Origin of the sequence: Ruegeria marina (assembly GCF_900101475.1) — a bacterium.
GTDB lineage: Bacteria > Pseudomonadota > Alphaproteobacteria > Rhodobacterales > Rhodobacteraceae > Ruegeria_B > Ruegeria_B marina.
In genome coordinates this window covers 1-220,754 of record NZ_FMZV01000003.1, presented here as the reverse complement: position 1 = coordinate 220,754, position 220,754 = coordinate 1, and the positions used below count along the sequence as shown (strand labels likewise).

Here is a 220,754-nt window from a genome sequence, read left to right as displayed (position 1 = left end):
CACAAGGAACAGCGCGCCGAGCGCCGCGAGGCCGCGCGTGTTGCCGCACGGGAGGCCGCCTGGCGTGCCCAACAGGCCATCACCGAAGAAGAATTGATCGAGGATCTGCCGCTGCAACATCCTGCCGCTCTGCAGAAGCCTTCGCTGCTGGCACGGATGCCGGCACTGATCCGTCGGCCTGAACCGATGCCGCAACCCGAGTTGGTGGAACCCGTCCCGGTCAAGGGATACGACACCATGCCCGGCGCCGACCGCATCCAGTCCAAGATCGCCGCCGCCGTCCGCAGCCGCAAGGAGGCGACAGGCGTTGTCGCCCCCGCCCCCGATCCGGCCCGCCCGCTGACCAAGGGACGTGGCCGCGGCCCGGACCCGCTGGTGCTCGATACCCGCCGCCATGGCGACCTGCCCGCCGAGCCGCCGGTGACCGCCCGCGCGGCGCAGCCGGCTGCGTCTCTGGCCGTCCGGCAAGCAGCCGCGCCGCAGGCGCGCGCCGAAACCGCCGCTGCTGCCGTACCGCAGCCAGAGTATGTCGAACCGGCGCTGATGCACGAATGGGTCGAGGACGATGTGACCGAACCCTTCGACACCCTGGACACCGCAGACAGTGTTCCGGTCGAACCGCTGCCGCAAGTGGCCCCTCCGGTGCGGGCCGCAGCGCCGCAGCCGATGGCCAACATTCCGGCGGCGCAGCCGCGCAAGGCGGTGGTCGAACAGCCGTTGCGCCGCAGCTTCGCGCCCTCGCGCCGCGCCCAGGCCGAAGCGCAGCCGGCGCTGGCCTTCGACGACCACGCCGCCGCCTTCGAACTGCCGCCGCTAAACCTGCTGATGAATCCCACCGCCATCCAGCGCCACCACCTCAGCGACGAGGCGCTCGAGGAAAACGCGCGCATGCTGGAAAACGTTCTGGATGACTACGGTGTGAAGGGCGAGATCGTCTCGGTCCGCCCCGGCCCCGTTGTCACCATGTACGAGCTGGAACCGGCGCCGGGCCTCAAGGCGTCGCGCGTGATCGGCCTCGCCGACGATATCGCGCGCTCGATGTCGGCGCTGTCGGCGCGGGTCTCGACCGTGCCGGGCCGCTCGGTCATCGGCATCGAACTGCCCAATGAACACCGTGAAAAGGTGGTGCTGCGCGAAATCCTCGCCTCGCGTGATTTCGGCGACAGCAACATGAGCCTGCCGCTGGCGCTGGGCAAGGATATCGGCGGCGACTCGGTCGTGGCCAACCTTGCCAAGATGCCCCACCTGCTGATCGCGGGCACCACCGGTTCGGGGAAATCGGTGGCGATCAACACCATGATTCTCAGCCTGCTCTACAAGCTGACACCCGCCGAATGCCGGCTGATCATGATCGACCCCAAGATGCTGGAGCTTTCCGTCTATGACGGCATCCCGCACCTTCTCAGCCCCGTGGTGACCGACCCGAAAAAGGCCGTGGTCGCGCTCAAATGGGTGGTGGGCGAGATGGAGGACCGCTATCGCAAGATGTCCAAGATGGGCGTGCGCAACATCGAGGGCTTCAACGGCCGCGTCCGCGAGGCGCTGGCCAAGGGCGAGATGTTCAGCCGCACGGTGCAGACCGGCTTTGACGATGAAACCGGCGAACCGGTGTTCGAGACCGAGGAATTCCAGCCCATTCCGCTGCCCTATATCGTTGTCATCGTCGACGAGATGGCCGACCTGATGATGGTCGCGGGCAAGGAGATCGAGGCCTGCATCCAGCGCCTTGCCCAGATGGCGCGCGCCTCTGGCATCCACCTGATCATGGCGACGCAACGTCCCTCGGTCGATGTCATCACCGGCACGATCAAGGCCAACTTCCCGACCCGGATTTCCTTCCAGGTCACGTCCAAGATCGACAGCCGCACCATTCTCGGTGAAATGGGCGCCGAACAGCTGCTGGGGCAGGGCGACATGCTCTACATGGCGGGCGGCGCCAAGATCACCCGCTGCCACGGCCCCTTTGTCAGCGATGAAGAGGTCGAGGAGATCGTCAACCACCTCAAGCAGTTCGGCCCGCCCGATTATGTTGGCGGCGTGGTCGAAGGCCCGGACGACGACAAGGCCGACAATATCGATGCGGTGCTGGGGTTGAACACCGGCGGCAATACCGATGGTGAGGACGCGCTTTATGACGCGGCCGTGGCCATCGTGATCAAGGACCGCAAATGTTCGACCTCCTACATCCAGCGGAAACTTGCCATCGGCTACAACAAGGCCGCCCGCCTGGTCGAGCAGATGGAGGACGAAGGCGTTGTTTCACAGGCCAATCATGTCGGTAAACGCGAAATCCTGGTGCCGGAACAGAGCTGATCTTCCGCAGGGCCGCGCGAATGCCTATCTGGTGTGACATGAAACGGATCGCATTCATCCTGGCGCTGCTTGTCGGCGCTCCCGCCGCCTGGGCCGCTGAAAAGCTGCCGCTGGCCGAGATATCGGATTACCTGAACGGCCTGAACACCGTTCAGACCACCTTTACCCAGATCAACGACGACGGTTCGCTCAGCACCGGCAAGCTCTGGCTGCAACGGCCCGGCCGGATGCGGTTCGAATACGATCCGCCCGACAGTTCGGTGGTTCTGGCCAAGGGTGGCACCGTGATCATCCACGATCCCAAGTCGAATCAGCCGCCGGAACAATACCCGCTGAACCGCACGCCGCTCTCGATCGTGCTGGCCCGCACCGTCGATCTGGGCCGCGCCAACATGGTCGTGGGCCATGCCTTTGACGGCACCGCCACCGTTGTCACCGCGCAGGATCCGGAGAACCCCGATTACGGCCGGATCGAACTGATGTTCACCGAGGCGCCGGTCGAGCTTCGCAAATGGGTAATCCATGACAGCGCCGGATCGCGCACCACGGTGATCCTCGGCCCGCTGACCAAGGGCAACAGCCTGAACGAGAACCTGTTCATCGACGGTCAGCCCGGCGTCTCTGCCAGCCGCTGACCGCCAGCCGGTTCGCTATCGGAACTTGCGGCAGCTGGCCAGCTGGCCGCCATACATGTGGGCCCGCGCAGCCACCTGGTCCGAGACACGCAGCAGCCACGACTTGGCATTGTGCGACCCGCGCGCATAACCGGCGTGGCCCTCGTGATAGGCCAGGTACTGGTTGCGCGCATCGGTCAGCGCGATGCCGTTCTTCTCGCGCGTCTTGTTCATGTACCAGCCGATGAAATCCGAGGCGTCCTTGATCCGGTCGCGTTTCGCGCCGCGCCGCCCGGTTTCCTTGCGGTACTGGTCCCATGTCCCGTCCAGGGCCTGGCTGTAGCCGAACGCGCTGCTCTGCCGTCCGATCGGAATCACCCCCAGAACGAACTGATGCGGTGTTCGGGCATCACCGCGATACCGGCTTTCATAGTAGATGGTGGCCATCTGGACATTCACCGGAACGCCCCATTTGCGTTCGGTCTGCTTGAATGCCTTGATGTATTCCGGGCGCTGCGCCGCAATGCTGCACGCATCGTCCAGGTTGCTGGGCGGCGCCTTGGACCCGCCGCCACACGAGCCAAGCACCAGCACCGCCGCCAGTGTAAACAGAGATCTGCTCATCTGCCTCTTGCCTTTTTTGGGGCAGTTTAACGCATCCGGCCGCGCTATGGAATCACATTCGCTAGAGCACCAGCGCCAGCACCGCCGGCAGGGAGGCAACGGAAATCAGGGTCGAGACCATGACCATGCCGGCCACCGTGTCGGCATCTGCCTCGAAACGTTCGGCGAGCACATAGGAGGCAACCGCCACCGGCGTACACATCTGTACCACCAGCACGCCGAAGGCTGTACCCGTCAGCCCAAAACCCGTAGCCACCGTCCAACCCAGGGCGAAACAGACAGCCAGTTTGACCAGCGAAAGGACCACCGCCCGGGAAACATCGTGCGTTGTCATACGCGCGATCGCCACGCCCAGCGTGATCAGCATCAGCGGTACCGCCATCTGACCGATCAGTTCCAGCGCGTTGGTCAGGAACCGGGGTGTCTGCCAGCCCTGCCACAGGAACAAAGAGCCAAGCAGCGTCGACCAGACCATCGGTTCGCGCGCCACCTTGGCCAGCGATCCGCGACCGGCGACGGCGTGGATGCCATAGGAAAACGACCACAGCGCCGAAATCGAGAAGAACACGATGGCATAGCTCAGCCCGGTTTCGCCAAAGGCGAAGATGCACAGCGGCAGGCCCAGGTTGCCGGTGTTGCCGAACACCAGCGGCGGCAGGAAGGTGCGCCGGTCAAGGCTCAGGGCACGAATGCCCAGTTCGACGGTCATCGACAACACCAGAACTGCTCCGATCACAGCCGCTGTAAAGCGAACAAGATCGCTGCCGGGGATCTCGGTCTGCATCAGGGCGGTAAAGATCAGGCAGGGCACCGCAAGCGTCGTCGCCAGCCGGGTCACGAACTGGGTCCGGTATTCGAGCCCCATTCGGACCCAGCCGAAACCGAAGGCCGCCAGAAGAAAGACCGGCGCGACGATCTCGAGCACTGTCAAGGCAAGGTTCACAGACTGTTTCCCTTAATTTTCGATCAATTGTTGGACATGGACGGGTGATTAGCGGTACAAGCAATGTTCAGGGGCTGAAAGACAATGTTGAAAACGCACGCCAAATATCATTTGGGGCAAGTGGTACGCCACCGGAAACACCCGTTTCGCGGGGTAATTTTCGATGTCGACCCGGAATTTGCCAACACCGAGGAGTGGTACCAGGCTATCCCGGAGGATAGCCGGCCGCTGAAGAATCAACCCTTCTACCATCTGCTCGCGGAAAACGATCAGAGCTACTATGTGGCCTATGTTTCCGAACAGAACCTCGTCGTGGACTACTCCGGTGAGCCGGTGGACCATCCCGACATTCCCGAGATGTTCGGGCCGTTCCAGGATGGGTCCTATCCGCTGCATTTCCAACTGAACTGATCCTGCCCGCCAGGCGGGCAGGATCGTTTCAATATCCCAGCGCGCAGCCGTCCTTGCGCGGGTCGCTGCCGGCCGTCAGTACGCCATCCAGGCCGATCCTGATCGCCTGAGCACCGCCCAGCGGCTTTTCCGGAATGACGACCTTGTGCCCCATTTCGGACAGCGCCTGCCGTACCGCGTCCGAATAGCCGCGTTCGATCTTCAACTCGCCCGCGTCTGCAAAGGCGCGCGGCATGTTGATGGCGGCCTGCGGGTCCATCCCGAAATCCACCAGGTTCGAGGTGAACCGAGCATGTCCGGTCGGCTGATAGGCCCCGCCCATCACACCAAAGGGCATCTCGACCCGGCCGTCGCGGCACAGCACGCCCGGTATGATCGTGTGCATCGGCCGTTTACCGCCAGCCATCTCGTTCGGATGCCCGTCCCTCAGCGTGAATCCCGCGCCGCGGTTCTGCAGCAGGATGCCGAATTTCTCGGAGGCGATGCCCGAGCCGAACCCGTGATAGATCGAATAGATCAGAGATACCGCCATCCGGTCGCGGTCGACCACGGTGATATAGATCGTGTCCTTGTGCACCGCCTCGGTCAACGGCGCGGCCGCCGCCATGGCGCGTCCGGGATCGATCAGCGCCGCCAGCCGCGCCGCCGTTTCCGGGGCCAGCATATGATCCAGCCGCATGGTGTGGTCCGGGTCGGCGATGAACCGGTTGCGGGCGTCATAGGCGAGCTTGGCGGCCTCGGCTTCGATGTGAATGCGCTCGGCCCCAAGCGGATCCATCGCGGCGATGTCGAAATGCGACAGGATGTTGAGTATCAGGATCGCCGTCGCGCCCTGGCCATTCGGCGGATGCTCGACCAGGTCCACTCCGGCATAGCGTCCAGCCACCGGCTCGGTCGGCGTACAGGCAGTGGCGGCGAAATCCTCGACCGTATGCACGCCGCCCAGTTTTTTCAGGGCGGCGACCATGTCCTCGGCCACTTCGCCGGTGTAGAACGCTTCGCGCCCGTCGCGGGCGATGCGGCGCAATACCTCGGCCTGTCCCGGCGCTGCAAACATCTGGCCGGGTTTCGGGACGGTACCACCGGGCAGGAACCAGCGCCGCGCCGCGCCCTGCAACACTTCGGCATCGCTGACCCAGTCCGCCGCCACCCGCGGGGCGACCGGAACACCGGTCTCGGCATAGCGGATCGCGGGTTCCAGCACCGAATCAAGCCCGATGCGCCCCTCGGTCGCACACAGGTGGCAAAACGCGTCGATCGCGCCCGGCACGGTAACCGCTTCGGGTCCGTTCAGCGGCACCGTGTCCAGGCCCCGCGCCCGCAGGTCGGCGGCACTGGCCGCCGCCGGCGCCCGCCCCGACCCGTTCAGCGCCCGTATCCGGTTTTCCCCGGCCCGGTTGTAGAGCACGAAACAGTCGCCGCCGATTCCGGTCATCTGCGGTTCGCAGATGCCCAGCAGCACCGCGCCCGCAATCGCCGCATCCATTGCGTTGCCGCCGCGTCGCAAGATTTCTATGGCGGTCTGCGCCGCCAGCGGATGCGAGGTGGCGCACATCCCGTTGGATGCAAAAACCGGCGATCGGCCCGGCAGGTGAAAGTCGCGCATGGGATTGGTCTCCTTCAAGTCCCGCCGACTTTAGTCTGGGCGCAGCGGAGTGCAATCCGCTCTCAAGGAAAGATCCCTGCGGCGGATCAGGCTAGAATGATACGGGGAAACCGGCGCACCGACGGATGCTATCATTGCATATAGTCCTCGACGTTGCGCACTGGGTGGGGGCTGTAACGCGCAACGTCGAGGGAAGCCATATGCAGCTACATCTTCGTTTTGACGGTCCATTGCGGCGTGAATTCGGGCCAATTGTGTCAAGATAAAGGCATTTCGCAAGGTGTTCAGGCCTTCGGCCTGCTCGGCAGATCGAAGCGAAGTGACAGCAGATTGCCTTGCCCGAGGCGCTGGTACTCTATTTCGTTGACCAGTTGCCGGATCAGGAACCATCCAAAACCGCCCTCCGGCAGATCTGCCGGAACAATCGGATCGCCGGACGGCAGGTTTCCGTCAGGCATCGGCTTGCCACGATCGTGAATGCGAATCTCCAGATTGTCAGCAAGCAACCGGCAACAGACCTGAATCTGGCCCGGCTCTATCCCGCTGTAGGCGTGTTCGACGACGTTGTTGATGGCTTCGGCCAGGGCGATTTCCACATCGCCGGTTCGCTCCGCCGCCAGCCCCTGCCTGATCAGCCGTTCGGCCACCGAACAGATGCCTTCGCGCGCTTCGAGTTCAGTCGCGCGAAATCTCACAACGAAATCCTGCCGATTCGCGTCGCCGTTCACATTGGCACTCCTCTGGAATACTTATTCACTGGATGCCGAAAGGGCTTCGTCGAGCGTCGCAAACAGGTTGAACACGGTATCCATTCGGGTCAGCCGAAACACCTTGTCGACCATTGGCGTCAGCCCGGCGAGGTCCAGACGTCGGCCACCCCCCATCTGCTTCATCGAGGCAACGATCGCCCCCAAGCCGCTGGAATCGATGAATTCGACGCGGGAAAGATCCAGCACGACCCGTTCCGGACCGCCTTCGGTCCTGCTGCGCATGTCCTCCTTGAACTGGATTGCCATCGCCGCATCTATCCGTTCTACATTCACGGCAATGACCCGGGTGTTCCCGGCCACGCTACTGGTGAGACTCATTCACCGGCTCCTCGGGTGGCTACTTTTCGCCGCACAAGGGTAGACGGCAATTCTTACCATTCGGTATTCAGACACTGGGCTTTGTGCAGGAGGACAGAATGAAGGACGTAGTCATCGCCGGTGCGGCACGTACGCCGATGGGCGGGTTCCAGGGCATGTATGACGGTGTCACCGCCGCCGAACTGGGCGGCGCGGCCATCCGCGCGGCGCTCCAAGGGGCCGGCGCGGCCACCGTGGACGAGGTTCTGATGGGCTGCGTCCTCCCGGCGGGCCAGGGCCAGGCACCCGCGCGCCAGGCGGGGTTCGCCGCCGGCCTTGGCGAGGAGGTGCCCGCCACGACGCTCAACAAGATGTGCGGTTCCGGCATGAAGGCGGCGATGATCGCCTTTGACCAGATCGCGCTGGGTCACGCTGACACCATGATCGCCGGCGGGATGGAGAGCATGACGAATGCCCCCTACCTCTTGCCCAAGATGCGCGGCGGCGCCCGCATCGGCCATGGCCAGGTGATCGACCACATGTTCCTCGACGGGCTCGAGGACGCCTATGACAAGGGCCGCCTGATGGGTACTTTTGCCGAGGATTGCGCCGAGCATTACCAGTTCACCCGTGAGGCGCAGGACGAATATGCACTGCGCTCGCTGCAAAACGCGCTCGATGCCCAAGCGTCGGGCGCCTTCGATGGAGAGATAGCGCCCGTCACCGTCAGAAGCCGCAAGGGCGAGGTGGTGACCGATGCGGATGAACAGCCCAAAAGCGCCCGGCCCGACAAGATCCCGACGCTGAAGCCCGCCTTCCGCAAGGACGGCACCGTGACCGCGGCCAATGCCTCGTCCATTTCGGATGGTGCCGCGGCACTGGTGCTGGCCTCGGCCGAGGCTGCCGCCGCTCAGGGCCTGACCGTGCGCGCCCGCATCCTCGGCCATGCCAGCCATGCCCAGGCACCGGGCTGGTTCACCACCGCCCCTGTTCCGGCTGCCAAGAAGCTGCTCGCCAATATCGGATGGAGCGTCGATGACGTGGACCTGTGGGAAGTGAACGAGGCTTTTGCCGTGGTGCCGATGGCCTTCATGCATGAAATGGGCATCCCTCGTGACAAGGTGAACGTCAACGGCGGCGCCTGCGCGCTGGGCCACCCGATCGGCGCCTCGGGCGCGCGGATCATGGTGACTCTGCTCAACGCGCTGGAAAAGCGCGGGCTGAAACGCGGCGTCGCGGCGATCTGCATCGGCGGCGGCGAAGGCACCGCAATCGCCATCGAACGGGTTTGACCTTTCGTCTTTTCGGAAATACTCCGGGGGGAATTGGCCGCAGGCCAAGAGGGGGCAGCGCCCCCTTGTGCCCCGACCCGGAGACCGGCAGTGCCCGCAGATTACGCAACTCTTGCCAAGACCATCGCCGCCCTGACCGAGGGCGAAACCGATCCCGTGGCGCTGATGGCGACGGTCACCTGCGAGGTGCACCACGCCGACGACCGGTTCGATTGGACCGGCTTCTACCGGGTGACCGAACCGGGCGTGCTCAAGATCGGTCCCTATCAGGGCGGGCACGGCTGCCTGCGCATCCCTTTCGACAAGGGCGTCTGCGGCGCGGCGGCCCGTACCGGCCAGGTGCAGCTGGTCCCGGATGTGGACGCCTTCCCCGGCCATATCGCCTGCGCCTCCTCGACCCGATCGGAACTGGTGTTGCCGGTGTTTGACGGGACCGGTGCGCTGATCGCGGTGTTCGACATCGACAGCGACCTGCCGGATGCTTTTACGACCGGAGATGCCGAGGCGCTGGGCGCCATCTTAGAACAGGTCTTTGCCCGCGACGACGAGCCCGGCGGTCAGCTGTAACAGCGCGACCGACCAGAGCCAGCGGCCAAAGGGCCGGTTCCCCGTCTTGTGCCGGAACAGCCAGCGCGACAGGAAGGCCGCCGGACTGGCGCCCAGCGCGGCCAGCCATAAAAGCAGGTGCTCGGGGACGCGCACGCGGTTCCACCGCGTGGCCAGCCTGTCCCAGGCGAACAGCGCCACCATCAACCCGTTGATTGCCCAGAGATAGATCACCGCGTTCCACATCTTCCGGGTCTTAGCGGTTGGTGGATCAGGGGCGCAAGAAGCGGCGACCGAAAAAGGGTCTTTGCCTCTCTTGGCCTGCGGGCAATTCACTCCAGAATATTTGGAAAAGATGAAGCGCCCGTAAATGGGGGTGAAATTTAACTTGAAATTTTCATGAGAGTCGCTGCATGAATGAAATTCGAGAGAGATTTTTCACAAGCGAGGGGCGCGTTGAACAGCCAGTCTCCAGCCAGCGCGACACTCGGCGCGGATCTGCGCGCCCTGCGCAAGGCGCGCGGGCTGACGCTGAGCGATATTGCGGCAAGGCTGGGGCGGTCGGTCGGCTGGCTCAGCCAGGTCGAGCGTGATCTCTCCGAGCCCTCGATCTCGGATCTGCGCCAGATCGCGGGGGTTCTGGGCGTCCCGATGTCGATGCTGTTTGCCCATGCTGCCGCCCCGGCCGAGGAACAGGGATACGTGGTGCGGGCCGGCGCACGGCGACCCATGGGGTCAGGCGAGGAAGGGTTGATCGAGGAATTGCTGTCGCCGGATCTGACCGACGATTTCGAGATGGTGCATTCCACCTTTGCCCCGCATTCGCGGATGCAGACCCCGGCCAACCGCCCCACGCAAGAGGTGGGATACATGTTGTCCGGGCGGCTGGAACTGACCATCGGCGGGCGCGTCTTCTCGGTTGGGCCGGGTGACAGTTTCCGCATCCGCCACGAACCCTATCAATGGGCCAATCCCCATGACGAACCCGCCGTGGCCGTCTGGGTGATCGCCCCGCCGGTCTATTGAGGAGAACATCATGATCACCGGATCCTGCCTGTGCGGCGATATCAGCTTTGCAACGGCGGCCGAACCCCAGGGCGCCTCGATGTGCCATTGCGGTCAGTGCCGGCGCCAGTCAGGCGGCATCTGGTCCTCGGCCCATGTGCCCGAGGCAGAACTGACCATCACCGGCCTGGTCAGCTGGTTTGCCGCCAGCGACATTGCCAAACGCGGCTTCTGCGCGCGCTGCGGTTCTTTCCTGTTCTGGAAGGCCAATGACGAAGACACGATCAGCTTTTCGCTGGGGTCGGTCAATGGCCCCACCGGCCTGCGCCTGACCAAGCACATATTTGTCGCCGACAAGGGCGACTACTACGACATCGCGGACGATGCGCCGCAAAAGGACTAGGGAGTGAACATGTCCGATTTTCCCAACAAGGCCCGAGTGGTCATCATCGGCGGCGGTGTGGTGGGGGTTTCCTCGCTCTATCACCTGGCCAAGAAGGGCTGGACCGATTGCGTTCTGCTGGAAAAGAACGAGCTGACCGCGGGCTCCACCTGGCATGCCGCCGGCAACGTGCCGACCTTTTCGACCTCGTGGTCGATCATGAACATGCAGCGCTATTCGACCGAGCTTTACAGCCGTCTGGGCGCCGAGGTCGATTATCCGATGAACTACCACCAGACCGGCTCGATCCGGCTGGCGCATACACGCGAGCGGATGCAGGAGTTTGAACGCGCCGCCGCCATGGGCCGCTATCAGGGCATGGATATCCGCATCCTTACCCCGGACGAGATCAAGGACCACTATCCGTTCATCGAGACTCACGACATCGTCGGCGCGCTGTTCGATCCGCATGACGGCGATATCGACCCGGCGCAGGTGACACAGGCGCTGGCCAAGGGCGCCCGCGACATGGGGCAAAAGATCATCCGCTTCTGCCCCGCGACCGGCGTCACCCAGCAGCCCGACAACAGCTGGATCGTGCATACCGAAAAGGGCGACATTGCCTGTGACTACGTGGTGAACGCCGCCGGTTACTATGCCCAGCGCGTCGGCGAATGGTTCAAGCCCTATGGCGGGCGCACCGTGCCGATGATGGTGATGAGCCACCAATACCTGCTGACCGAGCAGATCCCCGAGCTGGAGGCCTGGTCGAAACAGAACGGCCGCAAACTGCCGCTTTTGCGCGACGTCGATGTGTCGTACTACCTGCGGCAGGAAAAGAACGGCATCAACATCGGCCCGTATGAGCCCAACTGCCGTGCGCATTGGGACAGCGACACGGATCCGATGCCGGACGATTTCAGCTTCCAGCTCTGGTCGGACGATCTGGACCGGATCGAGGACATCGTCGCCGACGCGATGGAGCGTGTCCCGGTGACCGCCACCGCAGGTGTCAGCCGGATCATCAACGGCCCGATCCCCTATGCCCCCGACGGGCTGCCGCTGATCGGCCCGATGCCCGGCGTTAAAAATGCGTTCGAGGCTTGCGTCTTTACCTTTGGCATCGCCCAGGGTGGCGGCGCGGGCAAGGTGCTGGCGGAATGGATCGTCGATGACCAGACCGAATGGGACATGTGGTCCTGCGACCCGCGCCGCTATACCGATTATACCGATCACGACTACTGCGTGAAAAAGGGGATGGAGGTCTATGGCAACGAATATGCCATGCACTTTCCCTGGCACCGCTGGCCCGCAGCCTCCGACAAGAAACTCTCGCCGGTCCATGCCAAGGTCAAGGAACTGGGCGGCGTCATGGGTGTGTATAACGGCTGGGAACGCGCCAACTGGTTCGCGCAACCTGGCGATGACACCTCCGAGGAAAGCACCCATACCTGGGGCCGCTCGGGCCCATGGGAGCAGCGGATCAAGGAGGAATGCGAGGCCGTGCGCGACCATTGCGGCGTGCTCGACCTGCCCGGTTTCTCGCGCTTCCTGGTCAAGGGCGCAGGCGCGGCCGAGGCGCTGCGCGGCCTGATCACCGGCGGCCTGCCCAAGGTGGGGCGGATGAACCTTGTCTACATCTCCGAAAGCCGTGGCCGGATCCTGACCGAGATGTCCTGCATCCGCCTGGGCGAGGACGAGTTTGTGATGATCACCGCCGCCACCGCGCAATGGCACGACCGCGACATCCTGCTGGGGGCCATGCCCGCCGGTGTCACGGTCGAGGATGTGACCACCACCCGCGACACGCTGATCGTCACCGGGCCGAAATCGCGCGAGATCCTGGCCGCGCTGTCCGATGCCGACCTCTCGCAGGGCTGGCTGACGCATCAGGCGGCCACCGTGGCCGGGCAACCCGCCTTCCTGATCCGGGTCTCCTTTGCCGGGGAACTGGGTTGGGAGGTACACGCGCTCAACGAGCACATGCCCGCGATCTACGACGCGATCCTTGCCGCCGGGGCCAAACCCTTCGGCATGTGGGCGCTGAACTCCCTGCGGATGGAAAAGGGCTACCGCGCGTGGAAGGGCGATCTGTCGACCGACTATTCGATGCTCGAAGGCGGGCTTGAACGCTTCGTCAAGCTCGACAAGCCGCAGGATTTCCCGGGCAAGGCCGCGATTTTGGCCGAAAAGCAGCGCGGCGTGAAGAAAAGCTTCGTCACCCTGCTGGTCGAGGCAGGCGACGCCGACGCGCCCTACATGTCCTGCCTCTGGCATGACGGGCAGATCGTGGGCGAAACTACCTCGGGCGCCTGGGGTTACCGCATCAACGCCAGCGTGGCGCTGGGCATGGTGCGCGCCGATCTGGCGGTGCCGGGCACCGAACTGGAGGTCGAGATCTACGGCGAGAAATGCCGCGCCGTGGTGCAGCCCGACGCCCCGCTCTGGGATCCGGAAAACGAACGGCTGCGCGCATGATCCTCCCTGCCACCATGTCCGGCGTTTATCTGACCCGCCACGGCGGGCCAGAGGCGCTGGAGTGGTGCGATGACATTCCCGTCCCGGCCCCCGGGCCGGGGCAGGTGCTGGTCCGAGTGCTTGCTGCCGGGGTCAACAACACCGACATCAACACGCGGATCGGCTGGTATTCGTCCGATGTCACCGGCGCCACCGATAGCGGCGAGACGGGTGAGGCAGGCGGCTGGGCAGGGGCACTGCACTTCCCCCGCATCCAGGGCGGCGACCTTTGCGGTCGCATCGTGGCACTGGGCGCGGGCGTGACCGGCTGGACCACCGGCCAGCGCGTGACCTGCCAGATCAACCTGCCGCGCCCGACGCCGGAAAACCCGTTCGGCTTCATCGCGCTCGGTTCGGAACTGGACGGCGCCTTTGCCGAATACTGCCTCCTTGAGGCGAATGACCTCTTCGACGTCACCGCCTCGCCCCTCTCGGACGTGGAAATCGCCGCCACGCCCTGCGCCTATGGCACCGCCTGGAACCTTCTGGCGCGCTGCGGCGTGGCGCAGGGCGACGCGGTGCTGATCACCGGGGCCTCGGGCGGGGTGGGGCTGGCCGCTGTGCAACTGGCCACGCATCTGGGCGCCCGCGTCACCGCGATGACCGCGCCTGCCAAGGCCGATGCCGTCACCGCCGCCGGGGCGACAGCCATCCTGGGCCGCGACGTAACCCCTCCGCCCGCCCGCTTCGACCGGGTGATCGACGTGGTCGGCGGCCCGCTCTGGCCCGATCTGATCCGCGCCCTGAAACCCGGCGGCCACTATGCCGTCTCGGGCGCCATCGCAGGGCCGATGGTCAGTGCCGACCTGCGCCAGATCTACCTGCCCGACATCACCCTCCACGGCGCCACCTACCAGCCGCGCGAGATATTTGCCCGCCTGATCGCCCTGATCAACGAGGGTTCCATCCGCCCGCTGGTTTCCGCCACCTATCCGCTCAACCAGATCGCCGAGGCACAGGCCGAATTCATGACCAAACGCCTGCCCGGCAAGATCGTCCTCATCCCCTCACAGGAGCAACCATGACCGACATCACCCTGCTTGATGGCTCCATCGGCCAGGAACTGGTCAAACGCGCGGGCAAGCGCCCGACGCCGCTCTGGTCCACCTCGGTCATGCTCGAAACGCCCGACCATGTCGGCGCCGTGCATCGCGATTATTTCGACGCGGGCGCCACCATCGCCACCACCAACACCTATGCGGTACTGCGCGACCGGCTGGAACCGGCCGGGATCGGCGACCGGTTCGAGGCGCTGATCGACACCGCGCTGACTCAGGCCGAAACCGCGCGCACCGCGCATGGATCGGGCCGCATCGCCGGCGCGCTGGGGCCGCTGGGCGCTTCCTACCGCCCCGATATCTGCCCGCCACCCTCCGAGGCCCAGGCGCTTTATGCCGACAGCGTGCGGGCGATGAACGACCGGGTCGATCTGTTCCTGATCGAAACCGCCGCCTCGGTCGCGCAGGCCGAAGGCGCGCTCAGGGGCGCGGCGTTGGGCACCAAGCCGGTCTGGCTTTCGGTCACCGTGATGGATGACGACGGCACCCGCCTGCGCTCGGGCGAAGGGGTGGGCGAATTGGCTGCCGTCGTTGCGCAATACCAGCCCCAGGCGGTGCTGGTGAACTGCTCCCGCCCCGAGGCCATGGCCGCCGCGCTCGACATCATCGCGGGCTTCGGCCTGCCCTTCGGCGCCTATGCCAACGGCTTCACCCGCATCACCGAAGCGTTCCTTGGAACCCGCCCCACGGTCGAGGCGCTCACCGCCCGCGTCGACCTCACGCCTTGGGCCTATGCCGATTTCGCCATGGGCTGGGTCGGGCAGGGGGCCACCATCGTCGGCGGCTGCTGCGAGGTCGGCCCCGACCACATCGCGCATCTGGCCCAGCGGCTTCGTGCCGCCGGGCACACCATCGTCTGAGGGTCCCCGCCATGACGGCCAAACGCAAACTGCGTCTGGTGAACCCGGACAAGAAGACCTGGCAATTTGACGTGATCGTCGCCCCCGGCTTCGTGCTGACCGAACTGGCGGGCCTTGTCGATGTGCTGCGCATTGCCAACCGGGTCTGTCCCAATCCGCCTTTTGCCTTTACCTATCGCTCGCTGCGCGGCGGCCTGATCGAAAGCAGTAGCGGCGCAGTGGTCGCGACCGAGCGGGTGCGGAGCCAGCCGCAGGCCGATTATCTCTTTGTCATCGGCAATACCGACCCCGACCAGCCCGACCTGTCACTGGGCCGGGTGGTGCAGGACTATACCTTTCGCGGCGCACAGGTGTTCCTGCTGGCCGAGGCCGCCAGCCGCTATATCAACGAACGCGGCAGCGCCGATCTGGCCACCCACTGGGAAAACGCCGCCTTTCTGCGCGAACGCGGCGCGCGCTTCGACGCGCGCTTTTCGATCGCCACCCAGCAGGGTCCGGTGATCACCTGCGCCGGAATGGGGGCCACCGTCGACGTGGCGCTCTCGGTGATCGGGCGGCATATCTCGGGACCGGCCAAGATGACCGTGGCCGACATCATGCTGCACGAACACATCCGCGATTTCGGCTCGATGCAGCCCGTCTCGGGCCTCAAGACCAGCGCCACCGGCGACGATGCGCTCGACCAGTGCATCAAGACCATGCAGGCCAATATCGAAGACCCCCTGCCGATCAACGAGATCGTCGCCGCCCTGGGCCTCTCGAACCGCTCGCTGGAGCGCAAGTTCAAGACATACCTCGGCACCACGCCCAACAACTTCTACCGCGAGATGCGGCTGGCCAAGGCCAACACCCTGCTTCTCCACACTACGCTCAGCGTCCGCGAGATCGGGCTGGCCTGCGGTTTCCCCAACGGCTTCTCGGCGGTCTACAAGAGTTTCTACGGCATCACACCCTTTGCCCTCAGACGGCAGAAGCGAACCGCCGCGCAGCGGTGATTTTTGCCGATGCCGTGACGTTTTTGATGGATTTCCTGTCGCCCGCCCGTGCCATTCTCGGGCAAATTCCAAGATCTGGAGACATACATGGCTGATCTTCCCATCCAGGCCCGCGTGGTCATCATCGGCGGCGGCGTCGTCGGCTGCTCGGTCGCCTATCACTTAACCAAGCTCGGCTGGAAAGACGTCGTTCTGCTCGAACGCAAGCAACTGACCTCGGGCACCACCTGGCATGCCGCGGGCCTCATCGGCCAGCTGCGCGCCAGTTCCAACATGACCAAGCTCGCCCGCTACTCGGCCGAGCTTTACATGGGGCTCGAGGCCGAGACCGGCGTTGCCACCGGCATGCGTCAGGTGGGTTCGGTCTCGGTTGCGCTCACCGCCGAGCGGCTGGAGGAACTCTACCGCAACGCCGCCATGGCCCGCGCCTTCGGCGTCCCGGTCGAGGAATTGTCGCCGGCGGAAGTCAAGGAGCGCTATCAGCATATCAACCTCGATGGTGTCACCGGCGGTGTCTGGCTGCCAACCGATGGCCAGGCTGACCCGGCCAATATCGCACTGGCGCTGGCCAAGGGCGCGCGCCAGCGCGGCGCCGTGGTCAAGGAACGGATCAAGGTCACCGGCATCGCCAGACAGGGCCGCCGGGTCACCGGCGTCGACTGGATCAGCGACGACGGGTCCGAACAGGGCCATATCGCCTGCGACATGATCGTGAACTGCGCGGGCATGTGGGGCCACCAGGTCGGCCGCATGGCGGGCATCAACGTGCCGCTGCAAGCCTGTGAACATTTCTACATCGTGTCCGAGCCAATCCCCGGCCTGACCCAGATGCCGGTTCTGCGCGTCCCCGACGAATGCGCCTATTACAAGGAAGACGCGGGCAAGATGATGTTGGGCGCGTTCGAGCCGAAATCGAAACCCTGGGGCATGGACGGCATCCCCGACAGTTTCGAATTCGACCAGCTACCCGAGGATTTCGACCATTTCGAACCCATCCTCGAGGCCGCCGTGAACCGCATGCCGATGCTGGGCAGCGCCGGCATCCACACTTTCTTCAACGGGCCCGAAAGCTTTACCCCCGACGACGCCTATCACCTTGGCCTCGCGCCCGAGATGGACAACGTCTGGGTCGCCGCCGGGTTCAACTCGATCGGGATCCAGTCGGCGGGCGGCGCGGGCCATGCGCTCAGCCAGTGGATGGACAGCGGCGAGAAACCCTTTGACCTGGGCGATGTCGACATTGCCCGCATGCAGCCGTTTCAGGGCAACAAGCGATATCTGGTCGAACGCTCGACCGAGACGCTGGGCCTGCTCTATGCCGACCATTTCCCCTTCCGTCAGAAAGCCACCTCGCGCGGGGTGCGCCGCACCCCGTTCCACGAACACCTCAAGGCGCAAGGCGCCGTGTTCGGCGAACTGGCAGGCTGGGAACGCGCCAACTGGTACGCGCGCCCGGATCAGGAACGCGAATACCGCTACAGCTGGCGGCGGCAGAACTTCTTCGACAACGTGGCCGAGGAACACAAGGCGATCCGCACCGGCCTGGGCATGTATGACATGTCCTCCTTCGGCAAGATCCGCGTCGAAGGGCCGGACGCCACCGCCTATCTCAACCATATCGCGGGCGGCCAGTTCGACGTGCCGGTGGGCCGCATCGTCTATACCCAGTTCCTGAACGCGCGCGGCGGGATCGAGGCCGACGTCACCGTCACCCGCCTGAGCGAGACCGCCTATCTGGTCGTCACCCCCGCCGCCACCCGCCATGCCGACCAGACCCGGATGATGCGCCTTGTGGGCGACTTCCGCGTGGTGATCACCGACGTGACCGCGGGCGAGGGCGTACTTGCGGTAATGGGCCCCAGGGCGCGCGAGCTGATGGCGCGGGTCAGCCCGAACGACTTCTCGAACGATGTGAACCCCTTTGGCACCGCGCAAGAGATCGAACTGGGCATGGGTCTCGCCCGTGTCCACCGCGTGACCTATGTGGGTGAGTTGGGGTGGGAAATCTACGTGTCCTCCGACATGGCGGGCCACGCCTTCGAGACCCTGTTCGAGGCGGGCCAGGATCTGGGCCTGAAACTCTGCGGCATGCATGTGATGGATTGCTGCCGGATCGAAAAGGCGTTCCGCCATTTCGGCCATGACATTACACCCGAGGATCATGTGCTGGAAGCGGGCCTGGGCTTTGCGGTCAAGATCGACAAACCCGATTTCATCGGCCGCGACGCAGTGCTGCGGAAGAAAGACGAGGGGCTGAAAACCCGCATGGTCCAGTTCCGCCTGACAGACCCCGAGCCGCTGCTCTATCACAACGAGCCGCTGCTGCGCGACGGCCAGATCGTCGGCTACCTCAGCTCGGGCGCCTATGGCCATCACCTGGGCGGCGCCATCGGCATGGGCTATGTTCCCTGCGAAGGCGAAAGCGCGGCCGAGGTTCTGGCCTCGACCTACGAGATCGACGTGATGGGCACCCGCGTCCGCGCCGCGGCCGCGCTCGCCCCAATGTACGACCCCAAGTCCGAGCGGGTGAAGGTCTGACCCGACGACCATACGGACAGGGAGGCAGGGGGCTCTGCCCCCGTCGCCTGACGGCGACTGCGCGGAGGTATTTTTGAAAAGATGAAGAGGCGGGCCGGCGCTGGCCCGCCTCCTGCACAAAACGGCACATCCGGAGTCCGAGCGACGTACGAAACGGTCAATTCACAGTACAAATCCGCCTTTAGGGCGACCGCCGCCCACTGCTGGGATCGGCGACTCATCACGGGTATTGATGACCGCCACACAGTTTTGTCGCTTTCCTTTTCCCGCCTTCACCTGCAATACACCTGCACAAGTGAAGGAGATCTCGGATGACCCAGACCCAGAACGTGGACACCCCGCGCGGCTTGGCGCTGGCCATCACGGCTTATCTTCTCTGGGGCTTTTTACCCTTGTATATGAAGATGTTATCCCACATCTCCCCGGTCGAGGTCGTGGCCCATCGCATTGTCTGGTCGGTGCCGGTAGCGGGTATCCTGCTGATCGCGCTGGGCCGGACACGAGACTTGCGCGCCGCGCTGCGCAACCCGCGCATGCTGGGCATGGCCTGTGTGACGGCGGCGCTGATCTCGGTCAATTGGGCGATCTACGTCTGGGCCATCACCAGCGGCCATGCGCTAGATGCTGCGTTGGGCTACTATATCAACCCGCTGTTCAGCATCGCGCTTGCCGCCCTCGTCCTGGGGGAGAGGCTCAATCTCACAAAAATTGTTGCGATTGTCCTGGCTGCCGGGGGCGTCGGCGTGTTGATTTTCGAGGCCGGGAAACTGCCCTGGGCGGCACTGGGTCTGACCGTCAGCTGGGGGCTCTATGCGCTGTTCAAGCGGTCACTGCCCATCGGCCCGAACCAGGGTTTCCTGCTCGAAGTGCTGATCCTGACACCTTTTGCGCTGGCATATCTCCTGTGGGCGTCAGGCCAGGGTTTGGGGTCGTTCGGCGCCACGACGCCAGATACCGTGTTGCTGGCCGGGGCGGGCGTGGTGACGGCGGTGCCGCTGCTGGTCTATGCCAATGCGGCTAAGCTGGTGCGCCTGTCGACCATGGGCATCCTGCAATACATCGTGCCGACGATGATCTTCGTCACAGCCATCACTTTCTTTGGAGAAGAGATCGATCGCGGCCGCATGTTCGCCTTCCCGATGATCTGGGCCGCGCTGGTGATCTATTCGGTGCCGATGCTGCGTCAGATGCGCCGCGCCTGAGCCTGAATCACCCGCGCCAGCCCCTCGGCCCAATGCGCATAGGCCAAGGCGCTGGGATGGTACCCGTCCCGCGCCGCCATCGCCGGGTCGGGCGGGATGTGCGGGCGGTGGTGGACCGCTTGCGGATAGCGCTTCAGCATGTTGGCGAGAGATCGGTCAAGTCTTTGGGATTGCTGCCCCAATACCCAGGACAATGGGTGCGGCAAGGCGGGGAAAAGTGCCATGTCCGGCACCGAGGTGACAACCACCAGCCGTGCCGCCAGAGGGCCGGTCAGCAGGTCCATCAGCGCCGCCTGCCGCGCGGCGAACCGCCGGGCCGGGATCGCGCGGGTGGTGTCGTTCACACCCAGCGAGGTCACTACAACGTCGAACCGGTCGGGCAGGGCCCGGAGCCGTGCAAGCGTATCGCTTGTGGTGTGGCCCGTGGTCGCCTCGACCCGCCAGTCGACGGTGAAGGTTTGCGCCAGCCGCGACACCAACTGACCGCAGAGCGCCAAATCCTGACTGTCCACGCCGACCCCAGCGGCGGCGCTGTCACCGGCAATCAGCAAGCGTAACGCCGGGCCGGATCCCGCTCGCCCCGCACGCGGCCCCGCCGGTTCGGCCAGCAACTGCGCCTTGCGGCGCACGGCCAGCCCCTGCGCGGCAAGCACTGGCAGCAGGGGAATACGCAGAACCTGGTCGATACCGATCAGCTCAGCGCCTCGCGAAACCTGAGGAACCGCGCATCGGTCTTCACGCGCGTATTCATCGCGTCGCGCAGCGCGCCCACGGTCTTGTACGGGCGCATGACCACTTCGAATTCCTGGATCAGCCCGGCGTCGTTCAGGGTGATCAGGTCCACACCCACCGCATCCAGATCGCCGACCTTGCACTGGAACTCCAGCGCCCAGTCGTTGCCCTCGCCCATGATCCGGCGATAGCGAAACTCGGAAAACACCAGCCCCACATGGCCCAGAACGGCGGCCACGGGATCGCGTCCGGTCCATGTCTTGTAATAAGTCGGCGGCAGGAAGCGCACGTCTTCGGCCAGCAGCGCATGGATCAGGCTTTCGTCGCCGTTGGCCACGACCTCCTGCATCCGGGTGATGGTGGGGTGCATCTGGGCTCTCCTCTCGGTTTCTGACCGTCAGCCTTGCCGAGCCCGCGCCGCGCTGCAAGGACGACGTTGCGGGAAGCGGTCACCTGCGCTAGGGCTGCGGGCATGTCCGATACCTATGACCCTCCCCAGGACCCTCTCGAGATCCTGCATGAGGATGCCGAACTGATCGTGGTGAACAAGCCGGCCGGCCTGCTGTCGGTGCCGGGCCGGGGGGAACACCTGGCCGATTGCCTGCTCAGCCGCGTGCAGGCGGCGTTTCCCGGTGCGCTGCTGGTGCACCGGCTTGACCGTGATACATCGGGCGTCATGGTCTTTGCCCAGACCTCGCATGCACAGCGCAACCTGAGCCGCCAGTTCGAAGACCGCAAGACCAAGAAGGCCTATGTTGCGAGGCTTTGGGGAAAGCTTGAACCCAGGACGGGCACCGTCGATCTGCCACTGATCGTGGATTGGCCCAATCGTCCGCGCCAGATGGTCTGTCATGACACCGGGCGCCCGGCCGTTACCGACTGGCGCGTGCTGCGCTACGAGGGCGACACAACGCGCGTGCGCCTGACGCCGCACACCGGCCGCTCGCATCAGTTGCGGGTGCATTGCCAGGCACTGGGGCACCCGATCCTGGGCGATCCGTTCTATGCGACGGGGGCTGCGCAAGACTTTCCCCGCCTGATGCTGCATTCCGAAGAACTGCGCCTCAAGCATCCCGATAGCGGCAAATCTCTGAGCTTCCGCGCCGCCGCACCTTTCTGAACGCTGTGCGACCGCAGTCGCGGGTTCAGTCGAAAACCGACAGGTCCAGTTCCAGCATCTCTCCCATCCAGATCGCCCGGTCGCGGTGATCGAGCAATTCCTCGCCAGTATTGGGGTGGACAAAGACGGTCAGCCCCTGCCGGTGCAGCATCAGCCAGGGAAGTACCTTGTCGAATGCTTCGGGGTGAAAGGCCAGTTGGCAGCTCCATCGCGGATGAGGGCCGACATTGCGGCGATGTACCCGGCCCATCTCGACAGGGAAACGCCGGGCGGCTTCTTCACAGACTTGCCGGGCCGTCTTTTCGGTTTCGGCGTCGAAATAGACATGGGCATGATAGCCCGTAATCGTCTGGGTCATCGGCGTCTCCTGTTCCTTTGCAGGCAGTCTGCCCGGCAGGGGGCACAGAAGCAATTACGCATCGGCGAACCGGGCTTGTGCAGATGCTCAACGCTTGCGGTGATGCAGTACCCGCCCGAGCGTGTTCATCAGCAATTGCGCGGCCAGGATCGAGGTGCAGCCGGTCTGGTCGTAATCCGGGGCGACTTCGACCAGGTCGATGCCGACGATATCGCCGCGTTTCGCCAGACCGTCGATCAGTTCCAGCACCTCGTAATAGAGGAACCCGCCATGGCTGGGGGTGCCGGTGCCGGGTGCGATCGACGGGTCGAAGGCGTCGATGTCGATGGTCAGGTAATACCGCACGCCTGCGGGGATACGGGCCAGCATCGCCTCGGTTCCCATGCGGCGGACATGGCGCACCGACTGGATGTCGGAGCCCATCGCACGGGCGTCGTCATAGCCGTCCTTGGCGGTGGACGAGACATTGCGGATGCCGATCTGGCTAAGCCCGGTGACATAGGGTTTCTCGGCGGCGCGGCGCATAGGGTTTCCATGGCCGTAGCGTACCCCGTGCCGTTCGTCGACAAAATCGAGATGCGCGTCGATCTGCACGACATGGATCGGGCCCTGGTCATCGAAGGCGTTGATGCAGGGGATATTGATCGAGTGATCGCCCCCCAGCACCACCGGCAAAGCGCCCGATTGCAGGATCTTGCGGACTCCGAACTCGATATTGGCATGGCTTTTCATCGTGTCGGTATGCACGATGTCGGCATCGCCGATATCGACGATGCGCACCTTGGCCGGATCGAGATAGGTGATGTCGTCCTCGAAGTCATAGGCGCCGGCATGTCCGAAGGAGAACAGTGTCGAGGCCTCGCGGATGGCGCGCGGCCCCATCCGGGCGCCCGAGCGCCATTGCGCGCCGAAATCGAAGGGAGCGCCAAGGATTGCCGCATCGGCGTCGATATTGTCCCAGTCCTCGACATAGGAATATTTGCCGAAGGTGCAGATGCCGACGAAAGGCAGGTTCAGCCGCCCGCCTTCATAGCCGTGTCTGGCCATGTCTTGTGCTCCTTGTACTTTGTTTCCCGCCAGTAAGCGGATCGGAGCGTCTCTTGTCCAGCATCAACCGCGACCGTTGACGGGTCGGGGGCGGCGCGGGTTTACTGGCGGTGACGATCAAGGGAGGGACCAGATGGCTGCGACACCACCTGTTTGCGACTTTGGCTGGAAAGCGCCGGATTTCACCTTGCCGGGCACCGACGGGCGCAGCCACAGCCTGTCCGGTCTGGCGGGCGAGGCGGGAACGCTTGTGATGTTCATCTGTAACCACTGCCCTTACGTCCTGGCTGTTCTGGACCGGATCCTGCGCGATGCGCGCGATCTACAGGAGTTGGGCGTTGGGGTTGTCGCCATCTGTTCGAATGATGCGGTTGCCTACCCGTCCGACAGTTTCGAGAACATGAAGATAATGGTGGCGGACAGGGCGTTTCCGTTTCCCTATCTGCATGACGAGGACCAGTCGGTCGCCCGCGCCTATGGGGCGGCCTGCACACCGGATTTCTTCGGCTTCAACGCCGCGCTGGAATTGCAGTATCGCGGGCGACTCGATGCGTCGCGCAATACGGCCGGGCCGGCCGACCTGCGCCGCGATCTGTTCGAGGCGATGAAGCAGGTGGCCGAGACGGGGCGCGGCCCGGCCGACCAGACTCCGTCAATGGGCTGTTCGATCAAGTGGAAGGCGGCCTGAGGCCGCCCCGCGTCAGCCTGCGGGCGCGTGCCGGTCGGGATGTGCCGCGGCAAAAGCCGGATTTGCGTTGCAGGCGGTTTCGACCGACAGGAGGCGCGGCATGTCGCTGATGTCTACCTCCCACCGGCGGGCGTTGTAGATCTGCGGCATCAGGCAGATGTCAGCCAGCCCCGGAGTGTCGCCGCAGCAATAGGGCGATTGTTCGAACCCGCCCAGCATGACTTCGAAGGCTTGCAGGCCGGGACGGATGAAATGGCGCATCCAGTCGCCGGGCATGCCCTCGGCGCCGCCGCTGAGTTCGGTGGCGTGGCGCGCAACCTTGAGGTTGCAGACCGGGTGAATGTCGATCGCGATAGCCTGCGCCAGCGCCTGCACCCTGGCGCGCTCTGCGGGGTCGGCGGGCACAAGACCAAGATTGCGGGTCTGGTCGAGATAATCGAGGATCGCGAGCGACTGGGTCAGTTGCAGCCCGTCGATGTCAAGCACCGGCACCAGCCCCTGCGGGTTGCGCGCCAGATGCTCGGGCGCGCGGTGTTCGCCCTTGACCAGATCGACCGGGACCGCGCGATAGGGGATCGCCGCGAGATTGAGCGCGATGCGCAGCCGGTAGCTGGCGGACGAGCGCCAGTAGTCGTAGAGGATCGTATCAGCCATCCGGTCGGTCCCTGCCAGATCGTTCGCACCCGTTCTAAGACCTTACGGATGTGATGTTAACCGGTTTTCCGCCACATGCGCCCGGCGGGGACCGCCGGGCGCGACAGTTTAGGGTCACTGTGCCTTGTTCAGTTCCTTGGCGTGCAGCCATGCGGCGTGCTGCGGCGCCTTCTTGGTGCGTGACCATTCTTCCAGCATGTCCCATTTGACCGCGTCCATCCGTTTCAGGAGCGCCTCTTCCTCCGGGTCCGGGCAGGCCAGTTCGATGCGGTGGCCGCTGGGGTCGAAGAAGTAGATCGAGTGGAAGATGGAATGGTCGGTGACGCCCAGGACCTCGACGCCATTGGCTTCCAGATGGTCCTTGAACTTCAGCAATTCTTCGCGGTCCTTTACCTTGAAGGCGATGTGCTGGACCCAGACCGGCGTATTCGGATCGCGGCCCATTTCAGGCTTGGTCGGCAGTTCGAAGAAGGCCAGCACGTTGCCATTGCCCGCATCCAGGAACAGGTGCATGTAGGGATCGGGCTCGTGCGTGGAGGGGACGTGATCCTCGGCGATGGCCAGGATGAAGTCCATGTTCAGCATCTTGCCATACCACTCGACGGTTTCCTTGGCGTCCTTGCAGCGATAGGCAACGTGGTGGATTTTCTCGATTTTCATGTCGGTTATTCCTTCAATGTGGCGGCATTGATCGCCTGGGTCAGGATGGCGCGGTCGCCGATATGGTTGGCCAGCACCAGAATGAGGCGCGCGTTCAGCGCGTCGCTCTCGGGCTTTTCAAGCCCTTCATGCGCCGCCAGAAGCTCGGCATAGAAGTCGTCGGCGCCATTGATGTTCGGGGTCAGGATCAGATCGGTCATGGGTGTAACTCCTTGCCGGTGGCCCGGCGGATCGCGTGCCGGAACTGGTTGTCGTCATAGCTGGGGCGGCGGGCAGCGACATGCTGGTCCGGCCGGATCAGATAGACGGCGCTGTCGTGCTCGCCCAAATAGCGGCGCTTGAGCTCCCATGTCGGGTCGTCCTTGACCGAAAGCGCAAGCCTTGTCACCTCGACCCCTTCTTCCTCGATCATGTCGGGGGCATCGGCGTCGATCGTCAGCAGGATGAACTTGTTCCCCAGCTTTGGAAGCAGGAACTCATCCCCCAGCGGGGCGTCGGGGCAGGGGCTGCCGGGCCGGGTACGGGCAGGGCCGTCCAGCAGGGCATCGGCCGAGTTCAGCGGTGAGCCGTCATAGGTGCAGGGCACCGACAAGCGCCCCGAGTTCACCAGCGGGCGGGCAAAGGCATATTGTTCGCTGAGATCCAGAACTGCATCGCGCAGGATGCGCGAGATCTCCGATTTTGGCGTGATGAAATCGGTCGACCGGGTCGAGTTCAGGATGTTTTCGTCGGCGCCCTGGATGCGTTCGTAATCGTAGCTGTCGAGCAGTGCTTCGGGCGCCTTGCCTTCCATCACCAGCTTCAGCTTCCAGATCAGGTTGTCGGTATCCTGCAGGCCCGAATTGGCGCCACGCGCGCCGAAGGGCGAGACCTGATGTGCGGCGTCGCCGGCAAAGATTACTCTGCCATGGCGGAACTTTTCCATCCGGCGGCACTGGAACGTGTAGATCGACACCCACTCTAGTTCGAACTTCACATCCTCGCCCAGCATCTCCTTGAGCCGCGGGATCACGTTCTCGGGGCGTTTCTCGCTCTCCTTGTCGATGTCCCAGCCCAGTTGCAGGTCGATCCGCCAGACCCCGTCGGGCTGTTTGTGAAGGAGCGCCGACTGACCCCGGTTGAAGGGCGGATCAAACCAGAACCAGCGTTCGGTCGGGAACTCGGCCTCCATGATCACGTCTGCAATCAGGAAATTGTCCTCGAACACCCGGCCCAGGAAGTCGAGCCCCAGCATCCGGCGGATCGGCGAGCCGGCCCCGTCGCAGGCGATGAGCCAGTCGGCTTCGAGCGTGTAGGAGCCTTCGGGCGTTTCCACCTCGACCTTGGCATGGTCGTCGTGTCGACCGATAGCCTCGACCTTGTTGCGGCCGCGGATCTCGATCGGGGCCCCTTCGGCCTGCAATTCGCGGACCCGGTTCACCAGGTATTCTTCGAAGTAATACTGCTGAAGGTTGATGAAGGCCGGGCGCTGGTGGCCGCCTTCGGGCAACAGGTTGAAGTCATAGACCTGACGGTCGTCGAAGAAGACCTTGCCGATGTTCCATTCCACGCCCTTGTCGACCATCGGCTGGCCGCAGCCGAGACGGTCAAGGATTTCCAGAGGGCGCTTGGCATAGCAGACCGCGCGGGAGCCGAAACTCACCTTGTCGTTGTCATCGAGTACCAGTACCTCGACCCCCTGCTGGGCGAGGTCGATGGCGGCGGCCAGTCCGATGGGGCCGGCCCCCACCACGATCACCTTGTGCCGGACCGGCGCGGGCGCGTCCTGATCCGGGCTACGCTCATAGGCGTAAAGCGGGACTTCGAAGATCTTGTTCACGGGTTCTCCTCCCATTTCCTTTCCGGGCGTCTGGCAATATCGCCCAGGCACACTCTCTCCGGTCTCCGGCGATGGTCTGCCGGAGGTCTGGTTTCATCGTCTCACTGTTTCGGGCAGGGCGACACGATCTGGATCAATGTCGCCCCGTGATCAGCCTTGCAGGGCTTCCCACATGTCCAGATCGCGCTGCGCGGTCCAGATTCGCGGCGTGTCGATGCCGCGCGCCTCGTCATAGGCGCGGGCAACGTTGAACGGCAGGCAATGCTCGTAGATCGCGTAGTCGGCGAACTTGGGGTCGCACTCGGCACGCACCGCGTCCCAGGCCTCTTTCAGCGAGCCGCCGCGGGCCGCGACGCGGGCCGCCGGACGATAGGTGCTCTGCACGAAATCGCGGGTGTTCTCGATGGCGGCGTTCACCATCTCCTTGCCGACCAGCGCGTCGCCCCGGCCCGGTGCGATGGCGTCAACGTCGAACCACGCGATGTTGTCCAGCGTGTTGCCCCAGTCGTTGAAATGCCCGTCGCCGCAATAGCAGGCCGAGTGGTATTCGACGATATCGCCGGTGAACATCACGTTCTGGTCGGGCACGTGGATCACCGCGTCACCCGCCGTATGGGCGCGACCCAGGTGCATGATGTCGACCCGACGCTTGCCCAGGTAGACGGTCATGCTGTCCGAGAAGGTGGTGGTTGGCCAGGTCAGGCCGGGAATGCTCTCGTGCCCTTCGAAAAGGCGGGGGAAACGCTGGAACTCGCTGTCCCAGTCCTCCTGGCCGCGCTCGACGACCATCGAGCGGGCGGTGTCGGACATGATGACCTGACCGGCGCCAAAGGCGCTGGCGCCCAGCACGCGCACGGCATGGTAATGGGTCAGCACCACATGCGAGATCGGTTTGTCGGTGACTTCACGGATACAGTCGATCACCTTTTGCGCCAGGCGCGGCGTGGCCTGCGCCTCGACCACCATGACGCTGTCGTCGCCGATGATGACGCCGGAATTGGGGTCCCCCTCGGCGGTAAAGGCATAAAGTCCTTCGCCGACCTCGGTAAAGCTGATCTTCTTCTCGCTCATATCGCCTTGCGACGCGAATGCCTTGGCCATTGGTCTATCCTCTTGCCGGTGTGCCGGAGGCGGGTATCGGATGCCTCCGGCGGGAGTATTTGGGAAAAGATGAAATCCGCGCTCTCATCTCTGGTAGGGGTTTTCGAGTGCGGGCAGCACCTTGCCCACGCAGTCGCCGAAGCCGATGGTATAGCCTTCGCCGCGGGCTGCCCCGGTCAAGGTCAGCGTGTCGCCATCCTCGATGAAGGTCCGTGTCTCGCCGGTGTCGAGCGTCAGCGGCTCCTTGCCGCCCCAGCTGAGTTCCAGGAGCGAGCCGCGCTCGGGCTTGGTGGCGCCCGAGATGGTGCCGGAGCCCAGCAGGTCGCCCACGTTCATCGGGCAGCCGCTGGTGGTGTGATGGGCCAACTGCTGCGCGGCGGAATAGTACATTTCCTTGTAGTTCGTCCGCGCGATGGTGGTGGCGGGCTTGCCCTCGGGGGCCATCGTGACTTCCAGCTCGATGTCATAGAGCATCGGGCCGCAGTCCTTGAGATGGTCGAGCAGTTCGAACTCGCGCGCGGGCGTGTCGGTGCGGAACGGCTCCAGCGCGGCCTTGGTCACGATCCAGGGGCTGATCGAGGTGGCGGTCGCCTTGGCCTGGAACGGCCCCAGCGGCTGGTATTCCCAGGCCTGGATGTCGCGCGCCGACCAGTCGTTGAGCAGCACGTAGCCGAAGATGTGATCGTCGGCTTCCTGCACCGTGATCGGCCCGTCCGAGGGGGTGCCGACGATGGCGCCCATCTCGAGCTCGATATCGAAGCGGCGGCAGGGCAGGAAGGCGGGCAGCGCATGGTCGGGCGATTTCAGCTGGCCCCAGGGGCGGCGGACGGGCGTGCCCGAGACCACAACCGAGGAGGCGCGGCCATTGTAGCCGATGGGGATGTGCAGCCAGTTCGGCGGCAGCGCGTTCTCGGGGCCCCGGAACATGGTGCCGACGTTGAAGGCGTGGTTCCGGCCGGCATAGAAATCGGTGTATTCGCTGACCACAAGCGGCATGTGCAGCGTGGCCTCGGCCATCGGCACCAGCAACGGTTCGACAGCGTCCCGCTGTTTCGCGCCTGCCGCCAGCAGCGCGGTCAGCCGGTCGCGCAGGGCCGCCCAGACGGCGGGGCCTTCCTCCATCAGATCGTTCCAGTAGGGGACGTCGAAGAGAGGGTAGTCGGCAAGCGCCACGAGCCCTTCGGCTTCGGCGGCCGCCAGGTCGAGGATCATGTCGCCGATGGCTACCCCGCAGCGCGGTTCGTCATCACCGGTCGAGAACACGCCATAGGGCAGGTTGTTCAGCGGAAAGGGGTGCTTCGGATCGTTGGCCGAGGCTACCCAGGATTTCTTCAGGGTCATGTCTTCTCCAAACAGATGTCGCGGGCGGGACCGAGATTTTTCGACGAAAAATCTAGGCCCCCTCGCCCGCAGCTTATTTCTTGCCGGGGGTGCCGTCGAACTTCTTCTCCAGCGATGTCCAGCAATCGATGTAATCGTCCTGCAGCGGCGCCTCGCGGGCGGCGAACTCCGTCAGGTGCTGGGGAAAACGGGTCTCGAACATGAAGGACATGGTATGGTCCAGCTTGTCGGGGCCGAGATTGGCGTTTGATGCCTTCTCGAACGCTTCCTTGTCCGGTCCATGCGGTAGCATCATGTTGTGCAGGCTCATGCCTCCGGGGACAAAGCCCTGCGGCTTGGCGTCATACTGGCCATAGATGTTGCCCATCAGTTCGGACATGATGTTCTTGTGATACCACGGAGGACGGAAGGTATCTTCCATCACCATCCAGCGCTCGCGGAACAGCACGAAGTCGATGTTCGCGGTGCCCGGCACGTCCGAAGGCGCGGTCAGTACGGTAAAGATCGACGGGTCGGGATGGTCGAACAGGATCGCGCCGACAGGGCAATAGTTGCGCAGGTCGTATTTGACCGGGGCGTAATTGCCATGCCAGGCCACCACGTCGAGCGGGCTGTGGCCGATCTTGGTGGTGTGGAACTGACCGCACCATTTCACCGTCACCGTCGAGGGCGCCTCGCGATCCTCGAAGGCTGCCACCGGCGATTTGAAATCGCGCGGATTGGCCATGCAGTTGGCGCCGATCGGGCCACGGCCCGGCAGTTCGAATTTCTGGCCGTAGTTCTCGCAAACAAATCCGCGGCAGGGGCCTTCGAGCACCTCGACCCGGTAGACGAGGCCGCGCGGGATGATCGCGATTTCCTTCGGTTCGATGTCGATGATGCCAAGCTCGGTGGCAAAGCGCAGCCGGCCCTCCTGCGGGACGACCAGAAGCTCGCTGTCGGCGGAGAAGAAATATTCATCCACCATCGACTCGGTCACCAGATAGACATGGCTGGCCATGCCGACCTGAGTGTTCACGTCGCCAGCCGTGGTCATGGTGCGCATGCCCGTCAGCCAGGTCAGCCCCTCGCCCGAATGCGCCACCGGGTCCCAGCGGTACTGGCCCAGGCTGATCACGTCATCGACCACATGCGGGGCCGATTTCCAGTAGGGCAGGTCGATCTTCTCGTAGCGGTGCGAGTGCTTGACCGAGGGCCGGATGCGATAGCACCAGGTGCGCTCGGGGCGGGTGGCGGTAAAGGCGGTGCCACTCAGCTGCTCGCCATAGAGGCCATAGTTGCATTTCTGCGGGCTGTTCATGCCCTGGGGCAGGGCGCCGGGCAGGGCTTCGGTTTCGAAATCGTTGGCCCAGCCGGGCATGTAGCCTTCGGTGGTGCCGGCGGCGGTGGCCGCCTGTGTCATGTGATGCGGGTCAATCGGACGGTTCATTCGCGCGTTCCTCCGTTTACTGCTTGTCGGATAATAGTTGATTTTGTAACTAACAAGCATGACTGAGTCCAATTTACCGGAAAATGATGACTTTGATCTGCGAAATTTCCTGCCGTTCCTGCTGAATCAGGCGGCCGAGCAAAGCTCGCTGGAATTTCAGCAGGTCTACAAGAATCGGTATGGCATGCTCAGAACCGAGTGGCGGGTGTTGTTCCATCTGGGCATCCACGGTGAAATGACCGCCAAGGAGATCGGCGAACGGGCATTGATCCACAAGACCAAGGTCAGCCGGGCCGTGGCCAAGCTGGCGCATCGCCGTTATCTGACAAGGACACGAGACGAGAACGACCGCCGGTCCGAGAAACTGGCATTGACGACCGCCGGCCAGGCGGTCTACCGCGAGCTTCGCGGTATCGCGGAGGAATACGACGACCGGATGGCAGCGCAATTCACCAGGGGTGAATCTGCCCTGTTGCGGATGATGTTGCGGCGTCTTGCGGGCATGGACTGATTTGCCCCGACTTTCGATCCGGGTGCGGCATGCCCATATCGGCCCGGATCGAAAGCGGGAGCGGTTTGATGAGTTCAGGGGATGTAAAGCAGATGACGACCGGCGTTATGTTAGAGCGTTTGCAGGACTGGTTGCTGCATCAGGGTCTGGAAGGTACACAACAGGACGCGCTGCTGCTTGGGTATTGCGAACGGCTGGTGGAGCTTGGCGTGCCTCTCTATCGGCTGCATGTCGCGCAAAGCGCGTTTCACCCGAAATATGGCGGGCTGGGTTTCAACTGGTTTCGCGACAAGGGGGTCTCCAGCGAGGAATACGGTTATACCGAGACCCCGCGGGAGGCCTGGTTGCGCAGTCCGCTTTACCATCTGCTCGACAGCGGCGAGACAGAATTTCGTGAGCGCTTGATCGACAGCAACGCGGAAAGCCGATTTCCTCTGTTGAACGAGTTGCGCGCGAACGGGGCCACCGACTATTTCGCCGCCGGGGTGATCCTTGAGAAACGGGCGCCCTCTGAACGGATCGACCCGTTGCACACGCCCGAAGGTGTCCTGATCTCGTGGGCCAGCGACGGGGCGACCGGTTTTGACGAGGCTGACCTTCGGTTGGTGCGCGCTTCGCTGCCGCAACTGGCCCTGGCGTTGAAATCGGCGTCCAACAGGCGGATGGCGGGTGATCTGTTGCAAGTCTATCTGGGTCGGGACGCGGGCCGCCGGGTTCTGTCGGGCGAGATCCAGCGCGGATCGGTTCAGCAGATCAAGGCGGTGCTGTGCTATTTCGACCTCAAGGATTTCACCGCGCTTTCGGAACGCACACCGGGGCCGGAGCTGATTGCAATGCTCAACGAATATTTCGGCATGGCGGTCGGTGTCATCCACGGGCAGGGCGGAAACATCCTCAAGTATCTTGGAGACGGGATCCTGGCCATGTTCAACCTGGACACGCCGGAGAAATCTGCGGCCGCGGCCCTGGATGCGGCGGTGCAGATGCGACGCGGCATGGACAGGGTGAATACGCAGCGCCGCGCACAGGGAAAAACCGTAACCGACGTCACCCTGGCCCTGCATGCCGGAGAGATCTTCTATGGCAACATCGGCGCCGAAAACCGGCTCGATTTCACGGTGATCGGCCCGGCGGTCAACCTGACGGTGCGGCTGTCGGGGCTGCACCGGTCGGTCGGCCGCAACATCATCCTATCGGAAACGGTTGCCCGAACGGCGGACGAAGCGGGGCACGATCTTGTCAGTCTCGGACGGTACATGTTGCGCGGTGTTTCGGAACCGCAGGAACTGTTCACGATCTACGAAGGCGCGGGGGCGCAATAACGGCCCGACGCCTCAGAAGTCGATTTCGACACCCGGCAGTTTGAGGGCCTTCATCATGTCGCGCAACTCCTGCCGGGCGGCGATATTCGAGATGTTGAGCTGCTTGACGCCGATATCCTTGAGGTCGAGCAGGGTCAGCCCGCGCGGAAACAGTTCGCGAAAGATCACCCGCTCGGAAAAACCGGGGGCGATGCGGAAACCGATGCGGCTGGCCAGCATCTCGATGGCGCGTTCCATCTTTTCCTTGTTGACCATGCGCTGTGTGCCGACGCGATTGCGGATCACCACCCAGTCGATCGGCTTCAGGCCTGCCTGCGCCCGCAATTGGCGGGCGTTCCAGACCATTTCGGAATAGACCGAGGGGCCGAGGATCTTTTCGCCGCTGGAATCGATGCGCGCGAGCAGGTCGAAATCGACGAAACTGTCGTTGAGCGGGGTGACCAGCGTGTCGGCCAGCGAGTGTGCCACCTGACTGAGCCGGGTATGGGACCCCGGGCAGTCGATCAGGATGAAGTCGCTGTCGGCCTCCAGACGCGAAACCGCCGCCGACAGGCGATGGTCGAAGACATTTTCACCGGGTTTCAGCGAAGCCGGGTCGATCTCGGGCAGGTCATGGTTTGTCGGCGACGGCAATTCCATCTCGGCGCTCTTCATGAAAGCGGCCCTGTTCTCGAAATACCTGCCCAGGCTGCGCTGGCGCAGGTCGAGGTCGAGTGTATTCACCTTGTAGCCGAGACGCGCCAGGGCGCTTGCCACATGCATCGAAACCGTGGACTTGCCCGCACCGCCCTTTTCGTTCCCGACGACGATGATATGCGCCATTGCCTGTATCCCCTCAATCCGCGCCTTTGGTCGGCTCAGTATTGAGCGACACTATATGTTGTGTTCTGGATGAAGGGAAGCGCAGATAGGCCCGGACCCGGCCACTATACAGAAACGAAAAGGGGCCGCCCGAACGGACGGCCCCGTAATCTGCGAAGGCACAGGATCAGAAACCCAGGCCTTCGTATTTCTTCTTGAACTTCGACACGCGGCCGCCGGTGTCCATCAGGCGGGACGAGCCGCCGGTCCAAGCCGGGTGCGAGGAGGGGTCGATTTCCAGCGACATGGTATCGCCTTCCTTGCCCCAGGTGGATTTCATCTGGATGACGGTGCCGTCGGTCAGCTTGACGTCGATCAGATGGTAGTCGGGATGGATGTCTTTTTTCATCTTTCCGGTCCTTACGCTTCGGCGTCAGCCTTGGGCTTGTAGTTCGAAACTTCGGCGATACGAGCCGACTTGCCGCGGCGCGAACGCAGGTAGTACAGCTTGGCGCGGCGCACGCGGCCACGGCGCACGACGGTGATGCTGTCGATGTTGGTCGAATAGAGCGGGAACACACGTTCCACGCCTTCGCCGAACGAAATCTTGCGGACGGTGAACGAACCGGCGATGCCGCTGCCGTTCTTGCGGCTGATGCAGACGCCTTCGTAGTTCTGCACGCGGGTACGCGAGCCTTCGGTAACCTTGTAGCCGACGCGGATGGTGTCACCGGCCTTGAAGTCGGGGATGTCCTTCCCCAGGGCGGCAATCTGTTCCGCCTCGAGCTGTGCGATCAGGTCCATCGCAGTTTCTCCTGTTTGCTCGTGGTTTTACCCACGAAGATGTGTGCGTCCCAAGAGCTCGTGGTCTTCTACCGGGTCCGCCGTGGCGCCCGCCCGAGATCAGGTCGTCCGAATTTTGAACCAGGGTTCCCTTGCACCCGCGTGTCCGGCGAAGAAGCCGGTCAGGGCATATGCCAACGAACCTAGGGTCCGGTGTCGCAAAAGCGATTCCAGACCGGCACCGTTTAGGCAAGTTCGGCGCGAGGATCAAGGGAAAGCATCGCGGGCACGGACAGTATTCTCGCGCATGTCGGCATTTTCCGCCGATGTGCGCGCCGCCAGTTGCCTTTGTCGACGTGCCGCTCACATTATTGTCCGGAAAGCCCGTTCCGTTCGTTTGCCAAACGCGAGATTTCATGCACCGCATTTTCCGAATTCTGATGTTGTTCTGCCTTGCCGGCCTGGTTGTCGCCTGCGGACGCCGCGCCCCTGAACCCGAAGAGCCTGCGGCGCCCGATCCGTTCGCCCAGGAACTGGCGCGGATGGTCGTCTATCCGAAATTCGACGACGCGGATCCGCACTCTTGGGAGGGACGCGGGCCGGGTTCCTATCCGGTGCATGGCATCGATGTGTCGCGCTGGCAGGGAAAGATTGACTGGCCCGTCGCGCGGGCGGCAGGGGTCAATTTCGTCTTCATCAAGGCGACAGAAGGCGGCGACGTGGTTGACCCGAAGTTCGCTGACCACAGGCGCGGGGCGCAGGCAGCCGGGGTGCCCTGGGGGGCCTATCACTATTTCTACTTCTGCCGCCCAGCGGAACAGCAGGCGCGGTGGTTCATCCGGCATGTGCCGCGCGGCGCGGATCTGCCGCACGTTCTTGACATGGAATGGAACCATCTCTCGCGCACCTGCCCGCTGCGCCCCGACGGGGCCAAGGTGCGCGCCGAGGCGCGCAAGTTCCTAGACATGCTGGAGGCGCATTACGGGCGGCGGCCGCTCATCTACACGACGGTCGATTTTTACCGCGACACCGGCATCGGGCAGCTGCACGACACGGATTTCTGGCTGCGCTCGGTGGCGGGGCACCCCAGGCAGGTCTATCCCGGCGCCTACTGGACCTTCTGGCAGTATACCGGCACCGGGCTGGTGCCGGGGATCGAGGGCAAGGTGGACATCAACGTGTTCCGCAGCGCGCCCGACATCTGGCTGCGCTGGAAGGCAGGTCTGATCGGCTGAGGCGCTTCCCTCGGCCCGCGGCATGCCCTATGACAGCGGCCATGAGCAACGCACCCACCCGTTCCCATGGCCGCAAGGCCATCCGCCCCACGCTGCAACCCCGCGAGCTGATGACGCCGACGCCGGAATTGCACGGCGTCTGGCAGGCGCGGATCATCACGCTGTTCCCGCAGGCCTTTCCCGGAGTGCTGGGCGAAAGCCTGACCGGCAAGGCGTTGCAGGACGGGTTGTGGCAGTTGCACACCACGGACCTGCGCCAGTTCGGCGTGGGTCGGCACCGCAATGTCGACGACACGCCTGCCGGCGGTGGCGCGGGCATGGTGTTGCGGCCCGATGTGCTGGGCGCGGCCATCGAGGCGACGATGCAGGGCACCGGCGAAAACTGGCCGCTGATCTACCTGTCGCCGCGCGGGCGCCCGATGGACCAGTCGCTGATGCAGTCGCTGGCGCGCTGCGACGGGGTGACCCTGCTGTGCGGCCGGTTCGAGGGCGTGGACGAGCGGGTGCTGGAGCATTACGGCATCCTTGAGGTCTCGCTGGGCGATTTCGTGATGACCGGCGGCGAGATCGCGGCGCAGGCGCTGATCGACGCAACCGTGCGCTTGCTGCCCGGCGTTCTGGGCAATCACGCCTCGACGGAGGACGAGAGCTTTTCCTCGGGCCTGCTGGAACATCCGCAATACACCCGGCCAGCCGAATGGAAGGGCAGACAGATCCCGGAGGTGCTGATGTCGGGGCACCACGGCAAGGTTGCCGAGTGGCGGCGTCAGAAGAGTGAAGAGATCACCAGGGCGCGGCGCCCCGATCTGTGGGAAAAGCATGTCGCGCGCCGCGACGATTGACATTGCACGGCGCTTTGGGCGCTATTGAGCGGGTACATTGCATCAAAGGATTATCGGCGCGTGTTTTACGGCAAGCTAAAGGGTGAGAACGCAGAGCGTTTTCGATCCGCGTTGAAGACCTTGCAGGAGATTTTCGGCCCGATCTACGCGTCCGACAACCTGATCGGCCTGCAACGGGCAGGGGGGTTCCGCGAGGACAGGCAATTCGTCGAAACCCTGCGGCGCAACGCGCAGACCCAACAGGAACTTTCGATCGCCTGGCGTTTGCACACGCTTCTGTGGGCGGCGCAGAACGTGCTGCATCTGCCGGGAGATTTCGTCGAATGCGGTGTGTGGAAGGGGTTCAGTTTCGCGTTCCTGACCGACTACCTCGAGTTTTCCAGGATCGACAAGACGCTCTACCTATACGACACCTATCAGGGCATTCCCGAGGCGATGAACTCGGAAAAACGGTCGAACCAGGTTTATGAACAGGATATTGCGCAAGATCCCGACGCCATCCTGAAAGTGGTGCAGCAACGCTTTGCCAATGTGCCGAACACGAGGATCGTGCAAGGCATGGTGCCCGACAGTTTCGCGCAGGCCTGTCCCGAGCAGATCGCGCTGTTGCATATCGACATGAACTCGGCCGCCTCCGAGATCGCCGCGCTCGAGGCCCTGTTCGACAAGGTGGTGCCGGGCGGGATGATCGTGTTCGACGATTACGGCTGGACGGGATACGCGGCGCAGCGGCATGCGGAAAACGCCTTCATGGCCGCGCGCGGGCACACGGTGCTGGAGATCCCCACCGGGCAGGGGCTGGTGATCAAGCACTAGGCCGAAGTCTTGCATGCATCCGGCGGGCAGCGGCTTGCCGGTCGGGACGGAAAGACCCGTTGTCCCGGACCATCCGCAGAAGGCCGAACGTGCTCACTCAGTCGAGTACAACGATGCCTGAATGTTTCTTCTTGTGTTCCGGTTCCACGTGGATTGTGATCTTGGCGCCCTCGACAACATCCTTTAGGGCGGCTTCTACCCGGTCACAAATCTCGTGCGCATCGAATACCGTCGTTTCGCCGGGCACGACGAGGTGAAAGTCGATGAAGGTTGCCTGGCCCGCGTGCCTCGTCCTGAGGTCGTGGGCCTCTACCGCGCCACCCGCCTCCTTGGAAATGACCTCGCGCACCTTGTCCAGCGTCTCTTGCGAAACGGCTTCGTCCATCAGGCCGCTCAGCGAAACGCGCACCACATTGAAGCCGGACCAGAGGATGTTTACCGCGACCAGACCCGCCATCAGGGGATCAAGCACCCACCAGCCGGTAAAGATTGCCAGAAGTATTCCGAGTGCAACTCCGGCAGAGGTGATCACATCCGTGAAAAGATGTTTGCCGTCCGCCACAAGGGCCGGGGAACGGGCCGCGCGGCCACGACTGATCAGGATCCACGCCCAGACCGCATTGATCACTGTTGCGGCCCCGTTGATGAGCAACCCTTCAATCGGGAGATCCATCACTCTGGGGGTCAGAAATCCGGCGTATGCTTCACGCAGGATCAGCAGCGCGGCCACAATGATCATCACGCCTTCGAGGACGGCGCTGAAGAACTCGGCCTTGTGGTGACCGTAAGGGTGAGAGGCATCCGCCGGTTTTGCAGCGACGCGGATCGCAATAAATGCCGCAATGGCGGTCGCGACGTTGACGGTGCTTTCCAGGGCATCCGCGAAGAGAGCGACTGACCCGGTCAGCCACCATGCCAGCATCTTGATACCCAGCACGAGGGTGCCGATGACTATGCTGGCAATGGCGATCCTGATGGTCGCGGACATGTGTTCACTCCAGAGCGGCAGATGGCCTGACTATCGTCGTCGGCGGGTTCGGGCAAGCCCAAGCGCGGGGCTGGCTCTTTTGCCGATGTCGGGTTTCGGTCCCGCACCGGTTCAGAACAGCCCCTCGGGCGGGTCGGCGATGATACGACCCTGGTCGAGGTCGACGGTGGGCACCACGGCCAGGGTAAAGGGCATCAGGACCGGGGTCTTCAGGCCCGGACCGCTGATTTCCAGCAGGTCGGACGCACCGTGGTTCTGGACCGAGATCACCTTGCCCAGGAGCGCGCCGCCGGTGTCATAGACCGCAAGCCCGATCAGGTCGGCGTGGTAGAACTCGTCATCTGGCAGGGACGGCAGCTGGTCGCGGCGCGCGTAGAGGCGCAGGCCCTTGAGCGCGTCGGCCTCTTCCTTGGTCTCGACGCCCCCCAGCCGGGCGGCGAACCCGCTCTTGATGGTGCCGGTCAGGACCAAGGGATAGAATGTCTTGCCGGTTTCGTCGCTGAGCGGTGAATAAAGCTCGATATCCTCGGGGATGGCGCAATAGCTTTTCAGGCGCACTTCGCCGCGGACGCCGAAAGAGCCGCCCAGTACGCCGACACAGATCAGGTTGCTTTCGCTGCTTTTGGTCATCGTGTTTCTATCGCCATTGCGGGCCGGCGGGTTTCCCAGCCGAGGCGCTCCAGTTCGGGAGTTTCCGAGGTTTCGTCAGGCCAGCCAAGACAAAAATAGCCGATGAGCCGCCAGTTTGCGGGCACGTCAAGGTCACGGGTCAGCCGGTCGGGGTCGAGGATGGAGACCCAGCCCAGCCCCAGCCCCTCGGCCCGGAGCGCCAGCCAGAAGAGGGTGATCGCGGTCACCACGGAATAGCGCCGCATCTCGGGCATGGTCGCGGCGCCAAGGCCGTGTCCCTGATCAGTGGCGTCGTCGCAGAACACCGCCAGGTGGACCGGTGCGTCCTGCATGCCGGAGAGTTTCAACCGGCCATACTGCCGGGCCCGGTCGCCCGAGTATCCGGCAAGCGCGTCCGCATTGGCGGTCTGGAAATTTTCAAGCGCGGCGGTTCGGGCCTGCGCCGAGGTGACGCGAATGATGCGCCAGGGCTCGCTCAGCCCGACTGAAGGGGCCAGGCGAAAGGCGTCGAGGCAGCGCGCCAGCACCGCCTCGTCCACCGGATCGGTGCGGAACCGGCGCACGTCGCGCCGGAGCCGCATCAGCAGATCGAACTGCGCGCGGAAGTCATCCGAGAAGGTATGTTCCCGCACGCGCGCGTCCTGCTTATTCTTCGCCTGCGTCAGCAGCGGCTGCGGCCTTGTCGGCCTTTTCCTTGGCGCGATCCTGCGCTTTCTTGCCCGGAACGGCTTTCTTGGGGTTCGAGCGCTCGGACTTGGCGACGACGCCTGCGGCTTCGAGCATGCGGGCGACGCGGTCGGTCGCCTGGGCGCCCTGACCCAGCCAGTACTGGATGCGCTCGACATCCATCTTCACGCGATCTTCGCTGTCCTTGGGCAGCAGCGGGTTGTAGGTGCCCAGCTTCTCGAGGAAGCGGCCATCACGCGGCATGCGGCTGTCGGCGGCCACGATCCGGTAGAAGGGACGCTTTTTCGAGCCACCACGGGCCAGACGGATTTTCATTGCCATTTCGTTTCTCCTTTGATTGGCATCACGCTTGCGGCGTGTTTCGTGTTGACCGGACGTATCCGGTTATTTCTGGTGTTTGTTGATCCGAAGGATCATTCTTGGTGTTTCTTGTGGTGCCGGATGACTTCCTGGATGATGAAATTCAGGAAAGCCTTGGCGAAATCGGGGTCCAGATCGGCCTCTTTCGCCAGGTCTTCGAGCCGCGCGATCTGCTGTGCCTCGCGCACGGGATCGGACGGGGGAAGGTCGTGTTCGGCCTTGAGCTTGCCCACGGCCTGTGTGTGCTTGAACCGCTCGCCCAGAGTATAGACGAGGATTGCATCCAGCCGGTCAATGCTGGCGCGGTGGCCTTTGAGCACCTCGGCGGCGCGGGCCACGGGATCTGGCGTGAGGTCAGTCAATGGCCCATCCTTTCGGTTTGAACAGCGGGTCGGCGTAATGCGCGATTTCCATGTCGATCCCGTGCGCCAACTGGGTGCCGTCCAGCTGCGCGGGTGTGGGATGGCGATAAACCGCGTCGTTGCCGTCGATGGTCGGCGCCTCGGCGTCCTTCTTGGCCCCCAGCCGCTCGGCCAGGAGGATCGAGTCGAGGTTCTTGGGGTCGATATAGCTGACGGCGGTTTCCCAGCCGAGATGGCGGTAGAAATGCCGCCGGGCCGCGTGCGTGGCCTCCAGCGCATAGCCCTTGCCCGCAGCGTCGGGCCAGATCACCCAGGCGATCTCGGCCTCGGGCCAGCCCGCGGGTTTCCAGCCGCCAGCCATGCCCAGCGTCTTGTCGGTGGCTTTGTCGTGGATCATCCACATGCCATAGCCGCGGATCTGCCAATGGCCGATCTCGGCGGCATAGAGCATCCAGGCCTCGTAGGGGTTCAGCGGGCCACCCATGAAGCGGGCGCGGTAGCTGGTGAAGGTGGCCTTGAAGTTCGGGTAATCCTCGGGCTCGGGGCCGCGCAGGACCAGACGCCGGGTCTCGATGACGGGGATGGTGTGGGTCATGCGGCCGCCCCCTGTTGCGGATGGCGCCAGACCTGGCAGGGGTGGCCTGCGACCTCTCCGTCGCGCTCGTACTGCGCGCCCAGCCGCTCGGCCAGCCGGAGCGAACGGGTGTTGGCCGGATCGATATAGGAGATCACCCCGTCGAGGCCAAAGTGCTGCGCCCCATGCGTCCGGGCTGCATGGGCGGCCTGATAGGCGTAACCCTTGCCTTCGAACCCGTCGAAGATGTGCCAGCCCAGTTCGGGTTCGTCCCAGCCGTCGTTGTAGATAAAGCCGATGCGCCCGGCGGTGGCTCCGGTGGCGCGGTCCTCGACCATCCACATGCCATAGCCGCGCAATGCCCAGTGACCGTAGGTGGCCAGGAACCCGCCCCAGCTGCGGAAGCGGGGGAAGGGGCCGCCGACGAACCGCGACCGTTCCGAGGCGCCAAAGGTGGCGAAAGCTTCGAAATCGCTCTCGCGAGGGCCGCGCAGGATCAGGCGTTCGGTTTCGATCACGGGGATGTCCAGCGTCATGCCAGCCCCCGCAGATCGTGAATGATCACAACGTCGCCGGGGTCTTCGCCAACGGCGTCTGGGTCGATCTTTCCACCCAGACGTAGGCCCAGCGCGATGGAGCGGGCATTTTTCGGGTCGATGATGTTGATCAGGCTGTCCCAGCCGAAATTGCGCCGGGCCCAGATCATCACCGCGCCCGCCGCCTCAGCGGCGTATCCCTTGCCCTCTGCTTTGGGGATCACGAACCAGCCCAGTTCCGGGCCAGGATAGCCGTCGGGTTCGTAAATGCCCACCTCACCCACATAAGCGCCGCTGTCGCGCAACTCGACGCCAAAGGGACCATAGCCGCGCAGGGTCCAGATGCCGACGTCCGAGGCCCAGACGCGCCAGGCGGCGGCGCGCTCCATCATGCCGCGTTCATGCACCGCGCGGGGCGAGGCAAAGAAGGCGGCCCAATGCTCGAAATCTTCGAGCTTTGGTGCACGCAGGATCAGGCGGTCAGTGGTCAGTGTCGGGATCCGGAGGCTGGTCATGCGTAGGCCTCCACCGAACCGTCGTTGTCCAGCTCATCCGGGCCAGGATGGCGAAAAAGCATGTCCTCGCCCATATGGACGTTATGGTAGGTGCGCTCGTACCGCGCGCCCAGGCGTTCAGCCAGCGCGACCGAACGAGTGTTGCCGGGAACGATGTTCGACGTCAGCGTAGTGAAACCCAGGTCTTCATAAGCCCATTGGCGGGCGCGCAGCGCCGCCTCGAGGGCGATGCCCTTGCGTTCGAACCCGTCAAAGACGACCCAGCCCAGTTCCGGCTCCGGCCAGCCTTCGGGATTCCAGATGCCACAAATTCCGGCCGCGCGACCGGTGGCACGCTCTTCGATCACGAAATAGCCATAGCCGTGGATATGCCAGTGCCCAACCATAAGGGCGAACCAGCGCCAAGCGTCGCCCCGGTTGTCGTAATGGCCGAACAGTTCGGCCCGCTCCTTGTCGAGAAGGAAGGCGATCAGGGGGTCGGCGTCACGATGCTCGGGCCCGCGCAGCAAAAGCCGCGGAGTTTCCAGAACCGGTGCATTGGTGAGCCGAGTGGTCATGCGACTATTTCTTCTTGCCGAACCCGCTGAGGCCCGGCGGCAGGCCCATGCCGCCCAGACCGGGCAGGCCGCCCTTGCCGCCCATTGCCTTGGCCGCGGCTTCCAGCGCCTTGGGGTCCATGCCCTTAGCCATCTCGGCCATGTCGGCAGGCGTGCCGCCCTTGCCGAACATGCCTTTCATGGCCTGTTTCAGCATGCCGCCCTTACCCATCTTGCCCATCTTCTTCATCATGTCCGCCATCTGGCGGTGCATCTTCAGAAGCTTGTTGAGCTCGCTGACCTCCATCCCGGCACCGGCGGCGATGCGCTTTTTCCGACTCGCCTGCAACAGGGCGGGATTGGCGCGTTCCTTCTTGGTCATCGACTGGATCAGCGCGATCTGCTGTTTCAGGATCTTGTCGTCGAGGCCCGCGGCATCCATCTGCTTGGCCATCTTGCCCATGCCCGGCAGCATGCCCATCATGCCCTGCATGCCGCCCATCTGGATCATCTGTTCCAGCTGCATCTTGAGGTCGTTCATGTTGAACTGACCCTTGGCCATGCGCTTCATCATGCGCTCGGCCTGTTCCATCTCGATGGTTTCCTGGGCCTTCTCGACCAGCGCCACGATGTCGCCCATGCCCAGGATGCGGCCGGCGATGCGTTCGGGCTCGAAGGTTTCGAGCGCGTCCATCTTTTCGCCCAGGCCCACAAAGCGGATCGGCTTGCCGGTCACCGCGCGCATGGAAAGCGCCGCGCCACCGCGCCCGTCGCCGTCCATCCGGGTCAGCACCACGCCCGAGATGCCGATCTTGGCGTCGAATTCCTCGGCCACCTCGACGGCGACCTGACCGGTCAGCCCGTCGACCACCAGCAGGGTTTCGCGCGGGGTGACGACGTTGCGAACATCCTCGACCTCCTGCATCAGCACCTGGTCGATATGCAGGCGGCCGGCGGTGTCGAGCATGTAGACATCATAGCCGCCCATCATCGCCTGTTGCTTGGCGCGCTTGGCGATATCCACGGGTTTCTGGCCCGGCACGATCGGCAGGGTATCGACGCCGATCTGCACGCCCAGAACCGCCAGCTGGTCCATCGCCGCCGGTCGATACACGTCCAGCGAGGCCATCAGTACCTTCTTGCCCTCGCGCTCTTTCAGGCGCTTGGCAAGCTTGGCGGTGGTGGTGGTCTTGCCGCCGCCCTGAAGGCCGACCATCAGGATCGGCGCGGGCGGATTGTCGATCTTGAGCTTTCCCGGGTCTTCGGCGCCGCGCAGTACGTCGACCAGCGCGTCATGCACGATCTTGACGACCTGCTGGCCCGGCGTGACCGATTTGGTCACTGCCTGGCCGGTGGCCTTGTCCTGCACCGCCTTGACGAAATCGCGCGCCACCGGCAGCGAGACGTCGGCCTCGAGCAGCGCGACGCGCACCTCGCGCAGGGCGGTCTTGACGTCTTCCTCGCTCAGCGCGCCCTGCTTGGTCAGGCGGTCGAAGACGCCAGAGAGGCGTTCGGACAGATTTTCAAACATGGCTCTCCGGCTCCTTTGCCTGTTGCGGTCGCGCCCCCAAGGTAGGAAGCGATGGTTCAATACACAATCGCCTCCACGGGCGTAACACGCTGGTGGAGGGCGATCCCTGAACATATCAAGGGACCGGAAGGTCTGACGCTTCCGGATGTTTGGGGGCTGGTAACCGCGTATGGCGGGCGAGTCAAGTCCGGCGCTATCCTCGCAATCGGTTTCGGGTTACCCTGAACCGCATGGCCGATGTGCAGGGAGGCGCGCGATGAACCGGATGCTGCCGCAGAGAGTGACCAATTATGTCGGGCCGGTCACAAACACCGATGTCTGGGCCGATTTCACCATTCGGGCCGATGACATATTCGTCTGCACACCGCCAAAATGCGGGACAACATGGACCCAGACCCTGGTCCGCATGTTGCTTACGGGTCAAGCCGACCCTGCGGTCTACAACAACGGCGTTTCGCCCTGGCTGGACTGCGGTTTCCGGGACAGGGCGGCGCAGGTCGAGGTCCTGGAAAGACAGGATCACCGGCGCTGCATCAAGACGCATACGCCGCTGGACGGGATCGCCTATGACCCGCGCGCCGTCTACCTGATCGTGCACCGGCATCCGGTCGACGTGCATTTCTCGTTCCGCGACCATATAATGAACATGAAGGAGGATTGGCTGTCCTACCTGTTCGAAGGAACGGTAAGCGAGGCGTTCCGGCGGTTCGTCGATTTTCCCGTCACCCCGACCGGCACTGACGACTTGACGCTGGCGGCCATAGTTCATCACTTCCACTCGTTCCGGGCCTATCGCGACCTGCCCAATCTTCACTTCTTCCATTACGCCGAACTCAGCCGCGACTTGCCCGGACAGATCCGGCGCCTGGCGCGGATCCTGGACATCGAGGTGGGCCCCGCGGCGTTGGCCGATTTTGTGGCGGCCGGCAGTTTTTCCGCGATGAAGGAAAATGCCCGGCGTCAATCCGAAAAACCGGGCTTTCAGAGCGTGTTCCACGATTTCTCCAAGTTCTTCTCCACGGGAACCGGCAACAAGTGGGAGGGCCGGTTGAGCGCCGCCGAGATGGAGCATTACAGCGACAGGGCCGCGGCCCTTCTGGCGCCAGAGGAAAGGACGTGGCTGGAAACGGGCAGGCTGCCCGGCGCCTAGGTCCGGGCCACGCCGGCGGAGCGGTTGAACTTGCCGCCGGTCCTGATAGGGAGGGCGGCATTAGCCCGGAGAGCCGGTCCGGCGCAAGCAGAAAGGAACCCGCCCGCATGGATGCCTCGTCGATCTATCAGGACACGCTGCCGGTTTCGTCGGATGCGCTTCTGGCGCAACTCGATGATTGGGGTCTGCGCTATCGCCTTCATGAACATCCGCCCCTGCGCACGGTCGAGGACTCCAAGGCGATCGAGGACCGGTTGATGCAGCCGGGAGAAAATGCGCTCAGGATCAAGAACCTCTATCTGCGCGACAAGAAGAAGCGCAGCTACCTGGTGACGCTGGAGCAGGACCGCGACATCGACCTCAAGGCGCTGGGCGCGCGTCTGGGCGTCGGCAATCTGTCCTTCGGCTCGGCGGACCGGCTGATGGAGAACCTCGGCATCCGGCCCGGCGCGGTCAGTCCGCTGGCGATGATCACCGGCGTCCGGCAGGATGTGCGATTCTTCATTGACACGGCGGCACAGCGGGCCGAGGCGATCTACATGCACCCGCTGGTCAATGACCGCACCATCGCCATGGCGCGGGCCGATTTCCTGTCCTTCCTCGACCACATCGGCTGCGCGGTCACCTGGCTCGACTGAGGCTGCTGCTTCTTTCTGGTCGGAAATACTCCGGGGGTCTGGGGGCTGGCCCCCAGCCTGCGTCTCAGCTGTCGCGCGGTGCGGCGGCGCGGCGTAGCCGGTCGTTTATCGCCACGCCCAGCCCGTGGTCCGGCACCGGCGCCACGGCGATCGGCCGGCCGGTCGCGTCCAGCCGGTGCAGCGCGGCGAACAGGGTTGCCGCCGCCTCGGCCAGATCGCCCGCGGGCGACAGGTTCTCGTCGCACTCCATCGGGCCGAACCCCAGCAGAACCTCGTTGCCGCGCGCTTCGGAGGCTTCGAGGCGTACCGCTCCGCGCGGGGCGTAATGCGACAGCAACTGGCCCGGTGCGCTGATCGCGCCCCCTTCGGCCTGTCGCAGCAGGGGGTGGCCCAGAACGACTTCGACCTCCTCGGCGGCCAGCCCGCCGGGGCGCAGCAGGGTCGGTTCCCCGCTCAGTCCCACGATCGTGGATTCCAGGCCGACGCCGCAGGGTCCGCCGTCGAGCACCGCGGCGATCCGGCCCGCGAGGCCCGCGAGCACATGCGCGGCGGTGGTCGGGCTGATCCGGCCCGAGGGGTTGGCCGAGGGGGCGGCCACCGGTCCGTCGAAATCCGTCAGCAAGGCGCGCGCCACGGGATGCGCGGGCACCCGAACCGCCAGCGTGTCCAGTCCGGCAGTGACCAGTTCCGAGATGCCGTGCCCGTCGCGCAAGGGCAGGACCAGCGTCAGCGGCCCCGGCCAGAAGGCCGCCGCGAGCCGATCGGCCTGCTCAGTCCAGATCACGTGGCGGCGGGCCATCGCGGCATCGGCGACATGGGCAATCAGCGGGTTGAAGCTCGGGCGTCCCTTGGCGGCGTAGATCGCGGCAACGGCCCGCCCGTTGCGCGCGTCGCCGCCCAGCCCGTAGACGGTCTCGGTCGGGAAGGCGACCAGTTCTCCCACGCGCAACAGTTCCGCCGCGCGGGCGATTCCTGCGGCGTCGGCGGTCAGTTGGGTGGTTTCGATGCGGTACATGGGTGGTGACGCGGCGTTTTGGTTGCTTGCCGGGCGGCTCTGGATAGGTAATCGGACAAGCCTTGTTACATACAGTTGCCTCTGCGGCTTGCCAAGCCGACACGAAACACCGAGGGGATCCCATGCCGTACCGTTCGCCCGTCACCGATTACACGTTCCTGCTCAATCACGTTGTCGGCTATGACAGCGTTTGCGCAACCGAGACATTTGCCGAGGCAGGCGCGGACATGGTCGAGGCGATCCTGACCGAGGCCGGCCGGATGTGCGACGAGGTGATGGCGCCTCTGCAGCGCGTCGGCGACCTGCATCCGGCGCGGCTGGAAAACGGCGTGCTGCGCTCCTCGCCCGGGTTTGCCGACGGCTGGAAGGCGATTTCCGAAGGCGGCTGGGTCGGCATGAGCGGCGACCCGGCGTATGGCGGCATGGGCCTGCCGATGGCCGTGACAACTGCGGTGAACGAGATGATGAGCGGCGCCTGCCTGTCGCTGCAACTGGCCCCGCTGATGAGCCAGGGCCAGATCGAGGCGCTGGCACACCACGCCAGCGATGCAATCAAGGACCTCTACCTGCCGAAACTGATCTCGGGCGAATGGTCGGGCACGATGAACCTGACCGAGCCGCAGGCCGGGTCCGATGTGGGCGCGCTGAGATCCAAGGCCGAACCGAACGGCGACGGCAGCTATGCCATCACCGGGCAGAAGATCTACATCTCCTGGGGCGACAACGACTTCACCACCAATGTCTGCCACCTGGTTCTCGCACGCCTGCCCGATGGTGTGCCGGGCACCAAGGGCATCTCGCTGTTCCTCGTACCGAAATACATCCCCGACGAGAACGGCGAGCCGGGCCGCGCCAACGATCTCAAGGTGGTCAGCCTGGAACACAAGATGGGCCTGCACGGTTCACCCACCTGCGTGATGCAGTATGAAGGCGCGACCGGCTGGCTGGTGGGGCCGGAACATGGCGGCATGGCCGCGATGTTCACCATGATGAACAACGCCCGCCTCGGCGTGGGCGGACAGGGAATCGGCGTGGCCGAGGGCGCGCTGCAACATGCGCTGGCCTATGCGCTGGAACGCCGCCAGGGCACCTCGCTGCATGGCTACTCGATCGCCGCCCATGCCGATGTGCGCCGGATGCTGATGACCATGAAGGCCGAGGTCTTTGCCGCCCGCGCCATCGCGCTGGCCTGCGCGGTGGCCATCGACATGGAGAAGGCCACCGGCGAGGAATACTGGGCGAAACGCGCCGCCTTCCTTACCCCAATCGCCAAGGCCTTCGGCACCGATACCGGGGTCGAGGTGTCGAACATGGGCATCCAGGTTCATGGCGGCATGGGCTTCATCGAGGAGACCGGTGCCGCCCAATATGCCCGCGACGTCCGCGTGACCACGATCTACGAGGGCACCAACGGCATTCAGGCGATGGACCTTGTCGCGCGCAAGATGATGGACGGGGGCGAGATCGCCTTTCGCCTGCTGGACGAGATCGAGGCCAATGCCGAACAGGCACGCGGCACTCACAAGGAACTTGCCGAGGCGGTCTGGCAGGCGACCGAGACGCTGCGCGAGGGTACCGAGTGGCTGGTGGCGCAGACCGACATGGACGACCGCTTTGCCGGGGCCGTGCCCTTCCTGCGCGCCTTCGCCCGCGTGCTGGGCGCGCATTTCCACCTCAAGGCCGCGATGGCCGAACCGGGCAGCCCGCGCGAGACGCTGGCGCGTTTCTACATCGACAGGATGTTGCCCGAACATGCCGCCCTGCTGACCCATGCGCAATCGGGTTCGGCGGGGCTTTATGCGATGAACCTCGACGACCTGGCCGCGTGATGGACGGAGGACAGGGCCGGATCATGCGCTACCCGTGGGACGAACCGCCCGGTCAGGGCGCGGCAATCGAGGTGGCCGAGGGCGTGTTGTGGATGCGCCTGCCGCTGCCGATGAAGCTGGATCATGTCAACGTCTATGCGCTGGACGATGGCGATGGCTGGACGGTGATCGACACCGGATTTTCGTCAAAGAAGACTCGCGCGATCTGGCAGGCGCTGATCGACGGGCCGCTGGCGGGTAAACCGGTGCGCCGCGTGGTGGCGACACATCACCACCCCGACCACATGGGCAACGTCGGTTGGTTCCAGTCCGAGCTGGGGGCCGAACTGGTGACGACCCGCACCGCCTGGCTGTTCGCGCGGATGCTGTCGCTGGACGTGCAGGAGACCTGGCCCTCTGAGACGCTGGATTATTACCGCAGCGCCGGCATGGCGCCCGAGGTGCTGGCCAGGCGGATGGCGGAACGTCCCTTCAACTTTGCCGACATGGTCTATCCGATGCCTCTGGGGTTCACCCGGATCAAGCAGGGCGACGTGTTCCGGATGGGCGGGCGCGACTGGGACGTGCACATGGGCAACGGCCATGCGCCGGAACACGCGACCTTCTGGAGCCGCGACGACAACCTGGTGATAACCGGCGACCAGATCCTGAGTTCGATCAGCCCCAATATTGGCGTCTATGCCACCGAGCCGCTGGCCGACCCGCTGGCCGACTGGCTGGAAACCTGCGAGCGGCTGGCGCCCTTGGCGCGGCCCGATCATCTGGCGCTGGGCGGGCACAAGCTGCCCTTCACCGGCCTGCCGACACGCATGCGGCAGCTGATCGACAACCACCATGGCGCATTGGCGCGGTTGCGCGACCATCTCGATACGCCCAAGGCGGCGTCCGAGTGCTTTGCCCCCCTGTTCAAGCGCAGCATCGGCGAGGGCGAATACGGGCTGGCGCTGGTTGAAGCAGTGGCACATGTCAACCATCTCTATCATACCGGGGACGTGGTCCGGACCCGCCGCGAGGACGGGGCCTGGCTCTATCAGCGCAGGGGATGAGCGATGGACGACAAGATCGAAACTTCGGCCGAATATGCCGAGGCTGCGGCGCTGCCCCGCTGTCACGAGGTGCATGCGGATCCGAAGAACGAAGCCGGCCGGCCCGAGGTGCCCGAGCCGCTGAAACGCCCCACAACCGGCAAGAGCCCGGCGCGATGGGCCTATGAGCGGTTGATCATCTATATCCAGAACTTCGAAAAACAGCTCGACGCCACGCAAGAGGTCGCCATGGGCTTGGTCGGCGGCGGCGCGGGCCTGCTCAGGATCGAGGGCATGGGATATTTCGATCCCGATATCGTGACCTTCTACGGGGTCGACCAGACCGGCGCGCGCACCCAGCTGGTGCAGCACGTGAGCCAGTTGAACGTGACTCTGCGCGCCATGCCGACGGTGGCGCGGGACAAGCCTGCGCCGCGTATCGGGTTCCGGCTGGCCGCCGATCTGGAAGAACAGACCGGTCCGGCTAAAAAAAAGGAATAGACTTGCCAGACCGGCGGGCAGGGCCTTCAATACCCGTATTACCTTCGGGAGATTGAACCGTGTCGCATTTATCGAATGTCGTTTTGGCCTGGCGACGATCATGGTCGCAGCGCAGCCTGTTCGTGCCTTTATATGCTGCCCTGCGCCTGTTGGCGCTGGCATTGATCGCGCCGGCACTTGCCGGGCTGATCAACCTGGCCGTCGCCCTCTCGGATCAATCGGCGCTGACCGACCAGGATATTGCCCGCTTCATACTGTCCCCACTGGGATTCCTTGCCTCACTGGCGGTCCTGAGCGTGCTGCTTGTCGCGGAGGTGCTGAGCTTCTCTGTCATGGCGGCCAGCCTGCGCAGTCCCGAGGCCGATGTCTGGAAGACCGGCAGCGCCGCCTTTACGCTTGTCTTCGGCCGCCTGAGAGCCTTGCTGACCTTTGCGATGCTCTTCATTCTGCGGGTGCTGTTGCTCATCGCGCCTTTTGCCGCCGTTGCCGGGCTGATCGCGTGGTGGACCCTGACCGATTACGACATCAACTATTACCTGACCTTCCATCCGCCGGCGTTCTGGGTGGCGGTCGTGCTGATCGGCCTCGTCATGCTGATCCTGGCCGGGGCGTTGATCCTTCGCCTGTCGGGTTGGGCGCTGGCGCTGCATCTGGTGTTGTTCGAGGGGGCGCGGCCACGCGATGTCTTTGCCGAAAGCGCCCGCAGGATGGGTGCGCGCCGGACCGCGCTGAAGATTGAACTGGTCATCTGGGTGGCGATTCGAATCGCCATTGCCGCCGGCATCGCCGCGATCGCCAACCTGGCCATGGCCCTGATCCCGATCCCGGCCGAAGGCGGTTTGCGCCGGGCGCTGATCCTGATCGCCCTGGTGCTGGGGTTCTGGGCACTGGCGGGCCTTGTGCTGTCGGCCATCGGACTGGGGGCGCTGGCCAAGGTTCTGGACGGGTTTTACGGCGGAACGGCGAGTGTGGCGCAGCCTTCCGGCCGTGTCGGGGTGCGCGGACGTCTGCTTGGCGCGGCGGGCGTCGCTGGCATTGCCCTTCTGGTCGGGGCATGGGTGAGTGACGGGTTGCTGACGCAGCTGACCGCCGAGGATGACGTGACCGTCATCGGCCACCGGGGCGCGGCGGGGGCGCGGCCAGAGAACACCATGGCCTCGGTCGTCAAGGCGATCGAGGACGGAGCCGACTGGGTGGAAATCGACGTGCAGGAAACCGCAGACGGCGAGATTGTCGTGATGCATGACAGCGATTTCATGAAACTGGCCGGCGTGCCGACCAAGATCTGGGACGCAACGATGCAGGATGTGGAGGCGATAGACATCGGTAGCTGGTTCGCGCCCGAATACTCGGACGAAAGGGCGCCGACCCTGCGGGCGGTTCTGGAGGCGGCCAGGGGCAAGGCCAGCGTTCTGATCGAGCTGAAATACTACGGCCATGACGTCGACCTGGAGAACCGTGTCATCGCGCTGGTCGAGGAACTGGGCATGCAGGACCAGGTCGCCACCATGTCGCTGAAATATCCCGCGGTGCAGAAGATGCGGGCGCTGCGGCCCGATTGGCGCACTGGGGTTCTGGCCGCCACCGCGGTGGGGGATCTTGCCAGGCTGGAGGGCGATTTCATCGCGGTCAGCACCGCCAGCCTGCGTCCGGCGCTGGTGCGCGCGGTCCACGCGGCGGGCAAGGATATCTATGTCTGGACCGTCAACGAGCCGCTTGAGATGTCCAGGATGATCTCGCTCGGGATCGATGGGCTGATCACCGACGAACCGGCCATGGCGCGCGAGGTTCTGGAAGTGCGGGCGACGCTGAACCCGGCGGAACGGGTGCTTTTGTGGCTGACCCAGGAAATGGGCTGGAAGGCGGATGCGAAGGAGTATCGCGATGAGAGCCCGTAGCCTGCTGGTCGCGGCTTTGCTGGCCGCCGCACCTGCCACAGCGCAGGATATCGGGCGCGCGATCGAATTGCCTGCCCATCGGTCCTTGATGCAAACCCGGACAGAAAGCGCCCTTGCCCCGTTCACCACCGACGGCTGTTCCGGCGGGTTGAGCGCGGGTTGGACGCTGGTGGCCGGGACCTTTCCCGATTTCGCGGCGGCGCAGGGCGATGTGCCTCCGTGGGAGGCGTGCTGCATCATCCATGACCGCGCGTATCACGACGCGGGTGCCGCCGAAAACGCCGAGGACAGCTATGAGGCCCGGCTTCAGGCCGACGACGACCTGCGCGCCTGCGTGCGCGAGACCGGCGAGAGCCATCTGGACGAGCTTTCCACCCGCTACGACACCACACCCGAAACAGTGCGCCGCGCCTATGGCACCATAGCCGACGCCATGCACATGGCGGTGCGGTTCGGTGGCGGCCCCTGCTCGGGTCTGCCCTGGCGATGGGGTTATGGTTACCCGCAGTGCACACCTTTCGATCTTGCTCTGCCTGCGCGCGAATGACGTGGTGACAGAGCGGCGAGAATCCGCTATCCAGCCGAAAAACACGCGAATAGGAAGACTGCTATGGCTGATTTCAAACCCGGTTCGATGGACATCACCACCCAGACCCAGACCTTTGAAGGGTTCATCAAGTTTACCATCCGCGCGGTGGTCGTGATCTTCTTCATTCTGCTGTTCATGGCCATCTTCTGGTCCTGATCCTGCCTGGAAGCAGTCGTGAAGAACCTGCTGATCGTTTCCGCGCTGGTCGCAGTGCTGGCGGGATGCGCGAACCAGAGCGCGCCCTATGCCGATGACGCGACGGTGGCTGCCGTGCGCTACCGCGATCCGGGGCCCGCGAAGCTGACGCTATATACCATGGTCAACAACCGCTCGGGCGCGGGGGCGCACACGTCGCTGATGATCAACGCCAGCGAACGGGTGATTTTCGACCCTGCCGGTTCCTTCTGGGCGGATATCGTTCCCGAGCAGAACGACGTGTTGTTCGGCATCACCCCGGCGGTCGAACGGGCTTATCGCGGTTCGCACGCGCGCGAGACGCATCATGTGGTCGTGCAGGAGCTGGAAGTGACGCCGGAACAGGCCGAGGTCGCCTATCGGCTGGCCCGTTCGATGGGACCGGTTCCCGGTACCTATTGCGCCAATTCCACGGCGCGTCTGCTGCAACAGGTTCCGGGGTTCGAGTCGATTGCGGTGACGTTCCAGCCGACCAAGCTGGCCGAGCAGTTTGGTGCGATCCCGGGCGCGGTGACCAACAGATATTACGAGCAGGACGATGCCGACCTGCAAAAGGGGCTTGCGGCCAATAACGCCAAGCTGAACAGTTCGGGCTGAGCGCCGTCTCAGCCCAGCAGGTAGAGCAACCCGTACAGGGTTGCCGCCCCTGAAAAGATCGCAACAAGCACGTTTTTCGACCAGTAGCCGGCGGCGAGCGCCACCGCTGCCGCGCTCATCCGTGGCACGTCGGGCTGTCCGCCGGTGGCTTGCGGCCAGGCCACCAGCGGCGCGATCAGCGCGGGCAGGATCGCCACGGCGGTGTAGCGGAGATGCCGGAGCAGCCAGCCCGGCAGGGGGCGGTCGCCCACCAGTCCGATGAAGACGAAGCGCAGCCCGAAACTGCCGATGGCCAGCCCGGCGATGACTGTCCACATCGTGATGGGGTCGATCTGGCTCATCCTGCGGCCTTTCTGCGGTTCAGCACGACCTCGGCCTGTGCGCCGGCCATCATGCCGGCGGTCCCCGCGATCAGGAGGCCGAGGTTGAACGGGACACCCGCCGTCAGCAGCGCCATGACGATGGCCACCAGCGCCGCGATGACATGCGGCAGGGTACGCAGCATCGGCCCGATCATCGCCAGAAATGTGATCGGCAGGGCGAAATCCAGCGCCCAGCTTTCCGGGATGCGGGTGCCCAGAACCGCGCCCAGATAGGTCGCCAGATACCAGGCCGGGGCCAACGGCGTCACGGCGCCGAAGAAATAGGCCATGCGCTGCGGCACGGTCAGGTCCGGCTCGGTCTCGAACCGGACCACCGACAGGGCATAGGATTGATCGACCGTGAAATAGGCCGCAACTGTCCTTTGCCACAAAGGCGCGGCGCCCAGATAGGGGGTCAGGGCGGCGGAATACATCGCCACCCGCAGGTTCACCGCCAGCGCCGACAAGAGCACGATCAGTGTCGGCGTGTCATCCAGCAGCAGTTGCAGCGCGGTGAACTGCGCCGCGCCCGCAAAGACGGTGGCGGTGAATGTCATCACCTGCACGAGGTTCAGCCCGGCCTCGGTCGCGAAGACGCCGAACAGCGTACCAAAGGGCGCTGCCACCATGATGAACGGCGCGCCGTCACGAAAACCCTTCCAGAACATTGAATTGGATGTGGTGAAGGCCATGCCTAGATCCTAAGGTAAGCCCGACCGCTCTACCGGGCCAAGGAAAGGGTTGCAATTGCCTATCTCGGACGACTTGTCGGATTACATCATCGCCCCCGATCCGGAGGCCGCACGGCTGACCCGCGCGGTCGAGGGTTTGGACCAGACCGGCGCGCCCGCGCACCTCTCGGTGGTCGAGGAACGCCCGCTGACGATTTTCCTCAACAGTCAGGAGATCGTCACGGCCATGACCATCGGGGATTATCCCGAATACCTGGCGCTGGGGTTCCTGCGCAATCAGGGGATGCTGAAGCCGGGCGAGGAGATCACCGGCGTCGATTACGACGAGGATCTTGAGACCGTGGTGGTGCGCACGGCGGTGCAGACGAGCCACGAGGAGAAGCTGAAGAAGAAGACCCGCACCAGCGGCTGCGCTGTGGGCACCGTGTTCGGCGACATGATGGAAGGGCTGGAGGACGTGCGTTTGCCGCAGGCGGAGGTGCGCACCTCGTGGCTCTACGATCTGGCGGCGCGGATCAACCGGACGCCCTCGCTCTACCTGGAGGCCGGGGCCATCCACGGCACGGTGCTGTGCCACCAGAACCGCCCGCTGGTCTATATGGAGGACGTGGGCCGCCACAACGCGGTGGACAAGATCGCGGGCTGGATGCTGTCGACGGGCGAGGGGGCGGACGACAAGATCCTCTACACCACCGGGCGGCTGACATCCGAGATGGTGATCAAGACCGCGATGATGGGTATCCCGGTGCTGGCCTCGCGCTCGGGCTTTACCGCCTGGGGGGTCGAGATCGCGCGGCAGGTGGGGCTGACGCTGATCGGCCGGATGCGCGGGCAACGCTTTGTCTGCCTGTCGGGGGCCGAGCGGCTGGTGTGGGATGCCGATCCGCAGAGCGTACCGGTCGAGGACCGGAAACATCGCAGGAAGAGTGCGGAGGCCGGCGAATGACGGCCCCGCTTGGCGTGATCCTTGCCGGCGGGCTGGCTACCCGGATGGGCGGCGGCGACAAGGGGTTGCTGACCCTCGGCGGGCAGTCGCTGCTGGGCCATGTCATCGACCGGCTGGCGCCGCAGGTGGCGGGGCTGGCGCTGAATGCCAATGGCGATCCGGCGCGGTTCGCGGAATTCGGCCTGCCGGTGGTGGCCGACACGGTCGAGGGGTTCGCGGGGCCGCTGGCGGGAGTGCTCGCCGGGCTGGACTGGGCGGCCGGGCAGGGGGCGGAGAGTATCGTCACCGCTGCCGCCGATACACCGTTTTTCCCGCGCGATCTGGTGACGCGGCTGATGCAGGCCGCCGAAGGGCAGGCGTATCCGCTGGTGCTGGCGACAACGCCACGCACGGGCGAGGAACTGAAATCCGGGGGCCGCGTCAACCGGCACCCGACCTTCGGCCTGTGGCCCGTGGCGCTGCGCGACGACCTGCGCGCGGCACTGAACGACGGGCTGCGCAAGGTGGTGCTGTGGACCGACCGGCATGGCGGGCGCGAGGTGCTGTTTCCGGCCGAACCGTTCGATCCGTTCTTCAACGTTAACACGCCCGAGGATCTGGCCCTGGCCGAAACCCTGCTGGAGCGCACATGAGGGTTTACGGCGTCACAGGATGGAAGAACGCGGGCAAGACCGGGTTGATGGAGCGGCTGGTGGCCGAGATCACCGGGCGCGGCCTGACCGTTTCGACCGTCAAGCATGCACATCATTCGTTCGATGTCGATCACCCCGGCCGGGATAGCTGGCGGCATCGGCAGGCGGGCGCGTCCGAGGTGATCCTTGCCTCGGGCTATCGCGTGGCGCAGATGACCGAACTGCGCGGTGCGCCCGAGCCGTCCCTGGCGGAGCTGCTGGCCCGCCTGTCGCCGGTCGATCTGGTGCTGATCGAGGGCTACAAGCGCGAGGGCCATCGCAAGGTCGAAGCGTTCCGGGCCGAGGCGGGCACCGCGCTGATCGCGCCGGGTGACCCGACCATCCGCGCGGTGGCGAGCGACACGGCCCTGACGCTCGATCGGCCGGTGTTCGACCTGGACGACACAACCGCGATTGCCGATTTCATCCTGTCCGAGGTGGGGTTGTGAGGCCCTTTGACACTTTTGCCATGGTCGATTGGTCGGGCGGGAACCAGAAACCGTTGGCACCCTGTGCTGATGCGATCTGGTCCTGCATCGCAGGTGCGGAGCCGGTCTATCACCGCAACAGGCCGCTGGCCGAGACTTGGCTGTGCGACCTGATCGAGAGCGAACTGGCCGCTGGCCGGCGCCTGATGCTGGGGTTCGATTTCCCGTTCGGATATCCGGCGGGGTTTGCGCGCGTGCTGACCGGATCGGACGATCCCCTGCGCCTGTGGGACTGGTTCGAGGCGCATGTCGAGGATGCGCCGAAAGCCAACAACCGGTTCGATCTGGCGGGGTGGATCAATCTGAGGTTCGGCGGCAAGGGTCCGTTCTGGGCGAATGGGCTCAAGCGTGATATCGACGGGTTGCCGCGCAACAAGCACGCCTATCGCAACCCTTTTCCCGAGCGTCGCGTAGTGGAAAGGCTGGCTCGCGGGGCGTTCACCTGCTGGCAGATGGCCGGGGCGGGTGCGGTCGGCGGGCAGGTGATGATGGGGCTTCCGGTGCTGGCGCGGCTGCGCCGCCGGTTTGCCGGGTTCGTTTCGGCCTGGCCCTTCGAACGGTTGGACAGGCCGGTTGCCCTGTTGGAAATCTGGCCTTCGTTGACCTTGGGCAAGGCGCCCCTGGGCCGAATCAAGGACGCATGGCAGGTGGAACGGGTGGCGAGCGATCTGGCGGGCATGGACCCGGCGGCGCTGATGTGCCTGCTGAACGTGACGGCACCCGAGGAAGGCTGGATATTGGGAGTGAACCAAGGATGACCGGGCTGAAGCCGCCGCCGCTGCGCAACGATTGTTTCGCCCTGCCCGCAGGTGTCGACTGGACGCCGGTCGATACCGCGCTGGCCATGCTGCGGGACCGGTTGGCGCCAGTGACAGGGGTCGGAACCTGCCCTGTGCCGCAGGCGCTGGGCCGGGTGCTGGCGGCGGATGCGGTGGCGCTGCGCTCCAGCCCGCCGCAGGCCAACAGCGCGGTGGACGGTTACGGCTTTGCCGGAGCCGTGCCGGAGGGTGCGCATGTGCTGCCGCTGCACGCAGGGCGCGCGGCGGCGGGAGTACCCTTTGACGGTGTGCTGCCTGCGGGCCGGGCCCTGCGGGTTCTGACCGGGGCGGCGCTGCCCGACGGTGTCGAGACCGTGATCCTCGAAGAAGACGTGACATCGGGCGAAGGCGAAATCGCCTTTCGCGGACCGCTGAAGCGCGGCGCGAATACCCGCAAGGCGGGCGAGGATGTGTCGGAGGGCGCGGTCGTGCTGCCAGCGGGCCGCCGGCTGACACCGGCGGACCTGGCGCTTTTGTCCTCGGTCGGCATTGCCGAAGTGGTTGTGCGAAAAACGCTTCGGGTGGCGATCCTGTCGACGGGGGATGAACTTGTCGAGCCGGGCGCAAGTGCGGGGCCGGGACAGATTCATGACGCGAACCGCCCGATGCTCTGCGCTCTGACCACGCGTCTGGGCTACGGCGTGCAGGACATGGGGCGGGTGCCGGATGATCGGACAGCGCTGCGCGCCACCCTTGACCGGGCCGTGCAAGAGGCGGATGTGATCCTGACCAGCGGCGGTGCCTCGGCCGGGGACGAGGACCATGTCTCGGCGCTGCTGCGGGAAGCGGGGACAATACAGCACTGGCGCATCGCGCTGAAACCGGGCCGTCCGCTGGCGTTGGGGATGTGGCAGGGCAAGCCGGTGTTCGGCCTGCCGGGCAATCCGGTTGCGGCGCTGGTCTGTGCCCTGGTCTTTGCGCGCCCGGCGCTGGCTGTACTGGCGGGCGAGGGATGGACCGAGCCGCAGGGATACGACCTGCCGGCGGCGTTTGAAAAACGCAAGAAACCGGGGCGGCGCGAATACCTGCGCGCCCGGGTGCGCGACGGCCGGGTCGAGGTTTTCCCTTCCGAAGGATCGGGCCGGATCAGCGGGCTCAGCTGGGCCGAGGGGCTGGTCGAAATCGGCGATGCGGCCTGCGACATTCGCCCCGGCGACCCGGTGCGGTTCATCCCTTATGGCAGTTTCGGCCTCTAGAACGCTTAATCGAACGTACCGGTCACGCGCCCGAGCAGCATGAAGGCGCGTGCTGTGCGCGTGTCACCCAGGGCCGAAAGCTCCTGATCGCTGGCCTCGGGTTCAAAACTTGTCAGCATCCTGTCGAAGAGCCGCAGGAAATGATGCGCGGCGTCGCGGAAGATGGGGTCCTGTTTCATGCGCCCGGCGGTCAGGGCAAGCGACGAGCGGTCACGGACGCCACCGAGCGCGGCCACGGTGCGCCCGCGCGCGCCCTGGGCGAACTGCCGCCAGACCTCGGGCCGCGCCATGTCTGGACGCAGATCGTCCATGTAGATGCCTTCATGGCTCAGCAGGGTCAGCACGTCTTGCGCCGCCTGGATCAGCTGCGCTGCCTTGCGGTCCTTGAGGGCCCGTCGCAAGGCGGCAAATCCTTCGGTATCCTCTGCGGTTTCCGGGAAATGCAGGGCCCGGATCAGGTCCTCGTTCGAAAGGGGAGGTGACAGCGCCTCGGCCGGGGTGCCGAGTTCCAGCAGACCCTGGTCACCGGCAGGCTCTACCGGCACCGCCAGCGGAACGGCGGGTCTGTCACGCCGCGAGGTCGAGAAGGTGGCCAAGGCCGTTTCGGTCTTTTTCGCGGCGGCGGCGATTTCGTCCAGTTTCTTTGTGACCGAAGGCTCATGCCCCGCCGCGTGCCTTTGCTGCTGCGTGATATAGGCTTGCCGGATCGCGTCGATCGCCGCTTGCAGGCGCTGGCTTTCCTCGCGCATCACGCGGCTGGCGCGGGTCGCCGTAGCCGCGACCCAGATCATCGCCACAGGCAGGAAAACGGCCATCATCGACACGATGATGCCAACGCCCTGGCCTGTGCCCGCCTCGGCGATGAAGAAGATGTATACCGAAACCGCCAGCCAAAGAACGCTCAGCGCCAAAGCAACGATTTCTATGCCCGTGACACCGGGACGCCTGGGCCGGTCGTAAAGCCCGATCGGAGACGGGCGGGCGGGATCGCGGTCTGGCGATTTGCCGGACATGGGCAAGCTCCGTCAGGAGTACTCGATACTCAGGATTTCATACGATTTCAGGCCGCCGGGCGTATTGACTTCGACGCTGTCGCCCTCGTCCTTGCCGATCAGGGCGCGGGCGATCGGGGACTTGATGTTCAATAGACCGTTTTCAATATTGGCCTCGTGTTCGCCCACGATGCGCCAGGTCTTTTCCTCGTCGGTGTCTTCGTCCACCACCGTCACGCGGGCGCCGAACTTGATCGAACCGGAGAGTTTCGCAGGGTCGATCACATCGGCCAGCGACAGCACGCTTTCGAGTTCCTTGATGCGGCCTTCGATGAAGGACTGCTTTTCGCGGGCGGAATGGTATTCGGCATTCTCCGACAGGTCGCCATGCTCGCGCGCCTCGGCGATCGCCTGGATGATGGCAGGACGCTCGACGCTTTTGAGTTGCTTCAGCTCGGCCTCGAGCGCGGCATGGCCCGAAGGCGTCATTGGGATCTTTTCCATCTCTTCTCGTCCACGCAGAAATTGCATCGCCCCGCCGCACGATGCGTCGGGGCGACTGTTTGGGTCAGTTTTTACCTGACCCAATCGGGCGGTGGAATGCAAGAGGGCAGAGCCCGGCGATTGCGCGGAAGACCGCTTCAGGCGTAGCTGACCACTTCGAATTCGATGCCGTTGTCGTCGTCAAAGTAGAACCGGCGCCCAGGCTCGTAATCGGCATGGCTGTGCGGGGTGAACCCCGCTTCCCGTACCAGGGTCTCGGTGGCATCGAGATCGTCGACCACAACGCCCACATGGTTCAATCCGCCGACCGTGTCATAGCTGCTTTCGGTCGTGCGCGCGGGCCGGGCCGGAGCATATAGCGCAAGATAGGTGCTTTCGTCGCCGACGTGCACGGTGTAGCCGCCGGCAATGGCCGGGCCCTGCCAGCGGATGTCCCAGCCAAAGACCTTGTGCAGCCATTCGGCTGTAACCTTCGGGTCGGAAACCGTGAAATTGGCGTGTTCCAGCGTGGCCATGATGATCTTCCTCTTCAGTTTCATGAGTTGCCACGACTCACCCTAATTTCTAAACCTAACTTTAGGTCAAGAGAATTCGGAGGAACCGTGCATGTCCGTATCAGAGGGTCTCTCCATCGGGGCGCTGGCAAAACGTACCGGGTTGGCGGTTTCGGCGATTCGCTACTACGAAACGCAGGGGCTCATCGCACCGTGGCGGAACGCCGGTGGCCAGCGCCGCTATCAGCGCGCGGATCTGAGGCGATTGAGTTTCGTGATGATTGCCCAGCAACTGGGGCTCAGCCTGCCCGAGATTCGCGATGTCCTGGCCGGGCTTCCGGGAAATCGTACGCCCACGCGCGAGGATTGGACACGTATCAGCACCGGACTGCGCGACCGACTGAACCGGCGCATCGAGACCCTGCAGCGATTGCGCGACAATCTCGATGGTTGCATCGGCTGTGGCTGTCTCAGCCTGCCGAACTGCGCGCTTTACAACCCGGCAGACCAAGCAGCCAGCAAGGGGCCGGGCCCCAGGCTGGTTCTGGATGGGGCGGATGAGGCCAGCGGCCCCTTGGTTTAGCCGACGACTTCGCCGATCAGCATCTGCGGCGCCGCATTGTAAAAGTTCGGGATATCCGCAACCACCGGCCCCGAGGCGGCCATGGCTGCTTTCATGGCGCCCTGGTCCGGAAAGACGATGGTCGCGATAGCGTGAAACGGCGGCGGTGTGCCGGGCCCGCCCGCCACTCCCTTTGTCACCACGGTGTTTTGGATGTGAGCGCCCATATGCTCGGCGACCAATCGCATGTGGGTGCCGAGATAGTAGTCGTAATCGAATTTGGTCTCGTCGCCAACGGGATAGGCCACTTGCAAGGATACCGGCATTGAATTTCTCCAGACAAAAGGGGTGGAGACAGATTAGGGCGATTCCCGAGGTGCCGCAAACGGTCTGAACGGAGCCGGAAAAGGTCATCCAGCCATGACATTTTGCTGCAAGTGCAAATAACCTCGCGTTTCAATTGACGCTGGACCTCCATACCCTGTAATCAAACGCGAAACTTTTTGCGTCCGGCCCGTGGCCGGAGGGCGAAACCAAAGCCAAGGAGCGTCACGATGGCCGAGATTGAACGCGAAGCGATGGAATATGACGTGGTGATCGTCGGCGCGGGTCCGGCGGGCCTGTCGGCGGCCATTCGCCTCAAGCAGCTCGATGCCGACCTGAACGTGGTCGTGCTGGAAAAAGGCTCCGAGGTCGGTGCGCATATCTTGTCGGGCGCGGTACTGGACCCATGCGGCCTTGATGCGCTGATCCCCGACTGGAAGGAAAAGGGCGCACCGCTGAACGTGCCGGTGACCGAGGACAATTTCTATGTCCTGGGCGAGGCCGGACATCTGCGCGTGCCGAACTGGCCGATGCCGCCGCTGATGAACAACCACGGCAACTACATCGTTTCGATGGGCAACGTCTGTCGCTGGATGGCGGAACAGGCCGAGGCGCTGGGCGTCGAGATTTTCCCGGGCATGTCCTGCTCGGAACTGGTCTATGGCGACAACGGCGAGGTCAAGGGCGTGGTCGCCGGTGTCTTTGGTCTGGAGCCGGATGGGTCCTATGGTCCCAACACCGAGCCGGGGATGGAACTGCACGGCAAGTATGTCTTCCTGTCCGAAGGCGTCCGCGGGTCGCTGGCCAAGGAAGTGATCGCCAGATACGACCTGCAAAAGGGCAAGGAGCCGCAGAAGTTCGGCATCGGCATGAAGGAGATCTGGGAGATCGACCCGGCCAAGCACCGCGAGGGCACCGTGACCCATACCATGGGCTGGCCGCTGGGCAGCAACGCGGGCGGTGGCTCCTTCATCTATCACCTGGACAACAACCAAGTCTACGTGGGCTTTGTGGTGCACCTCAACTACAAGAACCCGTACCTGTACCCCTACATGGAATTCCAGCGGTTCAAGCATCACCCGATGGTGGCCGAACTCCTGAAGGGCGGCAAGCGCGTGGCCTATGGCGCCCGTGCCATCACCGAGGGCGGATACCAGTCGATGCCCAAGATGGTCGCGCCGGGCGTGGCGCTGCTGGGCTGTTCGGTCGGCATGGTCAACGTGCCGCGCATCAAGGGCAACCACAATGCCATGCTGTCGGGCAAGGCTGCTGCCGAAGCCGCCTATGACGCGATCAAGGCCGGCCGACAGTCGGACGAGCTGACCGCCTACGAGACCGAGGTCCGCACCGGCCCGATCGGCAAGGATTTGAAGAAGGTCCGCAACGTCAAGCCGATGTGGTCCAAGTGGGGGCTGCTGCCCTCGCTGGCCCTGGGTGGGCTGGATATGTGGACAAACACGCTGGGCTTCTCGCTGTTCGGCACCCTCGGCCACGGCAAGACCGACGCCGCCGCCACAGAAGAGGCCAGCAAGCACAAGCCGATCGACTATCCCAAGCCCGATGGCACGCTCAGTTTCGACCGGCTGACCAACGTGTCCTTTGCCGCCACCAATCACGAAGAAAGCCAGCCCTGCCATCTGCGGCTGACCGACCCGGACGTGCCGGTCAAGGTGAACCTGCCGAAATATGCCGAACCGGCGCAGCGCTATTGCCCGGCGGGCGTCTACGAGGTGGTCGAGGACGACAGCGGCCCGCGCTTCGTGATCAACTTCCAGAACTGCGTGCATTGCAAGACCTGCGACATCAAGGACCCCAGCCAGAACATTACCTGGGTAACGCCGCAGGGGGGCGATGGGCCGAACTATCCCAACATGTGAACATGCAGAAACGCCGGGCTTCGTCCCGGCGTTTCCTTTTGACCCGGTTTCAGGCAGAGATGCGCTCTTGCAACTGATGTGACCGCAAGCGACGCACTTGGACCATTGCACCGCGCCCGGCAACGCCCTAGCTTTGCCACAGGCAGCAGGAAAGGCGGATCCTTGGCGATTTCTCTGGTCAAAAAAGCGGTATTGGCGGTTTTCTTGTCAGCGGCAGGGCTTCCTGTCGGAGCGGAGGTCGGGGCAGGATCCTATCTTGCGGCCCGCCAGGCCCTCTATGGCAACGATTTCGAGACAGCCGCGGACTATTTCGTTCGGGCGCTCTCTCATGATCCGGCGAATCCGGAACTGCTCGAAAACGTGGTGCTGTCGCAACTTGCCCTTGGGCGGCTGGAGCTTGCCGTGCCCGTGGCCGAGCAGATGGAGGCCATGGGCCTGAACAATCAGGTCGCCGGCATCGCAGTGGTGGCCAAACTGCTGGCCGAGGGCAAGTACCAGGAGGTTCTGGACCGCGACCCGGAAACCAAGGCTGTCGGCAAGCTGGTCGATGGGCTCGTCTCGGGGTGGGCGTATATGGGCGTCGGATCGGTGGCCAAGGCGCTGGCGCAGTTCGACGAAGTGGCCGGCGAGGCGGGCTTGCGCGGCTTTGCGTATTACCACAAGGCGATGGCGCTGGCCTCGGTGGGTGACTTCGAAGGGGCGGAAGCGTTGTTCTCGGCCGACGATGGCGCTCTGACAACGATTTCCCGCCGTGCCGCCCTCGCACGTGCCGAGATCCTGTCGCAACTCGACCGCAACGATCAGGCCCTTGAGATGCTGTCGGAAGTCTTCTCTGGTGGCTTCGATCCGGCCCTGAGCAACATGGCGGATCGGTTGTCTGCAGGCGAAACCCTGCCGTTCTCGCTGGTGCGCTCGGCTCAGGACGGTTTGGCCGAGGTTTTTTTTACCATAGGCGCGGCGCTGAATGGCGAGGCCGCGGATGATTACACTCTGGTTTATGTGCGAACCGCGACATATCTGCGCCCTGATCACATCGACGCGCTCTTGATGACGGCCGGTCTGCTCGAACAGATGGGTCAATTCGACCTGGCTGTTGCAACCTACAAGCAGGTCCCGTCCGACAGCCCGGATTACCATGCGGCGGAACTGGGCCGGGCCGAGGCGCTTCGCCGCGCGGCCAAGCCGGATGCTGCCATCGAGGTTCTGGAGAAACTGGCCAAGGACTACCCCAACCAGCCGCAAGCCCATATTTCCCTCGGCGACTTGCATCGGCAGCAAGAGGCATATGACAAGGCCGCCGCCGCCTATGACATGGCGCTGGCCCTGACCGAAGGTGACGCGTCCAACCTGTGGTTCCTGCACTACGCCCGAGGCATATGCCACGAACGGCTTGGAAACTGGAGCAAGGCCGAAGCCGATTTTCGCGCCGCTCTGGAGCTTAACCCGAACCAGCCGCAGGTACTGAACTATCTCGGGTATTCGCTGGTCGAAAAACAGCAGAAACTGGACGAGGCGCTTGATCTGATCCAGCGCGCTGTCGCCGCACGACCCGACAGCGGTTACATTGTCGACAGTCTGGGCTGGGTGCTGTTCAGGCTGGGGCGCTACGAAGAAGCCGTCGTGCACATGGAACGCGCGGTCGAGCTGATGCCCGTCGATCCGGTGGTCAACGATCATCTCGGCGATGTCCTGTGGGCCGTGGGGCGGGTGCGCGAGGCCGAGTTCCAGTGGAAGCGCGCGCTCTCCTTCATCGATCCGGAGGACACCGACGGCGAGGCTGATCCCGAGCGTATCCGCCGCAAGCTGGAAGTCGGGCTCGAGGCCGTGCTGGCCGAGGAAGGATCGCCGCCATTGAAGGTCGCCAATGGCGATTGAGGTCTTCGCGCCTGCCAAGATCAACCTGACACTGCATGTGACCGGCCAGCGCCCGGACGGTTACCACCTGCTGGATTCCCTGGTGGTCTTTGCCGATATCGGCGACACGATCCGTGTCGTCCCCGCTGCTGCGCTGTCGCTGGAAATAGACGGGCCGGAGGCTGTCGGGCTGGCCGCTGAACCGGACAACCTTGTCCTGCGCGCGGCGCGGTTGCTGGCACCGGAGCAAGGGGCCGCGATCACCTTGACGAAACGGCTGCCCGTCGCTTCGGGTATCGGTGGGGGGTCGGCGGATGCCGCCGCCACCCTGCGCGCGCTGGCGCAGCTCCGGGGCGTTGCCCTGCCCGCACCAGAGCAGGTTCTCGCGCTCGGCGCCGATGTCCCGGGCTGCCTTGGTTCGGCCCCCGTGCGGATGCGCGGCATCGGAGAGCGACTGGACCCGGTGCCACCCCTGCCTGCGATGGATATCGTGCTGGTCAACCCGCGCGTCGCCGTCTCCACGCCGACTGTTTTCAAGTCGTTGGCAACCAGGGACAATCCACCCATGCAACCCGTTCTGCCACATTGGCAAGACCTGTCGGATTTCACCGGCTGGCTCGATCGGCAGCGCAATGACCTTACCGCGCCCGCCATTGTGCAACAGCCGGTGATCGCCGATGTGCTGACCGCTCTGCGCGACGTCGGTGCCTTGTTCGCGGCAATGTCGGGGTCGGGTGCCACCTGTTTCGGCCTGTTCCCGCCGGGAGCCATGCCGGACCGGACGTACCCCACCTTGTCTCTCAGGCATCCCGATTGGTGGATCGCACAGGGAAAGATTCTCTGACAGGTTTCTTTCTGGTCCGAAATACTCCGGGGGTGAGGCCCGCAGGGCCGAGGGGGCAGCGCCCCCTGGCTTCAGTTCAGCCGCGACACCACGTAATCGGCCAGGTCGCTCAGCATGGTGCGGATCTCGTGGTTGGGCAGCGCTTCCAGCGCGTTGCGCGCCTTCTCTGCCCAGGCGTGGGCATCGGCCCGCGTGGCGGCTAGCGTCCCGTACTTTTCCATCAGAGCCAGCGCCTGCTCCAGGTCACCCTCGGTCTGCCTGCCCTTCTCGATGGTGCGCACCCAGAACGCGCGTTCCTCCTCGGTTGCCTGCGCCACCGCCTTGATCACCGGCAGGGTCAGCTTGCGCTCTCGGAAATCGTCGCCCACGTTCTTGCCCGTGGTCTTGGCGTTACCCTGATAATCGAGCAGGTCGTCGGCGATCTGAAAGGCAATACCCAAGGCATCGCCATAGTCGAACAGGGCCTTCACCTGCGCCTCGGGCGCGCCGGCGATCACGCCGCCCACTTCCGTTGCTGCCGAAAACAGTGCGGCTGTCTTGCCGCGCACGACTTTCAGATAAATGCTCTCGTCGGTGCGCAGGTCGGTCGCCGCCGTCATTTGCAGCACTTCGCCCTCGGCGATGGTCGCGGCGGCATTGGCGAGGATGTCCAGCACCCGCAGCGAATTGGTCTCGACCATCAGCTGGAAACTGCGCGCAAACAGGTAGTCGCCCACCAGGACCGAAGACTTGTTGTCCCAAAGCAGGTTCGCCGTCGGGCGCCCGCGCCGCTGGGCGCTTTCGTCCACCACGTCATCATGCAGCAGGGTGGCGGTATGGATGAACTCGACCGTCGCGGCCAGCTTGACATGGTCCTCGCCCCGGTAGCCGCAGAGCCGTGCCGCCGCCAGCGTCAGCATCGGGCGCAGGCGCTTTCCGCCCGCCTCGACCAGATGCGCCGTCACTTCGGGGATGCGCGGCGCGTGTTCCGAGGCCATCCGGGTGCGGATCAGCGCATTCACCGCCTGCATCTCGGCAGAAAGGGTGGCGGCAAGCCGGTCATGCGGTTTCGTGTTCACCTTGGCGTCCATCATTCTTCTTTGTTCACAAGGCTCGACAATGGTGCGGCCTTGCCCTTACATCCATCCCCATGAAAGAGCTTTTGCGCAGCACCGATCCGACCATCATGGCCTTTGCCTCCGCTCTTCTTGAAGGCGAGGATATAGACTGCTTTCAGATCGACGTAAATATGAGCATCCTCGAAGGCGGGATCGGGATTTTCCCGCGCCGCATGATGGTTCGGGACGAGGATTTCGAGCGGGCGGTAACGGTTATGCGGGACAACGAGATTCCGCTTGGAAAATGACGGCATTCACCGACGCTGAACTGACTCGCGACGATTTCCTGGGCGGCCGGTTGCGGCTCTTCCAGCCTGTGTCGGGGTATCGTGCGGGGGTGGACCCGGTGTTTCTGGCGGCCTCGGTGCCGGCTCGGGCCGGTCAACGGGTGCTGGAACTGGGCTGTGGCGCGGGCGCGGCAATCCTGTGCCTGGGGCGGCGGGTCCCCGGACTGGAACTGACCGGGGTCGAGCTGCAACCTGCCTATGCCGATCTGGCGCGGCGCAATTCGGACTCGAACGATATCCCGATCGAGGTGGTCGAAGGCGATATCGCGTCCATGCCGGCCTCGTTGCGGCAGCGACAGTTCGACCACGTGATTGCCAACCCGCCCTATTACCGGGCCGGAGCGCACAGTTCCGCCACGGATGCAGGGCGTGCGCTGGCTCTGGGCGAAGGCACGCCGCTTGCGCTTTGGGTCGATGCCGCCGCCCGGCGGCTGGTTCATCGCGGGTATCTGCACATGATCGCCAAGGCCGACAGGCTGCCCGACATTCTTGCCGCTTGTGACAGCCGTCTCGGGTCTGTGGAGGTTCTGCCGCTGGTGCCCCGCGACGGCCGCGCCGCCGAACTGGTTATCCTGCGCGCCCGAAAAGGGGGAAAAGCCGGGTTCCGCCTGCACCACGGACTGATTCTCCATAAGGGCGCCAAGCATCCGGGGGACCGCGATCACTATGTCCCGGAGGTCTCCAGGGTCCAGCGCAAGGCCGAAGCCTTGGCCTGGCCCAATCCGGGCTGAGCGGATCATTCGGTTTTGTGACAGAATTCTGACAAGGCCGCGTGACAGGTCGCTTCGGATATGCTCAACTTGTTCCATCCACAACTGAGAGGAGGATCGCCATGAGTGTGAGCGCGCATTTGACTGAACTGAAGAAGAAGCACGCAACCCTCAGTCTCGAAGTTGAAGAAGCCCAGCGTTCGCCCGGTATCGACGACCTTCGCATTACCCAACTGAAGAAGCAGAAACTTAAGATCAAGGAAGAGATCGAGCGTCTGTCGAACTAACCTGCAAAGCTGGCGCGCGCTGCCAGCAGCGCGCCGCCGGTGATCAGGATGGCGGCAATCGCCAGTGACCAACTGGGTGTTGCGATTCCTGCCAGCACCAAGACGAGCGTAGACAAAAGCGGGGCAGCATAGGAACTGGTGCCCAGCAGTTGTATGTCACCGCGTTTTACCCCGATATCCCAGACATAGAAGGCCAATCCGACAGGGCCTAGGCCCAGCCCGACGGTTGCCGCCCATCGCAGCGCATCCTGTGGCCAGGTCGTTGTTTCAAAGGCGAAATGCAGCGGCCAGGAGGCGGCGGCCGTGGCAAGGCAAAAGACAGCAACTGAACTGGTTGGCGCATTGCCGACCCTGCGCGACAGTACCGAATAGCTTGACCATGTCAGGGCGCAGAGCAGCGCGAGGCCGTAGCCCGGCAGATACTCGGCACTGAACCCCGCACCGCCGCCGCCGGTGATGATCAGCGCGGCACCGGCAAATGCCACCACCGCGCCCATGAAGTGCCCGCGCCGCAGGCGCTCGCCCGGCAACAGGCCCGAGAAGAGCACGATCAACAGGGGCCAGAGATAGGCGATCAGGCCCGCTTCGGCGGCCGGCGCCAGGCGCAGGGCCGAGAAATACAAGGCGTGGTATCCGAAAAGCCCAAGTGTCCCAAAGGCATAGACACGCCAACTGATCATGCGCAATTGCCCAAGGCCGCCGCTCGCCGCGGTCCAGACAAGCCCGAGCGTGCCGCCGATCGTGAAACAGATCGCGTTCAGCAGCAGCGGTGGTGTCGGCGCCGATCCAACCGTGAGCAACGCCAGCAAAGCCCACAAGAGGACGGCAACAAAGCCGATGGCGGTGGCGCGGGTGCGGGTCATGGGCTTGTGATCTCTTCGACAGGTATGATGGTGAAGGCGTCGGAGATATGCGCGGTCTTGTCAATCTCGGCCATGAACCAGTCGTGGAAGGCGGCGATCTGCGGGCGTGTTTCCGCACCTTTCAGGCAGAGAAAGCGGAAACGCCCTTGCGATTCGATGGCAATTTTGAACGGTGCCACAAGGCGGCCCTCTTCCAGGTCCTTGATAATCATCGCTCTTCTGGCCAGTGCGACACCGGCGCCCGCCGCCGCCGCGTCGACCGCGTGGTCGGCGTTCGAGAAATGGGTGCCATGGGTGGGGGCAAAGGAAATGCCGACGGCGCGGAACCAGACGGGCCAGTCCACGGGCGGGCGGAGAAAGGCGATGGAATCGTCGAAGATGAGCGGCGCTTCGGTCAGGCTTTCGGGGGTGGTGTACCGTTCGGCAAGCTCCGGGGACATCACGGGAGTGAGCCATTCCTTGCGCACCGGAAAGGAATAAAGTCCTTCATCATCAAGGCCGTAGCCGAACCTGATGGCAACATCCACATCCTCGCGCGCGAGGTCCATCACCCGCAGCGTTGCGGAAAAACGCAGGTCGATCGTGGGGTGTTTGCGGGCGAAGTCATAGAGCCGCGGCGCCAGCCATTTCGCCGTCAGTGCGGGGCCTGCGGTAACGGTCAGGGTTGTGTTGTCCTGCATCCGCCGGACGCTGCGCCATGTTTCGGCAAGTGTATGAAATCCCTCTGTTATTCCGGGGGATAATGCACGGCCGATCTCGGTGAGTTCGACCGCGCGGTTGAGGCGGCGGAACAGGGGTTGGCCGACGTGCTCCTCTAGCGATTTGATCTGGAAGGACAGCGCGGCGGGGGTGACATTCAGCTCTTCGGCGGCCTTGGCAAAGGACATGTGCCGGGCGGCGGCCTCGAAGGCGCGCAGAGCGGTGAGGGGAGGAAGGCGGTCGGTCATAGGGCAAGAAATTCTTGACTGAAGAAAGAGAAACTCTCGTTTGTGACTTTGATTTTCTGAGGACATATTTGGATCAAGTCAAGAGAAACTGAATCAATGAAAAGGAGCCCGAGATGATTGAAATGACGACAAACCCCGCTGCTCGCCGGGCTATGGAGCGTGCGCATCAGGAACGTGCCCGCGCCATCAGGAGTGCCTGGAGCTGGCTGTTCGGTTCCCGCTGACCGCTGCGCGCGCGGACTTACGGGATGATCGGGGTCAGCCCTGCCGGGTTGGCCCCGATCCTGTCTTGTACTGCGAATTTGCCGTTTCGCAGGTGTTTCAAGGCGCCATTTTGGCCGTTTTGTACAGGGTGGCGAGGCCGCTCAGACGGCGACAAGGCGAAAGATTTCGACCGGTTCGCGGATCCCCTTCAGGGTGACCTCGCCCTTCGACTCGACCGAGTGGTCGTCCTCGACCGCGATCGAGGCGCGGGGGCTGAGCAGGATCTCTCCGTCCTCGGCCTCGTCGCACAGCCGGGCGGCGAGGTTCACGGCGGTGCCGGAGGCGGTGTAGTCGAACCGGCCCTCGTAGCCCACCATGCCGACGGTGGCGTATCCCATCGCGACGCCGACCCCGAACCCCAGCCGGTGCCCCAGCCGTTTCCAGCCGCGGCAGAGGTCGGACATGCGGTCGCGCATCGCCAGCGCCAGCCGCACCGCCTCGCCGGCCGGATCGTCGCAGGGCACGGGATCGTTGAACAGCACCATGATCCCGTCGCCCATGCGGTGATCGACCCCGGCGCCATGGGCGTTGATCAGTTTGCCCATCTCCTGATGATAGGTTTGCAGCACCTCGATGGTCTCTTCGGGTTCGGCCGTTTCGCAGAATGCGGTGAAGCCGCGGATGTCGCAGAACAGCACCCCCAACAGGGCGCGGTGGCTGGACAGCATCTTCTCTGATCCCGAAGAGATCACCGTGTCGGCCACGGCGGCGGGCAGGAAGCGTTTCAGGCGACCCATGCGCTCGATCTCGCCGACCTGATCCTGTACCCGGGTCTCCAGCGAGGCGTTCAGCGTTTCCAGCGCCTTGAATTGGCGGACATTCTCGATGGCGATCACCGCCTGTGCGGCGAAGGTTTCGACCAGCGAGATTTCCGATTGCGCAAAAGGCTTTACTTCTCGCCGGAACAGGGTCAGGTTGCCGATCCCCTGACCGTCCTTGATCAGGGGAACGAACAGCACGCTGCGAATCCCCGAATCGTCGACCATCGAGCGGACGATCGGGCTGCCGGCCTGATAGAGGTCGCTTTTCCCCATGTCCTCGAAGGCGATCAGATGGCCCTCGATGATGGATCTGGCCGCGTAGGAGAGGCCCGCGTCCATCCGCATCCGGCCACTCTCGAAGAGGTCGATTGCGGCTGAGAACATGCCCTTGTGCGCGGCCAGTGTCTGGATGGCATCCTGCGGGGTCCCCAGGATCAGGCCGGCGAGCGGCGCGTTGCAAAGCGTGCAGGCGTTCTCGAGGATCGCGTCGAAGACCGGCTTCTCGTCGTCCCGGCTCTGGCTGATGACCCTCAGCACTTCGGCCGAGGCGCGCTCGCGCCGCAAACGCTGCTGCACCTCGCGGAACTGGCGCACGTTCTCGATGGCGATGACGGCCTGGGCGGCGAAGGCCTGAACCAGGGCAATCTGATCATCGGAAAACGGCGCCACTTCGCGGCGGTAGAGCGAGATGGTGCCGAGGCACGTCGCGCCGCTGGTGAGCGGGACCACAAGCAGGGTTCGCATCCCCTCGGTCTCGACGGCATGCACGCGCAGGGGCTGACCTGTGGCGTAGAGCGGGCCGGCGGCCAGATCCTCGATATGTATGACGGTCCTTTCCGTAACCGCGCGCGCCGTGTCCGACTGTGTCGGGTCGAGCGGTAGGGGACTGGCCTTCATCACCGCGACGAATTCCACGGAGGTGCCGTGGAAAGCGACCAGTTCCAGACCGGTTGCATCCGGCGTGATCAGGCGGATGTAGGCCAGCGGCGCATCACAGAGCCGCGCTGCACCGTCGAGTATGGCGTCGAAGACCGGCATTTCGTCGTCGCGGGATTGGGAGATGACGCTGAGGATGTTCTTGGTGGTGGTTTCCCGTTCCAGACGGGTCTGGACCTCGCGGAACTGGCGGACGTTCTCGATGGCGATCACGGCCTGGGCGGCGAAGGTGCGTACCAGCGAGACATCGTTGTCGTTATAGGCGGCGACCGCGCGGTCGGTCAGCACGATGCAGCCGATTGCCTCACCGTCCCTGATCAGCGGCACCGCGAGGACTGAGCGGGCCTGCGTGGTGTCGATGTTGCTGACGATCTGGGGGATGCCCTTCTTGTAGCCTTCGGTTTCACGCCCGTCGGCGACGTTGATGATCGTCTTTTCCAGGATGCAGCGTACCGGCAGCATTTCCGGGATCATGTCGATGACCATGCCGTCCGGCATCGCAGGATTCGGCTCTCCCCACGAGCCGACGACGTGCAACTTGGTCTTTTCATGGTTGGTCAGCAGCAGGCGGGCACGGACTGCGCCGCACAGGCGCGCGGCGTTTTCCAGAATGGTGTCGAATACCGGCAGGTCGTTGTCGCGGCTGCTGCTGATGACCTGGAGGACCTGTCCGGTCGCGGTTTCGCGTTCAAGCCGTTCCTGAAGTTCGCGGAACTGGCGCACGTTCTCGATGGCGATGACGGCCTGGGCGGCGAAAGTTTCGATCAGCGCGATTTCGTCGCTGGTAAACGGTAAGGGTTCGGTCCTGCTCAGCACGATCGCACCGAGGGCGATACCGTCGCGCAACAGCGGGACGACCAACCGGGCGCGCAGGCCGTCCTGCTCGACCAGCCGGACATAGAGCGGGTCGCGGTTGCGGTAGGCGGGGCTCTGTTTCAGGTCGGGAATGTGGACGCTGTGCGCCTCGCGGAGCGCCTCGGCGACGGGCAACGGAGCGTTCAGGCTCCACGTGTTGTCCGGGCTGACCGGTTCGATCTCGGGTCCACGGTAGGACGCCAGGTGGAATTTGGTGCGCGCGACGTTCAGGATCAACAGTGCCGCCGACGACACCCGGCACAACCGGGCGGCAAGTTCGAGAATGGTGTCGAAGATTGGCTGTTCGTCGTCGCGGTTGCTGCTGATGACCTGGAGGATCTGGCGGGTGGCGGCCTCGCGTTCGAGCCGGGTGCTCAATTCGCGGAACTGGCGGACGTTCTCGATGGCGATGACGGCCTGGGCGGCGAAGGTTTCGACCAGTTCGATCTGTTCGGGTGTGAATGCGCGAATCTCGCGCCGGTAGAGATTGATCGTCCCGATTGCCCGCGAGTCGTGGATCAGCGGGATCACCAGATAGGTGCGGACCTGTTCCAGCTCGACCAGTTGCGCGCGGCGACCGTCGACCGTGTCGGGCGTGTCCACGGCCGACAGGTCTTCGACCTGAATGACGCTCCGCTCCCTGATCGCCCGCGATGTGGTCAGAGCGGAGTCTTCGAGCGGTTCAAGCTGGGTGTCCCAGACCCTGGCCATCTCGGGGCTGGCACCGCGATGCGCGGGCACCCGGAAATGGGTGCCCAGATCGTTCACCAGGCTCAGGAAGGCGAGCGGGGCTTCGCAGAGCCGGCAGGCACTTGCGAGGATGGTGTCAAAGACCGGCAATTCATCGTCGCGGGACCTGCTGATCACCTGCAGGATTTCCCGAGAAGCCCTCTCGCGTTCCAGTCTCTCCTGCACCTCGCGGAACTGGCGCACGTTGTCGATGGCGATGACCGCCTGGGCGGCGAAAGTTTCGACCAGGGCGATCTCGTCTTCGGTGAAGGGGCGCTTTTCCATCCGGTAGAGCGTGATGACGCCGATACCGACGCCCTTGCTGATCAGGGGTACGCTGATGAAACTGCGAAAGCCTTCGTCGTCGACCATCTTGCGCCGGTACTTTTCGCCGGCGCGATACATTTTGGAATTTTGCGCGTCCGGGATGTGCTGAACGACCCCCTCGGTAATGGCGCGGGCTATGGCGAGCCGTTCCGGGTCCATCGGAAACGGGTTTTCGTGCAGCCAGTCTGCCACCTCGGAATGCATTCCGCTCCAGGCCTTGATTTCCAGATGCGTGCGATCCCGGTTCGGCAGAACCAGGAATCCGAAGGGCGCGTCGCACAGCCTGAGCGCGTTTTCCAGTATCACGTCGAAGACCGGCTGTTCGTCGTCGCGCGACTGGCTGATGACTTCGAGAATGTCGCGGGTCGCGGCCTCGCGCTCCAGCCGGGTCTGCAAGTCGTGGAACTGGCGCACGTTCTCGATGGCGATGACGGCCTGGGCGGCGAAGGTTTCGACCAGCGCGATCTGATCGGATGAAAAGGGGTCCACTTCGCGCCGGTAGAGCCCGATCGCGCCTAACGCGCGGTTGCCCTGCATCAGCGGCACGGCCAGAAAGGTTCGGATGCCTTCGATGTCCACCGCCTCGACGCGGCGCTGGTCGCCTGCGCGGTAGAGATCGGTGTCGGCAAGATCGGCGATCTGCACCACCGCACCGGAATTGATCGCGCTCGGGATGGAGGCCGGATTGTCCAGTGGCCAGCCGGTCAGGGCATGTTCGAGATATTCGGGCCGCGCGCCGAGGCTGGCGACCAGATGGGCGCGGCTGCCTGAAGCATCCACAAGGTATAGGCCGGCAAAGGGCGCCTCGCAGAGCAGGCAGGCGTTTTCGAGAATCGCTGCAAAGACAGGCCCGGTGTCGGCGCGCGAGGTGCTGATGATGTCGAGGATGCTGCGCAGCGCCTGTTCGTGCCCCGGGGCAGCTGCGCGCCCTGACGCCCGGGTACGCGGTTTGTCGGGGGGCGGGGAAGACTTCAAATCCTGGGCTCCGGTATCGCGTTGTGCCTCAGGATAAGGCGGTTACGGCCCGTGCGCCAAATTTTTTCGTGCGATGCGCCTGTGTTGAACGAAAAAGACCGCCCCGGACGGGGCGGTCTTGCATGGGATGACGGGCCGGTCTTCAGCCGAAGAACTGGGCTCCGTTGGCCGAGATGGTCGAGCCGTTGATGAACTGGGCGTCGTCGGAGGCCAGGAACACCACGCAGCGGGCGATTTCCTCGGGCTCGCCCAGGCGGCCTGCGGGGATCTGGGCGATGATGGATTCGCGCACCTTCTCCGGCACGGCCATGACCATTTCGGTGGCGATATAACCGGGGCAGACCGCGTTGGCGGTGATGCCGGCGCGGGCGCCTTCCTGGGCCAGGGAGCGGACGATGCCGATGTCGCCGGCCTTGGTCGCGGCATAGTTGACCTGGGCGAACTGGCCCTTCTGGCCGTTGATCGAGGAGATCACGATGACGCGGCCGAACTTGCGCTCGCGCATGCCGGGCCAGACGGGATGGACGGTGTTGAACACGCCGGTCAGGTTGGTGTCGATCACCTGCTGCCACTGTTCCGGGGTCATCTTGTGGAAGGGTGCGTCCTTGGTGATGCCGGCATTGGCGACCACCACGTCGATCGGGCCCAGCTCGGCCTCGACCTTGGCGATGCCTGCTGCGCTGTCCTCGTAGCTGGCGACGTTCCACTTGTAGGTCTTGATGCCGGTCTCGGCGGTGAAGGCTGCCGCGGCTTCGTCATTGCCGGCATAGGTGGCGGCGACATTGTAGCCTTCGGCCTTGAGCGCCTTGGAAATCGCGGCGCCGATGCCGCGCGAACCGCCGGTGACGAGTGCTGTACGTGCCATTGAGGAATCCTCCAGATCTGAATTGGCTTGATAATGCTGTTACGATGTGGGGCTGAAATGCGCAATATTGTTTCGCGGTGAATTCCCGCATTGCAGAGCAACAATATTGTCGCACTTGCAGCATGTTCTTGGAATGCCACGAAAAAGGGCGCCTGACGGCGCCCTGTTCCTATGACCGGTTCGGGCGATCAGTCGCGCTCCACGCAGAGGGCAACGCCCATGCCGCCACCGATGCAGAGGGTCGCGAGACCCTTCTTGGCGTTGCGGCGCTTCATTTCGAAGAGTAGGGTGTTCAGGACGCGGCAGCCCGAGGCGCCGATCGGGTGGCCGATGGCGATGGCGCCGCCGTTGACGTTGACGATGGCCGGATCCCAGCCCATGTCCTTGTTCACCGCACAGGCCTGGGCGGCAAAGGCTTCGTTGGCCTCGACCAGGTCCAGGTCCTCGACCTTCCAGCCGGCCTTGGCCAGCGCCTTGCGCGAGGCATGGATGGGGCCGACACCCATGATCGACGGGTCGAGCCCGGCGGTGGCGTAGGAAGCGATGCGGGCCAGCGGCTCGATACCGCGCTTCTCGGCGTTCTCGGCGGTCATCAGCAGGGTGGCGGCGGCACCGTCGTTCAGGCCGCTGGCGTTGGCGGCGGTGACGCTGCCGTCCTTGGTGAAGGCGGGGCGCAGTTTCTGCATCGCCTCGATGGTGGCGCCGTGGCGGATGTATTCGTCGCTGTCCATCACGATGTCGCCCTTGCGGGTCTTGATGGTGAAGGGCACGATCTCGTCGGCGAACTTGCCGGCCTTCTGTGCGGCTTCGGCCTTGTTCTGCGAGGCGACGGCGAACTCGTCCTGCATCTCGCGGCTGATCTGCCACTGTTCGGCGACGTTTTCGGCGGTCTGGCCCATGTGGTAGCCGTTGAACGCATCCCACAGACCGTCGCGGATCATCGTGTCGATATATTTCATGTCGCCCATCTTGTGGCCGGCGCGCAGATTCGCGGCATGGGGCGAGAGGGTCATGTTTTCCTGGCCGCCGGCGATGACGATATCGGCGTCGCCCAGCAGGATGTGCTGAGCGCCCAGCGCCACGGCGCGCAAGCCCGAACCGCAGACCTGGTTGATGCCCCAGGCGGCGCTTTCCTTGGGCAGTCCGGCGTTGATATGGGCCTGGCGGGCGGGGTTCTGGCCTTGGGCCGCGGTCAGGACCTGGCCGAGGATGGTTTCGCTGACTTCGGCCTTGTCGATGCCCGCGCGGGCGACGACCGCTTCGAGCACTGCGGCGCCCAGGTCATGTGCGGGGGTATTGGCGAACGATCCGCCAAAGCTGCCGACGCCGGTGCGGGCGGCCGATGCAATTACGATGTTGGTCATGTGATCCGATCCTATGCCGTCATGGACTATTGGGAAATCTGACGGCAAACGAGCCGGAAGTCGACTCTGGAGCGCCCCTAAATCCCCCGCTCAAGCGCCCTTGACATAGCGTAACGCTGCATGCGCAGCAACGGACAGCTTGTCTCACGTTCATGCAAGCGGGTTTCGGCCGTCAGGCGTTCGCCTTGCGGGCGGGGTTCACCGGTTTTCTGTCCCACTTGGGAGAGACGCTCGGCGCGCCGCAAAGAAAGCCCTGGAGGCAATCGACACCGGTTGCCACGAGAAAGCCGGCGTCGGCTTCGGTCTCGACCGATTCCGCAACAACGAGCATCTCGAACTCCCTGGCGAGCGCGACCAGGGTGCGCACGATGGCCTGATTGCCACGATGGCCGCTCACCCCGCGCACGAAACGGCCGTCGATCTTGACCGCGTCGAAGAAGAAGTCGCGGAAGGCGTTGAAGTCGATCGGGCCGTCGCCGAAATCATCCAGCGCAAAGGCGATGCCGCGCGGTTGCAGCCGGTCCATGAAGTCGATCACCAGTTCCGGCATCGCCATCGCCGAGGTCTGGTTGATTTCAAGGATCAGGCGTTCGCCCAGTGCAGGATCGCGCGACAGGTGCTGGTCGAGCGTCTGCATCCAGGAATGGAATCCGATGGAGCGCGCCGACATGTTGATCGACAGCCGAATGTCCGGTTTTTTACGCAAGGCCCTGAGCCCGGTGTCGAGTGCGATCCGGTCAAGCTCGCGCCCGATCTCGGTGTTTTCGACCTGGGGCATGAAATCGCGCGCCGGGATCTGGCGGCCGGTTTCGTCGAGCACGCGAAGGAACCCTTCCCAGAAGGCGACAGCATGGGGCGGATGCGCCTGAAGCACAGGTTGATAGGCCAGCATGCAGTCACCATGGCGTACCGCCTCGGTCGCCATCGCGACCGCCGACCGGTCGCGGCCTGAAACCGCTGCGCTGAGCGGGCTTTCGGAGCCGGGCGGCAGGTCGGCCATTTTTTCGCGGCGTTTCGAAAATGAGGTCATGGTTCGGCATCCAGAGTTCCGTCCGGCATGAGGCTCGGGCAAACTTCCTACCGTTCCGTTAAAGTTGGAATTGTCGGAAAACTGGAAGAATATGGTAGTGAAGGAACAGGGCGTCCTGCCTTGGGGGAATAACGTTGGCGGTCCCGGGGGCCGGGGGAGAGTGGATATGCGAAAGCTGATATCGTTTCTCGGCGCGACGCTGATCCTTGTGCTGGCGGCGGGCGAGGCGCGGGCCTGCGGTTTTCACGGCTACCTGCCGGAAAGGACCGTGATCGACCGGATGCTGGAGAGCGATCACATCGTGCTGGCGCGGGCCGATCCTGAAAATCCGTTCCGCTTTGTTGCCGTCGAGGCGATCCGGGGCAGCCTTGACGGGGTCGAGATACCGCAGCTGGTCGATTCGCTGACCCGGCGGCGGCTGAATCTCGGCCCGCAGGACAGGGTGATGTTCGCGCGCGACGGTGGGGACGGAACCTGGGTGCAGCTCGCCTATGTCGATGCTGCATTCCGGTCGGTGCTGGACCGGATCGTGCCGCGGCTGGAGAGCTGGGCTGCGGGCGATCAGGCGGGCCGGTTCCAGTTCTTCGCCGATCTTCTGCATCACCCGGACCGGAGGGTGGACGACCTGGTCCTGGCCGAGCTGGACCAGGCGCCTTACGCGGTGTTCGACCGCCTGTCGCTGGCCCCGGACACCGCGTTGCTGACGGCGGATTTCTATGCGCCGCACCGGTTCAGGATGATACCGATCCGGGTGCTGTTGCTGGGCAAGAGCCCGGATCCGGCGGCGGCCGCGTTCCTGCGCGCCAAGTTTGCGGGCGGGAGATCGCCGACCGGCAGCATGGCCGGGGCCTATGCGGTGGCGCTGATCGAGAGCCAGGGGCGGCCGGGGGCAGACCGGATCGCGGCGCTGCTGCGGGCGGGGCCCGCCTTCACGCCCGAGACGCGCGAGGTGCTGGTCGAGGCGCTGGCGCTTCACAGCCTGACGGGCGAGCCGGATTTGCAATCCCATGTGCGCGGTCTGGTCGCGGCGCTGCTGCGGGACGACCCGGCGCTGGCCGGTGCGGTGGCGCGGCGGTTCGGCGCGCTGGGCGACCGGTCACAGGTCGAGCCCCTGCGGGCGCTGGCGCAGGCCGGGATGGTGGCTGCCGATGGCGACCGGCTGGCGGTGGAGCAGTATCTGAAGCCCGCAATCTAGACGGATGCGGGCTCAGGAGCGCAGACCCTGCGCCGGACCGGGCGGCCTATCCGTGAACCCCGGCGTGCCACGGTCCTGCGGGTGGCGGGCGAGGTGCCTGGCCTTGATCTGTGCCGAGGTCTCGCGGCTGCCGTCATGGCTGTATCCCGGCGGGGCAAAGGCATAGGCGAGCCGCTGGCGCAGGGTCAGCCCGGGTTGCGTGATGTCGCGCCAGATCCCCAGCCATTCGTGAAAGGCCACCCGCAGCGGGTTGAACGTGCCGAGGTTGTGGACGAGGCCGTAGTCGACCTTTTCATCCTCTTGCTCGGGCACGAAAGTGCCGAACATCCTGTCCCAGACGATGAACACCCCGGCATAGTTGCAATCCAGATAGCGGGGGTTGCGGCCATGGTGCACGCGGTGGTGGCTGGGCGTGTTCATCACCGCCTCGAACCAGCCGGGCAGCTTGCCGATCGCCTCGGTATGGATCCAGAACTGGTAGATCAGGTTGAGCCCGCCGGCGAAGAGGACCAGCGCGGGGTGAAAGCCCAACAGCACCAGCGGCGCCTTGACCACCATCATGAAGGTGAAGGTACCGGTCCAGGTCTGCCTGAGCGCGGTGGTCAGGTTGTAGTGCTGGCTGGAATGGTGGTTGACGTGGCTGGCCCAGACCCAGCGGATGCGGTGGCCGAAGCGGTGCACCCAGTAATAGCGCAGGTCATCCAGCACGAAACAGGCGACCAGCGCCCACACCGAGGTGCCGAGATCGAGCGGCGTCAGATCCCAGAGAACCATCAGGAAGCCCCAGGCGATGAAGCCCAGCAGGATGCCCTCGGCCACCGACCCCGCGCCCATGACCAGCGAGGTGACGGCATCGCGGGTCTCGTACCGGCCGCCGCGCTTCTTCATCGCGATCCACAGGAACTCGATCAGGATGGCGGCGATGAAGAAGGGCACCGCCAGTTGCGTGGGGTCGGGGAAGCTGAGCGTTTCGGTCATCGGGGGGTCATCCTGGCCTGCCAGTCGCGGCGTTCGTCTGGGGAAAGGTGCAGCGTCACCTGCGGCGCGGTGAAGTCGTGGAACAGGACGCGCAGGCCCTGCGGGTGGTCGAGAAGGTCGAAATCGCGCAGGTGGCGGCCCACGGTATCGGCCCCGAAGGACCACAGGAGACCGGGGCCCTGTTCGGTCTCGACCAGAGCGGCGTGGCCGTCATGGGCGACGGTGACGTCGACGATCATGTCGTCGGGAAAATGCCGGTGCCAGGCGGCGCGCGCATCCTCGGGCAGCAGGACCGCGCGGTGCGAGCGCCCGGTCAGGTGCAGGATGACGGCGATGGCCGATATGCCGCCGATCACCAGGATCAGCAGGAATTCAAGTGGCATGGGCTCCTCCCTGTTGGCAGAGTGGAGCCGGGATGCGGCGCTTGTCAAAGGGTCGCGTGGCGTCAGCGCGGGGAGAGGCGGGCGAGACTGTCGCGCGTGTCGCGGGCCAGTTGCGCCATAAGTTCGGCGGCGCCGATGTCGCGGCCGAGCGTCAGGGCCTGGCCGCAGAGGTGGAACGAGACCTCCTCGTCCGGGGCGGCGTCGAGCAGCGGGCCGGAGAGCGCATACATCTGGATGAAACCGGGCCGGGGATCGTGATGCTGCGCCATCTCTTCGGCGAAGCGCGAGCTGAGCGCACGGGCGCAGCGCCCGGAGAAAGCATCGGTTGCCATCGTGTCGGCCTCGGTCGCGGCGCGCAGCCGGTCGCGCCAGGCGGTTGCGGTTGCCGCCTCGGGGCAGCGGAGAAAGGCGGTGCCCATCTGCACGCCTGCGGCCCCCAGCGCCAACGCGGCGGCGATGCCGCGCCCGTCGCCAATGCCGCCCGCCGCGATCACCGGCACCGAGACCGCATCGGCGATCTGCGGCACCAGCGCCATGGTGCCGACGCCCTCGTGCGGTTGGGTCACGCGGTGCGAGCCGCGGTGGCCGCCCGCCTCCCAGCCTTGGGCAATGATGGCGTCAAAGCCCGCGCGGTCCAGCGCCCGGGCCTCGGCGGCGGTGGTGGCAGTGCCGATCAGGAGGATACCGGCACCTTTGAGCACGGTCAGCACGGATGCGTCGGGGATGCCAAAATGGAAGCTGACCACGCGCGGGCGCAGTTCCAGCATCAGGTCGAGTTTTTCGGCGTCGAACCCGGGCTTGAGGTCGGGCAACCGGTCGGGCGGGGCGCCCAGGCCGAACCTGTCATACCAGGGTTTCAGGCGGTCGCGGGTGCGGGCGAGGGTCTGTGGGTCGGTCCGGGGTGCATCGACGGTGAAGAAATTCAGGTTGAAGGGGCGGTCCGTCAGGCTGCGCAGCTCGGCCACTTCGCGCCGGATCCGGTCCAGCGGTTTTTCGGCGCAGCCCAAAGAGCCGAACCCGCCGGCATTGCACACCGCAGCGGCCAGCGCGGGTGTGCAGGTGCCTGTCATCGGGGCCTGGATGATCGGGTGTTCGATCCCCAGGAGATCGCACAGTCGTGTATCGGGCCACATCGAGGTACCCTCCGGCGTGTAGGCCCCGTCAGGGTAGCACGAAACAGGCCGGAGGTCTTGGCCTAGCTGTCGGTGCCGATGACCGCCGTTATGATGGCGCGGGCGCTGTCCGAGTTCCAATCGGCATCGCCGATGAGGCGGGCGACCTCCATGCCGTCAGCGTCGATCAGCACCGTGACCGGCAGGCCGATCACCGCCATCTCGCGCGCCAGCGCCTGTTTCGGGTCCTGGTGCCGGGGCAGGTTGTCGACGCCGATCTCGCCCAGGAATTTCTGGATGCCGGCTGGCGAATTGCGCCCGGTGGCGATGGTCAGCACCTCGAAACTCTCACCCCCCAAATCTGTTTGCAGGGCCGAAAGCTGCGGCATCTCCTTGCGGCAGGGGGCGCACCATGTGGCCCAGAAGTTCAGGAGCACCACCTTGCCCCTGTAATCCCCCAGGGTGGCCTCACCGGCACCGTCTGCCAGCTGGAACGGCACCTGCGACACCGCGCGGCGTTCCGGCAGCACGATCAGTTTCTTCATGTCGCCGTCGCGCAGCGCCTCGATCTCGGTGCGGTCTGCGGCGGCACCGGCCGATGGGTTTGCGCCCAGCGCGGCGGCGGTATAGACGAGGGCGAGCAACAGTTTCTTCATATCCCCTCCGAAGGGTTTAGCACGATGACCGACAAGACCTCGAACCAGATGTGGGGCGGCCGCTTTGCCGCCGGACCGGACGCGATCATGGAAGCAATTAATGCGTCCATCGGGTTCGACCAGCGGATGGCGGCCCAGGACATCGCGGGCTCGCGGGCCCATGCGGCCATGTTGGCCGCCACGGGCGTTATTACGGATAGTGATGCCGAGGCCATTCGGGAAGGGCTGCTCACCGTTTTGTCAGAGATCGAGGGCGGTTCGTTTACATTTTCCACCGCGCTGGAGGACATTCACATGAATGTCGAGGCGCGGCTGAAGGAGATCATCGGCGAGCCGGCGGGGCGGCTGCACACCGCCCGGTCGCGCAACGACCAGGTGGCGACCGATTTCAAGCTCTGGGTGCGCGACCAGTTCGACGCCGCCGAACAGGGGCTCTTGGCGCTGATCCGGGCGCTGCTTGGTCAGGCCGAGGCGGGGGCCGATTGGGTGATGCCGGGGTTCACCCATCTTCAGACAGCGCAGCCAGTGACCTGGGGCCATCACATGATGGCCTATGTCGAGATGTTCGGCCGCGACCTGAGCCGGGTGCGCGACGCCCGCGTCCGGATGAACGAATCGCCCCTGGGCTCGGCGGCGCTGGCGGGCACGTCTTTCCCGATCGACCGGCACATGACGGCGGCGGCGCTGGGGTTCGATCGGCCCACGGCCAATTCGCTGGATGCTGTCAGCGACCGCGATTTCGCGCTGGAGTTCCTGTCGGTCGCCTCGATCTGCGCCATGCACCTGTCGCGCTTTGCCGAGGAGCTGGTGATCTGGTCCAGCGCCCAGTTCCGGTTCGTGATCCTGTCTGACCGGTTCTCGACCGGCTCGTCGATCATGCCGCAAAAGAAGAACCCCGATGCGGCCGAGCTGATCCGGGCCAAGGTGGGTCGTATCTTTGGCGCCAATACCGCGCTGATGATGGTGATGAAAGGTCTGCCGCTGGCCTATTCCAAGGACATGCAGGAGGACAAGGAGCAGGTCTTCGACGCGGCCGACAACTGGATGCTGGCGCTGGCGGCGATGGAGGGGATGGTGCGCGACATGACCGCCAACCGCCCGTCTCTGGCCGCTGCCGCCGGGTCGGGCTTCTCGACCGCGACGGACCTGGCCGACTGGCTGGTGCGGGTGCTGGGCCTGCCGTTCCGCGATGCCCACCATGTGACCGGCAGCCTGGTGGCGCTGGCCGAAAAGAAGGGCTGCGACCTGCCGGATCTGAGCCTCGAAGAGATGCAGTCGGCCCATGCGGACATCACGGCGGATGTCTATGGTGTGCTTGGCGTCGAAAACTCGGTAAACTCGCGCCAGAGCTATGGCGGCACCGCGCCCGCGCAGGTCCGCGCGCAGGTCGCCCGCTGGAAGGAGACGTTGGCATGACACCGATCCGCCTGAGCCTGGTTGTCGCCGTTGGTGCGCTGCTGTCGGGCTGTGGTGCCGATGGCGAACCGGTGCAGCCGACGGTGGCGGCGAATGTGGGCGTCTCGGGCAGCGGCACCCATGTCAGCGGCGGTGTCGGGCTCGGCAAGGGGCCGTTCAACCTGTGGCTGGGCTTCTGACCGGACAATCAGGCCGATCTCTCGGGCAACGGGCTTGCGTCGCGGCGCGGGCGCGCTAGCTGTCGCGCTGCACCATGGGAGAGTGACATGCAGCGGATGCGCCCGATATTCCTGATCCTTGCCATCTGGGGGGCGATCCACCCGATGTGGTATTTCCTGCGCTGGTTCGGGGAAAACGGGTTCGACCTGGCGGCCATGGTGGAGGCCTGGCACGCCAATGCCGCCAGTTCCGGGCTGGTCTGGGATCTCACGATTGCGGCTGTGGCGTTGACCGTCTGGGTGCTGGATGACACCTTGCGGACGCGGTACTGGCCGGGCCTTCTGGCGATCCCGGCGACATTCTGCATCGGGGTGAGTTGCGGCTTGCCGCTCTACCTGTTCCTGCGGCTGCGGCCAAAAGGGGGCGCTGCCCCCGTCGCCTGACGGCGACTCCCCCGGAGTATTTCCGACCAGAAAGAAGGCAATCCGGTCCCTGCTTCTTTCTGGTCAAAAATACTCCGGAGCGCGAGGCGGAGCCTCGCAAGAATCGCTTGTGCGACGCGCGGGACCGATTGATCCGGCGGGCCGTTTCGGGCTAAGCGCGCAACATGGATCATTTTCTCTATCGCGACGGCGCGCTCTACGCCGAGGATGTGCCCGTGGCCGACATCGCCGCCGCGGTGGGCACCCCGTTCTATGTCTATTCCACCGCCACGCTGCTGCGGCATTACCAGCTGTTCGACGAGGCGTTGGAGGGCACCGACCACCTGGTCTGCTACGCGATGAAGGCGGCGAGCAATCAGGCGATTCTGCGCACGCTGGCGCAGGCGGGCGCGGGGATGGACGTGGTTTCGGTGGGCGAGTACCTGCGGGCCAGGGCGGCGGGCGTGCCGGGCGAGAAGATCGTGTTCTCGGGCGTCGGCAAGACGGCCGAGGAAATCCGTGTCGCGCTGGAAGGCGGCATCCGTCAGTTCAACGTCGAATCCGAGCCCGAGATGGAGGCGATCAGCGCGGTGGCGCAGGCGCTGGGCAAGGTGGCGCCGATCACCATCCGCGTGAACCCCGACGTGGATGCAAAGACGCATGCCAAGATCGCCACCGGCAAGTCCGAGAACAAGTTCGGCATCCCGATCGCGCGGGCGAGCGCCGTCTATGCCCATGCTGCGGCGCTGCCGGGGCTGGAAGTGGTGGGCATCGACGTGCATATCGGATCGCAACTGACCGATCTGGCGCCGTTCGAGGCCGCCTATCTGAAGGTGGCCGACCTGACGGAGAAACTGCGCGCCGAAGGCCATGACATCCGCCGTCTGGATCTGGGCGGGGGTCTGGGCATTCCCTATACCCGCTCGAACGAGGCGCCGCCGCTGCCGCTGGACTATGGCGCGCTGATCAAGCGCACGCTGGGGCATCTGGGCTGCGAGATCGAGATCGAGCCGGGCCGGCTGATCGCCGGCAATGCCGGGCTGATGGTGTCGAAGGTGATCTATGTGAAATCCGGCGAGGGGCGCGATTTCCTGATCCTCGACGGGGCGATGAACGACCTGATCCGGCCCGCCATGTACGACGCGCATCACGACATCGTGCCGGTGGTCGAGCCCGAACCAGGGGCCGAACCGCAGCCCTATGACATCGTCGGCCCGGTCTGCGAAACCGGCGACACTTTCGCCAAGGGGCGCATGATGCCACCGCTCGCCGCCGGCGATCTGGTGGCGTTCCGCAGCGCCGGGGCCTATGGTGCGGTGATGTCGAGCGAGTACAACACCCGCCCGCTGATCCCCGAGATTCTGGTCAATGGGGATCAATTTGCGGTTATTCGCGCAAGGCCGAGCTTTGACGAAATCATAAACCGCGATACCATTCCCTCATGGCTTTGACGCGTTGAACCGCGCGGGCCGTCAGGAGGCCCGGATTGACACGTCGTCGAAACCAGACATTACCGCTTCGCCGCCTCGTGCTGGGTGTGACCCTTGCAGGAATGGTGGCGGAACGGGCATTGCGCGCATTCTGGCCGCTGATTTCGGCGTTGATGCTTGGGCTGGCCCTGCCCATGTTGCGGTTTCACGAGATGCTACCGGTCGGTTGGGCCTGGGGCGGGGCCGCTCTGCTGGCGGTGACCATTCTCTGGGTTCTCGTCCGGGGGCTGCGACGGTTCCGGTTCCCGACCCGTGCCGATGCGCTGGCGCGGCTGGACGCGACCTTGCCCGGGCGACCGGTACAGGCGCTGCTGGACGATCAGGTGATCGGGGTGCAGGATCCGGCTTCGGCGGCGTTGTGGCGGGCGCATCAGGCGCGTATGGCGGCGCGCGTGGCCGCTGCGCCGGCGGTGCCGCCCGACCTGATGCTGCGGAACCGCGATCCCCTGGGGTTGCGCTACATGGCGGTTCTGTGCCTGGCCGTCGCGATCCTCTTCGGCTCGATCCGTCATGTGTCGACGGTCTCGGGTCTTGCACCCGGTGCCGCCGTTGCCGCGCAGGGACCGAGCTGGGAAGGCTGGATCGAGCCGCCGCGTTATACAGGGCTGCCGACACTCTACCTGAATGAACAGGCAGAAGAGACGCTGGATGTGCCGCAGGGTACCCGCATCACCCTGCGGTTCTATGGTGAAGTCGGCCAGTTGAGCCTGGCTGAAAGCGTGTCCGACACGCCGATCGCGCAGCCTGATACCCCTGAACAGTCGCTGACTGTCACCCGCAGTGGCGATCTGGCCATCAAAGGGCCGGGTGGGCGCAGCTGGCGGGTGGCCATGCGGGCCGACCATCCGCCGCTTGTCGACATCGCCGGTCCTGCCGAAAGCGGTGCGGGCGGGCAGATGGTGATGCCCTTTACCGCTGCCGACGACTATGGCGTGACGGGCGGTTCGGCCCGGATCGAACTTGACCTGGCCGCCGTCGACCGTCGCCACGGGCTGAGCGTGATGCCCGAGCCGCGCGAGGCGGTCACGGTCGATCTGCCCTTGCCGATTTCGGGTGACAGGCGCGATTTCACCGAGAATCTGATCGAGGATTTCTCGCAGCACCCCTGGGCGCATCTGCCGGTGACGATTACGCTGGTGGCGCAGGATGCCGCCGGGCAGGAGGCCGAGACCATGCCTTATGGCGTGGCGCTGCCGGCGCGGCGGTTCTTTGACCCGCTGGCAGCTGCGGTGATCGAGATGCGGCGCGACCTGTTGTGGTCGCGGGAGAATGCGGCGCGGGTGGCATTGATCCTGCGGGCGGTGTCGCATCGGCCCGAGGAGGTGTTCAAATCCGAAACCGCCTATCTGCGGCTGCGGGTGATCCTGCGGCGGCTCGAGGCGCTGAACCGGCACGGAGGGTTGCAGGTTGCGCAACAGGAGGAGATTGCACAGGCGCTGTGGGACCTGGCAATCCTGCTGGAAGAGGGTACGCTAAGTGATGCGCTGGAGCGGATGCGCCAGGCGCAGGAACGGTTGAGCGAGGCGATGAAGAACGGCGCCAGCGACCAGGAGATCGCCGAACTGATGCAGGAGTTGCGCGAGGCGACCGACGATTACCTGCGGCAGCTGATGCAGCAGGCGCAGCGCGATGGCGACAGCCAGAACCCGGACGGCCAGGCGCAGGACCAGCAGAGCCTGCAGATGACGCAGGACGACCTGCAACGGATGATGGACCGGATCCAGGAGCTGATGGAACAGGGCCGGATGGCCGAGGCGCAGCAGGCGTTGCAGGAATTCCAGCAGATGATGGAGAACATGCGCGTGACCCAGGGGCAGGGCCAGAACGGCCAGTCCGAGGGCCAGCGTGCGATGGAGGGGCTGGCCGAAACGCTGCGCAACCAGCAGGGCCTGTCCGATCAGGCCTTCCGCGACCTTCAGGAACAGTTCAACCCCGGTGCGCAGGCGGGCGAGAACCAGCAGAACGAAGGTCGCAGCGGCGGCCAGGGCCGTGGCCAGAGCCACGAGGGCGAGGGGCAGGCCGGCCGTGAGCCGGGCTCTGGGCAGGATGGCGAGGGCGGGCAGCCCGACCAGCGCAGCCTGGCCGACCGCCAGCAGGCGCTGCGCAACGAACTGGGCCGGCAGCAGCAGAACCTGCCGGGCCAGGGCACGCCCGAGGGCGATGCCGCGCGCGAGGCGCTTGGCCGCGCCGGCCGCGCCATGGAAGGCGCCGAGGACGCGCTCCGGCAGGACGATCTTCCCGAGGCGATCGACCGCCAGGCCGAGGCGATGGAGGCGCTGCGTGAAGGCATGCGGTCGCTGGGCGAGGCGCTGGCACAGGAACAGCAACCCGGACAAGGCAACCAGGAGGGCGACATGCGCGCCCAGAACCGTGATCCGTTGGGCCGCACCCCCGGTTCGCAGGGGGGCATCCACACGGATGAAAACCTGCTGGGCGGCGAGGATGTCTATCGCCGGGCACGGGAACTGCTGGACGAGATCCGCCGCCGTTCGGGCGAACGTGAACGGCCTCAGATCGAACTGGATTATCTCGAGCGGCTGCTCGACAGGTTCTGAGACTGCCCGCCCGATTCATTCTTTCACGAATACTCCCGCAGGCGGCGGAGATTTTTCGTCGAAAAATCTCGGGGGTGCGCCGCCGCCAAGGCGGTCGGGTACTATGGTCGAGGCACCAGAGCCGCGACCTGCGCGTCGAGCCAGAGCCGGGCCTGGTCGACGAGGGCGACATAGGCGCTGAGCATCGGGTCGGCCTGCGGCACGCTGCGGGCGATGTGCGGCGCATTGGCATAGAGCAGGAACAGCACCGCGCCGAACACCAGCATTACCACCAGCCCGCGCGTGAATCCGCCGGACCGCTGCTTGCGCGCGCGCTCGTGTGTGACAGGCGCAGGGGTGCCAGCCTTGGTTTCCGATCCGCGCAGGGTCGAGTTGATCTCCTCGATATCGGGCAGCAGGCCGCGACGCGACCCGGCGACTTGCTCTTCGATTTCCGGCTCTTCGCCGCGGATACGGGCCATTCGATTGTGCGCCTCGCGGGCACGGCGCTCGGGTTCGTCGCCGGGATATGCGTCGAGGCCAAGATCGGGTTGGCTTTCCAGCGCTTCCGCCTCACGCGCGCGCAGCCGGGCTTCGCGTTCGGCCTCTTCACGCAGGATACCCGAAATGTCGGAGTCGATGCCGCGGCCTTCGGGCATCGTGGATTGCGTCCCGACAGCGGAAAAGTCCCTGTCGTCGTCGTCCTCCTCCTCCTCGAACTCGTCGTCGCGGGCGCGCGCTTGCCGCGGGGCGTCCATGGCGGCCAGATCATCGGGCAGGGGCGGCGCAAAGTCTTCCTCGTCCCCGGCCCCTTTCACGGCATCTCCGGCGGCGGGCTGGAACCATGTATGTCCGCAATCCGAACACTGGACGTCGCGCCCTTCGGCGGGGATCACCTCGTCCGGCACTTCATATTGCGCATCGCAATTCGGGCATGTCAGACGCATACTGCCTCCCGGCTCTTCATTCTGCCTGATCTTCTTTTTTCCGGGATCATAGGCGGTTGAGCCGATTGCGGAAAGAGTGATTTGGTCCGGAGCCGGTGATGTGTCGCCTATTGGACTCAGGCGGGCATTGAAACTGCATCCCCCATCGGGCAAGAAAGGCGATGAACCGGCTGGGGGCAGGATTTTGATCGAGTTGGAGAATGTGGGCTACAGCTATGGCGGCGGCGAGCTTCTCGGCGATATCTCGGTGGACCTGTCGCCAGGGTCGTTCCACTTTCTGACCGGGCCGTCCGGGTCGGGCAAGACCACGCTGCTGAAACTGTGCTATGGCGCCTTGCAGGCCAGTGCCGGGCAGGTGCGCGGGTTCGGCCAGGATCTGCGCCGGCTGGACCGTGACCAGATGGCGCTGTTCCGGCGGCGTATCGGGGTGGTGCACCAGGATTGCCGTTTTCTGGATCACCTGCCGCTGGCCGAGAATATCGCGCTGCCACTGACCGTGTCGGGTCATGACCTGTCCGGTCAGCAGGAGAATCTGGGTGAACTGATGGCCTGGGTCGGGCTGACGAAACGTGCCGACGCCCTGCCGCCGGAACTCTCGGGCGGCGAGCGCCAGCGCGCGGCGCTGGCGCGCGCGGTGATCATGTCGCCGGACGTGGTGCTGGCGGACGAGCCGACCGGCAACGTCGACTGGGAGATGTCGCAGCGGCTGTTGCAACTGCTGATCGAGTTGAACCGGATGGGCAAGACCATCCTGATCGCAACCCACGACCTGGGCCTGATCCGCGCTGCCAAGAGCCAAGTGCAGGCGCGGGTGCTGCGGATCTCGAACCGGCGGTTGCAACTGGCGGGGGCGGACCTGTGAGCAAGGGAACGATCCGCACGCTGATCATGGCCGACAGCCAGGCCGACCGGGTGGTGCCGCCCTCTGGCTTTACCGCGCAGCTGACGTTGTTCGTGTCCGGGGCGATGGCGTTCCTGGCGGTGTTTGCGCTGGCGCTGTCGCTGGCCTCGGGGCGGCTGGCGGACCGCTGGGCCTCGGAACTGGCGCGGGCGGCGACGCTGCGCATCAATGCGCCCGCAGACCAGGTCGCGGCGCAGACCAGGGCGGCGTTGACCATCCTGCGCCAGACCCCGGGGGTGGCCGAGGCCCGGGCGCTGACGCGCGAGGAACAGGCGGCGCTGCTGGCGCCCTGGTTCGGCGCCGACCTGCCGGTCGACGCCCTGCCGGTGCCGCAGCTGATCGAGATCCGCGGCGGCGAGCCGGGCTATGACGCGCAGGGTCTGCGGCTGAGACTGGTGGCCGAAGTGCCGGGCGCGGTGCTCGACGATCATACCCGCTGGCGGGCGCCGCTGGTGGATGCGGCCCATTCGCTGCGCCGGCTGGCGCTGGTGTCGATCCTGCTGATCGGAGGGGCGACGGCTGCCATGATCACGCTGGCGGCCAATGCGGCGCTGGCGGCCAATGCGCAGGTGATCGAGGTCTTGCGGCTGGTGGGCGCGCGCGACCGCTACATCGCCGGGGCCTTCGTGCGTCGGTTCACCCTTCGGGCGCTGATCGGCGCGGCGGTCGGCATGGTGCTGGGCATGGCGGGGGTGATGCTGTTGCCCGAAGCTTCGGACGAGGGCGGATTTCTGACGGGACTGGGGTTCCAGGGGCTGGGCTGGCTCTTGCCGCTGGTGATTCCGGTGCTGGGCGCGGTGGTGGCCTTTGCCGCCACCTGGGCCGCGGCCCGCCGCACGTTGAAGGAACTGACCTGATGGTCCAATGGCTGCGTTCGCTGATCTTCGTCGTCGTCATCTATCTGTGGATGGCGGTTCTGGGGCTGGTCTTTACCCCCTATGCGCTGGTGTCCAAGCGCGGCGCCCTGAAGGCCTGCAAGCTTTATGCCCGCTCGACCCTGTGGCTGGCGCGCTGGATGGTGGGCATCCGGGGAGAGGTGCGCGGCGAGGTGCCCACGGGCGAGGTGGTGGTTGCCGCCAAGCACCAGTCGTTCCTGGATATCCTGCTGATCTTCGACGCGGTGCCGCATGCCAAGTTCATCATGAAACGGGAACTCCTGTGGACGCCGATCATCGGCGTCTATGCGAAGCGGCTGGGCTGTATCCCGGTGGACCGGGGCAAGAGGGGCATGGCCGTCGCCAAGATGGTCAAGGACGTGGCCAGGGAGTTTTCCGAACCCGGGCAGCTGGTGATCTATCCGCAGGGCACCCGCGTGGCGCCGGGTGACTACAAGCCCTACAAGGTGGGCAGCGCCGTGCTGTACGATGGGCTGCAATACCCCTGCGTCCCGGCGGCGACCAACGTGGGGCTGTTCTGGCCGCGCAAGGGCATCCGGCGCAAGCCCGGGCTGGCGGTGGTGGAATTCCTGGAGCCGATCCCGCCGGGAATCGCGCGCGACATCTTCATGGCGCGGCTGGAAGAGGCGGTTGAGCGGCATTCGAAGGCGCTGATGGCCGAGGCGGGCTTTCGGGCGGAGTGAGCCAGAAGTGAGGGGAGGGGGCGCTGCCCCGTCTTGGCCTGCGGCCAATTCACCCCCGGAGTATTTCCGACCAGAAAGAAGCGCAGGCTTTTGCCTGTTTCAGGCGTGGCTCAGGCGGCTCCAGACCGCGCCCAGCGCCGCGGGTTCGAGCCGCAATCCAAGCTCGTGCGTCAGCAGGTTGGCGAGATCCCGGGCATCCGCAATGTCCCCTGTCCGGATCGTGCCGCCTGTTTCCCGGGTGATGCGCCGGTTGAAGACGCCGATGCGGGTGGCGCCGTTGAATCCGGCCAGCATCAGGTTGTTCGGAAACGGCATCCGGTCCCATCTGGCGCAGAGGTGGTTGGCGGCGTCGATGTCGGCATCGCTGACATGCGATTCATCGAAACCGTAGAGGGTGAAGGCGCCGCCCGGCGTGTCCTTTTCGATCAGGCGTTCGCCGGTCTCGCGATCGGTGCGCAACCGGTATGTTCCGTTGGCCAAGGTTTGCGGGCTGTCGGTGTCGATCAGCAGCGGGGCAAGCGGCGCCGGCCCTCCGAAACCGGCGTCGGCGAGATAGCGGCGGCCGTCCAGAGTGACCATCAGGGCCAAATGGCCGCGCGGACCTGCGACGGGACGGCCGTTGCGGACCCGGGCCAACAGGCGGCGCGTTTCGAAGCCGCAGGCATCCAGGGCTGCGCGGAACAGCGTGTTCAGTTCGAAACAATAGCCGCCGCGCCCGGCGTGCAGCAGCTTGGCCGACAGCGCCTCGACCTCCAGATCGGGGGTGCGGCCGAGAAACGGATCGATGTTTTCGAAAGCTATGCGGCGCAACTGCGCCTGTTGCAGTTGTTGCAGCCCGCCCGGCGTGACCGGCACGGCGGCGAGGCCGATGCGGGCGAGATAGGCGGGCAGGTCGAAAGCGGGCATGCGGGCACCTCTGCCGCGACGATGCGGCGTGGGGTGGCTGCCGTCAATCCGGGACGCGGCGTTCGAGCGGGCCTTCGGGCATGGAGAACCCGCGGGCGAGGGCGAGCGGGCGCCCCGTCCTTCCGGGCCGCTTGCGTCAGACGCTGATCCGCATCCAGTCGGGGGGCAGGATGTCGGGATTTTCCAGGCCCGGATCGCCGAACCATCGGGCAGGTCCGGCTACGCGCTTTTGCGGATTGGAATTCAGCCAGGCCGCCCACCAGGAGAAAGAGGAATTGCCGATGATGTTGTGCCGGCACAGGCTCATCAGGCGCATGTCCTCGAAATCGGTTTCGGGTCCGTTGAAATCGATCACGACCTTGTCCACCGGCAGTGGCAGGTTCGCCCTGGCCCAGTCGGGATCGTCGGAAAACACGTATACCACAGGTTCCTTCTCGGTGCCGCGCATCACGGCTTCGAGCGCTGCCTGGTAATAGCGCTGGTCGCACAGGGCATGCGCGGCCAAGGCGACGTAATCGCCGCGCCGGACATGCAGCGAGATTGCCTCGGACCCGGCGATGCGCTCGGCCATCTCCTCGTTCCGGCTGTCGGTGAAGGGGGGAAAGGTGAAATCCGCCCGGATACGATCGCCCACATGTTCGAAGTAGCGTTCGGATTGCCAATACCCGTGCAGGTAGGTTCCGTCACCCCAGGTCTCGATCTGGGAATTGTAGCCCAGGCCATTCTCGCGCCGGAACCGTGGGCGCGAGCCCAATGTCCGCCACAGGCCATATCGCAGCAGACCGTCGCGTTTCAGGGGCGGCAGGTGTTCGGGTTCGGCAAGATCGAGGTCGAATACGCGGGTCAACACCCCTTCGCCGCGCGCTTGCGCCTCGCGGCTGTCGATGGCCACGCGCGTGCAAAGGCGCGCCGCCAGCCCCGCGGCGGCGGCATACTGGAACATCTGGTTGCCAAGACGGCCGTGCAGGCGTGCGATGATCATGGGGGCCCCCGGATTGCCAGGCCCTGTGTAGGATCAAAAGCCGCCGCAGGCCAGCCTCGTTGACAGGAAGGGCGGGCCTGAATATGCAGGACGAAGGTTCGGGTTCCCTGCCGCTCGCGGCCCCAGGGCTATGGTGAAACCCGGTTAGCGATGATCCTTGCCGCTTTTCCGGCGCGTGGATGGCAATGCGAGCCCCGTCCGACCAGATGCGCCCGTTTGGAAACGAGGCAATGATGACACATGAACAAGAGATTGCTCCGGTCGAGGAGCTGAAGGCGCAGGCCCGCCGCCTGCGGGAAGGACTGCGCGCGACCGGCACGGAGCTGGGGCATGCGCAGGCGCTGGAACTGGTGGCGCATCAACATGGCGTGCGGGACTGGAACACGCTTGTGGCGCGTGCGGGCAATCGGTTGCGCCTGCGGGTCGGCGACCGGGTGCGCGGCGAATACCTGGGGCAGGCGTTCACCGGCGAGATCCGTGGCCTGACCGTGATGGGGGACGGGGCGCACCGGCGCATCACCCTGCATTTCGACGAACCGGTCGATGTGGTGACTTTTGACAGTTTCTCATCCTTTCGCCAGCGTGTGAGCGGCGAGATCGGATGGGATGGCAGGTCGGCGCGCTGCACATCGGACGGGAAACCGCAATTGGTTGTGCGCCCGTTCTGACCTGGTTGCGACTCCGGTGCGCGCCGCAGGCTGCGACGTGCGCCGGTTTCTCTTTCATTCCTGTTGAATCTCTTGTATGGGCGCACAATCTGAGACGTGGTGCCCAGACTCCGGCACCGTGAAGGAAATGATAATGGGGTCGGCGGCAATGGGGCCGCCATGCAAACGGGAGACCCGGAGGGCCGGGAGCGCTCCCTTCTAGGATACGCACATGTTTGATGTAACGACGAAATCGATGCAGTGGGGCGAAGAGACGCTCACACTGGAAACGGGCAAGATTGCCCGCCAGGCCGACGGTTCGGTGATCGCCACCCTCGGCGAAACCAGCGTCATGGCCAACGTGACCTTCGCCCGCGAGCAGAAGCCGGGCCAGGACTTCTTTCCGCTGACCGTCCATTACCAGGAAAAATACTATGCCGCCGGCAAGGTGCCGGGCGGCTTCTTCAAGCGCGAGGCGCGGCCGACCGAAAAGGAAACGCTGACCGCGCGCCTGATCGATCGCCCGATCCGCCCGCTGTTCGTGCCCGGCTTCAAGAACGAAGTGCTGGTGATGTGCACCGTGCTGAGCCACGACCTGGTCAACGACCCGGACATCGTCGCGATGATCGCCGCCTCGGCCGCGCTGACCATTTCGGGTGTGCCCTTCATGGGGCCGATCGCGGGTTGCCGCGTCGGGTTCACCGATGGCGAATACGTGCTGAACCCCACCGTGGACGACATGCACGACCTGCGTCTGAACCCCGAACAGCGCCTGGACTTGGTTGTCGCCGGCACCAAGGACGCCGTGATGATGGTGGAATCGGAAGCCTATGAGTTGTCCGAGGCCGAGATGCTGGGCGCCGTGGTCTTTGCCCATGAGCAGATCCAGCCGGTCATCGACCTGATCATCGGCTTTGCAGAGTCCTGCGCGAAAGAGCCGTTCGATTTCTCGCCGCCGGATTACTCGGATCTGTATGCCGCCGTGAAGGCCGCAGGCGAAGCGCAGATGCGCGCCGCCTTTGCAATCACCGACAAACAGGAGCGCACCGCTGCCGTGGCAGCCGCCCGCGAGGCGATCAAGGCCGCGCTGACCGAAGAGCAACTGGAAGACGCCAACCTCGGCTCTGCCCTGAAGAAACTCGAAGCCGGCATCCTGCGCGGCGACGTGGTCAAGGGCGGCAAGCGGATCGACGGGCGTGACACCACCACCGTGCGCCCGATCGTGGCCGAAACCGGCCTGCTGCCGCGCACCCATGGTTCGGCGCTCTTTACCCGTGGCGAGACCCAGGCGCTGGCCGTGACCACGCTGGGCACCGGCGATGACGAACAGTTCATCGATGCGCTGCACGCCAATTTCAAGTCGAACTTCCTGCTGCACTACAACTTCCCCCCGTACTCGGTGGGCGAAGTCGGACGTGTCGGGTCGCCCGGCCGTCGTGAGATCGGCCATGGCAAGCTGGCCTGGCGCGCGCTGCAGGCGGTTCTGCCGGCCCCGACCGATTTCCCCTACACCATCCGCGTGGTCAGCGAGATCACCGAGTCGAACGGCTCGTCCTCGATGGCGTCGGTCTGCGGCGGTTCGCTGTCGATGATGGATGCAGGCGTGCCGCTCAAGGCGCCGGTCGCCGGTGTGGCCATGGGTCTGATCCTGGAAGACGACGGGTCCTATGCCGTTCTGACCGACATCCTGGGCGACGAAGACCATCTGGGCGACATGGACTTCAAGGTGGCGGGTACCGAAAACGGGATCACCTCGCTGCAGATGGACATCAAGGTCGCAGGCATCACGCCCGAGATCATGGAACGGGCGCTGGCGCAGGCCAAGGACGGCCGGCTGCACATCCTGGGCGAAATGGCCAAGGCGCTGAGCGAAACCAACGCCTTCTCGGTGCATGCCCCGCGCATCGAGACCATGCAGATTCCGACCGACAAGATCCGCGAAGTGATCGGCTCGGGCGGCAAGGTGATCCGCGAGATCGTGGAAACCTCGGGCGCCAAGGTCGATATCAGCGATGACGGCACCATCAAGATCGCGTCGCCCAACGGTGACTCGATCCAGAAGGCCTATGACATGATCTGGTCGATCGTGGCCGAACCGGAAGAAGGCAAGATCTATACCGGCAAGGTCGTGAAGATCGTCGATTTCGGCGCCTTCGTGAACTTCTTCGGCAAGCGCGACGGGCTGGTGCATGTGTCCCAGATCGAGAACCGCCGCCTGAACCATCCTTCGGACGTTCTGAAGGAAGGCCAGGAAGTGAAGGTCAAGCTGCTGGGCTTTGACGATCGCGGCAAGGTGCGACTGTCGATGAAATGCGTCGACCAGGAAACCGGCGAGGAAGTCGTGCCGGAGAAGAAAGAGGCCACCGAGGCGGAATAAGCCTCTGGCCTTGCTCAGACGGAAAGGCCCGGACAGGATGTCCGGGCCTTTTGGCATTCGGGCCGGTTCGCAACAACCGGCGGCATGCGGTTGAACGGAGCCCCTGCATGGACCTGATAGGTCTCGTCATTCACCTGGAACGGGCCACCGACCGGCGCGCGCGTGCCGAGGCGCTGGTTGCAGAACTGCCCGACGCCAATCTGCTTCCGGCGGTCGATGGCGCGGCCCTGAGCCCGGATGCCCGTGGGCGCGCCTTTCGGCCCGGATTGCTGAAGCCGGCTTATCCTTTTGATCTGCGGCCAGGCGAGATCGGGTGTTTCCTCAGCCATCGAACGGCCTGGGCCATGCTGGTCGAGAGCCGCGCCAATGCAGCGCTGATCGTCGAGGACGACATGGCTCTGGATGACAACTTCTCAGATGCGCTGGAACTGGCGAAACGTCATGTGGACCGGATCGGATATGTCCAGTTCCAGACCCGCTCTGTTGCGGCGCCCGAGATCGACCGCCATGGCAACTGCATCCTGACGCGGCCTGTAGTGACGCCCCTGCGGACCTCGGGACAGCTGGTTTCGCGCCGGGCCGCCGAAAGGCTGCTGGACCTGACGGAACCGTTCGACCGCCCTGTCGACACTTTCCTGCAGATGCACTGGTACACGGGGATTCAACTGGGGGCCATCAGCCCATCGGGGCTGGTCGATCAGACGCAGGCCATCGGCGGCAGCACGATCAGCGGTAGAAAAAGCCTGGGCAACCGGCTGATCCGCGAATGGAAGCGTGCCCGTTACCGGGCGGCAGTGCGTCGGCTGTCCCGTGACAATACGGCTTAGCGCAGACGCCATTCCTCCCAGATGAACGGGTAGGACCAGGCGCAGTCATGGGTTTCCGCCAGCCGTGCGCAGATCGCCGCGCGGGTTTCGATCAGCGCGGGTTCGAACAGGTGGAACTGTACCTGAAGCCGCCCGATGCGTGGCATCAGCCCGCTGTCCAGCAGGGCCGGCAACAGATCGTATTCGCCGCCCTCGATGTTGACCTTCATCAGGTCGACCCGGTCCAGCCCCAGTTCGGTAAAGACCGCGTCGGCGGGCCGTATTGGCGCCTCAAGAACACCCCCCTTGCCGCCAAAGGCCGAAGAGGCATCTCCATCGTCGCTGAGCCTCAGGACCCCTTCGGCCCCGCCAATGGCGAATTCATGCACCATGACATTGGGCTGGCAAGCAAACTTTGATCGCAGCGCTTCCGCAAACCTGGGATGCGGTTCGAATACATGGACCCGCGCCTTGGGCTGAAAGGACAGGATCAGATCGGCCCAGCCGCCCTCGAATCCGCCGACGTCCAGAACTACGGCCTCGGGAGCAAGACCGTCATAGGTGTGAAACCGCGTTTTCAGCGCATTGTCCGCGCGCCAGGACTTGAGCGCGGCATAATGCTCGGCCTTCCAGGGATTTCGGCGCAGGTCGAGCCAGCGTTTCAAAGAGGCCATGGCGGATGTCTTTCTCTGATGGGCGGGCGCAGGTTGCCCTGCGCCCGTGACGGGCTCAGCCCGGATTCTTTGCAAAGCGCAGATAGGGCAGCTTGATGTCAAGCGCACCGTATTTTTCTTCGGCGGCGGCATTGTCCAGCGCCATCGCGACGATCACGTCCTGGCCGGTCGTCCAGTTGGCGGGCGTCGCCAGCGGTTGCTGGTAGGTGCGCTGCAATCCGTCGAGCGCGCGCAGAACCTCGGCAAAGTTGCGCCCGACCGACATCGGATAGGTCATGGTCAGCTGCAGTTTCTTGTCGGGGCTGATTATGAAGACCGAACGCACCGTGGCACTGTCGGCCGGAGTGCGCCCATCGGGCAGATAGGCATCGGCGGGCAGCATGTCGAACATCTTGGACACGGTCAGGCCTTCGTCGGCGATGATCGGGAAACCGGCGCTGGTGCCGGCAAAGCTCTCGATGTCGCCCTTCCATTTCTTGTGATCGTCGACCCCGTCGACAGAGACGCCGATCACCTTGGTGTTGCGTTTGGCCCATTCATCGGCCAGCTGCGCCACGGCGCCGAATTCGGTGGTGCAGACCGGGGTAAAATCCTTTGGGTGGGAAAACAGGATCGCCCAGCTGTCGCCGATCCAGTCGTGAAAGCTGATCGTGCCCTTGTCCGTCTCGGCGGTGAAGTCGGGAACGATGTCGTTGATGCGCAAACCCATGGGTATCTCCTGTGATGCGAAAGCAAGTAGACTGCCGTCATTCTATTCAGTGGATGACCAGGGGTACATACCCGTGACACGGTGCCGCCGCCAGTCCCGTATCCGAGGCCATGGAGCCATGATTTGATCAAATTTCCAGGGACCTCTTGCCGCCACCCAAGCAGGGTGACAAAGTGTGCCCGATTCCCGACCGCCCGGTCGAAAACCATCTGATCAGGAGAGGCAGACATGCTTGAGAAACGCGAGTTCTACATCAACGGCAAATGGGTCGCGCCTGCCGTCGCCAATGATTTCCACGTCATCAACCCGTCGACCGAAGAGCCTTGCGCTGTCATTTCACTGGGGACCGAGGCCGACACAAACGCCGCTGTCGCCGCTGCAAAGGCCGCCTTTCCCGCCTGGATGGCGACCCCGGTCGCCGAGCGCATCGCGCTGGTCGAGAAACTGCTGGAAATCTACAATCGCCGTGGCGAAGACCTGGCGCAGGCGATGTCGCTGGAAATGGGCGCGCCCATCGACATGTCCCGCACCCAGCAGGTCGGCGCCGGCAGCTGGCATCTGAAGAACTTCCTGACGGCCGCTAAGAACTTCGAATTCGACCGTCCGCTGGGCGATCACGCCCCCAACGACCGGATCATCTACGAGGCAGTGGGCGTTGCCGCGCTGATCACGCCGTGGAACTGGCCGATGAACCAGATCACGCTCAAGGTGGGCGCCGCCGCGATCGCCGGATGCACGATGGTGCTGAAACCGTCCGAGCAAAGCCCGCTCAACGCCATGGTCTTTGCCGAACTGATGGACGAGGCCGGTTTCCCGGCGGGTGTCTTCAATCTCGTGAACGGCGATGGTGCGGGCGTGGGCTCGCAGCTTTCGGGGCATCCGGATGTCGATATGGTCAGCTTCACCGGCTCGACCCGCGCGGGCATCGCGATTTCGAAAAATGCTGCCGATACCCTGAAGAAGGTGCACCTCGAACTGGGCGGCAAGGGTGCCAACGTGATCTTTGCCGATGCCGATGACAAGGCGGTCAAGCGCGGCGTCCTGCACATGATGAACAACACCGGCCAGAGCTGCAACGCGCCAAGCCGGATGCTGGTCCAGCGCCCGATCTATGACCAGGCGGTCGAGACGGCCGCTGAAGTGGCCAACAGCGTGACCGTCGGCAATGCGCTCGACGAAGGCCGCCACATCGGTCCGGTCGTCAACGAGCTTCAGTGGAACAAGATCCAGGGTCTGATCCAGAAGGGCATCGACGAGGGCGCGCGCCTTGTCGCGGGCGGGCTCGGCCGCCCCGAGGGTTTCAACAAGGGCTATTTCGTGCGCCCGACCGTGTTTGCGGATGCCAACAACCAGATGACCATCGCGCGCGAGGAAATCTTTGGTCCGGTGCTGACCATGATCCCCTTCGACACCGAGGAAGAAGCCATCGAAATCGCCAACGACACCCCCTATGGCCTGACCAACTATGTTCAGACCCAGGATGGCGCGCGGGCCAACCGCATGGCCCGTGTCCTGCGCTCGGGCATGGTCGAGATGAACGGCAAGTCGCGTTCGGCCGGGTCTCCCTTCGGCGGCATGAAACAGTCCGGCAAGGGCCGCGAGGGCGGTGTCTGGGGATTGGAAGACTTCCTTGAGGTCAAGGCCGTGGGCGGCTGGGCCACCGAGTAACGCCGCCTCCGCCGGGAAATCGCCTTCGCCACAGGAGTCTCTGGCGGCGAGGGCGGACGCCTCCGGCGGGAGTATTTGGAACCAGAAAGAAGCCGAAGTCTTCATGTTTCTTTCTGGTCTGAAATACTCCGGGGGTCTGGGGGCTGGCCCCCAGCCTCCGATCATTCAGCTGCGTCTTCCTTTCGAACTCGAGTACCTTGGCGGCGCGCATTGGGCCGCCACGAGATACTTCACGCAATCAGTGACCACCGCGGGAAAGAAAGGGGCCGGCACCCTTTCGCCCGCGTTCTCGTGGTGTCGGTCCTCGGTATCGTCGGGCTGGTAGGTCCCGCATTCCGAGGTGAAATGTCCGATGTCATGCAGGAACGCACCGAAGATGATTTCCTCGGGCATGCCGTTCTGCTCGGCGATGGTGGCCTCTGCAACTTGTGCTGGGGCATGGTCACCGGCTCGCCCAGGTATTCCTCGCCGCCGCGGCAGGCGTGGATAGCGGCGATGAAAGCATCGATGTCGATCTGGTCGAGCTTTGTGAAATCGGTGTCATTCCGCGCCCCCCGTTTCCGGATCGGCGATGCATTCACCCAACTGGCGGCAGGTGCCGTGGTAGGCCCCCGTCCTGTCGAACGGGATGTCGAGTTAGGGCGCCGAGGACCGGTTGTCGAAACGGATTGTGGCCAATTGCCCGCCGGTCAGGTCGCCCCGCGCGACGCCGCGCCAATGCCTGGGTCAGCAGGGATATCTCCGATGGTTACAAGATGCTGGCCGTTGCCTGGCCGCGTGTTTCCGGGTCGAGCGCAATGTCGCGCAGCCAGATGGCGTGGAACCGGGCCTTTGCGCCGTCGGCAAACCGCAGCGAGACGATTCGTATGTGTGGCCCTGCGCAGCGTGCGGTTTCTTTTGGAGCGCAATACCGAAGATCTGTTCGGCACCGCTCCGCGCGAGTTGCGGGTCGCCGGTCTGTCCTCGCATGTTCAGGCCCCGATCTGGGGACAGGTCTGCCGGCTGGATGAGCCGGAAATGCCTACCCGCGACGGGTACTGGCTGACATGGCCCGCCGATCCCCCTGGCGGCAGGCGGCTGCGCGCCCTGGTCGAAAGTTTTCACGAGGCGCCGTCCGAGTGATCCACCTGACGACCTGATCCGTAAACAAAGGGCAAACCAGACGAGGATCTTTCGATGTTGTCCCGAAGTGTTCTATGCGCTGCACTTGCCACCGGACCCGCTGCCGCCGAATATGCCCGGGTCGAAGACGCACAGAGTTTTCGGACGCTTGTCGAAGGGAAGACCCTGACACGACCGCTTGTCAGGCTTCGGGTCTCGACTGACGGCGAGATATCGGGTACCGGCGCCGCCTGGCCGGTCGAAGGCCGTTGGGTGTGGCAGGACGGATATTTCTGCCGTGATCTGGTCTGGGGCGGAAGCGACCTTGGCTACAATTGTCAGGAGGTTCGGGCAAGCGATGGCAAGATCCGCTTTACCTCGGACCGCGGCACCGGAGATTTCGCCGATTTCCGGTTGCGCGCGGACTGACGTTATTGCGGGTCAGGCCCGGCGGCGCAGGCGAAAGGAAATGGCCTGCATCACTCCGCCGATGACCAGCCCCCAGACCGCGGCGCTCAGTCCCAGGATCGTGACGCCGGAGGCGGTGATCAGGAAGGTGAATGTCGCCGCTTGGCGGCAATCGGGATCTTCCAGCGCCGAACAGGCCGAACCTGCAAACACTCCCAGCAGCGCAATGCCGGCGACCGTGCCCAACACCAGGGCGGGTGCAAGAGCGGCAAAGCCGGTGATCACGCCGGCGAACAACCCCAGCAGGCAATAGAAGACACCGGCCATGACGGCCGACCAGTAGCGTTGAGTCGGGTCCGGATGGCTGTCCTCGTTCGAGCACATGGCGGCCGTGATCGCCGCCAGGCAGGTCGCGGGAGATCCGAACGGAGCCGACAGGATGCTGGCTGCGCCAACCGAAGCGACCAGCGGCGATGGTTCGGGCCTATAGCCATAGCTGCGCAGCACCGCGAGACCGGGGATGTTCTGGGTAGCCATGGTGACGATGAAAAGCGGCAGGGCGATGTTGGTGAAGGCTTCGATGGAAAAGACGGGCATCACCCAGACCGGAGCGGCAATCAGGCGCTCGGGCGCGGGGATGTCGAAATCGGCCTGGATCAGCACCACCAGCGCCCCGGCCACCACGGCGGCAGGCACGGCAAAGGGGCGGCTGAACTGGCCGACCGCAAACCATGTCAGCAGGATCGGCAAGGCCAACCCGGGGATTTCGGCCAGCGCCTCGAAGGGTCGAAGGCAGAGCGAGAACAGCACCCCTGCCAGCATTGCCTGGGCGATCGGGCCGGGAATGGCGGCGGTCAGGCGTCTGAGCGGCCGCCACCGCGCCGCAATCACGGTCAGCGCACCAGCCATCATGAACCCGGCCACCGCCCCGGCAAAGCCGTCTTGGGGCATCGAAGTCACCGCAAGCAATGCAGCGCCGGGGGTGGACCATGCGACCGAGGCGGGCGATCTCGTCCACAGGCTGAGAACGATACCTGTCAGTCCCATCGAAAGGGCGGCGAACATCAGGCCTGACGCGGCCTGGGCCGCGTCCGCGCCGACGCCGGCCAGACCCTGCAGGACGATGGGAAAGGAACTGAAGAAGCCGACGATGGCCACGACAAGGCCGGTCGAGACGGTTTGCGCGGGGGGTCTGGGCGGCATCCTGATCCTGCGTTGCTCTCAGTCAGGCTCTTGAGGAAGATTTGGGCCGGGCTGCCTGAGGCCTTCCGGGCGCAAGCGGTTCAGAAGTCGATGGCGAGGCCCTTTTTCTCCCAATCGCCGTAGCGGGCCGGATCGGGGCCGTCGCGCCCGCCCAGTTCCCTGGGTTGGGGTTTGGCCTCGGCCTCGGCCTTGCGGCGGCGTTCCTCGGCCTCGGCCAGGGCGCGTTGGGCGGCGGGGGGCAGGTCTTTGCGCGGCTCGCTCATGGCTTTGCTGTTCCTTTCGGTCTGTTATCCTGATACACGCCTGCGTCCGCCTTTGGCAATGCGGGCGGATGGTCACAATCGGACGAGGCGGCCCATGGCGGACAACGCGACGCAGGCGCGGCAGAGTGCAATCTATTTGCTGGATCAGGTTCTGGGCGAGGGACGGTTGCTCTCGGAATGCCTGTCGGCGGGGGCGTTGGACCGGCTGCCGCCGGATGACCGGGCAAGGGCACAGCGGCTGGCGCTGGAGACGCTGCGCGGGCTGGAACGGGCCGACCGGTTGCTGAAACCGCATCTGCAAAAGGCGCCGCCGCTGACTGTGCGCAACGCATTGCGGCTGGGAACGGTGGAACTGTCGCATGGCGAAGCCGCCCATGGCGTGGTGCATTCGATGGTCGAGATCGTCGGCCGCTCGCGTCGGCATGGACGGCTCAAGGGGCTGGTGAACGCCGTGCTGCGCAAGGTCTCGGCCGATGCGCCTGCGGCCTGGGCCAGGCTGCGTGTTCCGCGCCTGCCGCGCTGGTTACGTGATCCGCTGGTCGAGGCCTGGGGGGGCAAGGCAATTGCCGCCATCGAGGCCGCGCATTTCGCCGGGGCGCCGCTCGACCTCACGCTGAAACCGGGAGCAGCGGCGCCGGCAGGCGAGGTTCTGCCGACCGGGTCCGTGCGTCTGCGCGATGCCGGGCAGGTTTCAGCCCTGCCGGGCTATGCGGCCGGCGACTGGTGGGTGCAGGATGTGGCAGCCGCCCTGCCGGTGCGCCTGTTGAACCCGCAGCCGGGCGAGAAGGTGCTTGATCTGTGCGCTGCGCCGGGGGGCAAGACATTGCAACTTGCCGCCGCCGGAGCGCATGTGACCGCGCTGGATATCTCCGAGGCACGAATGGCGCGGGTGCGTGAGAACCTTGCGCGCACGGGGCTGAGCGCGGATATCGTCGTGGGCGACGCGCTCGAACATCAGGGCCTATATGATGCGGTCCTGCTGGACGCGCCCTGTTCCGCCACCGGAACGATCCGCCGTCATCCGGACCTGCCGCTGGCCAAGGACGGGTCGGAGTTCGGGGCCCTGATCGAAATGCAGGCACGGATGATCGCCCATGCCTGGACCCTGGTGAAACCGGGCGGACGCATGGTGTTCTGCACATGCTCGCTGTTGCCGGACGAGGGCGAAGTGCAGGTCGATGAGGCGCTGGAAATCTATCCCGACATGGAAGTCGACCGCGCCGCGCTGGATGTGCCCGGCATCGAACCAGGCTGGATCACCGAGGAAGGGGGGCTGCGCCTGCGCCCCGACTTTTGGCCCGATCAGGGCGGGATGGACGGGTTCTACATGGCCTGCCTGCGCAAGACCGGGTGAGATGGCACATAGCCGGTGACTTGCCAGATTTCTGCCGCTATCCTCTGGCGCAAACGCCCGAAGAGCGTGAGAGGCAGAGCGCATGTCCGGTTCGCACAGCATGGCCAGCAGATGGACACGGTTCCAGAACCGTCTTCAGGCGCGCCTGAGCCAGCGGCAGAAATCGGTCCGGGGCTTCGTTTCCCAGCCCGAACCGCGCACGGTGGGTTCTTTTGCCCGAGGGCGTCAGCTGGTCGCCGGCAACCTGCTGTTTGCCGGATATCTCGTCGAGTCGCAGACCAGCGGTTTGTGGGAGGTCCCCGCGCCGAATTCCGCATTTGAGGACGAGCGTCAGGGCTTTGCCTGGCTCGACGATCTGGCCGCCGTCGGCGACGCACGGGCCCGCGAGAAAGCGCAGAAATGGGTGTGGGGCTGGATCGAGACGCATGGCAAGGGGCGTGGTCCCGGTTGGGCTCCCGAACTGGCCGGGCGTCGCGTGATCCGCTGGATCAACCATGCGCTGTTCCTGTTGCGCGGGGTCGAACCCGAACAGAGCAGGGCCTTTTTCCGGTCACTGGCGCAACAGACCTGGTTCCTGTCGAAACGCTGGCCAGCGGCGCAACCTGGCCTGGGCCGCTTCGAGGCGCTGACAGGGCTGATCTATGCGGGTCTTGCCCTGGAAGGGCTGGAGGAGCTTGCCGATCCAGCGGTGCGGGCCCTTGCGCGCGATTGCGAGGCCCAGATCGACAAGGAAGGCGGCCTGCCCACCCGCAATCCGGAGGAACTTCTTGAGGTTTTCACATTGTTGACCTGGGCGTCGGCGGCATTGCACGAGGCGGGGCGGGGGGCGCCACCGGCACATACGGCCGCGATCGAGCGGATAGCACCCACCCTGCGGGCGCTGCGTCATGCCGACGGACAGTTGGCGCGGTTCCACGGTGGCGGGCGCGGACTCGAAGGGCGGCTCGATCACGCCCTCGCGGCCAGCGGGGTCAAGCCTGTGCATGTCGAGGGGTTGTCCATGGGCTATGCCCGGCTTTCGGGCGGGCGCACCAGTGTCATCGTCGATGCAAGCCCGCCACCGCGCGGCGCGGCATCGTACAATGCGCATGCTTCGACCCTGGCCTTCGAGTTGACCTCGGGGCGGCGTCCGCTGATCGTGAACTGCGGCTCAGGGGCCAGTTTCGGGGTGGAATGGCGACGTGCGGGACGGGCCACGCCTTCGCATTCGACATTGTGTCTCGACGGTTTTTCCAGCGCCAGACTGGCGGAACCCGAACGGAATTCGGGGCGCGAGGCACTTGTCGACGGTCCCACGCAGGTTCCGGTGGAACGGTCTGAAACCCTTGATGCGTCCCGTTTCCAGGGCGGACATGACGGGTTTTCCCGCGTGTTCGGCCTGACTCATGCGCGCACGCTCGATCTCAGCCATGACGGGCGCAGCCTCACCGGCGAGGACATGCTGCTGGCGATGGACGATGCCGCCAAGCGCCGCTTTGACAGGGCGATGGACGCCTCCGTCCTGTCGGGCGTGGGATTCGATATCCGCCTGCACCTGCACCCCGAGGTCGACGCTGCGCTCGATCTGGGCGGCACCGCTGTTTCGATGGCCTTGAGAAGCGGGGAAATCTGGGTTTTCCGGCGTGATGGAAGATATAAATTGTCATTGGAGCCAAGCGTTTATCTGGAAAAAAACCGGCTGAAGCCGCGCGCGACAAAACAGATCGTTCTATCTGGCCGCGCAATGGAGTATGCGACGCGCATCCGGTGGACGCTGAGCAAGGCGCAGGACACCGCGATTGCCATTCGCGACCTGAACCGGGACGAGCCCGAATTCGACTGATCCGTATAAGGACCCCGATCCAATGACCGACCTTTCCCCCGTGCGCCGCGCGCTTCTTTCCGTTTCCGACAAGACCGGACTGATCGAGCTGGGCAAGGCCCTAGCTGCGCGCGGGGTCGAGTTGCTGTCGACCGGCGGCACGGCCAAGGCCCTGCGCGACGCCGGGCTTGCCGTGCGCGACGTGGCCGAGGTGACGGGCTTTCCCGAGATGATGGATGGCCGGGTCAAGACCCTGCACCCGATGGTGCATGGCGGCCTGTTGGCGCTGCGCGACAATGCCGATCACGTGGCGGCGATGGAGCAGCACGGCATCGTCGGCATCGACCTGCTGGTCGTCAACCTCTATCCGTTCGAGGCGACGGTGGCCAAAGGCGCCGCCTATGACGACTGTATCGAGAATATCGACATCGGTGGCCCCGCCATGATCCGCGCGGCGTCCAAGAATCATGCGTTCGTCAACGTGGTGGTGGATGTCGAGGACTACGCCGCCCTGCTGACCGAGCTGGAGGCCAATGAGGGTCAGACCAGCTATGCCTTCCGTCAGCGCCTGGCGCAGACGGCCTATGCCCGCACGGCGGCCTATGATGCAGCGGTCAGTAACTGGATGGCCGGTCAACTGGCGCTGGAGGCGCCGCGCCGCCGCGCCTTTGCCGGTGAGTTGAAACAGACCCTGCGTTATGGTGAGAACAGCCACCAGCAGGCGGCGTTCTACACCGATGGCTCGAACCGTCCGGGCGTGGCCACGGCCCGGCAGTTGCAGGGCAAGGAGTTGAGCTACAACAACATCAACGATACCGACGCCGCCTTCGAACTGGTGGCAGAGTTCGACCCCGCGAATGGCCCGGCCTGTGCGATCATCAAACACGCCAACCCCTGCGGCGTGGCTGTGGGCGCCACCCTGTCCGAAGCCTATCAGAAGGCGTTCGATTGCGACCGCACCAGCGCCTTTGGCGGGATCGTGGCGCTGAACCAGCCGCTGGATGCGGAAACGGCGGCCAGGATCGTCGAGATATTCACCGAGGTCGTGATCGCCCCCGGTGCGTCCGACGAGGCGATCGCGATCTTCGCCGCCAAGAAGAACCTGCGCCTCTTGCTGACCGATGGCCTGCCCGATCCGCGCCAGCCCATCGTGGCGATGAAACAGGTGGCCGGCGGCATGCTGGTGCAGGACAAGGACGTGGGCCATGTGGACCTGTCAGAACTCAGGGTGGTGACCAGGCTGGCCCCGACGGACGCCCAGATGGCCGACCTGCTGTTCGCCTGGAAGGTCGCCAAGCACGTCAAGTCGAACGCCATCGTTTATGTCAAGGACGGGGCGACTGTCGGCGTGGGCGCAGGCCAGATGAGCCGGCTCGACAGCGCCAACGTGGCTGCCGCCAAGGCCCAGCGCATGGCCGCCGAACTGGGCATGGCCGACAGTCCGGCCAAGGGTTGCGCAGTGGCATCGGACGCCTTCTTCCCCTTCCCCGACGGGCTCCTGGAGGCCGCAGCGGCAGGTGGAACCTGTGTGATCCAACCCGGCGGCTCGATGCGGGACGACGAGGTGATCAAGGCCGCCGACGAAGCAGGCCTGGCCATGGTGTTCACCGGCATGCGGCATTTCCGGCACTGATGCGGATGCGCGCGCTGTTCTGGGCCGGTTTCTGGGCCTTCCTGCTCGATCAGGCCAGCAAGTACCTGGTCGTCTACGTGATGGACGTGGCCCATCGCGGCAACATCGACGTGCTGCCACCCTTGCTCCGGTTCCGCTACGGTGAAAACCGGGGCATCAATTTCGGCCTGTTCCAGGGGGACAGCGACGCGTCGCGCTGGATTCTTGTCGGCCTGTCTCTGGTCATCTGTGCAGTGGTCCTGGGCTGGCTGGCGCGCGGCAGGCATTCGCGCCTGATGATGATCAGCGGCGGGCTGCTGATCGGCGGCGCGCTCGGCAACGTGATCGACCGGTTGCTCTACGGATATGTCCTCGACTTTCTCAACATGTCCTGCTGCGGGATCGAGAATCCCTTCGTTTTCAACGTGGCGGATATCTTCATCTTTGCGGGCGCGGCGGGTTTGATCCTGCTGGATGGCAAAAAGCCCTCGTGACGGGGGCGGGGATATGCGATAAAACCCCTCGAAACAGGCAGGAGTTGACCATGCGCGCGCCGCTGGCTTTGATCGTGATCGCTACCGCAGTTGCGGTTTCGGGCTGCTCGAGCAAGGGCCTGCGCGATATTCGTCCGCAAGGTACCGGCCCGGACGAATTCAGCGTGCTGCCGGTCAAACCGCTTACCCAGCCAAAGGATTATGCGGTTCTGCCCGCCCCGACACCGGGCGGTGCCAATCTGACGGATCCTAATCCGATGGGCGATGCGGTCGTTGCGCTGGGGGGCAGGGAATCGGCCCTGGACCCGGGCCAAGGTGTGCCGTCTTCCGATCAGGCGCTGGTTTCTGCATCCAGCCGCTATGGCGTACCCGCCAACACGCGTGTGGCCCTGGCCCAGGAAGATGCGGATTTCCGCAAGCGCCAGGCAAGGTGGACGCGTGTGCGGCTGTTCCCCGTCGACCGCTATGAACAGGCCTATCGCAAGGATGCGATTGACCCGTTCCGCCAAAGCCAGGTGTTCCGCCGCGCAGGCGCGGCCACGCCTTCGGCGCCGCCCGAAGATGAATAATCCTTAATTTTGCGTCAGCGCGTCTTGAACCCGGTCGGCGCTGTCGTAGGTTGTCGGCTATCGACACGGAGGATGCACATGGCCCGAGTTCTCGCTCTTGCCGCCGCCCTGATAGCCGCGCCGCTCTTTGTAGCGGCCGAAGGGCAGGAGACGGTGACGACCTTTACATTGGACAACGGCATGGATGTCGTGGTGATCGAGGATCATCGCGCCCCCGTGGTGCAGCACATGGTCTGGTACCGCGCCGGATCGGCGGACGAGCCGGTTGGTTCCTCCGGGGTTGCGCATTTTCTCGAACACCTGCTGTTCAAGGCGACAGAGACGCTTGAGGCGGGCGAACTTTCGGCGACGGTTGCCGCCAACGGAGGCAATGACAACGCTTTTACCTCCTATGACTACACCGCCTATTTTCAACGCGTCGCTGCCGACCGGCTGGAATTGATGATGCGGATGGAGGCGGACCGGATGCGCAACATCCGACTGACCGAACGCGACATCGAGACCGAGCGCAACGTGATCCTCGAAGAGCGTAACCAGCGCACCGAGAACAACCCGCGTTCGCTGTTCGGAGAGCAGATGGATGCGGCCCAGTTCCTGAATCACCGCTATGGCGTGCCAGTGATCGGCTGGAAGCACGAGATGGAAACGCTCGACATGGAGGACGCGCTGTCATTCTATCACACCTATTACACACCAAACAACGCCATTCTTGTTGTGACCGGCGATGTGGAGCCGGAGGCGGTGCGCGCGCTGGCCGAGACCTATTACGGAGTGATCCCGGCCAACCCTGACTTGCCGGAACGGTTTCGTGCGCAGGAACCGCCGCAGACGGCGGCCCGCCGGCTGACGTTCAAGGATGCACGGGTGGCGCAACCCTATGTGCAACGCTCCTATCTTGCGCCCGAGCGCGACAGCGGCGCGCAGGAAACCGCCGCCGCGCTTTATCTGCTCGCCGAGTTGCTGGGCGGGGGTACCACATCCTATCTGAACGAGAAGCTGCAGTTCGATACCCAGACCGCGATCTACACCGCCGCATCCTATCGCGGCATGTCGCTGGACGACACGACCTTTGACCTGATCGTGGTGCCGGCGCAGGGTGTCTCGCTGCAAGAGGCGGAAGATGCGATGGACAAGACGCTGGCCGATTTCATTGCCGAAGGCGTGGATCAGGCCGATCTGGACCGGATCAAGATGCAATTGCGCGCCGCGCTGATCTATGAGCGGGACAATGTTGACGGGATTGGCAATCGGTATGGCGCGGCACTTGCCAGCGGCCTCACGGTCGAGGACGTGCAAGCCTGGCCCGACATCCTGCAAGCAGTCACCGGCGACGAGATCATCGCGGCGGCTCGTGCAGTGCTGCGCCCCGAGGCATCGGTGACCGGCTGGCTGATGAAGGACGCGGAGGTCACGCAATGAGACGCCTGTTTGCCTGTGTTTTTGCCCTGATCGTGGCCTTGCCCGCCTGGGCCGAGGTCAAGATCAAGGAAGTCACCTCGCCCGGCGGCCTGAGCGCATGGCTGGTCGAAGATCATTCGATCCCGTTTACCGCGCTTGAAATCTGGTTTCAGGGCGGCACTTCGCTCGATGCACCCGGAAAGCGTGGTGCAACCTATCTGATGACCGCTCTGATCGAGGAAGGAGCGGGCGATCTGGATGCGCGGGCCTATGCCCGGCGGCTGGAGGAACTGGCGGCCTCCTTCGATTTCGACGTGACCGATGACACGCTGTCGATTTCCACCCGGTTCCTGACCGAGAACCGGGATCAGGTCATCGACCTGCTGCGGATCACGCTACATGAGCCGCGGTTCGATCAGGATGCGATCGAGCGGGTCAGGGCGCAGGTGATTTCCGGCCTGAGATCAGATGAGAGAAATCCCAACAGCATTGCCGGGGCCGCGCTGTCCGCCGCCGTCTACGGAGAGCATCCCTATGCGACCGAAGGCAAGGGAAGTATCGACAGCGTGTCGGCGCTGACCCGCGAGGATATCGTTGCAGCCTTTGACGGCGCGGTGGCCCGCGACCGTGTCTTTGTCGGGGCGGTGGGCGATATCACGGCCGAGGAATTGGGCGCCGTGCTCGACACGCTTCTGGCCGACCTGCCCGAAACCGGGGCGCCGATCCCGGAAAAGGCCAGGATCAGCATTCCCGGCGGGGTCGAAGTGGTCGAGTTCGACACGCCGCAATCGGTGGCGCTGTTCGTCCAGCAGGGCATCGACCGGGACGACCCGAAATTCTTTGCGGCTTACATCCTGAACCACATCATCGGCGGCGGCGGATTCGAAAGCCGTCTGATGCAGGAAGTGCGCGAGGAACGGGGGCTGACCTATGGGGTCTATTCCTATCTTCTGCCCAAGGATCTGGCGTCGGTCTATATGGGTTCTGTCGCCTCGGCCAATGACAAGATCGCCGAGGCGGTCGCGGTGATCCGCGAAGTCTGGGCGGACGTGGCCGCAAATGGCGTGACCGCCAAGGAACTCGAGGATGCCAAGACCTATCTGACCGGGGCCTATCCGCTGCGGTTCGACGGCAACGGGCGTATCGCCAACATCCTGGTGGGAATGCAGGTGCAGGGCCTGCCGATCGACTACATCGCCACCCGCAACGATCAGGTGAACGCAGTGACCCTGGACGAGATCAATGCCTTTGCCGCCGATTTCCTTGATCCCGAGGGGTTGAGCTTTACCGTGGTCGGCAAGCCGGTGGGACTGGACGGCACCAACTGACGGATGGGCCACCGATGTGGTGGCCCTCTCCTGTCATCCCCGTTTCGGCGTCGCACGCAGCATCTGGCCGATCATCTGCCCGGCCCGGCCCGAGCCGCGCTGATAGAGCGCGCCATCGACCGACAGCACTGTGCCGCTGATATAGGCGGCCATATCCGAGCCAAAGAACAGGCAGGCGTTTGCAACGTCCTGCGGCTGACCCCAACGCCCGAGCGGAACATCCGCCTTGAAGGTCTTTTCGGCCTCGGGGCTGGGGGCAAGGCGTCTAGCGCCTTCTGTGCCTTCGATGAAGCCGGGCACGACGGAGTTCACCCGGATCCCTTCGGGGCCCCATTCCAGGCTCAGCGTGCGGGTGATCTGGTCGACCCCTGCCTTGGCGGCGCAGACATGCGCCTGCCCCTCGTAGGGCAGCCAGGATTGCGGCGCAGAGATGTTGATGATGCTGGCGCCGGGGCGTTTGAGATGCGGATAGGCGCCCTTCATCACATGCACGGTCCCCATCAGGTCGATGTCGATCACCGTCTTGAAGGCGTTGATTGACATGTCTGCGGTGAGCGCCGGGAAGTTGCCCGCCGCGCCTGAGACCAGAACGTCAAACTCGCCCAATTGATCGCGGAATCCTTGCAGCCCGGAGGCCACCGCCTCGGCATCGCGTACATCGAAGGTCGCGCCGATGGCCTCTTGCGCCCCTGCGGCGCGCAACTCCGCCACGGTGTCGTCTACCTTGTCCTGGCTGCGGCTGGCCACCGCCAGCTTTGCGCCTGCCCTGGCAAAGGCCAGCGCGATGCCACGATTGATGCCGCTGGTGCCGCCGATCACCACGACGGTCTTGCCGGTGAAATCCATGTAGAGCCTCCCTTGGGCAGGGATGCCCTATTCTCCGTAGGGCACCCAGATGTTCTTGATCTCGGTCGCAGCCTGAAGGAACCGCTTGCTGTGGTCCACGCTCCAATCAAGGGACGTTGCGTTATTGACCCAGGTGCGCTTCAGGTTCCCTGCCGCCGCCTTTTCAATCTCGCCCGACAGATCGGTCGAGGAAAAGGACCAGACCGCGTCCACGTTCAGATGCGCGGCCAGCGGTTTGGCCAGTTCCGCGTGGCTGCCGGTCAGGATGTTGACCACACCCGCCGGCACGTCCGAAGTGTCGAGGATCTGGTAGAAATCGGTGGCCGCCAGCGGATAAGGCTCGCTGGCCGCCAGCACCAAGCGGTTGCCCATCGCAATCGCGGGCGCCATGACCGAGACGAGGCCCAACAGTGGCGCCTCGTCCGCGCAAAGCGCGCCGATCACGCCAACCGGCTCCTTCATCGCCAGCGCCACGCCCCGGATCGGTACGCCATGCACCTGCCCGTCATATTTGTCGGCCCAGGCGGCGGCGGTGAACAGGCGCTGGATGCTGGCCTCGACCTCTTGCGCGCCACCGCGCTTGCCGGTCATGGCGTCGATCCGATGGGCAAATTCTGCCGCGCGGGCCGACAGGTTCTCGCCGATGTAATAGAGGATCTGCGCGCGCAGGTGGCCGGTGGTCTTTGCCCATCCGGTCGCACCCGCGGCGGCCTCGACCGCGTTGCGCACATCCTTGCGGTTGGCCAATCCCACGTGACCCAAGAGGCCGGATTTGCTCCAGACCGGACGCGAGTAACCGCCATCGGGCCGGGCCTGCTTGCCCCCGACATAAAGTTTCGCCGTGCGGTCGATCGGGTCAACCGGGGCGCCGTGGCTCGTAACGGGTTCGATCCGGGCCAAAGCCTTGTGCTTGCCCCTGGGCCGGGTATAGGCGGCCAGACCCTCCCACCCGCCTTCGCGGCCAAAGCCGCTTTCGCGGACACCGCCAAAGCCTGCGGCGGCGTCAAACAGATTGGTGGCGTTCACCCAGACCACGCCCGCCACCAGTTTCGGCGCGATGTCGAGCGCAAGGTTCACATTCTCGGTCCAGACCGTGGCGGCCAGCCCGTATCGGGTGTTGTTGGCCAGTTCTACTGCCTCGGCCGGGGTGCGGAAGGTGGTCGAGACAAGGACGGGGCCAAAGATCTCCTCCTGCATCAGCGGATCACTGGTCGAAAGACCGGTGATCAGCGTCGGCGGGTAGTAACAGCCGTTTTCCGGCAGCGCACAGGCGGCGTGATGTACCTGACCGGCCGTGTTCCCCGCCACCATGCGCTGAATGGCCTGCAACTGGACCGGGTCGACCACGGCACCCACGTCGATGCATTTATCGAGCGGATTGCCCACTCGCAGCCCGTCCATCCGGGTGCGCAGCTTGGCGTGGAAGTGGTCCGCGATGCCCTCTTGCACCAAAAGGCGGGAGCCGGCGCAGCAGACCTGGCCCTGATTGAACCAGATCGCGTCGACCAGCCCCTCGATGGCTGAATCGATATCGGCATCGTCGAACACGATATAGGCGGACTTGCCCCCCAGTTCGAGCGTCAGTTCAAGCCCGCGCCCGGCGGTGGCCTCGCGGATGCGGCGGCCGACGGCGGTGGAGCCGGTAAAGGCGATCTTGTCCACATCCGCGGCCACGATCATCTCGCCCACCGCGCCATCGCCGGTGACGATGTTGACCACGCCCCTGGGCAGGCCCGCCTGCTGGCAGATATCGGCAAAGAGCAGCGCGGTGAGCGAGGTATATTCGGCGGGTTTCAGCACCACCGTGTTGCCCATCGCCAGCGCCGGCGCGATCTTCCATGCCAGCATCAGGAGCGGGAAGTTCCACGGGATGATCTGGCCACAGACGCCCAGCGGCTCGGCATCGGGCAGCTCGCTCTCCATCAATTGCGCCATGCCTGCGTGATAATAGAAATGCCGCTGCGCCAAGGGCACGTCGATGTCGCGGCTTTCGCGGATCGGCTTGCCGTTGTCGAGCGTTTCCAGCACGGCGAACAGGCGGCTGTGCTTCTGCATGAGCCGCGCGATGGCATAAAGATACCGTGCCCGGCCCGCGCCACCCAGCGCGGCCCATTTCGGCTGCGCCTTGCGGGCGGCGGCAACGGCGGCATCCACATCGGCCCGTGTCGCCTGTGTCAGGGTGGCCAATACCTCGCCGGTGGCGGGGTTGCGGCTGTCGAACCCGTCGCCCGGCGCGGTAAAGGCACCGTTGATGAAATGGCCGAACCGGTCACCCTGATCGACCAGCCAGGCCAGCGCCTCGGCGGCGCTTTCGGGGGCGGGACCGTAGTCCATGGTCTCGAAGATTTCCTTGATGGTCATCTGTTCACCTGTCGCACGGGAAAAGGGAGTTGATTGCAGCCAAGACCATTGTGACGGCAGGCTGAGAAGACGGGAATCCCGGCGTACCGATCTTGTCGAATGTTGCAGCCTCGACCACGATACTGACATCATCGGCGGGCATGCCATCGGGAATGCAGGCTCTGCCCGTGATTGATGCAAAGTCGATGACGGCCTGTACATATCCGACGCAGAAATCCGGCACACCGTCATCGGTCAGCGCACAGGTCGCCTTGTACTCGCCCGTTGTCAGTCCGGTGCCGGAGTGCGCCGGCTGCACCATTCCCGGTGTGGCCAGGACAAGCATCAACAATCCCGCCGCGGCACTACCCCATCGCATGGCGATACCCCGCCGAATAGGCGCCGGTCACGTGATGTTCCAGTTGCCGTTCGATATCGCCCAACAGCGACGAGGCCCCGAACCGGAAAAGGTCCGGTTGCAGCCAGCGGTCGCCCAACTCGTCCTTGATAAGCGACAGGTAGACCAGCGCGTCCTTGGCCTTGGAGATGCCGCCCGCGGGCTTGTAGCCGACCCGGTAGCCGGTGCGGTCGTAGTAATCGCGGATCGCCCGGATCATCACCAGCGACACGGGCAGGGTTGCGTTGACGCTTTCCTTGCCGGTCGAGGTCTTGATGAAATCCGCCCCCCCCATCATGCACACGAGCGCGGCGCGCGCCACGTTGCGCAGGCTGCCCAGTTCACCCGTCGCCAGGATCGCCTTGACATGGGCGTGTCCGCAAGCGGCGCGGAACGCCTTCATCTCGTCATAAAGCGCCTGCCAGTTGCCGGTCAGCACGTGGCGGCGCGAGATCACGATGTCGATTTCTGCGGCGCCGGCGTTGACGCTTTCCCCGATCTCGGCCACCCGCAGGTGAAAGGGCGACAAGCCGGCGGGAAAGCCGGTGCTGACCGCCGCGACCGGAATGCCAGAACCTTTGAGTGCCTCGACAGCGGTGGCAACCATGTCGTGATAGACGCAGACCGCACCCGTCGTGATCTGCGGCATCCCCATCGCGTCCAGCAGGGCGGGGGCGACCGGCTGGCGGGCCTTGGCGCAGAGCCTGCGGACGCGGCCCTCGGTGTCGTCGCCCGACAGGGTGGTCAGGTCGATCATCGTGATCGCCTTCAACAGCCAGGCGGCCTGGTAGTCCTTTTTCACTGACCGCCGTCCGGGCAGGGTCGCCGCCCGCCGTTCGATCGCCGAGGTATTGGCCTGCGCGGTCCTGACCCAGTCCAGATCCAGGTCCATGCCGGGATTTCTCGGCTCGGTTACTTGCGGCAGATGCGCGGTCCGCTCGAGGCTCTGCGTTTCCATCTTTTCGTCCCTTGGGAGGTTCAGCCGTCAAAATCGCACGAGCGGCGACTTGATGGCAAGCATTGCCCGACGGGAAACGGCCAAATTTTGACCAAATGGAAAATAGATGCCTTTCTTGCGAATAATTCGCAATAGCGTTGACTTACCTGCGAATGGTTCTCATATTCACATGCAACTAGGGTGGAAACGGGGCTTCAACATGATTCGACGTGGCTTTCTTCTTGGTCTCGGGCTGGCACTGGCAATGCCATTGTCGCTGCGGGCCGAACAACCGCTGAACGTGGTGGCAACCACGGGCATGATTGCGGATGCGGCCCGGCAGGTCGGCGGTGACCTTGTTCAGGTCACCGGGATGATGGGGGCCGGCGTCGATCCGCATTCCTATCGCCAGACCCGCAGTGACATCGTGGCGATGACCCGCGCCGATCTGGTCTTGTGGCATGGTCTCTATCTCGAAGCGCAGATGGAGGAGTTCTTGCTGGACCTGTCCCGCAAGCGCTCCGTGGTCGCGGTGGCCGAAAGCGTTGCGCGGGATCGCTTGCGCAAGCATGAAGACTATGCCGACAAATTCGATCCGCACGTCTGGATGACACCCGATCTCTGGGGCGAGGTGATCCTGGCCGTGCGCGACGCGCTGAGTGCCGCGCGCCCGGACGCGACCGAGGTTTTCGCTGCCAATGCGACGGCTCATCTGGCCGATATGAACCGGCTTTCGTCCTATGCCCGCTCAGTGCTGGCAACCGTGCCCGAACACAGCCGGGTCCTGGTGACCGCGCATGACGCGTTCGGCTATTTCGGCGACGCTTTCGGGTTCGAGGTCATGGGCATCCAGGGCATCTCGACCCAGTCCGAGGCCGGCCTCAACAGGATTGGCGAGCTGGTGGATATCCTCGTGGAACGGCAGGTGACGGCCGTCTTTGTCGAAAGCTCGGTTTCCGACCGTTCGATAAGGGCGCTGATCGAAGGTGCGGCGGCCAAGGGTCATGAAGTCCGGGTCGGGGGCGAGCTTTTTTCCGATGCCATGGGGCTCGAGGGCACTTACGAAGGCACGTATATGGGCATGCTCGATCACAATATCACCGTGATTGCCGCTGCGCTGGGCGGGCAGGTGCCGCCGCGCGGCATGGACGGAAAGCTATCGGCGGGGTTCTGAGTGATGATCGAATTGGCGACACATGACGGCGTGAAGATTGACCTGCCTGACATCGACAGCAGCCCGCTTGCGGTGCGCGGCCTGACCGTGTCCTACGGGCAGAAGCCTGCGGTCTTTTCGGTCGACATGACCGTGCAGCCCGGTGCGATGACCGCGATCATCGGCCCCAATGGCGCGGGGAAATCGACCTTGCTCAAAGCGGCCCTTGGCATCGTCAAGCCGCTGTCCGGCCAGGTCACGGTGTTCGGTCGCCCGCTGGACAGCCAGCGCAGCCGCATCGCCTATGTTCCACAGCGTGCCAGCGTGGACTGGGATTTTCCGACCCGGGTTCTGGATGTCGTGCTGATGGGGCTTTATCGAGAACTCGGATTGCTTCGCCGGGTGCGTGCCCGGCATTTGGCCCGGGCGATGGATTGCCTTGCCCGTGTCGGCATGCACGATTTCGCCGACCGGCAGATCGGCCAGTTGTCCGGCGGCCAGCAGCAACGGGTCTTCCTGGCGCGGGCGCTGGCGCAGGATGCCGATCTGTACCTGCTGGACGAACCCTTCGCCGGGGTCGATGCCGCGACCGAAAAGGCGATCATCACGGTGCTGAAATCGCTGAAAGCGGCGGGCAAGACAGTGGTCGTGGTGCATCATGACCTGGCGACGGTGACCGACTATTTCGACCATGTCTTCCTGATCAATACCCGGCCTGTGGCCGAAGGGCCGGTGGCCGAGGCATTCACAGCCGATACTCTGCAGGCCACCTATGGCGGGCGGCTGGCCACGGCGCAGGTGGACCAGTTGGCGCGCGTGCTGGGCTGAGGCGATGTTGCGCGACGCCCTGCTCCTGCAGCTTGGCTACAACGCCACTCTGGTGGCAATCGGCGCCACCTTGCTGGGCATATCGGCCGGTGTGACCGGCACCTTCCTGTTCCTGCGCAAGCGCGCACTGGTCAGCGATGCAATCAGCCACGCGACCCTGCCGGGGGTCTGCATCGCCTTCATGGTAATGGTGAGTCTGGGCGGCGACGGACGCAACCTTGCGGGCCTTCTGGCCGGCTCGGCGCTATCCGCCTGGGTCGGGCTCCTGTGTCTCAATTGGCTGACGCGAAACACCCGTCTGGCCGAGGATGCAGCCATCGGTTCGGTCCTGTCGGTCTTTTTCGGGTTCGGAATCGTTCTTCTGACCGTGATCCAGACCATGGGTGCGGGGCGTCAGGCCGGGCTCGAAGGGTTCCTTCTGGGGTCGACTGCCGGGATGCTCTGGGCCGATGCGCTGGTGATCGCGCTGGGCGGAGCCTGCACGTTGGCGCTCATTCTGCTGATCCGCCGGCCGATGACGATGGTGGCCTTCGATCCCGAGTATGCTGCCGCGCGCGGGCTGCCGGTGTACCGCATAGATCTGGCGATGATGGGGCTGGTCATGGCAGTCACCGTGGTCGGGTTGAAGATCGTGGGCCTGATCCTGATCGTGGCGCTGCTGATCATCCCGCCGGTCACCGCGCGGTTCTGGTCGGAACGGTCCGACCGCGTGGTGATGTTGAGCGGCCTCGTCGGCGGCCTGGCCGGATACCTTGGGGCGGCGATTTCGGCTTCGGCCCCGAACCTGCCGACAGGGCCGATCATCGTGCTGGTCGCGTTCGGATTTTTTGCCGTGTCGCTGCTGGTGGCGCCGGGACGCGGCGTGCTGGCGGCGGTTCTGCGTCATCTGCGGTTCCAGCGCCGGGTGCACCTGCGGCAGGGACTGCTGGCCCTGGCGCAAGGCCAGCCGATCTATGAGCGGCTGACGGTGCGGCTGCTGCATCGCGCCGGTCTTGTCCGGGCCGATGGCGTGGCGACCGAGAGCGGGCGCGCCCGCGCCGCCAAGGCGCTGCGCGACGAAAAGCGCTGGGAGATCGTGCGCGCCGATCAGGCGCACGAGGCCGCCGCCGCCCTCTATGACGGGTTGCGCGACATCGAAACCGTGCTGACCCGCGACCAGATCGACGAGATCGACCGCCGCATCGGCGGTCCGCAGGAGGTACCGGCATGAGCGGTTCCGAATTCGTTCCCCTGTCGCTGACACCCCTGCTGATCGGTATCCTGACGGCGGTCGCCTGCGCATTGCCCGGCAATTTCCTTGTCTTGCGCAGGCAGGCGCTGATCGGCGACGCGATCAGCCATGTCGTGCTTCCGGGGATTGTCGTGGCTTTCCTGCTGACCGGGATCATAGCCGCCTGGCCGATGATGCTAGGCGCGGCTGGTGCCGCCGTGGTTGCCGTGGTGCTGATCGAGGCGATCCGGCGGCTGGGCCGGATCGAGCCGGGCGCCGCCATGGGGGTCGTCTTTACCAGCATGTTTGCAGGAGGCGTGTTGCTGTTGGAGCAATCGGATACGTCCTCGGTCCATCTGGATGTCGAACATGCGCTTTACGGCAATCTCGAAAGCCTGATCTGGCTTGATGCGACGGGGTGGTCGTCGCTGTTCGACCCGGTGGCGCTGGCCGGACTTCCCGTGGAACTGATCCGGATCCTGATTGCATTGGCGGGCGTTGGCGGGTTCATCTGGCTCTTCTGGCGACCACTGAAGCTGTCGACCTTTGACGAAGGCTTTGCACGCACGGTCGGTATTCGCGCGGATCTGCTGGGTTTCGCACTGGTCATTGTCGCGGCGGTGGCTGCGGTTGCGGCTTTTGACGCGGTCGGTTCGATCATTGTCATCGCCATGTTCATCTGTCCCCCCGCAGCGGCGCGCATGATGACGAACACGCTTGAAGGCCAAATCGGCTGGAGCGTTGCCTTTGCCGTGCTTTCCGCCAGCCTTGGATATGTACTGGCAGGGTACGGCCCGCTTTGGTTGGGCGCGGCAGATGCGGTGAGCGCTGCCGGGATGATCGCAACCGTTTCGGGGATGATTCTGGCCCTGGCGGCGCGGTTCGGTCCGTGCCGGGCACGCACCGGAGCGCCTTTGAACAGTTGAACCCGCGATTTCTTGCCTGAACTTTCAGGGTAGTCGGCCAATTCGCGCTTGGTCCGGCGTGTGGTGCTGGAAAGCCTTGATCAACCATCGCGGCCAAGGCGTGCTGGAAGGGCCGGATGGGGACCGGCTCACGCCACCACTCACGCGCTGCCCGGCATTCCGAGGGTTCCCGCGCCCGTTCGTGGATGGGGGACGCCTTTGGAATGTTCGGGCGGCGTAATAAATCAAACCAGTGGCAGAATCGCGTCGAGACATGCTAGGTCTAGCGGTATGCCGAACCCAGACCCCAATATCAGCGATTTTCGACCGGTTATCCGCCAGCTAGATGAAACGGCGATCAACCGGATTGCAGCCGGCGAGGTGGTGGAACGGCCCGCCTCGGCGGTCAAGGAACTGGTCGAGAATGCCGTGGATGCCGGCGCCACGCGGATCATCATAGACATTGCCGATGGGGGCAAGACATTGATCCGGGTCACAGACGACGGCTGCGGCATGTCGCCGGACCAGTTGCCGCTGGCCCTGGCGCGCCACGCCACATCCAAGATCGACGGGTCCGACCTGCTGAACATCCATACCTTCGGGTTTCGCGGCGAGGCGCTGCCCTCGCTGGGCGCGGTCGGGCGGCTGACCATCACCAGTCGCGCGGCTGGCGAGGACGCTGCGACGATCCGGGTCTCGGGTGGCCGGATGGAGCCGGTGAAACCGGCCGCGCTGCGGTCCGGCACCGTTGTGGAGTTGCGTGATCTTTTCTTTGCCACGCCCGCGCGGCTGAAGTTCATGCGCACCGACCGGGCCGAGGCGCAGGCGATCGCGGATACGGTCAAGCGGCTGGCGATGGCTGAACCCGCCGTGGCGATCACGCTGCGCGAGATGTCCGAAGGGGGCGAGGGGCGGGTGCTGTTCCGCGCCGACGCGGAAACCGGCGATTTGTTCGATGCGCTGGGCGACCGGCTGGGCCGCGTTCTGGGGCGCGAGTTCACCGAAAACGCATTGCGCATCGACGCCACGCGCGAGGGGCTGCGGCTTTATGGATATGCGGCGCTGCCAACCTATTCGCGCGGCGCGGCGGTGGCGCAATACCTGTTCGTCAACGGCCGCCCGGTACGCGACAAGATGCTGACCGGGGCTCTCAGGGCGGCCTATTTCGATTTCCTCAGCCGCGACCGGCACCCGGCGGCGGCGCTGTTCATCGACTGCGACCCGACACTGGTCGATGTCAACGTGCATCCGGCGAAATCCGAGGTTCGGTTCCGCGATCCCGGCGTGGCGCGCGGGCTGATCGTCTCGGCCTTGCGGCACGCGCTGGCCGAAGCGGGGCATCGCGCGTCGACCACTGTCTCGGGGGCGACGCTGGGGGCGATGCGGCCGGAACAGACCGGCGCGCGCATCTACCAGATGGACCGCCCATCGCCCGCTGCCAGGGCGGCGGCATATCAGGCGCAGGCGCCTGGTTTTGCCGAGCTGTCCGGCAGTTTCAGTGGTCGGGTGGTCGAGCCTGTTCCCGGTGAGCTTCCCCGCCGGGCGGATGAGCCAGCCGCCGAAACGCCGCCCGAATCCTTGCCGCTGGGTGCCGCGCGCGGTCAGGTGCACGAGAACTATATCATCGCCCAGACCGCCGACGGTTTGGTCATCGTCGACCAGCATGCCGCGCACGAACGGCTGGTCTATGAGAAACTCAAACGACAGATGGCCGAAAACGGCGTTGCCGCGCAGGCGTTGCTGATCCCCGAGATCGTCGATCTCTCGGCGGCCGATTGCGCGCGCCTGCTTGAGGTGTCGGACGATCTGGCGCGTCTCGGGCTGACGATCGAGCCTTTTGGCGGCAGCGCTGTGGCGGTGCGGGAAACACCCGCGATCCTGGGGCGGGTCGATGCGGCGGCCATGATCCGCGACATTCTCGACGAATTGGCAGATCAGGGCGAAAGCGCCACGGTTCAGGCCCGAATCGAGGCGATCCTGAGCCGGGTCGCCTGTCATGGTTCGGTACGGTCCGGTCGCCGGATGCGTGGCGAGGAGATGAATGCACTCCTGCGCGAGATGGAGGCGACGCCGCATTCCGGCCAGTGCAACCACGGGCGCCCCACCTATGTGGAACTGAAGCTCAGCGATATCGAGCGGCTGTTCGGGCGCAGTTGATCCGGAGGGCGATCCGGGTTAGGGGTTGAAAACAAAACAAGAACAAACGGGCGAGCCATGATTCAGATCGGCGACCAGAGCTATTCCTTGCAGGATCCGGTGGTGCTGGCGGTTCTGGTGGGCGGCGGCGCGTTGCTGCTCATACTTTTGATGCTCTTTCTGTCCCTGCGTGCGGCCAATCGCTCGGCCCGGACAACCGAACCCATGGCGCAGCAACTGGCCTGGCTGGGCCAGAATGTGCAGCAACTGAGCATGGGGCAGGAACAATTGCGTGGCGGGCTGGCGCATGTCTCGGATGCACAGGCCAATGCGCAGGTGCAGATGATCCGGACGGTCGAGGCGCGGCTGTCCGCCGTGCAGCAGCACATGAACGACCGGCTCGCAGACAACGCGATGCGGGCGCAGCGGGCGCTGGCCGAGATGCAGGAGAAGATGAACGCCACCCTGCACGGCAGCTCGAAACAGACCGCGACCTCGCTGACGCAACTGCAGGAGCGTCTGGCCGCCATCGACAAGGCACAGGACAATATCACCAAGCTGTCGGGTGATGTGCTGTCGCTTCAGGACATCCTGTCCAACAAGCAGACGCGGGGCGCGTTCGGGGAAATCCAGCTCAACGACATCGTGTCCAAGGCGCTGCCGACGGATAGTTACGCCCTGCAACATACCTTGTCCAACGGGCGGCGGGCCGATTGCCTGATCCACCTGCCAAACCCGCCGGGGCCGATCGTCATCGATAGCAAGTTCCCGCTGGAACCCTATGAGGCGCTGCGCCGCGCCGAGAACCAGCAGCAGTTGGCCGAGGCTGCGCGCATGATGAAGACGGCCCTGCGCGCACATATCAAGGCGATTTCCGAAAGATATATCATCGAGGGCGAAACCGCCGACGGCGCGCTGATGTTTCTGCCCTCCGAGGCGGTCTATGCCGAGTTGCACGCCAATTTCGCCGACGTAGTGCGCGAGGGGTTTGCCGCAAGGGTCTGGATCGTGTCGCCCACCACCTGCATGGCCACGCTGAACACGATGCGCGCGATCCTCAAGGATGCGCGGATGCGCGAACAGGCGGGCGCGATCCGCAAGGAGTTGAGCCTCTTGCACAAGGATGTCGAGCGGCTGGGCGACAGGGTCGAGAATCTGGACCGGCATTTCGGCCAGGCGGCCAAGGATATCTCGGAAATCAAGATCAGCGCGGACAGGGCCGGACGCCGGGCGCAGCGGCTGGACAATTTCGATTTCGAGGAACTGGCCCCCGATCCGGTGCCGAATGTGGTACCCTTGGGCAAGCAGGAGCGCTGATGTCCAGTTTCGCGGATTTTTTTCCAACATAGTGAATTCCTCTATTTCGGAATCCCATCCGTTATGCTAGACATTGCGCCAAACCGGAGGTCGCAATGTCCCAATCCTTTCTGTCCCATCTCACGGAGACGCTTGCCCAGATCGAGGCCGAGGGCCTCTACAAGCGCGAGCGTCTGATCACCTCGCCCCAGGGGGGCGAAATCATGGTCGGCGACCGGCAGGTGATCAACCTTTGTGCCAACAACTACCTTGGCTTGGCCGATCACCCGGCGCTGGTCTCGGCGGCGCGCGGCGCCATGGAGACCAAGGGGTTCGGCATGGCCTCGGTCCGGTTCATCTGCGGCACGCAGGATATTCACCGCGCGTTGGAACAGCGGTTGGCGCGGTTCCTGAACAAGGATGACGCGATCCTGTTCGCGGCCTGTTTCGATGCCAATGGCGGCTTGTTCGAACCGCTTCTGGGCCCCGAGGACGCCATCGTCTCGGATGCGCTCAACCATGCCTCGATCATCGACGGCATCCGGCTTTGCAAGGCGAAACGCTACCGCTATGCCAACAGCGACATGGACGATCTGGAGGCGCAGCTGAAGCAGGCCCGCACCGATGGCGCGCGGCATGTGATGATCGCCACCGATGGCGTGTTTTCAATGGATGGCTACCTTGCCAACCTGCCCGAAATCACGCGCCTGGCCCGCGACTACGACGCGGTTGTGATGGTCGATGACTGCCACGCCACCGGTTTCATGGGGCCGCGCGGCGCGGGCACGCCCGACCATTTCCGGCTGGATGTGGACATCCTGACCGGAACGCTGGGCAAGGCACTGGGCGGGGCCATCGGCGGCTATATCTCCGGGCCGCAGCCGGTCATCGACCTGCTGCGCCAGCGGGCACGCCCCTATCTGTTCTCGAACTCGTTGCCGCCCGCCATCGTGGCCGCGGGTCTGGAGGCGATCCGGCTGGTCGAGGAGGGCGCCGACCTGCGTGCGCGGCTGTTCGAGAACGCCCGCTACTGGCGCGCAGGCTTGACCGATCTGGGCTTTGACCTGCTGCCCGGCGAACACCCGATCGTGCCGGTGATGTTGGGCGAGGCCAGGCTGGCGCAGGACATGGCGGCACGACTTTTCGACGAGGGCGTCTATGTCTCGGGCTTCTTTTTTCCGGTGGTGCCGCACGGGCAGGCGCGCATCCGTACCCAGATGAACGCCGCCCTGACACGGGACGAACTGGACCGCGCCCTTGCCGCATTCGGCAAGGCCGGCAAGGCACTGGGAGTGATTTGATGCAACCCAACACAATGAAAGCACTGGAAAAATCGAAACCGGAGGAAGGGTTGTGGATGGTGCAGGCCCCGGTGCCCGAGATCGGCCCCGATGATGTGCTGATCAGGATCAACAAGACGGGCATCTGCGGCACCGACATCCATATCTGGAACTGGGACGAATGGGCGGCGCATACCGTACCGATCCCCATGATCACGGGCCATGAATTCGCCGGCGAGATCGTCGAGCTCGGGCGCGACGTGACGGGCCTCAGCATCGGGCAGCGGGTCTCGGGCGAGGGGCATCTTATCGGCACCGACAGCCGCCAGAGCCGGGCGGGCAAGTTCCACCTGGACCCCGGCACGCGCGGGATCGGGGTCAATGTACAGGGGGCGTTCGCGCAATACCTGCGCCTGCCCGCCTTCAATGTGGTGCCGCTGCCGGACGATATCCCCGACGAGATCGGCGCAATCCTAGACCCGTTGGGCAATGCGGTCCATACGGCGCTGAGCTTTGATCTGCTGGGCGAGGACGTGCTGATCACCGGCGCGGGGCCGATCGGCATCATGGCGGCGGCGGTGGCCAAGCATGCGGGCGCCCGGCACGTGGTGATCACCGATATCAACCCGGACCGGCTGAAGCTGGCGCAGCACGTGGTGCCCAAGGCGCGCACCGTCGATGTGACGCGCGAGGAGCTGGCCGATGTGGTGCACGAATTGGGCCTGAAACAGGGGTTCGATGTGGGGTTGGAGATGTCGGGCAGTCAGGCGGCGCTCGACCAGATGGTCGAGGCGCTGGTGATGGGGGGCAAGATCGCGCTGCTGGGCATCCCGCCGGGCAAGTCGCCGGTGGATTGGTCCCGCATCGTGTTCAAGGCGATCACCATCAAGGGCGTCTATGGCCGCGAGATGTTCGAGACCTGGTACAAGATGATCGCCATGTTGCAGAATGGGCTGGACGTGTCCCGGGTGATCACCCATCGGTACAAGGTCGACGATTTCCGCGAGGGGTTTGCGGCGATGAAATCGGGTCTCAGTGGCAAGGTCGTGCTGGACTGGACCTGAGCGCCGGAGCTCTGCCCCCGGAGCCCTGGAGTATTTTGGAGAAGATGATGAGGCAGGGATGGCGCTGAATTCGATTGTCGAGGCGATAGGTTCCACCCCCGCCGTGTGGCTGGACCGGATGGTTGCGGCGCGCGGCTTGCGGGGGCGCATCCTGGCGAAGCTCGATTACCTCAATCCGGGGTTCTCGAAGAAGGACCGCGCCGCGCTTGGGATTATTTCGGCAGCCGAAGCCGATGGGTCCCTGCGGCCCGGACAGACGGTGGTGGAACTGACTTCGGGGAACATGGGGACCGGCCTGGCGATCGTGTGTGCGATCCGCGGGTATCCGTTCGTCGCGGTGATGAGCCGTGGCAATTCTTCGGAGCGGGCGCGCATGATGGCAGCGTTGGGGGCCGAGGTGGTGCTGGTCGATCAGGCGGCGGGATCGCGGCCCGGGCAGGTGTCCGGAGCCGATCTTGCGCTGGTGGAGGAAGCCGCGCGGAGCCTGACCGCCGAACGCGGCGCCTTTCGGGCCGACCAGTTTCACCATGCGGGCAATGCCGCGGCCCATGCCCGGACCACGGCGCCGGAACTCTGGGCGGATTCGGGCGGCGGGTTGACCGCATTCGTCGATTTCGTCGGTTCAGGCGGGACATTCGGCGGGGTCATGGAGGGGCTGCGGAGATTGAACCCGGAGATGCGCGGCTATGTCGTCGAGCCTGAAGGCGCCGCGGTATTGGCCGGTCAGGAGGCCGCGTATCCCGCGCATCCCATACAGGGAGGTGGCTATGCGATGGCCGATCTCGACTTTCTTCAAGGCGTGCCGGTGTGTGACTTCCTGCAGGTCAGTGGCGCGGAAGCACGGGAAACCGCCCGGGCGCTGGCGCGGGAGGAGGGGATATTCGCCGGGTTTTCCGCCGGGGCCAATGTCGCGGCCGCGCTGTCTCTGCTTTCGGGACCCGAAGCTGGTGGGACGGTCGCGGTCATCATTTGCGACTGCGGATTGAAATACCTGTCTACCGATCTCTGGGAAGGAGCCTGACCCGGCCGCTGTCGGTCAGCAGCCAGCAGTCCCGCCCCTCGAATACCGCGGCGGCCAGCGGCCGGCCATAGCCGGCGCCCGCGTCGAGATTGATGCGGTTGCCGCAATGTTCGGCCGCGTATCCCGGTGTGTGCCCGTGCACGACCAGCCAGGGATGCGGACGTGGATCGTCCAGGAACTCGTGCCTGATCCAGATCAGGTCGTGTTCGGTCTGCTGCGCCAACGGCACGCCGGGGCGAATGCCGGCGTGTACGAACAGAAGGTCTCCGGCTAGGTGATAGGTCGGCAGGCCGGCGAGAAATTCCAGATGGCTGGCGGGAACGGCCCGGCGTGCGGCGGCGTGCACCTGGTAGGTGCGGGCGCCCTCGGGCACCTTGACACCGTATGAAGCGAGCGTTTCGATCCCGCCGATGCGTTCGTGCAGCCAGTGATAGCCGACCAGCAGCCGGTCGTCATTGGCCGGGTGGTCGCGCAGGAACATCTCGAACATCCGGTCGTGATTGCCCTTGAGCGTGATCCAGTCGCGGCCTTCTGCCAATCCCCTGGACAACAGGTCGATCACGCCTGCGGAGTCGGGACCCCGGTCGGTGTAGTCGCCCAGAAAGACCACGCGCCCGCCGCCATCCCGGTCGATCCGGGCCAGCGCGTCCTCGAGCATGGTCTTTTGTCCGTGGATGTCGCCTATGGCGTAGATCGGGAACATGGGTTGGGCCTGAAACAATCTATTGTTGTTCCAGACATAGCGTTACTTCTGACGGGGGAAAAGCGGTTCAGGCGGTTATCGCCACCTGGGGGTCGTCGAGCATGGTGTAAGAGTGCAGATTGACATCACCGCTCCAACGCCAGAAGGCCAGAACGCCCTCGGGGCCGGTGCGGAAGGCATGTGGAAGCAGCGACGGGTGGTGGATCTGTTCTCCGGCCTCGCGGAGCCGCGTGTCATCGCCGGCCGTCCAGACTGCCGATCCGGCAAGGATCGTATAGGTTTCGTCCGCGTCGTGATTGTGCAGCCCGTAATAGGTGTTCGGGCGCTGATAGTAGAGCCCCATGCGCAGGTCGGCACAGGGAACCGGGCCTTCAGGACCCATCAGGTTTGCCACGACATACATCGAGCCTCGGTCGCCGATCTGCGCCGCGACAGGGTTTATGCCCCAGGGAATCAGGTCAAAGGCGGACAGCAGTCCGGCCGCGGCCGGGTGCGACGAGAGCGCCAGCAGGCTGCGTATCGCCAGATGGTCGGAGGACTGAGGCTGTGGGGTACACAGTTGTTGCGGTCCAAGTTCGCGCAACACCAGCGCGGTCCGGGCCGCCTCGGGCCGGTCCTCGGCCAGAAGCGGCAGGCAAAGAGCATGGATCAGCGTCTGGGCGGTCTGGGACATGGCATCCTCCGGACATGTGCTTTTGGCTCCATACGGCCAAAGGGAGTGTCCGCGCCAATCCGGAAGCGACGGGAAACCGTCGCAAATGGCAACCCTCAACGAAAAAGCGCCGCACATTTCGTGCGGCGCTCGTTTCTTCGCGTGACGCGGCGGTTCAGGCCACGTCGAACTCCAGCGGCTTGATCTGGTTGAACAGGCCGGTTTCCGCCAGTTTGGCCCGTGCTTCGGCCGGAACCGGTTCGTCAACGTACAGAAGCGCGATGGCTTCGCCGCCCGGGCCGGAGCGGCCCAGCGTAAAGTTGGCGATATTCACGCCATGATCACCCATGGTGCGCCCCAACGTGCCGATGATGCCCGGTACGTCCTCGTTCGTGGTGTAGAGCATGTGCGCGCCGATCTCGGCATCAACATTGATGCCCTTGATCTGGATGAAGCGCGGCTTGCCGTCGCTGAACACCGTGCCGGCGACCGACCGCTCGCGCTTGTCGGTCACGACGGTTACTTTCACATACCCGTCAAAGGCGCCCGACTTGTCCTGGTTGGTGGTCGAGATCTGGATACCCCGTTCCCTTGCCACGACGGGGGCCGAAACCATGTTCACGTCAGGGTTGGACCTTTTCATGATACCCGCCACGGTCGCGCAGTTCAGCGCGGCAAGGTTCATGCTGGCCGCGACGCCATCGTAGAGGATGTTGATCGCCTTGATCGGCTCGTCGGTCATCTGACCGACGAAGCTGCCCAGGTGACCGGCCAGTGCGATCCAGGGCCCCATGACCTTGGCCTCTTCGGCGGTGACGCTGGGCATGTTGAGCGCATTTTCGACAGCGCCGGTCAGCAGGTAGTTCGCCATCTGCTCGGCCACTTGCAGGGCGACGTTTTCCTGCGCTTCGGTGGTGGCGGCGCCCAGGTGCGGGGTGCAGACGACATTGGGAAGCCCGAACAGCGGGTTCTCCTTGGCGGGTTCGACGCTGAACACGTCGAACGCGGCGCCCGCCACGTGGCCGGATTTCAGCATTTCGGCCAGCGCTTCCTCGTCCACCAGGCCGCCGCGGGCGCAGTTGATGATGCGCACACCCTTCTTGGTCTTGGCCAGATTCTCGCGGCCCAGGATGTTGCGGGTCTGGTCGGTCAGCGGCACGTGCAGGGTGATGAAGTCGGCGCGGGCCAGAAGGTCTTCGAGTTCGACCTTTTCCACGCCCATCTTGTTGGCCTTCTCCTCGCCCAGGTAGGGGTCATAGGCGATGACCTTCATCCTGAGCCCGCGTGCGCGGTCGCAGACGATGCCACCGATGTTGCCGGCGCCGATCACCCCCAGGGTCTTGCCGGTCAGTTCCACACCCATGAACCTGGACTTTTCCCACTTGCCCGCATGGGTCGAGGCGCTGGCCTCGGGGATCTGGCGGGCAACAGCGAACATCATCGCGATGGCATGTTCGGCGGTGGTGATCATATTGCCGAAGGGCGTGTTCATGACGATCACGCCCTTTTTCGAGGCGGCGTCCTTGTCCACATTGTCGACCCCGATCCCGGCGCGGCCGATGACCTTCAGGTTTGTGGCTGCTTCGAGGATCTTGTCGGTCACCTTGGTGGCCGAGCGGATGGCAAGGCCGTCGTACTGGCCGATCACTTCGGCCAGCTTGTCCTTGTCCTTGCCCAGGTCGGGCTGGAAATCGACCTCGATGCCGCGGTCCTTGAAGATCTGGACGGCGGCGTCCGACAGTTTGTCGGAGATGAGTACTTTGGGGGCCATGTCTTTGGTCCTTGAACTGGTATCTGGGTCGGTGGGCACAAGCGCCCACCCTGTGGATCCGTGTCGGGGTAAGGTGGGCAATGTGCCCACCGGGCCTTAGGCGGCCTGCGCCTGCGCGGCGATTTCGGCCTCGAAGGCCCATTCGAGCCAGGGCAGCAGCGCCACGATGTCGGCCGTCTCGACCGTGCCGCCGCACCAGATGCGCAGACCGGCGGGCGCGTCGCGATAGGCGCCGATATCCAGCGCGACACCCTCGGCCTCCAACCGCTTGGCGATCGCCTTGGCAAAGGCCGCGCCGTCCTGGATACGGGCATCGGTGAACTTCAGGCAGACGCTGGTGTTCGACCGGGTTGCCGGATCCTCGGCCAGGTTGTCGATCCAGTCATGCGCCTCGCAGAAATCGAAGATCGCCTGTGTGTTGGCATCGGCCCGCGCGATCAGACCCTTCAGGCCACCCACCGAACGTGCCCAGTCGAGCGCGAAAAGGTAGTCCTCGACCGCCAGCATCGAGGGCGTGTTGATCGTCTCGCCCTTGAAGATACCTTCGATCAGCTTGCCGCCCTTGGTCATGCGAAAGATCTTGGGCAGGGGCCAGGCCGGCGTATAGCTTTCCAGCCGCTCCACCGCCCGGGGGCTCAGCACGATCATGCCATGCGCGGCTTCGCCGCCCAGCACCTTCTGCCAGGAGAAGGTGGTCACATCCAGCTTGTCCCAGGGCAGGTCCATGGCAAAGGCGGCGCTGGTGGCGTCGCAGATGGTCAGGCCGGCACGATCATCGGCGATCCAGTCGCCATTCGGCACCCGGACACCGGCGGTGGTGCCGTTCCAGGTGAACACCACGTCATTGTCGAAATCGACCGAGGCGAGATCGACGATCTGGCCGTAGTCGGCGGTCTTGACCACCGCGTCGAGCTTCAGTTGCTTGACGACATCGGTGACCCAGCCCGCGCCGAAGCTCTCCCAGGCCAGCATTTCGACCTTGCGGGCGCCAAGCAGCGACCAGAGCGCCATTTCCACCGCGCCGGTGTCCGAGGCAGGCACGATGCCGATGCGGTAATCCGCCGGAATACCCAGGAGTTCGCGGGTGCCTTCGATGGCAGCCTTCAGCTTGTCCTTGCCGACAGCGGCGCGATGCGACCTGCCAAGTGCAGCATCACCGAGTTTCGCGACGTCGAATGTGGGGGGTTTGGCGCAGGGGCCAGAGGAGAACCGCGGATTGACCGGCCGCGTTGCCGGTTGGTCGATAGCCATAGGTGTTACCCTTCCAGATATACGCCCCTCGTTGGGGAGGGGTGTCCCGCGGTAACAGCTAGAATGCCGCGCTGCGGCAGGCAAGCGGAATTTCGGGCAAGAATCGTCGCTTTGACATTTGATTGCGACGTTTGCGACTACGATCGGAAACTTGTGTGCCGGCAACAGGAATTTACCGGCCGGAGTTGCTGCTCTATTCCGTTGGCGAAAGCCGGGTTGGAAGAATTGAATGTTTTCAGTGGTCTAACGGCAGTGCGAGTGCGTTTCCATCTGTGCGGCCTGTTCGTTCGGCCTTGGCGGGCGGCACTGGCGGAACCATTCTGTCTGGGCTATGGCGATCCCGATTCAAAGGAGTTGCTTGATGTTCGTCGCCACGTTGCTGTCCAACCCCGCCAAGGCCGCGCTTGATCCGGCGCTGGTCGAATCGCTGCGCAATGCCTGGGGTGGGGGCGATGCAGTGTGGCTGAGCCCCGACGAGGCGGCGGAATTCGACTTGCCGGCCGTTCCAGGCAATCGCTGGCAGGTCTGGGAGGACCTTCAGACCCTGGGTGTCGATCTGGTCGTGCAGCAGGCCGAAGGTCGCAGGAAGCGCATGCTGCTGGCAGACATGGACAGCACCATGATCCAGCAGGAATGCATTGACGAACTGGCCGACGTGGCCGGGGTGGGCGAGCGCGTCAAGGAGATCACCGCCCGCGCCATGAACGGCGAACTGGATTTCGAGGGCGCGCTGCTGGAACGCGTGGGTCTGTTGCGCGGTCTGGACGAGGCGGTGATAGGCCAGGTGCTCGACACCCGCATCACCTTGATGCCGGGCGGGCGCGAACTGGTGGCGACCATGCGCGCCAACGGAGGCTATGCCGTGCTGGTTTCCGGCGGGTTCACGGCGTTTACCGAGAAGGTGGCGGCGCAACTGGGGTTTGACGAGAACCGCGCCAACACGCTGCTGGCTGCAGATGGCAGGCTGATCGGCGATGTGGCGCGCCCGATCCTGGGCCGCCAGGCCAAGGTCGACGCGCTGGAGCAGATCTCCGCCCGTCTGGGTCTGTCCGAACAGGAGGTGATCGCCGTGGGGGATGGCGCCAACGACCTGGGTATGCTGGGTCGTGCCGGAACCGGTGTCGCGTTGCATGCCAAGCCTGCGGTGGCGGCTCAGTGTGAAGTGCGCATCAACCACGGCGACCTGACGGCGCTGCTGTTCGTCCAAGGGTATGCTCGGGCCGATTTCGTCTCGGCTTGACCTGCCCTTGATTTATTAACCTAAAAGTTAAATAATGCGGCCATGACCCAGCTCCTGGCCGCATTCTCTGCGCTCTCCGATCCGACCCGATTCGCCATCGTCGAACAGTTGATGGCCGAGGGCGAATTGCCCGCCGGCGATCTGGTCGAGGGCAAGGGCATGTCGGGTGCCGCGATATCGCGGCACCTGAAGTTGTTGCGAGAGGCCGGGTTGATCGCACAACGCATCAGCGGAACCCAGCGGCTGTATTCGATCGCGCCCGAGGGGTTGCGGGTGATTGCCGACTGGACGATCTCGAAACGCAGCTTCTGGGAAAGCAGCCTGGACCGGCTGGCCGCAGCAATAGAAAGCGACAAGACATGGCCGACCTGAGACTGGAACGGGAATTCGCCGTCACGCCCGAAGAGCTTTTTGCCTGGGTCAGCGATGGTGCCAAGCTGCTGCAATGGTGGGGACCCGAGGGGTTGCACGTGCCTGTCGACCAGCAGGAACTGGACTTTACCCGGCTGGGGCCGTGGTTCTCGGTCATGGTGAATGGGGAGGGCCAACGCTACAAGGTCTCGGGCCAGGTCACCCAGGTGAAGCCGCCCCATTCGATTGGCTTCACCTGGGGCTGGCATGATGATGACGACCGGCGCGGGCCCGAAAGCCATGTTATGTTCACTGTCGAACCCTGCGCCAAGGGCGCGCGGCTGATCCTCGATCACCGGGAACTGGGTGACGACGAGATGAGCCTGCGCCACGAAGAGGGCTGGACATCGTCGCTGCGCAAGCTCGAAGCGAAACTGGCCTGATCCTGTGAGCAACGACCAAGGGAAAGGAGCGCGACATGCCTGAATTCATCTTTGCCTATCACGGCGGCAAGACACCCGAAACGCCCGAGGAAGGGGCCGAAGTCATGACCGCATGGCGGGCCTGGTTCGGCAATATGGGCGACGCGGTGATCAACCCGGGCAATCCGGTTGGCCTGTCGAAAACGGTCAGCGCGGCAGGCGTTGACGACAATGGTGGCGCCAATCCGCTGTCCGGTTTCTCGGTGGTGCGTGCCGCCGACATGGCTGCGGCCACCGAGATGGCCAAGGGTTGCCCGATGGTGGTGTCGGGCAACGGATCGGTCGAAGTGGCCGAGATTATCGAGATGTAACCGGTATCAGAAACGCAAACCGGCTGCGGCGCGGATACTGCCGCAGTTGATGCCGCGACGGCTCAGGATAGGTGCGTCCAGCCGCTTGCGGGTGGCCGGATGTGCCGGGTCGAGCAGCCCGAGGCTGACCAGAATGGCGGCGATCGCACATTCGCTCGCCCGCGTGCTGCCGTCGGCGATCTTGACCGCAATACCCAGTTTCTGTTCCGGCAGGATGGCCACGAACACCGCCTCGGCCCCGGTCTTGATCGCGGCTCGCCCGTTCATGGCCCGCATCAGCTCGGTGCAGGCGCGTCCTTCGCCGGCGACCAGTTCGGGGTGTTTCATCATTGCCGCGGTCAGGTCTGCGGCTGCCTGGCTCTGGCGGTCCGACCGTGTCGGGGCCGACGCAAACCAGGCCATGGCGCGGGCCAGCCCCTTGAGCGTGGTGGCAAAATTGGGCGCCGAACAGCCGTCGATGCCATATCCGGGGCTGCTCTCTCCGGTCACTTCCTCGAATGCGGCGAGACAGGATTGCTGAACGGGGTGGTCGATTTCGATGTATTCCGGCCCGGCCCCCAGATGCTGGCTGAGGGTGAGAAAGCCGGAATGCTTGCCCGAGCAGTTGTTGTGAATCTGGCAAGGCGCTTCGTAGGCGCGGATCAGCCGTTCGTGCTCTGGTCGGTCGTCGGGGTCCTGCGGACCGCAGCGCAGATCGGTTTCGCCAAGGCCCAATTGGCCCAGCCAGCGACCCACCCGTTCGGTGTGGATTGCCGCGCCGTTGTGAGAGGCGCAGGCCAGCGCAAGTTGCTCGGTTCCCAGCCCGTATTTCGCCGCAGCACCCGAGGACAGCAGCGGCAGCGCCTGGATCATCTTGCTGGACGAACGCGGGTACATCACCAGATCGGGGTCGCCCCAGCTGCGCAGGATCTCTCCATTGTCGTCGCACACAACGGCATGACCAAGGTGCAGGCTTTCCAGAATGGAACCTCGCCAAATTTCGGCCATCGGAACAGGTTGAATCATGGTCATCTCCGCCAGAATCTGCGCGAAATCTCGCCAATCGCCCTTTCGTCCGTGGCGAAAACTGCGCTATTGTGTCTATGTCGGCAATCGAAGGGATGCACAAGGCAGACGGAGCGACAAAGCTCTGCATGGCAACCTTCGGAAATTGAGGTAAAGGTCAGCTGGAGGGCTGAACAGATGGGATTCAAACTTGTCCGCAGTATTGCGGGCCTGTGTCTGGCCGGGGCGGCCGCCACCACCGCAATCGCACAGCAAAGCGAAAGCAGCAATCGGGTTGCTTCCAAGACCGATTGGAGCGTTTTTGTCGAAGATGATCCGACCGAATGCTGGAGTGTTTCGGCGCCCAAGGAAACCGTGAATACCCGCGGCGGCAGTGTCGTATCGGTTCGCCGAAGCGATATTCTGCTGATGGTTTTCTTTCGCCCGAAAGCCGGGGTTAACGGTCAGGTAACTTTTACCGGCGGCTATCCGTTCGCGCCGGGTTCCACCGTCAATCTCAATGTCAGCGGTACCGAATTCGAATTGATCACCGAAGGCGAATGGGCCTGGCCGGCGACAGCGGCCGATGACGCAAAGATCGTGGCCGTGATGAAACGCGGAGCCGAGGCGGTGCTGACCGCGCGTTCGGCACGCGGAACCCAGACAAAGGACACTTTCTCGTTGCTGGGCTTCACTGCTGCGGTCGAGGATGCAGAGAAGCGCTGCGGCGGGTGAAGCCCCGAATTGGGCCCGGGCGACTGGCGAGGTCACATGAAACATCTGGTCTTCGTCATTGCGTTTGGCCTGTCGCCTGCACAGGTTCTGGCCGACCCGGCGCTGGAGTGTTCGGATGCAGGCAGTCAGGTCGAGATTTCGGCCTGCGTCTCGGCGATGGGTGAAAAGGTCGACACAGCCCTGTCAATCGCCCTGGAGATCGCCCGAGAGTCTGCGCGGGAACTGGATGAAGTCACCGGGCGCGATGTCGCGTTGCCATCGCTCGAGACGGCTCAGTCCGCCTGGGAGAACTACCGTACCGCTCATTGCGTTGCCGTTGGCGCAGGCTTCGGCGGCGGATCGGGCACGGGAATAGCCATGTCCTCGTGCCGGATCGAACTGGGCCGGGTCCGGGTGGACCAGTTGATCGGAATGGCAAGATAAAGCCGAGAACCCCTTGCATCGTTCCGGGGTGGAGCAGACGGGAAGATTGATCCGCTGCGGCACTGGCGGCGGCGGGCATTGCATGCCGGATATGACACGAAATCTTTTGATCTTGGCGCGCTTTCCTATATAGAGGCGCATCCATCGCCCCAGACCCGAGTCCGCCATGTCCGTTTCCGCACCGATCACACAGGATGTCCTGACCCTTCCCCGAAAGCTGCCCGAGGGAAAGATCAATCTTGTCGGGCTGACCCGCGACCGGTTGCGCGAGGTGCTGATCGAACATGGCACGCCCGAGAAACAGGCCAGGATGCGTGTCGGGCAGATCTGGCAGTGGATCTATCAGTGGGGCGTGCGCGACTTCGACGCGATGACCAATCTCGCCAAGGCCTATCGCGCGCAACTGGCCGAGCATTTCGTGATCGAGATCCCCGAGGTGATCACCCGCCTTGTTTCCGAGGACGGTACCCGCAAGTACCTGGTCCGGATCGCTGGCGGGCACGAGGTCGAGGTGGTCTATATCCCCGAGGAAGACCGCGGCACGCTGTGCGTCTCGTCGCAGGTGGGATGTACCCTGACCTGTTCCTTCTGTCACACCGGCACCCAGAAACTGGTGCGCAACCTGACCGCGGCCGAGATTGTCGGCCAGATCATGATGGCGCGCGACGATCTGGGCGAATGGCCGGTGCCCGGCGCGCCGAAGGACGAGACCCGACTCTTGTCCAACATCGTGCTGATGGGCATGGGCGAGCCGCTCTACAATTTCGACAACGTGCGCGACGCGATGAAGATCGCCATGGATCCCGAGGGAATCCAGCTGTCGCGCCGCCGCATCACCCTGTCGACCAGCGGCGTGGTGCCGGAAATCGCGCGCACGGCGGAAGAGATCGGTTGTCTGCTCGCCATTTCGTTCCATGCCACAACCGATGAGACCCGCGACGTGCTGGTACCGATCAACAAGCGCTGGAACATTGAGGAACTGCTGACGGCACTTGCAGCCTATCCGAACGCGTCGAACTCGGAACGCATCACGTTCGAATATGTCATGCTGGACGGGGTAAACGACAGCGACGAGGACGCCCATCGGCTGCTCGACCATATCAAGCGGCACAACATCCCGGCCAAGATCAACCTGATCCCGTTCAACGAATGGCCGGGTGCGCCCTACAAGCGGTCCTCGAACAACCGCATCCGCGCATTTGCCAACATCATCTACCAGGCAGGCTATGCCGCGCCGATCCGCAAGACGCGCGGCGACGATATCATGGCTGCCTGCGGGCAGTTGAAGTCGGCCACCGAACGGGAGCGCAAGTCCAGAAAGCAAATCGAGGCCGAGGCAGGTCTGGGCGACTGAGCCTTCAGCCTCCGAAGCGATCGCTGAGCAGGCGGTTGGCGATGTCGCGCCGCACTTCCTCGGGTTGGTCATCCAGCGCCTGCATCAAGCCGCGCATTTCCGCGCGAAGCCCGTGTAACTGGTCGATCAGCGATATCATCAGGCCGATGGCTTCGGGCTCGGCCTCGTATTGGTCGTGCAGGTCACAGGCCAGTTCCAGTCGCGCGATGTCGATCTCCTGGTAAACGGGGCCGGTTTCGGTCTGGGCGGGCACCACGATATTGGCCGCGCAATACTCGACCAGGCGACTCTCGGTCAGCCGTGTCACGCGGGCGATGACTTCGCTTTCACTGTAGAAAAGGGTCATTTCGGCATCCCCTTTCTAGGGTTGTAGGAATGGGACTTTCGCCAGGTTTCCATGAATTCGCGCAACCCGTCGTCGATCCGGTCCGGCATCACGATGCTGATTTCAACCAGCTGATCGCCCCGCCCCGTGCCGCCACGCTGGCGCACACCCTTGCCTTTCAGGCGCAGTGTCTTGCCGGAACTGGTTCCGGACGGAATCGTCACGGCGACCGGCCCGTCGATGGTCGGCGTCGTGACCTTGCCGCCCAGAACCGCCTCGTCAACGGTGATCGGCAAGGTGATGTGAATATCGTCGCCCTCGCGCCGGAACACCGGATGCGGCGCCACCGAGATCGTCACCAGCGCATCGCCATTCGGCCCGCCGCCGAACCCCGGGTCGCCCTTGCCTCGCAGCCGGATCGTCTGCCCGTCGGCGACCCCTACGGGAATGCTGACCTCCAGCCGGTCGCCACCCGGCAACGTGATCGGCCTTGTTGCGCCGAACACCGCATCGAGAAAGGAGATCTGCATCGCATATCTGCGGTCCTGGCCCGGAGCACGGTATCCATGGGATCGCCCCGCGCCGCCCTGCCTGCGCATGAACTCGGCGAAGATATCCGACATGTCCTCGTATTCGCCATGCGCCTGCGCCCGGCGATAGGGGTTCCCGGCGGCCTCGGAATGGCTGCGGTAATACTGCTGCTGCGGTTTCTCCTGCCCCGAGGCATCGATCTCGCCCCGGTCGAACCGGGCACGGGTTTCGGGGTCCTTCAGCAGGTCATATGCGGCAGCAGCGGCCTTGAATCGTATCTCGGCGGCCGTATCGCCCGGTTTCAGGTCCGGGTGACATTCCTTGGCGATCTTGCGATACGCCTTCTTGATCTCGTCCTGCGATGCATCCCTGGACAGGCCAAGGGCCGAATAGGGGTCGGTGCTCATGTCTGGCTCGTCATCCGTGGTTGGGTCGGGTCCGGCAAGGGGATTAGATCATGTGGCAGGCAGGGGCGCAAAGAGGCGTCTTGGCGCAACTGCGATACCGGCGGTTTTTGTGGCATTTTCCGCTGGGGCTTATAACATCCCGAACAGATTTTCAGGGAGTATCGGACGTGTATCGCACAATGCTATCAATCGCGGCCCATCTGGCCGGTAATGCGGTCGGCCTTTTGCTGGCCGCGCTCTTGCTTGAAGGTTTTTCCATCGCGCCGCTGTCCTTCGTTCTTGTCGTGGCGATTTTCACCCTCATTCAGGTCGTGGCCGGGCCGCTCATCAACAAGCTCAGCGAAAGGAACCTGCCCGCGCTCCAGGGGGGCGTGGCGCTGGTGGTCGTCTTCGTCGGCCTGCTCGTGACCGAAATGCTGACCTCCGGCCTGGTGATCGGCGGGGTCACGAACCTGCTGCTGTCCACGCTCCTCGTCTGGATCGGGGCGCTGATCGCCGGGATCCTTCTGCCGATCTACGTGTTCAAGGAACTGCGCGAAAACAGGACCAGATAGACGCCATCACAGCGTATCGAGCGCGCCGTTCAGCGCCTGCCACAGTTCCTCGACCGGTTCGCAGCCGACCGAGAGGCGGACAAAGCCGGGATCGACCGCATCGCCCCAGCGGATGCGGCGCTCGGCCGAACTGTGCACGCCGCCGAACGAGGTGGCCGGGCGCAGCAGCGGACAGGTGTTGATGAACTGCTCCGCCTTGCCCGCATCTTCCAGCGTCAGGGACATCAGAAAACCGAACCGGCGCATCTGGCTGCGGGCAAGGTTGTGCGAGGGGTCGCTCGGCAGGCCCGGGAAGCGGATCGCCTTGACCGCGGAATGCTGCGCCAGTCGTTCGGCAAGGATTTCAGCCGAGGTGCACATGCGATCATACCGCACATCCAGCGTTTCAAGCCCGCGATGCAGGAGCCAGGCCTCATGCGGGCCGGGGATCGCCCCCGAGATGCGGCGCCAGTCGTCCACCGCCTGCAACAGGTCGGGATCACGGGTGGCGACATGGCCCATCAGCAGGTCCGAATGCCCGCCCATCGCCTTGGTATCCGAGGCGACCACCATGTCGACCCCGAGGTCGAGCGGGCGCTGTCCAAGCGGCGTCATGGTGGTGTTGTCACAGATCGTGATCCCGCCCGATGCGCGTACCGCGCGCGCCACGGCGGCCAGGTCGACAAGATCCAGCCCCGGGTTCGAAGGGGTTTCCAGAAACACCACGTCAAGCCCGGCAAATCCGCCGGTGGTGAATTCGGCGGTCGGGCGTTCTACGACCTCGATCCCGAGCCGGCGCAGGTACCGGTCGGACAACAGCCGGGTCACGTAATAACCGTCGCCCGGGATCAGCAGCCGCTGACCTGCCTTCAGCGTGGCGAACAGCGCCGCCGAGATCGCCCCCATGCCCGACGGAAAGACGCGGCAGGGCGCACCTTCGAGATGTTCGAGCGCATGTTCCAGCGCCACCCAGGTCGCGTTGTGCACGCGGCCATAGTTGGAGAAGCGCTCCGGTTCACCGGGCAGGTGGTACATGCTGGACTGTACCAGCGGCAGCGCCACCGGTTCACCCTTGGACAGTGCATTGCCGCGCAGATGCAGAAAGGCGCCCATGGCGGGTGCGTGGCGTTCGATGTCGTCCATTCCGGTCTCCAAACTCTTTCCAGAAACGCTTTAGCACCGGGGCCGAGGGGCTGAAAGAGCCGGGCGGTTACGGGCTTCTTTCTGGTTCGAAATACTCCGGGGGAGCCGCAGCTCTGCTGCGGCGGGGGCAGAGCCCCCAAGATCGGGGCGCGCCCCGATTTTTCCTCATTAGGGTTCAATTTCCGCCGCGATCAACAGTCAGTTTCGAATTTGGCAACAACGCCATGGAGGACAGGAAATGGCACAGGCAGATATCGGTGGCGCGATGATCGAGGCAGGCATTCTGGACCTGCTGCAACGGGAGCGGGCCAAGGCGCTGAGCGCGCGCGAATGGAAGTTCCGGCTCATGGGCTACGGCTATGCCATCAAGGACGTCAAGGGCGCCCAGGTGGTGACCAAGCTGCCGCAGGGCATCGAACTGGGCGTTCTGCCCGCGCATATCGTCTGACCGGAAAACCTCCCGGTCAGACGGACACAGTCGCCGGGCCGCCCACGGCCTGGGCGAGAGTCCCGCCTTCTGCCGGATCGGTATCCTTGCGAATGTGCAGCACCGTGTCCCGTACCCGGTTCCAGGTGCCCTCGTCGGGATAGATCACCACGATCAGCCCTTCGGTCGGGCTGATCCGGACAAGATGGCCGCCCACTGCGCCCATCGCCTTGATCTGACTCAACTTGTCCCGGGCGCTGGCGACCAGCGCCGCCTCGTTCAATGTCGTGTCATAGGTCCAGCTGGATACGGTCACATAGGCCATCACTTCCTCCCGTCATGGCATTGCGGGGGCAGTCTAGCACGAATCGCATCAACGGCCGGGAATACTGTCGCGCGGAGGGGCGGGCTCCCAGTTCTCGATGACCTCGACCGCCTCCTGCGCGGTCTCGACGAAACGGAACAGGTCCAGGTCCTCGGCCGAGATCGTGCCGGCGTCGGCCAGAGCGTGCCAGTTGATCACCCGTTCCCAGAATTCACGTCCGAACAGCAGGAACGGCACCCGTTCCATGCGGCCGGTCTGGATCAGGGTCAGGGATTCGAACATTTCGTCCATCGTGCCGAAGCCGCCGGGAAAGATGATGATCGCCCGCGCGCGCATCAGGAAATGCATCTTGCGGATCGCGAAGTAATGGAAGTTGAAGCTGAGCTCGGGTGTGACAAAGGAATTCGGCGCCTGTTCGTGCGGCAGCACGATGTTCAACCCGATCGAGCAACCGCCCGCCTCATGCGCACCGCGGTTGCCGGCCTCCATCACGCCCGGGCCGCCGCCGGTGCAGATCACCAGTTCGCGGCAGTCGGTCTTCTTCGACTTCTCGGTGATCAGCCGCGCGAATTCGCGCGCCTCGTCATAGTATTTCGACAGTTCCGCCAGGGTCTGGGTGCGGGCCCGGTCCTTGTCGGCGGGGGCCGGGATGCGGGCGCCGCCGAACAGCACCACGGTCGAGGTAATGTTCAGCTCGGCCATGATCATTTCCGGCTTCAGCAGCTCCAGTTGCAGCCGTACCGGGCGCAACTCGTCGCGGCACAGGAAATCCTCGTCGGCAAAGGCAAGCCGGTAGGCCGCCGATCGCGTCTGCGGTGTGTCCGGCACGTGGCGCGCTGTCGAACGGTCGGTATGGGCATCGCGGAACGGGCTTTGGCGGTCGTCTCTCATGGCGCGGGCTTCCCTGCTTGCGTCTTTCTTCCTGAGCTATAGGGTTCGCGGGGCAAGTGCCAGAGGCAGACCGGCGAAGAGGGCAAGAGATGGACTGGAAGGCAGAGATTTCGGCGGCGGCGCGCCGCACCGCGGGGCATGTGCAGGTGACGCCGGTCATGACGACTCAGGGGTTTGGTCTTTCATTCCCGGTCGAGATGAAGCTGGAACACATGCAGCATACCGGCAGTTTCAAGGCGCGCGGCGCGTTCAACACCTTGCTGGCCAGCGACGTGCCCGCCGCTGGCGTCGTGGCGGCCTCGGGCGGCAATCATGGGGCGGCGGCAGCCTATGCGGCCCGTGCGCTGGGGCATCCGGCCAAGATCTTCGTGCCCGAGATTGCGGGCCCGTCCAAGATCGCCCTGATCCGGAATATCGGTGCCGATCTGGCGGTGGTGCCCGGAGAATATGCGAACGCGCTGATGCTGGCCCGCCAGCACGAGGCCGATACCGGCGCGATGCAGATCCACGCCTATGACGCACCGTTGACGGTGGCGGGGCAGGGGACCTGCTTTGCCGAATGGGATGCGCAGGGGCTGGAGGCCGACACGGTGCTCATCGCGGTGGGCGGTGGCGGGCTGATCGCAGGCGCGCTGGCCTGGTGGCAGGGCGCGCGCAAGGTTGTCGCGGTGGAACCCGAAACCTCCTGCGCGCTGCATGCGGCGCTGGCGGCGGGCGGGCCGGTCGATGTCGATGTGTCCGGCATCGCGGCCAATGCACTGGGTGCGCGGCGGATTGGCGAGATCTGTTTCCGGTTGGCGCAGGGGGCGGTGACCTCGGTCCTGGTGCCCGATGCCGCTATCGCCGAGGCGCAGCGCAGGCTCTGGTCCGAACGGCGGGTCCTGGTCGAACCGGCGGGGGCAACGGCGCTGGCGGCGCTGATGTCCGGTGCCTATCGGCCGGAATCCGGCGAGCGCGTGGCGGTTCTGGTCTGTGGCGGCAACATCGCCCCGGACCCCTTCGCGGAATAGCACACCCGGCACCTGCCCGAACTTGAGGCCGCAAAGCGGTCAAGCCATGTCGCATTGCACCAAGGCTTTCGCTTGCGTATAGGCGAAACCAACGTGACGCATTTATCAGGGAGCAAGACCTCATGTCCAACCTTCAGCTGGAAGCCGCCATCGAGGCCGCTTGGGAGGCCCGCGATACAATCACGCCCGCGACCACCGGCGAGGCCCGCGAAGCCATCGAGGATACGCTGAATGCGCTGGACAGCGGTGCTTTGCGCGTGGCCGAAAAGCAGGCCGACGGCAGCTGGCATGTCAACCAGTGGGCCAAGAAGGCGGTTCTGCTCGGCTTCCGTATCAAGGACATGGAGATCCAGTCGGGTGGCCCGCAGAGCGGCGGCTGGTGGGACAAGGTGGACAGCAAGTTCGCCGGCTGGAGCGAGAGCGAGTGGAAGGCCGCCGGGTTTCGCGCAGTGCCCAACTGCGTGGTCCGCAAGTCGGCCTATATCGCGCCGGGCGTGGTGCTGATGCCCTCCTTCGTCAATCTCGGCGCTTATGTTGACAGCGGCACGATGGTCGACACTTGGGCCACGGTCGGCAGCTGCGCCCAGATTGGCAAGAACGTGCACCTGTCGGGCGGCGTCGGCATCGGCGGCGTGCTGGAACCTATGCAGGCCGGCCCCACGATCATCGAGGATAACTGCTTCATCGGCGCGCGCTCCGAGGTGGTCGAGGGCTGCATCGTGCGCGAAGGCTCGGTCCTGGGCATGGGCGTCTATATCGGAAAGTCGACCAAGATCGTCGATCGCGAGACCGGCGAGGTCATGTATGGCGAAGTGCCGCCCTATTCGGTGGTGGTGTCGGGGTCGATGCCCACGACCGGCGGGATCAGCCTCTATTGCGCGGTGATCGTCAAGCGGGTCGATGAAAAGACCCGTTCGAAAACCGGGATCAACGAGTTGCTGCGCGACTGACACGCAATCGCGGTAAGGCGGGAAGGCCGCGGCAGCCTGTGCCGCGGCCTTCTGGCCCGCGTCAGGCGCGGAGGAGCGTGCGCGCCTCGTAGCCGCGCAACATGGGCCGCGCTGAAGGCCCGAAACCAAAATCCGACCGCGACAGATCCGGCATGAGGCGCAGAAGCTCGGCCCGGGTTTCGGGATCGAACGCGTTCAGAGACATGTCGCCCGGATGATAGCTTTCGCTTTCGAGCCCTTCGGCGCGGATGACTTCGTGCCGGTCGAACAGAACATGCACGTAGAGGATGGGTTTGCCGTCGGCGCAACGCCTGATCGTGCGACCGTTTTCCAGATGCATGGCCTTGACCAGCACTTCGGCCTCACCAAAAAGAAGTTCCGAAACCGGTCCTTCGAGCAGGATCCGATGGTTGGGTGATACGGCGACCGCGCCGTGGCGGCCCAACGCGTTGCGGGTGAACAGGATGGGGGCGTCGGCCCCTTGGGCGATGCGCTCGGTGCATCCGACCCAACGCACCGGTTGCGGGCCGTGGTCCTTGGTCAACACCATGTCGCCAGGCGCGAGCGTTTCGACCGCCCGCTTGCCTCGGGTCGTGTCGATCAGGGTGCCCGCCACGAAACAGGGCGTGGTATTGATGGTGACAAAGGCGGTGTCGGTGTTCCCTGCCGCGTCCGTCACCTGGTACGAGAATGTATTCGAGCTCGCCACGGATCCGTCGGAATCGATCGTGAAGGTGCCGTCTGCATTCAGGGTGATGGTTTCCCCGCTCGGCAATGTGATCATATCGCCAGCCGAGACGGGTCGGCCGTTGATCGCCGTTATGGTGAGAGTGCCCCCCATCGTGGAACTGTCGTTTGACAGAACGTCGATCGTTTCCACGTTGGAGCCCGTGATCTCGACAGTGTCGTTCTCGGCAATCAGGGCCGTCTGGATCGAGTCCCCGGCAATCAGCAGGTTGGAATCATATTTGGCGTCACCTCCGTCCGCGATGGCGATCTTGATCGTGTTCAGTTGCCCGGGGGTGACCGGCGCATTGAGCGTCAGCGTGACGGTGAAACCGTCCATTTCCGTGTTCGCCACCTCTGCATTTGCCGGGTTGTCGACATACAGGTTCGAATTGGACTCGTCGTTGATGCTGTCGATGGCGATGGTGGTATCGCCGTCGCTCACCGTCAACTCCGCCTGAACGCCATTGACCCATATTCCCACTGCATCGTTGAAACCTGAGCCGACATATTCGAGATATTCCTCGGACGAAAAAACCACCTGCATGGTCAGGGTCGATCCTTCGGCGATGAAACTGGCTTGGAACACCGCGGCGTCATAGGTTTGTGCTCCCGCGATCAGGTTCAGTTCCGCGTCGCCAGCCAGATGGTGATTGGTGCTGGTTCCCGAGGAGGTGTTCGCATCGCCGGAACTGTTGGTGATCGACGTCGCCATGCCGGTGGACAGGATCACACCGGTGTCCGAGGGGGTTATATCGGGTGCGACGGTATCGCCGTCGGAATAGATGCCCGAGGCAGAGGTGGCACCGGTATAGGTGGCTGACACGACCTGGATACCATTGCCAAACATGGCGTTGGCCATGTCCATGGCCGAGGCCGAAGTATCAATGGGCAATTCGCTGGCGGTGGGCATTGCGCGGGGTCCGGTCAGTTGGGTCTTGTCCGGGATAGTCCGTCCACCTTTTCAATCCCTTTATTTTCGGGCCTTCATGCTGCGTATCGCTCTTGGGATTTCCGGATATTTTGTATCAAGTTGACGTATCGAAGGGCGCAGGCTAAGGCGGCGGCATGGAAAAGCCCAGGAAACAATCTCGCCAGCAGGTATTCACGCTTGTCGTCCAGATCGGACGCAAGTCCGGGGATGGCCTGCCTGACGGTGCCACCGGCGCGGCGCTCATGTGTTATGCCAGCGGCGTGGACGAGGCCGAGGCCGTCCGTGAAACCGTCGCCATCCTGAAACAGGCCGATACCGCGCCGCTGGATGTCACCGGCTATGGCACGCTGGAAGAACGCGAGGCGCAGGGCCATGAGATCGACGACGAGGAACGGGCGCTGATGCAGAGGGCGCTGGATGAAAACGCCGTGATTGTGGCCCAGATGACACCGTTCTTCGATGATCAGCCGGGCTGACCGGGAACAGTTCCGCGATCGAAATCATTTCCGCCAGATCTGGTAAAAGGTTCCGTCTTGCGTTGCGGGGCCTTGTTCCGCATGTCCGGGAACTTCTTCTTGCGGGCAACCCGGTCCTTGGGACAATTTGACGTCCAACTGGGGCACAAGGGTCGGCGCATTTGGCCCGATCCGGAAAACGGAAGGGCGTTACACCATGGCAGTGGCCGATTCGATCATTGTAAGGGGGATGGTCCTGACGCAGGACCCGCAGCGGCCAAGGGCCGAGGCGATCGCCCTGGCCGGGGCGCGGATCCTGTCGGTCGGAACCGAGGATGAGGTGCGGGCGCTGGCCGGACCCGAAACAGAGGTAATTGATGCCGGCGGTTGCACCGTATTGCCGGGGTTCGTGGAAAGCCACCTGCACCTGTTCATTGGCGGGGCATAGCTCGACCAGGTGCATCTGCATGGCGCCACCGACTCCGAGGCCGTTCGGCGCAAGCTGGCCGAGGGTGCGGCCCGGCTATCCGGTGCCGGGCTGATGGTCGCGCAGGGGCCAGGCTATGCGCTGTTCGACGGACGCGTGCCGCGCCTGCTGCTCGACACCATCATGCCGGACCGGCCATTGGCGCTGGTCGCTGATGACCATCACACGGTCTGGGCCAACACGCGGGCGCTGGAGCAGGCGGGCGTTCTGCATGGGCGCGAAACCTCGGACGGGCACGAGGTGGTGATGGGCGATGACGGGCTGGCCAATGGTACCCTGCTGGAACCCGAAGCCTATGCGCCCGTTCTTAGCCTCAGCGGTTATTACCGGGCCATGCAGGGGCTCGCGGTCGGGACCGAACCGGACCCGGCTCCGACCGCGGCTCAGCGCGCGGGAGACCTCGAGTCGCTGGCGCGCGGGCTGGCCCATGCGAATGCGCATGGGGTGACGTCGATCGTGAACATGGACGGCAACCTCTACACGCTCGATCTGCTCGACCAGTTGCGGGCCGAGGGGCGCCTGACTGCACGGGTGCGGGTTCCGTTCCATTTCCTGCCCGAGATGGACGAGGCCGAGCTGGAACGCGCCAGCGAGATGCATGCGCGCTGGAACGATGAATGGCTGGCCTCGGGTTTCGTCAAGCTGTTCATGGACGGTGTGATCGAAAGCAACACTGCCTTCATGAAGGCGGATTATCCCGGTCGCCCCGGCTGGCGCGCGCATGGCCGGTTCCCGGCCGAACGCTTTGCGCGGCTTGCGACCGAGATCGACCGGCGCGGCCTCCAGATCGCGGTTCATTCCATCGGCGATGCGGCGACCGCGCGGGTGCTCGACGGCTATGCGGCGGCACGCCGGGCCAACGGGGACAGCGGATTGCGGCACCGGATCGAGCATATCGAGCTGATCGACCCGGCCGACATACCCAGGCTGGCCGAACTGGGGGTGATTGCATCGATGCAGCCGATGCATGTGCCCGGCACCGGCTTCCCGCTGCAACCGGCGCAAGGCGCGATTCCCCCGGAACGCTGGCCTGACAGCTATCCGGTCCGTCGGCTCAAGGATGCCGGTGTCGCCATCGCGCTGGCGTCTGACTGGCCTGTGACCGATATCTCGGTGATGCGGGGGTTTCATGCGGCGGTGACCCGGCAGAGCTGGTGCGCCGAACAGGCAGACCCGCGCCTGACACTCGCCGAGGCCCTGAGCGGCTATACGATGGGCGGCGCCTTTGCCGAAAGGACCGATACGATCAAGGGCAGCCTGACACCGGGAAAGCTGGCCGATGTCGTCATCCTGGACGGCGAAATCGAGGCAATGGACCCCGGGGTTCTGGATCGCGTGGCGGTACGCCGGACGATCTGCGGCGGGCGGACGGTCTACAAACGCCCGTAGGCCACAATGCGCCGATCAGGCGGCGCGCGCTTCGGCCAGGATGCGGGCGTCGAAGGCGCGCAGGACCATATGCGCAGGCCGTCCGTGATCGGGTAGGCGTGTCCGGTCGAACCCGGCCAGGATACTGGCCGCAAGGTGGAGCGGCCGCCGGTGCAGGCGGCCGATGTAGAGGCTTTCGGCAAGTGTGCCCGCAGTCACCACCGCATCGTTCGATGGCAGCAACAACTGTCCATAGGTGACCGTCATCCCGGCGCGCGCCGGCGTGACCGAGTGCCCGCCAACCAGATGCCTCGCCGAGACCAGAACCGCCTCGCGGCCGAAGAGGTACTCCACCTGGGACCCGGAAAGCAGAAACCGTTGCGAGGGCGCAACGACGATATCCTGCCGCAGGCCGAAATACGGGCGCCGAACGGTCAGGGGTGCGGTGCTGCCAAAGGCGGGCATTGTCCGGCTGACCGTTTGCAACACGGGGACCGCATCGCCATTGGCGGTGATCACGGTATCGCCCCGCCGGATGTCGCGCAGCGCCCGGTAGCCGGACGGGGTGGCGACCGGCGTATCGGGAAGCAGCGATGGCATCGGGCCGACCGGTTCGATCTGGTCCGACAGCGCGAAATAGACCATGTCAGGAGACACGAACCGATGATTGCCATCGGTGAAGAGCGTCCTCAGGTCGCCGCATCGCAAGGGTGGTGGCGCCTGGACTTCGACCAGAAGCGCGAATTCGCGTTCGTCATGTTCAAGGGCCAGCCAACCTGCCCGTGCGGGCGCGTCCCAGGCATAGCTGAGGCGCAATGTTTCGATGCGGCCGCTGTCGGCAATGTTGAGCACCTGATGCAGCACCGAACCGCCCTGGTGGACGATTAGGATCAGGCCTCCGCCGGGGATCGCCTGCAAGGACAGGTGGAATGGCCAGGCGCCCCGCCGTTCGTAGTGCAGCAGGAATCTGGGCCGGTTCGCGTTTGGAAGGCGGGTTTCGAAAACAAGGGAGCCGCGCACCAACAATTCGTCATCGGATACGTTTCCGTTTTCGACCGAATTGCTGAGATTGGACAGTCCGGCCAGATCGAACCTGTGTGTCTCCTGAGAAGAAATGGCGATCCAGCTCATGTCATGCAACCTTCATCGAAGAGGCAAGCAACCGCGCCTTGTGCTGCCTGGCAATCCGTCGGGACGCGGACGACGGTTGCTCTGCTGCCGAATATGGCATTTTCCATCTGCATCGCAAAGGCGCCCGTATTGTTTATAAGCCCGGCTCCCCTGGTCATGTCCTTCCCCAACACGTCATGGTTCGAAGCAGGGAGGCCGCGCCGGGAGATCCGGTCCGACGAATGAACCGTCCGCATCTTTTGTGCGGTCGTTTCCGGTTCTGCCTTTTTCAGGCGAAAAGCTCGATACCCTGCCTCGGGTCTTGTTATTATGCGCAACCGTAGCACGAGCAAGCTTCGGTTGTTAAGTAGAATATCAACGCAAAAGGGTTGGCATTGCGGTCATTTCGTCACAAATGTGACGCCCAGACACTGCGACCTTGCCCGAGGAGTCCGACCATGACCACCGATGCCGTCCGGCTGACCGCCGATCTGATCCGTTGTGCCTCGGTCACGCCCGAGGATGATGGCGCGCTGGACGTTGTGGAAAGCGTGCTTTCCGAGGCCGGTTTTTCCTGTGTCCGGGTCGATCGCGGTGGGGTGCGCAACCTGTTCGCCCGCTGGGGGGCCAAGGGCCATCCGCGGACCTTCGGGTTCAACGGGCATACCGACGTGGTGCCGGTGGGTGATGCGGCGGCCTGGACGATGCCGCCTTTTGGCGCCGAGGAAAAGGACGGGTTTCTCTACGGGCGCGGCGCGACCGACATGAAATCGGGCGTCGCGGCCTTTGCGGCGGCGGCGGCGGATTTCGTCACGCGGACACCGCCCGACGGGGCGGTGATCCTGACCATTACCGGAGATGAAGAGGGCGCATCCATCGACGGCACAACCGCCCTGCTCGACTACATGGATGCGGCAGGCGAGCGGATGTCGGTCTGCCTGGTGGGTGAACCGACCTGCCCGGACCGGATGGGCGAGATGATGAAGATCGGACGGCGTGGTTCGATGTCGGCTTGGTTCACGGTAAATGGGGTGCAGGGGCATTCGGCCTATCCGCACCGGGCGAAAAACCCCTTGCCGGCAATGGCGCGGCTGATGGACCGGCTGGCCAGTCACACCCTGGACGAGGGAACCGACCATTTCGACGCCTCGACACTGGCGGTAGTGACCATCGACACCGGCAACACCGCGACCAACGTGATCCCGGCGCAATGCCGCGCGACGGTGAACATCCGGTTCAATGACCTGCATTCTGGCGCCAGCCTGACGGAGTGGATGCAGGCCGAGGCGGACAGGGTGGCCGGGGAATTCGGCGTTACGGTCGAAATGAAGGTCAAGATTTCCGGCGAAAGCTTCCTCACCCCGCCCGGTGCGCTGTCCGATCTGGTGGCGGCAGCGGTCGAGGCGGAAACCGGCGTGGCGCCGGTACTGTCGACCTCGGGCGGCACTTCGGACGCGCGCTTTGTCAAGGACCATTGCCCGGTGGTCGAATTCGGGCTGGTGGGCCGTACAATGCACCAGGTGGACGAGCGGGTCGAGATCGCCCAGATCCACCAGCTCAAGGCCATTTATGGCCGGATCCTGCGGGACTATTTCGCCTGAGCCACAGCGATGCGGCGCACTCTGGTCATCATGGTCAAGGAACCGCGACCGGGCCGGGTGAAAACCCGGCTGGGGCGCGACATCGGCATGGTCGGCGCGGCCTGGTGGTTCCGCCACCAGACGCGGGCGCTGATCCGGCGGCTGCGCGACCCGCGCTGGCAGATCGTGCTGGCGGTGTCGCCTGATGCCGAGGGTCTGGCCAGCCGGGTCTGGCCCGGCGATCTGACGCGCCGTCCGCAGGGGCGGGGCGATCTGGGGCAGCGCATGGCGCTTCAGTTGCGGAGCGCGCCATGCGGGCCGGTCTGCCTGATCGGTGCCGATATTCCGGGGGTTACTCGTGCCCACATAGGTCGCGCTTTTGCGGCGCTGGGTGGCGCCGAGTTTGTGTTCGGCCCGGCGACCGACGGCGGCTATTGGCTGGTGGGCGCGGCGCGGCGCCGAGCCTTGCCGCGCCCGCTGTTCGAGGGTGTCAGATGGTCCGGCGAACAGGCGCTGGCCGACACGCTGGCGGGTCTCGACGGGCATCGGATTGCTCTGGTTGATGTTTTGCGCGACATCGACACCTTTGCCGACCTGCGGCAGGCTGGGAAACCGTCGCTTTTGCGGTGACGCGCCCCGCGCCGCGTGCTACGGCAAGGGCATGACACGCATCCCTACGAAGCAGGAGATCCTCGACTGGATTTCCGCGCATCCCACGCTCACTTCGAAACGCGATATCGCCAAGGCCTTTGGCATCAAGGGCTCGGACCGGATCGACCTGAAACGCATCCTCAAGGAGCTGGAGGCCGAGGGCCATCTGGAGAAGCGCAAACGCAGCTATGGCGATCCCGACAGGTTGCCGCCGGTTAGCGTGTTGCAGGTCAAGGAGCCTGACGAGAATGGCGATCTGTTCGCGCGCCCGCTGGAATGGCACGGCGAAGGGGTCGAGCCCATCGTGCTGGTCCTGCCGCGCGCCAGCGATCCGGCGCTGGGGGCGGGCGACCGTATTCTCGCGCGCCTCACGGTGGTGCACGAGGAAGACCACAATTACGAGGCGCGGCTGATCCGGCGGATCGGCACCAACCCGCACAAGATCCTGGGCATCTTCCGCAAGGGGACCGAGGGCGGGCGTATCGTGCCCATCGACAAGGCGGGCCAGAACGAATGGCTGGTGGCCGAAGGTGCAGTGCATGGCGCCAAGGATGGCGAACTGGTCGAGGCCGAACAGGCCGGACCAAAGGGTCGCATGGGTCTGCCGCGCGCCCGCATCATCGAGCGGCTGGGCGATCCATCCGCGCCCAAGGCGGTGTCGCTCATCGCCATTCACCAGCACGGCATCCCTGACGACTTTCCCGACAAGGTGATCGAGGAGGCCGACCGGGCCAAGCCTCTGGGCCTGTCCGGGCGGCAGGACCTGCGCGACATGCCGCTGATCACCATCGACCCGTCGGATGCACGCGACCATGACGACGCCTGTTTCGCCCATGCCGACGATGACCCGAAGAATCCGGGCGGCCATGTGATCTGGGTCGCGATTGCCGATGTGGCGGCCTATGTCCGCCCCGGCAGCGCACTGGACCGCGAGGCGCGCAAGCGCGGCAACTCGACCTATTTCCCGGACCGGGTGGTGCCGATGCTGCCCGACCGGTTGTCGGGCGATCTGTGTTCTCTGCACGAGGGCGTGCCGCGCGCCTGTATGGCGGTGCGGATGCAGATCGATGCGCAGGGCAACAAGATCGGTCACCGGTTTGTCCGGGGGCTGATGCGCTCGGTCGCCTCGCTGAACTATCAGGAGGTGCAAGCCGCCATCGACGGCGCCCCCAACGACAAGACCGGACCGCTGGTCGAGGAGGTGCTGAAGCCGCTTTATGCCGCTTACCAGGCTCTGGAAGCCGCCCGCGCGCGGCGTCAGCCGCTGGACCTCGACCTGCCGGAACGCAAGATCGTGCTGAACGACAAGGGCCATGTGGAAAGCGTGGCCTTTCGCGACCGGCTGGACGCGCACAAGCTGATCGAGGAGTTCATGATCCTCGCCAATGTGGCCGCCGCCGAGACGCTGATTGCGAAACGCGTGCCGCTCTTGTTTCGGGTCCACGAGGAACCCGCGCCCGAAAAGCTGGAGGCGCTGCGCGAGACCGCGCAGGCCTCGGGGTTGACGCTGGCCAAGGGGCAGGTGCTGCAAACCCGCCACCTGAACGCGCTGCTGCATCAGGCGGCGGGTACGGACGAGGCGGAACTGATCAACATGTCCACCCTGCGGTCGATGGCGCAGGCCTATTACAACCCGGAAAACTTCGGGCATTTCGGACTGGCGCTGAGGAACTATGCGCATTTCACCTCGCCGATCCGGCGCTACTCGGACCTGATCGTGCATCGTGGCCTGATCAAGGCGCATGGCTGGGGCGAGGACGGGCTGACGGCGGACGAGATCGAGCAGCTGGACCGGATCGCCACCCATATCTCGGACACCGAACGCCGTTCGATGATGGCCGAGCGCGACACGACCGACCGTTATCTCGCGGCTTACCTCTCGGAGCGGGTGGGTAACGAATTCACCGGCCGGATCAGCGGCATCGCCCGCTTCGGCGCTTTCGTCAAACTGGACGAGACCGGGGCCGACGGGCTGGTTCCGGTGCGCTCGCTGGGGCGCGAGTTCTTTCATTTCGACCGCGAGGCGGGAACGTTGATGGGGTCGGAGACCGGGCTGCTGATCGCTATCGGCCAGCGGGTCACCGTGCGCCTGGCGCAGGCCTCTCCGGTGACAGGCGGACTGGAATTCGAACTGCTGAGCCTCGAAGAGAAGGAGTTGCCCCGCGGCGGCGGCACCGCCAAGGGCAAGCGCGTGGTGCGGCGCCAGGCGGCCAGGGCCAAGCACAAGGCCGACAAGGTCAAGCGCAAGGTTGCCCGCAAGCGCCGGTGATATCGGGATATCTCCAGACCCGGCACCGGTTGCGTAGTCGCGAAGCGGAAACCCGCCGTTAACCGCCAGCCCTCATACTCGCCTGCGACCGGGAGAACCCGGCCAGTAGCGCGTGAGCGAGGCGGCATGACCGACGATCAGATCCGGCTGGTGCAATCCAGTTTTGCCAGGGTATTTACACGAAAGGCGGATCTGACCGAGCGGTTTTATCACCATTTGTTCCTGGAGCTTCCGGAGGCGCGGCGGTTGTTCAAGAACGACTTTCCCGCGCAGAAGGAGATGTTCGCCTCGATGCTGGCCGCCACGGTGCGCGGGATGAGCGACGCGGACAATTTCCGGGTTCTGGGGCGCGGCCTGGCCCGGTCCCATGCGCGGTTCAACCTGAACCCTGCGGACCTGAAAAAGGCGGCCCGCGCCTTGCAGACCGCCTTGGCAGATGTAATGGGCGATGGGCTGTCGCCCGATGAAACAGCAGCCTGGAACGCGGCGGTGGCACAGCTGATGGGGATGCTTGCCGCGCCCGCCTGAACCCGGTCAGACCGACATGCAGATGTATTTCATCTCCAGGTAATCCTCGATTCCGTGATGGCTGCCTTCACGGCCCAGCCCGGATTGCTTGACGCCGCCGAACGGTGCCACCTCGGTCGAGATGATGCCGGTGTTGACGCCGACGATGCCATATTCCAGTGCCTCGGCCACCTTGTAGACGCGGCTCAGGTCCTTGGCATAGAAATACGCGGCCAGACCGAAGATGGTGTCGTTCGCCATGTGGATCACCTCGTCCACCGTGTCGAACCTGAAGAGCGGCGCCAACGGGCCAAAGGTTTCTTCCTGCGCGACCTTCATGTCCTGGGTGACGCCGGTCATCACGGTCGGCTGGAAGAAGGTGCCGCCGAGATCATGCGGCAGGCCGCCGGTCAGGATCGCACCGCCCTTGGCGGCTACGTCGGCAATATGTTCTTTCACCTTTTCGACCGCATCCGCGTTGATCAGCGGCCCGGTGGTGGTCCCGGCGCTGAGCCCGTCGCCAACCTTTAGGTTCTCGACCGCCAGCTTCAGCTTGGCGGCAAATTCGTCATAGACGCCGGCCTGGACATAAATCCGGTTGGCGCAGACACAGGTCTGGCCGTTGTTGCGGAACTTGCACATCATCGCGCCTTCGACGGCGGCATCCAGATCGGCATCGTCGAACACGATGAAGGGCGCGTTGCCGCCCAGTTCCATCGAGCATTTCATCACCTGATCGGCGGCCTGTTTCAGCAGGATGCGACCGACTTCGGTCGAGCCGGTAAAGGTCAGCTTGCGCACGCCGGGGTTCTCGCAGAACTCCTTGCCGATCTCGCTTGCGCGCGACGAGGGCACCACGTTGAACACGCCCGCCGGAATGCCGGCCTGTTCGGCCAGCACCGCCAGCACCAGCGCCGACAGCGGAGTTTCCGCCGCGGGCCGCGCGACAAAGGCGCAGCCGGCCGCCAGCGCCGGGCCGGCCTTGCGGGTGATCATCGCGTTGGGGAAGTTCCACGGCGTGATGGACGCGGCGACGCCAATGGGCTGTTTCAGAACGGTGATCCGCTTGTCGCGCTGGTGGCCGGGAATGGTCTCGCCATAGATGCGCTTGGCCTCTTCGGCGAAGAACTCGATGAAGGACGCGCCATAGGCGATCTCGCCGATGGCTTCGGCCAGGGGCTTGCCCTGCTCGGCGGTCAGGATGCGGCCCAGGTCCTCGGCATTGGCCATCATCAGGTCATACCAGCGGCGCAGGATTGCGGCGCGCTCCTTGCCGGTGTACCGGGCCCATTCCTTTTGCGCGGCTTCGGCCTGGGCGATGGCGCCCGCCACCTGGGCGCGGCTCAGGTCCGCGACCTCGGCGATCACGTCGCCGCGCGCGGGGTTGGTCACGGCAAAGGTGCCGTTATCGCCGTCAACCCATTGGCCGCCGATATAGGCCCTGGTCGCCAGCAACTCCGGGTTCTTGAGGAGCGATTTCAGATCGGTCGTTTCGTCCAGCATGGCTGTGTCTCCGCCTAGAATGTCTCGGGTGCACCCAAACAGGTGTGTCGGCTCTTGTCTATGTCCACTCGCGGGGAGGAATCAATCCAGATTTGATCAAATTGGGAGGGTTCGACATGTGAAACTCCCACTTGATCGACTCGAATGCTTGCGCCAATGTCCGCGCGGGCTCTGGCGATGGCGTCGCCTCATGCCGCGCGGCATGTGCCCAATCCCCCGTCCTGAACGCCGGGACCTTTCTGCAAAGGAGGGTCATCCATGACCGCTGACTTGTCGCGTCCGGAATTCTATCGTTTTCACAATGGCGCCGAGGCCAAACTGCCTTTCGAGGCCGCGGAATACGAAGCCCGTCTGTTGGGCCTGCGCGCCCGCATGGAGGTGCTGGGCGTCGAGGCCGCCGTCTTCACCTCGATGCACAACATCGCCTATTACTCGGGCTTTCTCTATTGCGCCTTCGGGCGGCCCTATGCGCTGGTGGTCACTCCGACCGAAAGCCTGACGATCAGCGCCGGTATCGACGCGGGCCAGCCCTGGCGGCGCTGCCATGGTGACAACATCACCTATACCGACTGGCAGCGCGACAACTATTGGCGCGCGATCCGTTCGGTGACCGGCGAGGGGCGGGTGATCGGCTATGAAAGCGACCACCTCAGCCTGTTGCAAAAAGGCAAGCTCGACAGCTTCCTCGCGCCGTCGAAAACGGTCGATCTGTTCGACACCACCATGCGCCAGCGGATGATGAAATCACCCGCCGAGATCGCCCTGATCCGGCAAGGCGCGCAAGTGGCCGATGTGGGCGGATATGCCATCCGCGATGCGGTCAAGGCCGGGGTGCGCGAGATCGACGTGGCCATGGCCGGGCGCGACGCGATGGAGCTGGAGATTGCCAAACGGTTCCCCGATGCGGAATACCGCGACACCTGGGTCTGGTTCCAGTCGGGTCTCAACACCGATGGCGCGCATAACCCGGTGACGGGCCGGGTGCTGGAGCGGGGGGATATCCTGTCGCTCAACACCTTTCCGATGATCTCGGGCTATTACACAGCGCTGGAACGCACCATGTTCGTGCAGGAGGTCGACGCGGCCAGCCTGAAGATTTGGGAAGCCAACGTCGCCGCGCACGAATACGGTATTTCGCTGTTGAAACCCGGCGCCAGCTGCGCCGAGGTCACCCACAAGATCAACGATTTCTTCGCCGAGCGCGACCTGCTGCAATACCGCGCCTTCGGCTATGGCCACAGCTTCGGTGTGCTCAGCCATTACTATGGCCGCGAGGCGGGGCTGGAACTGCGCGAGGATATCGACACCGTGCTGGAACCCGGAATGGTGATCTCGATGGAACCGATGCTGACGATTGCCAACGATCAGCCGGGTGCCGGCGGGTATCGGGAGCACGACATTCTCGTGATCACCGAGGATGGCAACGAGAACATCACCGGCTATCCCTACGGTCCCGGGTTCAACATTGTTGGTTGAGACGGCGGAGATTTTTCGCCGAAAAATCTTCGCCCCCTCATGGGGGCGGAGTATCGTGTGTCACAACCGGATCACGTAATCCTTGGTGGTGGTTTCGATCACCTCCCAGGTTCCGGAGAATCCGGGACGGATGATGAAGCTGTCGCCCGCCCGCAAGTCGCGGGTGTGGCCGTCGGCATCCGTCAGCACCGAATAGCCCGACAGGATCCGGCAATACTCCCACTCGTCATAGGATACGCGCCATTTGCCTGGGGTGGCGCTCCAGATGCCGCAATAGAGACCATCGCTCTCTTCGAGATTCCATGTCGTGAAGACAGGATCGCCAGAGATCACTTTCTCGGGGGCTGGGCGTTCTGTTTCACCGGTGCCAGTGGCGGTGACGGGCGCAAAGGTCTGGGGCATGATCCGGGTCCTGCTGGGTTTCCGCAACATCTTCGGACCTTGGCCAGATGGCCGCAAGCCCGATGTCTTGCCGCTTTCCTTTTTCTCGCGACTTTGCCACAGTTCTTGGGGAAACATCCGCGCCGGGGGATGTAAATCGCCATCACATTCCCTATCTTTTTTCGAAGCTTTTGAACTCAAAGGATAAAGCCATGTCCGATACTGCATTCGAGGCGATGATCCTGGAAACACAGCGCAAGGTGCGCGAAAGCCAGGCGCAGATCGAAAGTGTAACCAGCCGGATCGAGGCGGCGCGGTCGAAGATTGCGGCGGGCGAGGCCGAAATCGACATAGAGAATGCGACGCTGGAAGACGTGCATGCCCATACCGAGGTGATGAACGCCAACATTGCCGAACTGATCATGGGGCTGGACGACGTGACCAGTGCGTTTTCCCGGGACTTCGACGAGATGCGCTCGAAAACCGGGTGGGAGAGCTTTGTCGGCATCTTTTCCAAGGGCAAATCCGAATCCCTGCGGCAGGAACGGATGCGCACCGCCAATATCGACGACAAGTTGCAGGATCTTATCGCCAAGTCGGACGTGATCGTGAAGCTGCTCGAAGGGCAGCTTGCGGTTCTGGAAGAGCAGCGCACCAAGGTTGAAACCAACCTGACGAGTACACTGGGCGATCGCGAGGCGACCGTCGCCGCGTTGGAAGAGGTGCGGGCCGAAATCCTGGCGATGGATCCACAGATCATCGCGCTGGAAAACAGGATCAGTGTCGAACAGGACGCCGCTGCGCGGACCAAGCTGGAAACCGAGCTGGCGGAGTTGAACAAGGCCTACAACGCCAGGGTGCAGGACGAACAGGTGAAACTCGCCAAGTCGCAGACGCTCGAGCGCTATATCGAAAAGGGCAAGACCTGGGTGGACAGCCTGCAAAACCAGGCGGCGACGCAGATGGTGCTGATCAACAAGCTGCAGACGGACACGCAGCAGCGGGTGGTGCTTTATGATGCGCTGACCAAGTCTCTGAAGACCGCGCAGCAGCAGGACGTGGCGCATCGGATCAACGAGATCGGCGTACAGACCGATCAGGAGGCACAGACGGCCATGGCCGCCATCGGCACGGCCACCAACCAGAAGATGGCCGACATGCTGGAGGCCCATGAAGGGCACATGGTCTTTGCCCGTGACGTGCTGGAAAAAAAGGCCAAGGCCGACGAGCGCTTTGCCCGTCGGTTCGCCGCGATTGTCGAGAAGCACGACAAGAACCTTTACGGGGGCTGATCCTTGGCCGATCCCGCCCACGATCACGTCGGGCTGACCGACAATTTTGCATCTCGCCGGTATTTCCGCAAGTTCGAGACCATTACAACCCATCTGCTGCGGGTTGCGGCCAACATGGAGGCCGAAGGGGCGATCAGCCGGGACGAGGTGCGCATCGTCTCGCGTTACATCTCGGGGCTGCTCTTCACCTTTCGTGCGCTCAGCATGAAATACCTGCTGGTCGGGCGTGACACGGGGCGGTTCTTCGGGTCGCTCAACATGGACAGGCGCGAGAGCGGCTTTCCGGTGGCGGCGGAACTGATGACCATGGCGAACGATGCGCAGCAGGCGGCGAGCCACCTCGCCAATATGCCGTCGGAAGCGGAGCTGAAGGACCAGATGGTTCGGCAGATACTCGGAGCCCACGAAATTCCGACCAAACTGCAATTCGCCCTGTCGCAGAGGCAGTATTACGAGGAGCTTTCACGCGGCCAGATGTTCTGGCAGCGCAACGATCCCGAATGCCATTGGCTGGAGACTCGCGGCGAACGGCGCAGTTTCCTGCTGCACTGGGCCATTTATGACAGCCAGATCAACCTGCCGGTAATCTACATCATGCGTGTCGAGGACACCGGCAAGACCGCCCTGCCCAAGGATCAGCACCGCTGGCCCGAGGCGCAGGCGCATCTGATGGCGCAGTCGCTGAGCGGGCTCAAGCTGCTGACCATCGCCAGGGGGTTCGACGAGGATTTCGACGACCTTCACCCCAAGCACCTGCGCCGCATCCATGTCGGGCCGATGTATTCCTCGGCCTTCACCGAACAATCCGGGCCGCTGCGCGCCGTGCTGGAGGATGCCCAGTCCCCGGCAGGACAGGACTGGGCGTTGGCCTGGACCAGCGAGGAACTGGAAAGCCAGGACGTGACCCGCGAGCGGTCGGGCTGGTTCGGCACGGTCGAACGCGAGGTGTTTGCGCTGGATCCCTTCGGCGGGCAGGGGGCGGAAACCGGGGCGACCCGAACCAGCCGGGCCATCATCCTGCCACAGCGCCCGTTCCAGGTTCTGGCGGAACGCAACCCGCCGGGCTTCGCCGATGTGCGCAAATTCGTGGTGAGCGAGGGCGGGCAGGTGCTGCGATACTGATTGGCCCTGCCGGGCCAAGCCTCCGGCGGGAGTATTTTGAGCAAAGTGAAGACAGGGGCGTTGTGACATGAGCCTGACATCGGACCAGATGGAATTGCGCGAAGAGGCGATCCGCGCCCATTACCTGGCGGCAGCGGCACTGCTTGAGGGGTTCGACCATGCGACGCGGGTGGCGCGGGCCGGCGCGCATGGGCCAGTGGAGGAAAGATCGCCCGGCATTCCCGCAGCCCGGCGGTTCCGCTCTACCACGCCGGGGCTGGTGACGCGGCGGGTGTCGCGGCCCGATGGGGTGCACCTGCTTGACCGGATTACGGTGGCGGACGACGGCGATACCCTGACCTCGCCGTTGCAGGCCACCGTGGCACGGGCGATCCGGCGCGCGATCGCGATCGCCTTTGCGATGGGCGATACCTATGCCGAGCGCACGCCGCTTTCGGACCTCAAGCGCGCCAATCTTGCGGGCGACTTGCCGCCGGCGCGCAAGAGCGAGTTTGCTGAGCTGCTGACCGCCGAGGCGCTTGTCGTTGCGCATGTCTTCGGCAATGCGCTGGCCTACCTGCTGTCACCACATCTGGGCGCGGTCTCGGTCGAGGTGGGCGAGGTCGAGGAATTCCTGACCGACAACGCGCAACTGGCGCTGCATGGCGCGCTGTGGGAGCTCGACCGGAAACTGGCGCAATTCGCGGCTGACGATGCGCAGCTGGTGGCCACGACCGCAGCGTTCGCCGAACAGCTGATGGCCAAGGCCGCCGCCCGCGCGCAGGCGGCGGCGCATCTCGCGCCCTTCACGGCTGCCACCTGGCGCGTCGAGGCCGACGACCTGACCCTGCGCGGGTTCACCCCGGCGGCCAAGGCGCGGTCGAGTACGCTCACCATGACGTTCAAGAAACCGAACGAGGTCGTGGGCAATCATATCGCCAAATACCAGGCCCTGAGGCTGGCCAAGATGCTGATGGCCTATGATTTCGAGCGCCGCCTGAACCCGTTTGCGGAACTGGGCGGCTTCATCTTCACCTTCATGGGCGACGGCAAGCCGGGCACCGGCAAGACGACGCTGATCCAGATGATGGCGGGGCTGATCGACGAATATTGCCGCAACGCGGGCTATCCGTTCCGCTATCAGAACTTCGGTATCGACAATATCGACAGTTATCAGGGCAAGTCGGGCCAGAACGCCAAGGCGTTTGTCCAGAACGTGCTCGATCCCGGCGTGATCGGGTTCGGCACCATCGACGATATCGACCAGATCGCGGGCAAGCGCGGCGACCGGCAGTCCAGCGCGGGCCAGCAGGAGGTGACGGCGGTGTTCATGGAGGCGTTTTCCGGCGCCAATACGGTGGTGCGCGGCAATTGCACCTTCGGCATGTTCTCGAACTACCCCGAGAATGTCGACGACGCCCTGCGCCAGCGGGCGGGCGCGCGGTTCCTGGTCGACGGGCCGCAGACGCGCGAGGATTACATCGACATCCTGGCCCTGCTGCTGGGCAAGCGCCACGAGATCCCGCTGGGCGATCACGACCTCTATGCCGCGCAAGAGATCAAGCGCGCGGTCGCCGCCAGCTTTGCCGCCCATGGCCGCCCGCAAGAGGCCGGGCTGGCACAGGTGTGGGAGCGGGTGGCGGCACAGGTCGGGCCGCTCGACACCATCGCCAAGCTGGGGACGTACCTGAAAGGGATACAGGAGGCTGACGAACGCTTCACGGGCCGCGCGATCAAGAACATCACCGACGCGGTCAAGGTGCGGGCGATGGATTTCGAACTGCCCGACGAATGGATGGAGAACCCCGACCTGTTCCTGTTTCGCGACTATGACACCAAATGCGCGATGATCGAGGAGCTGCGCAGGCCGATCACGGTCGAGATGGTGGTGCAGGAGATCAACCGCTATGCGGATTCCGAGTTCCGTTATGCCGACAAGTCGGACGAGGTCGCCATCGACGGCATGGTGCGCGAGATGGGCCGGATGGACGCGGCGAAGAAACGGTATCTGGAGGGGAAGGATGGGTAAACGCCTGTGCTTTCATCCGGTGTTCTGGGGTGTTCTGGCAACTTTGGCCGTGCTGTCGCTTGCGCTTTGGATCGGTTTTCAAGCCGATTGCGATAGTGAAGGCGTCTGCCAAACAAAGTTCTCAACGTTTTTGGCAGCGCGACCAAATGAGATTGGGGATACGCTTGCCGGTTTTGCGGGAGCGCTCGCGTTTGTTTGGATTATTGTCACCGTTTGGCTGCAAAGCCAGGAATTGGGAGAGCAACGCAAGGAGCTGGAACTAACAAGAAAAGAGTTCCAGAAGATGGCTGAAGCTCAAGACTCTCAGGTTGAGATTCTAAAGTCTCAGAACAAAGTATTGGTAGAAGAACAAAGGTTGCGGATAGAGCAGTATTGGGGTGCAGAAGCAGGTAAGTTGAAGAAGGTTCTAAAAGACGCGGTCATCGAGGTTCTTGGTGGTAGGCAAGAAGTACTGTTTGGAGTTGGTGAAAGTACTGAACTGGTCCTTCTGAACCATGCTCAAAAGAAGTACTCTAGAGGGCGAGACATAATTGAGTCAGACGTTCATGATTTATTGAGTAATTTAGAGAGCGCTCTGAATTCACTGGTTGATGGAGAGGCGATCAAGCCACCGATCAGATGCAAAGCACTAGAAAGTATGTACTCTGTGTTGTGTCAGCATCGCGATGCATTAGGTCGCGCCAGTAAGTCTACTCAGCTAGAAGGTCGATTAGAGCAGCTTACCAAATTGATCGATAGTATTGGAAGAAAGTTGGATCCAGCGCCATGATCCGCCTCATCCAATCCGGCCTGATGTTCGGCAATCTCGTGCATATCTCCAGCCCGGCGCTGGTAGAGCGGTATAATCGCGCGCTCCAGCATCTCGCGGGCAAGACCACGGCGCTCACCGATTTCCATATCGACATCTCGGGTTATTCGCCCGAGATCGGCGATGAACTGGGCGATCCGCTCTACCTCAACCCCAACGGGGTCAACCGGCAGTTCATCCTGCTGACGCCCGAGCAAAAGCGCGCGCCGCTCCTGAACGTCAAATTCTCGACCTCGCGCGCCATCCTGCGCGAGTTCATCGAGGCGAACGAGGCGCAGCTTTTTGCGCTGACCGCCACCGATGCGGTGGCGGGGGAGCTGGTGAACTCGGTCTTCAAGCTGCGCTCACCCGCCGACCTTTTCACCCTGCGCAAGATCGAGATCGAGGCCGACACCGTGGGCGGCACGCTGAAGAACGCGGGTAAACTGGCGGCAATGATCGAGCGGTTCAAGACCGAAGACGACGCCTGGTTCGACGATGTGCTGATCGCCGAGATGATCGGCATTGCCAGGCAGACCGGCGACATCACCCGCAACCCGGTGCACCTGAGCCACAAGGCGCATGAGCAGCGCAATTTCTGGACGGCGCATTTCGGCGGGCTCTACCTGTTCCCTGATGTGCAGCACCCGGCGATGATCTGCGCGGGCGACAAGCCCGAGGGCGAGATGCCGGTGAAATACGTGTTCGACCTGAGCGAACGCAACCGCATTGCCAAGTTCCTTGATTTCAACAAGCTCGCCGAACCCATCGTGCGGGCGCGGGGGATGGATGCAGCGGCGGTGCTGCGGCAAAAGATGGATTTCATCGTCATCGACACCATCGCGGATACCGGGCTGGAGTTGTCGGGCCTCGATCGCGGCGACATGCGGCGGCTGGCGCGGATGCATGCCGACCGGTTGCCCGAGGAATATCACGGGCTGGCGCAATTGGCGCGCTGGGCCGAGAACGGCGGCGACTGGCCGCGCATCGCGGCCGAAGACCCTGCCTATTTCTACGGGCTGCGCGCCGCCGACACGCCCGACCGCGACCTGGTCAACATGCTGCTGGCGGAACTGGCGCCGCTGGACGCCCGCCAGCTGTTTATCTGTCACAAGGAACTGTTCTATCGTCTCTATACAACCTGGCCCGAGGCCAAGCGCGCCTTTGTTGCCGATTTCCTGGCGCGCGAGTATCAGGTGGACAAGGCGGGGGCGCGCGCGGCCCTGTTCGGACACGAACCGGACATGAGCGGCGAGGCAAGCCCTGCCGTCGACGCGGCGCTGATCGAACGGGTCGGTCCCTGGGGCGCGGTACGGAGGAGATAGGGTGTTCGGACTTCTCAGGCTTGTCCTTGTCCTGCTGATCGTGCAGACGGTAGTCTATGTGGCGCTGTCATTCTATTCGCGCGCGGTACGGCGCGATAAGCTGGAACGCTGGTGGGACGAAAAGGGCAAGACCGGCGACAAGGAGGCCTTTGTCGAACGCGGCCTCAGGGCCTATGACGGATCGTTCCGGCGCAAGCTGATCCTGGGGGTCTACTTTGTCCCCTGGGCGTTGATCGCGGTGCTGATCTATATCGTGAATTTCATGTGAGGACCTGGCCATGCGCTATGTCAAATGGACGATAATCGTGGTGTTCTGGGTCAGTTTCGCCGCCTTCCTGCACTATACCCTGCCGCAGCGCGACATCGTGCGGATCGTCAACACCTACGAGGAACGGCAGGAGCTGAATGACTGGACGCGCATCTTCTGGTCGCGGCCAGACGATCAGTCGGCCAGTATCATCAACCGCGACGTGCAATTCATCCAGGGGGTGACGCCGGGGGGCCGCCCGCGGGTCTATCGCAACGAGGATACGAGCTGGAGCTGGCCGCCCTATTTCAAGTTCGACACTGCCAATCTCTATACCGAGGCGAATGACGCGATCTCGTCCAGGGACAAACCCGAATGGGTGGCGGTCACCCATTACGGCTGGCGCAACGAATTCCTGTCGATCTTTCCCAATGCGGTCGCGATAAAGCCGGTGGCCGGGCCGGATGTGCGCCTGATCCCCTGGTTCAACATCGTGATCCTCACCCTGCTGGCGGCGCTGCTCTGGGCCGTGTGGGTGCGCTGGCGGCGGTTCCGCGAGGCCCGGATCGACCCGGTAATCGAGGATGTCGAAGACAGCCTCTACGCCGCCGGCGAGGCGATCGAGGAACGCCGCGGCCGGTTCCGGCGCTGGCTTGACAGCTGGAAATCGAAATAGCTTTTCGTCTTGACCTTGCCCCTGCCGGAACGTTCAGAAACTGGATGAGCATCCAGAACAGGAGCTGCTTGTGAAACGCGCTGTAATTTTCTTTCTGGTTTTGGCCATTCTGGCCGGAACATATGCCGTCTGGCTGAAACCCTGGGCAAAGGACGAGGCGTCGCCGCCAGCGGCAGGTGCTGCACTCGTTCCCGTGACAATTCCTGACAGCCTGTCCGAGAACGCCAAGATCGGTATGCGTTTGTTTCAGGCGAAATGCGCCAGTTGCCACGGTGACGATGCGTCGGGCCGACAGGGGGTCGCTCCGCCCCTGATCCACAAGATCTATGAACCGTCCCATCACGCCGACGAAGCGTTCCAGCGCGCTGTCAGCCTGGGTGTGCGCGCCCACCACTGGCCCTTCGGTGACATGCCGTCGGTCGAGGGGCTCAGTCGCGGCGACGTTGCGATGATCGTGGCCTACATACGTGAGATACAGGTTGCCAACGGCATTCGGTGAGCCAGGGAGTCAATCGGCGAACATGTGGTCGTTCTGCATGATCCGCAGCGCCTGGTCCCAGGGAATCGAAAGGAACTCGGCCACCTTGTGGGCATTTTCCTCGGGGGTCGAGGTCTGGTGGATGCGGCCATAGCGGGCAAAACCGGCATCGCGGATGCGGTCCGCCTCATAGGTCATCTCGTTGCGGATGGTGGGCAGCAGCCGCTCCAGCGTGGCCTTGGGGGTGCGTTCGCCGGCGAGTCCGACCCTGAATGCGTGCCCGATCAGGTATTCGTCAGTGAACTGGCATTCTATTTCGAGCATCCGGGTGACCGACCGGTCGGAAAAGAAGTCGTGCATCAGGTCCAGATTCGACGGGTCGAGACAAATGACAAGCCGATCGGTCTCGAAATATTCGAACAGCATCCGCATCAGGGCGCGGCGGTGGCGGGTGCGTTTTTCCAGCGTCGCCTGAATGCCTCCGAGATCGGGCAGCGGCGTGCTTTCCTCGCTGAACAGATACTCGATTGTCGGCACGTTGGTCACCTGGCGGATCTGTTCCAGAAGCCGCTTGGCCACGTGCCATTTCTTGCAGACCAGGATCAACAGTTCCCTCTCGCGGCCCAGCGAGCTTTCGGTTTCCCAGAACCGCATGGCGAACCGCCGCCCGATCCGGCCGCGCCCGGTCAGGAACTTGTACAGATTGCGTCCCTCGTTGGATATGCGGAAACTTACCCCATGCGCCGCGTAAAGCCGTCCGAGCCGCGCCTTAAGTTCCTTTGCCTCGGGGCTGATCTTGCGCGCGAAGAGGAAATCCTGGCTCAACAGCAGGTCGTAGTGATCGTTGTAGAAGGTCACCGGCATCCCGTAATCCGAAAACATCAGAAAGGTCAGCGTCCGGCTTTCGATTTCGTGCTCCGGGATCAGGTGCCGCACCAGGGTCTGGAAAAATGTCTCGTCCGGAATCCAGGTCGTGGCGAAGAAGCGCATGACATCACGGCGTCTGCGGCTGAATTCGAGCACCCATTCGATAGTGCGGCGTCGCAGGCACCACCACTGGCTGCCGATCATCACCTGGATATCGTGCGGAATCTCGCGTGTCAGCCCAAGCCGCCTCTGGGCGTTGTACATCGCATAGAACCGTTTTTTCTGTGTGCGCTCGTTGAACCAATGGCGGTAGATCAGCCGCTCTTCCTTCCATCCGGTCTTGATCCAGTCGCTTTCGAAATAGTCGTGGCTTTCGATGAAATCGCGGTCGTTCGCATCCAGAAATTCATGGGCATATTCTGCTGTCTTGATCGCCATGCAGTCGCCTGAAAGCATGTAGAAATGGGTGGCGCGCGGAAACTCTTCCAACGCAGCCTCGGTCGCATAGAGTGAGGCCTGCACCAGTGACCACTCTCCCCAGCCGCATCTTATCCGCTTTCGGGCGAAGGTGACGTTAGGGTTGTCGGCAAGGGCGCTTCTGATCCGGTCGTAGTCTGCCCGCCGGGCCCGGGCGTCGAAGTGAATCGACATGTAGTCGCCCGCCGCAGTCAGGCGCTCGGCCTGCATGATGATCGCGTCGGGGTCTTTGTGACACAGAAGAATGTAGGCGATTTTTGCCATTTCGGAAACGATCGACCCTGATTTCTGCCTGCTGTTTATCCTGATAATGGTGAAGACCAATTGAATAAACAGAGTTTATTTGGTTTCTTGAGGCAAACGTGCCCGAAGCCGGATTATGGCGATACGAGGCGAAGGAGGCAAGGCAGATGGGTTTCCCCGGCACCTGGATGACGGAGAGCGAAAGCGTGGTCTATCGAGTGGTGCCGAAATGTGCCTGCTCGACCATCGGCCAGATCATGTACTATTCGGATCATGGCACTTTCTTCGACGGCGACATCCATGACGCCCAAACCGGACTGCACAAATGGGCGCTGGAGGCCAGCCAGGGACCGATCACCCGCAATGTGAAGGCGCACAGGTCCTATTCGTTCACCTGTGTTCGCAACCCCTACACCCGTATCCTGAGTTCGTTTTTCGACAAGATCTGCGGTATCCAGCGCAACGGAAAACGCTATCGTGGCAATCTGGTGCCGATGCTGGTCTACAAGTATGGAGTGGAAGTCGGCGGCGAGGACGGGAAGCAGGAGTTCGACCAGATTGCCAGCTTCCGCCGGTTTCTTCTGTTCGCACGGGACACCATCCGCTGGCGGCGGCCGATGGATCCTGACATCCATTGGTCGGCCATGTCGGGGCATATTTCAACCTTCATCTGCAATGGCGGTCGTTACGACAAGATCTTCTGGACCGAAAGCTTCAACGAAGGGATGCAGGAGGTTCTGGACAGCATCGAAACGCCGTACAAGGTGCAACTGGACAAGATTCCTCGTTTCAACGAAAGCGAAGGTCACGGACCCAAGCGGGCGCACCCGGTCGAGGATTACTTCGACGACCTGTCGAAACACCTTGTCTACGAGATCTACAAGCGCGATTTCGACCTGTTCAAATACGATTTCGAGAACCCGGCCAACAAGATGCCGATTGACGAAATCGATCTGGACGAGGTGCACGCCAAGCTGGGCGAATGACCCCTGGCGTGGTGACCTGACTGGCAGGTTCTCCCGCCCGTCGTCGACGTTTCCGGGGAAACATCTCCTCCCGTTGGGCGGCGCGCCGCGCCGATGGCGCGGCGCGCCGCCCAACTCCGCAAGGGTCTCCGACACAGGCCGGAGACATGCAGCGGAGGCGGGAGTGACTCTGCCCCCGACAGGGTCTCAGAGCTGCCGGACGGCGCCCTTGGCGGCGCTGGTGGTCAGCTTGGCATAGGCCTTGAGCGCGGTGGACACCTTGCGCTTGCGCGGCTGCGCGGGATGCCAGCCCAGCTTGTCCTGCTCGGCGCGGCGGGCGGCCAGGTCTTCTTCGGACACCGCCAGGTGGATGGTACGGTTGGGGATGTCGATCTCGATCCGGTCGCCCTGGCGGACCAGGCCGATGGTTCCGCCTTCGGCCGCCTCGGGCGAGACATGGCCGATCGACAGGCCCGAGGTGCCGCCCGAGAACCGCCCGTCGGTCAGCAGGGCGCAGGCCTTGCCCAACCCTTTCGACTTCAGGTAGCTGGTCGGGTACAGCATCTCCTGCATGCCCGGCCCGCCGCGCGGCCCTTCGTAGCGGATCACCACCACGTCGCCTTCCTTGACCTTGCCGGTCAGGATGTCGCTGACAGCGGCGTCCTGGCTTTCGCAGACATGCGCGGTGCCGGCGAACTTCAGGATGCTTGCATCCACCCCCGCGGTTTTCACGATACAGCCGTCCAGCGCGATATTGCCGAACAGCACGGCAAGCCCGCCATCCTGGCTGAAGGCATGTTCCTTGCTGCGGATCACGCCCTTCTCACGGTCGGTATCCAGTTCCTTGAACCGGTTCGCCTGGCTGAACGCCTGCGTCGTCCGCACCCCGCCCGGCGCGGCCTTGAACAGTTCTTCCGCCTCGGGATTGTTGGCGACGGTGATGTCCCACTTGGCGATCGCTTCGGCCATCGAGTTGGTGTGGACCGTCGGCACGTCGCCGTGCAACAGCCCGGCGCGGCTCAATTCGCCCAGGATCGAGAAGATGCCGCCGGCGCGGTGCACGTCCTCCATGTGGACGTTGTGGATGTTGGGCGCGACCTTGCACAGGCAGGGAACCTTGCGGCTCAGCCGGTCAATGTCGTCCATGGTGAAATTCACCTCGCCCTCGTGGGCGATCGCCAGCAGGTGCAGCACGGTGTTGGTCGACCCGCCCATGGCGATGTCGAGGCTCATGGCGTTCTCGAATGCCTCGAACGTCGCCACCTCGCGCGGCAACAAGCCCTTTTCCTCGCCGACGTAATGCCGCTTGGTGATCTCGACGATCTTGCGCCCGGCCTCCAGGAACAGCTTCTTGCGGTCGGCATGGGTGGCCAGCGTCGAGCCATTGCCCGGCAGCGCCAGGCCCAAAGCCTCGGCCAGGCAGTTCATCGAGTTGGCGGTGAACATGCCCGAACATGATCCGCAGGTCGGACAGGCGTTTTCCTCGATATGCTTGACCTGTTCGTCGGTGAACTTGTCGTCCGCCGCCGCGACCATCGCGTCCACGAGGTCGATCTTCTTCATCTCCAGGTCGGCGATGTCGATCTTGCCGGCCTCCATCGGGCCGCCCGAGACGAAGATCGCCGGGATGTTCAGCCGCATCGCGGCCATCAGCATGCCGGGGGTGATCTTGTCGCAGTTCGAGATACAGACCATGGCATCGGCGCAATGGGCGTTGACCATGTATTCGACGCTGTCGGCGATCACCTCACGCGAGGGCAGCGAATAGAGCATCCCGTCATGCCCCATGGCGATGCCGTCATCCACAGCGATGGTGTTGAATTCCTTCGCCACACCGCCTGCCGCCTCGACCTCGCGCGCGACCATCTGACCCAGATCCTTGAGGTGCACGTGCCCTGGAACGAATTGGGTGAACGAGTTCACGATGGCGATGATCGGCTTGCCGAAATCGTCGTCGGTCATGCCCGTCGCGCGCCACAGGCCGCGTGCGCCGGCCATATTGCGGCCATGGGTCGAGGTTCTGGATCGGTACATTGGCATGGTGCTGTTTCCCTTTTGCAGGTCCCTGAGTTTCGGGGTGCGTATGTTATAGCGCACGCTACCCGATGTGCGTTATAACGTACAAGTGGAATCGAAGGGCGAATACATGGAATCGGCTGTGGAATCGGGTGAGGTCACTCTCAAACTGCGCGAGGTTCGGGCGGCAACCGGCCTCAGCCTGTCCAAGGCGGCCGAGCTGACCGGGGTCAGCAAGGCGATGCTGGGTCAGATCGAGCGCGGCGAATCAAGTCCGACCATCGCGACCCTGTGGAAAATCGCCAAAGGGTTCCAGCTGCCGCTCAGCGCGCTGATCGGCCCGGCCTCTCTGCGCGACCCCTCTGATGACCGGGTATTTCGCACCGTCACCTTTCCGGGCAGCATCAAGGTCAAGATCGTGTTCCCCTTCGATCCCGTGCTCGGGGCCGAAACCTTTCATGTCACGCTGGCCCCCGGCCAGAGCTACGAGTCCGCCGCGCATGCCAGCGGCGTCACCGAGGATGTTTTCGTGCTGCAAGGCCCGCTGGAAATTCTGCGTGACGGCGACTGGGTGAAACTCCGGACGGGGCAGGGCCTTCGCTTTGCCGCAGACCTGCCGCATGGCTATCGCAGCGGCCCCGAAGGCGCGGCCTTTCTCAACATGCATCACTATCCGCAGCGCGCGGGAGTACCTGCCTAGTTTCCGATCGTCAGGGCCGCCTGTGCCGCGTCGGTGACCCGGTTCATCGCCGTGATCCAGGGTGCGGGCCCATGGCTGATGCGCGCCACGCTCAGCCGCGCCAACGTCGCGTTGTCCGGCGCCGAGCCGGTCTGCATGATGTTCACCGGCAGTATCGTCTCTTCGCAAAGCGCGCCGATCAACTCGGCGGTCACAAGTCCGGGCACGAACAGCCCGTTCGCCCCGGCCTCGGCATAGGCGCGGGCACGCGCCAGCGCCTCTTTCATCAGGGCGGGATGATCTGCGGGCTTGCTTCCCTGCGAGAACACATCGGTGCGGGCATTGATGAACAGCGGCACGCCCGTGGCTTCGGCCGCGTGGCGCAGAGTGCCTATGCGTTCTGCCTGTTCCCCGATCGGCAGCAGGCCGGCACCGCCCATGTGCCGGTCCTCGAAATTGACTCCGACCGCGCCCGCCGCGATCACCCGCTCCGTATTGGTCGCCAGGTTTACCCGCCTTTCGGCAAAACCTGCCTCGAAGTCGAATGTGACCGGCATATCGACGCTCGCGGTGATCCTGGCCAGGATTTGCAGGGCGAATTCGAGCGGTATCTGCTGCCCGTCGGCATATCCCTGCGCTGCCGCCAGCGACCAGCTGCCGGTGGCAATGGCCCGTGCGCCGGCCTTTGCAATAGCCCGGGCGCTGCCGGCGTCCCATGCGTTGTAAAGGATCAATGGTGCACCGGGCCTATGCAGCGCGGCGAAACTCTCGGCCAGTGAAATCTGGCTCATACCTCTCCTCCTTCCGAAGATTGCCAACGGGCCTCGTGCTCGATCAGCCAGCGTTTGCGCCAAAGGCCGCCGCCATATCCGGTCAGCGCGCCGTCGGCTGCGATCACCCGGTGGCAGGGAATAATGATGGCGATCTGGTTTGCGCCGTTCGCCCGCGCCACCGCGCGCACCGATTGCGCCCGTCCGACCCGGCGCGCGAGATCACCGTAGGAGATTGTCTTGCCCGCGGGCAATGTCATCAGGGCCAGCCAGACTTCGCGCGAGAAATCGGTGCCATGCAGGGCCAGCGGCAGGTCGAAACGCTCGGTCCGGCCTTCGAGGAAATCCGCAAGCTGCCGTTCCACCCGGTCGGTCAGCGGAAATCGGCCAAAGCCGATATCACCGTCAAACGCCCGGAAGAGTCTGCGCAGTTGCCGGGGCAGGGCGCGACGGTCCGAGAATTCCAGCAGGTGCAGCCGCTGGTCGTCGCAGGCCGCGATCATGGTGCCAAGGGGTGTATCCAGCCCCTGCAAACGCAATCCGGGCCGATCCGGAAAGGCGTCGGTGCCGAGCGACAACATGGCTGCCACGCTGCTGCGCAGCGCCTGTGGTGTAGCGCATGTGTCATGGCCGCTGGCGTGCCGGTCAGCCAACTCGATGGCTTGGGTCATGGACCGATAGTAGCGCCATGAGCCCGGGCTTGCAGTCTGTTTTTCGAATTGAAGAGATTTCCGTCAGATCCGCAGGAACGGCTGCACCAGCCGGGGTATCCAGCTGTTGAATCGCAATGGCGCATCGGTAACCGCGAGGCAAATGCAGTCCTCGCCCGGATCGGCCACCGGCATGTGGTCCAGTCCTTCGTCGGCTATCTCGACATCGCCGCGCGCGAAACGATCCACCTCGTCCGAGAACGCCCCTTGGAGGACCATGGTCAATTCGATGCCGCGATGCCCGTGATCGGGTACCGCAGCCCCGGCGGGGATGAACAACAGCCGGGCTGAAGCCGCGCTGCTGGTCGGCAGGATTGCCTGCCGAACGCCCATGCCGATGGATTTCCAGCGTATCGTCGAGACATCGCCGCCCACATAGTCAACCAGCGGTTGGGGGAGCACGGCGGATGTGCGTTTGCGCGGCGTGGTCACCGGACTGCCCGCTTCGATCCGGGCAAATGTCGCAGCCAGCGCATCGCCCGTCATCGCTTGGGGTCCGCAATCGGTCAGCAGGCAACCGCCGACCGCTTCCAGGGCTTCGGCCTGTGCGCGGCAGCTGTCGCACAGCGACAAATGAGTCGCGACCATCAGGTTGAATGCCTCGGGCAGGTTGCCGGCGGCATAGGCTGTCAACAGCGTATCTGTTAGGTGATGTTTGATCGTATCTGTCATGGTCGTCACTTCATCGCATGGCGCAAGCGGTCCAGCGCCAGTCTGATCCTCGATTTGATAGTGCCCAGCGGCAGGCCGGTCTGGGCGGCGATTTCGCGATGGCTAAGATCGCCGAAATAGGCTTGTTCGATCAGTTCGCGCTGCGCTTCGGGCAAGGCGCGGATCGCCACGCGCAACATCTCGGTTTCCTGTTGCAAAGCCATCACGTCGGCAATCGGGGGCTCTGGCTCAGGTCCCCATGGCAAGTCTTCGGGTTCCGGTCGCCTGTCCTTGCGCAACGCATCGATGCGCCGGTTGCGGGCTATGGTGAAGATCCAGGTCGCAACGGTTGCCCGTGCCGGGTCGTAGAGATGGGCCTTGTGCCACACCGTCGCCATGACATCCTGCGCGCAATCCTCTGCAAGTGTCGCATTGGATCCGGACCTCATGAGGAACGATTTCACTCGGGGCGCAAAATGGGCGAACAATTCAGCGAATGCGGCCTTGTCCTGCGCTTCGATGATCCGCGAGATATGGCCGCTCCAGTCTATATCCGCCTGCGTTCGTTCCGATTTGCCGTTCAACTGCTTTCCCTTGCCCACATCGACAAGCCGGCGCCTCGGGAGAGTCCCGGCGGGTTTCGTGTTGGGCCATTCTGTGTCGGTCGCGATCAGCATAAACATAGTACGCGGATCAAGCCAAAGCGGATCAGTGCCAGATAAAGGATCTTCTTTTCATCCACTTCCCGATGCGGGCCGTACTTCGATCAAAACGACAAGGCGGAGCTTTACATGCCATTTGAATTGAACGCGGGTGCGCCCCGGAGAATTGCTGTAATAGGGGGCGGGATCTCGGGCATGGGGGCGGCCAACCTGCTCTCCGACACGCATAACGTGACGCTGTTCGAGGCCGAGCCACGTCTCGGCGGCCACGCACGGACGATCGTCGCCGGCAAGAATGGCGACCAGCCGGTCGATACAGGTTTCATCGTATTCAACAATGCCACCTATCCCAATCTGATCGCTTTGTTTGAACGTCTGGGTGTGCCGATCGCCGAAAGTGACATGAGCTTTGCTGTCTCCGCCGACGGCGGTGCCGTGGAATATGCCCTGCACGGTGCCGACGCCCTGTTCGCGCAGCGGCGCAACATCATGCGTCCGGGGTTCCTGCGCATGGTCCGGGATCTTTTCCATTTCAACGCGCATGCGGCCGAGGCCGCCCGCGACCGCTCGATCACCGTGCGGCATCTGCTGGACAGGCTCGGCACGGGCGAGTGGTTCCGGCGTCACTATCTCGAGCCGTTCTCGGGCGCGATCTGGTCGACGCCCAAGGAGCATATCCTCGATTTCCCGGCCTATGCGATGATCCGCTTCTTCGAGAACCACGCGCTGCTGCACCACACCGGCCAACACCAGTGGTATACCGTGCAGGGCGGCTCGGTCGAATATGTCAGCAGGCTGGAACAGGCCATGCGGCGCAAGGGAGTGACCGTGAACCTCGGTACTCCCATCGCCGGAGTGCGCCGGACCGAACTTGGGGCCGAGGTGCGGGTCCTGGGCGGTGAGTGGCAGGTGTTCGACGAGGTGGTTTTCGCCACCCATTCCGACGTGACGCTGGCACTGCTTTCCGACGCGACCCGACGCGAAAGCGCGGCGCTGGGCGCGGTGCGCTACCAGCCGAACGAGGCGGTGCTGCATGCCGATCCGTCGCTGATGCCGAAACGGCGCAAGTGCTGGGCAAGCTGGAATCATACCGAGGAAAGGGGTGCCAGCGGCGGCCCGATCGGGCTTACATACTGGATGAACTCGCTGCAACCGATCCCGATGGACGATCCGCTGTTCGTGACCCTCAATGCCAGCCATCGCATCCGCGAGGAACTGATCCACGATGTTACAACTTTTGCTCATCCGGTGTTCGACATGGGCGCGCTTGCGGCGCAAGAGGATCTGGCCCGGATGAATGGCACCAATTCCACCTGGTTCTGTGGCGCGTGGATGAAGAATGGCTTTCACGAGGACGGACTGGCCAGCGCCATCGACGTGGTCGAAGGCATCAACCGCACGACCATGCTGCCGGTGGCGGCGGAATGAGCGCCATCGTCGAACATATCCCGGCCCATACGTTCCATGGTCGCAAGGGGGCAGTTCAGAACGCGTTCCGGTACTCGGTGGACTACGTGCTGCTCGACCCCGAGGCGGCGGTCACCGGGCCGCGCCTCTTTTCGCGTAACCGTGGCAACCTGTCCGGTGTGTTTGACCTTGATCATGGGGGCCTACCGGGGCAGGGGCGCGGGGCGGCCTGGCTGCGGGAACAGTTCGACCTGTTCCAACTGCCGCAGCCTGACCGGATCGCCTTGCTGACCCAGCCGCGCCTCTTCGGCCATGTTTTCAACCCGGTCAGTTTCTGGTTCTGTTTCGATGCGCAGGATGCGCTTTATGCCGTCGTGGCCGAAGTCACCAACACTTTCGGCACCCGCCACAGCTATCTCTGCCACAAGCCCGACCTGTCGCCGATCGGCCCGCAGGACAGGCTGGGCGCCACCAAGCTTTTGCATGTCTCGCCCTTTCAGCCGAGTGAAGGGTCATACACCTTCCGCTTCGACCTGAGCGCTGACCGGGTCGGTGTTTGGATCGACTATGGCCGCGACGGCGGAGGACTGGTGGCCACCCTGACGGGCCACAGGCGGCCGCTGACCGATCGGACGATCCTGTGGTCCGCGCTGCGCCGTCCGTTCGGCGCGCGCCGGGTGCTGGCGCTGATCCACTGGCAGGCGCTTAAACTCTGGTGGAAAGGCGCGCGCTTTCGCTCTGAACCGGCGCCCAACAGCCCGGACGTGAGCCGGGGATGACCATGTCCGCCACCCTGCCGCGCACCGCGCCCCTTGCGGGCTATGCGCTGTTTGCCGCCATGCTGGCGGCAGCGGGCCTGCCGATCTATCTGCATGCGCCGAAATTCTATGCCGATACCTACGGGGTCAGCCTGACGGCGCTGGGCGCGGTTCTGTTCGGCCTGCGGCTGTTCGACGTGGTGCAGGATCCGGGACTCGGCTGGCTGGCCGCGCGGCTGCGCGGCCGCCTGCGGATCGCAATCCCCGTGGCGGTGACGGCCATGGCGGGCGGGATGCTGGGGCTGTTTGCCGTTTCGCCGCCGATCCCGCCGCTGGCCTGGTTCGCGCTGATGCTGCTGCTGGTGTTTTCGGCCTTCAGTTTCCTGACAATCTGTTTTTACGCGCAAGGCGTGACCAGTGCCGCGGCATTGGGCGGCCATATCAGGCTGGCGCGCTGGCGCGAGTCCGGCGCTCTGCTTGGCATCTGCGCGGCTGCCGCCGCGCCGGTCCTGCTGCCGGGGGACTATGCCACCTTTGCCATCTGCTTTGCCCTGCTGGCTCTTGTCTCGGCCGGCGCGCTTCGCTCCGAATGGAACGCGGCCCCATCGCAGAACACCGGGTTTGCGCCGGTCCTTCGCGACCGCGTCGCGCGGCGCCTCCTGCTGATCGCCGGGCTCAATGCCGCGCCGGTCGCGGTATCTTCAACGCTGTTTCTGTTCTTCGTCTCTGACCGCCTGCAGGCCCCTGGTGCCGAAGGGCCGATTCTCATTCTCTTCTTCCTGTGCGCTGCTGCCGCCGCTCCCCTGTGGGGTATCCTGGCCGAGCGGCGCGGCGCACGGCCCGCCCTCATGGCGGGAATGGCGCTGTCCATTGCCGCTTTTGCGCTGGTTCCCCTGCTCGGGCCGGGCGACGTGGCGGGCTTTGCCCTGATCTGCGCCGTGGCCGGTGCGGCGCTGGGGGCCGACATGACCCTGCTGCCCGCGCTCTTCGCCACGCGCATGGCGCGGGTCGCGCCCGGCGCCGCGCCGGGCTGGGGCCTCTGGGCCTTTGTCACCAAGTTCACCCTGGCGCTGGCCGCGCTGGTACTGCTGCCATTGCTCGATGTCTCGGGGTATGTTCCGGGCGGCGACAGCCCGGACCGCGCCCTGTCCCTGCTTTCCCTGCTCTATGCCGCGCTGCCCTGCCTGCTCAAGGCGACAGCGCTGGGCCTGCTGGCCCTGACCGATCCGGAGGATATGTCATGACCGATCCGATCCTTTTCACCCTGCTGGGCGTTGCGCTGACCGTGGGCGCAGTGCTGTTGCTGCGCCGGGTTGCGAGTTTCTCGGCACAGGCGCCCGGCGATTACGCCGGGGCACAGCCCCAGTTCGACCTGCGTCGCCACCTGAACGGCCCCATCGCCTGCGAAGGTGTCATCTACGGCCCGACCGGGCGCGTCGCCTCGCGCTTTTCCGGCGCATTCGAGGCGACATGGGAGGGTAATCGCGGGATCATGCGCGAACGCTTCCATTATGACAGCGGCACCGTGCAGGACCGGGAATGGCAGCTTTGCATCGGCAATGACGGGCGCATCGAGGCGCGCGCACCGGACGTGATCGGAGCCGGTCAGGGCGACCAGAGCGGTCCGGCCGTGCGACTGCTCTATCGTCTGCGCCTGCCCGAGGGCGCAGGCGGCCATGTCGTCGACGTGACCGACTGGATGTACCTCACCCCGGGCGGGGCGATCGTGAATCGTTCAGAGTTTCGCAAGTTCGGCATAAAGGTCGCCGAACTGGTGGCCACCATGCACCCCGCGAACGCGGACCGTTCCGCCGCATGAGGGACTGGTCCGGCAAGCGCTACTGGCTAGTCGGCGCATCCGAGGGGCTGGGCGCGGCGCTGGCCCGCGAGATGAGCGCCGCCGGCGCGCACCTGGTGCTGTCGGCGCGGCGCCGCGCGGCCCTGGACCGCCTTGCCGCCTGCTTGCCCGGTCCGGCCGAGGTGCTGCCGGTGGATATCGCCGATGACGCAAGCGTCGAGACCGCCGCGCAAGAACTGGGTGAAATTGACGGGGTTGTGCTGCTGGCCGGGGTCTACTGGCCGATGCGGGCGCAGGATTGGGACAGCGCCCGCGCGGTTACCATGGCGGATGTGAATTTCACTGGCTACCTGCGGGTGCTCGGGGCCGTGGTGCCGGGCATGGTGGACCGCGACCGGGGCCATATCGTCATTACCGGCTCGCTCGCCGGGTTCGGGGGGCTGCCGGGCGCTGTCGGCTATGCGGCGTCCAAGGCGGGGGTGATGGCGCTCGCCGAATGCCTTCATGCCGACCTGCATCGCTCGGGTGTCGAGGTGCAACTGGTCAATCCGGGCTTCATCCGTACCCGGCTGACCGAACTCAACAGCTTTGACATGCCCATGCTGATGGAACCGGAAGAGGCCGCGCGGGCGATGTTCCGGCATATGAACGGCCGCCGGTTCGCCACCAGTTTCCCCGCGCCATTCGCCTGGCTGTTCCGGGTCGGGCGGTTCCTGCCGCACTGGCTCTACACCCGTTTTTTTGCGTAAGATCAAAGACGGCTATTGCCGCGCCTGCTTGATGATGGGCAGGATACGCGAACAGGAGATATTGGAATCATGGAAATTTCGGCTCGCAAAGTGGCGCAGGTGGCGCTGATGGCCCGCGAACTGGACCGCGCCGAGGGCGAGCTGCGTGCCTTCATCGACCGGATGAGCGAGGACGAACAGGCCGAGCTGGTGGCGATCATGTGGATCGGCCGCGGCAGTTTCGAGGCGGAGGAACTGGACGAGGCGATATATACGGCACGCGCCGAGGCGACGACGCCCTGCGCCGATTACCTGCTGGGCTCGCCGCATCTGCCGGACCACCTGGAAAACGGGCTCGATGCGCTGGGAATCTCGGCCGAGGATGTCGAAAACGACCTGATGTAGGGACGGGCGAAAGCGCGAGGGGCTCTGCCCGTCGCGCTCCCCGCAGAATTGTTGAAAAGATGAAGGGGACGGCAGAGGCTTGACGTGAGGCCCCTGTGCGACGAACTCTGGCAATGCCATGCCAAGGGACAGCGAACAGCCAGATGTTTCGGGGGAAACGCGCGTCGGGCGCGACTGGCCCAGATCCGTTGGCCTGCCGATTGTCTGCCTGTTTCTGGTGGCTGTCGCGGCCTATGGGGTAAGCATCGAGCCCGACAGTTGGCCCAGTCGTCGGTTTCACAGTGGATCGTTCGTGATCCTTCCGGTGTTCTTGGTGTTTGCGCCCCTGTCCCTCTACCGCCTGATCCGTCCGTGGGGTGCTCCGGTGCGTCTTGGTCCGCAGGGGTTTGTAGACCTGCGGGCGGGGCGCGACATCATCCCCTGGGACCAGATCACCAATGTGGTGGCCCGCGGCGAATTCGTGACGCTGACCCTGCGGCGGGGGTTTGTCCGGACCTATCGGATATCGCTCGGCCAGAGGTTGCTGAAGGCGATGCGGAAATCGGCGGGACCAGGGCATCTGCTGGTGGCCGGATGGTGCCTGTCCCGGACGCCATCCGAAATGGCGGACATGATAAACGCCTACCGGTCGGCATATGCAGGGCAACCCGCGAAGCGTTGACAGGGGCGCGGGCGGGTGCCGCGCCCCGATGGCTCAGGCACAGTGATCGACGATCTGCAGGTGCTGCGCCAGCCTGTCGACCTCGGCCATCCAGCGCCGGGTCAGTTTCGGATCGCTCGGCGCGGCGTGCACGCCGGCCGGGATCTCGCGGTTCAGCACCGCCTCGACCGCCAGCGAAACCGGGATCGACACCAGCCGAGCCATCGCGGTGCCACGCTCGTCGCCCCAGGCATCCATCACGTAGGTCTTGTGCCAGACCGGCTTGCCATCCTTCTCGGCCTTCAGGCCCACGCACAGCACGACCCGGTCGGGTTCGCCCTCGTCATAGGCGTTCTCGGCCCAGAACTGGTCGGACATCTCCTTGAGCCTTGCATCGCCTTCGGGGCCTTTCAGCGTCTCGATTTCGCGGAACACCGGGGCCCAGGCGTCGGCCCAGCCATTGAGGCGCAGGGTGCCGCGCACGAATTCCTTCACCGGCCAGTGATCCTCGAAATGATACTGCGCCTTGAAGGGGAGCGAGTCGCGGTTGGGATAGACCTCGAAGCTTTCGGGCGTGGGTAGCGGCGCGGTATAGCTGCTGATCGCGTCCCAGGGCCGTGCCACGTCGAGCGGAGCATAGTCGCGGATCGAACGCGAGGGCGAGCGCAGCGCCTTGAGCACGCCCAGCGGCGACCAGCTGAATTTGTAGCGGAACGGGTTGGGATGTTTCGGGATGCCGCCGCAATAGGAGATGAAGCTGAGGTGGTTGCCGGCATCGAAGGCGTCAGACGCGCGGTAATCGGCCACCAGTTCATGCGCCATCAGGTGGTCGATGCCGGGATCGAGCCCCATCTCGTTGACCAGCACGACGCCGGCGGCGCGGGCACGGTCGTCGAGCGCGCGCATCTCGGGCGCGATATAGGAAGAGGAAACGAAGTTGGCGCCCCTGGAGATCGCCAGTTCGGCCAGCGGCACGTGCCAGTCGCCCGGCAGCATCGAGACCACCACGTCACCCTTGGCCAGCACCGCGCCAAGGGCGTCGATGTCAAAAGCGCGGATGTCGTCGGTCAGATCGCCCAGCTCGGCGCGGGCCTTTTCGACCGTGCGGTTCCAGACGGTGACGGGATGCCCCGCCTCGATCAGGCGGCGCAGGCCGGGAATGGCCGACAGGCCGGTGCCACACCAATGGATGGTCATCGCTCAGATCCCTTTCATATGGGTTTTGAATTCGGCCTCGGCCCGGCCCCAGACACCCGCGGCCAGGTCGCTCAGTGTCAGCAGAGAGGGCAGGAGTTGCGCGGCGTAGTCCTGTGAACTTTCCACCGGCAGCATCGACGGCAGGTTGTCGATCGCCATCACGTCAAGCACCGGATCCTCGGCCACGCGCAGCACCGGCGCGTCCCAGCTGGTGGCGCGATCATAGACCGGGACCGGGTTGTAATCGCTGTCGGGGTCACAGGCCACATCGCCGATGGCGGTCAGGGCGCGCGGCGCATCCAGCGCCGAACGCGGCACAAACACCGGCGTGCCGGGGCGGGCGAAGATGCAATTGAGAAAGATGTCATGGGCCAGGATTTCCGGGAAGGGACCGCCTTGGGCCGTCTCGGCCATGTCCCATTTGGTGACTTCGACCCCCATCGCGGTGCAGAGATCGGCCGCCCCGGTGCCGACCCGGCCCAGCGCGCCGATCACGATGGCGCGCGGGCGGGGCGCGCCGGTGGCGTCCAGTTCGGTGGCCAGCGCGGCGTTCAGCGCATCCTTGCTGGCATAGACGCCCACGGGGCCGCAGATGCCGCCCTGCTGTTGCGCGGCCCAGGCCTTGAGCGTCACTGCGGCACCCGCGTAGCCCGCCCAATAACCGAAGGCCGCGACGCGGCGTCCGGTTTCGTCCACCAGGTATTCCAGATCGTAGAGTGTGCCGCCCCCGGCCTTGAACCGTTCCAGCAGGCGGCGGCCCGAATGCTGCCCCTTGAAGGCATGGCCGAACATGATGTGGCGGTGCGGCAGGGGGGTGCCGTCCTCGGGCAATTCCTTGAGGCCGAAGATGATGGCGTCTTGCGGCGCATCCGGCCAGCTGTTCTCGACCGCGATCTCGCAGCCCGCTTCGCGGTAGCCACCTATTGGGATGGCGCGGACCGAACTTTCCTCAACCGTGACCCGGATACCGGCGGCGATCAGGGCGGCGGCGCCTTCGGGGGTCAGGCCGACCCGTTCCTCGTTGGGGCGCTGTTCGGCCCGGACCCAGAGATGCGTCATGTCTTGTCCTTTGTTCAAAGCAGACCGGCGGCCTTGACCGCGTGGACCGAGGCGCGCGCTTCCGTCGCGGCGCGGAAGGCGCGGATTTTCGGGAATGGTTCCAGGTCGACCCCGTCGCCTTCGAGCCAGCCTGTCACCACGTAGAGATAGCAATCGGCGATGCAGAACGTTTCGCCCAGCACGAAGGGGCCGCGCAGACCGTTTGCCTCGATATAGGCGGCAGAGGCGGTCATCGTCTCGGGCACCTTGGCGCGCATGTCGGCCCAGCTGCTCGCCTGATCGGCCCAGCGGGCGCCGCGCATCTTGTGGGCGTGGTTCACATGCATGGTGGAGGCAAGGTAATACATCACCTCGCGCATCCGGGCGCGCAGCAGCGGGTCGGCGGGGATCAGCCCCTTGTCCGGCGCGGTGTCCGCGACGAACTCCAGAAGCGCCCCGGTCTCGGTCAGGATGCCGCCCGGCACCGCCAGCGCCGGAACCCGGCCCTTGGGGTTGATCTGGTGGTAAGCGGGTTTCGTCTGTTCTGCGGCGCGAAAGTCCAGTTGTACCTTCTCGTGTTCGATCCCCGCCTCTTCGAGAGCGATGGCGACGGCCACGGAAATGGTGCCGGGCGCACAATAAAGCTGCATCGGGTCCCCCTAGAGATGCGTCTGGGCAAACTGCCGCTCTGGGGCCTCCAGATGCGGGACGGCGTTGAACAGCACCGGGCTGAGATGCGTGCCGATCGGGTAGAGACGATGCATCGACGTGTTCATGATGGCAAGGGCCACCCGCGCCATGGCCGGGATGTCGAGCCCCATCGCCTGACGCATCACCATCGAAATGAGCGCGCCCGAGGTGACGACGATGGCCGGGCCCACACCCTGGGCGATCTCGGACAGGGCGGCCGAGACGCGGGTTTCGAACTGTTCGAAGGTTTCCGGCGCGTCCTGGATACGCCCCTCTGCCCAGGCGGTGAAGGTCATCGGCAGATGCTGCACGAACCCTTCGCGGTCCGCTGGGATGGTGACGCCATGCTGGGCCTCGAAAAGCTGCGCCAGGGTGAAATACTCGATCTCGTTCAGCCGCGGATCCTGTGCGACATCTGTCAGGCCCATGCTGCTGGCTGTTTCGACATGCCGGGTCAGCGTACCGCAAAAGACGCGGGGATGATGGGCGCGGGTGTCTGCCAGATGCGTCCCCAGCCAGCGCGCCTGCTGATGGCCAAGTTCGCTCAGCCGGTCATAGCTTGTCTCGTCGCGGGCGGCGGTATTGGCCTGCCCATGGCGGATCAGGGTGATGTGCGACATGTCTCTCTCCGGTTCGGGCAAACTCTTAGGCAAGGATCGGGCCGGGGACCAGAGGGGTTTGGCGCCGGGGCGCGAAATTTCCGGCGCCGGCGACCATGGCCGGTTGCGGATGCCTCCGGCGGGAGTATTTTCTGCGAAATGAAGGGACGGGAGGATATGTGATGACGGTGAACGCGGAGCGGTTTCTGGAGGATCTGCACACTCTGCGCAGCTTTGGCGCGGCGGGGGTCGGCAAGGGCGTGGTGCGGCCCGCCTATTCCGAGGCGGATATCGCCGCGCGCCGCTGGCTGGCGGGCCGGATGCAAGAGGCGGGGTTGAGGGTGCAGTTCGATCCGGTCGGCAATCTGTTCGGCCTGGCCGAGGGGCCTTCGCTTCTGATGGGATCGCATTCCGACAGCCAGCCCGAGGGCGGCTGGCTGGACGGTGCATTGGGGGTGATCGCGGCGCTCGAGATCGCGCGCAGCAGCGACCGCCCGGTTTCGGTCGTCAGCTTCCAGGACGAGGAAGGGCGGTTCGGCGTCACCACCGGTTCGGCGATCTGGTCGGGGCACCTGCCGCTGGCAGAGGCGGACAGGCTCACCGATCATGCTGGGGTTCCGTTTGCCGCCGCGCGGGCGGCAATGACCGATCTGGCGGGTGGGTTCGTCGATCCCGCGCGCTTCAGCGGCTTTGTCGAGATGCATATCGAACAGGGGCCGACGCTGGATACCGAGGGCGGGCAGATCGGTGTCGTGACCGATATCGTCGGCATCCGCGACATGGTGATCACCTTCGCCGGCCAGCAGAACCATGCGGGCACCACGCCGATGCATCTGCGCCGGGACGCCTTTCAGGCGCTGGCCGCGTTCAACGCGCAGATCAACGACCGGTTCCGCAACGTGGTCACGCCGCGCACCGTCTGGACCATAGGGCATGTCAGCCTGCATCCGAACGCCTCGTCCATCGTGCCCGGGCGGGTCAGCTTCTCGATGCAGTGGCGCGACGGAGATACCGAGCGGCTGGCGCGGATGGAGGAAATCATCCGCCAGACCGCCGCAGAGGTGGCCGAGGCGCGCGGGATGGCGCTGAGCTATGGCCCGATGCTGGGGTTGGAGCCGGTGGCGATGGACGGGCGGTTGCGCATGGCTCTTGAGCAGGGCGCTGAATCGGTCGCGCCGGGGCGCTGGCGGACCATGCCCTCGGGCGCACTGCACGACGCCACCAACGTGTCTCGCCTGATGCCGGTCGCCATGCTGTTCGTGCCGTCGATCGGCGGCATCAGCCACGATTTCGCCGAGGATACCGATGAAGCGGATCTGGTGGCGGGTCTGCGGGTGCTCGATCATGCTGTCGCGGCGCTGGGACGGGTCAACGAATAACCGGGCTCTTGCCATTTTTAGGCCGTGTTCCTCGGGAAAGCTGTGAGGGTCGACTATTCAGAGATTTGCGAGGGCCGGTCGCCGATGTTTCGGAAAACCATTGTTCTGTTGGGCCTCAGTGGCCTGCTTTTCGCCTGCCAGGACAGTGTCCGGCACAATCAGGAAGCCCGGATTCTGGCGATCGGCGATTCGCTTCTGTCATGGAATTCCACGTTTGGCAGTTCGATCCCCGATGTGATGGCCAAGGAGCTGGGGCAGCCGGTTGTCGACCGCTCCGTCAGTGGCGCCTGGATGCTGACGCGAGACGATGACCGGGATGGAAGGGGCATGAACGTGCCCTACCAGTATGAATCGGGTTCGTGGGACTGGGTTGTCGTCAATGGCGGCGGCAACGACCTGCTGTTCGGTTGCGGTTGCGGTCGCTGCGACAGCGTCATGGACCGGCTGATCTCGTCCGATGGATCGACAGGGCAGATTCCCGACCTGGTGCGTCGGATTCGCGCGGACGGGGCGCAAGTGCTTTATACCGGTTATCTGCGCAGCCCCGATCTGCTGACCCCGATCGAGCATTGCAAGAACGACGGTGACGAGCTCGAGGCCCGGATCGCCCGTCTCGCCGCGGCGGAAGAGGGGGTGTACTACGTCTCGATGCAGGACGTGGTGCCGCCGGGCGGGTTTACCTATTTCGCGCCCGATCGCATTCATCCGGCCCGCAAGACCAGCCGCAAGGTGGGCGAGCGGCTGGCCTCGGCAATTCGGCAACTGAACGCGCGGCCCTAGGTGCAGGTATGATCCGAAAGATCCCGACGCCAGGGCGACGGGATCCTGTCCCGGTCGGGTTGCCTGATTCTAGATCGTGCCCAGCAGCCGAAGTGCCAAGGCCACCGATGACAGGGCGGCGAGGGCAAAGGCAAGCGTCCGGAGCACCGGGATCCCGAGGCAATAGATGATGTAATGGGCGAAGATACCCACGAAGAAAGTCATCGCCAGCGTGCCGGCAAGGGCATCTTCGGGCCGTTTCATCATTGCCATCACCGCCAATGGGGCAAAGGCGGCAAAGGCCTGGATCGCCACGTTATGCGCGCGCATCGCGCGCTGCGCCCAGGCACTTTGCGGGGTGGCATTCGGGTCATAGTTCGCCATGGCGCCCATCAGGCCGCGGACCATGATCCGATCCAGGATATAGGGTAGCCAGGCGATTGCGATCCAAAGCCCGGTCAAGACAGTGTAGAATTCGAGTGTTGTCATGATATGCGTCCCTCCTGCCGAGAGCATACCACATTTTGTGCCGTTTGCGCCTGAAATCTGTGTGGTTTAGCCCAGTGTGATCAGCAGGATACGCCGCTCGGGCCGAATCCTGCGGCGCGCTTCGTGCAGCTTGGTCCGGGCGGCCGCCAGGCGCTGCAACGCCCGGTCGCGCTCATCGTACAGCCGGCGTACCCGGGACCCCGGATTGCCGATCATCACATGCCCCCGGCCCATCGCGCCGGGCACAAGCAGGGCCGCCTGTTCCAGTCCCCGTCGCCAGGCCGCATCGGCCAGGGCATAGCGGCGCAGCGCCTTGTCCAGCATGCGCCGGCGGATTTTCAGATAGGGGTGCATGGCAATCTCCCTCCCGAAAAGATTGCGGCAGGCGCTGGCCCGCCCTTGTTTCGGTCCGCGCGTTTCTTTCTCATCTTACGGTTTCAGGCCGGTCCGGGTCAACAGAGCCTTAGCGCCACTGAACGTCGCCCAGAAAGATGTAGCCCGCCCCGTAGATCGTCTTGATCAGGCGCGGGTTCTTTGGATCCTCGCGCAGCTTGGTACGCAGCCGCGAGATGCGCACATCCATCGCCCGGTCAAAGCTCTCGCCGGCACCCCCGCCGAGCGCCTCCTGCATCTGGGCCCGGCTGATCAGCCGCTTGGGACTTTCCAGGAACAGACGCAGTACCTCGCCCTCGGCGTGGGAAAACGGTGTTTCCAAGCCGCTTTCGTCCTCCAGCGCGTAGCGGTCGAAATGCGCGGTCCAGCCGTTGAAACTGGCTGTATCACCGCTCTGCACCTCGCTGCGCATCCCGTCGCGCAGGCGGGCGCGGATGCGCGCCACCACCTCTGCCGGGTCGAACGGTTTTGTGATATAGTCGTCGGCCCCCAGTTCCAGCCCGGTGACCCTGTCCTGCACCTGTGCCCGGCCCGAGATGATGATCACCGTCGCCCCCTGCTCCAGCGCCAGCCGATGTACCAGCGCCAGTCCGTCGGTATCGGGCAGCGACAGGTCCACAAGACAGACATCCGGCGTCACCCGCTTCAGCGAGGCTTCGAATTCCCGCGCGCGGGAAAAACTCTGGGTGCGGAACCCGGCCTCGGCCAGGGCTTCGGTCAGGATCAGGCGGATCTCCGGCTCATCGTCCAGGATGGTCACGAGAGGGGCGGTCATGGCGTCTCCTCGGTACGGATCAGCGCGGCCAGTTGCGCGCGGGAAAAGGGTTTGCGCAGCACGGGGCCACGGGCCAGTGCCTCGCGGTGCAGCGGATCGGACAGCGGCAGCGAGGTCATCAGGATACAGGGCAGGGCACGCGGCAGGCGCTGCAACAGGTCGATGCCGGTGGCAGTGCCTTCCAGCTTGATGTCGGACAGCACCAGCGCGATATCCTCGATATCAGCGGCCAGCGCGCTGGCCTCGTCGGCCGAGGTCGCTTCGATCACCGTGTGCCCCAGGTCGACCAGCATGTCGCGGAAGGTGGCGCGCAGGTCTTCGTTGTCCTCGACCAGCAGCGCCAGCCCGCCCTGTGCGGTTGGTGCCGCGCGATAGGGCAGGCGCAGGGTGACGACCGCGCCGGTGGGGGTGTTGCCCAACCGCATGTCGCCGCCTGCCAGTTTGACCATGTCATAGACCATCGGCAGACCCAGCCCCGACCCCTCGCTGCCCTTGGTGGTGAAGAACGGGTGCAGCCCGCGCTCCAGCGCCTCCTTGGAAAAACCCGGCCCTGTGTCGGTCACCGCGATCTCGATCCAGATCCGGCCGATGGCATGGGCGCTGACGGTGATCAGCCCGTTGGCGCCGCAGGCATCCCGCGCGTTCAGCACCAGGTTCAGCAGCGCATCCTGCAACATGCCGGCATCCAGCATTAGCGCTTCGTCGGGCGTGTGATCCAGTACGCTCAACCCGATGCCGCGCGGCAGTGTGGGGGTGGCCAGCAGCTTGAGGTCTTCGAGCAGACCGTGCATGTCGGTGGCGCGCGGCCGCAGGGTGCGGTTGCCGGTCATGTCCGCGATACGGTTGAGCAGTCGGCCGCCGCGCTGCGCGGTGGCCTGCGTTGCCGCGACCAGTTCTGCCGCCTCCTCGGGCAGGTCCATCTTCGCCATCTTCGACATCATGCCCAGGATGATGGTCAGCAGGTTCGAGAAATCATGCGCCAGCCCGCTGGTCATCTGCGCCGCCATCGCGCGGCGGCGGGATTGTTGCAGCGCGACGCGGGTCTGGGTCTCGGCGGTGACATCCATCGACAGGATATAGACCCCGCCCGTGCCATCGGGGGTAAAGGCCACCCGGATGCGCCGCCCGTCATGGGTCTCGTTGAACTCGAACACCGGGCTGTCGCCGGAATAGGCCGCCTGCAAGTGCGGCTCGATCTTGGCAAAGGCCTCGGGCCCCAGCGCCTCCGAGATATGCAGCCCCAGGATGTCCGAGGGCCGCCCCGGCATCACCGCGCTCAGCCGCCGGTTGGAGTAGGTGTAATGCCCGTCCCTATCCACATGGGCGATATGGGCCGGCATCATCTCGGTGGTCAGGCGGGTGCGCGCCTCGATCTCGGTCAACTGCCGCTGCGTCTCTTCCAGCGCGCCGATGGTGGCGGCCAGCTTGCGGTTGGAGGCGCTCAGTTCCTCGGCATGGGCCAGCAACTGGTCCGACAACTCCTCGGATCGGGCACGCAGCAGCTCCTCGACCCGCTTGGTGCGGGTGATGTCGGTATAGACGGTCACCCAGCCGCCCTGCGGCAGCGGCGCCCCTTCGATCGAGATCACCTGCCCGTTGGCGCGGGTGCGCTCGAAATAATGTGGCACAAAGGCGCAAGCCTGCTCCACCCGGCGCTGCACCAACGCGTCGATGTCGGCGACCTCGCCGTAATCGCCACGCTCGGCGAGATAGCGGATCGTGTCGTCGAACCGCGCGCCCGGTCGGATCAGCCGGTCCGGCAGATGAAACATTTCCTGGAACCGCCGGTTGCAGACCGCCAACCGCAGATCGTTGTCATAGATCGACAGGGCCTGGGCGATCAGGTTCAGCCCGGCCGTCGTCATCGTCTTGATCCACTGTTCGCTTCTGTCCACGGTGTCCGGCCTCCCCCTTTCTGACTAGCACCACAAGAATCGCCAGAACAGGGGGCGCCGTCGCGGGAGGTTACAGTGTCGCGGTCACCGGTGGCGCCCTGTTACAATTCGTAAGAATTGCGAAAACATCACGAAAAAATTGCACAGCACCAATGTCGCTGTTCCTGATCAGGGGCAGAATCGCAAGAACCCGCCGAAAGGGTTCGCGCGGTCATGTCCGGCCCGGAGGAGCGGGCCGGAATGGGGAGGAGAGATATATTGGCTCAGTCGCAGTCGGGCGCCGGAGGGTTTCAGTCCCTTCCGGCGCTGCTTCACCGCAATGCAACCCAGTTCGGGGATGCCCCGGCCTATCGGGAAAAGGAACTCGGCATCTGGCAATGCTGGACCTGGGCCGAAACAGCGGCCGAGGTCCGCGCCATGGCGCTCGGCTTTCTGGAACTGGGCGTCGAAAAGGGCGACCATATCGCGGTGATCGGGCGCAACCGCCCGGCGCATTACTGGTCGATGGTCGCCGCGCAGATGGTCGGCGCCGTTCCGGTGCCTCTCTACCAGGATTCAGTGGCCGAAGAGATGGCGTATGTGATGGAGCATTGCGGCGCCAAATACGTCGTCTGCGGCGACCAGGAACAGGTAGACAAGGTCATCGAGATCCAGGAGAAGGTGCACCAGGTCAAGCACATCCTCTACACCGACAAGCGCGGGATGCGGAAATACGACCATTCCCAGATGAACGCGCTGCACGACATCATGGCCGAGGGCCGGGCCGGGCATCAGAGACTTGACGCGGAACTGGATCGCCGCATCGCCGCGATCACCTATGAGGACACCTGCGTGATGCTCTATACCTCGGGCACCACGGGCAAGCCCAAGGGCGTGGTTCTGTCCAACCGCAACGTGATCGAAAGCGCCAAGAATTCGGCCGAATTCGATAAGCTGACCCGCAACGAGGACATCCTGTCCTACCTGCCGATGGCATGGGTGGGGGATTTCATCTTCTCCATCGGTCAGGCGTACTGGTGCGGCTTCTGCGTGAACTGCCCCGAAAGCGCAGACACCATGATGACCGACCTGCGCGAGATCGGCCCGACCTATTTCTTCGCCCCGCCGCGGGTGTTCGAGATGCAGCTCACCAACGTGATGATCCGCATGGAGGACGCCAGCAAGCTGAAGAAACGCATGTTCGACTACTTCATGGCCCATGCCAAGAAGGTCGGCGGCCGCATCCTCGATGGCAAACCGGTCGGCTTTGGTGACCGTCTGAAATATGCCCTGGGCAATATCCTGGTCTACGGCCCGCTCAAGGACACGCTGGGCTACAGCCGGTTCCGCGTCGGCTATACCGCGGGCGAGGCGATCGGGCCGGAGATCTTCGATTTCTACCGCTCGCTGGGTATCAACCTCAAGCAGCTCTACGGCCAGACCGAGGCCACCGTGTTCATCACCGTGCAGCCCGATGGCGAGGTGCGCGCCGACACCGTGGGCGTGCCCGCGCCCGATGTGGAAATCCGCATCGACGAAAAGGGGGAGATCCACTACCGCTCACCCGGCGTCTTTGTGGAATACTACAAGAACCCCGAAAGCACCGCGTCGACCAAGGATGCCGAAGGCTGGGTCGCCACCGGCGACGCGGGCTTCATCGAGGAAGGTTCGGGTCACCTGCGCATCATCGACCGCGCCAAGGACGTGGGCAAGATGGCCGATGGCAGCATGTTCGCGCCCAAGTATGTCGAGAACAAGCTCAAGTTCTATCCCGACATCCTCGAGGCGGTGCTGTTCGGCAATGGCAAGGACCGCTGCGTTGCCTTCATCAACATCGACCTGACCGCGATCGGCAACTGGGCCGAACGCAACAACATCGCCTATGCCTCGTATCAGGATCTGGCCAGTCATCCCCGCGTGCTGGAAAACATCACCAGACATGTGGAAGAGGTGAACAAGTCGGTGGCCGCCGACGCCATGCTGTCGGGCTGCCAGGTGCATCGTTTCGTTGTCCTGCACAAGGAGCTTGATGCCGACGACGGCGAGATCACCCGGACCCGCAAGGTGCGCCGCGGCTTCGTCGAGGACAAGTACGCTGACATCATAGCCGCCCTCTACGACGGTTCCGACAAGGTCTCGACCGTGACCGAGGTGACCTACGAGGACGGCCGCAAGGGCTCGATCAAGGCCACGCTCACCATCTGCGACGCCAAGGTCCAGCCCGTGACGCAGCACAAGGTTGCCGCCGAATAAGCGCCGGACGGGCGCGCGCCCTGCGCCCGCCGCACCGGACCCCGGTCCGACAGACAAGGGAGACACCGATGCTCGACGCATCTGAGGGATACATCACCGAGGACGGCCGCAAGATCGGCGGCGTGGTGATGGAAATGAAGAACATCACCCTGCGGTTTGGCGGCGTGGTGGCGATCAAGGACATCAGCTTTGACATCCGCGAAGGCGAGATCCGCGCGATCATCGGCCCGAACGGCGCCGGCAAGTCCTCGATGCTGAACGTGATCTCGGGCTTTTATGTCCCGCAGGAGGGCGAGGTCTGGTTTCACGGTCAGAAACGCCCGCCGATGCGCCCCTACGAGGTGGCCCGCCAGGGCATCGCCCGCACCTTCCAGAACATTGCGCTGTTCGAAGGCATGAGCGTTCTCGACAACGTGATGACCGGCAGGCTGAACTACATGCAAGCGGGGCTGTTCGCCCAGGCGATCTGGCGTGGCAAGGCCGAGCGCGAAGAGACCGAGAACCGCGAGGCGGTGGAAAAGATCATCGACTTCCTCGAAATCCAGCACATCCGCAAGACGCCGGTGTCGCGCCTGCCCTATGGCCTGAAAAAGCGGGTCGAACTGGCCCGCGCACTGGCCGCCGAGCCGAAGCTGTTGCTGCTGGACGAACCGATGGCCGGCATGAACGTCGAGGAAAAGGAGGACATGAGCCGCTTCATCCTCGACGTGAACGACGAGTTCGGCACCACCATCGCGCTGATCGAACACGACATGGGCGTCGTCATGGACCTGAGCGACCGGGTGGTGGTGATGGATTACGGCAAGAAGATCGGCGACGGCACACCCGACGAGGTGCGTAACAACCAGGAGGTCATCGACGCATACCTGGGGGTGGCCCATGATTGATCTTCATCTGAACGACACGACGAAAACCGGGGGCTCGGGACATGTCTGATCAACTGATTTATGCCACCGAGGTCATTCTCAACGGCCTCATGGCGGGGGTGCTCTATGCGCTGGTGGCGCTGGGCTTCGTGCTGATCTACAAGGCCTCCGGCATCTTCAACTATGCCCAGGGTGTCATGGCGTTGTTCGCGGCGATGACGCTGGTCGGCATCATGAACGGGCAGGTGCCCTTCGCGCATCTGATCAACGCGATCTTCGGGGCCCATATCACCCATTTCGGCTGGAACGTGCCGGCGCTGCTTGCAATTCTTATGACCATGGCGGTCATGGTGCTGATGGCCTGGTGCGTGCAGCATTTCGTGATGCGCCACCTGGTCGGGCAGGAACCGATCATCCTGTTCATGGCCACCATCGGCCTTGCCTATTTCCTCGAAGGCGTGGCCGACCTGATGTGGGGCTCCGAGATCAAGACGCTCGACGTCGGCCTGCCGCAGGGCCTGAACGTCTGGATCGACGACACCACCTACGGCATCTTCGGCTACGGTTTCTTCATCGACAATCTCGACATCGTGGCGACCGTGATCGCGGCGATTCTGGTGGCGGCGCTGGTGGCCTTCAGCCAATACACCAAGCAGGGCCGCGCCATGCGCGCGGTGGCCGATGACCACCAGGCGGCGCTGTCGGTTGGTATCTCGCTCAGCTTCATCTGGGTGCTGGTCTGGTCGGTCGCCGGGTTCGTGGCGCTGGTCGCGGGCATCATGTGGGGCACCAAGTCGGGCGTGCAGTTCTCGCTGTCGCTGATCGCGCTCAAGGCGCTGCCGGTGCTGATGCTGGGCGGTTTCACCTCGATCCCGGGCGCCATTGTCGGCGGGCTGATCATCGGGGTGGGCGAGAAACTCTTCGAATTCGCGATCGGCCCGCTGGTGGGCGGCGCGACCGAGAACTGGTTCGCTTATGTGCTGGCGCTGATCTTCCTCGTGTTCCGGCCGCAGGGCCTGTTCGGAGAGAAGATCATCGAAAGGGTCTGAGGCTCCGGTGGGCGACCCCGTTGCGCGTTCCGCGCAACGAGACCCGCCCGCCCGGAACCTTCGCAAGGAAGGGAGCAGAGGGATGACAAAGCTGATCGCCATCGTCAACGTCGTCGCCTGGTCGGGCTTCTGGGCCTTCGGCTACATCGCCCTGACTTCGGACGATCTCAGCGACCGGCAGCTGATCGTCGCCGGCCTTCTGGCCTTTGCCGGATTCATCATGGGGATCGTCGCATACCTGCGGCTGGTCCGGGCCGCCGAGGCGAGCGGCTATGCGAAAAAGACAAATCAACTCGATGCCGCGGCCCGCAACCGTGCGCAGTCCGAAGGGGGCATGTAAGCGATGTTCTACCGTGAAGCCGGAGATTTCAAAACCTCCTACGTGGCCGACAACCAGACCTTTCCGATCAAGTTCGACAGGTATCGGTACTATGCCGTCCTCGTGGTGGCCTTCGGGATCATCCCGTTCGTCATCAACGACTACTGGGCCAACGCGCTGCTGCTGCCCTTCCTGATCTATGCCATTGCTGCGATCGGGCTGAACATCCTGGTGGGCTACTGCGGCCAGGTCAGCCTGGGCACCGGCGGTTTCATGGCGGTGGGCGCCTATGCCTGCTACAAGCTGATGACCGCTTTCCCAGAGGTCAGCATGTTCATCCATGTGATCCTGGCCGGCGGCATCACCGCCGCCGTGGGGGTGCTGTTCGGCTTGCCCAGCCTGCGGATCAAGGGGTTCTATCTGGCGGTGGCCACGCTGGCGGCGCAATTCTTCCTCGTGTGGCTCTTCAACCGGGTGCCGTGGTTCTACAACTATTCGGCCTCGGGCCAGATCAACGCGCCCGAGCGGGACGTGTTCGGCATCATCATCACCGGCCCCAACGCGCCGGCCTGGGCCACCTACCTGTTCTGCCTGATCTTCCTGACCGCCTGCGCCGTGATTGCGCGCAACCTGACCCGCGGCACCATGGGCCGCACCTGGATGGCGATCCGGGACATGGACATCGCCGCCGAGATCATCGGGGTGAACCCGCTCAAGGCTAAGATGACCGCCTTTGCCGTCAGCTCTTTCTTCGTGGGAATCTCGGGGGCGCTGTTCTTCGCGCTCTACCTGGGTGCGGTCGAGGTTGGCGAGGCCTTCGGTATCCAGAAATCCTTTCTGGTGCTGTTCATGGTGATCATCGGCGGCCTGGGCTCGATCTTCGGCTCCTTCGCCGGGGCGGCCTTCCTGGTGTTGCTGCCGGTGGTGCTCAAGGTGGTTGGCGCCGACATGCTGGGCTGGCCCACCGATATCGTGGCGCATCTGCAGTTGGTGATTGTCGGCGCGCTGATCATCACGTTCCTGATCATGGAGCCCCACGGGCTGGCGCAGCTCTGGCGCGTGGCCAAGGAAAAACTCAGACTCTGGCCCTTCCCGCACTGACGCGGACAGGTCCAACCCGATACGGGGGCGGTTCCCTCCGTGCGAAACTATCGGTCTAACCAAGGGAGGAGACACCCGATGAAGATGAAACTGGCAACCGTGGCGCTGAGCGCCCTGATCGCCGCAGGCCCGGCGCTGGCTGACCTGACATTCCCGTCGCTCAGCTATCGCACCGGCCCCTATGCCGCGGGCGGAATTCCGTTCGCCGACGGCTATGCCGACTATTTCACCCTGCTCAACGAGCGTGACGGTGGCATCGGCGGCGTCAAGGCCAACGTGCTGGAATGCGAGACCGGCTACAACACCGAGAAGGGCGTGGAATGCTACGAGTCGACCAAGGGCCAGGGTGCCCTGGTGTACCAGCCGCTGTCGACCGGCATCACCTATCAGCTGATCCCCAAGGCCACCGCTGACGGTATCCCGATCCACTCGATGGGCTATGGCCGCACCTCGGCCAAGAACGGTGAAGTGTTCAGCCATGTCTTCAACTATCCCGCAAACTACTGGGATGGTGCTTCGGGCGCGGTGAACTACCTGCTGGAAATCAACGGCGGCGACATCAAGGGCAAGAAGATCGCCCTAGTCTATCACAACTCGGCCTATGGCAAGGAGCCGATCCGCACGCTGGAAGAGTTGAGCAAGAAGCACGGATTCGAGCTGAGCACCCTGCCGGTCGACCATCCCGGCCAGGAGCAGAAATCGCAGTGGCTGCAGATCCGCCGCGACAAGCCCGACTATGTGCTGATGTGGGGCTGGGGCGTGATGAACCAGGTCGCCATCCAGGAAGCCGCGAACATCCGCTTCCCGATGGAAAATTTCATCGGCATCTGGTGGTCCGGCGCCGAACATGACGTGATGCCCGCCGGCGACGGGGCCAATGGTTACAAGGCGCTGACCTTCCACAACGTGGGCTCCGACTACCCGCTCTATGACGATCTGAAGAAATACGTCATCGACGCAGGCAAGGCCGCCGGCGCCGGCGACCAGGTCGGTACGGTGCTCTACAACCGTGGTCTCTATGCCGCCATGCTGGCCGCCGAAGCCGCCAAGAAGGCACAGGAGATCTCGGGCAAGGCCGATATTACCGCCGCCGACATGCGCGACGGCATGGAAGCGCTGGAAATGACCCAGGAGAAGATGGCCGAACTGGGCCTGCCGAACTTTGGTCCGGCCTTCAAGGTCACTTGCGCCAACCACGGCGGCGACGCCCTGGTGGGCGTAACCCAGTGGGATGCGGGAGCCAAGACCTGGTCGCTGATCTCGGACTTCAAACCGACCGACGGTGACGTCATCGGCGCGCTGATCGAGGAAGACTCGGGCGCCTACGCGACCGAGAACAACATCGCGAAGCGCTGCAACTAAGCGCCAGGACCGGCCCGGTATCCGGGCCGGCATCGAACCCGGGACGGCGGCCCGCCGCCGTCCCGCCCCCGACCATCCCCGGCCGACCGGGGCCAATGAGGACAAGCGCGGATGCTGGATGCGGCGAATACCACGGACGTGCAGGTGGAAACCCTGCTGGAGGTCAACAATATCGAGGTGATCTACAACCACGTGATCCTCGTGCTCAAGGGCGTCAGCCTCTCCGTGCCCAAGGGCGGCATCACCGCGCTGCTGGGCGGCAACGGCGCCGGCAAGACCACGACGCTCAAGGCCATCTCGAACCTGCTGCATTCCGAACGCGGCGAGGTCACCAAGGGCTCGGTCAAGTATCGCGGCGAAACCATTCACGAACTGGACCCGGCCGCTCTGGTCAAGAAGGGCGTCATCCAGGTGATGGAAGGCCGCCACTGTTTTGAACACCTGACCGTCGAGGAAAACCTGCTCACCGGCTATTACACCCGCAGCAGCGGCAAGGCCGACATGATGAGGGACCTCGAAATGGTCTACAACTATTTCCCCCGCCTCAAGGAACGCCGCAAGAGCCAGGCTGGTTATACCTCGGGCGGTGAACAGCAGATGGTCGCCATCGGCCGCGCGCTGATGTCCAAGCCTGAAACCATCCTGCTCGACGAACCCTCTATGGGTCTTGCGCCGCAACTGGTGGAAGAGATCTTCGAGATCGTCCGCGACCTCAACGAGAAAGAGGGCGTGTCCTTCCTGCTGGCCGAGCAGAACACCAACGTCGCGCTGCGCTTTGCGCATTATGGCTACATTCTGGAATCGGGTCGCGTGGTGATGGACGGGCCGGCGGCGGACCTGCGCGAAAACCCTGACGTCAAGGAATTCTATCTCGGCATGTCCGACGAGGGCCGCAAGAGTTTCCGCGATGTGCGCTCCTACCGCCGCCGCAAGCGGTGGCTGAGCTGATGAGGGATCATCCCATGACACATTTTGATACGCTCGAAACCCGCTCGGCCGACCAGCGCGCCGCAGATCTGGCTGCGGCGCTGCCCCAGCAGATCGCTCGCGCGAAAACAGCGCCCGGCTTTGCCCGGCTGCTGGCCGATGTCGACCCGGCCGCGATCACCGACGCACAGGCGCTGGCCGCGCTGCCGGTGCTGCGCAAGTCCGAACTCAGCCGTGCCCAGGGCGAACACCCGCCCTTTGGCGGGTTCACGGTCAAGCCCGCGCATGGCTTTGCCCATGTTTTCCAGTCTCCCGGCCCGATCTATGAACCGGGCGGCACTGATCATGACTGGTGGCGCATGGGCCGCTTCCTGCATGCCGCCGGCATCGGGCAGGGCGATATCGTGCAGAACTGCTTCGGTTATCATCTGACACCCGCCGGCATGATCTTTGAAAACGGCGCGCGGGCGGTGGGCGCCGCGGTGCTGCCCGCAGGCACCGGCCAGACCGAGTTGCAGGTGACCGCCGCGCATGACGTGGGATGCACCGCCTACGCCGGCACGCCCGATTACCTCAAGGTGATCCTGGACAAGGCCGACGAGATGGGCGTTGCACTGCGCTTCACCAAGGCCGCTGTCGGCGGCGGCGCGTTGTTCCCCTCGCTGCGCAAGGAATATGCCGACCGCGGCATCTCGTGCCTGCAATGCTACGCCACCGCCGATCTGGGCAATATCGCCTATGAAAGCGCGGCGATGGAGGGGATGATCGTCGACGAACATGTGATCGTCGAGATTGTCACTCCCGGCACCGGCACGCCGGTGGCGCCGGGCGAGGTGGGCGAGGTCGTGGTGACCTCCCTCAACCCCGACTACCCGCTCATCCGTTTCGCCACCGGCGACATGTCGGCGGTGATGGAGGGCGCCTCGCCCTGCGGCCGCACCAACATGCGGATCAAGGGCTGGATGGGCCGCGCCGACCAGACCACCAAGATCAAGGGCATGTTTGTGCGCCCCGAACAGGTGGCGGCTCTGGTCGAAAAGCATTCCGAGATCGTCAAGGCGCGGGTCATCGCAACCCGCGTGGGCGAGATGGACGCGATGACGGTCCAGATCGAAAGCCCCGGCGGCGACAGCAACGCCTATGCCCGCTCGGTCGCCGAGGTGCTCAAGCTCAAGGGCGCAATCGAGGTGGTGGCCCCCGGAACCCTGCCCAAGGACGGGCTGGTGATCGAGGATCAGCGCCGCTACGATTGACCATGTATCGAACCGCCCCGCATCGGCGCGCCTTGTTGCGCGGCGGTGCCGCTTCAGCCGGAGGTTTCGGCGGCCTTTGACCTGGGTGTTCGCAACTCGTCCGGCAGGTGCAGTTCGTTCAAGTGCAGTGCCATGCGCCACAGGTGATAGGCCGACCTGTGCAGCCACCTCTGGGCGTCCATCTGCTCTTCCGCCAGATCGTATGAAAGGCGCCCGTCCGCGGCCCGGTCGATCACGTGCAGACGCCAGGCTTTGCGCTCCGCCCTCATCTCCCTGCGAAAGGCATTGATCTCTTCTTCGGGAAACTGCGCGCCCTCGGCAACCGCCATTTGGCGGGCAAGATCGGCAAATTCATGGGCATGCCGGCGCAGGTCCGGGTTGGACAGGATGGTGGCGATCCGGTCGGCCCGCATGCAGCGATAGTGCAGTCGACCCAGGTGGTCGAGCGTGTGCAATGCTGCTTCGAACATGTCATTGGCGTCTTCGGGAATGGCTGTCGTGTTGACCTCGCGAAGATAGGTGCGGGTTTCGTCCATAGCCTGCCGGAACGTCTCGTCACCGCAAACGGCTGTCTCGCTTCTCTCCGGATCGAGGAGATGGGCAATGTTCAGTGACAGCGCCCGACACAGGTCTTCGACCGTGGCCGCGACCGCTCTGACTGCGACGTCCGTTTCCTTCAGCAGCGCGCTGTCCAGACGATCGGTCAGACGGGGACCGGATCGGGGCACCAGGTACTCGATCAGTTGCGCGAAACGGGGCGTGAACGGCAGCACCAGCAAAACACCCAGGGCGTTGAACACCGAATGGAAACCGACCAGCGCCAGCTGAGGGTCGCCCGGAAGCAGCGCGTCATGGGCGGTTGCGGCAACCGGCAGCAACGCGAAGGCCATCGAGCCGGTCATCAGGTTGTAGACGACATGTGCCACCCCGGTGCGTCGGGCCATGGTCGAACCGCCGACCGAGGCCAGAACCGCGGTGAAGGTCGTGCCCACATCCATCCCGATCACCATCGCCGCAGCCTGCGGAAACGAGATCGCTCCGGCCCCGAGCGCGGCCAGCGCGGTCGCCACACCTGCACTTGACGATTGGGTGACGATGGTGATCGCGATGCCGATGCCGACAAGTTGAAGCCGACCCCAAAGGTCGTCCCCCGGAAAGTTGCTGGGCGTCACGATGCCCTGAAAGGCGTTCATCCCATCCTTCATCATGTCGATGCCGACAAACAGAAGGGCAAAGCCCGACACGGCCCGGCCAGCGGCCGCCGCGTTGCCCTTTGCCAGCACCTGCATCAGCGCGCCCACAAGAACCAGAGGCAGTACCACCTGGCCGAGGTCCAGCTTGAACCCCAGCAGCGCGACCAACCAGCCTGTCAAAGTGGTGCCGATGTTGGCGCCGAAGATGATGCCAAGCGCATGGGAAAAGGTCAAAAGCCCGGCACTGACAAACCCTATGGCAGTAACCGTTGTTGCACTCGACGATTGGATCAGGGCGGTCGTGAGCGCTCCGGTCAGGGCGCCGCTGGCCGGTGTGCGGGTAAACCGCGAAAGCGCCTGATGCAAACGGCGCCCGGCCAGCTGTCGCAGGCCCCCGGACAGCATGTACATGCCGATCAGAAACAGTCCGACCCCGCCAAGGGCCGTCAGGACATTCGCGGTCATGCGCGATTATGCGCCGGACCGGGCAGGTTTTCCAACGGCCCCGGCACGGTTTTTTGCGCCCGGCGGGCGGCTTCACCGCTCGGGAGCAAAGACTTCGACGGGAACCGCAACCCCCTTCACATCATAAGCGCCACGGCCGGTATAGGGGTGGCCGGACAGCCTCGCGACCTCGGCGGTGACCAGAACCGGCTCTCCCAACACTCCGCAAAGCCCCTCGACTCGCGCCACCAGGTTGACCGCGGCGCCGATCACCGTGAAATCCAGTCGCTCGCGCCCGCCGATATTGCCGTAGAACACTTCGCCCAGGTGCAGCGCCACGCCAATCTCCACCTCGCCGGGCCAATCCGGCGCCGCCCTCGACGCCCGAAGCTCTGCCACGGCGGCCTCGGCTCGGGCCACCGCGCCTTCGGCGTCCGTTTCGACAGGAAAGATGCCGAGAACCGCGTCGCCGATAAACTTCAGCACCTCGCCGCCGTTGTCCAGAATCGCGTTTGTCACCGCCTCGAACGACCGGTTCAGGAGACCTATCACCTCTTGCGGCGCCCGTTCGGCGGCCAATTGCGTGAACGCCCGTATGTCGCTCATCCAGATCACCGCCCGGATCGTGTCGCCGTCGCCGCGGTGAATCTGCCCTTCCAGCACGCGCCGTCCTGCACGCTGGCCCACGAACGTGTCCATCAGCGTCTGCGCCAGCCGCTTCTGAACATGATGCTCGACCACCGCCGCCAGCGGGGGAACCAGTTCCCGCAAGAGCGCGCGCTCGCTTTCGGAAAATCCGCCGCCCCGCTTGGTCTGGAGCGTCAGGCCCTTGAAACTGCCATCGGCAAACGGCAGCGCCAATCCCAGGTAGTGGGTAAATCCATCCGCCCGCAATTCCGCCCCGATCCCGTATTCACCCGGCTCGCCTTCGGTTCCCAGCCGCCAGTCGACATCCTCGCCCCGCCCATAGATCGGGTACATCGGGCTGTTGCGCAGCCGGTCCATGCCGACCTCGTCCCAAATCACCTCGTTCTCCCTGGCCGGCGCGAGCGGCGTCCATATCGAGAAGCTCGACCGCGCGATCGGATGCATCAGCGGCGCGCCGATCGTGGCCCGGTCGATACGCAAGCCCGCAGCCGTCAGCCGCGCGACCAGACCGTCCAGCACCGCCGCCAGGTTTGCCTTGGCGCGCGCGCCGGTCAGCAACCATCTGGTGATCTTGGTGGCGGTATCAGTGGTCGTCATGGTTGCATTCCGTTACATGCGGCAGGATTCTGTGCTCTAGGCACTGGTATTTCCGACTAATCTGGTCGATTAAGGGGCAAAAGCAAACCCGTACCAGACCGACCATGGCCGAGATCCAGTATTCCGAACACGGTTCGCGCCGCCGCACTGCGCTGGGGACCCGCGTGATGGGTGGTCTGGCCTATGCCATCGCGGCGGCTTGCCTGCTGCCGATGGTCGCCGTGGCGCTTGCGGCGCTCACTGGCGGGACTGACACGCTCGCTCATCTGATGTCCACCGTATTGCCCGGATATGCCGTGACCACGTTGCTGCTGGTCCTGCTGGTGGCCGGTGGCACCTTCTGCCTGGGCGTCGGCGCCGCCTGGCTGGTGACGATGACCCGTTTTCCCGGCGTCCGCCTGATGGAGATCGCGCTGGTCCTGCCGCTGGCCTTCCCGGCCTATGTGCTGGCCTATGCCTATACTTTCGTGCTCGATCACCCCGGCGTCGTGCAGACCACCCTTCGCCAGATCACCGGCTGGGGCCCGCGCGACTACTGGTTCCCCGAGATCCGCTCGACCGAGGGGGCTGCGGTCATGCTGATCCTGGTCCTCTACCCCTATGTCTACCTTCTGGCCCGCGCCGCCTTCTTGCAGCAAAGCGCCACCGCCTATCTGGCAGCCCGCGCGCTGGGATCCAGCCCCTGGGCGGCCTTCTGGCGGGTCTCCCTGCCGATGGCGCGCCCGGCCATTGCCGGAGGCGTGCTGCTGGCTGTGATGGAGACCATCGCCGATTTCGGTACCGTGGCCTATTTCGGCGTGCGTACCTTTGCCACCGGTATCTATACCAGCTGGTTCTCCATGGCCGACCGGGCAGCCGCGGCGCAGCTGGCCCTGTGCCTTCTTGGCTTCGCCCTGCTGTTGGCCGTGGCCGAACGCATCCAGCGCGGCAAGGCGCGATACTACCAGTCGGGCCGCCGGCACGCCGCCATGCCGGCAAGCCGACTGAAAGGATGGCAGGCGGCGGCGGCGTTGTTGCTCTGCGCCATTCCGGTTGTGCTTGGCTTCGTGCTGCCGGTGATCATTCTCGTGCTGATGGGGCTCGAATCCGAACAGAACCTGCTGTCGCGCCGCTATATCGGCTTCATCCGCAACTCGCTGACGCTGGCGGGCACAGCCGCCCTGGTCACGGTGCTCGCAGCGATCTGCGTCGGTTTCTTCCAGCGGCTCCGGCCCGGGCGATCAGCCCGGACGGCCTCCTACCTCGCGCGGCTCGGCTATGCGGTGCCCGGCGGGGTGATCGCCGTGGGTCTGTTGGTTCCCTTCGCGGCCTTCGACAATGCCTTCGACGCCTGGATGCGCGCCACGTTCGGGGTTTCTACCGGGTTGCTGGTCACCGGCTCGATCTGGCTTCTGGTCGCGGCCTACATGGTGCGATTCCTCGCCGCCGCGCTGAGTGCCTATGAGGGCGGCCAAAGCACGGTGCATGCCAATATGGACGCCGCGTCGCGGTCGCTGGGGCAAACGCCCCTGGGCACGCTTCGGCGCATCCATCTGCCAATCCTGACGCCCTCGCTGATGACCGCGCTGCTCATCGTCTTTGTCGATGTGATGAAGGAACTGCCCGCGACCCTGATCATGCGGCCCTTCAACTTCGACACGCTGGCGGTACAGGCTTACCGCCTGGCCAGCGACGAGCGGCTCGAAGGCGCCGCCGTTCCTTCGCTGGTGATCCTCGCCGTTGGCCTCTTGCCGGTAATCCTGATTTGCCGTCAGGTCGGGCGCGGACGATAGGGCCGCCGCCTCACTCGGGGATCAGGTCGTTGGTGGCATAGATCAGACGCGCGCCCGCGGCCTCCTGGTCTCCGGTTCCAAACAGCAGGACTCCGGTGCCCATCAAAGGAACGGCTCTGCGGTGGACATCGACCGCAGGTCCATCCTCGGGCAAGACCGCGCTGCCCGCGCTCGAGTGGTCGGCATACTCCAGAACCGCCCCCCGCAGTTCAAGTCTGCCATGCTGGCGCGAGACCCAGGGCTCGCTGAGACGGATATCGCAATCATCGGCGCGGCCGATTGTCAGGCTCTGGCCTTCGGTCAGGTGCCACACACCGTCTCCGGTGCGAAACTCGGCGCTTTCGGTACGCGCCCGCATCAACGCGGCGAACCCGCCTGCGATGGTTGTTCGCCCGGCCGAGGTGCCCTGGGTAATGGAGTAGACCCGAGTAGGCTCGGTCTTGCCTTTCAGCCGGATGCTGCCGATCAGCAGAAAGGCGGCCCGGGCCTCGCTGTCCAGTTGCTCGACCGCCGCATTCCCGGCCAGGATCTCGCCCGCCTTGGCGAGGCTGGCCAGCCGGGCCGCCACATTCACCGCGTCACCATAGAGATCGCCCGCCGTCTCATCGGCCTCGCCCCAGTACAGACCGGCATGCAGGTTCAGCCCATGTGGCCAGGGTTCGGCCAGCATCTGCCGCGCCGCGGCATAGCCCTGGTCCGGCGCGTCGAACCGGCAGAGGACGTCGTCGCCCTTCATCTTGATGCAACGGCCGTCATGGGCTTCGGCGATCTCGCGCAGGCGGGCGAGCATCGACGCCACGCGTTCCATGGCGACCTGCTGTCCCAGCTTGTCATAGAGTGCTGTGCTGCCGGTGATGTCGGCAAGCAGGACGGAAGTCATCGGCATGTTCTATCCCCGAAGGAACGAAAAAAGAACGTCAGAAAATATTGGTCGCAGGGTACGCGTCCGGTCCGGTCTGCGCAAACGAAAAGGAACGGGCACGAATGCCCGCTCCTTGATCTTATTTCAAATACTCCGGGGGAGTCGCGCTTGTGCGACGGGGGCAGAGCCCCCTTGCACCAACGGTCTTACTTCCAGCCGACCTCGTTGAAGATCTTCTGTGCCTCCGGGATGTTGGCGGCGACCTCCGACAGGTTTACCGCATCGGCCTTGAATGCACCCAGCGACGCCACGTTGGGCGCCAGGTCTACACCGGCGACCGCAGGATACTCGTCATTGCCGTTCGAGAAATAGACCTGCGCCTGGTCGCTGGCGAGATATTCGAGGAACCTGATGGCGTTCTCGCGGTTCGGGGCATGTGCGGCCACGCCGGCGCCCGACAGGTTCATGTGCGCGCCGTTGCCGTCCTGGTCGGGGAACGCCCAACCCAGCATTTCGCGGCTGTCGGACAGGCCCTTGACGTCGGTCCGGATCGCGCGGGCAAAGTAATAGGTGTTCGACACCGCGATTTCGCACTCGCCCGACACGATGCCGCGCAGCTGGTCGGTATCGCCGCCCTGCGGATCGCGCGCCATGTTGGCAACCACGCCCTCGGCCCAGGCCTTGGCCGCATCGCGCCCCTCGTGGGTGACGATCGCCGCCAGCAGCGTCTGGTTGTACTCGTTGGTCGACGACCGGATACAGACCTGACCCTTGTACTTCGGGTCGGCCAGATCGGCATAGGTCATCGGCGGCTCGGTCACGTCGGCCTTGTCGAAGAAGATGATCCGCCCGCGCTGGGAAAAGCCGAACCACTGGTTGTCGGCGTCTTGCAGGTTGGCGGGAATGCGCTCTTCCAGGACCGGGCTGTCGATCGCTTGCAGGATGCCTGCATCCTTTGCCCGCGACAGGCGCGAGGTATCGACGGTGATCAGCACATCGGCGGGCGAGTTCGCGCCCTCGGCCTGCATCCGGGCGACCAGTTCGTCGGCCTTGCCCTCGATCCGGTTGATGCGGATGCCGGTTGCCTCTTCGAAATCCGAATAGAGCCGCTCGTCGGTATCGTAATGGCGCGACGAATAGAGGTTCAGTTCGCCCTCGGCGACAGCCGATGTGGCGATCAGGGCGGCGGCGATTGCGGTGGTGGTCTTCATCATGGGGGCGGTCTCTCGCATTTCAGTTTATCCGACTGAAATAGTCAATTACCGGAATCCCGATCCGATGCAAGTAAAAACTGATTAATTCTGTCGGATAAGCGTGATCGGATCACCCCTCGGCATTGTCCATCTGCCAGGCCGCCAGCAGCCGGGGCAGGGCGATGTTCCAGTCCAGCACGCCCGTCTTGTCGGCCCAGTCCTGATATTGCGCGATCAATGTCCTGGCCTGGTCGGATTCTCCCCGGACCAGGTTGTTCAACTCGGTCCGGTCGGCCTCGATGTCGTAAAGCTCCCAGTCCTGCCCGTGCAGCCGCACCAGCTTGAACTGGCCCAGCCGGATGGCGCTGTTGCCTTCGTGCTCGAAAAAGATCGGCTGTTCGCGCGCCCAGTCCTTCCCGCGCAGCAGGTCCAGCAGGCTCTCTCCTTCCAGGGGCTGCATTCCATGCCCGCCCAGCTCGGAAATCGGCCGCGCGCCCGCGACCTCGAGAATCGTCGGCAGGATGTCGACCACATGACAGGCTGCGTGCAGCGGCACGGGTGCCGCGATCCGGCCCGGCCAATGGGCAATCAGCGGGGTCGAGATTCCGCCCTCGTGAACATAATGCTTGAACTTGCGGAACGGCGCGTTCGACACATTGGCCCAGGGCTTGTCATAGCTCTGGTAGGTCAGCGCGCTGCCGGGCATGATCTCGGGCCGGTTGCCCATCTCGATATGCCGCCCGTCATGGGTGGTATCGGGAAAGAACTTGGCCCAGCCATCCTCGGCCATGAACTCGGCGCAGCCGCCGTTGTCGCTGAGAAACAGGATCAGCGTGTTGTCGAACTGTCCCATCCGTTTCAGCGCCGCCAGCAGCGTGCCGATGGACTGGTCCATCCGGTCCACCATGGCGGCATAGGTGGCCATCTTGCGCGCTTCCCAATCCTTGTGCTGCGCGGCCTTCCATGGGCAGACATCCTCGTCGCGCGGGCTGATCTGCCAGTTGGTCTGAAACAGGCCCATCGCGTTCATCGTCTCGTGCCGGGCAGCGCGCAACGCATCCCAGCCGCGCCCATAGACCCCGTCATAGCGCGCGATATCCTCGGGATGCGCATGCAGCGGCCAATGCGGCGCGGTATGGGCGAGATACAGGAAGAAGGGCTGCTCCATCGCCACCGCCTCCTCGACCATGCCGATGGCCTTGTCGGTGATCGCGTCGGTGAAATAGAAATCGTCCGGCCAGGTTTCGACGCGGGTATCGTCCTCCAGCATGTAATGGGGCGAGAAGAAATGGGTGACCCCGTCAACGATGCCATAAAACCGGTCGAACCCGCGCTGGCGCGGGGTGGGATGGTCGACATCGCCCACCCGCCAACTGTCGACTTCGCGCGCCATGAAATCTCCGCCCACATGCCATTTGCCCGACATGCAGGTGCGATAGCCCGCCGCCCGCAGATGTTCGGCGATGGTTGCGCAGTCGTTGCGCAGGAAGCCGCGATAGGCGGGCGTGCCCAGGTCGGCCCCCATATGGCCGATCCCGGCGTTATGCGGGTAAAGCCCGGTCAACAGCGACGCCCGCGTTGGGCAGCAGCGCGCGCAATTGTACATTGCGGTCAGCAGCGCCCCGTCGCGGGCCAGGCTGTCGATATTGGGTGTTCGGATCTCGGACCCTGTACAGCCCAGATCGGCAAATCCCAGGTCGTCGGCGAGAATGAGAATGATGTTGGGCTTGCGGGACATGGCGGCCTCCTCCTGCACAAGAGAAGGGTATCGCGCCCCGGCCCGTTGCAGGAACCGGGAAATCGCCACCCCGCAACAACAAAACCGCGCCCAAAGGCGCGGTTTTGATTGAAGCTCGAATGTCTTGCGACAGTTCAGCCCTGGCGGGCTTTGAACTTGCGCTGCGTCTTGTTGATCACATAGACGCGGCCTTTGCGACGCACGACGCGGCAGTCCCGGTGGCGGGACTTGAGCGAGCGGAGCGAGTTCCTGACCTTCATGGCCGTCTCCAATTCCTGCGGCGCGGGCCAGCGCCTGGGTTACGCGGGTCCCCTGTATCAACAGAGGCATGAAATCATGGTGGGCGGTACAAGGTTCGAACTTGTGACCCCTACGATGTCAACGTAGTGCTCTACCACTGAGCTAACCGCCCATGATTGCCGTCGCGCGCCTGCCCCAGAACGTAATGGGGCGCGGTAGCCCGCGCCGGTAAGCGGGGTCTATAAAAGGAGTCGGCGGGGGGATCAAGGGCTTTTGATCGAACTATTTTCCGGTCTATGATTTTCTCGATCAAGGAGCGTTCATGGCCGAAACCGCATATAACCTGTCTTTGCCGCAAAATCGCACGTCCTGCGTGGTTTTTGCGTCGCCTCACAGCGGGGCGCATTATCCGGCGTCCTTTCTCGGCCAGACGATACTGGACGATCATACGATTCGCTCATCGGAAGATGCCTTTGTCGATCTGCTTTTCGACGTTGCGCCGGAATTCGGTGCCCCCTTGCTCAGCGCGGTCGCACCGCGTGCCTATCTCGACCTGAACCGCAGCGCCGATGAACTGGACCCGGCGCTGATCGAAGGAGTGCGCAAGGGTGGACACAATCCGCGTGTCGCCTCCGGACTCGGGGTCATTCCGCGCGTTGTCGCAGGTGGCCGCGCGATCTATCGTGGCAAGCTGCCCTTGTCCGAAGCCACCGGAAGACTGCACCGGGTCTGGCATCCCTATCACAATCGCTTGCAGCGGTTGCTGGACGAATCGCATGCCAGGTTTGGGCAAGCCATCCTGATCGACTGCCATTCGATGCCGCGCGAAGCGGTCGAAAGCACCGCGCGGCACACATCGAAACGCGCAGAAGTGGTGCTGGGTGATCGTTTCGGTGCTTCGGCGGCGAGCGATGTGGTGGACCGAGTCGAAGCCGCCTTTGCTGCTGCGGGCTTGCACGTAGTGCGCAATTCGCCCTTTGCCGGTGCCTATATCACGCAAGCTTACGGGCGCCCCTCGCGCCGCCAGCATGCCATCCAGATCGAGATCGACCGCGCGCTTTACATGGACGAGGCCAGGATCCGCCCGAACGCCAATTTCGACAGCCTGCGCGCGCTCCTGCGCGGGGTGGTGTCGGAAATCGCTTCGATCGGTCAGGATCGCCTGCCGCTGGCGGCGGAGTAGGGGCCAGCCCGGTTTCCGCGTCGGTCGCCCTTCAGGCTGCGGTTCTGCCAGTCAGCCACATGGCCGCCGATATCGCCTTGGCCGACCCTATCTTATCCCCCGGCCCTTGACGATCGCGTCCGATCCGAACCGTCGGCGAATCTCGTCGGTCGCCCGCTCTGCCTTGGCCCGCTGCTTCGCCTGCGGGTCCAGCAGGTCGCCCGAGACATCCGCCTCGGCCTCGGGGCACAGATGCGACAGGCCGCAGCCGATCAGCCGGTAAGGCCCTTGATCGCCCAACTGGTCGAACAGGGCGCGGGCGGTGCGATAGATGCGGTCGGCGATCTGGGTCGGATCGCGCAGCGCCTGCTGCCGCGACAGGATGCGGTGATTGGCGCGCTTCAGCTTCAGCGTCACCACCCGCCCCGCCAGCCCGCGCGCCTTGGCCCGGTCGGCCACCTTTTCCGCCATGCGCCAGATATGACCGTCCAGCACCTCGACATCGGCGGTATCCTCGAAAAACGTGGTCTCGTTGCTGATCGACTTGATCGGATCATGCGCCGAGACACGCCTGTGGTCCTCGCCGCGCGCCAGATGCCAAAGCCGCTGCCCCATCGCCCCGAACCGGGCGACCAGCGCCTCCTGATCCCAGCGCAACAGGTCGGTAAAGGTGCGGATGCCGGCGCGCTCCAGGCTCTCCTGCGCCGCCGGGCCGATTCCCCAGATCAGCCGCACCGGCTTGTCCCGCAGAAACTCCGCCGTCTCGGCCCGCCCGATCACCGAGAAGCCGCGCGGCTTGTCGAGGTCCGAGGCCACCTTGGCCAGGAACTTGTTGTGACTAAGCCCGATCGAGCCGGTCACGCCCAGTTCGTCCTTCATCCGCTTGACCAGCCGCGCCAGCATCACTGCCGGGGGGTGCCCATGCAGCCTCTGGGTGCCCGACAGGTCCATGAAGGCCTCGTCCAGCGACAAGGGCTCCACCACCGGCGTCAGCTCGTCCATCATCGCGCGGATCTGTTTCGACACCTCGGAATAGACCGACATGCGCGGCTTGATCACCACCGCGTCCGGGCAGAGCTTCAGCGCCTGAAACATCGGCATGGCCGAGCGCACACCGCGTATGCGCGCCACATAGCAGGCGGTCGACACCACCCCGCGTCGGCCGCCGCCGATGATCACCGGCTTGTCGGCAAGCTCGGGGTTGTCGCGCTTTTCCACACTGGCATAGAAGGCATCGCAATCCATATGCGCGATGGTCAGCATATCCAGTTCCGGATGCCGCAGCACCCGCGGGCTGCCGCAGGCCGGACAGCGCCGGGCCGTCCCGGTCCGGGTCAGACAGTCGCGGCAAAGACCGGATGCAAGGGTCATCGGGTGAATCCGGTTGCAAGGCAGGCTATAAGCTGGCCCTATCTAGCCCGACTCGCAACGGAGTGGAAAGCTGACAAAGGCCGAGACGGAATTTTCCGGCGCAAAGCTGGCCCTGTTCCTGGGACCGTCCCTGCTGGTGATCCGGCGCGACGACCGGGCCGATATTCCGTGGCCCGACCACTGGGACCTGCCCGGCGGCGGGCGCGAGGGTGACGAGACGCCGCTTGCCTGTGCCCTGCGCGAAACCCGCGAAGAGGTTGGCCTTGCCATTGCCGCTGCCAAGGTCACCTGGCGAACCAGTTACCTGCGGGCGCATGGCAGGATCTGGTTCTTTGCCGCGCACCTGCCCGCCGCCCATGCCGAGCTTGTGGTGCTGGGGGACGAGGGCCAGGAATGGCGGCTCATGCCGCCTGTCGATTACATCCGTCATCCGCGTGCCGTGCCGCATTTCGCCGAGCAATTGGGCAAGTACCTCGGCAGTCCTGCATTTGGCCTGAGGGACTGTGTTTAGCCTCTGTCAAGCGGCGTTTTCTTGCAAGAAAGGCCCCCCGCACGCCCGGCGGGGGGAGGTAACGAACCTCAGGAAGACATGGTTCGTTGGGGAGTGTCTCACCCCAAGGGTCGCTCGAATCCTGATATTTCGGTAGCATCGAATACCTCACCGCGAAAACTCACCTTTTTGATGTGTTTTTGGGGGCACACCGTCATTATGACGCGAAAACGGAGGAAAGACCGAGTTATCAGGCCGTTATTGACCAAGACGCGGGTGACGTAGGGTCATTTGAGGCGCTCGCGCAGGGAGTGTCAAATTTTTTTACCTGGCAAGTTTCGCCGGGAGCCCCGCCCTGGGCGCATGCTTCAGGCCCGCTTCGGCGTGATCACCCGGGACGATGCCATTTCATGCAGGATAGATTCGACTGCGGCGCGCGGGTCGGCCGCCTGCACCACCGGGCGCCCCACCACGATGTGATCGGCCCCGTCCGCGATGGCGCTTGCCGGGGTGGCGACCCGCTTCTGGTCGCCCAGAGCGGCGCCTGCCGGGCGCACGCCCGGGGTCACGATCAGTCGCCCGACAGCCTCGGGCAGGGCGCGGATCGCCGCGGCCTCCTGCGGGCTGGCGATGACACCGTCGGCACCGGCCGCAAAGGCACGGGCGGCGCGTTCGATCACCAGGTCGCCGACCGCGCCCGGCACCATCAGCCCGGCGTCCAGATCGGCCCGTTCCAGCGAGGTCAGGATCGTCACCGCGAGGATTTTCAGATCCTTGCCCGCGGCTCCCTCCTTGGCGGCGCGCACCACATGCGGGTCGCCGTGCACGGTCAGGAAATCCAGCTCGAACTGCGCCAGTCCGCGCACCGCCGCCTCGACCGTGTTGCCGATGTCGAAGAGCTTCATGTCGAGGAAGATGCGCTTGCCGTGTTCCTGTTTCAGCTCGTTGGCGAGCGCCAGCCCGCCGCCGGTGAGCATGCCCAGGCCGATCTTGTAGAAGGATACCGTGTCGCCCAGCTTCTCGGCCATGTTGAGCCCGGCCAGCGCGTTGGGCACATCGAGGGCGACGATCAGCCGGTCGTCGGCGCGGGGTGTATCGGTCATCAGGGGATCCTCCGGCTGGGGTCGCCCGTACATAAGGGGCAGGCCCGGCCGAGGCAAGCGCGGATCGGGGCGGGGCGGCTCCCGCGCCTGAACGCCACCCTTTCAGGGTGACATTACAGCCTTGGGCCCAGCGCCGCGCGTGCCGCGCGGCGCGGTGGCAAAAGCTGATATCAGGCGCTGCCCGGTGCCAGGCGCTTGTCGATCTGCAGGTGTTGCTTGCCGGTGCGGAACTCGGGCATCCGGCGCATCTGCCGCAGCGCGTCGCCGACAAAGGCCTGGGCGCGGGACACGGCGCTGGTTTCCCCCGGCAGATCCAGCGAGCAGAACAGGGTCACGATCCGGTCGGCCAGTGTCAGGCAGACGCTGGCCGAGTGGCGGGAGGTATCGGCGCAATAGGTGTAGCGCGAGATTTCGATATTGGTGATCAGCATCACGGGTCTCCATGTTTCTCGGCCCATTTGACGTTCCAAATATTGCCAAATCGCGGAAACAATGGGGTGAAATAGGGAAAATTGGATCGAACCGGGACTTCTTCCGGACAGGCTCTTGAAGCACGGGGATTTGTTCCCAGATTGATCGAGAGGCCCGAACCGCCGCGTGCTGCCAGGCAGGCGCAGGCAAGACAGGGCGCTTGGAAAAGGAGAGAATGATGGACTTGTCGAAGTTCACCGAGCGTGCACGCGGATTTGTGCAGGCATCGCAAACCATTGCACTGCGCGAAGGGCACCAGCGCCTGGCGCCCGAACACCTTCTCAAGGCATTGATGGATGACGATCAGGGGCTGGCCAGCAACCTGATCACTCGCGCCGGTGGCGCACCGGGCCGCGTGGTTGAAGCGCTGGAAGTGGCGCTGTCCAAGATCCCAAAGGTCAGCGGCGACGCGGGCCAGGTCTACCTCGATGGTCAGACCGCCAAGGTTCTGGACGAGGCCGAAAAGATCGCCAAGAAGGCTGGAGACAGCTTTGTTCCGGTCGAACGTATCCTGATGGCGCTTTGCATGGTAAAATCCAAGGCCAAGGACGCCTTGGATGCCGGCGCCGTCACCGCGCAGAAACTCAACGAGGCGATCAACGACATCCGCAAGGGCCGCACCGCCGACACGGCGAGTGCGGAAGAGGGCTATGACGCGCTCAAGAAATACGCCCGCGACCTGACCGAGGCCGCAGCCGAAGGCAAGATCGACCCGATCATTGGCCGCGACGAGGAAATCCGCCGCTCGATGCAGGTGCTCAGCCGCCGGACCAAGAACAACCCGGTGCTGATCGGTGAACCCGGCGTCGGCAAGACCGCCATCGCCGAGGGCATGGCGTTGCGCATCGTCAATGGCGATGTGCCCGAAAGCCTGCGCGACAAGAAGCTGCTGGCGCTCGACATGGGCGCGCTGATCGCAGGCGCGAAATATCGCGGCGAGTTCGAGGAACGGCTCAAGGCCGTGCTGAACGAGGTGACTGCGGCCTCGGGCGAGATCATCCTGTTCATCGACGAGATGCACACGCTGGTCGGCGCCGGCAAGTCCGAAGGTGCCATGGATGCGGCCAACCTGATCAAACCGGCGCTGGCGCGCGGCGAATTGCACTGCATCGGCGCCACCACCCTGGATGAATACCGCAAATACGTGGAGAAGGACGCGGCCCTGGCCCGCCGGTTCCAGCCGGTCATGGTCGAGGAACCGACCGTCGAGGACACGATCAGCATCCTGCGCGGCATCAAGGAGAAATACGAGCTGCACCATGGCGTGCGCATCTCGGACTCGGCGCTTGTCTCGGCGGCGACGCTCAGCCATCGCTACATCACCGACCGGTTCCTGCCGGACAAGGCGATCGACCTGATGGACGAGGCGGCCAGTCGCCTGCGGATGGAGGTCGACAGCAAGCCTGAAGAGCTTGACCAACTCGACCGCCAGATCCTGCAAATGCAGATCGAGGAAGAGGCGCTGAAACGCGAGGACGATGCCGCATCGAAAGACCGGCTCGCCACGCTGCAAAAGGACCTTGCCGACCTGCAGGAGAAATCCGCCGAGATGACCGCCCAATGGCAGGCAGCGCGCGATCAACTGGCTTCGGGGCGGGACCTCAAGGAACAGCTCGACCGCGCCCGCGCGGAACTGGAAATCGCCAAGCGCGAAGGCAACTTGGCCCGTGCCGGTGAGCTTAGCTATGGCATCATTCCAGGTCTGGAAAAGCAACTGGCCGAGTCCGAGAACCGCGAAGGTTCGGCCTTGATGGCCGAGGAAACCGTGCGCCCCGAACAGATCGCGGCGGTGGTCGAACGCTGGACCGGCATCCCGACCTCGAAGATGCTCGAAGGCGAGCGCGAAAAGCTCCTGCGCATGGAGGACGAGCTGCACAAGCGCGTCATCGGCCAGAACGCGGCCGTGACCGCCGTGGCAAACGCGGTGCGCCGGGCCCGCGCGGGGCTGAACGACGAGAACCGCCCGCTGGGCTCGTTCCTCTTCCTCGGACCGACCGGCGTCGGTAAGACCGAGCTGACCAAGGCCGTGGCCGAATACCTCTTTGACGATGACGCCGCGATGGTGCGCATTGACATGTCCGAGTTCATGGAGAAACACTCGGTCGCCCGCCTGATCGGTGCGCCTCCGGGCTATGTCGGCTATGACGAGGGCGGGGTGCTGACCGAGGCGGTCCGCCGCCGGCCCTATCAGGTGGTGCTGTTCGACGAGGTGGAAAAGGCCCACCCGGACGTGTTCAACGTGCTCTTGCAGGTGCTCGACGACGGTATGCTGACCGACGGTCAGGGCCACCATGTCGACTTCAAGCAGACGCTGATCGTGCTCACCTCGAATCTCGGGTCGCAGGCGCTCAGTCAACTGCCCGAAGGGTCGGACGCCAGCGCCGCCCGGCGCGACGTGATGGATGCGGTGCGGGCGCATTTCCGGCCCGAGTTCCTGAACCGGCTCGACGAGACGATCATCTTTGACCGGCTCAAGCGCGCCGACATGGACGGTATCGTGTCGATCCAGCTGGCACGGCTGGCCAAACGTCTGGCCACCCGCAAGATCGGGCTGGATCTTGACGACGCGGCGCGGACCTGGCTGGCCGATGCGGGTTACGACCCGGTCTATGGCGCACGCCCGCTGAAACGGGTGATCCAGCGCGACCTTCAGAACCCGTTGGCCGAGAAGCTGCTGGCCGGCGAGATCAGGGACGGCGAAACAGTGGCGATCACCGCCGGCCCCGAGGGGCTGATCATCGGCGACCGGGTGGTCAGTTCGAACCGCCCGCGCCCCGACGACGCCGTGGTGCACTGATCCGGGACGTCGCGATTACAAGGCCCGCCAGCAATGGCGGGCCTTTTCTTGTGCGGCGGCCCCCGCTGTGCCATCACCTGCACAACAACCGCAAACCCGAGGACCCGCGATGGACGAACTGGCCCTGCTGACCGACCTGCACCGCGACGCCGCGCGGCAGGGCCCCGGCAGCGATGCCGCAACCCGCCAGGCGCTGGCCCTCTCCGGCCTCACCGGGCGCAAGGGGCTCAGGATCGCCGATATCGGCTGCGGCACCGGCGCATCCACGCTGGTTCTGGCGGCCGACCTCGACGCCACGATCACCGCTGTCGATTTCCTGCCCGACTTCCTGTCCGAACTGACACTCCGGGCGCAGGCCGCCGGGCTGAGCGGGCGCATCACCTGCCAGGTCGCGGCAATGGAACAGCTTGATTTCCAGGATGCCTCGCTCGACGCGATCTGGTCCGAGGGCGCGATCTACAACATCGGCTTCCGGACCGGCCTGCGCGCATGGCGGCGTTTTCTCAGGCCGGGCGGTGTGCTGGCGGTCTCGGACCTCACATGGCTCACCGCCGAACGCCCGGCCGAGCTCGACGCCTATTGGACCGCCGTCTACCCCGAGGTCGCCACCGCCGGCACCAAGATCGCGCAGCTCGAGGCCGAGGGCTACACCCCCCTTGGATACCTCCCGCTGTCCGGCGCGTGTTGGCTCGAAAACTACTACCGGCCCATGCAGGCCAGGTTCGATGCCTTCCTCGCCCGCAACCCCGGCCCCGACGCGCAGGCGATCGTCGCGGCCGACCGGCAGGAGATCGCGCTTTACGAACGGTTCTCCGATTTCGTCAGCTACGGGTTCTATATCGCGCGCAAGACCGGCGATTGACCGGGCGGTTTGCCCGTTGCCCTGTTCTCTCCTAAGCTTGTGCCGAGGAGGCTCCCATGTGTTTTTCGGCAACGGCCAGCTTTGTCGCCGGCACCGTCCTGATCGCGGGCGGGGCCGTCGCGCTGCGCAAGACCCCCGATCTCGGGCCGCGATTCCTGGGCTTTGCCGCCTTCCCGATGTTCTTCGGTATCCAGCAGATATCCGAAGGCCTCCTGTGGCTGTCGCTCGACGGCCCGGACCCGGTGCCGCCCAACGCGGCGGCGCTGGTCTTCCTGTTCTTTGCCTACTGGTTCTGGCCGGTCTGGGTGCCGCTGTCCTCGACACTCGTCGAACCGGACGCCGCCCGCCGGCGCATTTTTGCGGGCCTGTCCGCCTTTGGGTTCTGCCTTGGTGCGGCGCTGTACCTGCCGTTGCTGCTGACTCCGCAGACGCTGGACATCTCCCTCGTGCGGCACTCGATCCAGTACAAAAATCCGGGCCTGTTTCCGGGCGAGGCTGCCAAGACGGCCGCCCGCCTAGTCTATGCGCTGGTGATCTGCTTGCCGCTGGCCGGGTCGTCACATGCTCAGGTGCGCATCTTCGGCGCGCTGATCGTGGCCTCGGTCGCGGCGGGGTTCGTGTTTGCCGCCTATGCCTTCACCTCGATCTGGTGTTTTCTTGCGGCAATGATTTCCGGCTACATCGTCTACATGGTGTTCGTGCTGGCGCGCGAGGACAGGTCCGGAGAGCCGGCTCGGCGCAACCTGTCCTGAGCGTCACCCGCTGGCGGTGCGTTCGTCACAGGTCTTCTTGGCCTGCGCGACGGACAGGGTGTTGCCGATGATCCCGACATCGTTGGTCAGGGCAGGGGCCGCCCCCTGCGGTGGGGGCGTGAATCCAAAGGTCACTGCCTGCTCGCCGGGGCGGGCAAGGCTGGGCGAGGGGCCTTTCCACACATAAAGCCGCTGATTGCCCGGCTTTCCCAACCGGGTCAGCGCGTGGTCGCCCGCCCCGCACCAGTAGATCGCGTTTTCCGAGAAATCGGCCACGACCTCGATCAGCCCATCCGTCAGCGGATAGGCGGCTGAGCGCGACTCGTTTCCAGCCATCGCCGCCGCCCCGTTCACAAGGACACCGATGGTGGCAACGGCAAGGGTAATATCTCTGGCCATGGCATACTCCTTTCTGTTGAAAGGATTACGCCTGACCGGCCCGGTCGGATCGAAATCCGCCGTTGGGTTTGTACAAAACGGTCGATCCCGCCTTGAAACGGCGTAGAAAAAGGTCAACCCGGCCTGTGTCTACTCGCCCACCGCCTCGCGCACGATCCCGTCCAGCAACTCCTGGACCTCCTGCATCGGCCCCTCCGGGAAGCTGCGGAACCCGACCAGAACCTCTTCCGACCCGGCCTTCTGCGCGACGAAGATGCCATAGGGGCAGAATACGATGTTCATCGGGTCCGCCTCCATCACCCGGCGCGAAACCGTGGCCGAGCAGAAGGTGTAGACTTCTGCTTTTTCAAAGAGAATCACGTCCGATCCCACGTCCATCCGGGTGCGCTCCAGCATGTCGCCCACATAGCTGACATGGTCCACGACCAACCCCCGGCCCACGATGGCGCTTTCCACGGCGAAGGCGATGTCGGAAAAACTCTCGTCAGCTGAATAGGTTATCATGTCCTGCGCGGATGCGGCCCCCGCAGCTGCCGCAAGCGCAAGGCCCATCATTAACTGTTTCATAGTGTTTCTCCCATTGTGATGTGACGTGGCTTGCGCGACACGCCGTTCGATTACACTCTCAAATCACTGATCGCGTTTGTCCTTGAGCCACATCAATATATCGGAGTTCTTGAATGGGGTTCGCATATAATTCCATCGAAGTCATGGCCATCATCTTCATAGGCGTCCTGGGAACCGGGGCGTTTCTTGGGGTGACCCTGTTCTTCATCGACCGGTTCCAGACCCAGGACGCGATCCGTCGAAACTATCCGGTGATTGGTAGATTTCGTAATATCTTTACGGAACTGGGTGAATTCTTCCGGCAATATTTCTTTGCCATGGACCGCGAGGAGATGCCCTTCAACCGGGCGCAGCGGAACTGGGTCTACAATGCGAGCGAGGCCAAGGGGAACACGGTCGCCTTCGGCTCGACCCGCAACCTGAACATTCCCGGCACACCGATTTTCATGAATGCGCCCTTCCCACCGCTCGACGATCAATACGCGACGACCGAACCGATGCTGATCGGCCCGACGTGCCGCCAGCCCTATCTTGCGCCGTCCTTCTTCAATATTTCCGGCATGTCCTATGGCGCGATTTCCAAACCGGCGATCAAGGCCCTGTCTCGCGGCGCCAAGGCGGCCGGGGTGTGGCTCAACACCGGCGAAGGGGGCCTTTCACCTTACCATCTGGAAGGGGATTGCGATATCGTCTTTCAGATCGGCACCGCCAAGTTCGGCGTCCGCGATGCCGAGGGAAATCTCAGTGACGACAAGTTGCGGGAAGTGGCGGCGATCCCTCAGGTCAGGATGTTCGAGATCAAGTTGAGCCAGGGTGCCAAGCCCGGCAAGGGTGGCATCCTGCCAGCCGCCAAGATCGATAAAGAGGTTTCGATAATCCGTGGAATTCCAATGGGAAAGGATGCGATTTCCCCCAATCGTCACCGCGAGGTGAACGATTTCGACGGTCTGCTCGACCTGATCAGCCACGTACGTGAAGTCACCGGAAAACCGGTTGGCATCAAGACCTGCATGGGCTCTGCCGACCCGTGGTTCGAGTTTTTCCGCAAGATACGCGAACGCGGCGAGGACAGCGCGCCGGATTTCATTTCCGTTGACGGGGGCGAAGGAGGGACGGGCGCCGCGCCGATGCCCTTGATCGACCTCGTTGGCCTGCCCCTGCGCGAGGCGCTAATCCGCATGGTGGACCTGCGCGATCTGGCCGGGCTGCACGACCGCATCCGAATTGTCGCCAGTGGCAAGCTGGTGGCCCCGGGTGACGTGGCCTGGGCCATCTGCCTGGGCGCTGATTTCATCGCCACAGCGCGCGGGTTCATGTTCTCGTTGGGGTGCATCCAGGCTCTGAAGTGCAACAGGAATACCTGCCCGAGCGGGATCACCACCCATATCCCGTCCTTGCAGAAGGGACTCGTGGTGCATGAGAAGGAAAAGCGTGTTGCCGCCTATGCCCGCTCGGTGATTGGCGAAGTCGAGACCATCGCCCATTCGGTCGGAGTAGCCGAACCTCGCCAGATGCGCCGGCGGCATGTGCGGATCGTCTGCGATGACGGAACCTCGGTACAGATGAACGATCTTTACCCCTCGGTTCTGCTCGGCGCCGAAGGTTTGGCCCGGGCGCGCGGCAACAAGCAGTTCGAGGACGGGTTAAAGCGCCTCGGCGTCGTCTGAGGTGTGCGATTGTTACAACCCGGCAACGCAGGTGTGAAGCGAATTGCGTTGGCCTGAGGACCCGTCGGGTCTAGGTTTCTGTCAATGCATGACACGGAGCGCTTAATGGCCCATCGCTGGACAAACGACCTGACCCTCGCCGACATTACGCCCGAGGCGGCTTTCCTGAATCGCAGGCAGGTGCTGGCTGGCTTGGGGGCAACCGGGCTGGCCATCGCGGGCAGGCAGGCGCAGGCGGAAACGCTGGAGCCCAACAGCTGGGACGAGATCACCAGCTACAACAACTTCTACGAATTCGGCACCGACAAGGACGATCCGAAGAAACATGCGCACCAGATGACCATCACGCCCTGGAGCGTGCGTATCGACGGCATGGTCGACCGACCCGGCGATTACCCGATCGAACAGATCATGGCGGCGATGACCATCGAAGATCGCATCTATCGCCTGCGCTGCGTCGAGCGCTGGTCGATGGTGGTACCCTGGAGCGGTTTCGAGCTGGCCGATCTTCTGGCCATGGCCGGGGTGCAGGCCGGGGCACAATACGTCGCCTTCGAGACCCTGCTCCGGCCTTCGGAAATGCCGGGTACCCGTTACAACGTGATCGAGTGGCCCTATGTCGAGGGACTGCGGCTGGACGAGGCCATGCACCCGCTGACGATCATGGCCACCGGTCTTTACGGCAAGCCGCTGCCGAAACAGAATGGTGCACCGCTGCGGCTCGTGGTGCCGTGGAAATATGGATACAAGTCGATCAAATCGGTGGTGCGGATCACCCTGACCGACCGCCAGCCGCCAACAGCCTGGAACAAGTACAGCGCTACCGAATACGGGTTCTACAGTAACGTGAACCCGAACGTGGACCATCCGCGCTGGAGCCAGAAATACGAACAGCGGGTCGGCGGCGGGCTTTTCGCGCGCAAGGTCGAGACGTTGATGTTCAATGGCTACGAGGCCGAGGTCGCGGAACTCTACGAGGGAATGGACCTGGTCAAGAACCACTGAGAGCCGAAGACAATGCTTCAGACCCGATCGGTGATCACCTGTCCACGATGCGGCGCCCGCCACGAGGCAGAGATGCCGACGGACGCCTGCCAGTGGTTTTTCGACTGCCCCTCCTGTCGGGCGGTGCTGAAACCCAGGCCGGGGGATTGCTGCGTGTTCTGTTCCTACGGGTCGGTGTCCTGTCCGCCGGTACAGCGGGGTGAGGGGTGCTGCGGGTGACGGCCGTGGCCCAGATCAACGCCTTGCTGCGACGGATCCCCGTAGGGGCCGTTTACATGATTTGCGGGATGCTGCCGGTCTGGTACCTCTACCTGGGCCTGACCGGCGGATTGGGGCCTGAACCGATCAAGGCGCTCGAACACGAGCTGGGCGAATTGGCCCTGAATTTCCTGGTTGCCGGGCTGGCGGTAACGCCGCTGCGCCGGTTCGCCGGGCTAAACCTGCTGCGGTTCCGCCGGGCGATCGGGCTTCTGTGCTTCTACTTCCTCTGTTGCCACCTTCTGGTCTGGCTGCTGCTCGACTTGCAGATCCTGTCCGAGATCTGGACCGATATCGTGAAGCGGCCCTATATCACCGTCGGCATGGCGGCGTTCCTGCTGCTGCTGCCGCTGGCCGCGACCTCGAACGACCAGTCGGTGCGCAAGCTTGGACCGCTGCGCTGGCGGCGCCTGCACCGGCTGGTCTATCCGGCAGCGCTTCTCGGCGGGCTGCACTACCTGCTTCTGGCAAAAGGCTTTCGAATTGAACCGCTGGTTTACCTCGGGCTGATCGGAGTGCTGATTGCGCTGCGGGTGCCGTCGCTGCGGTCGCGCATGGCGTGAGAGAGGAGGCGCCTGCGACTCGCCCGAGTCTGTAGGTGGTTTTTTTGATAACGCCGAAAAACCGGGTCCGACTCGGAAAACGAGCGGTTTTCTATCAAGGGCAGGTGGGTCCGAGCCGGGAACAAGGACGGCATTTTCCCGGTATACATTGATTTCTTTAAGGAAAATAAGAATTGCCGAAAAAACTTCGCCCAATTTGCTTTTTCTGCTTGCGGGATCTGAGAGCATTGCATAGATAGCCCCTCACCGGCGGCGCTGAGGTGCTGTTGGTGGTCTGAGAGAGGGCCGGACGCGCTGGAGAGACGGCGGCATTCGAGGGATGATCGGGGCGGGCGCGCTGAGGTATTGGCGCAACGGTCTTGTTTTTGGCCTTCGGGATGCAGTGTTGTTTGACATTGATGGATGACTGAAGAGATATGCGGGCGGTTTGGTTCGTTTCGACGAGCGAATGTCTGTATATCGCACTGGTAGGGTTTTGGCCCGATGATCCAGTGTCAGCTTCACTGTTTGAGCGTGCAACGTTTCT

General features: G+C 64.3%; 225 protein-coding genes, 1 tRNA gene and 2 pseudogenes (1 of these 228 running past the window's edge). 127 read left to right on the top strand and 101 right to left on the bottom strand.

Features of this window, described 5'->3' with window-relative positions; translation table 11 throughout:
- Both BLT75_RS05745 and BLT75_RS05740 read left to right on the top strand, forming a co-directional pair.
- Window positions 1-2,313, top strand: the 3' portion of a protein-coding gene (locus BLT75_RS05745) for a DNA translocase FtsK (protein WP_093028619.1). The gene continues 684 nt to the left of window position 1, outside the view; the window shows 2,313 of its 2,997 coding nt (coding positions 685-2,997); its start codon lies off the left edge, out of view; the stop codon is at window positions 2,311-2,313.
- Between the two features lie 38 nt (window positions 2,314-2,351).
- Window positions 2,352-2,948, top strand: a complete 597-nt coding sequence (locus BLT75_RS05740) for a LolA family protein (RefSeq protein WP_093028617.1) — start codon at window positions 2,352-2,354, stop codon at window positions 2,946-2,948.
- A 15-nt stretch (window positions 2,949-2,963) separates the two neighbouring features.
- Here BLT75_RS05740 and BLT75_RS05735 read toward each other — a convergent pair whose 3' ends face one another.
- Both BLT75_RS05735 and BLT75_RS05730 read right to left on the bottom strand, forming a co-directional pair.
- Window positions 2,964-3,551, bottom strand: coding sequence for a transglycosylase SLT domain-containing protein (locus BLT75_RS05735; RefSeq protein ID WP_093028615.1), 588 nt, complete (start codon window positions 3,549-3,551; stop codon window positions 2,964-2,966).
- A gap of 61 nt (window positions 3,552-3,612) precedes the next feature.
- Complete coding sequence (locus BLT75_RS05730; protein ID WP_093028613.1) at window positions 3,613-4,494, bottom strand: AEC family transporter; 882 nt, start codon at window positions 4,492-4,494, stop codon at window positions 3,613-3,615.
- A gap of 84 nt (window positions 4,495-4,578) precedes the next feature.
- On the opposite strand from BLT75_RS05730, the gene hspQ reads away from it, so the two are divergent.
- Window positions 4,579-4,905 (top strand): heat shock protein HspQ, encoded by a 327-nt coding sequence (hspQ, locus tag BLT75_RS05725; protein ID WP_093028611.1) that lies wholly within the window; start codon window positions 4,579-4,581, stop codon window positions 4,903-4,905.
- Window positions 4,906-4,933: 28 nt separating this feature from the next.
- On the opposite strand, the gene BLT75_RS05720 is transcribed toward hspQ, so the two are convergent.
- The 3 genes from BLT75_RS05720 to BLT75_RS05710 all read right to left on the bottom strand — a co-directional run bounded on the left by BLT75_RS05720 (window position 4,934) and on the right by BLT75_RS05710 (window position 7,599).
- Window positions 4,934-6,511 (bottom strand): gamma-glutamyltransferase family protein, encoded by a 1,578-nt coding sequence (locus BLT75_RS05720; protein ID WP_093029069.1) that lies wholly within the window; start codon window positions 6,509-6,511, stop codon window positions 4,934-4,936.
- A 284-nt stretch (window positions 6,512-6,795) separates the two neighbouring features.
- Entirely contained in the window at window positions 6,796-7,239 is a 444-nt protein-coding gene (locus BLT75_RS05715; RefSeq protein ID WP_093028609.1) for an ATP-binding protein, read from the bottom strand.
- Window positions 7,240-7,260: 21 nt separating this feature from the next.
- Complete coding sequence (locus tag BLT75_RS05710) at window positions 7,261-7,599, bottom strand: STAS domain-containing protein (RefSeq protein WP_093028607.1); 339 nt, start codon at window positions 7,597-7,599, stop codon at window positions 7,261-7,263.
- Window positions 7,600-7,697: 98 nt separating this feature from the next.
- Between BLT75_RS05710 and BLT75_RS05705 the strand changes: the two genes are divergently transcribed.
- Both BLT75_RS05705 and BLT75_RS05700 read left to right on the top strand, forming a co-directional pair.
- The gene (locus tag BLT75_RS05705) at window positions 7,698-8,870 is read left to right on the top strand and encodes an acetyl-CoA C-acyltransferase (protein ID WP_093028605.1); all 1,173 of its coding nucleotides are present in this window, start codon (window positions 7,698-7,700) and stop codon (window positions 8,868-8,870) included.
- Window positions 8,871-8,960: 90 nt separating this feature from the next.
- Window positions 8,961-9,437 (top strand): GAF domain-containing protein, encoded by a 477-nt coding sequence (locus BLT75_RS05700; RefSeq protein WP_093028603.1) that lies wholly within the window; start codon window positions 8,961-8,963, stop codon window positions 9,435-9,437.
- Here BLT75_RS05700 and BLT75_RS05695 read toward each other — a convergent pair.
- The gene (locus BLT75_RS05695; protein ID WP_093028601.1) at window positions 9,390-9,662 is read right to left on the bottom strand and encodes a DUF1294 domain-containing protein; all 273 of its coding nucleotides are present in this window, start codon (window positions 9,660-9,662) and stop codon (window positions 9,390-9,392) included. The genes BLT75_RS05700 and BLT75_RS05695 overlap by 48 nt on opposite strands.
- 210 nt (window positions 9,663-9,872) lie before the next feature.
- Between BLT75_RS05695 and BLT75_RS05690 the strand changes: the two genes are divergently transcribed.
- The 8 genes from BLT75_RS05690 to rarD all read left to right on the top strand — a co-directional run bounded on the left by BLT75_RS05690 (window position 9,873) and on the right by rarD (window position 19,973).
- A complete protein-coding gene (locus tag BLT75_RS05690; RefSeq protein ID WP_093028599.1) occupies window positions 9,873-10,442 on the top strand; it encodes a helix-turn-helix domain-containing protein in 570 nt (189 codons plus the stop codon).
- Window positions 10,443-10,452: 10 nt separating this feature from the next.
- Window positions 10,453-10,824, top strand: a complete 372-nt coding sequence (locus BLT75_RS05685; RefSeq protein WP_093028597.1) for a GFA family protein — start codon at window positions 10,453-10,455, stop codon at window positions 10,822-10,824.
- Between the two features lie 9 nt (window positions 10,825-10,833).
- Window positions 10,834-13,281 (top strand): GcvT family protein, encoded by a 2,448-nt coding sequence (locus tag BLT75_RS05680; RefSeq protein WP_093028595.1) that lies wholly within the window; start codon window positions 10,834-10,836, stop codon window positions 13,279-13,281.
- Window positions 13,278-14,345 carry an alcohol dehydrogenase family protein gene (locus BLT75_RS05675; RefSeq protein ID WP_093028593.1) on the top strand — a complete coding sequence of 356 codons (1,068 nt, stop codon included), beginning with the start codon at window positions 13,278-13,280 and terminating at the stop codon, window positions 14,343-14,345. The genes BLT75_RS05680 and BLT75_RS05675 overlap by 4 nt, the downstream gene beginning before the upstream one ends.
- Complete coding sequence (locus BLT75_RS05670) at window positions 14,342-15,238, top strand: homocysteine S-methyltransferase family protein (protein ID WP_093028591.1); 897 nt, start codon at window positions 14,342-14,344, stop codon at window positions 15,236-15,238. Before BLT75_RS05675 ends, BLT75_RS05670 begins: the two co-directional genes overlap by 4 nt.
- Window positions 15,239-15,249: 11 nt before the next feature.
- Window positions 15,250-16,233, top strand: coding sequence for a GlxA family transcriptional regulator (locus tag BLT75_RS05665; RefSeq protein ID WP_093028590.1), 984 nt, complete (start codon window positions 15,250-15,252; stop codon window positions 16,231-16,233).
- Between the two features lie 87 nt (window positions 16,234-16,320).
- Complete coding sequence (locus BLT75_RS05660; protein ID WP_093029067.1) at window positions 16,321-18,771, top strand: GcvT family protein; 2,451 nt, start codon at window positions 16,321-16,323, stop codon at window positions 18,769-18,771.
- Between the two features lie 311 nt (window positions 18,772-19,082).
- Complete coding sequence (rarD, locus tag BLT75_RS05655; RefSeq protein ID WP_093028588.1) at window positions 19,083-19,973, top strand: EamA family transporter RarD; 891 nt, start codon at window positions 19,083-19,085, stop codon at window positions 19,971-19,973.
- Here the strand turns inward: rarD and BLT75_RS05650 are convergent.
- The gene (locus BLT75_RS05650) at window positions 19,955-20,602 is read right to left on the bottom strand and encodes an SGNH/GDSL hydrolase family protein (protein ID WP_245706375.1); all 648 of its coding nucleotides are present in this window, start codon (window positions 20,600-20,602) and stop codon (window positions 19,955-19,957) included. The two genes, rarD and BLT75_RS05650, sit on opposite strands and share 19 nt — an antisense overlap.
- Before the next feature lie 62 nt (window positions 20,603-20,664).
- On the bottom strand, window positions 20,665-21,075 hold the full coding sequence (locus BLT75_RS05645; protein ID WP_093028586.1) for a nuclear transport factor 2 family protein: 411 nt from the start codon (window positions 21,073-21,075) through the stop codon (window positions 20,665-20,667).
- Between the two features lie 102 nt (window positions 21,076-21,177).
- Here BLT75_RS05645 and BLT75_RS05640 point away from each other — a divergent pair, with 102 nt between their 5' ends.
- Window positions 21,178-21,825 carry an RluA family pseudouridine synthase gene (locus BLT75_RS05640; protein WP_093028584.1) on the top strand — a complete coding sequence of 216 codons (648 nt, stop codon included), beginning with the start codon at window positions 21,178-21,180 and terminating at the stop codon, window positions 21,823-21,825.
- 25 nt (window positions 21,826-21,850) lie between these two features.
- Here BLT75_RS05640 and BLT75_RS05635 read toward each other — a convergent pair whose 3' ends face one another.
- Together BLT75_RS05635 and speB are read right to left on the bottom strand one after the other, a co-directional pair.
- Window positions 21,851-22,183, bottom strand: coding sequence for a DOPA 4,5-dioxygenase family protein (locus BLT75_RS05635; protein WP_093028582.1), 333 nt, complete (start codon window positions 22,181-22,183; stop codon window positions 21,851-21,853).
- An 87-nt stretch (window positions 22,184-22,270) separates the two neighbouring features.
- On the bottom strand, window positions 22,271-23,230 hold the full coding sequence (speB, locus tag BLT75_RS05630) for an agmatinase (protein WP_093028580.1): 960 nt from the start codon (window positions 23,228-23,230) through the stop codon (window positions 22,271-22,273).
- A 133-nt stretch (window positions 23,231-23,363) separates the two neighbouring features.
- Here speB and BLT75_RS05625 point away from each other — a divergent pair, with 133 nt between their 5' ends.
- Window positions 23,364-23,918, top strand: a complete 555-nt coding sequence (locus BLT75_RS05625) for a thioredoxin family protein (protein ID WP_093028578.1) — start codon at window positions 23,364-23,366, stop codon at window positions 23,916-23,918.
- Between the two features lie 12 nt (window positions 23,919-23,930).
- Here the strand turns inward: BLT75_RS05625 and maiA are convergent, their stop codons facing one another.
- The 7 genes from maiA to hmgA form a co-directional block, all read right to left on the bottom strand.
- On the bottom strand, window positions 23,931-24,572 hold the full coding sequence (gene maiA, locus BLT75_RS05620; protein WP_093028576.1) for a maleylacetoacetate isomerase: 642 nt from the start codon (window positions 24,570-24,572) through the stop codon (window positions 23,931-23,933).
- Between the two features lie 114 nt (window positions 24,573-24,686).
- Complete coding sequence (locus BLT75_RS05615) at window positions 24,687-25,232, bottom strand: VOC family protein (protein ID WP_093028574.1); 546 nt, start codon at window positions 25,230-25,232, stop codon at window positions 24,687-24,689.
- Between the two features lie 5 nt (window positions 25,233-25,237).
- A complete protein-coding gene (locus BLT75_RS05610) occupies window positions 25,238-25,432 on the bottom strand; it encodes a DUF2783 domain-containing protein (RefSeq protein ID WP_093028572.1) in 195 nt (64 codons plus the stop codon).
- Window positions 25,429-27,051, bottom strand: a complete 1,623-nt coding sequence (locus BLT75_RS05605; RefSeq protein WP_093029063.1) for an FAD-dependent oxidoreductase — start codon at window positions 27,049-27,051, stop codon at window positions 25,429-25,431. Before BLT75_RS05605 ends, BLT75_RS05610 begins: the two co-directional genes overlap by 4 nt.
- Before the next feature lie 150 nt (window positions 27,052-27,201).
- Entirely contained in the window at window positions 27,202-28,152 is a 951-nt protein-coding gene (locus BLT75_RS05600; protein ID WP_093028570.1) for an MBL fold metallo-hydrolase, read from the bottom strand.
- A gap of 84 nt (window positions 28,153-28,236) precedes the next feature.
- Window positions 28,237-29,493 carry a fumarylacetoacetase gene (fahA, locus tag BLT75_RS05595; RefSeq protein WP_093028568.1) on the bottom strand — a complete coding sequence of 419 codons (1,257 nt, stop codon included), beginning with the start codon at window positions 29,491-29,493 and terminating at the stop codon, window positions 28,237-28,239.
- A gap of 73 nt (window positions 29,494-29,566) precedes the next feature.
- Complete coding sequence (gene hmgA, locus BLT75_RS05590; protein ID WP_093028566.1) at window positions 29,567-30,922, bottom strand: homogentisate 1,2-dioxygenase; 1,356 nt, start codon at window positions 30,920-30,922, stop codon at window positions 29,567-29,569.
- 58 nt (window positions 30,923-30,980) lie between these two features.
- Here hmgA and BLT75_RS05585 point away from each other — a divergent pair, with 58 nt between their 5' ends.
- The gene (locus tag BLT75_RS05585) at window positions 30,981-31,433 is read left to right on the top strand and encodes a MarR family winged helix-turn-helix transcriptional regulator (RefSeq protein ID WP_093028564.1); all 453 of its coding nucleotides are present in this window, start codon (window positions 30,981-30,983) and stop codon (window positions 31,431-31,433) included.
- Between the two features lie 92 nt (window positions 31,434-31,525).
- Window positions 31,526-32,755, top strand: coding sequence for an adenylate/guanylate cyclase domain-containing protein (locus BLT75_RS05580; protein WP_093029061.1), 1,230 nt, complete (start codon window positions 31,526-31,528; stop codon window positions 32,753-32,755).
- Between the two features lie 12 nt (window positions 32,756-32,767).
- Here the strand turns inward: BLT75_RS05580 and BLT75_RS05575 are convergent, their stop codons facing one another.
- From BLT75_RS05575 to rplS, 3 genes are all read right to left on the bottom strand, one after another.
- A complete protein-coding gene (locus BLT75_RS05575; RefSeq protein WP_093028562.1) occupies window positions 32,768-33,577 on the bottom strand; it encodes a division plane positioning ATPase MipZ in 810 nt (269 codons plus the stop codon).
- Window positions 33,578-33,743: 166 nt separating this feature from the next.
- Window positions 33,744-33,965: a 50S ribosomal protein L31 gene (gene rpmE, locus BLT75_RS05570; protein WP_093028560.1), complete on the bottom strand. Its 222-nt coding sequence runs from the start codon at window positions 33,963-33,965 to the stop codon at window positions 33,744-33,746.
- An 11-nt stretch (window positions 33,966-33,976) separates the two neighbouring features.
- Complete coding sequence (rplS, locus tag BLT75_RS05565; RefSeq protein WP_093028558.1) at window positions 33,977-34,360, bottom strand: 50S ribosomal protein L19; 384 nt, start codon at window positions 34,358-34,360, stop codon at window positions 33,977-33,979.
- Window positions 34,361-34,755: 395 nt separating this feature from the next.
- Here rplS and BLT75_RS05560 point away from each other — a divergent pair, with 395 nt between their 5' ends.
- From BLT75_RS05560 to BLT75_RS05550, 3 genes are read left to right on the top strand one after another with little or no spacing between them, the layout of a single operon-like run.
- Window positions 34,756-35,574, top strand: coding sequence for a glycoside hydrolase family 25 protein (locus BLT75_RS05560; protein WP_093028556.1), 819 nt, complete (start codon window positions 34,756-34,758; stop codon window positions 35,572-35,574).
- A gap of 41 nt (window positions 35,575-35,615) precedes the next feature.
- Entirely contained in the window at window positions 35,616-36,416 is an 801-nt protein-coding gene (trmD, locus tag BLT75_RS05555; protein WP_093028553.1) for a tRNA (guanosine(37)-N1)-methyltransferase TrmD, read from the top strand.
- Between the two features lie 60 nt (window positions 36,417-36,476).
- Entirely contained in the window at window positions 36,477-37,232 is a 756-nt protein-coding gene (locus tag BLT75_RS05550; protein WP_093028551.1) for a TylF/MycF/NovP-related O-methyltransferase, read from the top strand.
- 97 nt (window positions 37,233-37,329) lie between these two features.
- Here the strand turns inward: BLT75_RS05550 and BLT75_RS05545 are convergent, their stop codons facing one another.
- From BLT75_RS05545 to ffh, 10 genes are all read right to left on the bottom strand, one after another.
- On the bottom strand, window positions 37,330-38,220 hold the full coding sequence (locus BLT75_RS05545) for a cation diffusion facilitator family transporter (RefSeq protein ID WP_093028549.1): 891 nt from the start codon (window positions 38,218-38,220) through the stop codon (window positions 37,330-37,332).
- Window positions 38,221-38,331: 111 nt separating this feature from the next.
- Window positions 38,332-38,850: a ribosome maturation factor RimM gene (gene rimM, locus BLT75_RS05540; RefSeq protein ID WP_093028547.1), complete on the bottom strand. Its 519-nt coding sequence runs from the start codon at window positions 38,848-38,850 to the stop codon at window positions 38,332-38,334.
- Window positions 38,847-39,482, bottom strand: coding sequence for a 5,6-dimethylbenzimidazole synthase (bluB, locus tag BLT75_RS05535; protein ID WP_093028545.1), 636 nt, complete (start codon window positions 39,480-39,482; stop codon window positions 38,847-38,849). Before bluB ends, rimM begins: the two co-directional genes overlap by 4 nt.
- A 13-nt stretch (window positions 39,483-39,495) precedes the next feature.
- The gene (gene rpsP / locus BLT75_RS05530) at window positions 39,496-39,858 is read right to left on the bottom strand and encodes a 30S ribosomal protein S16 (RefSeq protein WP_093028543.1); all 363 of its coding nucleotides are present in this window, start codon (window positions 39,856-39,858) and stop codon (window positions 39,496-39,498) included.
- A gap of 92 nt (window positions 39,859-39,950) precedes the next feature.
- Window positions 39,951-40,259 carry a chorismate mutase gene (locus BLT75_RS05525; RefSeq protein ID WP_093028541.1) on the bottom strand — a complete coding sequence of 103 codons (309 nt, stop codon included), beginning with the start codon at window positions 40,257-40,259 and terminating at the stop codon, window positions 39,951-39,953.
- Complete coding sequence (locus tag BLT75_RS05520) at window positions 40,252-40,854, bottom strand: GNAT family N-acetyltransferase (RefSeq protein WP_093028539.1); 603 nt, start codon at window positions 40,852-40,854, stop codon at window positions 40,252-40,254. Before BLT75_RS05520 ends, BLT75_RS05525 begins: the two co-directional genes overlap by 8 nt.
- Window positions 40,851-41,369 carry a GNAT family N-acetyltransferase gene (locus tag BLT75_RS05515; protein ID WP_093028537.1) on the bottom strand — a complete coding sequence of 173 codons (519 nt, stop codon included), beginning with the start codon at window positions 41,367-41,369 and terminating at the stop codon, window positions 40,851-40,853. Before BLT75_RS05515 ends, BLT75_RS05520 begins: the two co-directional genes overlap by 4 nt.
- Entirely contained in the window at window positions 41,366-41,884 is a 519-nt protein-coding gene (locus BLT75_RS05510) for a GNAT family N-acetyltransferase (protein WP_093028535.1), read from the bottom strand. Before BLT75_RS05510 ends, BLT75_RS05515 begins: the two co-directional genes overlap by 4 nt.
- The gene (locus BLT75_RS05505) at window positions 41,881-42,441 is read right to left on the bottom strand and encodes a GNAT family N-acetyltransferase (RefSeq protein WP_093028533.1); all 561 of its coding nucleotides are present in this window, start codon (window positions 42,439-42,441) and stop codon (window positions 41,881-41,883) included. Before BLT75_RS05505 ends, BLT75_RS05510 begins: the two co-directional genes overlap by 4 nt.
- 4 nt (window positions 42,442-42,445) lie before the next feature.
- On the bottom strand, window positions 42,446-43,951 hold the full coding sequence (gene ffh / locus BLT75_RS05500) for a signal recognition particle protein (RefSeq protein ID WP_093028531.1): 1,506 nt from the start codon (window positions 43,949-43,951) through the stop codon (window positions 42,446-42,448).
- A 256-nt stretch (window positions 43,952-44,207) separates the two neighbouring features.
- Between ffh and BLT75_RS05495 the strand changes: the two genes are divergently transcribed.
- Complete coding sequence (locus BLT75_RS05495; protein ID WP_176827851.1) at window positions 44,208-45,101, top strand: sulfotransferase domain-containing protein; 894 nt, start codon at window positions 44,208-44,210, stop codon at window positions 45,099-45,101.
- A 107-nt stretch (window positions 45,102-45,208) separates the two neighbouring features.
- Window positions 45,209-45,739, top strand: a complete 531-nt coding sequence (locus BLT75_RS05490; protein WP_093028527.1) for a prolyl-tRNA synthetase associated domain-containing protein — start codon at window positions 45,209-45,211, stop codon at window positions 45,737-45,739.
- A 64-nt stretch (window positions 45,740-45,803) separates the two neighbouring features.
- On the opposite strand, the gene BLT75_RS05485 is transcribed toward BLT75_RS05490, so the two are convergent.
- Window positions 45,804-46,754, bottom strand: coding sequence for an L-threonylcarbamoyladenylate synthase (locus BLT75_RS05485; protein WP_093028525.1), 951 nt, complete (start codon window positions 46,752-46,754; stop codon window positions 45,804-45,806).
- Between the two features lie 122 nt (window positions 46,755-46,876).
- On the opposite strand from BLT75_RS05485, the gene BLT75_RS05480 reads away from it, so the two are divergent.
- From BLT75_RS05480 to BLT75_RS05450, 7 genes are all read left to right on the top strand, one after another.
- Entirely contained in the window at window positions 46,877-48,583 is a 1,707-nt protein-coding gene (locus tag BLT75_RS05480) for an acyl-CoA dehydrogenase (protein WP_093028523.1), read from the top strand.
- Between the two features lie 23 nt (window positions 48,584-48,606).
- The gene (locus BLT75_RS05475; protein ID WP_425441120.1) at window positions 48,607-49,629 is read left to right on the top strand and encodes an MBL fold metallo-hydrolase; all 1,023 of its coding nucleotides are present in this window, start codon (window positions 48,607-48,609) and stop codon (window positions 49,627-49,629) included.
- Between the two features lie 3 nt (window positions 49,630-49,632).
- Complete coding sequence (locus tag BLT75_RS05470; RefSeq protein WP_093028519.1) at window positions 49,633-50,109, top strand: DUF6173 family protein; 477 nt, start codon at window positions 49,633-49,635, stop codon at window positions 50,107-50,109.
- Window positions 50,110-50,168: 59 nt separating this feature from the next.
- The gene (locus BLT75_RS05465; protein ID WP_093028517.1) at window positions 50,169-52,007 is read left to right on the top strand and encodes a glycerophosphodiester phosphodiesterase; all 1,839 of its coding nucleotides are present in this window, start codon (window positions 50,169-50,171) and stop codon (window positions 52,005-52,007) included.
- Entirely contained in the window at window positions 51,994-52,554 is a 561-nt protein-coding gene (locus BLT75_RS05460) for a hypothetical protein (RefSeq protein ID WP_245706373.1), read from the top strand. The genes BLT75_RS05465 and BLT75_RS05460 overlap by 14 nt, the downstream gene beginning before the upstream one ends.
- A 63-nt stretch (window positions 52,555-52,617) precedes the next feature.
- Complete coding sequence (locus tag BLT75_RS05455; RefSeq protein ID WP_093028513.1) at window positions 52,618-52,752, top strand: aa3-type cytochrome c oxidase subunit IV; 135 nt, start codon at window positions 52,618-52,620, stop codon at window positions 52,750-52,752.
- 18 nt (window positions 52,753-52,770) lie between these two features.
- Entirely contained in the window at window positions 52,771-53,388 is a 618-nt protein-coding gene (locus BLT75_RS05450) for a hypothetical protein (protein WP_093028511.1), read from the top strand.
- 8 nt (window positions 53,389-53,396) lie between these two features.
- Here BLT75_RS05450 and BLT75_RS05445 read toward each other — a convergent pair whose 3' ends face one another.
- Window positions 53,397-53,729 (bottom strand): AzlD domain-containing protein, encoded by a 333-nt coding sequence (locus tag BLT75_RS05445; protein WP_093028509.1) that lies wholly within the window; start codon window positions 53,727-53,729, stop codon window positions 53,397-53,399.
- Entirely contained in the window at window positions 53,726-54,442 is a 717-nt protein-coding gene (locus BLT75_RS05440; protein WP_093028507.1) for an AzlC family ABC transporter permease, read from the bottom strand. The genes BLT75_RS05445 and BLT75_RS05440 overlap by 4 nt, the downstream gene beginning before the upstream one ends.
- 55 nt (window positions 54,443-54,497) lie before the next feature.
- Between BLT75_RS05440 and BLT75_RS05435 the strand changes: the two genes are divergently transcribed.
- Genes BLT75_RS05435 through BLT75_RS05415 form a run of 5 tightly spaced genes read left to right on the top strand, consistent with a single transcriptional unit; the run spans window position 54,498 to window position 58,561 of the window.
- Window positions 54,498-55,388, top strand: a complete 891-nt coding sequence (locus BLT75_RS05435) for a formate dehydrogenase accessory sulfurtransferase FdhD (RefSeq protein ID WP_425441119.1) — start codon at window positions 54,498-54,500, stop codon at window positions 55,386-55,388.
- Window positions 55,385-56,020, top strand: coding sequence for a molybdenum cofactor guanylyltransferase MobA (gene mobA, locus BLT75_RS05430; protein WP_093028503.1), 636 nt, complete (start codon window positions 55,385-55,387; stop codon window positions 56,018-56,020). Before BLT75_RS05435 ends, mobA begins: the two co-directional genes overlap by 4 nt.
- On the top strand, window positions 56,017-56,508 hold the full coding sequence (gene mobB / locus BLT75_RS05425; RefSeq protein WP_093028501.1) for a molybdopterin-guanine dinucleotide biosynthesis protein B: 492 nt from the start codon (window positions 56,017-56,019) through the stop codon (window positions 56,506-56,508). The genes mobA and mobB overlap by 4 nt, the downstream gene beginning before the upstream one ends.
- Entirely contained in the window at window positions 56,505-57,305 is an 801-nt protein-coding gene (locus BLT75_RS05420) for a molybdopterin guanine dinucleotide synthesis (protein WP_093028499.1), read from the top strand. Before mobB ends, BLT75_RS05420 begins: the two co-directional genes overlap by 4 nt.
- Entirely contained in the window at window positions 57,302-58,561 is a 1,260-nt protein-coding gene (locus BLT75_RS05415) for a molybdopterin-binding protein (RefSeq protein ID WP_093028497.1), read from the top strand. The genes BLT75_RS05420 and BLT75_RS05415 overlap by 4 nt, the downstream gene beginning before the upstream one ends.
- 5 nt (window positions 58,562-58,566) lie before the next feature.
- Here BLT75_RS05415 and BLT75_RS05410 read toward each other — a convergent pair whose 3' ends face one another.
- From BLT75_RS05410 to BLT75_RS05400, 3 genes are all read right to left on the bottom strand, one after another.
- Window positions 58,567-59,574 (bottom strand): hypothetical protein, encoded by a 1,008-nt coding sequence (locus BLT75_RS05410; protein ID WP_093028495.1) that lies wholly within the window; start codon window positions 59,572-59,574, stop codon window positions 58,567-58,569.
- 12 nt (window positions 59,575-59,586) lie between these two features.
- Entirely contained in the window at window positions 59,587-60,057 is a 471-nt protein-coding gene (gene greA, locus BLT75_RS05405; protein ID WP_093028493.1) for a transcription elongation factor GreA, read from the bottom strand.
- 137 nt (window positions 60,058-60,194) lie between these two features.
- Window positions 60,195-60,575 (bottom strand): VOC family protein, encoded by a 381-nt coding sequence (locus BLT75_RS05400; protein WP_093029059.1) that lies wholly within the window; start codon window positions 60,573-60,575, stop codon window positions 60,195-60,197.
- Between the two features lie 88 nt (window positions 60,576-60,663).
- On the opposite strand from BLT75_RS05400, the gene soxR reads away from it, so the two are divergent.
- Window positions 60,664-61,134 (top strand): redox-sensitive transcriptional activator SoxR, encoded by a 471-nt coding sequence (gene soxR, locus BLT75_RS05395; protein WP_093028491.1) that lies wholly within the window; start codon window positions 60,664-60,666, stop codon window positions 61,132-61,134.
- Here the strand turns inward: soxR and BLT75_RS05390 are convergent.
- On the bottom strand, window positions 61,131-61,439 hold the full coding sequence (locus tag BLT75_RS05390; RefSeq protein WP_093028489.1) for an EthD family reductase: 309 nt from the start codon (window positions 61,437-61,439) through the stop codon (window positions 61,131-61,133). The genes soxR and BLT75_RS05390 overlap by 4 nt on opposite strands.
- Before the next feature lie 228 nt (window positions 61,440-61,667).
- Between BLT75_RS05390 and BLT75_RS05385 the strand changes: the two genes are divergently transcribed.
- The 3 genes from BLT75_RS05385 to BLT75_RS05375 all read left to right on the top strand — a co-directional run bounded on the left by BLT75_RS05385 (window position 61,668) and on the right by BLT75_RS05375 (window position 66,012).
- Entirely contained in the window at window positions 61,668-63,314 is a 1,647-nt protein-coding gene (locus tag BLT75_RS05385; protein WP_093028487.1) for an electron transfer flavoprotein-ubiquinone oxidoreductase, read from the top strand.
- Between the two features lie 162 nt (window positions 63,315-63,476).
- Window positions 63,477-65,189: a tetratricopeptide repeat protein gene (locus BLT75_RS05380; RefSeq protein WP_425441118.1), complete on the top strand. Its 1,713-nt coding sequence runs from the start codon at window positions 63,477-63,479 to the stop codon at window positions 65,187-65,189.
- Entirely contained in the window at window positions 65,179-66,012 is an 834-nt protein-coding gene (locus tag BLT75_RS05375; RefSeq protein ID WP_093028485.1) for a 4-(cytidine 5'-diphospho)-2-C-methyl-D-erythritol kinase, read from the top strand. Before BLT75_RS05380 ends, BLT75_RS05375 begins: the two co-directional genes overlap by 11 nt.
- Before the next feature lie 71 nt (window positions 66,013-66,083).
- On the opposite strand, the gene BLT75_RS05370 is transcribed toward BLT75_RS05375, so the two are convergent.
- Window positions 66,084-67,082 (bottom strand): polyprenyl synthetase family protein, encoded by a 999-nt coding sequence (locus BLT75_RS05370; RefSeq protein WP_093029055.1) that lies wholly within the window; start codon window positions 67,080-67,082, stop codon window positions 66,084-66,086.
- Window positions 67,083-67,141: 59 nt separating this feature from the next.
- Here BLT75_RS05370 and BLT75_RS05365 point away from each other — a divergent pair, with 59 nt between their 5' ends.
- The 3 genes from BLT75_RS05365 (at window position 67,142) to BLT75_RS05355 (ending at window position 68,393) form a co-directional block, all read left to right on the top strand.
- The gene (locus BLT75_RS05365; protein ID WP_093028483.1) at window positions 67,142-67,357 is read left to right on the top strand and encodes a putative signal transducing protein; all 216 of its coding nucleotides are present in this window, start codon (window positions 67,142-67,144) and stop codon (window positions 67,355-67,357) included.
- Window positions 67,354-68,127: a tRNA1(Val) (adenine(37)-N6)-methyltransferase gene (locus tag BLT75_RS05360; RefSeq protein ID WP_093028481.1), complete on the top strand. Its 774-nt coding sequence runs from the start codon at window positions 67,354-67,356 to the stop codon at window positions 68,125-68,127. Before BLT75_RS05365 ends, BLT75_RS05360 begins: the two co-directional genes overlap by 4 nt.
- A 101-nt stretch (window positions 68,128-68,228) precedes the next feature.
- Complete coding sequence (locus BLT75_RS05355; RefSeq protein ID WP_093028478.1) at window positions 68,229-68,393, top strand: YdcH family protein; 165 nt, start codon at window positions 68,229-68,231, stop codon at window positions 68,391-68,393.
- On the opposite strand, the gene yddG is transcribed toward BLT75_RS05355, so the two are convergent.
- The 6 genes from yddG to BLT75_RS05325 all read right to left on the bottom strand — a co-directional run bounded on the left by yddG (window position 68,390) and on the right by BLT75_RS05325 (window position 78,309).
- Window positions 68,390-69,256 carry an aromatic amino acid exporter YddG gene (gene yddG, locus BLT75_RS05350; protein WP_093028476.1) on the bottom strand — a complete coding sequence of 289 codons (867 nt, stop codon included), beginning with the start codon at window positions 69,254-69,256 and terminating at the stop codon, window positions 68,390-68,392. The genes BLT75_RS05355 and yddG overlap by 4 nt on opposite strands.
- Window positions 69,253-70,203, bottom strand: coding sequence for a transcriptional regulator GcvA (gene gcvA, locus BLT75_RS05345; protein ID WP_093028474.1), 951 nt, complete (start codon window positions 70,201-70,203; stop codon window positions 69,253-69,255). Before gcvA ends, yddG begins: the two co-directional genes overlap by 4 nt.
- Before the next feature lie 365 nt (window positions 70,204-70,568).
- Complete coding sequence (locus tag BLT75_RS05340) at window positions 70,569-75,050, bottom strand: GAF domain-containing protein (protein WP_093028472.1); 4,482 nt, start codon at window positions 75,048-75,050, stop codon at window positions 70,569-70,571.
- Between the two features lie 142 nt (window positions 75,051-75,192).
- Window positions 75,193-75,915, bottom strand: coding sequence for an acetoacetyl-CoA reductase (gene phbB, locus BLT75_RS05335; protein ID WP_093028470.1), 723 nt, complete (start codon window positions 75,913-75,915; stop codon window positions 75,193-75,195).
- A 188-nt stretch (window positions 75,916-76,103) separates the two neighbouring features.
- Complete coding sequence (locus tag BLT75_RS05330; RefSeq protein WP_093028468.1) at window positions 76,104-77,279, bottom strand: acetyl-CoA C-acetyltransferase; 1,176 nt, start codon at window positions 77,277-77,279, stop codon at window positions 76,104-76,106.
- Window positions 77,280-77,451: 172 nt separating this feature from the next.
- Window positions 77,452-78,309, bottom strand: a complete 858-nt coding sequence (locus BLT75_RS05325; protein ID WP_245706371.1) for an EAL domain-containing protein — start codon at window positions 78,307-78,309, stop codon at window positions 77,452-77,454.
- 166 nt (window positions 78,310-78,475) lie between these two features.
- Between BLT75_RS05325 and BLT75_RS05320 the strand changes: the two genes are divergently transcribed.
- Window positions 78,476-79,504: a hypothetical protein gene (locus tag BLT75_RS05320; RefSeq protein ID WP_093028467.1), complete on the top strand. Its 1,029-nt coding sequence runs from the start codon at window positions 78,476-78,478 to the stop codon at window positions 79,502-79,504.
- A 12-nt stretch (window positions 79,505-79,516) separates the two neighbouring features.
- Here BLT75_RS05320 and BLT75_RS05315 read toward each other — a convergent pair whose 3' ends face one another.
- The 4 genes from BLT75_RS05315 to BLT75_RS05300 form a co-directional block, all read right to left on the bottom strand.
- A complete protein-coding gene (locus tag BLT75_RS05315) occupies window positions 79,517-80,482 on the bottom strand; it encodes a sterol desaturase family protein (RefSeq protein ID WP_093028466.1) in 966 nt (321 codons plus the stop codon).
- The gene (locus BLT75_RS05310) at window positions 80,479-80,865 is read right to left on the bottom strand and encodes a hypothetical protein (RefSeq protein ID WP_093028464.1); all 387 of its coding nucleotides are present in this window, start codon (window positions 80,863-80,865) and stop codon (window positions 80,479-80,481) included. Before BLT75_RS05310 ends, BLT75_RS05315 begins: the two co-directional genes overlap by 4 nt.
- A 62-nt stretch (window positions 80,866-80,927) precedes the next feature.
- Window positions 80,928-81,998, bottom strand: a complete 1,071-nt coding sequence (locus BLT75_RS05305; protein ID WP_093028462.1) for an NAD(P)H-dependent flavin oxidoreductase — start codon at window positions 81,996-81,998, stop codon at window positions 80,928-80,930.
- 62 nt (window positions 81,999-82,060) lie between these two features.
- Window positions 82,061-82,633: a TlpA disulfide reductase family protein gene (locus BLT75_RS05300; protein ID WP_093028460.1), complete on the bottom strand. Its 573-nt coding sequence runs from the start codon at window positions 82,631-82,633 to the stop codon at window positions 82,061-82,063.
- A gap of 24 nt (window positions 82,634-82,657) precedes the next feature.
- On the opposite strand from BLT75_RS05300, the gene argH reads away from it, so the two are divergent.
- The 5 genes from argH to BLT75_RS05275 all read left to right on the top strand — a co-directional run bounded on the left by argH (window position 82,658) and on the right by BLT75_RS05275 (window position 88,675).
- Window positions 82,658-84,049 (top strand): argininosuccinate lyase, encoded by a 1,392-nt coding sequence (argH, locus tag BLT75_RS05295; protein ID WP_093028458.1) that lies wholly within the window; start codon window positions 82,658-82,660, stop codon window positions 84,047-84,049.
- The gene (locus tag BLT75_RS05290; RefSeq protein ID WP_093028456.1) at window positions 84,046-84,228 is read left to right on the top strand and encodes a hypothetical protein; all 183 of its coding nucleotides are present in this window, start codon (window positions 84,046-84,048) and stop codon (window positions 84,226-84,228) included. The genes argH and BLT75_RS05290 overlap by 4 nt, the downstream gene beginning before the upstream one ends.
- Window positions 84,229-84,324: 96 nt before the next feature.
- A complete protein-coding gene (locus BLT75_RS05285; protein ID WP_093029051.1) occupies window positions 84,325-84,651 on the top strand; it encodes a DUF2834 domain-containing protein in 327 nt (108 codons plus the stop codon).
- Window positions 84,652-84,815: 164 nt separating this feature from the next.
- A complete protein-coding gene (gene lysA / locus BLT75_RS05280; protein ID WP_093028455.1) occupies window positions 84,816-86,081 on the top strand; it encodes a diaminopimelate decarboxylase in 1,266 nt (421 codons plus the stop codon).
- Between the two features lie 35 nt (window positions 86,082-86,116).
- Window positions 86,117-88,675: a TIGR02302 family protein gene (locus tag BLT75_RS05275; protein ID WP_093028453.1), complete on the top strand. Its 2,559-nt coding sequence runs from the start codon at window positions 86,117-86,119 to the stop codon at window positions 88,673-88,675.
- 101 nt (window positions 88,676-88,776) lie between these two features.
- Here BLT75_RS05275 and BLT75_RS05270 read toward each other — a convergent pair whose 3' ends face one another.
- Window positions 88,777-89,601, bottom strand: coding sequence for a zinc-ribbon domain-containing protein (locus tag BLT75_RS05270; protein ID WP_093028451.1), 825 nt, complete (start codon window positions 89,599-89,601; stop codon window positions 88,777-88,779).
- A gap of 184 nt (window positions 89,602-89,785) precedes the next feature.
- Between BLT75_RS05270 and BLT75_RS05265 the strand changes: the two genes are divergently transcribed.
- The 3 genes from BLT75_RS05265 to BLT75_RS05255 are packed head-to-tail and all read left to right on the top strand — an operon-like array spanning window position 89,786 to window position 92,081.
- Window positions 89,786-90,463 (top strand): cell division ATP-binding protein FtsE, encoded by a 678-nt coding sequence (locus BLT75_RS05265; RefSeq protein ID WP_093029049.1) that lies wholly within the window; start codon window positions 89,786-89,788, stop codon window positions 90,461-90,463.
- Window positions 90,460-91,359 (top strand): cell division protein FtsX, encoded by a 900-nt coding sequence (locus BLT75_RS05260; protein ID WP_093028449.1) that lies wholly within the window; start codon window positions 90,460-90,462, stop codon window positions 91,357-91,359. The genes BLT75_RS05265 and BLT75_RS05260 overlap by 4 nt, the downstream gene beginning before the upstream one ends.
- A complete protein-coding gene (locus BLT75_RS05255) occupies window positions 91,359-92,081 on the top strand; it encodes a lysophospholipid acyltransferase family protein (RefSeq protein ID WP_093028447.1) in 723 nt (240 codons plus the stop codon). Before BLT75_RS05260 ends, BLT75_RS05255 begins: the two co-directional genes overlap by 1 nt.
- Window positions 92,082-92,180: 99 nt before the next feature.
- On the opposite strand, the gene BLT75_RS05250 is transcribed toward BLT75_RS05255, so the two are convergent.
- Together BLT75_RS05250 and BLT75_RS05245 are read right to left on the bottom strand one after the other, a co-directional pair.
- Window positions 92,181-92,987 carry an arylamine N-acetyltransferase family protein gene (locus tag BLT75_RS05250; protein WP_093028445.1) on the bottom strand — a complete coding sequence of 269 codons (807 nt, stop codon included), beginning with the start codon at window positions 92,985-92,987 and terminating at the stop codon, window positions 92,181-92,183.
- A gap of 136 nt (window positions 92,988-93,123) precedes the next feature.
- Window positions 93,124-93,969 carry an alpha-1,2-fucosyltransferase gene (locus BLT75_RS05245; RefSeq protein WP_093028443.1) on the bottom strand — a complete coding sequence of 282 codons (846 nt, stop codon included), beginning with the start codon at window positions 93,967-93,969 and terminating at the stop codon, window positions 93,124-93,126.
- Between the two features lie 233 nt (window positions 93,970-94,202).
- Here BLT75_RS05245 and BLT75_RS05240 point away from each other — a divergent pair, with 233 nt between their 5' ends.
- The 3 genes from BLT75_RS05240 to BLT75_RS05230 all read left to right on the top strand — a co-directional run bounded on the left by BLT75_RS05240 (window position 94,203) and on the right by BLT75_RS05230 (window position 97,820).
- A complete protein-coding gene (locus BLT75_RS05240) occupies window positions 94,203-94,637 on the top strand; it encodes a glyoxalase superfamily protein (RefSeq protein ID WP_176827849.1) in 435 nt (144 codons plus the stop codon).
- 211 nt (window positions 94,638-94,848) lie between these two features.
- Complete coding sequence (gene pnp, locus BLT75_RS05235) at window positions 94,849-96,993, top strand: polyribonucleotide nucleotidyltransferase (protein WP_093028441.1); 2,145 nt, start codon at window positions 94,849-94,851, stop codon at window positions 96,991-96,993.
- Between the two features lie 107 nt (window positions 96,994-97,100).
- Entirely contained in the window at window positions 97,101-97,820 is a 720-nt protein-coding gene (locus BLT75_RS05230) for a glycosyltransferase family 25 protein (protein ID WP_176827847.1), read from the top strand.
- On the opposite strand, the gene BLT75_RS05225 is transcribed toward BLT75_RS05230, so the two are convergent.
- Together BLT75_RS05225 and BLT75_RS05220 are read right to left on the bottom strand one after the other, a co-directional pair.
- Window positions 97,817-98,473, bottom strand: a complete 657-nt coding sequence (locus BLT75_RS05225) for an FkbM family methyltransferase (protein WP_093028437.1) — start codon at window positions 98,471-98,473, stop codon at window positions 97,817-97,819. The genes BLT75_RS05230 and BLT75_RS05225 overlap by 4 nt on opposite strands.
- 55 nt (window positions 98,474-98,528) lie before the next feature.
- Window positions 98,529-99,182 (bottom strand): peroxiredoxin, encoded by a 654-nt coding sequence (locus BLT75_RS05220; RefSeq protein WP_093028435.1) that lies wholly within the window; start codon window positions 99,180-99,182, stop codon window positions 98,529-98,531.
- A 228-nt stretch (window positions 99,183-99,410) separates the two neighbouring features.
- On the opposite strand from BLT75_RS05220, the gene BLT75_RS05215 reads away from it, so the two are divergent.
- Window positions 99,411-100,850, top strand: a complete 1,440-nt coding sequence (locus BLT75_RS05215; protein WP_093028433.1) for an aldehyde dehydrogenase family protein — start codon at window positions 99,411-99,413, stop codon at window positions 100,848-100,850.
- Between the two features lie 210 nt (window positions 100,851-101,060).
- On the opposite strand, the pseudogene BLT75_RS05210 reads toward BLT75_RS05215, so the two are convergent.
- Window positions 101,061-101,365: pseudogene (locus BLT75_RS05210) on the bottom strand (phosphodiesterase); the annotation flags it as partial.
- A gap of 355 nt (window positions 101,366-101,720) precedes the next feature.
- On the opposite strand from BLT75_RS05210, the gene BLT75_RS05205 reads away from it, so the two are divergent.
- A complete protein-coding gene (locus BLT75_RS05205; protein ID WP_093028431.1) occupies window positions 101,721-101,972 on the top strand; it encodes a hypothetical protein in 252 nt (83 codons plus the stop codon).
- Window positions 101,973-102,026: 54 nt separating this feature from the next.
- On the top strand, window positions 102,027-102,380 hold the full coding sequence (locus BLT75_RS05200) for a dihydrodipicolinate reductase (protein ID WP_093028429.1): 354 nt from the start codon (window positions 102,027-102,029) through the stop codon (window positions 102,378-102,380).
- Between the two features lie 12 nt (window positions 102,381-102,392).
- Here BLT75_RS05200 and BLT75_RS05195 read toward each other — a convergent pair whose 3' ends face one another.
- Together BLT75_RS05195 and BLT75_RS05190 are read right to left on the bottom strand one after the other, a co-directional pair.
- Window positions 102,393-103,562 (bottom strand): benzoate/H(+) symporter BenE family transporter, encoded by a 1,170-nt coding sequence (locus BLT75_RS05195; RefSeq protein ID WP_093028427.1) that lies wholly within the window; start codon window positions 103,560-103,562, stop codon window positions 102,393-102,395.
- Window positions 103,563-103,642: 80 nt separating this feature from the next.
- A complete protein-coding gene (locus tag BLT75_RS05190; protein WP_093028425.1) occupies window positions 103,643-103,825 on the bottom strand; it encodes a DUF1674 domain-containing protein in 183 nt (60 codons plus the stop codon).
- A gap of 94 nt (window positions 103,826-103,919) precedes the next feature.
- Between BLT75_RS05190 and BLT75_RS05185 the strand changes: the two genes are divergently transcribed.
- From BLT75_RS05185 to BLT75_RS05155, 7 genes are all read left to right on the top strand, one after another.
- Window positions 103,920-105,179 (top strand): RsmB/NOP family class I SAM-dependent RNA methyltransferase, encoded by a 1,260-nt coding sequence (locus tag BLT75_RS05185; protein WP_093028423.1) that lies wholly within the window; start codon window positions 103,920-103,922, stop codon window positions 105,177-105,179.
- An 82-nt stretch (window positions 105,180-105,261) separates the two neighbouring features.
- Entirely contained in the window at window positions 105,262-107,001 is a 1,740-nt protein-coding gene (locus tag BLT75_RS05180; RefSeq protein ID WP_093028421.1) for a heparinase II/III family protein, read from the top strand.
- A 22-nt stretch (window positions 107,002-107,023) separates the two neighbouring features.
- Window positions 107,024-108,613 (top strand): bifunctional phosphoribosylaminoimidazolecarboxamide formyltransferase/IMP cyclohydrolase, encoded by a 1,590-nt coding sequence (gene purH, locus BLT75_RS05175; protein ID WP_093028419.1) that lies wholly within the window; start codon window positions 107,024-107,026, stop codon window positions 108,611-108,613.
- Window positions 108,613-109,086 carry a signal peptidase II gene (gene lspA, locus BLT75_RS05170; protein ID WP_093028417.1) on the top strand — a complete coding sequence of 158 codons (474 nt, stop codon included), beginning with the start codon at window positions 108,613-108,615 and terminating at the stop codon, window positions 109,084-109,086. The genes purH and lspA overlap by 1 nt, the downstream gene beginning before the upstream one ends.
- A gap of 50 nt (window positions 109,087-109,136) precedes the next feature.
- Window positions 109,137-109,655 (top strand): DUF3035 domain-containing protein, encoded by a 519-nt coding sequence (locus BLT75_RS05165; protein WP_093028415.1) that lies wholly within the window; start codon window positions 109,137-109,139, stop codon window positions 109,653-109,655.
- Between the two features lie 78 nt (window positions 109,656-109,733).
- On the top strand, window positions 109,734-111,074 hold the full coding sequence (locus BLT75_RS05160; RefSeq protein WP_093028413.1) for a M16 family metallopeptidase: 1,341 nt from the start codon (window positions 109,734-109,736) through the stop codon (window positions 111,072-111,074).
- Entirely contained in the window at window positions 111,071-112,381 is a 1,311-nt protein-coding gene (locus BLT75_RS05155; RefSeq protein WP_093028411.1) for a M16 family metallopeptidase, read from the top strand. The genes BLT75_RS05160 and BLT75_RS05155 overlap by 4 nt, the downstream gene beginning before the upstream one ends.
- Window positions 112,382-112,414: 33 nt before the next feature.
- Here BLT75_RS05155 and BLT75_RS05150 read toward each other — a convergent pair whose 3' ends face one another.
- Genes BLT75_RS05150 through deoC form a run of 4 tightly spaced genes read right to left on the bottom strand, consistent with a single transcriptional unit; the run spans window position 112,415 to window position 116,922 of the window.
- Window positions 112,415-113,227, bottom strand: coding sequence for an SDR family oxidoreductase (locus BLT75_RS05150; protein ID WP_093028409.1), 813 nt, complete (start codon window positions 113,225-113,227; stop codon window positions 112,415-112,417).
- 27 nt (window positions 113,228-113,254) lie between these two features.
- Window positions 113,255-115,588 (bottom strand): aldehyde dehydrogenase family protein, encoded by a 2,334-nt coding sequence (locus BLT75_RS05145; RefSeq protein WP_093028407.1) that lies wholly within the window; start codon window positions 115,586-115,588, stop codon window positions 113,255-113,257.
- A gap of 4 nt (window positions 115,589-115,592) precedes the next feature.
- A complete protein-coding gene (locus BLT75_RS05140; RefSeq protein WP_093028405.1) occupies window positions 115,593-115,913 on the bottom strand; it encodes a Rap1a/Tai family immunity protein in 321 nt (106 codons plus the stop codon).
- 19 nt (window positions 115,914-115,932) lie between these two features.
- The gene (gene deoC, locus BLT75_RS05135) at window positions 115,933-116,922 is read right to left on the bottom strand and encodes a deoxyribose-phosphate aldolase (protein ID WP_093028403.1); all 990 of its coding nucleotides are present in this window, start codon (window positions 116,920-116,922) and stop codon (window positions 115,933-115,935) included.
- A 199-nt stretch (window positions 116,923-117,121) separates the two neighbouring features.
- On the opposite strand from deoC, the gene BLT75_RS05130 reads away from it, so the two are divergent.
- The 9 genes from BLT75_RS05130 to BLT75_RS05090 all read left to right on the top strand — a co-directional run bounded on the left by BLT75_RS05130 (window position 117,122) and on the right by BLT75_RS05090 (window position 127,794).
- Entirely contained in the window at window positions 117,122-118,075 is a 954-nt protein-coding gene (locus BLT75_RS05130) for a metal ABC transporter solute-binding protein, Zn/Mn family (protein WP_093028401.1), read from the top strand.
- Between the two features lie 3 nt (window positions 118,076-118,078).
- Complete coding sequence (locus tag BLT75_RS05125; RefSeq protein WP_093028399.1) at window positions 118,079-118,882, top strand: metal ABC transporter ATP-binding protein; 804 nt, start codon at window positions 118,079-118,081, stop codon at window positions 118,880-118,882.
- A gap of 4 nt (window positions 118,883-118,886) precedes the next feature.
- On the top strand, window positions 118,887-120,092 hold the full coding sequence (locus tag BLT75_RS05120; RefSeq protein ID WP_093029045.1) for a metal ABC transporter permease: 1,206 nt from the start codon (window positions 118,887-118,889) through the stop codon (window positions 120,090-120,092).
- Window positions 120,089-121,018: a metal ABC transporter permease gene (locus tag BLT75_RS05115; protein WP_093028397.1), complete on the top strand. Its 930-nt coding sequence runs from the start codon at window positions 120,089-120,091 to the stop codon at window positions 121,016-121,018. Before BLT75_RS05120 ends, BLT75_RS05115 begins: the two co-directional genes overlap by 4 nt.
- A 270-nt stretch (window positions 121,019-121,288) precedes the next feature.
- Window positions 121,289-123,154 carry a DNA mismatch repair endonuclease MutL gene (mutL, locus tag BLT75_RS05110; protein ID WP_093028395.1) on the top strand — a complete coding sequence of 622 codons (1,866 nt, stop codon included), beginning with the start codon at window positions 121,289-121,291 and terminating at the stop codon, window positions 123,152-123,154.
- 57 nt (window positions 123,155-123,211) lie between these two features.
- The gene (locus tag BLT75_RS05105) at window positions 123,212-124,450 is read left to right on the top strand and encodes a DNA recombination protein RmuC (RefSeq protein WP_093028393.1); all 1,239 of its coding nucleotides are present in this window, start codon (window positions 123,212-123,214) and stop codon (window positions 124,448-124,450) included.
- A 95-nt stretch (window positions 124,451-124,545) separates the two neighbouring features.
- Window positions 124,546-125,730 (top strand): glycine C-acetyltransferase, encoded by a 1,185-nt coding sequence (locus tag BLT75_RS05100; protein ID WP_093028391.1) that lies wholly within the window; start codon window positions 124,546-124,548, stop codon window positions 125,728-125,730.
- A gap of 14 nt (window positions 125,731-125,744) precedes the next feature.
- Complete coding sequence (gene tdh, locus BLT75_RS05095; RefSeq protein ID WP_093029043.1) at window positions 125,745-126,773, top strand: L-threonine 3-dehydrogenase; 1,029 nt, start codon at window positions 125,745-125,747, stop codon at window positions 126,771-126,773.
- A 58-nt stretch (window positions 126,774-126,831) separates the two neighbouring features.
- Window positions 126,832-127,794 (top strand): PLP-dependent cysteine synthase family protein, encoded by a 963-nt coding sequence (locus BLT75_RS05090; RefSeq protein ID WP_093028389.1) that lies wholly within the window; start codon window positions 126,832-126,834, stop codon window positions 127,792-127,794.
- Here the strand turns inward: BLT75_RS05090 and BLT75_RS05085 are convergent.
- From BLT75_RS05085 to BLT75_RS05070, 4 genes are all read right to left on the bottom strand, one after another.
- Entirely contained in the window at window positions 127,769-128,497 is a 729-nt protein-coding gene (locus tag BLT75_RS05085; protein ID WP_093028387.1) for a metallophosphoesterase family protein, read from the bottom strand. The two genes, BLT75_RS05090 and BLT75_RS05085, sit on opposite strands and share 26 nt — an antisense overlap.
- A 67-nt stretch (window positions 128,498-128,564) precedes the next feature.
- Entirely contained in the window at window positions 128,565-129,170 is a 606-nt protein-coding gene (locus tag BLT75_RS05080) for a dimethylsulfonioproprionate lyase family protein (RefSeq protein WP_176827845.1), read from the bottom strand.
- Between the two features lie 154 nt (window positions 129,171-129,324).
- Window positions 129,325-130,920 (bottom strand): phosphoglycerate dehydrogenase, encoded by a 1,596-nt coding sequence (gene serA, locus BLT75_RS05075; protein ID WP_093028383.1) that lies wholly within the window; start codon window positions 130,918-130,920, stop codon window positions 129,325-129,327.
- A 96-nt stretch (window positions 130,921-131,016) separates the two neighbouring features.
- A complete protein-coding gene (locus tag BLT75_RS05070; RefSeq protein ID WP_093028381.1) occupies window positions 131,017-132,171 on the bottom strand; it encodes a phosphoserine transaminase in 1,155 nt (384 codons plus the stop codon).
- A 361-nt stretch (window positions 132,172-132,532) separates the two neighbouring features.
- Here BLT75_RS05070 and serB point away from each other — a divergent pair, with 361 nt between their 5' ends.
- From serB to BLT75_RS05050, 4 genes are read left to right on the top strand one after another with little or no spacing between them, the layout of a single operon-like run.
- Window positions 132,533-133,411 (top strand): phosphoserine phosphatase SerB, encoded by an 879-nt coding sequence (gene serB / locus BLT75_RS05065; protein ID WP_093028379.1) that lies wholly within the window; start codon window positions 132,533-132,535, stop codon window positions 133,409-133,411.
- A gap of 42 nt (window positions 133,412-133,453) precedes the next feature.
- Window positions 133,454-133,783 carry an ArsR/SmtB family transcription factor gene (locus BLT75_RS05060; protein ID WP_093028377.1) on the top strand — a complete coding sequence of 110 codons (330 nt, stop codon included), beginning with the start codon at window positions 133,454-133,456 and terminating at the stop codon, window positions 133,781-133,783.
- Window positions 133,771-134,205 carry an SRPBCC family protein gene (locus tag BLT75_RS05055; RefSeq protein WP_093028375.1) on the top strand — a complete coding sequence of 145 codons (435 nt, stop codon included), beginning with the start codon at window positions 133,771-133,773 and terminating at the stop codon, window positions 134,203-134,205. Before BLT75_RS05060 ends, BLT75_RS05055 begins: the two co-directional genes overlap by 13 nt.
- Before the next feature lie 35 nt (window positions 134,206-134,240).
- A complete protein-coding gene (locus BLT75_RS05050) occupies window positions 134,241-134,555 on the top strand; it encodes a YciI family protein (RefSeq protein WP_093028373.1) in 315 nt (104 codons plus the stop codon).
- A 6-nt stretch (window positions 134,556-134,561) separates the two neighbouring features.
- Here BLT75_RS05050 and BLT75_RS05045 read toward each other — a convergent pair whose 3' ends face one another.
- Entirely contained in the window at window positions 134,562-135,560 is a 999-nt protein-coding gene (locus BLT75_RS05045; RefSeq protein ID WP_093029041.1) for an asparaginase, read from the bottom strand.
- A gap of 177 nt (window positions 135,561-135,737) precedes the next feature.
- Between BLT75_RS05045 and BLT75_RS05040 the strand changes: the two genes are divergently transcribed.
- From BLT75_RS05040 to rlmN, 3 genes are all read left to right on the top strand, one after another.
- Entirely contained in the window at window positions 135,738-136,274 is a 537-nt protein-coding gene (locus BLT75_RS05040) for an invasion associated locus B family protein (RefSeq protein WP_093028371.1), read from the top strand.
- Between the two features lie 36 nt (window positions 136,275-136,310).
- A complete protein-coding gene (locus tag BLT75_RS05035) occupies window positions 136,311-136,697 on the top strand; it encodes a lysozyme inhibitor LprI family protein (RefSeq protein WP_093028369.1) in 387 nt (128 codons plus the stop codon).
- Window positions 136,698-136,863: 166 nt separating this feature from the next.
- The gene (gene rlmN / locus BLT75_RS05030) at window positions 136,864-138,051 is read left to right on the top strand and encodes a dual-specificity RNA methyltransferase RlmN (RefSeq protein WP_093028367.1); all 1,188 of its coding nucleotides are present in this window, start codon (window positions 136,864-136,866) and stop codon (window positions 138,049-138,051) included.
- Window positions 138,052-138,055: 4 nt separating this feature from the next.
- Here the strand turns inward: rlmN and BLT75_RS05025 are convergent, their stop codons facing one another.
- Both BLT75_RS05025 and BLT75_RS05020 read right to left on the bottom strand, forming a co-directional pair.
- Window positions 138,056-138,397 carry a hypothetical protein gene (locus BLT75_RS05025; protein WP_093028365.1) on the bottom strand — a complete coding sequence of 114 codons (342 nt, stop codon included), beginning with the start codon at window positions 138,395-138,397 and terminating at the stop codon, window positions 138,056-138,058.
- Window positions 138,394-139,314, bottom strand: coding sequence for a DnaJ C-terminal domain-containing protein (locus BLT75_RS05020; protein ID WP_093028363.1), 921 nt, complete (start codon window positions 139,312-139,314; stop codon window positions 138,394-138,396). Before BLT75_RS05020 ends, BLT75_RS05025 begins: the two co-directional genes overlap by 4 nt.
- Window positions 139,315-139,481: 167 nt before the next feature.
- Here BLT75_RS05020 and BLT75_RS05015 point away from each other — a divergent pair, with 167 nt between their 5' ends.
- A complete protein-coding gene (locus BLT75_RS05015; protein ID WP_245706368.1) occupies window positions 139,482-139,868 on the top strand; it encodes a hypothetical protein in 387 nt (128 codons plus the stop codon).
- Window positions 139,869-139,874: 6 nt separating this feature from the next.
- Here the strand turns inward: BLT75_RS05015 and BLT75_RS05010 are convergent, their stop codons facing one another.
- Window positions 139,875-140,990, bottom strand: coding sequence for a cystathionine gamma-lyase (locus BLT75_RS05010; RefSeq protein ID WP_218128844.1), 1,116 nt, complete (start codon window positions 140,988-140,990; stop codon window positions 139,875-139,877).
- Window positions 140,991-141,228: 238 nt separating this feature from the next.
- Here BLT75_RS05010 and BLT75_RS05005 point away from each other — a divergent pair, with 238 nt between their 5' ends.
- Entirely contained in the window at window positions 141,229-141,438 is a 210-nt protein-coding gene (locus BLT75_RS05005; RefSeq protein ID WP_093028359.1) for a hypothetical protein, read from the top strand.
- 16 nt (window positions 141,439-141,454) lie between these two features.
- Here BLT75_RS05005 and BLT75_RS05000 read toward each other — a convergent pair whose 3' ends face one another.
- Together BLT75_RS05000 and BLT75_RS04995 are read right to left on the bottom strand one after the other, a co-directional pair.
- Window positions 141,455-141,742 carry a hypothetical protein gene (locus BLT75_RS05000; protein ID WP_093028357.1) on the bottom strand — a complete coding sequence of 96 codons (288 nt, stop codon included), beginning with the start codon at window positions 141,740-141,742 and terminating at the stop codon, window positions 141,455-141,457.
- 48 nt (window positions 141,743-141,790) lie between these two features.
- Window positions 141,791-142,633, bottom strand: coding sequence for an LOG family protein (locus tag BLT75_RS04995; protein ID WP_093028355.1), 843 nt, complete (start codon window positions 142,631-142,633; stop codon window positions 141,791-141,793).
- Between the two features lie 89 nt (window positions 142,634-142,722).
- On the opposite strand from BLT75_RS04995, the gene BLT75_RS04990 reads away from it, so the two are divergent.
- On the top strand, window positions 142,723-143,643 hold the full coding sequence (locus BLT75_RS04990; RefSeq protein ID WP_093028353.1) for a threonine/serine dehydratase: 921 nt from the start codon (window positions 142,723-142,725) through the stop codon (window positions 143,641-143,643).
- Window positions 143,644-143,765: 122 nt separating this feature from the next.
- Window positions 143,766-144,593 (top strand): 2,3,4,5-tetrahydropyridine-2,6-dicarboxylate N-succinyltransferase, encoded by an 828-nt coding sequence (gene dapD, locus BLT75_RS04985; protein WP_093028351.1) that lies wholly within the window; start codon window positions 143,766-143,768, stop codon window positions 144,591-144,593.
- 61 nt (window positions 144,594-144,654) lie between these two features.
- Here the strand turns inward: dapD and BLT75_RS04980 are convergent, their stop codons facing one another.
- Entirely contained in the window at window positions 144,655-146,232 is a 1,578-nt protein-coding gene (locus BLT75_RS04980) for a choice-of-anchor L domain-containing protein (RefSeq protein ID WP_093028349.1), read from the bottom strand.
- 155 nt (window positions 146,233-146,387) lie between these two features.
- On the opposite strand from BLT75_RS04980, the gene BLT75_RS04975 reads away from it, so the two are divergent.
- A complete protein-coding gene (locus BLT75_RS04975; RefSeq protein ID WP_093028347.1) occupies window positions 146,388-146,729 on the top strand; it encodes a hypothetical protein in 342 nt (113 codons plus the stop codon).
- Window positions 146,730-146,925: 196 nt separating this feature from the next.
- Window positions 146,926-148,584 (top strand): annotated as a pseudogene (locus BLT75_RS04970) (amidohydrolase).
- A gap of 15 nt (window positions 148,585-148,599) precedes the next feature.
- On the opposite strand, the gene BLT75_RS04965 reads toward BLT75_RS04970, so the two are convergent.
- Window positions 148,600-149,694, bottom strand: coding sequence for a Hint domain-containing protein (locus BLT75_RS04965; RefSeq protein ID WP_093028345.1), 1,095 nt, complete (start codon window positions 149,692-149,694; stop codon window positions 148,600-148,602).
- A gap of 437 nt (window positions 149,695-150,131) precedes the next feature.
- On the opposite strand from BLT75_RS04965, the gene dapE reads away from it, so the two are divergent.
- The 4 genes from dapE (at window position 150,132) to BLT75_RS04945 (ending at window position 154,701) form a co-directional block, all read left to right on the top strand.
- On the top strand, window positions 150,132-151,274 hold the full coding sequence (dapE, locus tag BLT75_RS04960; protein WP_093028343.1) for a succinyl-diaminopimelate desuccinylase: 1,143 nt from the start codon (window positions 150,132-150,134) through the stop codon (window positions 151,272-151,274).
- A gap of 9 nt (window positions 151,275-151,283) precedes the next feature.
- Window positions 151,284-151,883: a TIGR04282 family arsenosugar biosynthesis glycosyltransferase gene (locus BLT75_RS04955; RefSeq protein WP_093028341.1), complete on the top strand. Its 600-nt coding sequence runs from the start codon at window positions 151,284-151,286 to the stop codon at window positions 151,881-151,883.
- A 31-nt stretch (window positions 151,884-151,914) separates the two neighbouring features.
- A complete protein-coding gene (rnr, locus tag BLT75_RS04950; protein ID WP_093028339.1) occupies window positions 151,915-154,173 on the top strand; it encodes a ribonuclease R in 2,259 nt (752 codons plus the stop codon).
- Window positions 154,174-154,299: 126 nt separating this feature from the next.
- Entirely contained in the window at window positions 154,300-154,701 is a 402-nt protein-coding gene (locus tag BLT75_RS04945; protein ID WP_093028337.1) for a globin domain-containing protein, read from the top strand.
- Window positions 154,702-154,707: 6 nt separating this feature from the next.
- Here the strand turns inward: BLT75_RS04945 and BLT75_RS04940 are convergent, their stop codons facing one another.
- Window positions 154,708-156,183, bottom strand: a complete 1,476-nt coding sequence (locus BLT75_RS04940) for an NAD-dependent succinate-semialdehyde dehydrogenase (protein ID WP_093028335.1) — start codon at window positions 156,181-156,183, stop codon at window positions 154,708-154,710.
- Window positions 156,184-156,441: 258 nt separating this feature from the next.
- Here BLT75_RS04940 and BLT75_RS04935 point away from each other — a divergent pair, with 258 nt between their 5' ends.
- Window positions 156,442-157,659, top strand: a complete 1,218-nt coding sequence (locus tag BLT75_RS04935; RefSeq protein WP_093028333.1) for a M24 family metallopeptidase — start codon at window positions 156,442-156,444, stop codon at window positions 157,657-157,659.
- 60 nt (window positions 157,660-157,719) lie between these two features.
- On the opposite strand, the gene BLT75_RS04930 is transcribed toward BLT75_RS04935, so the two are convergent.
- Window positions 157,720-158,061, bottom strand: a complete 342-nt coding sequence (locus BLT75_RS04930; RefSeq protein WP_093029038.1) for a cupin domain-containing protein — start codon at window positions 158,059-158,061, stop codon at window positions 157,720-157,722.
- 191 nt (window positions 158,062-158,252) lie between these two features.
- On the opposite strand from BLT75_RS04930, the gene BLT75_RS04925 reads away from it, so the two are divergent.
- The 8 genes from BLT75_RS04925 (at window position 158,253) to BLT75_RS04890 (ending at window position 165,996) form a co-directional block, all read left to right on the top strand.
- Entirely contained in the window at window positions 158,253-159,332 is a 1,080-nt protein-coding gene (locus BLT75_RS04925; RefSeq protein WP_093028330.1) for a hypothetical protein, read from the top strand.
- Between the two features lie 3 nt (window positions 159,333-159,335).
- A complete protein-coding gene (locus tag BLT75_RS04920; RefSeq protein ID WP_093028328.1) occupies window positions 159,336-160,454 on the top strand; it encodes a hypothetical protein in 1,119 nt (372 codons plus the stop codon).
- Window positions 160,455-160,521: 67 nt separating this feature from the next.
- A complete protein-coding gene (locus BLT75_RS04915; protein ID WP_093028326.1) occupies window positions 160,522-162,462 on the top strand; it encodes an AAA family ATPase in 1,941 nt (646 codons plus the stop codon).
- On the top strand, window positions 162,455-163,231 hold the full coding sequence (locus BLT75_RS04910) for a hypothetical protein (protein ID WP_143028519.1): 777 nt from the start codon (window positions 162,455-162,457) through the stop codon (window positions 163,229-163,231). The genes BLT75_RS04915 and BLT75_RS04910 overlap by 8 nt, the downstream gene beginning before the upstream one ends.
- Complete coding sequence (locus BLT75_RS04905; protein WP_093028322.1) at window positions 163,228-164,574, top strand: DUF6638 family protein; 1,347 nt, start codon at window positions 163,228-163,230, stop codon at window positions 164,572-164,574. Before BLT75_RS04910 ends, BLT75_RS04905 begins: the two co-directional genes overlap by 4 nt.
- A gap of 1 nt (window position 164,575) precedes the next feature.
- Entirely contained in the window at window positions 164,576-164,842 is a 267-nt protein-coding gene (locus BLT75_RS04900) for a hypothetical protein (RefSeq protein ID WP_093028320.1), read from the top strand.
- 10 nt (window positions 164,843-164,852) lie between these two features.
- Window positions 164,853-165,497: a DUF1523 family protein gene (locus tag BLT75_RS04895; RefSeq protein ID WP_093028318.1), complete on the top strand. Its 645-nt coding sequence runs from the start codon at window positions 164,853-164,855 to the stop codon at window positions 165,495-165,497.
- Window positions 165,498-165,567: 70 nt separating this feature from the next.
- Window positions 165,568-165,996: a c-type cytochrome gene (locus BLT75_RS04890; RefSeq protein WP_425441117.1), complete on the top strand. Its 429-nt coding sequence runs from the start codon at window positions 165,568-165,570 to the stop codon at window positions 165,994-165,996.
- Window positions 165,997-166,005: 9 nt separating this feature from the next.
- Here the strand turns inward: BLT75_RS04890 and BLT75_RS04885 are convergent, their stop codons facing one another.
- Window positions 166,006-167,583 carry a DUF5928 domain-containing protein gene (locus BLT75_RS04885; protein ID WP_093028316.1) on the bottom strand — a complete coding sequence of 526 codons (1,578 nt, stop codon included), beginning with the start codon at window positions 167,581-167,583 and terminating at the stop codon, window positions 166,006-166,008.
- A 146-nt stretch (window positions 167,584-167,729) separates the two neighbouring features.
- Between BLT75_RS04885 and BLT75_RS04880 the strand changes: the two genes are divergently transcribed.
- Window positions 167,730-168,548 carry a sulfotransferase family protein gene (locus BLT75_RS04880; RefSeq protein ID WP_093028314.1) on the top strand — a complete coding sequence of 273 codons (819 nt, stop codon included), beginning with the start codon at window positions 167,730-167,732 and terminating at the stop codon, window positions 168,546-168,548.
- Between the two features lie 186 nt (window positions 168,549-168,734).
- Here BLT75_RS04880 and ilvD read toward each other — a convergent pair whose 3' ends face one another.
- The gene (gene ilvD, locus BLT75_RS04875; protein ID WP_093029034.1) at window positions 168,735-170,567 is read right to left on the bottom strand and encodes a dihydroxy-acid dehydratase; all 1,833 of its coding nucleotides are present in this window, start codon (window positions 170,565-170,567) and stop codon (window positions 168,735-168,737) included.
- 106 nt (window positions 170,568-170,673) lie between these two features.
- On the opposite strand from ilvD, the gene BLT75_RS04870 reads away from it, so the two are divergent.
- Window positions 170,674-171,243, top strand: coding sequence for a helix-turn-helix domain-containing protein (locus tag BLT75_RS04870; RefSeq protein ID WP_093029032.1), 570 nt, complete (start codon window positions 170,674-170,676; stop codon window positions 171,241-171,243).
- Here BLT75_RS04870 and BLT75_RS04865 read toward each other — a convergent pair.
- From BLT75_RS04865 to BLT75_RS04850, 4 genes are all read right to left on the bottom strand, one after another.
- The gene (locus BLT75_RS04865; protein WP_093028312.1) at window positions 171,240-172,013 is read right to left on the bottom strand and encodes an isocitrate lyase/PEP mutase family protein; all 774 of its coding nucleotides are present in this window, start codon (window positions 172,011-172,013) and stop codon (window positions 171,240-171,242) included. The genes BLT75_RS04870 and BLT75_RS04865 overlap by 4 nt on opposite strands.
- A complete protein-coding gene (locus tag BLT75_RS04860; protein WP_093028310.1) occupies window positions 172,010-172,663 on the bottom strand; it encodes a methylated-DNA--[protein]-cysteine S-methyltransferase in 654 nt (217 codons plus the stop codon). Before BLT75_RS04860 ends, BLT75_RS04865 begins: the two co-directional genes overlap by 4 nt.
- Window positions 172,664-172,726: 63 nt before the next feature.
- Window positions 172,727-173,374: a ChrR family anti-sigma-E factor gene (locus BLT75_RS04855; protein WP_093028308.1), complete on the bottom strand. Its 648-nt coding sequence runs from the start codon at window positions 173,372-173,374 to the stop codon at window positions 172,727-172,729.
- A 5-nt stretch (window positions 173,375-173,379) separates the two neighbouring features.
- Window positions 173,380-174,036 (bottom strand): sigma-70 family RNA polymerase sigma factor, encoded by a 657-nt coding sequence (locus BLT75_RS04850; RefSeq protein WP_093028306.1) that lies wholly within the window; start codon window positions 174,034-174,036, stop codon window positions 173,380-173,382.
- Window positions 174,037-174,144: 108 nt separating this feature from the next.
- On the opposite strand from BLT75_RS04850, the gene BLT75_RS04845 reads away from it, so the two are divergent.
- The 7 genes from BLT75_RS04845 to BLT75_RS04815 all read left to right on the top strand — a co-directional run bounded on the left by BLT75_RS04845 (window position 174,145) and on the right by BLT75_RS04815 (window position 179,772).
- A complete protein-coding gene (locus BLT75_RS04845; RefSeq protein ID WP_093028304.1) occupies window positions 174,145-175,443 on the top strand; it encodes an NAD(P)/FAD-dependent oxidoreductase in 1,299 nt (432 codons plus the stop codon).
- On the top strand, window positions 175,440-176,201 hold the full coding sequence (locus BLT75_RS04840) for a DUF1365 domain-containing protein (protein ID WP_093028302.1): 762 nt from the start codon (window positions 175,440-175,442) through the stop codon (window positions 176,199-176,201). Before BLT75_RS04845 ends, BLT75_RS04840 begins: the two co-directional genes overlap by 4 nt.
- Window positions 176,198-177,424 carry an MFS transporter gene (locus BLT75_RS04835; protein ID WP_425441116.1) on the top strand — a complete coding sequence of 409 codons (1,227 nt, stop codon included), beginning with the start codon at window positions 176,198-176,200 and terminating at the stop codon, window positions 177,422-177,424. The genes BLT75_RS04840 and BLT75_RS04835 overlap by 4 nt, the downstream gene beginning before the upstream one ends.
- Window positions 177,421-177,999: a DUF3833 family protein gene (locus BLT75_RS04830; RefSeq protein WP_093028300.1), complete on the top strand. Its 579-nt coding sequence runs from the start codon at window positions 177,421-177,423 to the stop codon at window positions 177,997-177,999. The genes BLT75_RS04835 and BLT75_RS04830 overlap by 4 nt, the downstream gene beginning before the upstream one ends.
- Window positions 177,996-178,727, top strand: coding sequence for an SDR family NAD(P)-dependent oxidoreductase (locus tag BLT75_RS04825; RefSeq protein WP_093028298.1), 732 nt, complete (start codon window positions 177,996-177,998; stop codon window positions 178,725-178,727). The genes BLT75_RS04830 and BLT75_RS04825 overlap by 4 nt, the downstream gene beginning before the upstream one ends.
- Window positions 178,728-178,793: 66 nt before the next feature.
- A complete protein-coding gene (locus BLT75_RS04820) occupies window positions 178,794-179,111 on the top strand; it encodes a DUF3775 domain-containing protein (RefSeq protein WP_093029028.1) in 318 nt (105 codons plus the stop codon).
- A 118-nt stretch (window positions 179,112-179,229) separates the two neighbouring features.
- On the top strand, window positions 179,230-179,772 hold the full coding sequence (locus BLT75_RS04815) for a hypothetical protein (protein WP_093028296.1): 543 nt from the start codon (window positions 179,230-179,232) through the stop codon (window positions 179,770-179,772).
- A 33-nt stretch (window positions 179,773-179,805) separates the two neighbouring features.
- Here BLT75_RS04815 and BLT75_RS04810 read toward each other — a convergent pair whose 3' ends face one another.
- Genes BLT75_RS04810 through BLT75_RS04795 form a run of 4 tightly spaced genes read right to left on the bottom strand, consistent with a single transcriptional unit; the run spans window position 179,806 to window position 183,296 of the window.
- Window positions 179,806-180,948, bottom strand: a complete 1,143-nt coding sequence (locus BLT75_RS04810) for a saccharopine dehydrogenase family protein (RefSeq protein WP_093028294.1) — start codon at window positions 180,946-180,948, stop codon at window positions 179,806-179,808.
- A 3-nt stretch (window positions 180,949-180,951) separates the two neighbouring features.
- Window positions 180,952-182,007: a saccharopine dehydrogenase gene (locus tag BLT75_RS04805; RefSeq protein ID WP_093028292.1), complete on the bottom strand. Its 1,056-nt coding sequence runs from the start codon at window positions 182,005-182,007 to the stop codon at window positions 180,952-180,954.
- 14 nt (window positions 182,008-182,021) lie between these two features.
- The gene (locus BLT75_RS04800; protein WP_093028290.1) at window positions 182,022-182,636 is read right to left on the bottom strand and encodes a glutathione S-transferase family protein; all 615 of its coding nucleotides are present in this window, start codon (window positions 182,634-182,636) and stop codon (window positions 182,022-182,024) included.
- Between the two features lie 9 nt (window positions 182,637-182,645).
- Window positions 182,646-183,296 carry a histidine phosphatase family protein gene (locus tag BLT75_RS04795; protein WP_093028288.1) on the bottom strand — a complete coding sequence of 217 codons (651 nt, stop codon included), beginning with the start codon at window positions 183,294-183,296 and terminating at the stop codon, window positions 182,646-182,648.
- A gap of 161 nt (window positions 183,297-183,457) precedes the next feature.
- Between BLT75_RS04795 and BLT75_RS04790 the strand changes: the two genes are divergently transcribed.
- Together BLT75_RS04790 and BLT75_RS04785 are read left to right on the top strand one after the other, a co-directional pair.
- On the top strand, window positions 183,458-184,654 hold the full coding sequence (locus tag BLT75_RS04790; protein ID WP_093028286.1) for a Zn-dependent hydrolase: 1,197 nt from the start codon (window positions 183,458-183,460) through the stop codon (window positions 184,652-184,654).
- Between the two features lie 84 nt (window positions 184,655-184,738).
- Window positions 184,739-185,434, top strand: a complete 696-nt coding sequence (locus tag BLT75_RS04785; protein WP_093028284.1) for an SGNH/GDSL hydrolase family protein — start codon at window positions 184,739-184,741, stop codon at window positions 185,432-185,434.
- 69 nt (window positions 185,435-185,503) lie between these two features.
- Here the strand turns inward: BLT75_RS04785 and BLT75_RS04780 are convergent, their stop codons facing one another.
- The 4 genes from BLT75_RS04780 to BLT75_RS04765 all read right to left on the bottom strand — a co-directional run bounded on the left by BLT75_RS04780 (window position 185,504) and on the right by BLT75_RS04765 (window position 188,965).
- Window positions 185,504-185,902, bottom strand: coding sequence for an MAPEG family protein (locus BLT75_RS04780; protein WP_093029026.1), 399 nt, complete (start codon window positions 185,900-185,902; stop codon window positions 185,504-185,506).
- Between the two features lie 66 nt (window positions 185,903-185,968).
- Window positions 185,969-186,256 (bottom strand): hypothetical protein, encoded by a 288-nt coding sequence (locus BLT75_RS04775; RefSeq protein ID WP_093028282.1) that lies wholly within the window; start codon window positions 186,254-186,256, stop codon window positions 185,969-185,971.
- Between the two features lie 109 nt (window positions 186,257-186,365).
- Window positions 186,366-187,070, bottom strand: coding sequence for a response regulator transcription factor (locus BLT75_RS04770; protein ID WP_093028280.1), 705 nt, complete (start codon window positions 187,068-187,070; stop codon window positions 186,366-186,368).
- Complete coding sequence (locus BLT75_RS04765; RefSeq protein WP_093028278.1) at window positions 187,067-188,965, bottom strand: hybrid sensor histidine kinase/response regulator; 1,899 nt, start codon at window positions 188,963-188,965, stop codon at window positions 187,067-187,069. Before BLT75_RS04765 ends, BLT75_RS04770 begins: the two co-directional genes overlap by 4 nt.
- A 258-nt stretch (window positions 188,966-189,223) precedes the next feature.
- Here BLT75_RS04765 and BLT75_RS04760 point away from each other — a divergent pair, with 258 nt between their 5' ends.
- The 8 genes from BLT75_RS04760 to BLT75_RS04725 all read left to right on the top strand — a co-directional run bounded on the left by BLT75_RS04760 (window position 189,224) and on the right by BLT75_RS04725 (window position 198,074).
- Window positions 189,224-191,197: an AMP-binding protein gene (locus tag BLT75_RS04760; RefSeq protein ID WP_093028276.1), complete on the top strand. Its 1,974-nt coding sequence runs from the start codon at window positions 189,224-189,226 to the stop codon at window positions 191,195-191,197.
- 68 nt (window positions 191,198-191,265) lie between these two features.
- A complete protein-coding gene (locus tag BLT75_RS04755) occupies window positions 191,266-192,084 on the top strand; it encodes an ABC transporter ATP-binding protein (protein ID WP_093028274.1) in 819 nt (272 codons plus the stop codon).
- Window positions 192,085-192,125: 41 nt separating this feature from the next.
- Window positions 192,126-193,112, top strand: coding sequence for a branched-chain amino acid ABC transporter permease (locus BLT75_RS04750; protein ID WP_093028272.1), 987 nt, complete (start codon window positions 192,126-192,128; stop codon window positions 193,110-193,112).
- An 82-nt stretch (window positions 193,113-193,194) separates the two neighbouring features.
- A complete protein-coding gene (locus BLT75_RS04745; RefSeq protein WP_093028270.1) occupies window positions 193,195-193,452 on the top strand; it encodes a hypothetical protein in 258 nt (85 codons plus the stop codon).
- A gap of 3 nt (window positions 193,453-193,455) precedes the next feature.
- Entirely contained in the window at window positions 193,456-194,532 is a 1,077-nt protein-coding gene (locus BLT75_RS04740; RefSeq protein ID WP_093028268.1) for a branched-chain amino acid ABC transporter permease, read from the top strand.
- Window positions 194,533-194,610: 78 nt separating this feature from the next.
- The gene (locus BLT75_RS04735; RefSeq protein ID WP_093028266.1) at window positions 194,611-195,894 is read left to right on the top strand and encodes an ABC transporter substrate-binding protein; all 1,284 of its coding nucleotides are present in this window, start codon (window positions 194,611-194,613) and stop codon (window positions 195,892-195,894) included.
- A gap of 111 nt (window positions 195,895-196,005) precedes the next feature.
- Complete coding sequence (locus BLT75_RS04730) at window positions 196,006-196,842, top strand: ABC transporter ATP-binding protein (protein ID WP_093028264.1); 837 nt, start codon at window positions 196,006-196,008, stop codon at window positions 196,840-196,842.
- Window positions 196,843-196,856: 14 nt separating this feature from the next.
- Window positions 196,857-198,074, top strand: a complete 1,218-nt coding sequence (locus BLT75_RS04725; protein WP_093029024.1) for a phenylacetate--CoA ligase family protein — start codon at window positions 196,857-196,859, stop codon at window positions 198,072-198,074.
- A 53-nt stretch (window positions 198,075-198,127) separates the two neighbouring features.
- On the opposite strand, the gene BLT75_RS04720 is transcribed toward BLT75_RS04725, so the two are convergent.
- Window positions 198,128-199,732: a Na/Pi cotransporter family protein gene (locus BLT75_RS04720; RefSeq protein ID WP_093028262.1), complete on the bottom strand. Its 1,605-nt coding sequence runs from the start codon at window positions 199,730-199,732 to the stop codon at window positions 198,128-198,130.
- Window positions 199,733-199,804: 72 nt separating this feature from the next.
- Window positions 199,805-200,956, bottom strand: coding sequence for an adenylate/guanylate cyclase domain-containing protein (locus BLT75_RS04715; RefSeq protein WP_093028260.1), 1,152 nt, complete (start codon window positions 200,954-200,956; stop codon window positions 199,805-199,807).
- Between the two features lie 104 nt (window positions 200,957-201,060).
- Between BLT75_RS04715 and BLT75_RS04710 the strand changes: the two genes are divergently transcribed.
- Window positions 201,061-202,728, top strand: a complete 1,668-nt coding sequence (locus BLT75_RS04710; protein WP_093028258.1) for an ABC transporter permease — start codon at window positions 201,061-201,063, stop codon at window positions 202,726-202,728.
- Window positions 202,729-202,738: 10 nt separating this feature from the next.
- Here BLT75_RS04710 and BLT75_RS04705 read toward each other — a convergent pair whose 3' ends face one another.
- The 5 genes from BLT75_RS04705 to BLT75_RS04685 all read right to left on the bottom strand — a co-directional run bounded on the left by BLT75_RS04705 (window position 202,739) and on the right by BLT75_RS04685 (window position 206,933).
- The gene (locus BLT75_RS04705) at window positions 202,739-203,614 is read right to left on the bottom strand and encodes an adenylate/guanylate cyclase domain-containing protein (protein ID WP_093028256.1); all 876 of its coding nucleotides are present in this window, start codon (window positions 203,612-203,614) and stop codon (window positions 202,739-202,741) included.
- A 182-nt stretch (window positions 203,615-203,796) separates the two neighbouring features.
- Window positions 203,797-204,804: a Fe(3+) ABC transporter substrate-binding protein gene (locus tag BLT75_RS04700; RefSeq protein ID WP_093028254.1), complete on the bottom strand. Its 1,008-nt coding sequence runs from the start codon at window positions 204,802-204,804 to the stop codon at window positions 203,797-203,799.
- Window positions 204,805-204,913: 109 nt separating this feature from the next.
- Complete coding sequence (locus BLT75_RS04695) at window positions 204,914-206,521, bottom strand: arylsulfatase (protein WP_093029022.1); 1,608 nt, start codon at window positions 206,519-206,521, stop codon at window positions 204,914-204,916.
- Window positions 206,522-206,655: 134 nt separating this feature from the next.
- Window positions 206,656-206,781: a type B 50S ribosomal protein L36 gene (gene ykgO / locus BLT75_RS04690; protein WP_011048967.1), complete on the bottom strand. Its 126-nt coding sequence runs from the start codon at window positions 206,779-206,781 to the stop codon at window positions 206,656-206,658.
- A 77-nt stretch (window positions 206,782-206,858) separates the two neighbouring features.
- Window positions 206,859-206,933, bottom strand: a tRNA-Val gene (locus tag BLT75_RS04685).
- Between the two features lie 150 nt (window positions 206,934-207,083).
- On the opposite strand from BLT75_RS04685, the gene BLT75_RS04680 reads away from it, so the two are divergent.
- Entirely contained in the window at window positions 207,084-207,944 is an 861-nt protein-coding gene (locus tag BLT75_RS04680; protein WP_093028252.1) for an N-formylglutamate amidohydrolase, read from the top strand.
- Window positions 207,945-208,031: 87 nt separating this feature from the next.
- Here the strand turns inward: BLT75_RS04680 and BLT75_RS04675 are convergent, their stop codons facing one another.
- Complete coding sequence (locus tag BLT75_RS04675; RefSeq protein WP_093028250.1) at window positions 208,032-209,294, bottom strand: DNA polymerase IV; 1,263 nt, start codon at window positions 209,292-209,294, stop codon at window positions 208,032-208,034.
- A 70-nt stretch (window positions 209,295-209,364) separates the two neighbouring features.
- Between BLT75_RS04675 and BLT75_RS04670 the strand changes: the two genes are divergently transcribed.
- The gene (locus BLT75_RS04670) at window positions 209,365-209,805 is read left to right on the top strand and encodes an NUDIX hydrolase (protein WP_093028248.1); all 441 of its coding nucleotides are present in this window, start codon (window positions 209,365-209,367) and stop codon (window positions 209,803-209,805) included.
- A gap of 347 nt (window positions 209,806-210,152) precedes the next feature.
- Here the strand turns inward: BLT75_RS04670 and pyrF are convergent, their stop codons facing one another.
- Window positions 210,153-210,887 (bottom strand): orotidine-5'-phosphate decarboxylase, encoded by a 735-nt coding sequence (gene pyrF / locus BLT75_RS04665; RefSeq protein ID WP_093029020.1) that lies wholly within the window; start codon window positions 210,885-210,887, stop codon window positions 210,153-210,155.
- 170 nt (window positions 210,888-211,057) lie between these two features.
- Entirely contained in the window at window positions 211,058-211,318 is a 261-nt protein-coding gene (locus BLT75_RS04660; RefSeq protein WP_143028518.1) for a hypothetical protein, read from the bottom strand.
- Between the two features lie 218 nt (window positions 211,319-211,536).
- Here BLT75_RS04660 and clpB point away from each other — a divergent pair, with 218 nt between their 5' ends.
- The 3 genes from clpB to BLT75_RS04645 all read left to right on the top strand — a co-directional run bounded on the left by clpB (window position 211,537) and on the right by BLT75_RS04645 (window position 215,769).
- Window positions 211,537-214,155 carry an ATP-dependent chaperone ClpB gene (clpB, locus tag BLT75_RS04655; protein ID WP_093029018.1) on the top strand — a complete coding sequence of 873 codons (2,619 nt, stop codon included), beginning with the start codon at window positions 211,537-211,539 and terminating at the stop codon, window positions 214,153-214,155.
- Between the two features lie 109 nt (window positions 214,156-214,264).
- Window positions 214,265-215,017: a class I SAM-dependent methyltransferase gene (locus tag BLT75_RS04650; protein WP_093028244.1), complete on the top strand. Its 753-nt coding sequence runs from the start codon at window positions 214,265-214,267 to the stop codon at window positions 215,015-215,017.
- 56 nt (window positions 215,018-215,073) lie between these two features.
- Complete coding sequence (locus tag BLT75_RS04645; protein WP_093028242.1) at window positions 215,074-215,769, top strand: DUF6629 family protein; 696 nt, start codon at window positions 215,074-215,076, stop codon at window positions 215,767-215,769.
- Window positions 215,770-215,772: 3 nt separating this feature from the next.
- On the opposite strand, the gene BLT75_RS04640 is transcribed toward BLT75_RS04645, so the two are convergent.
- Window positions 215,773-216,168, bottom strand: a complete 396-nt coding sequence (locus tag BLT75_RS04640; RefSeq protein WP_093028240.1) for a hypothetical protein — start codon at window positions 216,166-216,168, stop codon at window positions 215,773-215,775.
- A gap of 129 nt (window positions 216,169-216,297) precedes the next feature.
- A complete protein-coding gene (locus BLT75_RS04635) occupies window positions 216,298-216,735 on the bottom strand; it encodes a DUF302 domain-containing protein (protein WP_093028238.1) in 438 nt (145 codons plus the stop codon).
- Between the two features lie 113 nt (window positions 216,736-216,848).
- Here BLT75_RS04635 and BLT75_RS04630 point away from each other — a divergent pair, with 113 nt between their 5' ends.
- From BLT75_RS04630 to msrQ, 4 genes are all read left to right on the top strand, one after another.
- Window positions 216,849-218,402: an FMN-binding glutamate synthase family protein gene (locus tag BLT75_RS04630; protein WP_093028236.1), complete on the top strand. Its 1,554-nt coding sequence runs from the start codon at window positions 216,849-216,851 to the stop codon at window positions 218,400-218,402.
- A gap of 105 nt (window positions 218,403-218,507) precedes the next feature.
- A complete protein-coding gene (msrP, locus tag BLT75_RS04625) occupies window positions 218,508-219,407 on the top strand; it encodes a protein-methionine-sulfoxide reductase catalytic subunit MsrP (RefSeq protein WP_093028234.1) in 900 nt (299 codons plus the stop codon).
- A 12-nt stretch (window positions 219,408-219,419) separates the two neighbouring features.
- Complete coding sequence (locus BLT75_RS24740; RefSeq protein WP_093028232.1) at window positions 219,420-219,626, top strand: GDCCVxC domain-containing (seleno)protein; 207 nt, start codon at window positions 219,420-219,422, stop codon at window positions 219,624-219,626.
- A gap of 5 nt (window positions 219,627-219,631) precedes the next feature.
- Window positions 219,632-220,228 (top strand): protein-methionine-sulfoxide reductase heme-binding subunit MsrQ, encoded by a 597-nt coding sequence (gene msrQ / locus BLT75_RS04615; RefSeq protein ID WP_093029016.1) that lies wholly within the window; start codon window positions 219,632-219,634, stop codon window positions 220,226-220,228.
- A gap of 157 nt (window positions 220,229-220,385) precedes the next feature.
- Here msrQ and BLT75_RS24575 read toward each other — a convergent pair.
- On the bottom strand, window positions 220,386-220,754 hold a 369-nt coding region (locus BLT75_RS24575; RefSeq protein ID WP_218128842.1), incomplete at its 5' end, for a hypothetical protein.

Excerpts from the sequence above, each read along its gene's own strand:
- mutL (WP_093028395.1), top strand. The coding sequence starts at position 121,289 with ATGCCGAACCCAGACCCCAATATCAGCGATTTTCGACCGGTTATCCGC.
- BLT75_RS05020 (WP_093028363.1), bottom strand. The coding sequence starts at position 139,314 with ATGAGCACCGACCCCTATTCGGCCCTTGGCCTGTCCAGGGATGCATCG.
- BLT75_RS05320 (WP_093028467.1), top strand. The coding sequence starts at position 78,476 with ATGCGAAAGCTGATATCGTTTCTCGGCGCGACGCTGATCCTTGTGCTG.
- BLT75_RS04680 (WP_093028252.1), top strand. The coding sequence starts at position 207,084 with ATGGCCGAAACCGCATATAACCTGTCTTTGCCGCAAAATCGCACGTCC.
- deoC (WP_093028403.1), bottom strand. The coding sequence starts at position 116,922 with ATGGAAACGCAGAGCCTCGAGCGGACCGCGCATCTGCCGCAAGTAACC.
- BLT75_RS05440 (WP_093028507.1), bottom strand. The coding sequence starts at position 54,442 with ATGGCCTTCACCACATCCAATTCAATGTTCTGGAAGGGTTTTCGTGAC.
- BLT75_RS05080 (WP_176827845.1), bottom strand. The coding sequence starts at position 129,170 with ATGTCCCAGACCGCCCAGACGCTGATCCATGCTCTTTGCCTGCCGCTT.
- BLT75_RS05085 (WP_093028387.1), bottom strand. The coding sequence starts at position 128,497 with ATGTTCCCGATCTACGCCATAGGCGACATCCACGGACAAAAGACCATG.
- BLT75_RS04785 (WP_093028284.1), top strand. The coding sequence starts at position 184,739 with ATGTTTCGGAAAACCATTGTTCTGTTGGGCCTCAGTGGCCTGCTTTTC.
- BLT75_RS04705 (WP_093028256.1), bottom strand. The coding sequence starts at position 203,614 with ATGCCGATGACTTCCGTCCTGCTTGCCGACATCACCGGCAGCACAGCA.
- BLT75_RS05165 (WP_093028415.1), top strand. The coding sequence starts at position 109,137 with ATGCGCGCGCCGCTGGCTTTGATCGTGATCGCTACCGCAGTTGCGGTT.
- BLT75_RS05195 (WP_093028427.1), bottom strand. The coding sequence starts at position 103,562 with ATGCCGCCCAGACCCCCCGCGCAAACCGTCTCGACCGGCCTTGTCGTG.
- BLT75_RS04945 (WP_093028337.1), top strand. The coding sequence starts at position 154,300 with ATGACCGACGATCAGATCCGGCTGGTGCAATCCAGTTTTGCCAGGGTA.
- BLT75_RS04810 (WP_093028294.1), bottom strand. The coding sequence starts at position 180,948 with ATGACCATCCATTGGTGTGGCACCGGCCTGTCGGCCATTCCCGGCCTG.
- BLT75_RS04715 (WP_093028260.1), bottom strand. The coding sequence starts at position 200,956 with ATGACGACCACTGATACCGCCACCAAGATCACCAGATGGTTGCTGACC.
- BLT75_RS04835 (WP_425441116.1), top strand. The coding sequence starts at position 176,198 with ATGACCATGTCCGCCACCCTGCCGCGCACCGCGCCCCTTGCGGGCTAT.
- BLT75_RS05470 (WP_093028519.1), top strand. The coding sequence starts at position 49,633 with ATGGACGACAAGATCGAAACTTCGGCCGAATATGCCGAGGCTGCGGCG.
- BLT75_RS05310 (WP_093028464.1), bottom strand. The coding sequence starts at position 80,865 with ATGCCACTTGAATTCCTGCTGATCCTGGTGATCGGCGGCATATCGGCC.
- msrP (WP_093028234.1), top strand. The coding sequence starts at position 218,508 with ATGGCCCATCGCTGGACAAACGACCTGACCCTCGCCGACATTACGCCC.
- BLT75_RS04805 (WP_093028292.1), bottom strand. The coding sequence starts at position 182,007 with ATGACGCATCTCTGGGTCCGGGCCGAACAGCGCCCCAACGAGGAACGG.
- BLT75_RS05225 (WP_093028437.1), bottom strand. The coding sequence starts at position 98,473 with ATGGCCTCTTTGAAACGCTGGCTCGACCTGCGCCGAAATCCCTGGAAG.
- soxR (WP_093028491.1), top strand. The coding sequence starts at position 60,664 with ATGTCCGTATCAGAGGGTCTCTCCATCGGGGCGCTGGCAAAACGTACC.
- BLT75_RS04855 (WP_093028308.1), bottom strand. The coding sequence starts at position 173,374 with ATGACAGATACGATCAAACATCACCTAACAGATACGCTGTTGACAGCC.
- BLT75_RS05200 (WP_093028429.1), top strand. The coding sequence starts at position 102,027 with ATGTTGTCCCGAAGTGTTCTATGCGCTGCACTTGCCACCGGACCCGCT.
- BLT75_RS04910 (WP_143028519.1), top strand. The coding sequence starts at position 162,455 with ATGGGTAAACGCCTGTGCTTTCATCCGGTGTTCTGGGGTGTTCTGGCA.
- BLT75_RS05270 (WP_093028451.1), bottom strand. The coding sequence starts at position 89,601 with ATGCGTCTGACATGCCCGAATTGCGATGCGCAATATGAAGTGCCGGAC.
- BLT75_RS05330 (WP_093028468.1), bottom strand. The coding sequence starts at position 77,279 with ATGACCAACATCGTAATTGCATCGGCCGCCCGCACCGGCGTCGGCAGC.
- BLT75_RS05355 (WP_093028478.1), top strand. The coding sequence starts at position 68,229 with ATGAGTGTGAGCGCGCATTTGACTGAACTGAAGAAGAAGCACGCAACC.
- BLT75_RS05145 (WP_093028407.1), bottom strand. The coding sequence starts at position 115,588 with ATGACCATCAAGGAAATCTTCGAGACCATGGACTACGGTCCCGCCCCC.
- BLT75_RS05050 (WP_093028373.1), top strand. The coding sequence starts at position 134,241 with ATGCCTGAATTCATCTTTGCCTATCACGGCGGCAAGACACCCGAAACG.
- BLT75_RS04730 (WP_093028264.1), top strand. The coding sequence starts at position 196,006 with ATGCTGGATGCGGCGAATACCACGGACGTGCAGGTGGAAACCCTGCTG.
- BLT75_RS05305 (WP_093028462.1), bottom strand. The coding sequence starts at position 81,998 with ATGTGGCCCGATACACGACTGTGCGATCTCCTGGGGATCGAACACCCG.
- BLT75_RS04675 (WP_093028250.1), bottom strand. The coding sequence starts at position 209,294 with ATGACCCTTGCATCCGGTCTTTGCCGCGACTGTCTGACCCGGACCGGG.
- BLT75_RS04905 (WP_093028322.1), top strand. The coding sequence starts at position 163,228 with ATGATCCGCCTCATCCAATCCGGCCTGATGTTCGGCAATCTCGTGCAT.
- pnp (WP_093028441.1), top strand. The coding sequence starts at position 94,849 with ATGTTTGATGTAACGACGAAATCGATGCAGTGGGGCGAAGAGACGCTC.
- BLT75_RS04640 (WP_093028240.1), bottom strand. The coding sequence starts at position 216,168 with ATGGCCAGAGATATTACCCTTGCCGTTGCCACCATCGGTGTCCTTGTG.
- BLT75_RS05010 (WP_218128844.1), bottom strand. The coding sequence starts at position 140,990 with ATGGACGACATCGAACGCCACGCACCCGCCATGGGCGCCTTTCTGCAT.
- BLT75_RS05040 (WP_093028371.1), top strand. The coding sequence starts at position 135,738 with ATGGGATTCAAACTTGTCCGCAGTATTGCGGGCCTGTGTCTGGCCGGG.
- BLT75_RS05160 (WP_093028413.1), top strand. The coding sequence starts at position 109,734 with ATGGCCCGAGTTCTCGCTCTTGCCGCCGCCCTGATAGCCGCGCCGCTC.
- BLT75_RS04930 (WP_093029038.1), bottom strand. The coding sequence starts at position 158,061 with ATGCCCCAGACCTTTGCGCCCGTCACCGCCACTGGCACCGGTGAAACA.
- BLT75_RS05710 (WP_093028607.1), bottom strand. The coding sequence starts at position 7,599 with ATGAGTCTCACCAGTAGCGTGGCCGGGAACACCCGGGTCATTGCCGTG.
- BLT75_RS05600 (WP_093028570.1), bottom strand. The coding sequence starts at position 28,152 with ATGGCCAAGGCATTCGCGTCGCAAGGCGATATGAGCGAGAAGAAGATC.
- rarD (WP_093028588.1), top strand. The coding sequence starts at position 19,083 with ATGACCCAGACCCAGAACGTGGACACCCCGCGCGGCTTGGCGCTGGCC.
- BLT75_RS05255 (WP_093028447.1), top strand. The coding sequence starts at position 91,359 with ATGGTCCAATGGCTGCGTTCGCTGATCTTCGTCGTCGTCATCTATCTG.
- BLT75_RS04660 (WP_143028518.1), bottom strand. The coding sequence starts at position 211,318 with ATGCTGATCACCAATATCGAAATCTCGCGCTACACCTATTGCGCCGAT.
- BLT75_RS05000 (WP_093028357.1), bottom strand. The coding sequence starts at position 141,742 with ATGGCCTATGTGACCGTATCCAGCTGGACCTATGACACGACATTGAAC.
- BLT75_RS04635 (WP_093028238.1), bottom strand. The coding sequence starts at position 216,735 with ATGAAACAGTTAATGATGGGCCTTGCGCTTGCGGCAGCTGCGGGGGCC.
- BLT75_RS05615 (WP_093028574.1), bottom strand. The coding sequence starts at position 25,232 with ATGAAAATCGAGAAAATCCACCACGTTGCCTATCGCTGCAAGGACGCC.
- BLT75_RS24740 (WP_093028232.1), top strand. The coding sequence starts at position 219,420 with ATGCTTCAGACCCGATCGGTGATCACCTGTCCACGATGCGGCGCCCGC.
- BLT75_RS05640 (WP_093028584.1), top strand. The coding sequence starts at position 21,178 with ATGTCCGATACCTATGACCCTCCCCAGGACCCTCTCGAGATCCTGCAT.
- BLT75_RS05635 (WP_093028582.1), bottom strand. The coding sequence starts at position 22,183 with ATGACCCAGACGATTACGGGCTATCATGCCCATGTCTATTTCGACGCC.
- hspQ (WP_093028611.1), top strand. The coding sequence starts at position 4,579 with ATGTTGAAAACGCACGCCAAATATCATTTGGGGCAAGTGGTACGCCAC.
- BLT75_RS05520 (WP_093028539.1), bottom strand. The coding sequence starts at position 40,854 with ATGACCCACACCATCCCCGTCATCGAGACCCGGCGTCTGGTCCTGCGC.
- BLT75_RS05155 (WP_093028411.1), top strand. The coding sequence starts at position 111,071 with ATGAGACGCCTGTTTGCCTGTGTTTTTGCCCTGATCGTGGCCTTGCCC.
- BLT75_RS05375 (WP_093028485.1), top strand. The coding sequence starts at position 65,179 with ATGGCGATTGAGGTCTTCGCGCCTGCCAAGATCAACCTGACACTGCAT.
- BLT75_RS05445 (WP_093028509.1), bottom strand. The coding sequence starts at position 53,729 with ATGAGCCAGATCGACCCCATCACGATGTGGACAGTCATCGCCGGGCTG.
- BLT75_RS05580 (WP_093029061.1), top strand. The coding sequence starts at position 31,526 with ATGACGACCGGCGTTATGTTAGAGCGTTTGCAGGACTGGTTGCTGCAT.
- BLT75_RS05070 (WP_093028381.1), bottom strand. The coding sequence starts at position 132,171 with ATGGCTATCGACCAACCGGCAACGCGGCCGGTCAATCCGCGGTTCTCC.
- BLT75_RS05250 (WP_093028445.1), bottom strand. The coding sequence starts at position 92,987 with ATGCCCGCTTTCGACCTGCCCGCCTATCTCGCCCGCATCGGCCTCGCC.
- rlmN (WP_093028367.1), top strand. The coding sequence starts at position 136,864 with ATGTCCGTTTCCGCACCGATCACACAGGATGTCCTGACCCTTCCCCGA.
- phbB (WP_093028470.1), bottom strand. The coding sequence starts at position 75,915 with ATGGCACGTACAGCACTCGTCACCGGCGGTTCGCGCGGCATCGGCGCC.
- BLT75_RS05665 (WP_093028590.1), top strand. The coding sequence starts at position 15,250 with ATGACGGCCAAACGCAAACTGCGTCTGGTGAACCCGGACAAGAAGACC.
- BLT75_RS05240 (WP_176827849.1), top strand. The coding sequence starts at position 94,203 with ATGACACATGAACAAGAGATTGCTCCGGTCGAGGAGCTGAAGGCGCAG.
- BLT75_RS04965 (WP_093028345.1), bottom strand. The coding sequence starts at position 149,694 with ATGAGCTGGATCGCCATTTCTTCTCAGGAGACACACAGGTTCGATCTG.
- ykgO (WP_011048967.1), bottom strand. The coding sequence starts at position 206,781 with ATGAAGGTCAGGAACTCGCTCCGCTCGCTCAAGTCCCGCCACCGGGAC.
- BLT75_RS05105 (WP_093028393.1), top strand. The coding sequence starts at position 123,212 with ATGATTCAGATCGGCGACCAGAGCTATTCCTTGCAGGATCCGGTGGTG.
- BLT75_RS05675 (WP_093028593.1), top strand. The coding sequence starts at position 13,278 with ATGATCCTCCCTGCCACCATGTCCGGCGTTTATCTGACCCGCCACGGC.
- dapE (WP_093028343.1), top strand. The coding sequence starts at position 150,132 with ATGACCACCGATGCCGTCCGGCTGACCGCCGATCTGATCCGTTGTGCC.
- BLT75_RS05585 (WP_093028564.1), top strand. The coding sequence starts at position 30,981 with ATGACTGAGTCCAATTTACCGGAAAATGATGACTTTGATCTGCGAAAT.
- BLT75_RS04990 (WP_093028353.1), top strand. The coding sequence starts at position 142,723 with ATGGACTGGAAGGCAGAGATTTCGGCGGCGGCGCGCCGCACCGCGGGG.
- BLT75_RS04830 (WP_093028300.1), top strand. The coding sequence starts at position 177,421 with ATGACCGATCCGATCCTTTTCACCCTGCTGGGCGTTGCGCTGACCGTG.
- BLT75_RS05130 (WP_093028401.1), top strand. The coding sequence starts at position 117,122 with ATGATTCGACGTGGCTTTCTTCTTGGTCTCGGGCTGGCACTGGCAATG.
- BLT75_RS04720 (WP_093028262.1), bottom strand. The coding sequence starts at position 199,732 with ATGACCGCGAATGTCCTGACGGCCCTTGGCGGGGTCGGACTGTTTCTG.
- mobA (WP_093028503.1), top strand. The coding sequence starts at position 55,385 with ATGACGGCCCCGCTTGGCGTGATCCTTGCCGGCGGGCTGGCTACCCGG.
- BLT75_RS05125 (WP_093028399.1), top strand. The coding sequence starts at position 118,079 with ATGATCGAATTGGCGACACATGACGGCGTGAAGATTGACCTGCCTGAC.
- BLT75_RS04940 (WP_093028335.1), bottom strand. The coding sequence starts at position 156,183 with ATGCTGGACGAAACGACCGATCTGAAATCGCTCCTCAAGAACCCGGAG.
- BLT75_RS04725 (WP_093029024.1), top strand. The coding sequence starts at position 196,857 with ATGACACATTTTGATACGCTCGAAACCCGCTCGGCCGACCAGCGCGCC.
- tdh (WP_093029043.1), top strand. The coding sequence starts at position 125,745 with ATGAAAGCACTGGAAAAATCGAAACCGGAGGAAGGGTTGTGGATGGTG.
- BLT75_RS04755 (WP_093028274.1), top strand. The coding sequence starts at position 191,266 with ATGCTCGACGCATCTGAGGGATACATCACCGAGGACGGCCGCAAGATC.
- BLT75_RS05230 (WP_176827847.1), top strand. The coding sequence starts at position 97,101 with ATGGACCTGATAGGTCTCGTCATTCACCTGGAACGGGCCACCGACCGG.
- BLT75_RS04700 (WP_093028254.1), bottom strand. The coding sequence starts at position 204,804 with ATGATGAAGACCACCACCGCAATCGCCGCCGCCCTGATCGCCACATCG.
- BLT75_RS05410 (WP_093028495.1), bottom strand. The coding sequence starts at position 59,574 with ATGTCCGGCAAATCGCCAGACCGCGATCCCGCCCGCCCGTCTCCGATC.
- BLT75_RS04975 (WP_093028347.1), top strand. The coding sequence starts at position 146,388 with ATGGAAAAGCCCAGGAAACAATCTCGCCAGCAGGTATTCACGCTTGTC.
- BLT75_RS05185 (WP_093028423.1), top strand. The coding sequence starts at position 103,920 with ATGGCGGACAACGCGACGCAGGCGCGGCAGAGTGCAATCTATTTGCTG.
- BLT75_RS04750 (WP_093028272.1), top strand. The coding sequence starts at position 192,126 with ATGTCTGATCAACTGATTTATGCCACCGAGGTCATTCTCAACGGCCTC.
- BLT75_RS04915 (WP_093028326.1), top strand. The coding sequence starts at position 160,522 with ATGAGCCTGACATCGGACCAGATGGAATTGCGCGAAGAGGCGATCCGC.
- BLT75_RS05575 (WP_093028562.1), bottom strand. The coding sequence starts at position 33,577 with ATGGCGCATATCATCGTCGTCGGGAACGAAAAGGGCGGTGCGGGCAAG.
- BLT75_RS05035 (WP_093028369.1), top strand. The coding sequence starts at position 136,311 with ATGAAACATCTGGTCTTCGTCATTGCGTTTGGCCTGTCGCCTGCACAG.
- BLT75_RS04885 (WP_093028316.1), bottom strand. The coding sequence starts at position 167,583 with ATGGCAAAAATCGCCTACATTCTTCTGTGTCACAAAGACCCCGACGCG.
- BLT75_RS05680 (WP_093028595.1), top strand. The coding sequence starts at position 10,834 with ATGTCCGATTTTCCCAACAAGGCCCGAGTGGTCATCATCGGCGGCGGT.
- BLT75_RS04850 (WP_093028306.1), bottom strand. The coding sequence starts at position 174,036 with ATGTTTATGCTGATCGCGACCGACACAGAATGGCCCAACACGAAACCC.
- clpB (WP_093029018.1), top strand. The coding sequence starts at position 211,537 with ATGGACTTGTCGAAGTTCACCGAGCGTGCACGCGGATTTGTGCAGGCA.
- BLT75_RS05025 (WP_093028365.1), bottom strand. The coding sequence starts at position 138,397 with ATGACCCTTTTCTACAGTGAAAGCGAAGTCATCGCCCGCGTGACACGG.
- BLT75_RS05060 (WP_093028377.1), top strand. The coding sequence starts at position 133,454 with ATGACCCAGCTCCTGGCCGCATTCTCTGCGCTCTCCGATCCGACCCGA.
- argH (WP_093028458.1), top strand. The coding sequence starts at position 82,658 with ATGACCGACAAGACCTCGAACCAGATGTGGGGCGGCCGCTTTGCCGCC.
- BLT75_RS04735 (WP_093028266.1), top strand. The coding sequence starts at position 194,611 with ATGAAGATGAAACTGGCAACCGTGGCGCTGAGCGCCCTGATCGCCGCA.
- trmD (WP_093028553.1), top strand. The coding sequence starts at position 35,616 with ATGAGCAACGCACCCACCCGTTCCCATGGCCGCAAGGCCATCCGCCCC.
- fahA (WP_093028568.1), bottom strand. The coding sequence starts at position 29,493 with ATGACCCTGAAGAAATCCTGGGTAGCCTCGGCCAACGATCCGAAGCAC.
- BLT75_RS04740 (WP_093028268.1), top strand. The coding sequence starts at position 193,456 with ATGTTCTACCGTGAAGCCGGAGATTTCAAAACCTCCTACGTGGCCGAC.
- BLT75_RS05515 (WP_093028537.1), bottom strand. The coding sequence starts at position 41,369 with ATGACGCTGGACATCCCCGTGATCGAAACCGAACGCCTGATCCTGCGC.
- BLT75_RS05245 (WP_093028443.1), bottom strand. The coding sequence starts at position 93,969 with ATGATCATCGCACGCCTGCACGGCCGTCTTGGCAACCAGATGTTCCAG.
- BLT75_RS05365 (WP_093028483.1), top strand. The coding sequence starts at position 67,142 with ATGAAAGAGCTTTTGCGCAGCACCGATCCGACCATCATGGCCTTTGCC.
- BLT75_RS04800 (WP_093028290.1), bottom strand. The coding sequence starts at position 182,636 with ATGCAGCTTTATTGTGCGCCCGGCACCATTTCCGTGGCCGTCGCCATC.
- BLT75_RS05045 (WP_093029041.1), bottom strand. The coding sequence starts at position 135,560 with ATGATTCAACCTGTTCCGATGGCCGAAATTTGGCGAGGTTCCATTCTG.
- BLT75_RS04630 (WP_093028236.1), top strand. The coding sequence starts at position 216,849 with ATGGGGTTCGCATATAATTCCATCGAAGTCATGGCCATCATCTTCATA.
- BLT75_RS04825 (WP_093028298.1), top strand. The coding sequence starts at position 177,996 with ATGAGGGACTGGTCCGGCAAGCGCTACTGGCTAGTCGGCGCATCCGAG.
- BLT75_RS05290 (WP_093028456.1), top strand. The coding sequence starts at position 84,046 with ATGACACCGATCCGCCTGAGCCTGGTTGTCGCCGTTGGTGCGCTGCTG.
- BLT75_RS04865 (WP_093028312.1), bottom strand. The coding sequence starts at position 172,013 with ATGAGCCAGATTTCACTGGCCGAGAGTTTCGCCGCGCTGCATAGGCCC.
- BLT75_RS05190 (WP_093028425.1), bottom strand. The coding sequence starts at position 103,825 with ATGAGCGAGCCGCGCAAAGACCTGCCCCCCGCCGCCCAACGCGCCCTG.
- maiA (WP_093028576.1), bottom strand. The coding sequence starts at position 24,572 with ATGGCTGATACGATCCTCTACGACTACTGGCGCTCGTCCGCCAGCTAC.
- BLT75_RS04980 (WP_093028349.1), bottom strand. The coding sequence starts at position 146,232 with ATGCCCACCGCCAGCGAATTGCCCATTGATACTTCGGCCTCGGCCATG.
- BLT75_RS05660 (WP_093029067.1), top strand. The coding sequence starts at position 16,321 with ATGGCTGATCTTCCCATCCAGGCCCGCGTGGTCATCATCGGCGGCGGC.
- BLT75_RS05490 (WP_093028527.1), top strand. The coding sequence starts at position 45,209 with ATGGATGCCTCGTCGATCTATCAGGACACGCTGCCGGTTTCGTCGGAT.
- BLT75_RS05140 (WP_093028405.1), bottom strand. The coding sequence starts at position 115,913 with ATGCTTGTCCTGGCCACACCGGGAATGGTGCAGCCGGCGCACTCCGGC.
- yddG (WP_093028476.1), bottom strand. The coding sequence starts at position 69,256 with ATGACCCGCACCCGCGCCACCGCCATCGGCTTTGTTGCCGTCCTCTTG.
- BLT75_RS05415 (WP_093028497.1), top strand. The coding sequence starts at position 57,302 with ATGACCGGGCTGAAGCCGCCGCCGCTGCGCAACGATTGTTTCGCCCTG.
- BLT75_RS05150 (WP_093028409.1), bottom strand. The coding sequence starts at position 113,227 with ATGGATTTCACCGGCAAGACCGTCGTGGTGATCGGCGGCACCAGCGGC.
- BLT75_RS04645 (WP_093028242.1), top strand. The coding sequence starts at position 215,074 with ATGTGTTTTTCGGCAACGGCCAGCTTTGTCGCCGGCACCGTCCTGATC.
- BLT75_RS05220 (WP_093028435.1), bottom strand. The coding sequence starts at position 99,182 with ATGGGTTTGCGCATCAACGACATCGTTCCCGACTTCACCGCCGAGACG.
- BLT75_RS05610 (WP_093028572.1), bottom strand. The coding sequence starts at position 25,432 with ATGACCGATCTGATCCTGACCCCGAACATCAATGGCGCCGACGACTTC.
- BLT75_RS05485 (WP_093028525.1), bottom strand. The coding sequence starts at position 46,754 with ATGTACCGCATCGAAACCACCCAACTGACCGCCGACGCCGCAGGAATC.
- gcvA (WP_093028474.1), bottom strand. The coding sequence starts at position 70,203 with ATGACCGACCGCCTTCCTCCCCTCACCGCTCTGCGCGCCTTCGAGGCC.
- serA (WP_093028383.1), bottom strand. The coding sequence starts at position 130,920 with ATGGCCCCCAAAGTACTCATCTCCGACAAACTGTCGGACGCCGCCGTC.
- serB (WP_093028379.1), top strand. The coding sequence starts at position 132,533 with ATGTTCGTCGCCACGTTGCTGTCCAACCCCGCCAAGGCCGCGCTTGAT.
- BLT75_RS05480 (WP_093028523.1), top strand. The coding sequence starts at position 46,877 with ATGCCGTACCGTTCGCCCGTCACCGATTACACGTTCCTGCTCAATCAC.
- BLT75_RS04775 (WP_093028282.1), bottom strand. The coding sequence starts at position 186,256 with ATGCACCCCTATCTGAAAATCCGCCGGCGCATGCTGGACAAGGCGCTG.
- BLT75_RS04795 (WP_093028288.1), bottom strand. The coding sequence starts at position 183,296 with ATGTCGCACATCACCCTGATCCGCCATGGGCAGGCCAATACCGCCGCC.
- hmgA (WP_093028566.1), bottom strand. The coding sequence starts at position 30,922 with ATGAACCGTCCGATTGACCCGCATCACATGACACAGGCGGCCACCGCC.
- BLT75_RS05370 (WP_093029055.1), bottom strand. The coding sequence starts at position 67,082 with ATGGACGCCAAGGTGAACACGAAACCGCATGACCGGCTTGCCGCCACC.
- BLT75_RS04895 (WP_093028318.1), top strand. The coding sequence starts at position 164,853 with ATGCGCTATGTCAAATGGACGATAATCGTGGTGTTCTGGGTCAGTTTC.
- BLT75_RS04710 (WP_093028258.1), top strand. The coding sequence starts at position 201,061 with ATGGCCGAGATCCAGTATTCCGAACACGGTTCGCGCCGCCGCACTGCG.
- BLT75_RS05055 (WP_093028375.1), top strand. The coding sequence starts at position 133,771 with ATGGCCGACCTGAGACTGGAACGGGAATTCGCCGTCACGCCCGAAGAG.
- greA (WP_093028493.1), bottom strand. The coding sequence starts at position 60,057 with ATGGAAAAGATCCCAATGACGCCTTCGGGCCATGCCGCGCTCGAGGCC.
- BLT75_RS04860 (WP_093028310.1), bottom strand. The coding sequence starts at position 172,663 with ATGACCCAAGCCATCGAGTTGGCTGACCGGCACGCCAGCGGCCATGAC.
- BLT75_RS05625 (WP_093028578.1), top strand. The coding sequence starts at position 23,364 with ATGGCTGCGACACCACCTGTTTGCGACTTTGGCTGGAAAGCGCCGGAT.
- BLT75_RS04815 (WP_093028296.1), top strand. The coding sequence starts at position 179,230 with ATGCCAAGGGACAGCGAACAGCCAGATGTTTCGGGGGAAACGCGCGTC.
- BLT75_RS04695 (WP_093029022.1), bottom strand. The coding sequence starts at position 206,521 with ATGTCCCGCAAGCCCAACATCATTCTCATTCTCGCCGACGACCTGGGA.
- ilvD (WP_093029034.1), bottom strand. The coding sequence starts at position 170,567 with ATGCCAATGTACCGATCCAGAACCTCGACCCATGGCCGCAATATGGCC.
- BLT75_RS04840 (WP_093028302.1), top strand. The coding sequence starts at position 175,440 with ATGAGCGCCATCGTCGAACATATCCCGGCCCATACGTTCCATGGTCGC.
- BLT75_RS05495 (WP_176827851.1), top strand. The coding sequence starts at position 44,208 with ATGAACCGGATGCTGCCGCAGAGAGTGACCAATTATGTCGGGCCGGTC.
- BLT75_RS04770 (WP_093028280.1), bottom strand. The coding sequence starts at position 187,070 with ATGACCGCCCCTCTCGTGACCATCCTGGACGATGAGCCGGAGATCCGC.
- BLT75_RS04880 (WP_093028314.1), top strand. The coding sequence starts at position 167,730 with ATGGGTTTCCCCGGCACCTGGATGACGGAGAGCGAAAGCGTGGTCTAT.
- BLT75_RS05645 (WP_093028586.1), bottom strand. The coding sequence starts at position 21,075 with ATGCACCCCACCATCACCCGGATGCAGGAGGTCGTGGCCAACGGCGAC.
- BLT75_RS05120 (WP_093029045.1), top strand. The coding sequence starts at position 118,887 with ATGTTGCGCGACGCCCTGCTCCTGCAGCTTGGCTACAACGCCACTCTG.
- BLT75_RS05180 (WP_093028421.1), top strand. The coding sequence starts at position 105,262 with ATGTCCGGTTCGCACAGCATGGCCAGCAGATGGACACGGTTCCAGAAC.
- BLT75_RS04925 (WP_093028330.1), top strand. The coding sequence starts at position 158,253 with ATGTCCGATACTGCATTCGAGGCGATGATCCTGGAAACACAGCGCAAG.
- BLT75_RS05315 (WP_093028466.1), bottom strand. The coding sequence starts at position 80,482 with ATGACCGAAACGCTCAGCTTCCCCGACCCCACGCAACTGGCGGTGCCC.
- BLT75_RS05475 (WP_425441120.1), top strand. The coding sequence starts at position 48,607 with ATGCGCTACCCGTGGGACGAACCGCCCGGTCAGGGCGCGGCAATCGAG.
- BLT75_RS05705 (WP_093028605.1), top strand. The coding sequence starts at position 7,698 with ATGAAGGACGTAGTCATCGCCGGTGCGGCACGTACGCCGATGGGCGGG.
- lspA (WP_093028417.1), top strand. The coding sequence starts at position 108,613 with ATGCGGATGCGCGCGCTGTTCTGGGCCGGTTTCTGGGCCTTCCTGCTC.
- mobB (WP_093028501.1), top strand. The coding sequence starts at position 56,017 with ATGAGGGTTTACGGCGTCACAGGATGGAAGAACGCGGGCAAGACCGGG.
- rnr (WP_093028339.1), top strand. The coding sequence starts at position 151,915 with ATGACACGCATCCCTACGAAGCAGGAGATCCTCGACTGGATTTCCGCG.
- BLT75_RS05560 (WP_093028556.1), top strand. The coding sequence starts at position 34,756 with ATGCACCGCATTTTCCGAATTCTGATGTTGTTCTGCCTTGCCGGCCTG.
- BLT75_RS05300 (WP_093028460.1), bottom strand. The coding sequence starts at position 82,633 with ATGAAGAAACTGTTGCTCGCCCTCGTCTATACCGCCGCCGCGCTGGGC.
- BLT75_RS05385 (WP_093028487.1), top strand. The coding sequence starts at position 61,668 with ATGGCCGAGATTGAACGCGAAGCGATGGAATATGACGTGGTGATCGTC.
- BLT75_RS05360 (WP_093028481.1), top strand. The coding sequence starts at position 67,354 with ATGACGGCATTCACCGACGCTGAACTGACTCGCGACGATTTCCTGGGC.
- lysA (WP_093028455.1), top strand. The coding sequence starts at position 84,816 with ATGGATCATTTTCTCTATCGCGACGGCGCGCTCTACGCCGAGGATGTG.
- BLT75_RS05325 (WP_245706371.1), bottom strand. The coding sequence starts at position 78,309 with ATGACCTCATTTTCGAAACGCCGCGAAAAAATGGCCGACCTGCCGCCC.
- speB (WP_093028580.1), bottom strand. The coding sequence starts at position 23,230 with ATGGCCAGACACGGCTATGAAGGCGGGCGGCTGAACCTGCCTTTCGTC.
- pyrF (WP_093029020.1), bottom strand. The coding sequence starts at position 210,887 with ATGACCGATACACCCCGCGCCGACGACCGGCTGATCGTCGCCCTCGAT.
- ffh (WP_093028531.1), bottom strand. The coding sequence starts at position 43,951 with ATGTTTGAAAATCTGTCCGAACGCCTCTCTGGCGTCTTCGACCGCCTG.
- BLT75_RS04845 (WP_093028304.1), top strand. The coding sequence starts at position 174,145 with ATGCCATTTGAATTGAACGCGGGTGCGCCCCGGAGAATTGCTGTAATA.
- BLT75_RS05685 (WP_093028597.1), top strand. The coding sequence starts at position 10,453 with ATGATCACCGGATCCTGCCTGTGCGGCGATATCAGCTTTGCAACGGCG.
- BLT75_RS05510 (WP_093028535.1), bottom strand. The coding sequence starts at position 41,884 with ATGACCAGCCTCCGGATCCCGACACTGACCACTGACCGCCTGATCCTG.
- BLT75_RS05695 (WP_093028601.1), bottom strand. The coding sequence starts at position 9,662 with ATGTGGAACGCGGTGATCTATCTCTGGGCAATCAACGGGTTGATGGTG.
- BLT75_RS05005 (WP_093028359.1), top strand. The coding sequence starts at position 141,229 with ATGGCACAGGCAGATATCGGTGGCGCGATGATCGAGGCAGGCATTCTG.
- BLT75_RS05285 (WP_093029051.1), top strand. The coding sequence starts at position 84,325 with ATGCGCCCGATATTCCTGATCCTTGCCATCTGGGGGGCGATCCACCCG.
- rpmE (WP_093028560.1), bottom strand. The coding sequence starts at position 33,965 with ATGAAAAAAGACATCCATCCCGACTACCATCTGATCGACGTCAAGCTG.
- BLT75_RS04955 (WP_093028341.1), top strand. The coding sequence starts at position 151,284 with ATGCGGCGCACTCTGGTCATCATGGTCAAGGAACCGCGACCGGGCCGG.
- BLT75_RS04780 (WP_093029026.1), bottom strand. The coding sequence starts at position 185,902 with ATGACAACACTCGAATTCTACACTGTCTTGACCGGGCTTTGGATCGCA.
- BLT75_RS05670 (WP_093028591.1), top strand. The coding sequence starts at position 14,342 with ATGACCGACATCACCCTGCTTGATGGCTCCATCGGCCAGGAACTGGTC.
- BLT75_RS05115 (WP_093028397.1), top strand. The coding sequence starts at position 120,089 with ATGAGCGGTTCCGAATTCGTTCCCCTGTCGCTGACACCCCTGCTGATC.
- purH (WP_093028419.1), top strand. The coding sequence starts at position 107,024 with ATGACCGACCTTTCCCCCGTGCGCCGCGCGCTTCTTTCCGTTTCCGAC.
- BLT75_RS05090 (WP_093028389.1), top strand. The coding sequence starts at position 126,832 with ATGGCGCTGAATTCGATTGTCGAGGCGATAGGTTCCACCCCCGCCGTG.
- BLT75_RS05735 (WP_093028615.1), bottom strand. The coding sequence starts at position 3,551 with ATGAGCAGATCTCTGTTTACACTGGCGGCGGTGCTGGTGCTTGGCTCG.
- dapD (WP_093028351.1), top strand. The coding sequence starts at position 143,766 with ATGTCCAACCTTCAGCTGGAAGCCGCCATCGAGGCCGCTTGGGAGGCC.
- BLT75_RS04790 (WP_093028286.1), top strand. The coding sequence starts at position 183,458 with ATGACGGTGAACGCGGAGCGGTTTCTGGAGGATCTGCACACTCTGCGC.
- BLT75_RS05455 (WP_093028513.1), top strand. The coding sequence starts at position 52,618 with ATGGCTGATTTCAAACCCGGTTCGATGGACATCACCACCCAGACCCAG.
- BLT75_RS04995 (WP_093028355.1), bottom strand. The coding sequence starts at position 142,633 with ATGAGAGACGACCGCCAAAGCCCGTTCCGCGATGCCCATACCGACCGT.
- BLT75_RS04935 (WP_093028333.1), top strand. The coding sequence starts at position 156,442 with ATGACCGCTGACTTGTCGCGTCCGGAATTCTATCGTTTTCACAATGGC.
- BLT75_RS05545 (WP_093028549.1), bottom strand. The coding sequence starts at position 38,220 with ATGTCCGCGACCATCAGGATCGCCATTGCCAGCATAGTCATCGGCACC.
- BLT75_RS05505 (WP_093028533.1), bottom strand. The coding sequence starts at position 42,441 with ATGACCACTCGGCTCACCAATGCACCGGTTCTGGAAACTCCGCGGCTT.
- BLT75_RS05720 (WP_093029069.1), bottom strand. The coding sequence starts at position 6,511 with ATGCGCGACTTTCACCTGCCGGGCCGATCGCCGGTTTTTGCATCCAAC.
- BLT75_RS04650 (WP_093028244.1), top strand. The coding sequence starts at position 214,265 with ATGGACGAACTGGCCCTGCTGACCGACCTGCACCGCGACGCCGCGCGG.
- BLT75_RS04870 (WP_093029032.1), top strand. The coding sequence starts at position 170,674 with ATGGAATCGGCTGTGGAATCGGGTGAGGTCACTCTCAAACTGCGCGAG.
- BLT75_RS05460 (WP_245706373.1), top strand. The coding sequence starts at position 51,994 with ATGAGAGCCCGTAGCCTGCTGGTCGCGGCTTTGCTGGCCGCCGCACCT.
- BLT75_RS05215 (WP_093028433.1), top strand. The coding sequence starts at position 99,411 with ATGCTTGAGAAACGCGAGTTCTACATCAACGGCAAATGGGTCGCGCCT.
- BLT75_RS05390 (WP_093028489.1), bottom strand. The coding sequence starts at position 61,439 with ATGCCGGTATCCTTGCAAGTGGCCTATCCCGTTGGCGACGAGACCAAA.
- rimM (WP_093028547.1), bottom strand. The coding sequence starts at position 38,850 with ATGACCAAAAGCAGCGAAAGCAACCTGATCTGTGTCGGCGTACTGGGC.
- BLT75_RS05740 (WP_093028617.1), top strand. The coding sequence starts at position 2,352 with ATGAAACGGATCGCATTCATCCTGGCGCTGCTTGTCGGCGCTCCCGCC.
- BLT75_RS04745 (WP_093028270.1), top strand. The coding sequence starts at position 193,195 with ATGACAAAGCTGATCGCCATCGTCAACGTCGTCGCCTGGTCGGGCTTC.
- rplS (WP_093028558.1), bottom strand. The coding sequence starts at position 34,360 with ATGGACCTGATCGCACAGCTCGAGGCGGAACAGATTGCCGCCCTGGGG.
- BLT75_RS05100 (WP_093028391.1), top strand. The coding sequence starts at position 124,546 with ATGTCCCAATCCTTTCTGTCCCATCTCACGGAGACGCTTGCCCAGATC.
- rpsP (WP_093028543.1), bottom strand. The coding sequence starts at position 39,858 with ATGGCAATGAAAATCCGTCTGGCCCGTGGTGGCTCGAAAAAGCGTCCC.